Origin of the sequence: Nocardioides humi, from assembly GCF_006494775.1 — a bacterium.
Classification (GTDB): domain Bacteria; phylum Actinomycetota; class Actinomycetes; order Propionibacteriales; family Nocardioidaceae; genus Nocardioides; species Nocardioides humi.
The window spans coordinates 728,490-951,714 of record NZ_CP041146.1 but is presented as its reverse complement, the minus strand read 5'-3'; the positions used below and the strand labels follow the sequence as shown (position 1 = coordinate 951,714).

The window sequence follows — 223,225 nt, the reverse complement described above, 5'->3', positions numbered from 1 at the left end:
CCGTTCGCCGCGATCGTCGCCGACGAGCTGAACGTCAAGGCCGTGCGCCTGCTGGCTGCGGACTCCGAGGAGGCCGCCGGGTACGGCGTCGAGCAGAGGCTCACCGTCAACGCCCGCGCCGCCGGCCCGCGCCTCGGCAAGGACGTCCAGCTCGCCATCAAGGGCTCCAAGTCCGGCGACTGGTCGGTCGGCGCCGACGGCGCCGTGACATCCGGTGGCTTGGTCCTGGTCGAGGGGGAGTACTCCCTGGAGGCCGTGGCGGGCGACGCCGCCGAGGGCACCGCGACCGGCATGCTGCCCGGCGGCGGCTTCGTCGTCCTCGACACCGTCGTCACGCCCGAGCTCGCCGAGGAGGGCCTGGCCCGCGACCTGGTCCGCGCCGTGCAGCAGGCGCGCCGGGACGCGGACTTCCAGGTCACCGACCGGATCGAGCTCGTCGTCGCCGGCCCCGCGCCGGTGCTCGCCGCGGCCCGCGCCCACGAGGCGTTGATCGCGGGCGAGACCCTCGCGACGTCGTACACGGTGACGGAGGCGGCGCCCGTGGGCGCCGCGGAGGTCGCGGTGGGCGAGGGCGAGAAGGCCGCGATCGCGGTCAGCCTGGCCTGAGAACGTATTGGGAAAGGTCGTGGCCTGCTGCGCGCCGCCCCGTCGGCGCCTCGCGGCGTTGCAGATGCTCGATGGTGCAACCAGACCGCCGTCACATCTGCGCCTGGCGAGGCACTCGACGGATGCGACGCTCGCGACGACCACGACTTTCCCCACACGTTCTGAGGCCTGGATCCGCCGGCCGGGCATGACCTCGCGGGTCATGGCCGGCCGGGCGCGCGCTGCCGAGGATGGGCGCATGCACCCCCTCGCGCGCTCCTGGATCGACGACGTCCTGGCCGGCTCGCCGGTCGCCCGCGCCCTCGGGATCGAGGTGCTCGACGCCCGCCCGGAGGAGGTCCGCCTCGGTCTCGCGTTCCGCGACGACCTGACCACCGTGCCGGGCGTCCTGCACGGCGGCGTGGTCGCGACCCTGGTCGACGTCGCCGGTGCCGCCGCGTCCGCCTCCGGGCTCACCACCGACGACGGCGCGACCGGCGGCGCCACCACCCAGCTGGACATCTCCTACGTCGCAGCCGCCACCGGCGACCTGACCGCGACGGCCAGTGTGCTGAGCCGGACCCGCTCCACGACCCACAGCCAGGTCGTCGTCCACGACGCCGGCCGTCAGGTGGTCGCGACCGCCCAGGTGACCAGCCGCATCTTCCACTGAGTCGAGGGACGCCGACTGCGCGGAGCGCGGCGCTAGACTGCCGGTCCGGCGGGAGTCCCCGCCGGTGGGCCGCGGAAGGAGGCCACGATGAGCCACACCGGCGGCGAGGTCCACGAGCCCCCCGGACCGGACGACGAGCTGGTGCAGGTGTTCGGCTCGATCGCGGCGCTGACGTACGCCGGCTCCTCGACCGACGAGGTGCACCAGGCGGTCCTCCACGCGGCGACGAGGCTCGTCCCGGGGGTCGACCACGCCAGCTTGATGATGCTGCGGCGTGACAGGTTCGTCACGGTCGCGGCGACCGACGCCGTGGCCCGGGCCATCGACCAGGCCGAGACCCGGCTGCGTGAGGGGCCGTGCATCGACGCGATCCTCGACGAGGGGATGTACCTCGACCCCGACCTCGCCGTGGGCTCCGCGTGGCCGCGGCTGAGCCGGTTCGTGCTCGACCGGACGCCGGTGCGAGGAGCGGCAGGGGTTCGGATCGTCGTGGACCAGCAGAAGATCGGTGCGCTGAACCTCTGGAGCGACACCCCGGGACGCCTCGACGCGGCCTCCGCGGACCGCGCGATGGTGCTCGCGCCGTTCGCCTCGCTGGCCGTCGCCGCCGACCACCACCGTGAGCAGGCCGCCACCCTGCGCGAGGGCCTGCGCAGCAACCGGGAGATCGGCAAGGCCATCGGCCTGCTGATGGCCTTCCACAAGGTCGACGAGACCAGGGCGTGGGCGATCCTCCGCGAGACGAGCCGTGACCTCAACGAGAAGGTGTCCGCGGTTGCGCAGACGATCGTCGACTACCACAACTCGCCCTGGTGAGCCTGCGCCGCCGTCGTGAACGCCGGGCTGGTTGACTGTCACCCGTGCCTGCTCCACCGCCGCGGATCGACCTCGCCACCGACGTCGTCCGCCTGACCCGCCAGCTGGTCGACATCGAGTCGGTCAGCCGCGACGAGCAGGTGATCGCCGACGCGGTCGAGGAGGCGCTGCGGCCCCTGCCGCACCTCACGGTGACCCGCCGCGGCCACACCGTCGTCGCGCGGACCGACCTCGGCCGCCCGAGCCGGGTGGTGATCGCCGGCCACCTCGACACCGTGCCGGTCAACGACAACCTGCCCAGCCGTCTCGACGAGCAGGCGGGGATCCTCCACGGGCTCGGCACCTGCGACATGAAGGGCGGCGACGCGGTCATCCTCAAGCTCGCCGCGACCCTCACGGCACCCGTGCACGACGTGACCTACGTGCTCTACGAGGCCGAGGAGATCGAGGCGGCGTACAACGGGCTGCGGCTGCTGGGGGAGTCCGATCCCGGGCTCCTCGAGGCGGACTTCGCGATCCTCATGGAGCCGTCGAACGCCGGCGTCGAGGCCGGCTGCCAGGGCACCCTGCGCGTCGACGTGCGGACGACGGGCGAGCGGGCCCACTCCGCGCGCAGCTGGCGCGGGGTCAACGCGATCCACGGCGCCGCCGAGGTCCTCGCCCGGCTCCACGCGTACGACGCCCGCCGGCCCGTGATCGACGGGCTGGAGTACCACGAGGGGCTCAACGCGGTCGCGATCCGCGGTGGCGTCGCCGGCAACGTGATCCCCGACGAGTGCGTGGTGACGGTCAACTTCCGCTTCGCCCCCGACCGCTCCGAGGCCGAGGCGCTGGCCTATGTGCGGGACTTCTTCGACGGCTTCGAGGTGACCCTCACCGACAGCGCCCCCGGCGCGCTGCCCGGCCTGGACCGGCCCGCCGCCCGCGCGTTCGTCGACGCCGTGGGCGGCCAGGTGGCGCCGAAGTTCGGCTGGACCGATGTCGCCCGGTTCACCGTCCTCGGCGTGCCGGCGGTCAACTACGGACCCGGGGACCCGATGCTGGCCCACAAGCAGGACGAGCACGTCGAGGTCGCCCAGATCGTGCGCTGCGAGCAGCAGCTGAGGGCGTGGCTCACCACCACCGACAAGGAGCAGGCATGACCAGGCGCAGCGGACCCGGACCCCGCCCGAGCGCGGGCCGTCCCGAGGGCTCGACCACCGACCAGCGGCTGCTCGACAGCCGCGGCGACAGCGGCTGGGTGCACACCGACCCGTGGCGCGTGCTGAAGATCCAGGCCGAGTTCGTCGAGGGCTTCAACGACCTCGCCGAGATCGGCCCGGCCATCTCCGTGTTCGGGTCCGCCCGCATCCCGGCCGAGCACCCGGCGTACGACATCGGCGTCCGGGTCGGCGCGGCGCTCACGAAGGCCGGGTTCGCGGTCATCACCGGCGGCGGCCCTGGCGCCATGGAGGCCGCCAACCGCGGCGCCATGGAGGCCGGCGGCGAGAGCATCGGCCTGGGCATCGAGCTGCCCTGGGAGGCCAAGCTCAACGACTACATCACCTTCGGGCTGAACTTCCGGTACTTCTTCGTCCGCAAGATGATGTTCGTGAAGTACAGCCAGGGCTACATCGTGCTGCCCGGCGGCCTCGGCACCCTCGACGAGCTGTTCGAGGCGATGACGCTCTCGCAGACCCTCAAGATCACCCAGTTCCCGATCGTGCTGATGGGGACCGAGCACTGGCGCGGGCTGATCGAGTGGATGCAGGGCTCGATGCTGGAGGACGCGCGGATCAAGCAGTCCGACATCGACATGCTCACCCTGACCGACGACGTCGACGAGGCCGTGGCGCTGATGGTCGCGGCCCGCGACCGGCACGGCTGAGGACGCCGCATGTCCCACCCGATGATGTGGGTGTTCGCCGTCCTCATCGTGCTGGCGATGGGCGGTGTCGCCCTGCTCGCCGCCGGCCGCGGCGAGCCGATGGCGCCGGCGTACGACGACCGGCCGGACGCGCTCGTCCCGGCGGACCGGCCCGTGCGGGCCGACGACCTGCGCCGGGTCCGCTTCTCGCTGGCCGTCCGGGGCTACCGGATGACCGAGGTCGACGCGCTGCTCACCCGGCTGGCGGCCGAGATGGAGCGGACGGCCGCGCCGGCGTCCGTGCCCGCCCCGGCCACCCTGGTGCGGCTGGTCGCCGAGAAGTGGGCCGCCGAGCATCCCGCCGGAGCCGACATCCTCGACTTCTCCGCCGAGAGCGTCGACCAGGTCGAGTCCTCCCTCGACCAGTGGTCGCGGCAGCCCGAGCGCGGCCTGGCCGTGGACGAGAGCGACGTGTGGGCGGCGGGCGCCTACCTCGGCGAGGTCCTGGTCCGCGCCGTCCCCGGGGCGTGCTGGTCCCAGCAGGTGGCGTACGACGGCGTGCCGGTCGTCGAGATGCCGTCGGGCCGCCTCGCGAACCCGCTCGGCAGGGCGATGGAGCGCTTCGACGGCGACGAGGCCGACAGTGTGATCGCCTTCGTCCGGGCCGCGCTGGCCGCCGAGCAGCGGGTGGTGTGACCAGGGTGGCCGCGTCCGGTCAGGGCGTGGCGTCCTCGAGGTTCGCGATCGCGACCTCCATCGCGGCCAGGAGCTGGCCGAGCGGCACGCTGACGGACTTGTCGCCGAACTCGGACACGTCCAGCACCAGCACCCGGTCGCCGACCTGGGCGGCGATCCACCGGTCGTGCTTGCCGTCCGGCTCGGAGGTGAGGGTGTAGGCCTTGTCGGCGCCCTTCACGTCGATGTCGGTGAGATAGCCCTGGCTGCGCCACTGGTCGATGGTGACGTCGCCCTCGGCCTGGACGCCGGAGATGGTCCGCACGAAGGCGCCGTCGAGGAGCTCCCCGCCGGTGTGGCCCGGCGGTGTGTACCAGATCTGCAGGTCGCCGTACATCGCGTTCTCGTCGCTGCCGGGCTCGCGCTGGCGGCGCTCGCACCGGTTCGACACCGACCGGCTGCCGGGCAGGTGGTTGCGCCGGAGGCGGACCTTCGGCTTGAGGACGACGCTCTCGTCGGTGACGGTGTCCGGCACGGCCCGGCCGGTCGCCGTCGCCATCGCCTCGTCGTCGAGGACGTCGCAGACCCGCGCGAACGGCGCCCAGCCGTCGGCGGCCGTGTCCGGCCACCAGGAGTCGACCCGGGTCTGGTCGAGGTCGGGATCGGCCAGGCGCTCGTCGATCCGCCGGAACGCCTCCTGGGTCTGCTGGACGGTGCCCTTGATGCTCACCGCGTCGAACGGCGTCCCCTGGTACTGGCTGCGCTTCAGGCGGAGCACGAGGTTGCCGCGCAGGGCCTCGAACCACCCGCGTCCCGACACGAAGGCGATGTCCTCGCCGATGGCCGGCGTGCGCACGCCGCCGCCCTTCGCCTCGTTCTCCTTCTGGATCTCGAGCAGCCCGCGGAGCACGTCGGCGAGGGGGCTGTCCTTGCGGAGGTCGCGCTCGATCTGCTTCGACAGCGTGCCGCGCCCCAGGCGCAGCGTCGACGCGAACGCCTTGCGTGCGGCGCGCTTCGAAGGGTACTGGTCGACGTACAGCTGGACGGAGGTGTTGGCCTTGTCGTCGAAGCGGTACCAGCACTGGCTGTCGACCTCGCGGCCGTTCGGGTACACCGGCTGGGGAGAGTCGATGCCCTCCTGCGTGATGTCGGCGTACGGGCCGGGCTTGCCGTAGATCTCGCGGACGTCGTCCGGGCCGAGCAGCCGGCACGGGCTGACGTAGCGGAACGCGCCGATCAGCAACGGCTTCGGCGCGGGCTCCTCGCTGGCGACGGCCGACGCGGACGGCGCGGCGGTCGTCGGCGTCCCGTCGCCGCGCGCGCCGGGCTCGTCGGCGGAGCAGCCGGCCAGCAGGGGGAGCAGGAGGAGCACTGACGTGAGCGGCGCCAGGACGGTTCGGGACACGTCGGCGACCTGCCCGCGAGCGATCGGTCCCAAACCGCGGAACCACCGGGCCCGACACCCGGCTTGTCGAGGTGCGCTGCGCCCGCCGCACGGCATGAGGGATAATGATCTGGCGCACAGTCGGGTGCACAGGGCTCCGGCGGATCGCAGAGGTAGTGGAAGAGGGGTCCCGCATGGCGGCGATGAAGCCTCGGACCGGCGACGGTCCGCTCGAGGTCACCAAGGAGGGTCGCGGCATCGTGATGCGCGTCCCGCTCGAAGGTGGTGGCCGACTCGTGGTCGAGCTCAACGCCGAGGAGGCTGCCGCGCTCGGCGACGCGCTCAAGAATGTCATCGGCTGACGCACGGCACCCGGTCCTCCCGGGCCAGGTCTCACCCCCGAATTCGCCGCCAGCGAGCTGCGTCCCGGCGCCATCAAGGGCGTCGACGTCGTCGCGCTCCCGGTCCTGCCGCGTGACGACGGAGGGGTGCTGCTCGGGCCCGGGGCCGACGAGCTGGCCGACGAGCTCGGCCTCGACCTGGTCGGCATCGCCGAGGTGCACGGTCTCACCGGCGCCACCGCCGAGGTCGCGGTGGTCCCCGTCCCCGACGGCGCGCCCGCCAACCCCGCCCTGCGGATGCTGCTGCTCGTCGGCGTCGGCGCCGCCCGGCCGATCGACCTGCGCCGCGCGGGCGCCGCGATGGCCAAGGCGGCGCGCGATCGGGCCGCCGTCGCCACCTCGATCCCCGCTGTCGCCGAGGACACCTCGCCCGACGACCCCGTCGCGCTCGAGGCGTTCGTGGCGGGCACCATGCTCGGCACGTTCGTCTTCCACTGGCGCTCGACCGGCCCCGAGCACCAGCCCGTACGACGGGTGGTGCTCGCCGGCGCGACCACGGACCGGGCCGCCCTGGAGCGCGCGGTCGCGCTCGGCGGCGCGGGCTGGCGCTCGCGGCTGCTGGCGACCGTGCCCTCGAACCTGAAGAACCCCGCGTGGCTGGCCGCGCAGGCCGAGGAGATCGCGGCGGCGAGCGGGCTCGACGTACGCGTCTGGGACGAGGGCGACCTCGACCGCGACGGCTTCGGCGGCATCCTCGCCGTCGGCGCCGCGTCCGCGACCCCGCCTCGCCTGATCCGCCTCGACTACACACCCGCCGGCGTCTCGGCCCGCGCGGCGAAGAGGCTCCCCGTCGTCGTCCTCGTCGGCAAGGGCATCACCTTCGACTCCGGCGGCCTGTCCATCAAGCCCGCCGCGTCGATGGGCTCGATGAAGCGCGACATGACCGGCGGCGCCGTGGTCCTCGCGACCATGGCCGCGCTCGCCGACGTCGACTGCCCGGTGCGGGTGGTCGGCCTGGTCGCGGCCGCCGAGAACGCCATCTCCGGCAGCGCCCTGCGCCCCGGCGACGTGATCCGCCACCACGGCGGGCGCACCACCGAGGTCGGCAACACCGACGCCGAGGGCCGCCTGGTCCTCGCCGACGCCCTGGCGTACGCCGTCAGCGAGCTGAGCCCCGCCGTCGTCGTCGACGTCGCCACTCTCACCGGCGCGGTCAAGGTCGCCCTCGGCCAGCAGGTCGGCGGCCTGTTCGCCAACGACGACGCCCTCGCCGCCGTGCTCGACGCCGCCGGCGCGCGCGCCGGCGAGCCGGTCTGGCGCTTCCCGCTCTACCGCGGCTACGAGGACAAGCTCGCCTCCAAGGTCGCCGACGCCGCCAACGACCCGGGCGGCGCCGGGGCCATCACGGCGGCGCTGTTCCTCCAGCCCTTCGTCGGCGACGTGCCGTGGGCCCACCTCGACATCGCCTCGGTCGGCGACGTGGAGAAGGAGTGGCACGAGTGGACCGTCGGTCCCTCGGGCTTCGGCTCCCGGCTGCTGCTGTCGTGGCTCGGCTCGGCCGAGCCGCTGTCCGGCGTCGGGGCGTAGGCGCTCAGTCCCCCTCGGGGACCCACTCCTTCTTCGCGACCAGCAGCCCGTCGCCGACCGGCAGCAGCGCCGGCACCAGGCCCTCGGTCGCCGCGACCTGCTGCACGAGCTCGCGGATCGCGACCGTCTCGTCGTCGCGCTGGGCCGGGTCGGCGACCCGGTCGTGCCACAGCGCGTTGTCGAACGCCACCACGCCGCCGGGGCGGAGCAGGCGCAGCGCCTCGGACAGGTAGGCGGCGTACTCCCGCTTGTCGCCGTCGGCGAAGACGATGTCGTAGTGGCCGTCGGTCAGCCGGGGGAGCACGTCGAGCGCGGAGCCCGCGATGGTGCGGACCCGCTGCGGCGCGACGCCGGCGTCCTTGAAGGACTCCTTCGCCAGCCGCTGGTGCTCGGCCTCCACGTCGACAGTGGTCAGCACGCCGTCGGGGCGCATGCCCCGCAGCAGCCAGACGCCGGAGACGCCGGTGCCGGTGCCGATCTCGACCACGGCACGCGCCTCGAGGGCGGCCGCCAGGAAGCGCAGCGTGGAGCCGGTCCCGGCGCCGATCGGGGTCACGCCGACCTCCTCGGCGCGCGCCCGGGCGGCGGCGAGGACGTCGTCCTCGGCGACATAGGTGTCGGCGAAGGTCCAGCTGGTCGCGTTGATCGGTGTCGGAGCCACGACCTCACCCTAGAGCGTGCGAGGCCCCGGAGAGCGGACCGTCGCCGGGAACACTCGCTCGTCGCCGATCGTTGTGGCCAAATGATAGGGGAGTTCACAGGGAACCCTCAGGACGGTTCCCTACGGTGAGAGGAGCCCGGCCACTTGGCACTGATCCAGCGGAAGAAGGCCACGATGAGGGAGCCCGTCGATCCCCACCCCCAGCCCACCGGGCAGGGGCGGTCCGAGCTGGACTGGGGGCGCATCGTCGAGGAGCACTCCGACCGTGTCTACCGGCTCGCCCTGCGGCTGACCGGCAACCGCCACGACGCCGAGGACCTCACCCAGGAGGTCTTCGTCCGCGTCTTCCGCTCGCTGCACACCTACACGCCCGGCACCTTCGAGGGCTGGCTGCACCGGATCACCACCAACCTCTTCCTCGACCAGGCCCGCCGCAAGCAGCGGATCCGCTTCGACGCGCTGTCCGACGAGCGCGCCGCCCGGCTCGCGAGCGCCTCGCCGGCCCCCGACCTGGCGTACGCCGACCAGACCTTCGACGACGACGTGGCCGCCGCGCTCGCGTCCCTGCCGCCCGACTTCCGTGCGGCCGTCGTCCTCTGCGACATCGAGGGCCTCAGCTACGAGGAGATCGCCGAGATCCTGGGCGCCAAGCTGGGCACCGTCCGCTCGCGGATCCACCGCGGCCGGGCGCTGCTGCGCACCGCGCTGGCCCACCGGGCGCCTGCCGACGGACGGACCCGGTACGCCGGTCCGGCGCCGTTGTCCGTCGCCGGGGGAGCCACGACGTGATCGGCCACCTCGGGAACCGGGTCAGCGCGCTGCTCGACGGCCAGCTCTCCGCTCGGGAGGCCGAGGAGGCGTGGTCCCACGTCTACACCTGTCACGCCTGCCGCGACCTGGTCGAGCGGGAGGGCTGGGTGAAGACCCGCCTGGCCGGGCTGTGCGAGGGCGAGCGCGGCGCGCCGTCCGACCTCAAGGGCTCGCTGCTGAGCATGCCCCCCGGCGGCGCCCTGCTGGCCGGCCACGAGCCGCACCCCGCGCACCGTCGTACCAGCACGGGCGTCGTGATGATCGGCGGCAGCGCGATCGGCGCGGCGATGCTCGGCGTCCTCGCCCTGGGCTTCGCCCCCGGCACCGCCCCGCCGGCCGACCGCCGCCCGCCGGCCAGCCAGATCAACACCACCGTGCCGAGCCCGTCCGGGACACCGCTGCGCGTGCCCGGCAGCACCAGCGCACCGGGAACCCTCGGCACGATCGTGCCGGTGCCGCTGCGCCGGATGCTGCCCTGAGCTTGGATCCACCGATTTGCCGCTGCTGCGCGCCACCATCCGGGCGCGCTGGCGGCGTTAGCGACGCTCGATGGTGCAACCAGACCGCCGTCGCGCCGCTGCCTTGCCATCACACCCGCCTGGTGACGCTCGCGACGCGGCGAATCGGTGAATCCAAGCTGAGCTTGGATCCGTAAGTCTCTCGGCTGGCCCGGGAGGGTCGGGTGTGGCTGAGCCGACGCGGGCCGGGTGTGGGGCCATCGGACATGATGGACCCGTGAACGACGTGCCCGACCCCGATCACGAGCCCACCGAGCCGCTGGAGCCGCTGGAGCCGCTGGACCCGGTCGAGCCCGTCCACACCCAGTGGGCCCCGCCGGCCCCCGGCGCCGTCCCGGCCCCGGGCGCCGCGCCGGCGCCCGACCCCGCGCCGGCTCCCGCGCCGGCGCCCGGCCTGGCGTCGCCGTCGGGCACGGTCCCCGAGCCCACGACCCCTCTCCCGGGCCTGGCGCCGTCCCTGCTCCCGCCTCCGCCCGTGCCGCCCGACCTGACGGTCCGGATGCCCGCGTCGCACGCCGACCGCAGCCGTTCCCGGCTCCCGGGCTGGGTGATCCCCGTGGTCGCCGCCGTCGCCCTGGTCGTCGGCCTCGGCGGCGGCCTGCTCGGCGCGCTCGCCTACGACCGGATCTCCGAGGACTCGCCCGCTGGCCCGGGCTACTCCGGCGACGGCCTCGCCGGCGTCGACCTCGAGGACTCCCCGCCGCTGGCCGCTCCCGGCTCGGTCGCCGACGTCGCCCAGGCGGTGCTGCCGAGCACGGTCCAGATCATCGCCGAGTACGGCGGCGAGGCGGCCGGCGCGAGCGGCTCCGGGTGGGTGATGGACGGCGACGGCCACATCGTGACCAACAACCACGTCGTCGCCGACGCCGCCCAGAACAACGGTCCGATCGTCGTCGTCGACCACGACCGCAACCGGTACGACGCCGAGGTGGTCGGCCGCAGCCCCATCTACGACCTGGCGATCCTCTACGTCGAGGACCACGACGGGCTGAAGCCCGCCAAGCTGGGCCACTCGGCGAAGCTCCAGGTCGGTGAGCCGGTCGTCGCCATCGGCTCCCCGCTGAGCCTGCCCGACACCGTCACCTCGGGCATCGTCAGCTTCCTCCACCGCCCGGTCACCACCGGCTCCTCGCGGGACTCCCAGTCCTGGATCGACGCCATCCAGACCGACGCGGCGATCAACCCCGGCAACTCCGGCGGCCCGCTGGTCAACCAGAAGGGCGAGGTGGTCGGCGTCAACTCCGCCATCGCCACCGCGGGCGGCGGCTCGATCGACTCCGAGGCCGGCAACATCGGCGTCGGCTTCGCCATCCCGGTCGAGCAGGTCCGGGTCACCGCCGACCAGATCCTCAAGACGGGCAAGGCGCAGTACCCGCTGATCGGCGCCGAGGTGAAGACCGGCGGCATCCCCGGCGGCGACGGGGCCGAGCTCAGCAAGATCAACTCCGGCAGCCCCGCCGAGAAGGCCGGCCTGCGCAAGGGCGACGTGATCACCCACGTCAACGGCAGCCGGGTCACCGACGGCAACGCCCTCATCGTCGCGATCCGCACCCACCAGCCCGGGGAGACGATCGAGTTCACCTTCACCCGCGGCTCGGACGAGAAGAAGGTCGAGGTCACCCTCGACGGCCAGGAGGGCTGACCCGCTCGTCGGCCCCGGAGCGCGCCCGGCGGTCAGTCGGCGTCGGACTCCACGAAGGGGTGCTCGGCGACGTACTGCTCGGTCTCGCGGTACTGCTGCTTGATGTACTCCTCCAGCCGGCTGCCCTCGACCCGCCACTGGCCGCGGCCGCCGATCTTGATCGCCGGCAGCTCACCGCGGCGGACGAGCGCGTAGACCTGCGCGCTCGAGGTGTTGAGCACCTCGGCGACGTCGGCGAGCGTCAGGAACCGCGGACTGACCGGACTGTCGGGCATGCGCCCATCGTCGCATCCGAGGCCGGCCGATGCAGCCAGCGGCACCGCGCGCCTGTGGATGACCAGGTGACGCCGGCACGATCGCCCTGCATGATGAAGAAGTGACCTGTCTCGGAGATGCCTCACCCACCCGCGCGCCCAGGACACGCACCTCGCTGCGTTGGCGTCGCTCGGAAGACAGCCCGGTATGCCGTCGCTCCGCCGCCTTGCGATGCGCATGCCCTGAGCACGCCTGCGGGCAAGCCACCTCCGAGACAGGCCACTCGTGACTCGAGATCTCGGGAGCTCGACGGGCACGCCTGTCCCGCCTGCCGCCCAACGGGTGGCACGTCCGGCATGGCGCGACCCCCGGTTGTGGCTCGGCGTCCTGCTCGTGACGGGCTCGGTCGTCGTCGGCGCCCGGCTGCTGGCCGCGGCCGACGACACCGTGACGGTGTGGGCGATGGCGGGCGAGCGGGGCGCCGGTACGCCGGTCGTGGCCGACGACCTCGTCGTGCAACGTGTGCGGTTCGCCGACGATGCCGCCCTCGGCCGCTACTTCGCCGCCGACGAGCCGGTGCCGGGCGACCTGGTCCTGGTCCGCGGGGTCGGCGCGGGGGAGCTGCTGGCCCGCTCGGCGGTGGGCGCGGCGCGCGAGGAGGCGGTGCTGCGGGTGCCGCTCGAGGTCGATCCCAACCGGGTGCCTCCGGACGTCGCCGCCGGGTCGGTGGTCGACGTGTGGCTCACCGACGGGTCCGGTCCGGTCGCGACGCCCGCGGGCACGGCCCGGTCGGCCGAGAGGAAGGCCGACAGCGAGGAGCCCGCCGGGCCGGCGCTGAGCCGCGTCACGGTCGTCGCCGCGCCGGCGTACGACGACACCTTCGCCGTCACCGGCGCCCGCCAGCTGGTCGTGGCGGTCGACGACGAGCGGGCGGCGGAGTTCGAGCAGCTCCTCGGCGCGCTCCAGGACCCGGTGATCCGGATCCTGCAGCGGTCGTGAGGCCGCGATGCCCGGCGTGACCGTCGTCCTGCTGGTCTCCTCCGGCGCCGCGTGGGAGTCGCGGGCGCTGACCGCCCTCAACGAGCATCCCGGCACGGTCCTGCTCAAGAGATGCGTCGACGTCGCCGACCTGCTCGCCGCGGCTCGCACCGGCCAGGCCGACGTCGCCGTGGTCGCCGCCGACCTGCCCGGTCTCGACCAGGGCGTCGTCGACGACCTGCTCCAGCACGGCGTCCACGTGGTCGGCGTCGCCCCGGACCCCGAGCTCACCGAGCCCCGTGCGGCCCGGATCGGCATCGTCACCGTGCTGGCCGCGGACCGCGCGGCCGAGCTGGCCGGCCTGGTCGCCGACCTCCCCGACGGCGCAACCCCGTCCGTCCCGGCGTACGACGACCGGCCGGTGCCCGACCCGACGCGGCCGGCCCCAGGACGGGCCGACGGACCGGCCGACGGTCCCGCGGGCCGCGTGCTGGCGGTCTGGGGCGCCGGCGGGGCCCCGGGCCGGACCACGCTGGCGAGCGGCCTCGCCGGCGAGCTGGCCCGGCGCGGGCTGACGACCCTGCTGATCGACGCCGACCCCCACGGCGGCGCGGTCGCCCAGCAGCTCGGGATCCTCGACGAGGTCTCCGGCCTGCTCTCCGCCGCCCGGCTCGTCGCCGCGGGCACCCTGGACGAGCGGCTCGCGACCGTCCAGCGCCGGCTCTCCGACCGCCTGCGGGTGCTGACCGGGCTGCCCCGGCCGGATCGGTGGGCCGAGCTGCGGCCCGGGACGCTGACCGCGATCGTCGAGCGCGCCCGCGAGGGCGTCCAGGTGGTGCTCGACACCGGGTTCAGCCTCGAGCCCGACCCCGGCGACGTCACCGGACGGCCCGAGCGCAACGGACTCACCCGGGAGGCGGTGGCGGTCGCCGACGAGATCCTGCTCGTCGGCTCCGCCGACCCGGTCGGCCTGGCCCGGCTCGCCCGCGCGCTCACCGACGTCCACGAGCACGTGCCGGATCCGCGGGTCCGGGTCGTCGTCAACCGGATGCGGCCGACGCTGGGGTGGCGCGAGGCCGACGTGGTCGCGATGCTCTCCGGCTTCGGCGCCCACCTCGGCGTCCACTTCCTGCCCGACGACCAGCCGGCCGTCGACCGCGCGCTGGTGGCCGGCCGGCTCCTCGTCGAGTCCGGCGACTCGCCGCTCACCCGCGGGATCGCACGGGTGCTCGACGCGGTGGCGGGGGTGGCGGGGTGACCGGGATCGCCTCAGCGGTCATACCGAGTTATACTCGGCGCATGAAGACCGCCATCTCCGTCCCCGACGAGATCTTCGCGCGCGTCGAGCGAGTCGCGGGCAGGCACGGCATGAACCGCTCGCAGTTCTACTCCGCAGCGGCGGAGCGCTACGCCGACGAGCTCGAGGACGCCGACCTCACCGCCGCCATCGACGCGGTGGCGGACGAGGTGAACGCGGACGAGTCGTCCCGGTTCGCCGCGGCCGCCGGAGTTCGGCTGGCGGCAGGGATGGCGGACGAGTGGTGAACCGTGGCGATGTCCACTGGTGCGACTTCGGTGCTCCGAGCGGGAGCGGCCCGGCCAAGCGGCGTCCTGTCCTGGTGGTCCAGTCCGACAGCTACAACCGGAGCCGGCTGGCGACCACAGTCGTCATGGCGCTGACCTCGAACACCGCGCTGGCCGCGATGCCGGGCAACGTATTCCTCCCGGCGACGGGCACCGGGCTGTCGAAGGACTCGGTGGCGAACGTGACGGCACTGGCGACGGTCGATCGACGCGACCTCGACGTCCATCCGGTGGGCCGGGTGCCGGACCACCTCATGCACGAGGTGGATCGCGGCGTCCGCCAAGTGCTCGCCCTGTCCTGACGCCCGGCGCTCGGTGAATACAGACTCAGGCGCTGAACAACAGGAGCAGCCCGCCGGCGGTGAATCCCACCATCACGGCCAGCAGCGGCAGCTGGCCGGTGATCTGGTCGCGCTTCGGCAGCAGGCTCAGCGCCCGGTCGTGGGCCGCGACCGCCGCCACCACGTGGCCGACCACCACGGCGAGCACCTTGACCGTGGCGAGCACGTCGGGGTGATAGGAGAACCAGTACGACGGCTCGACCCCCGCCGTACCCAGGATGTCCCACCCCCTGCCCAGCGGGTCGCTGGCCCGTGCCAGCGTCTGCGTGCCGACGTCGATGAACAGGGTCAGGTAGTGGGCCACGATGTAGCCGAGGATGATCGGCACGATCGAGTGGGCGTACCGGCGGGGCAGCTCGCGCCGCGACACGTCGCCGCGTGAGGGCGTCAGCGCGCTGCCGACGCTGAACAGGATCCCGGCGACCAGGCAGAAGACGAGCAGCGCCACGTTGTCGAGCAGGAACTTGCTGACCGACGCGTTCTGGTAGGTCTTCACCCAGAAGGACGACTCGGCGAAGGAGTCGAAGGCGGTGCTGCCGAACAGGACGGCGACCACGGCGACCAGGCCGGGCCTCGACGGGATCGTCGACAGGTTCGCCAGCGGGCTGCGCACGACGAGACGTCCGTCGACGCGCGCCCAGGGGGAGAGCTTGGCGATGAGCGAGGAGTAGACCTCGAACGGGTCGGCGTTCTCGTAGAAGCGGTTGCCGAAGACCGCGCCGCCGATCAGCATCACGCCGACGTAGACCGCGCACCACAGCCGTACCGAGCCCAGCTCGGTGGGGTAGCGGTAGGCGAGCTCCAGCCACACGAACGCGTACAGGCCGAGCGCGGCGGGCCAGTGGCCCAGCCGGTCGGGATAGCGGAGCAGGCCCTCGTCGGGGTCGCTGCCGGAGAGCCGGGCGATCCCGGCGTTGATCGTCCGGACCGGGCTGATCGCCCGCCACACCGGGCCGAGCAGCGCCGAGGCGAAGACCAGCCCGACCCACCACCAGACGTAGAAGATGCCGAAGAACGGGTTCGTCAGGCTGTCCTTGCCGAGCACCGCCACGAACACCGTGTACAGGGCGATGACCATGCCGAGCACCCGCAGCGCGACCCGGAACGCGGTCGAGCCGGTGACCGTGTCGAGGAATGCGGGTGCGGGGCGCCCGGCGAACCGCCCGGCGTCGTACCGGGGACGACGCCAGGCGACGACGAGGACGGTGAAGGAGACGACGAGGGCGGCGACCGCGCCGGACACGGCGAGCTCGAGGGAGATCGGCAGGTCGGCCTGGCCGCCGATGCCGTGGGCTTCGACGGTCCCGGAGGCGGCGATCATCGGACTTCGAGCTGCACGATGATCTGCGGCGGGTCGTGCGACTCCACTTCGATCACGCCCGGCCGGTCGATCGAGATCGGGAACGTCTTGGTGCCCGCCTCGTAGGCGAACTCCTGCTCCGGGTCGGAGTGCATGTGCAGCGAGCCGGCGGTGTCGGCGGTGACCACGAGGTCGATGGGCTGCCCGGCCGAGACCTTGACCCGGTCGCCCTTCGGCGTGATCTCACCGCCCTCGACCGTGATGTCGACGACGACCGTCTCCTCGGAGCCCGTCTTGTCCTCGGACCCGCACGCGGTGGCGGTCCCGAGGAGCAGGGTCCCGGCGAGCACCGCACCGAGGGCACGACCGATGCGCAGCCGCTGCATGCTTCCTCCTCCTCACACAACACCCGTGGACGAATCCACGGATGGTCGATGTCGTCTGCCAGAATCTCACGGTGATCCCAAGGCGACCGGATGGGGCCGGTCGCTGAGTCATCCCGGGGATCCGTCCAGAGGGTTGGAGTACGACGTGGTGGATCGGGTGCGCCCACGCGACCTGACGTTCCTGGAGCAGGAGTCGCCGCAGACGCCGCAGCACAACGCGACCATCGAGATCTTCGATCCCGGTGAGGGCCCCGACGCGTTCGACCACTCCCGCCTGGTCGGGCTGATCCGCGACCGGATCGCGTTCGTGCCGCGCTATCGGCAGCGGCTGCAGGCGATCCCCGGCCACCTGGCCAACCCGGTATGGGTCGACGACGAGGGCTTCGACCTCGGCTTCCACGTACGACGCTCCGCGCTCCCGCGCCCCGGCACGTCCGCGCAGCTCCTCGAGCTGGTCGCGCGGATCGTGTCCCGTCCGCTCGACCGCACCCGCCCGCTGTGGGAGATCTACTTCGTCGAGGGACTGGAGGGCGGCCGGGTCGCGCTGCTCTCCAAGACCCACCAGGCGCTGGTCGACGGCGTCCACACCGTCGACCTCGGCCAGCTGCTGCTCGACCTCCAGCCGGAGGCGCGCGCGCTCGAGCCCGACGACTGGCAGCCGCGGCGCTCGCCCAACCCGGCCAACCTGCTGGCCGCCGCGGTCCGCGACAACCTCACCGACGCCGGCGAGCTGCTCGACACCGTTCGCACCGGCTCCCGCGCCCTCGCGCGCACCGCCGACCGGCGCAGCGAGCGGGCCCGCTCCTTCCTCGCCGCGGCCACCGGCCGGCGCCCGAAGTCGAAGGGCGTCATCAACGGGCCGCTCTCCCAGCAGCGCCGGATCGTCACCGTCGAGACCCGGCTCGCCGACTACCGCCGGGTCCGCGAGGCCCACGGCGGCACCGTCAATGACGTCATCCTCGCCACCGTCACCGGCGCCCTGCGCGCCTGGCTGATGACCCGCGCCGAGTCGCTCGGCGGGCTGCGGCAGGTCCGGGCCGTCGTCCCCGTCTCGGTGATCGACGAGGAGCTCGAGGCCACCTCGCTCGGCAGCCAGATCGCCGCCCACTTCGTCGACCTGCCCGTGGGCGAGCCGAGCCCGGTGGTGCGGCTGCACCAGGTCTCCTACTCCTTCCAGGCCCACAAGGACACCGGCCGCAGCGTCGCGGCCAACCGGCTCGCCGGGATCGCGGGCTTCGCGCCCACGACCTTCCACGCCATCGGCTCGCGGGTCGCCTCGATCGAGCTGCGCCGCGGCTACCAGCTGTCCGTCACCAACGTGCCCGGCCCCCAGGCCCCGCTGTACGCCGCCGGCGCCCGGATGCTCGCCAGCTACCCCGTCCCGCCGCTCACCCCGGGCACCCGCTCGCGATCGGCGTGACGTCGTACGACGGCGGTGTCTACTACGGCATCACCGCCGACCGCGACTGGATCCCCGACGCCGACCTGCTCGGCGCCTGCCTGCGCGAGGCGCTCGACGAGCTGATCGACCTGTCCTCGGCCACCCGCCAGCGCGCGCCGCGCGGGCGTCGTACCGCCAAGTCGACGGCGAAGGGATCGAGCACGACCAAGGGGTCCGCGAAGGACGAGCGGTCCTGAGTGGGACCATGGTCCACGTGATCCCGCTGCATCTCGGCGCCCTGCACCCGGTCGAGCAGATCGCCACGATCGTGCTCGCGTTCGGGCCGTTCGTCGTGCTGGGGATCGTGATCGCCGTCCGGCGCCGCGCCGAGGCGGGCGAGGACGACGACGCACTGCTGGACGACCCCCAGCACCACGACGCGGACTAGCGGACTCAGCTGCTGAGCCACTCCTTGCCGGTGCGCTCCTCGGCCCGCAGCGCACTGCCGAGCAGCTTGGCCAGCAGCTCCTCGATCTTGCCCGCGACGAGCGGGATCTTGACCTTGATCTCCAGCTCGACGGTCTCCACGGTGGCGCCGTCGGCCTCGACCAGGGTGGCGGTGCCGGTGATCTCGCCGGGCTTGCCGGGGATGCCGACGGTCACGGTGGCCTTCAGCGGGCTCGACCAGGTCTCGGTCTGCACGATCGTGGTGGTCTCGCCGATGAACTTCTTCGCGAACGCCGGCACCTTGTCGGTCGGCTGCTCCATCTCGATCCGCACGGCCTTCGCGTCGACATTGCCCTCGATCTCGACGGCGTACGACGTCGCGCGCTGGTTGCGGCACACGGTCTCCCGGAACACCGGGTCGGACAGCATGGCCGCGACCTCGATCGCCGGGGCGTCGTACGTCATCTCGTGCACCAGTCGGGTCGCCATCTCAGTGCTCTCCCTTCAGCCAGGCCGTGCCCACCGTGTGCTCCACGGTGAGGCCTGCGTCGATGTTGTCGGCCATCAGCCGCTCCAGCTTGCCGGCCACCAGCGGGACCTTGACGGTGACGTCGAGGTCCTGGACGTACGTCGTGCCGGCCCCGGCGTCGGCCACGAGCCGGACAGTACCCACCGCCCTGGTCGGCTTGCCCGGCGCGGTGATCTCGATCGTCCCCGACGTCGCGTCGGCCCACTCCTCGCGGACCAGCGCCTGCGTGGTCTCGCCGGCGATCCTCTTGGCGATCGCGGGCAGCCCCGCGGTGTTCTGCACCTGGTCGCTCACCAGCGTGAACCCGGCCCCGGAGCGGGTGACGGTCACGTCGATCGAGACGACGCCCTGGGCGGCGCCGACCCGCTCCCGGAAGGCGGGGTCCGCGAGCATCGCGAACACCTCCGCGGGCGGCGCGTCGTAGGCGAGCTCTCGGTTGTATCGCATACGAGACATCATGTCGCATTCGCTGTTGTGAGCGGCGACGGCGAGGTCCTAGTGTCGAGTCGTGTCAATGACGACGCTGCCGCCCTCGGCACAGGGGGCCGACCGTGACCGCATCTTCGAGCAGGCCGCCGCGGCGGCCGGACCGCGCAGAGGGTCGGGGGCGCCGCCCCGCGAGGCACTCCCCGCCCTGCTGCCGGCCTACTACCGGCACGTCGACACCGACGAGCTCGCGTCCCGCAGCGACCTCGACGTGTACGGCGCCTTCGCCTCCCACCACCACCTGGCCCTCGACCGCACACCGGGCCAGGTCAAGATCCGGGTCCACACGCCGACCGTGGCCGAGCACGGCTGGTCGGCCGGCAGCCACTCGGTCGTCGAGGTCGTCGTGGACGACATGCCCTTCCTCGTCGACTCCCTCACCATGGAGCTCTCCCGCGGGCTGCACGACGTCCGCACGGTCGTGCACCCCACCTTCGACGTACGCCGCGACGAGTCGGGGCGCCTGATCTCGGCCGAGCCGGTGGCGTCGGGGTCGACGGCCCCGGTCGAGGGCACGGTGCGCGAGTCGTGGATGCACATCGAGATCGGCCGGCTCAGCGGCGAGGGCGACGACACGCCCGAGCAGGTCGCCGCCGACTGCCGCCGGGTGCTGGGCGACGTCCTGGCCTCGGTCGAGGACTGGCCCGGCATGCAGGAGCGGGTGTCCGAGGTCGTCGCCGGCCTCGCCTCCGACCCGCCGCCGCTCGACGCCGAGGAGGTCCGCCAGGCCGGCGAGCTGCTCCGCTGGCTCGCCGACGAGCACTTCACCTTCCTCGGCTACCGCGAGTACGTGCTGGACCGGGTCCGTATCGATGGTGGCGTCGACGGCGACGAGGGCCTCGAAGATGATGTGCTGCGCCCCGTCCCCGGCACCGGCCTCGGCATCCTGCGCGAGCACCCCGCCGAGGGGGACACCTCGATCGCGTTCAGCCGGCTGCCCGACGCGGTCAAGGCCAAGGCCCGCGAGAAGCGGCTGCTGGTGCTGGCCAAGGCCAACTCGCGCTCGACGGTGCACCGCCCGGCGTACCTCGACTACGTCGGCGTGAAGACCTTCGGCCCCGACGGCGAGGTCGTGGGGGAGCGCCGGTTCCTCGGCCTGCTCTCCAGCGCCGCCTACACCGAGTCGCTGCTGCGGATCCCGCTGCTGCGCGAGAAGGTCGAGGAGGTGCTCGCACGCAGCGGGTACGACGCCCGCAGCCACGACGGCGCCGCCCTGCTCGACACGCTCGAGACCTACCCTCGCGACGAGCTCTTCCACACGCCGGTCGACGAGCTGGCCCCGATCGTCGAGGCCGCGATGCAGGCCCGCGAGCGCCGCGCCGTACGCCTGTTCATCCGCCGCGACACCTATGCGCGCTACCTCTCGGTCCTCGTCTACCTGCCCCGCGACCGCTACAACACCGGCGTACGGCACCGGTTCGTGCAGATCCTCACCGAGCAGATCGGCAAGGGCCGGATCGGCCCGGACTCGGTGGAGTTCAACGTCAGCATCAACGAGTCGACGACCGCGCGCGTCCACTTCGTCGTGCACCTGCCCAAGGGCGAGCTGATCCCCGACGACATCGACACCGTCGACCTCGAGCGCCGGCTGGTGGAGGCGTCCCGGTCCTGGCAGGAGGACTTCCTCCAGGCCGTCATCACGGAGTACGGCGAGGAGGTCGGCGCCCTGCTCGGCCGGCGCTACCTCGACGCCTTCCCCGAGGCCTACAAGGAGGACTTCACGCCGCGCACCGCCGCGGTCGACCTCGGCCGGATCGAGGGGATCCGCGGCGAGGATGGCCGCGACCAGCTGCTCTACGCCGAGGTCGACGCCGACGACGGCGAGGCGCGGTTGAAGATGTTCCGCGTCGGGGAGCCGCTCTCGCTCAGCGCGGTGCTCCCGATGCTCGCCTCGATGGGCGTCGAGGTCGTCGACGAGCGGCCCTACGCCCTCGCCGGCCTGGAGCGGCTGACCCACATCTACGACTTCGGCCTCCGGTACGACGAGCCGCTGCCCGACCACGCCCGCGAGCTGTTCTCCGCCGCCATGCGCGCCATGTGGGACGGCCAGACCGAGACCGACGGCTTCAACCGCCTCGTGCTGCGCGCCCAGCTCACCTGGCGCCAGGCGATGCTGCTGCGCGCCTACGCGAAGTACATGAAGCAGGGCAACAGCCCGTTCGCCGTCGACTCCATCGAGCAGGCGCTGGTCGACAACGTCGACCTGGCCCAGCTGCTCGTCGCGCTCTTCGAGGTCCGCTTCGACCCCGCGGGCGAGGAGGGCCGCACCGCACGCGAGGAGGCACTGGTCGAGAAGGTGCGCGCCGCCCTCGACGACGTCGTCAGCCTCGACCACGACCGGATCCTGCGGTCCTATCTCACCCACATCCGCGCGACCCTGCGCACCAACTACTTCCAGGCCGACGGCGGGACCCCCAAGCCGTACCTCTCGCTCAAGCTGGAGCCCTCCGCCATCCCGGACCTCCCCGAGCCCCGGCCGCGGTTCGAGATCTTCGTCTACTCGCCGCGCGTCGAGGGCGTGCACCTCCGCTTCGGCGCCGTCGCCCGCGGCGGCCTGCGCTGGTCGGACCGCCGCGACGACTTCCGCACCGAGATCCTCGGTCTGGTGAAGGCGCAGATGGTCAAGAACACCGTCATCGTCCCGGTGGGCGCCAAGGGCGGGTTCTACGCCAAGCAGCTCCCCGACAGCGCCGACCGCGAGGCCTGGCTGGCCGAGGGCGTCGCCTGCTACACGACCTTCATCCGCGGCCTGCTCGACGTCACTGACAACCTGGTCGCCGGCGAGACCGTGCCGCCCCCGGACGTCGTCCGTCACGACGCCGACGACTCCTACCTCGTCGTCGCCGCCGACAAGGGCACCGCGACCTTCTCCGACATCGCCAACGGCGTCGCGCAGGACTACGGCTTCTGGCTGGGCGATGCCTTCGCCAGCGGCGGCTCGGTCGGCTACGACCACAAGGCGATGGGCATCACCGCCAAGGGCGCCTGGGTCTCGGTGCGCCGGCACTTCCGCGAGATGGGCATCGACTGCCAGAACGAGGACATCACCGTCGTCGGCATCGGCGACATGTCCGGCGACGTCTTCGGCAACGGCATGCTCTGCTCCGAGCACATCCGGCTCGTGGCGGCCTTCGACCACCGCGACATCTTCATCGACCCCGAGCCCGACGCCGCGGCGTCGTACGCCGAGCGCCGGCGGCTCTTCGACCTCCCGCGCTCCAGCTGGCAGGACTACGACCGGTCCCTCATCTCCGAGGGCGGCGGCGTGTTCCGCCGGAGCGCGAAGTCGATCCCGATCAACAACCACATCCGCGCCGCGCTCGGCATCGCCGGGCACGTCGAGCAGATGACCCCGGCGGAGCTGATGCGGGCGATCCTGCTGGCGCCGGCGGACCTGCTCTGGAACGGCGGCATCGGCACCTACGTCAAGGCCGCCGCCGAGACCGACGCCGATGCCGGGGACAAGTCCAACGACGCGATCCGGGTCGACGGCGGGCAGCTGCGGGCCCGCTGCGTCGGCGAGGGCGGCAACCTGGGCTTCACCCAGCCCGGCCGGATCGAGTACGCCGCCAACGGCGGCCGGATCAACACCGACTTCATCGACAACTCGGCCGGCGTGGACACCTCCGACCACGAGGTCAACCTCAAGATCCTGCTCGACCGCGTCGTCGCCGACGGCGACCTGACCGGCAAGCAGCGCAACGAGCTGCTGGCGTCGATGACCGACGAGGTCGCCGACCTGGTGCTGCGCGACAACTACGACCAGAACCTCGCGCTCGCCAGCGCGGCGAAGAACGCCGTCTCGCTGCTGCACGTCCACGAGCAGTGGATGCGCGACCTCGAGGCGCAGGGCCTGCTCGACCGCGAGCTCGAGGCCCTGCCGTCCAGCCGGGAGGTCGCGCGCCGGATCGAGGCCGGCGGCACGCTCACCCAGCCCGAGCTGGCGGTGCTGATGGCCTACACGAAGATCGTGCTGGCCGAGGAGCTGCTCGCCTCGGACCTGCCCGAGGACCCGTACCTCAGCCTGGACCTGGAGTCGTACTTCCCCGCGCCGGTGCAGGCCGGCTTCCGCGACCAGGTCGGCGCGCACCCGCTGCGCCGCGAGATCATCGTGACCCAGGTCGTCAACGACCTCGTCAACGGCGCCGGCATGACCTACTGGCCGCGCCTGGCGGGCGAGACCGGCGCCAGCGCCGCCGAGCTCACCCGCGCCAACTTCGTCGCCCGGGAGATCTTCGGCTCGCTCGGCCTGCGCCGCGAGCTGGAGCAGTACGACAACGTCCTCGACGCGGCCGTGCAGACCCGGATGCGGGTGGAGATGCGCACCCTCGTCGAGCGCGCCTCCCGCTGGCTGGTCACCAACCGGCGGCCGCCGCTCGACAGCCAGGGCAACGTCGACTTCTTCGCCGCTCCCGTGCAGGAGACGATGCTCGAGCTGCCGCACCTGCTGACCGGCGCCGAGCTGGCGGCGTACGAGGCCCGGCGCGCCCAGCTGGTCAAGCAGGAGGTCCCCGAGGAGCTCGCGGCCCGGGTCGCGTCCTTCGACGTCGCCTACACGCTGCTCAACGTCGTCGAGATCGCCGACAGCCACGACCTGAGCCCCGCCGAGGTGGCGCGCGTCCACTTCGCGCTGGGGGAGCGGCTCGGCCTGTCCGCGCTGCAGCGCCGGATCGTCGACCTGCCCCGGGAGGACCAGTGGCAGACGATGGCCCGCGCCGCCCTGCGCGACGACCTGCACGCCGTCCACGCCCAGCTGACCGCCCAGGTGCTGGACGCCACCGCCGACGTCACCGGCACCGACGACCCCCACGAGGCCGCCGCCCGGCGGGTCTCGTCGTGGGAGGGCGAGGCCGGCGGGGTCGTCGACAAGGCGATCGGCGCCCTCACCGCGGTCTGCGCCGACGAGCCGACCGACATCGCGAAGGTCTCGGTCGGCCTGCGGGTGGTGCGAGGTTTGCTCGCCTGAGCCCCGGTTAGGGTCGTCAGGGATGACTGCCATCCATGTGACCGGACTGACCAAGCGGTACGGCGACCTGGTCGCCGTCGACGACGTGAGCCTCGACGTGGCCGAGGGGGAGTTCGTCGGGGTGCTCGGCCCCAACGGCGCGGGCAAGACCACGCTCCTGGAGATGGTCGAGGGCCTGCGCCGGCCGGACGCCGGCGGGATCGAGGTGCTCGGCGAGGCGGTGTGGCCGCGCAACACCCGGCTGCAGCCGCGCATCGGCGTCCAGCTCCAGGCCTCGTCCTTCTTCGAGCGGCTGACGGCGCGCGAGCAGATCCGCACCTTCGCGAGCCTGTACGGCGTCGGGCAGGCGACCGCCGACGCCTGGCTCGAGCGCGTCGGGCTCACCGACAAGGCCGAGACCCGCGTCGAGGACCTCTCCGGCGGGCAGGCCCAGCGGCTGTCCATCGCCTGCGCCCTGGTCCACGACCCGGAGCTGGTGTTCCTCGACGAGCCGACCGCGGCCCTGGACCCGCAGGCGCGCCGCAACCTGTGGGACCTGCTGTCCTCGATCAACGACAGCGGGCGCACCGTGGTGCTGACGACCCACTACATGGACGAGGCGGAGGTGCTCTGCGACCGGGTCGCGGTGATGGACCACGGCCGGATCCTCCAGTACGACTCCCCGGCCGCGCTGGTCCGCGGCCTCGATGCCCCCGCGGATCACGGTGGCGCCCGGCGTACTCGACACGGAGACGGCCGCCACGATCGACGGCGTCCTCGAGACCGACGAGGGCGTCGACGGCGTCGTGCTGGTGACCCGCGAGCCCACCGCCGTGCTCGGCACGCTGGCCGCCTCCGACCGGCTCGACGGCGTCCGGGTCCAGACCGGCACGCTCGAGGACGTCTTCCTGGCCCTGACCGGACGGGAGTACCGGGCATGACCACCCGACCGCAGTCCCCGTTCTGGGCCCTCTCGCTGGCCATCCTGCGCGGGTTCGTCCGCGACAAGGCATCGGTCTTCTTCGCGGTGATCTTCCCGCTGATGTTCCTGGTCCTCTTCGGAGGGCTGTTCTCCGACCAGGACCAGTCCAAGGTCGACATGATCCAGGTCGGCAGCGTCCCGCTCGTCCAGGAGCTGCCGGAGGGGGCCGAGGAGGCCTTCGAGGCCACCTTCGAGGTGACCCGCAGCGACGACCTCGCGGACGCGCTCGAGCAGGTGCGCAAGGGCGACGCCGACGTCGCGCTGGAGCAGCGCGGCGACGAGCTGATCGCGCACTACACGCAGACCGAGCAGGTCAAGGCGGCCGTCACCCAGGGCACGCTGCGGGCCTTCGTCGACGGCACCAATGTCGCCGTCAGCGGCACCCCGCCGAAGTTCACCCTGGTGACCGAGCGGGTCGAGGACGACTCCCTGACGACGATCCAGTTCGTCACTCCCGGGCTGCTGGGGTGGGCGATCGCGATGAGCGCGGCCTTCGGCGCCGCGGCCACGCTGCAGGGCTGGCGGCAGTCCAAGCTGCTGCGCCGCCTCCAGCTGGCCCCGGTCGGAACCGGCACCGTCGTCGCCGCCCGGATCACGGTCACCCTGTCCATCGCACTGGTCCAGTTCGCGATCTTCATCGGCCTCGGCGCCGCCGCCTTCGGGCTCCAGCTGACCGGCTCGTGGTGGATGGCGCTGCCTCTCATCATCGTCGGAACCCTGTGCTTCATGGCGCTGGGACTGTTCGCCGGCGCGGTCGCGAAGACGGTCGAGGGCGCCGTCAACCTGGCCAACTTCCTGGTCCTGCCGATGGCCTTCCTCAGCGGCTCCTTCTTCCCGCTCGACGCCGCCCCGGTCTGGCTGCGGCGGTTCTCGGACGTGCTGCCGCTCAAGCACCTCAACGAGGGGATGCTCGACGTCATGGTCCGGGGACAGGGGCCGGGCTCGGCGGTGGTGCCGCTGCTGATCCTGGCCGCCTTCGCCGCGGTGATCACGGGGCTCGCCGCGAAGCTGTTCCGCTGGGAGACCACCTGAGGACGGCAAAAACCCATAGGCTGCGACGGTGCTCGACATCGCCGTGGTCCTGGCCCTCCTGGCACTGATCATCGTCGTCGCCCGCCTCGCGGGAGCGGCGGTCGCCAAGATCGGCATCCCGCCGGTCGTCGGCGAGATCGGCGCCGGCGTACTGCTCGGCCCGAGTCTGCTCGGCATGGAGCTGAGCCAGGAGATCTTCCCGGTCGACCAGCGCGGGTTCCTCGACGTCCTTGCCCGGGTCGGCCTGGTGCTGTTCATGTTCGTCGTCGGCCTCGAGCTGGACCTCGGCCTGGTCCGGGGCCGGGAGAAGGTCGCGGTCTCGGTCTCGCTGACCTCGATCGTGCTGCCGTTCACCCTCGGCATCGGCCTGGCCCACCTGTTCGTCAGCAGCGGCGCCACCGAGGCGCTGAAGCCGGCCGACGCGGAGTTCTGGCCGTTCGCGCTGTTCATGGGCGCGGCGATGTCCATCACGGCGTTCCCCGTCCTGGCGCGGATCCTCACCGACCGGCGGATGCACCGCACCGAGACCGGCGGCCTCGCCCTCGCCTGCGCGGCCACCGACGACATCATCGCCTGGACCCTGCTCGCCGTCGTGCTCGCGATCGCCGGCGTCGACGGCGGCCACGGCCACCTGCCGAGCTGGGCGATCTACCTCGCCATCCCGTTCGTCGCCCTCGCCGTCTTCGTCATCCGCCCGGCGCTCACCTGGCTCACCCGCGCCTACCACCGGGCGGGCGAGCTCACCCCGACGGTCCTCTCGGTCGTGCTGGTCGGCATGCTCCTCTTCGCCGCCACCACCGAGGTGCTCGGCATCCACTACATCTTCGGCGCCTTCCTCTTCGGCGCGATCATCCCGCACGAGCAGGCCGCCGCCCTCCGGCACGAGATCCTGGTCCGCCTCGAGCAGATCTCGGTGCTCCTGCTGCTCCCGGTGTTCTTCCTGATCTCCGGCCTCAAGGTCAACATCCAGGGCCTCGGCACCGAGCACATCCTGCCGATGGTCGCCATCCTGGCCGTCGCCATCGTCGGCAAGTACGTCGGCGCGTACGTCGGCGCCCGGCTCCAGAAGGTCCCGCACTGGCAGGCCAGCTCGCTCGGCCTGCTCATGAACACCCGCGGCCTGACCGAGCTGATCATCCTCAACGTCGGCCTGGAGAAGGGCCTGCTCAGCCAGGAGCTGTTCACGATGATGGTGATCATGGCCCTGGTCACCACGGTGATGACCGGGCCGCTGCTCGGGTTCACCTATCCCCAGCGCCGGGTCGCCCGCGACATCGCCGAGGCCGAGCGTGCCGCTCTCGGCGAGGAGGCCGTCGACCGGATCCTGGTGCTCGCCCGCGACGACCAGGACAACCGGCTGCCCGTCGAGCTCGCCGTCGCCGCCCTGGCCGGCGCGCGCCCGGCCGAGATCGTGCTCGCCGACCTCACCCCCAGGGCCGGCCGCTCGAGGTCGGCAGCGGGATGTCGCTCGACCTCGCCGAGATGGCCTCCGCGATGGAGCGGCAGCAGGCGCTCGTCCACCGCGGCGAGGAGCTCGGCGTCCCCGTCCGGGTCATCGCGCACCCCAGCGCCGACGTCCAGGAGGACCTGGTCGAGCTGATCGGCGCGCTCCGCCCGCAGGGCATGGTCGCCTGGTCCGACGACCCCGCCCTCGACGCGGTCGTCGCCGCCAACGAGTCCCCGGTCCTCCTCGTCCAGGCCGGTACGACGCTCCCGGAGCCCGACGCGCCCGTGATCGTCGACTGGGCCGCCGGCGGCGACGGTGAGGCCGCCGTCGTGCTCGGCGCCCGGCTCGCGCTGGCCCGCGGGACCACCCTCGCCCTGCGCGGCGACGGCGGCCGGCGCCAGTCCGCCGCGCAGTCGGCCCTCGAGGCCCGGGGCGTCCGGTTCGCCGTACCCGGCGACGACCCCGGCCCCCTCGCCGCCGCGCCCCTCCAGGTCGGCCCCCTCGACGCCGCCGGTCCCGCCGTCCGGGTGCGGGCCGAGCTCGACGCCGCCCCCGTGGACTTCGCCGCCGTCCCGCTCGCCGCCGAGGCGGCTGTCTAGGACGCTACTAGCCTCGGCGTCCGACCCGCTCGGCGAAGGCATCGAGCGCGGCGATGACCTCGGGGGCGATCCAGACCCGGTTGCGTCGCCCCCCGCTCGTGCGCTCGAGGATGCCCGCCCCCTCGAGCTGCTCGACAGCACGCTGGGCGGCCGACAGGGCGACGCCGGTGGCGCTCTCGACGTACGTCACGTTGATGGCGGGCTGGCTCAGCAGGTGAGGCAGGAGCCGCCTGGCCGCGGACCCGCGCCGGGACGGCAGGCTCTCGCTCCATCGGTCGTGGATGAGCTCCAGCTCCTCGACGAGCCGCCGACCGTTGTCGAGGGCGCGGAACGAGGCGTTGACGAACTGGCGCACGATCGTCTCGACGTACCCCTCGCGGTAGTCGGTCAGGGCGTGGAAGTAGGCCGAGGTGTCGGTCAGCAGCCCGGCCGAGACGGGGATGATGAGGGTGCGGGTGACACCGGAGTGACGGAGCATCGCGTGGACGAGCGTGCGTCCGACGCGACCGTTGCCGTCGTCGAAGGGATGGATCGTCTCGAACTGCGCGTGGGCGATCGCGACCTGCACGAGCACTGGCAGGTCGGCCCGGTGCACGAAGGCGATGAGGTCGTCGAGCGCGGCCGGGACCCGCGTGTGGTGGGGCGGGACGAACGACGCGGTGTGCGGGCTCAGCGCGTTGCTGCCGAGCCACACCTGCTGGTCACGCAACCGCCCGGGCGCGGCGTACACGTGCCGGTCCAGCAGGGCCGCGTGGGCGGCCAGGATCGTGTCGACGTCGATGTCATCGGCCAGCGCGACGGCGCGCTGCATCGCGGTGACGTTGGCGGTGACCAGTTGGGCGTTCGGGCCGGTCTTCGCGTCGATGGCGGCCAGGGCCAGCGCGCGTGCGCCGGCCGTCACGCCCTCGATCTCCGACGACGAGGCCGACTCGGTACGGAGCAGCACGGAGGCCAGCGGGGCGAGCTCGGCGGCTGCGGCACCACCCTCCCGGGCAGCGCGCCGGTCCGCGATGGCGACGCCCTCGGCATCGAAGCGGGTGATCTCGCGGACGGCATCCTCGGCCTCGGCCTGGAGGGAGGAGCTGATCCGGAGGTCGGCTTCGGCGATCGCGGCGGGCACGGAGGCCTCGTAGGGGCCGCGGGCCGACAGTTGCTGGCGACGCGAGGCGGAGTGATCCGGCTCGCGGTCCCAGCGATGTGTCTCCCGGCCGACCACGAGCTCGGGTAGCAGGTCGCCCCGTTCCTCGGTCACTCCCTCACTTTACACCACTTTATAAGTATAAAGTGGTGTAAAGTGAGGGAGTATGCCTGCTCTCAGCCGGCGACGTTGCCCGCGTGCGTGTTGAACGCCAGCGTGCGGTGCCCGATCCGGACCCGCGTGCCCTGCACCAGGACCTGCTCGGTCCCGGGCGGCATCCGCACCCAGTCGGGGGTCTTCGGCAGGTGGACGTAGGTCCCGTTGGTCGAGTTGTTGTCGACGAGCACGACGTCCCAGCCCCGCAGCTCCAGCCGGGCGTGCACCCGGGAGACCTGGTTGGACTGGTCGATGATCGGCAGCGGCCGGAACTCGCCCGACCCGATCCGCTCGTCGCCGCTGGGGTCGCGGCCGAGGAGGTACGGCGTGTCCAGCTGGAACACCGATCCGTCGTCGAGCACGATCACGCCGAGCGGCGGCCGGGGGCCGTTCACCAGCACCGGCGTCTGCTGGACCATGTTGATCCCGCAGATCCCGCAGAACAGCACGCGCGGGTCGTTGAAGTGCTGGTTCTTGCAGTAGACGCCGCGGACCTGCTCCTGGTGCTGGTGCTCCTGCACCTGCGCGGCGTCCTCGACGATCGGCAGCGGCTCGAAGTCGTCGACGTCCTCGTCGACCTCGCTGATCAGCACCGACTGGAAGCTGACGTGCTCGTCTGCGGGCGTCGGCGGCAGCGGCCGCCCGGCGACGGGAGCCGCAGCCGCGACCGGCTCGGGAGTGGCCGGCTCGGGAGTGGCCGGCTCGGGCGCCGCCTCGGCGACCGGCTCCGGCACGGGCGGCCGGACCTGGGTCGCCGGGCGGACGACCTCCGCAGGCCCGGACGCGGACGGCGTACTCCCACCGGACGGCACCAGCAACGACCCTGCGGGCACGACCCCGCCGTCGAGCCGGTACGACGACGCCCCGGCCGGCGCGGAGGCGCTCGGCAGCGTGGCGGTCACCGAGCCGACCGGCCAGGGGATCAGCCGCTCGACCCACGCCAGCGACGCGGCCCCGCTGATCTCCTGGTCGTCGACGCTCACCGTGACGTCGCCGTCGACGAAGACCGCGAGGCCGGTGGTGTGCGGCGCGAACGCCGCGAAGCCGGGGGACTCCTCGACCGTGGTGGACAGCATCAGCGCGAACCCGCGGATCAGCTGCCGGCCCTGCCCGCCGTTGGCGGCGACCATCTCCGCGTGCTCGAGATAGGGCCGGACGACCTCGGGGTCGTCGGAGCCGACGAGGAGCACGACCGGCCCGAACCGGGCCAGCGTGCCGCCGCCGGGCCCGGGCACCACCGTCGCCGCGGTCCAGTCGTCTGCCGAGGTGTGTGTCATGAGGCCGTGTCTCCCGTTTCTCGGTGGATGCCCGGGTCGTCCAGTGCGTGCGATGGCAAAGGCCACTTCGTTCGGACCTCGTCGCGAAGGCATGCTGGGCGCACGTCGAGCGTCGGCAACGCCGCCAGTGTGCGTGCTGGACGGCCTGGGCGCCGCCAGGAGATGGGAGACACGGCCTACACGATCCTTCCGCCGAAGAAGCGCCACCGGATGAACGGGACCCGCATCGGGCCGTTGGTCCAGACCCAGACGACCAGCCAGATCACCGTGAAGTCGATGAAGAACGCCCAGAACGGCACGCTGTCGCCGTCGATGCCGGGCACCGCCCCGAGGTCGACGAGCAGCCAGACCAGCGCGCCCTCGTTGAGCGCGGTGATCAGGCCGAACATGGTCGGCCAGTCCTTCTCCCACCGGAACTGCTGGATGCCGTGGTAGACGAGCTCCCACAGCACCCCCAGGACGAGGACGGCCGCCAGGATGAGGTACGTGGTCTTGTAGTCCGGGTCGCCCGGCAGGATCGGCGTCAGCACGAGCGTGATCAGCCCGCCGAAGACGACGAGCATGAAGATCCGGGTCTGGATCCGGCCGTTGAGGGTGGGCAGCATTACTCGCGCTCTCCTTCGGTCGACTTCTCCGGCGCCTCGGTCCGCCTCACGGCGCGCTCCCCGCGAGCCACTTCCACCACTGGAGCGTCGAGCGCACCGGCCCGATCCGCTTGCAGAACCCGCGCCGCTGCAGGTCGCCGTAGATCTCCTGAGCGGCGACCTGCAGGCCCAGGAAGGTGTCGACGCCGGGGAAGTACCCGCCGAGCGTGGTGGCCCCGGAGGCGTACATCACCCCGCCCCGGACTGGGCGCCGATCAGCTCGAAGGTCCGGTCGACGTTGAGCCGCCCGACCGGGTTGCGGCTCGCGCCGCCGTGCTCGAGCAGGTCCTTGAGCAGCCGGTGCTCGGCGATGTCGGCCTCGAGTCCGGTGCAGTCGATGACGAAGTCGACCTCCAGGGGTACGACGCCCTGCGCGGTGCGGACCTGGTTGAGGATCCGCTCGCCGCTCGGCCGCATCTCGTCGACCGTCCCGACCAGGCAGGTGTACCAGCCCTCGCGGCGGCCCTGGTTCATCTGCCGCTGCCAGCTCTTGCGCCAGGGGGTGTTGGTGCCGCCCATCCGCTTGTAGAGCTCGGCCCGCTGCTCGCCCTCGAGCTGGCGGACCTGTGCCTTGAGCTGCCCGCCCCAGACCGACTTCGGGTAGTTGAAGCCCTGGTAGGCCCACCCGTCGCCGCCGCGCCGCCGCATCGTGATCCGGGTCCGCCCGCCGCCGGGGCGTTGGTCGGACTCGTTGCCGTAGCCGTCGTTGGTGCCGTTGATGTAGGTGCGGAACAGGTGCACGATCCGGGTCTGCGCGCCGAACTTCTCGCGGTCGTCCATCAGCCGCTGGAGGATGCGGGAGGCGACGATGCCGCCGCCGCGCACCAGCACCGTCGACGGCGTCTGCACCAGCCGCTCGTAGACGTGCTCGTGGGCCTCGTAGGCGTTGACGATGTGGCGGTAGTCGTTGTTCTCGGTGCGGTACCGCTGCAGCTCGGGCAGGAACTTCAGGCCGGGGTAGCCGACCGCCACGTGGACGTACTGCGAGCGGAACGCGACCCGCTTGGTGGCCGATGCGCCCTCGGGCGGGGTCAGGATCGTGAAGTACCCGCCGCCGTACCGCCGCCGGACGATGCGCACCAGGCCCTTGACCAGCATCTCGTCGTACGCGATCCGCTTCGACTCGCGCTCGAGCTGCTCGAACACGTTGCCGGCCTTGGGGGTGTAGTAGTCGGCGAAGATCGGCTCGCTGAACAGCCCCCACAGCACCTTGAGGTCGAACTTCCGCACGCCCTCGGCGAAGCCGTACGACGGGAAGCCCCAGATGTTGTCGGGCCGCGACGCCGAGTCGGAGCGGATCCGCTCGGGCCGCGGGACCTGCGAGACCCGGGTGAGGTACTCGTAGGTCTGCCACGGGAAGTCGAGGGTGCTCAGCACGCGCATCTGGGAGGTCGGCACACCGGCGATGCGCAGGTAGTCGACGGTGACGAAGCTGCCGATGCCTCCGCCGACGCTCACGAACGGCACGTCGACGATCGGGATCCCGGCTCCGGCGACCATGTCGTCGGTCCAGAAGTCCGTCTGCAGCAGCTGGTCGGTCAGGTCGCCCGAGATCGGCTGGGCCGGCAGGTACGTCGACGGGTCGGTGGTCGGGACCACGGATGCTGCAGTGGGGTCGATCAACGTGCCTCCTAGGTCGCTGATTGCGTCCGGAACGCTACACCGGTTACCCCGTCTTTCGCCCAGGGAATCGCTGCGTTCGTGACATGCTGGAACTCCGGCCGTCCGTTCGGCTGGACGATGACCCGGGAACGAGGCCCAGGAGGAACCGCGTGCAGGGAATTGCTGACTACGAGTTCGTGCGCCCGCTGGGCGAGTCCAACTACGGCACCAACTATCTCGCCAAGGCCCCGGCGCGGCTGGGGATCCCCGCCGGCGAGGTCGTGGTGAAGGTGATCGCCGGTCCCACCTCGGACGACGCCTTCCGCCGTGCGACGCGCGAGCTCAAGCACTTCAGCGTGGCCGACTCCGACCGGCTGGTCTCCGTCTACGACGCGGGCCGGCAGGGCGGCGCCTTCTACTACGCGATGGAGTTCCTCCCGCTCGGGTCGCTCGAGCAGCCGCAGGTGGAGATCGGGCCCGACCGCCGGGTGGCCGCCGTCCGCGACGCCGCGCTGGCCGCGCACGCCCTCCACGAGCGCGGCATCGCCCACCGCGACATCAAGCCCGCCAACGTGCTGCTCGCCGAGGACGGCGGCCGGCTCGCCGACCTCGGCCTCTCCCAGCTGCTCTCGCCGGGGATGGTGACCACCGGCCTCGGGCAGATCGGTCTGGAGTTCACCGACCCCGCGATCATGCTCGGCGCCCAGGCCTCGCGGGCCAGCGACATCTGGTCGCTCGGGGCCACCCTGCACTTCGCGATCACCGGCTCCGGCGTCTACGGCGAGCTCCGCGGCACCGAGCCGCTGCTCCTGGTGCGCTCGATCCTCGCCTCGCAGCCGACCCTCGCCGAGAGCCTCTCGCCCGCGGCGCGCGAGCTCGTCGCCGCCTGCCTCGACACCGACGTCGCCGCCCGTCCGCGCACGGCCGCCGAGGTCGCCGACCGGATCGCGGGCATCTCCGCCGAGCTCGGCTCGGCGGTCTGATCCGATGGAGCTGCACGACGCGCTGCGAGATCTCGTCGCCGACCACGGCCCCGGCATCCTCGACGACGCCGCCGGCTTTCGCGGCGTCCTCGACGACGTGCTCTCCGAGGACCAGGCCACCACCGGCGACATCAACCTCCTCGTCGACGCCGTGCGCTTCGGGGTGCTGAACCCGCTCGGCGAGATGATCGACGGCGGGGCCGACCCGGCGCGGGCCGTCGAGGAGGCCGGTCTCCGGCTGGCCCGCGACCGCGGCGGCGACGACCAGGCCGCCTCCAGCTGGGCGTCGGCCGTGCTCGGGTACGCCGTCGGCAAGGTGCCCGCGGCCGTCGTCATGCGCTACCGGTCCAGCCGGCCCGCCACGAGCGGCCAGCTGCCCCCGCCGAGCACGGGGCCCGCGGGCCCGCCGTACCAGTCCCCGCCACCCACCGCCTGGCCGCCCGCTCCCACCCAGGCTCCCGTGCAGTCCCCGAGCCAGCCCCCGGGGCCGTCGTCGCTGCCGCAGGCGCCGGCGCCGTACGCCGCGCCCTCGTCGTACCCCCAGCCCTCGTCGTACCCGCAGCCCTCGGGCGGCTACGCGCCACCCGCCGGCTTCGGTGCCGTGCCGCCGCCGAGGAAGCGCGGCTCGGCGGTCTGGATCGCCGCGGCCGCCGCCGGCGTGGTCCTGGTCGGCGGCGGCGTCGCCGGCGTCATCGCGCTCTCCGGGGGCGACAAGGACCCCGGCCGGAAGTCGGCGAAGTCGAGCGGACCCGAGACGCCCGCGGTCGACGTCGACCCCGCGGCGATCGACGAGCGCTACAGCTCGCTGTCGAGCAAGATGACCAACGGGGCCTCCGACTGCGAGGCCGGCAAGCCGGGCGCGGGGGAGACCGAGGTCGTCCAGTGCACGGTCAGCACCGGCACCCTCCGGCTGGTCACCTACGAGGACGAGGGCGCCCTCACCGCCGCCCGCGGCGCCCGCCTCGACTACCGCGCGGGCACGATGACCGCCGACAACGACACGACGGCGCTCTACGAGTACGACCCCGAGCGCGGCGGCACCTCCGACCCGGCGATCGTCTACTGGGACAGCAAGGGCGCCCAGCAGTCCGCGGTGCTCGAGGGCGAGGGCACCGCCACCATCGACGCGGTCGTCGACAGCTTCACCAGCACCTCGCCCCGGGTGGCCGAGCCGACCGCGCCGGCCCATCCGAAGCTGCGCGAGTTCATCGACATCAACATGGACGTCTCGACCTGCACCCGCCAGCGCACGTTCTTCACCGGCGAGACCGAGGAGAGCAGCTGCCAGTCCGGCACCGACGGCGTCGTGGTCAACGTCGGGCGCTACTCCACCCGCAAGCAGATGAAGGCCGACCGCAAGTACTACAAGGGCAAGTACGACCAGGCGACGACCCAGGGCGGCGGCGGCACCTGGCGCTTCGGCGAGGGCGAGGCCGAGGGCGGCTACTTCGCCTATCTCGACAGCGCCGGCGACACCGCGACGCTCTACTGGGACTGGAACGCCGACGACTGCTTCTGCTACGGCGTCGCGTGGAGCTTCGAGGGCGACCTCGAGAAGCTCGAGGGGTGGTGGCCCTCGGACGGCTGAGCGGGACGTGGGAGCCCTTCCGCGCGGCGGGCGGGAAAAAACTTCCGAGTCGATGTCGAGAACGCCGGCACCCCGACGACGTAGGGGCCAGGAAGCATCCCCCACCCGTCACAGGAGTCCGACATGACCACCATCGCCGTCCCCGCCGGCACCCGGACCAGCAGGTCCGTCGTCGCCGGCCGCGTCATCACCGCCCTCACCACGCTGTTCCTCGCCTTCGACGCGGCCACCCACCTCGTCCGCGAGCGGCACGCGGTCGCGTTCAACGACGAGATCGGGGCGCCGGACTGGTTCCCCGTCCTCTGCGGCGCCGTCATGGCCGTCCTGCTCGTCGCCTACCACGTCCGTCGTACGGCGGTCCTCGGCGCGATCCTGCTGACCGCCTACCTCGGCGGCGCCACTGCCGTGAACATCGCCACCGGCCAGCCGTGGGGGAACGTCGCGTTCTCCGTGGCGACCGGCGTCGCGGTCTGGGCGGGCCTGTGGCCCCGCGACGAGCGTGCCCGCACGATCCTCTGAGAACGAGAAGGAGTACTACCGTGAAATTCATGATGCTGGTCCACGAGACCACCCGTCCCGGCGACCCGCCGATGGAGCTGTTCGCCGCGATCGGGGCGCTCGGCGCCCGGGAGAGCGAGGCCGGCACGCTGGTGGAGGTCGGCGGGCTGCTGCCGATCGAGGCCGGCTCCGTCGTCACCCTCGCCGCCGGTGCGATCGCCACCACCGACGGCCCGTTCGTCGAGGCCCGCGAGCTCGTCGGGGGCTACTCCGTCTACGACGTGGCCGACCTCGCCGAGGCGAACGCGAAGGCGCAGGCCTTCCTCCAGGCCCACCTCGACACCTGGCCGGGGTGGGAGGGCTGGGTGGAGGTCCGCCCGGTCATGGAGCAGCCGGCGCAGCCGTGACCGACGCCGCGGCGGCCGTCGAGGAGGTGTGGCGCACCGAGTCGTCACGCCTCCTCGGCGCGCTGCTGCGCATCACCCGCGATGTCGGCCGGGCCGAGGATCTGGCGCAGGAGGCGCTCGCCCAGGCGCTCGCGCAGTGGCCGTCGACCGGCGTACCGGACAACCCCGCGGCGTGGCTGATGACGACCGCGAAGCGCCGCGCCATCGACCAGTTCCGGGCCGGTGAGCGCCGGCTGAGGGCGTACGCCGAGGTCGCCGCCGGCGCGGCCGCGGCCTACGAGGAGGCGTTCGAGGTGGACCATCTCGAGGACGACGTCCTCCGGCTGATGTTCGTCTGCTGCCACCCCTCGCTCACCGACGACACCCGCACCGTCCTCACCCTGCGGATGGTCGCCGGCCTCACCAGCCGCGAGATCGCGCGGGCCTATCTCACGTCCGAGGCGACCGTCGCGACCCGCATCTCGCGCGCCAAGAGGACCCTCGCCACCGCCCGCGCGGCGCTGGAGGAGCCGACCGGCGCCGAGCGGGCCGCACGACTGGGCTCGGTGATGGCCGTCCTCTACCTCCTCTTCAACGAGGGGTACGCCGCCACGGCGGGCGTCGACTGGACGCGCCCGGCCCTGTGCCGAGAGGCGGTGCGGCTCGCCACCCTGCTGAGCACCGTCGCGCCCCGTGAGCCCGAGGCGCACGGCCTGCTGGCGCTGCTCGAGCTGCAGTCGTCGCGCCTGGACGCCCGGCTCGACGCCGCGGGCGACGCCGTCCTGCTGGCCGACCAGGACCGGACCCGGTGGGACCGGGCGGCGATCGAGCGCGGCCTCACCGCTCTCGGGGCCGCGCTGGAGCTCGGCGGCGACGGCCCCCACGTGCTCCAGGCGGCGATCGCCGCCGAGCATGCCCGCGCGGCGTCGGTCGAGGACACCGACTGGCCGCGGGTCGCCGCGCTCTACGAGCGGCTCGCGCACGCGACCGGCTCGGCGGTCGTCGAGCTCAATCGCGCCGTCGCGCTGGGGATGGCTCGGGGACCCGAGATCGGCCTCCAGCTCCTCGACCAGGTCGCGCCCCTGCTTCCCGACCACCACCTGGTGCCGTCGGTCCGCGGCGACCTGCTGGCGCGGCTCGGCCGCGCCGACGAGGCCGTGGCGAGCTTCCGCACTGCTGCCGCGCTGGCGACGAACGACCGCGAGCGCGCGCTCCTGGAGCGGCGCGCCCGCGATCTCGAGGCGTCGCGATCGGGAGGGGGACCTGACGGGCGGTCCCGTCACTCCGGCACGGGCACCGTGTCCGCGAGGTCGGGACGCACGATCCCGGCGACGTCGTTGCGCACCAGCAGCGCCATCGTCGTGTCGTCGCCCCCGATGAGCGCCGGCTCCGCCAGCCACTCGGGCAGCTGCTCGCGCACCCAGCCCAGGCCGTGGGTGCGGGCGAACCCCAGCAGCTGCTCGCCGGTCTGGCGCCACCACCCGTCGGCGTCGACCCGGGAGCGGCCGAAGCCGTCGGTGCACAGGAACACCAGCGCGACCTGGTCGGCGTCGGCGTCCACCACGGCGACCCGCAGGGCGTCGAGGGGGCGCGGCTGGCACAGCGAGCTGGTGTGCAGCCCGTCGAGGTCCGGGTCCTCCGGCAGGGGCCGGGCGGCGGTGCCGTCGGAGGCCACGAGGACGGAGTCGCCGTCGCCGATCTGCAGGAACGCCATCACGTCCCCGGCCGCGGCGGCCGCGAGGATGGTCGAGCCGTAGGCGCGCAGCGGGTCGGCGGACGCGCCGAGCTCGTCCTCGGCGGGGGAGTAGGGGTTGGCCGTCAGGTGGTGCTCGACCTTCGCGGTCCAGGTCTCCACGATCGCCGCCCCCGCACGCGCCACCCGCTCGCGGGCCGCCTCGTCGGCGGCGCGCAGGTCGGGGAGGATCCGGCGCAGCTCCTCCACGGCGCTGATGACCGCCAGCGCCGCGCCGGTGTCGCTGCGGAAGTGGAACTTGTGGCCGTGCCCGTCGGCGACCGCCACCACGGCATGTCCCTGGGCCTGGTCGCTCCAGGTCAGGACGGCGTCCTGGATCGGCAGCTCGTCGCGGATGTGGACCGAGCCGATCGTCGTACCCGACAGGGTCGTCCACACCGGATCGGCGTCCGGCCGGTCCGTCATCCCAGGGTGCTCCAGATCGGGTCGCCGATCGGGCTCGGCGGGACCGCGGTCACGCCGGAGCCGGGGCCGACGACGGGCCGCGAGGCGACCTTGCTGGCCGCCTTGGACGCCCAGACGATGTACTCCACGAGCTGCTCGGGGTTGTCCGCCCGCAGCAGCGGCACGTCCTCGTCGCCGATGAACCGGCGCAGCGAGTGCATGTCGGCGTCGCGGCCGACGCCGAGGGCGAGCCGGACGGCGGTCGCTCCCCAGCGGTTGTTGAGCAGCGCCTGCAGGCCCTCGGCGAAGGTGACGCCGCTGCTCTGCGTCGGCCGGCCGTCGGAGACCAGGATGATCGCCGGCGGGAACGCGCTGTTGCTCTCGTCGAGGTGGTCGAGCGCCCCGGACAGGGTCTGCAGCGCGCTGCCGAGCTCGGTGAAGCCGCGCGGCACCGCCTCGAGCCGCTTCCAGTGGATCTGGTCGACCGGCGTCGGCGCCTCGATGATCCACTGCGGCTCGTTGGCGAACGCCAGCACGCGGACCAGCAGCTCGGCGTGCGGGTTGGCCCGGGCCTCGTCCTTGAGGTGGGGGAGGACCTCGGTGATCGCGTTGTTGAGCGCCTGGATCCGGCCGCCACGCATCATCGAGCCCGAGACGTCGAGCACGAAGATGAAGTGCAGCGGCTTGCGGGCCAGTGCGCCACCGAGTCGGTCGCTCATCACGGCCTCCTTCCACCGGTGTTCCAAAGGGTCGGGTTTCAACTATCCCCGATCTGCCGAGGTTATAGCCTGTCACGCAGGTTCGAAGTCGCGATTACGGAGGTCGGGCACACCCATGGTGCTGGCAGAGGGCGTCGAGGTCGACCTCGGGCCGTTGGGGCGCGCCCGGGTGACGTCGCTGCTCGGGCAGGGCGGCCAGGGGTACGTCTTCGAGGTGCGCCGCGACTCCGGCGAGCCGCTGGCGCTGAAGTGGTACAAGCCGGAGAGCGCCACCGCCCAGCAGTACGACGAGATGCAGCAGCTCGTCGAGATCGGCTCCCCGCACCAGCGGTTCCTGTGGCCGCTGAGCATGGCGCGGGTCGGGACCGAGCCGAGCTTCGGCTACGTCATGCACCTGCGCCACCCCCGCTTCCTGGAGCTCAGCTACCTGCTCCTCAACGCCGACCGCGACGGCAAGCCGCTCGACGTGTCGTTCGCCTCGATCATCGAGCTCTGCCGCCAGCTCAGCTACAGCTTCCTGCGGCTGCACGCCCGGGGCCTGTGCTATCGCGACATCTCGTTCGGCAACGTCTTCTTCGACCCCGGCAACGGCGACGTGCTGATCTGCGACAACGACAACGTCGGGATCGACAACGGCACCGGCCGGGTGCTCGGCACGCCGTACTTCATGGCGCCCGAGGTGGTCCGCGACACGACCTACCGCACGCTGCCCAACACCGACACCGACCGGCACTCGCTCGCCGTGCTGCTCTTCTACTCCCTCTTCCTCGGCCACCCCCTCGAGGGGGCGCGCACCGACGCCGGCATGCGCGACGCCCACTGGCTGATGACCCACTTCGGGACCGAGCCGCTGTTCTGCATGCACCCCGGCCGCACCGAGAACCGCCCGGCCCAGATCGTGCAGCAGTACTGGGGCATCTACCCGCAGTTCCTGCGCGACCTGTTCGTCCAGGCGTTCGTCGACGGCCTCGACAACCCGGGCGCCCGGGTCACCGAGGGACAGTGGATCAAGGCGCTCGACCGGCTGCGCGACGGGATGCTCGCCTGCCCGACCTGCGGCACCACCAACTTCTGGAGCACGGGGGACGACAGCGTGACCTGCTGGCAGGACGGCACGCAGGTGCGCCCGCCGTACCTCCTCCAGATCGGGCGGCGCACGGTCGCCGTCGGACCGCAGACCGCGATCCGCTCCGACCACCTGACCTCCGGCGTCGACCACCCGCAGGTGCTCGCCCAGGTCCGGCGGCACCCGGACGCGCCCGATCGCTGGGGCCTCCACAACGCCTCCGACTTCTCGTGGCCGGTCGCCTACCCCGGCGGCCAGAACTTCCTGCTCGAGCCCGACCGGACCATCGAGCTGGTCGCGGGCGCGCAGATCCAGATCCGGAACGCGACCGTGCAGGTACGCCGCCCGGCGCCGAGCGACCATGCTCCGATCGAAGGGGGGTGAGCGCCGTGTCCGCACTCGTGGTCGAGGTCGAGGGCCGGGTCCTGCGCCTCGAGGGCAAGCAGGTCTACCGGATCGGGCGCGCCATCGAGGCCGACGTCGTGCTCACCGCCGGCTCGGTCTCGCGCCAGCACGCCGAGCTCCACGCGACCGAGTACGGCTGGGTGCTCGTCGACAGCGGCAGCCAGTTCGGCACGTACGTCGAGGACGAGCGGGTCACCGAGTACCCCGTCGAGCGGCGGATCACGGTCCGCTGCGGCCCGCCGGCGCCCGGCGCGACCCTCGCGGTCGTCCCCGCCGAGGAGTACGACGTCGTGGCGGCCACGCCCCGCGCCCCGGCCCCACTGCCGGCCGACCTGGTCGAGGAGCCCACCCGGCCGCCGTACCCCGGGACGCCGCCGCCGTCGGTCTCCCCGCCGGTGCCGCCGCCCTCGATGCCGCCCTCGATGCCGCCGCCGTCGACCCCACCGCTGGGCACGCCGATGCCGCCGGCGCCCTCCCCGTGGGCGCCGCCGTCCGTCCCGTCGGCCTCCCCGCCCTCCGTCCCGCCGCCGGCGCCCGCCCGGCCGGCGCGCCCGGCCTGCCGCCGCCGATCTCCGGCAACGACGCCACCCAGATCCTCGCGATGCCCCGGGTGCCTGCCGGTCCGCCCGGTGCCGGGCCGGTGCCGCCGCGCACGGGTCCGGACCTGCTGCTCGTCGCCGAGGGCCGGGAGCACCGGTTCCGGCACCCGATGCAGATCACCGTCGGTCGGCGCAGCGACTGCACGGTCGTCATCGGCGACCCCGCGTGCTCGCGGGTCCACGGCCGGATCGACCCCCTGCCGGGCGGCTGGACCTACACCAACCTCTCCAACGAGGGCTCCTATCTCGACGGCCGCCGGGTGACCACCCGCAAGTTCGACGAGCGGATCGTCCTCCGGCTCGGGCACCCGGTCGCCGGGCCCGAGCTCACCCTGGTGCCCATCCTGTCGGCGGCCGAGGAGGAGCGGCGGATCGCCCGCCGGCGCCTGGGCCGGCGGCTCGCGATCATCGGCGCGATCGCCGCGGCCCTGCTGCTCGTCGCCGGCCTGGTCGGGCTCGCGCTGGTGGTGGGCCGTGACGGCGACGGCGGAGGGGGTGACGACGGCGGCAAGCGCGCCGGGGGCGGCACCGACGTACTGGAGGCCGCGAAGGCCGCCACCGTCAAGATCACCGCCGACAGCCACCTGCTCGACGACCCGTCCCGCACCGGCACCTACCACGGCTCCGGCTCCATCATCCGCGCCGACGGCCTGATCCTCACCAACGCCCACGTCGCGGCGCCCGAGTCGCCCGGCCTGGAGGAGAAGTACGGCTCCGACCTGCGCATCGCCAACCCCGACTACCTGCTGATCTCGCTCACCGACGGCATGACCGACACCAACGCGCCGGCCGCCTACCGGGCCCGCGTGGTCGAGGCCGACGGCGAGCTCGACATCGCCGTGGTCCAGATCTACGCCGACGCCGACGGCAACGACCTCGACGGCGCCCTGGAGCTGCCGACCGTGCCGATCGGCAGCTCCGGCGACCTGCGGGCCGGCGACAGCGTCACCGTCCTCGGCTTCCCGGCGGTCGCCGGCGAGGGCGAGTCGATCACGGTGACCACGGGCGTCGTCTCCACCGTGCTCAACGACCCCGACCTCGGGCCGCGCTCGGAGCTCGACACCGACGCCCGGATCGCACCCGGCAACTCCGGCGGCATGGCCATCAACGCCGACGGCGAGCTGATCGGCATCCCGACCTCGCTGTTCACCGACGAGGGCACCACCGTCACCAGCGGCCGGATCCGCTCGATCGACGTCGTGAAGGACCTGATCGCGAAGGCCGAGGCCGAGACCGGCTGACCGCGGCTGCCGTCCGTGCCCGCGGACAGCGCGGGTGGTGGAGTCCCGACCGCAGGCTGACGCACCCCGGCCCGAGGACGGGTCAGCTGGCCTTCTTCACCGCCGTCTTCTTCGTGGTCTTCTTGGCGGTGCTCTTCTTGGCCGTCTTCTTCGCGGCGGCGGACTTCGCCGCGGTCTTCTTCGCCGCGGCCTTCTTGGCAGGCGCCTTCTCGGCCGCCTTCCTGGCCGTCCTCTTCGCCGGCTTCGCCTCGGTCTCGCCGCGCGACGTCTTCGCCGCCTCGACGGAGCGCTGCAGGGCGGCGAGCAGGTCGACCACCTCGCCGCCGGTCTTCGCCGAGGTCTCGGTGCGCTGCACCTCGCCGCCCTCGATCTTCGCCTTCACGACCGCCTGCACCGCGTCGGCGTAGTCGTCCTCGAACTCCGCCGGGTCGAAGTCGCCCGACAGCGTCTCGACGAGCATGTGCGCCATCTTCACCTCGGCGTCCTTGACCTCGCCGGTCTCGACGCTGAAGTCGGGGGTGCGGATCTCGTCGGGCCACATCATGGTCTGCAGCACGATCACGTCGTCGCGCACGCGCAGCACCGCCGTGGTCACCCGCTGGCGCAGCGCCACGGTCACGACCGCCATCCGGTCGGCGTCCAGCAGCGCCTGCCGCAGCAGCGCGTAGGGCTTGGCGCCGGTGCCCTCCGGCTCGAGGTAGTAGGACTTCTCGAACAGCAGCGGGTCGATCTGGTCGCTCGGCACGAACTTCTCGACCGCGATCTCCCGCGACGACGTCGTCGGCAGGTTGGCCAGGTCCTCGTCGGAGAGGATGACCATCTCGCCGTCCTCGGTCTCGTACCCCTTCGCGATGTCGGAGTACGGCACCTCCTCGCCGTCGATCGCGCAGATCCGCTGGTACTTGATCCGGCCGCCGTCCTTGGCGTGCACCTGACGGAACGAGACGTCGTGGCTCTCGGTCGCGCTGTAGAGCTTGACCGGCACGCTGACGAGGCCGAAGGAGACGGCACCCTTCCAGATCGCACGCATGGGTCGAGCCTACGCGGTCCTGACAGGATGGGGCGCGTGCCCGAACTCCGCCCGATGCTCGCCACACCGGACACCCACGTGCCGCTGGGCGAGGAGTGGTGCCACGAGGTGAAGTGGGACGGCGTCCGGGCCCTCGGCGCGATCGCCGGCCGCACGGTCACCCTGACCAGCCGCAACGGCAACCGGATCACCCCGGCCTGGCCCGACCTGGCGGCCCCGCCCGCCGGAGTCCGGGAGGCGGTCGTCGACGGCGAGATCATCGCGCTCAACGAGCGCGGCGTGCCCGACTTCCGCGTCGTGGCCGAGCGCATGCACGTCCGCAACGCCACCACGGTCGCCCGGCTCGCCGCGCGGATCCCGGTGACGTACATGGTCTTCGACCTGCTCCGCCTCGACGGCGAGGATCTCTGCGGCCTCCCGCTGCACGAGCGCCGCCGCCGGCTCGCCGACGTGGACCTCGCCCCGTCCGGGTGGCAGGTCCCGGTCGAGTACGACGACGGCGCGATGCTGTTCGAGGCGACGCGCGCCCAGGGGCTGGAGGGCATCGTCAGCAAGCGCCGCGACTCGACGTACCGGCCCGGCGAGCGCACCCACCACTGGTTGAAGCTCCCGCACCGGCACCGCGGGTCCTTCGTCGTCGGCGGCTGGCGGCCCCAGGTCGGCACCAGCGACCGCCTGGCCGCGCTGCTGGTGGGGGAGCCGACCGCCGGCGGGCTGGCCTTCCGTGGGCGGGTCGGCAGCGGCATCGGCCCCAAGCAGTCCCGGAGCCTGGCCGAGCTGCTGTCCCCGCTGACCCGGCCGGCCAGCCCGTTCGCCGACGAGGTGCCCCGCGTCGACGCCGACGGCACGACCTGGGTCGAGCCGGTCGTGGTCGTCGACATCGACACCCACGGGCTCGGCTACGAGCGGCTGCGCCAGCCGTCGTACCAGGGCGTGCGGACCGACCTGACCCCGGAGGACCTCTGATGCCGAAGAAGGCCGACCACCCCCAGACCGAGGTCCACGTCGACGTCGAGGGTCGCACCATGCGGCTCACCAACCTGGAGAAGGTGCTCTACCCGAGCACCGGGACGACCAAGGGCGAGGTGCTCGACTACTACGTCCGCGTCGCGCCCGTGCTGCTCCCTCACCTCGCCGGCCGCCCCGTCACCCGGATCCGCTGGCCGCACGGCGTCGGCGACCTGAGCTTCTTCGAGAAGAACGCGCCCGCCGGTACGCCGAGCTGGGTGCGCACCGCCGAGGTGCCCACGACCGGCAGCCGCGGTCCCAGCCGCCACGGCGACACCCTCGTCTTCCCGATCATCGACGACCTCCCGACCCTGGTCTGGGCGGTCAACCTCGCCGCCCTCGAGCTCCACGTCCACCAGTGGACCGTCGACGAGGACGACGAGCCGGTCGGCGCCGACCGCATCGTCATCGACCTCGACCCCGGCGAGCCCGCCGGCCTGCACGAGTGCTGCCAGGTCGCGCTGCGCGTCCAGGAGGCGCTCGCCGAGCGCGACCTCGACGCCCTCGCGGTCACCAGCGGCAACAAGGGACTCCACCTCTACGCCCCGCTGCCCGAGCCGCTGCCGTCGACCGAGACCAGCGAGCTGGCCAAGGAGATCGCCGAGGAGCTCCAGGCCGCCCACCCCGAGCTGGTCACCGCGACCATGACCAAGGCCCGCCGGCGCGGGAAGGTGTTCCTCGACTGGTCCCAGAACGCCGGCTCGAAGACCACCGTCGCGCCGTACTCCCTGCGCGGCACCCCCCGCCCCAGGTCGCCGCGCCCGTCGGCTGGGACGAGGTCGCGGAGGGCGCCGAGGACCCACTCGGCCTCGACCAGCTCACCCCCGCTCAGGTGCTGGAGCGGGTCGACGAGTACGGCGACCTGTTCTGAGTTGTATTTGCGCGAGCGTGTCGCATGTCGTGCTCGCCGCCCGGGCACTCGCTCCGCTCGGCCCGCGGGCTTCGCACGACGCGCTTCGCGCGTGCGCCACGCTGCCGCGCACGCGGTCGAGGTTCGCTGAGCGCGAGGTTGCCTGGCGGTCAGCGATGCGGCTTCGCCGCCGCGCGCCACGCTGCCGCGCTGCCGTCAGCTCACGCGGCGGCGCATGGCGTAGACGTCGAACTCCGTGACCGCCCCGGCCGGGTCGCCGCCCGAGCCGACCGCGTGCGCGACCTCGTCGGGCGAGACGGCGTGGTCGGCCTCGTCGAGCGTGGCGTCGATGAGCATCTGGAACTCCGGGGACGGGTGGTCCACCCGCTGCCCGGTCAGGTCGATCCGCCAGCCCGCGCGGCCGAGCTCGTTGAACAGCCCCATCAGGGTCGTGTTCTTCTCCGCGGCGACGCCCTCGAACCCGTCGGCGGCCTCGATCAGGTAGACCGGGCGGGTGACCGCGAGCGCGCCGGCGTCGTACAGCGGCACCCACAGGCGCGCGTACTCGTACGACCGCTTCGCGCTCATCTGTCCAGTGTAGGGCTTTCAGGCCGAGCGGAGCGGACGTACCGCGGCCGGGTCGACCACGTTGCGGAGGTCCACGCCCGCGCCGAGGGGGATGCCGTTGGCCGCGATCGCCGGCGCGTCGACCACGTCGGCGACGATCGCGGTGACGTTGTCGCGGCTGCCGCCGTCGAGCGCGGCGAGCACCAGTCGGTCGACGGCCATGGTGCGGGAGTCCAGGCCGAGCGTGAGCCGCAGCGCGGCGGGGGAGAGCACGTCGCTGATCCCGTCGCTGCACAGCAGCAGCCGGTCGCCGGGCCGCAGGTCGAGCAGCAGCAGGTCCGGATCCGGGACGTGCTCGGCGTCGACGGCCCGCAGCACCACGTTCCGGTACGGCGACGCGGCGGCCTCCGCGGGCGTGAGCCGCCCGCCGTCGACCAGCTCCTGGACCAGCGTCTGGTCGTGGGAGAGCTGGCTCAGCTCGCCGTCGCGCAGCAGGTAGGCGCGCGAGTCGCCGACCTGCGCGAGCGCGGTGTGGATCCCGTCGGTGAGGACCGCGGTCAGCGTCGTCGCCATCCCGGCCCGGCGCGGGTCGGCCGCGACCCCGGCGGCGAGCTGGGCGTGCGCCTCCCGCGTCGCCGCACCGAGCAGGCGGGCCGGCTCGTGGCCGGGATGGGCCAGGGCACGGGCGCTGACGACGTACGCCGTCGTGGCCGACGCGATCTCGCCGGCCTCCGCGCCCCCGACCCCGTCGGCGACGCAGAGCAGGTAGGGCCCGGCGAACCCGGCGTCCTCGTTGTCGGTGCGCACGCGCCCGGTCTCGCTGCGCGCGGCGAAGCGGAACTGGAGCACGGCGCTCACCTCCAGGGGTCGTACCTGATCAACGCCCGGGAGGACCGTCGGAGTTCCCGGTCAGGAGCGGAAGCCGACCTGGCCGGCGGTGCTGCGGCCGATCTCGACGTAGGCGAGCTTGGCGGCCGGGACGACGGTGACCTTGCCCTTGGTGTCGGTCAGGGTGAGGACGCCGTCGGCGGCGGCGATGGAGTCCGCGACGAGCTTCGCGACGGCCTCGTTGGACTCGTCGGTCTCGATGACGAGCTCACGGGCGGTGTTCTGCACACCGATCTTGACCTCGACGGTCATGGTCACACTCCTCGTTCGTGGGGACGACGCCCAGCCTAGTCAGGCGCCGGTCGGCTCAGTGCTCGTCGGTCTTGGGGTAGCCGCGGATGCCCCGCCACGCCAGCCCGGCCACCAGTCCGGTGGCCTCGTCGCGACTCAGCTCCGCCATGGCGCCGTCGGTCTCGGTGAGCCAGAACCGCGCGCTGACCTGCGCCATTCCCACCAGCGAGACCGCGAGCAGCTGCGACGCCGCCGCGGGCAGCGCGGTGTCGTCCTCGATCACGGCGGCGATCATCGCGGCGCACTCGGTCGTCACCCGGTCGACGTGGCCGCGGACGGCCGGCTCGTTGGTGAGGTCGGACTCGAAGACCAGCCGGAACGCGCCGGTGTCGTGGCCGACGTACGCGTAGAACGCGTCGATCGCGGCGGCGACGCGCTGCTTGTTGTCCTGGGTCGACTCCAGCGCGCGGCGGCAGTTGGCGATGATCGAGTCGCACGCGGCGTCGAGGATCGCGAGATAGAGCTCGAGCTTGCCGGGGAAGTGCTGGTAGAGCACCGGCTTCGACACCCCGGCCCGCTCGGCGATGTCGTCCATCGCGGCCGCGTGGTAGCCCTGGGCCACGAAGACCTCGAGCGCGGCGGCGAGCAGCTGCGCGCGTCGCTCGCGCCGCGGCAGTCGTACGCCGCGCGGCCGGTTCTCGTCGAGGTCGAACTGCTCGGTCACCACACCGGTGAGCCTACTCGTTGGTAGCAGCGGTCCGGATGGCGGGACGTGGTGTCCGCCCCTCGGCGGCGGCGGGGACCATGGCAGGGTCGAGGGAACACCCGGGCCGGCGGCAGCGTTGGACCCGGGACCACCCCATCCGCCCTGCAGTACCCGAGGAGTACGCCGTGAGCTTTCCCGCGCTGGTCGAGCCGGCCGCCGAGCTGACCATCGACGAGGTCCGCCGCTACAGCCGCCACCTGATCATCCCCGACGTCGCGATGGACGGTCAGAAGCGCCTGAAGAACGCCAAGGTCCTCGTCATCGGGGCGGGCGGCCTCGGCAGCCCGGCGCTGCTCTACCTCGCCGCCGCGGGCGTCGGCACCCTCGGCATCGCCGAGTTCGACGAGGTCGACGAGTCCAACCTGCAGCGCCAGGTCATCCACGGCATGTCCGACCTCGGCAAGCCGAAGGGCCTCTCGGCCAAGGAGTCGATCCACGAGATCAACCCGTTGATCGACGTGATCCTCCACGAGGAGCGCCTCGACAACGACAACGTCATGGACGTCTTCCGAGGCTACGACCTGATCGTCGACGGCACCGACAACTTCGCCACCCGCTACATGGTCAACGACGCGGCGTACTTCCTCGGGATCCCCTACGTGTGGGGCTCGATCTACCGCTTCGACGGCCAGGCCTCCGTCTTCGCGCCCACGATGGCCGACGACGCCCCCTGCTACCGCTGCCTCTACCCCGAGCCGCCGCCGCCGGGCATGGTCCCCTCGTGCGCCGAGGGCGGCGTGCTCGGCGTCCTGTGCGCGTCCATCGGCTCGATCCAGGTCAACGAGGCGATCAAGCTCCTCATCGGCGCCGGCGAGCCGGCCATCGGCAAGCTCGTCATCTACGACGCCCTCGAGCTCGAGTGGCGCAAGCTGAAGGTCCGCAAGGACCCCAACTGCGCCCTGTGCGGCGAGAACCCCACCGTCACCGGGCTGATCGACTACGACGCGTTCTGCGGCGCGATCTCCGAGGAGGCCGCCGACGCCGCGGTCGACGCGACCATCACCGTCACCCAGCTCGAGCACATGCTCAAGGAGCGCGCGGAGGGCAGCCGTGACTTCGTCCTCGTCGACGTCCGCGAGCCCGCCGAGGCCGAGATCAACCACATCCCCGGCGCGGTCCTCATCCCCAAGGGCGAGTTCCTCAACGGCAACGCGCTCGGCCAGCTGCCCTCGGTCGACTCCGGCAAGCAGGTCGTGCTGCACTGCAAGAGCGGTGTCCGCTCGGCCGAGTGCCTCGCGGTCCTCAAGGGCGCCGGGTACGACGACGCGGTCCACGTCGGCGGCGGCGTCGTGGCCTGGGTCAACCAGATCGATCCCAGCCAGCCCAGCTACTGAGCGGGACGACGCCGCGACGTAACCGCGACGCGGCGTCGTCGTTGTTCCAGACACGCGGCTCCGCAGCCGTGTCGCACCAATCGGAGGGCGCCCGGCCACGTCGGTCGGGTCGCACCGAGGGAGCACCTGAGAGCCTCGTCCCGCCGGACGGGGCTCTCGGTCTGTCCGGGCCGCACGGCATGATCGCCTCGTGGACGAGGGGTACGTCGAGCGGGTGCTCGACCTGGTCGAGCAGGTCCCGCCGGGCCGGGTGACGACGTACGGCGCCGTGGCGGCCGTCGTCGGCGGTGGACCCCGTCAGGTGGGGTCGGTCATGGCGCGGTACGGCGGCCCGGTGCCGTGGTGGCGGGTCGTGCGCGCCGACGGCACGCTCCCGCCGAGCCACGACGACCGGGCCCGGGCGGAGTACCTCGCCGAGGGCACGCCGCTGCGCGGCGCCAGCGGCGCCCTCGACATGCGCCGGGCCTTCTGGGACCCGGCGACCGGCGACTAGGTCGGCAGCGCGGCGGGAGGCGACCTCCGGGAACTTGCTTTGCTTTCTCGTCGCCGGAGACGCGCTCGACCCAAGCGGACTAGCTCAGCCGAGCGCCGCGACGGCGGCGTCGTAGTCGGGCTCGGTCGCGATCTCGGGGACGAGCTGCGCGTACAGCACGGTGCCGTCGGCGTCGACGACGACGACCGAGCGGGCGAAGAGGCCTTCGAGCTTGCCGTCGGTCATCCGGACGCCGTAGTCGTCGCCGAAGGACGACCGGAAGGCCGAGCCGACCTGGACGTTGTCGATGCCCTCGGCCCCGCAGAACCGGCCCAGCGCGGGCGGCAGGTCCTGCGACACGCAGACGACGGCGGTGTTGTCGAGGCCGGCGGCGAGCTCGTTGAACTTCCGCACGCTCGCGGCGCACACGCCGGTGTCGATGCTCGGGAAGATGTTCAGGACAGCACGCCGGCCCTCCGGGAGGGTGACGGCGCCGAAGTCCGCGCCGACCAGCTCGACGGACGGGGCGGCGGCGCCGACAGCGGGGAGCTCGCCGACGGTGTGGACGGGGTTCCCCCGAGTGCAGTGGTAGCCATGTGCTCTGTCTAGCAGGTCGTGTAGCAGGTCCCCGTGCCGGCCCGGTCACCGGAGCCGGCCGAGGAGCCCGACCGCCCGTCGTACGTCGAGCAGGCGGCGCTCCCAGGTGATGCCGACGACCGTCAGCAGCGCGCCGGCCAGCCCGATCCAGACCCACTTCGGGAACTCGCCGGCGTACGGCCCGAGCTCCCGCAGCACCACCGCCGCGCCCACGCTCGCACCCACGAGCAGCGGGGCGCTCCAGCGCATCGCGGCGCCCGCGATGGTCAGCGCCAGGCAGGCGCCGCCGAGGACGAGCGCCCGCAGCGAGACGGGGTCGTCGAGGACCCAGAGCAGCGAGGGGACGGTCGCGAGCAGCAGGCCGGGCAGCAGCGCCTCCAGCGTGCCGATCGCGGCCGAGCGCTGGAGCCGCCAGAGGCCGAAGGCGAGCAGCGCGGCGGCCAGCGGCAGCGTGTACGGCTCGGGCTCGGTCACGTCGAGGTCGGCCAGCCGCACCCAGCTCGCCAGCAGCAGGAGCACGCCGCCGGCGATGGCGCACACGCGGCGCGACTCGTGCAGCAGCGCGGTCCCCGCGACCAGGAACCCGGCGACGGTGAGCCACAGCGCCGTGTAGCCGCCGACGTCGGCGGTGGTCACCAGCGAGGCCGGGAGTGCGAGCACCGCGACGGTGATCGCGGAGATCTCGATGTCGGGGCGGGGGAGGGTCAGGGCGAGCACGCCGACCGCGAGCAGCACGGGGATCGACACCCATGCGGCGTCGTCGCCGATCACCATGACCGCCGCGGCGGTCACCAGCCCCAGGGCCGCAGGGGCGCTGACACCGGCGACGACCCGCGTGACCGGCTGCCGGCCGAGGACGGCGAGGGTGACCAGGGCGAGCGCCAGCGGGGCGAGGTTCGCCAGGACGAGTCCGTCGCTGGGCAGCGCGCCGATCGCGACGGCCGTCGTCGTGGCCGCGGCGACCCCCGCCCACGCGATCGCCTCCGCGGCGGCCGTACGCAGCGCCAGGGCGACGGCGCCGAGCGCCACGACGGTGAGCACGGCCAGCGGCACGGCCAGCGGCACGTCGTACGACGCGACGGTGGTGGCGGCGCCGACGCCGGCGACGAGACCGGCGAACCGGGCCCAGACGGGCAGCGTGCGCCGGGCACGGTCCCGGTCGATCAGGGCGATGCAGGCGACCACGGCCAGCAGCGACGGCACCAGGAGCAGCGGCTCGGTGACCGGGTCGGGTGCGGTGAGCCGGACCCCGAACGGCCGGTCGAAGGCGTCGCCGAGCCGGCTCCAGCGGTCGAGGGCGTCCGCGGTGGTCTGCAGCGCGATGCCGGCGAGGACCAGGCTGCCGGTGACCGCGGGCGCGATGGCGACGACGCGCACCGCGCGGGGCAGGACGCCGAGGGCGAGGACCCAGCCGGCCGTCGTACCGAGGGCGACGAGGCCGACGATGCGCGCGTCGGTGTCGATGCACGGGAGGGTGAGGACGACGGTGACGAGCATCGCGGCGCCGCTCGCGCCGGCGAGCAGCAGCCCGCGGTTCCGGGCGACCACGCCGGGGACGAGGAGCACGGCGGCGCTGACGAGCAGCGACCAGCCGGTGCCGTCGACCCACAGCTGGTGCAGATCCGGGTCCACGACCGACTCGACGAACGCGCCGCCCGCGGTGCTCAGCCAGGTCAGGCCGGCGGCGCTCGCCGCGCTCCACAGCAGCGCCGGCGCGTCCAGCCGGTGGCCGATGAGGACGGTGCCGATGCCGAGCGCGGTGAGCACGTGACCGGCGACCAGCCAGTGATCGGTCGCGCTGGCCGCGCCGGCGTACCCGACGAGGAGGCCGAGGCCCGTGATCACCTGCGGAGCGACCAGGCGCGGCCGGTCGGTCATCCGGAGCAGGCCGAGGCCGGTGCCGGCCAGGGCGACCACCAGGCCCGTGATGCAGGCCGTCACCCCGTCCGGGCCGTCGCCGAGCCAGCCGGCGGCGCCGGCGCCGATCACGTCGAGCGCCAGCAGTCCCAGCGCCACGACCACGAGGGACTCGCCGGCGATCCGCAGCCCGGCGCGGTGCAGCAGGAGCGCGGAGGCGCCCGCGGCGAGGGTGAGGCCGGCCAGGACGGCGGTACGCCCGCCCACGCCCAGCGACGACCACGACACCGCCAGGAAGATGACCGCGGCCACCAGCAGGCAGAACGCCCCGAGCCCGAGGAGGATCTTCGGGACAGAGGCGAACGAGACCCCGACCGGGCTCGGCGGGACCGGACCCGGAGGCGGGGGCGGCGGCACCGGACGCGGGTACGACGGCAGGCCGGCCGGTGCCCGCTTGGGCTGGACCGGCGCCGCCGGCGGGACGAGCGGCCCACCCAGCGCGACGGTGGCCGGCTGGCCGTGGAACGCGTCGCTCGCCGTACGGAGCTCGTCGAGCAGGCCGTCGGCGCGGCGCAGCGTGCCGAACAGGTCGACCGCCAGCGGGTGGCGGACGAGCAGGTCGCAGGTCGGGCAGACGGGGACGCCGGCGGGAAGGTCCGAGCGGCAGTCCGGGCAGAGGTGCGGGTCGGCGTAGCGCATGGGTCCATTGCGCCACGTGTCGTACCCGTCCGGCAGCAGGTCGCGACTCAGAGCTCCCTGAGCACCGGTACTCAGCCCACCGGTTCTCCACAGGCGTTCCCACGGTCTGGGGACGGTGGGAGCCGTGTTGTGGAGAAAGTGCGTCGAGCTGTGGACGACACGCCGACAATCAGTGGATGAGCGAAAACCCCCGAAAAACCTGGAGAAAACCCCTTGTCACGGGGTGGTGGACGGGCGTAGAACTTCTCCCACGCACTCCTCCGGGAGAGCGGGATCAGCCGGAAGGCGACGATCCAGCCGGCCGGGCGGAGACCTTCGGGTCGAAGCCGAGGCGGCCCCTCACGGGGACGCTGGCCGCGCGAGTCGGGTGACGAGACTCGCGGGATCGCAGCAGCCGGATGATCGACCGGGAGCGTCACCAGTACCGGTCAAACGAAGGGCCCTTGTGACTCATACTCACGAGGGCCCTTCACCTTTTTGCGCCCTCGCCTCCCGCGATGACGGCCCTGGGGGAGCCGGGTGCTGCTACCGGGAGCCTGCGGCGTCGAGCCGCGCGGCGAGAGGCTCGAGGTCGGCGACGAGCCGGTCGAGCTCGCCGGCGTCCAGGGCGGCGTACGCCGGCGCGGCCAGCTCGTCGGTGAGCGCCTCGATCCGCTGCTTGGTCTCCCGGCCGGCGTCGGTGAGCCAGCCGGAGTCGTCGACGAGGCCGCGGTCGCGCATCCCGTCGATCACGGCGGCCAGCGTGCTCGGGCGAAGGTGGTGGACCCGGCCGAACCGCGCCGCCGGCATCCTCTCGGCGAGGGCGTGGAGGACGTGGGCCTCCGTGCCGCCGATGCCGGCGGTGACCAGGGCGGCGACGTGGCCGTCCCCACGGTGCTCCCGGAGCAGCGTGGCGGCGTGCCAGAGCCGCGCCAGGGGCTCCTGGGGCTCTGGGAGCGTGCGGAGGGCGGCGTACATCGGGCGGCCCTCCAGCGGGGCGCTGACGGCGGCCTTCGCGGCCAGGTCCGCGGCGCGTACGACGCCGGCGGTCTCGGCGAGGTCGCCCAGGATCCGCCGCAGCGCCGCGACGCTGCCCTGCTCGCGGGCCGCGAGCGCGGCCTCGGGAGTGGTGAGCTCCCAGACGTGGGGGACGTGGCGGGCGACCTCGCCGTCGGCGAAGCTGTAGAACAGCGCGTGCACGACCTCGGCCGGTACCCGGCCCAGCGCCGCGGCCCGTCCGGCGAAGTAGGCGTCCCAGGCGTTCCGCAGGCCGAGCGCCATCAGGGCCTCGGTCGGCTCGCTGGCCTGGTAGGGGATCACGCCGATCGGCTCCACGAGCCGGAACATGCGACGGGCGGTCGACCGCATCTGGTCCGTGACGGGCCGGCTCATCGGTGCAGGCTGGGCCGGTAGACGAGCTCGTGCGTGTGGCCGTCGAGGGTGCGGCTCTCGATCAGCTCCAGGTCGAGGTCGGGCGCGTCCTCGAAGACGCGGTCCTCGCCGGTCCGGCCACAGATCACCGGGAAGACCGTGACCTGGACCCGGTCGACCAGGCCGGCCGCGAGCAGCGCGCGGTTCAGCGACAGGCTGCCGTGGGAGCGCAGCGGCACGTCGGACTCCTCCTTGAGCCGCGCGACGACCTCGGCTGCGTCGCCCTTCGCCACGGTCGCGTCGGGCCAGTCGAGCGGCTCGGTCAGGGTGCGCGACACCACCGTCGCGGGCAGGTCCCTCATCCGGGTGACCCACGGATCGAGCGACTCGGGCGCGTCGCCGGCCGCCAGCATCGCCGCGTGGGCACGGTAGGTGGTGGCTCCGAAGACCATCCGCAGGTCCTGGCTGTAGGTCGCGAGACGGTGCGCGAGCAACGCGGGGCCCTGCTTTCCCCAGTAGCCGCCCCAGTCGCCGCTGTGGGCGCCGTACCCGTCGAGCGTGGAGAAGACGTCGAAGGTGTAGGTGGCGGTCATGGTGGTCTCCTGGGGTGTGGTGTTCGCTGACAGTGTGGGGACTCGCGAGGTGGACGGGTCTCATCGGCGTGCCAGAGTGGAGGCCATGGACGACCGGCCCGCGCTCGCCGTACAGCTCGACCTGGAGCCACACCCGGAGGGCGGCTGGTACCGGCAGACCTGGGCGTCGCCCGTGAGCGTCACGCTGCCGGACGGGCGGGTTCGGCCGACAGCGACGCTGATCTACTTCCTGCTGCCGGCGGGGGAGTCGTCGGCGTGGCACCGGGTCTCCTCCGACGAGATCTGGCTGGCGCACGAGGGCAGCGTGACCGTGGAGCTGGGCGGTGACGGGGCGGCGCCGGACGAGGCGGCGGCGACGCGGGTCGTCGTGGGGCCGGGGAGCGGGCAGGGCCTGGTGCCGGCGGGTGTCTGGCAGCGCACCCTCGTGGCCGAGTACGACGCGCTGGTGAGCTGCCTGGTCTCGCCGGGCTTCGACTTCGCCGACTTCGAGCTGGCCCGACCCTGACCCGATCCCTTGTCCACAGGCCTGCCGGGGTTGTGTCGGGCGAGGGTGGTTGAGTGGCGCTCGTGGAGAACCCGACCGCCCCGCCGCGCTACCGCTTCGCCCCGGCAGCGACGGTCGCGGCTGCGCCGGTGCTCGACGAGCACCAGCGGCAGGTGGTCGACCACGAGGGCGGCCCGCTGCTGGTGCTGGCCGGCCCCGGGACGGGCAAGACCACGACCCTGGTCGAGGCGATCGTCGACCGGATCGAGCGGCGTGGTGCGCGGCCCGACCAGGTGCTGGCGCTGACGTTCTCCCGCAAGGCCGCCGACCAGCTCCGCGACCGGGTGACCGCCCGCCTGGGCCGCACGACCGGCACCCAGCTGAGCTCGACCTTCCACTCCTTCGCCTATGCGCTGGTCCGCCGCTACGCCCCCGTGGGTCTCTACGAGGCGCCGCTGCGCCTGCTGTCCGCCCCCGAGCAGGACGTCGTCCTCCGCGAGCTGCTCGCCGACCACCCGGAGTCGGTGCGGTGGCCCGACCGGTTCCGGCAGGCGATGGCGACCCGCGGGTTCGCGCGCGAGGTGCACGCCGTGCTCGGCCGCGCCCGCGAGAAGGGCCTCGACGGCGAGGCGCTGCGCCGGCTGGGGGAGGCCGAGGGCATCGACGAGTACGTCGCCGCCGGGCTCTTCCTCGAGCAGTACCTCGACTCCCTCGACTCCCTCGGCGCCACCGACTACGCCGACCTGATCCGGCGGGCGCGGATCGAGGCCGAGGACCATCGCGACGAGCTGCGCGAGCAGTTCCGCCACGTGTTCGTCGACGAGTACCAGGACACCGACCCCGGCCAGGTCGCCCTGCTGCGGGCGATCGCCGGCGACGGCCGCGACCTGGTCGCGGTGGGCGACCCGCACCAGTCGATCTACGGCTTCCGGGGCGCCGACGTGCGGGGGATCCTCGAGTTCCCGACCGAGTTCCCGCAGGCCGACGGGTCGCCGGCCGACGTGGTCGCGCTGCGCACGGTCCGCCGGTTCGGACCCGGCATCCTGGCCCCCGCCCAGCGGGTGGCCGGGCGGGTCGGGCTCCGGGGCACGCTGCCGGCCGAGGCGCGCGAGCGGTTCCTCTCCCCGCAGGCCGAGGCGTCGTCGTACGGCGTGGGGCGGGTGCAGGTCCGCACCTTCGACACCGAGCGGGCCGAGGCCGAGCACCTCGCCGACCTGCTGCGCCGCGCCCACCTCGAGGACGGCGTGCCGTGGGACCAGATGGCCGTGCTGGTCCGGTCCGGGCGGGCCAGCATCGCGCCGCTGCGCCGGGCGCTCGGCGCCGCGGGAGTTCCCGTCGAGGTCGCGCGCGACGAGGTGCCGCTGGTCCGCGATCCCGCCGTGCTGCCGCTGCTCGACGCCCTGCGCGCGGTGGTCAACCTCGACAACGACGACCCCGAGCACGTCGAGTACGTCGACGCGACCCGTGCCGAGGCCCTGCTGACCGGTCCGCTCGGAGGACTCGACGCCGGCGACGTCCGCCGGCTGGCGCGGGTGCTGCGCAACCGGGAGAAGGACCTGTGCCAGGAGACCGGCGGGACGCCGCGGAGCTCGCGCGACCTGGTCCGGCTCGCCGTCCTCGACCCGGCCTACCTGGCGTCCCTCGATGCGCCGGAGGCCGAGCGGGCCCGGGCCCTGGCCGAGCTCCTGGCGCGCGCCCGGGCCGAGCTCGAGTCCGGCGCGAGCGCCGAGGAGCTGCTCTGGACGCTCTGGTCCGGCACCTCCTGGCCGCAGCGGCTGCGGCGCTCGGTCGAGAGCGGCGGCGGCGCGGCCCGCAGGGCGCACCGCGACCTCGACTCGATCTGCGCGCTCTTCGACGTCGCGGTCCGGGCCGGCGAGCGGCGCGAGCACCTCGCGGTGGCGCCCTTCCTCGAGGGCCTGGTCCAGCAGGAGATCCCCGCCGACACGCTCGCCGACCGCGGGGCGCGCGGGGCCGCCGTACGCCTGCTGACCGCGCACCGCAGCAAGGGTCTCGAATGGCAGCTGGTCGTGGTCGCCCACGTGCAGGCCGAGGGCTGGCCCGACCTGCGCCGCCGCTCGACCCTGCTCCAGGCCGACCGGATCGGCCCGTCGAGCGCGGGCGGTCTGCTCGGGTCCGTGGTCCCGCCGGTGACCGCGCGCGAGCTGTTGATGGAGGAGCGGCGGCTGTTCTACGTCGCGTGCACCCGCGCCCGCGAGCGGCTGGTCGTGACGGCGGTGCGGTCGGCCGAGGACGAGGGCGAGCAGCCGTCCCGGTTCCTCGACGAGCTCGGCTCGACCGTCGAGCACGTCGTCGGCCGGCCACCGCGCCCGCTCTCCCTCGACGGCCTGGTGGCCGAGCTGCGCCGGACCCTCGCCGACCCGGCGGCCGAACCCGCCCTGCGGGACGCCGCCGCCCGTCGCCTGGCCCGGCTCGCCCGCGAGCGCGTGGGCCGTCGTCCGGCGGTGCCGGCGGCCGACCCGGCGACATGGTGGGGCACCCGGGCCGTCAGCCGCTCCGCCGCGCCGATCCGCGACGAGGAGCGCCCGGTGCCGGTGTCGGCGAGCATGCTCGAGGCGCTGGCGGTGTGCCCGACCCAGTGGTTCCTGACCCGGGAGGCGGGCGGCGCCGGGCGCGTCCACCAGTCGGCCAACCTCGGCGAGCTGGTGCACGCTCTCGCCGAGCGGGTCGCGGCCGGCGACGCGCCGCCCGACCCCGATGCGCTGATGGCGTACGTCGACGAGGTGTGGGACCGCCTCGACTTCCGCACGCCGTGGTCCAAGCAGCGCGAGCACGACCGGGTCCGTGCGGCGCTGGAGCGCTTCGTCGACTGGCACGAGGCCAATCCGCGGACCCTGGTCGGCCGCGAGGAGCGGTTCTCCACGGTGGTCGAGGTGGAGGGCGAGCAGGTCCAGGTGACCGGGTACGCCGACCGGGTCGAGCTCGACGCCGACGGCCGGGTCGTGGTCGTCGATCTCAAGACCGGTCGCGCCAAGCCGAGCGACACCTCGGTCAGGACCCACGTCCAGCTCGCGCTCTACCAGTACGCCGTCGACCACGGCGCGCTCGACACCGAGCCGGGGGAGGCGCCGTACCGCTCCGGGGGCGCGGAGCTCGTGCAGCTCGGGCTCCTCGACGGCGGCCCGGAGGCCACCGTCCAGCCCCAGCCGGCCCACGACGACGACGGCCCCGAGCGCGACGAGCTGCGGGCCCGGCTGGCCCACGCGGCCACGCTGGTGCGCGAGGAGCACTTCCCGGCGGTGGCCGGCCAGCAGTGCCGGACCTGTACCTTCGTGTCGCTGTGCCCGGCCAGGAGCGCGGGGCGGTGGTGTCCCAGTGAGTGCGCCGATGCCCGCGCCGATCCCGATGGCGCTCGAGACGCCCGCCGACCTGCAGCGCGCGATGCGGGCGGCCTTCCCACCGAGCGAGGAGCAGTGGGCGGCGATCAGCGCTCCGCTGCGCCCGGCCGTCGTCATCGCCGGCGCCGGCTCCGGCAAGACCACGCTGATGGCGGCGCGCGTGGTCTACCTCGTGCTGACCGGGCAGGTGCGGCCCGAGGAGGTCCTCGGCCTGACCTTCACCACGAAGGCCGCCGCCGAGCTCCGGCAGCGGATCCGTACGGCGCTGCGCGACGCGGGCGCCCTCGACCTGAGCGGCGCGTCCGGTGGGCCCGGCGCCGGGGACGACGAGCTCGACGAGGTGCTCGAGCCGACGGTGGCGACCTACAACGCCTACGCCTCCGGACTGCTCGCCGACCACGGCCTGCGGATCGGCCACGAGCCGGACACCCGGGTGATCACCGACGCCGCCCGCTACCAGCTGGGCGCGCGGGCGGTCGACCGGTTCACCGGCGACATCGAGTACCTCACCGACCACCCCGAGACCGCGATCCAGAACCTGCTCGCGCTCGACGCGGCGATGAGCGAGCACCTCGTCGTCCCCGACCGGGTGCGCGAGCACGACGCCGCCGCCCGGCGCGGGTTCGAGCGGGCGCGCGAGGAGGAGCTGGCCGGCAAGGCCCGCAAGACCTACGTCGACGCGATCGACAAGGCGATCTTCGCCATCGACCGGCGCGCCGAGCTGCTGGAGCTGGTGGCGTCGTACCGGCGGCTGAAGCGGGACCTGGGCCTGATGGACTTCTCCGACCAGATCGAGCTCGGCGCCCGGCTCGCGGCGGAGCGGCCCGAGGTGGGGGAGATCGAGCGCGGGCGGTTCAAGGTGGTGCTGCTCGACGAGTACCAGGACACCTCCGTCGCCCAGGCGATCATGCTGTCGCGGCTGTTCTCCGGCCCGGAGACCGGCGCCGGGCTCGGGCACGCCGTCACCGCGGTCGGCGACCCCAACCAGGCGATCTACGGCTGGCGCGGCGCGTCGGTCGCCAACATCCTCAACTTCGCCGACACCTTCCCGGCCGCCGACGGGACGCCCACGACGTACGCCCTCACCGTCAACCGGCGCTCCGACCGGCGGATCCTCGACGTCGCCAGCCACCTCGCCGAGCCGCTGTACGACGCCCTGGAGACCCGCGGCGCCGGCGTCGCCCGGCTGCGGGCGCCCGAGGGGCGGTGGACGGGGAGGTCGAGGCGCGGACCTTCGAGACCCAGCGCGACGAGCTGGCCTGGCTCGCCGAGGCGGTCCGCGGCGCCCACGGCGGAGAGCCCGGCGACTGGGCCCGGATCGGGGTGCTGACCCGCGACAACGCGCACGCGGAGCTGGTCTTCGACGCGCTGACCACGGCCGGCGTCCCCGTCGAGATCGTCGGCCTCTCCGGGCTGCTGCGGCTGCCCGAGATCGCGGAGATCGTGGCGGCGCTGCGACTGCTGCACGACGTGACCGACAACGCCGCGCTGCTCACGCTGCTCGCGGGACCGCGGTGGGCGATCGGGCCGCGCGACCTGCGGCTGCTCGGTCAGCGTGCCGGCGAGCTGGCCGGCCGCCGCGGCCGGTCCGTCGAAGAGGTCTCGGTGGCCGAGCAGCTGGTCGCCATCGCCGACGGCATCGACCCGGCCGAGCTCCCGTGCCTCGACGACGCGCTGGCCGACCCGGGCGAGGGGCCCTACTCCGAGGAGGCGCGGGCGCGGTTCGCGCTGCTGCGCGACGAGCTGCGGCTGCTGCGGTCCGCGGTGGGCGAGCCGCTGCTCGACCTGGTCCGGCGGATCGTCGACGTCACCGGCACCGACGTCGAGCTCGCCTCGGCCGTGAGCCCGGCGGCGGCCGCCCGGCGCGACAACCTGGATCTGTTCGTGAAGGCGGTCGCCGACTTCCAGGCCGTCGACGGCGACGTGACGCTGCCGGCGCTGCTGGCCTACCTCACCGCCGAGGACGACCAGGGCAACGGACTCGACGTCGCGACCCCGACCGAGGCCGACTCGGTCAAGCTGCTGACGGTCCACCGCTCGAAGGGCCTGGAGTGGGACACCGTGTTCTGCGTGGGCGTCTGCGAGTCCCGGTTCCCGTCGTCCCAGGGGCGCACGCTCTGGGTCTCCTCCCCGGCCGTGCTGCCGGCCCCGCTGCGCGGCGACGCCGCCGACCTCCCGCAGCTCGAGGGCTTCGACAAGGCCGCGCTCGACGACTACCGCAGGCGCTCGAAGGCGCACGAGGCCGACGAGGAGCTGCGGCTCGGGTACGTCGCGTTCACCCGCGCCGCCCACCGGCTCGCGGTCACCTCCTACCAGTGGGGCCCGCGGAAGACGCCCTACGGACCGTCGGCCTACCAGGAGTCGGTCCGCGAGGTGCTCGGCTCCTGGGGTCTCGCGCCCGAGCCCTGGCTGACCCGGCCCGAGAAGGGCGCCGCCAACCCGTACGACGCCGAGGACCCCTCGCGCCCCTGGCCGGCCGACGGCGTGGGCGAGGAGGCCCGGCTGCGGCTCGACGCCGCGGCCCGGGTCGCCGAGGCGGATCCGGAGGCCTCCGACCCCGATCTCGACATCGTCACCGCGGCGCGGGTCGCCGAGTGGGACGCCGAGATCGAGCAGCTCCTCGCCGAGGCGCGGCTGGCCGCCGGCACGGGCCAGGAGGTCGTCGTCCCGCTGCCGTCGTCGCTGTCGGCCACCGCGCTCGGGCGGCTGCGCGACGACGCGGAGGCGTTCGCCCGCGACCTGGCCCGCCCGATGCCCCGTCCACCGGCGCCGGCGGCCCGGTTCGGCACCCGGTTCCACGCCTGGGTCGAGGCCCGCTTCGGGCAGCAGGGGCTCTTCGACCCCGACGAGCTCGCGGGCCGCGCTGACGCCGGGATCGACGACGAGGCCGATCTCAAGGAGCTCGTCGCCCGCTTCGAGGAGGGGCCCTTCGGCACCCGCGAGCCCCACGCCGTGGAGGCGCCGTTCGCGCTGGTCCTCGGCGGCGAGGGGCGGCGCCAGGTCGTCCGGGGTCGGATCGACGCGGTGTACGCCGAGCCCGACGGCTCCTTCCTCGTCGTCGACTGGAAGACCAACGCCCGCCAGGACGCCGACCCGCTCCAGCTCGCGCTCTACCGGCTGGCCTGGGCCGAGCTCGAGGGGATCCCGACCGACCGGGTGCGGGCGGGCTTCTTCTACGTGCGGACCGGGGAGCTCGTGGTGCACGACGAGCTCCCGGGCAGGGAGGAGGTCGAACGGATCCTTCGATGACGCGAGACTAGGCTCGGAGCGTGACGTTCCCGCACCTGTCCCTGGTCGCCGATCCGCACGATCGCCTCGGGCTGCTCCGGACGGACGAGGCGTGGCTGCAGGAGCGGTGGGCCGACCGGTCGGGGCGGGTCCTGGTGATCGCCGGCACCCGGGTGCGGCCCGGGCCGGACGGGCTCGAGTGGATCTCGACTGCGGACGCGCCGGACGGCGTACGGGTGCTGCTCGGCGTGCGTGGCGACGTCACCTGGTGGGCCGTGATCGTGCCGGGCGAGGTCGCGAAGGCGGAGCCGGAGCGGTGGCTGCCGCTGCGCGGGCTGCTGCCGTTCCTGGGTGGCGACCAGGTCGGCCAGGCGCCGCTGGTGTTCCACGCCGTCGGGCTCGCCGAGTGGCACTGGGCGCACCGGTTCTGCCCGCGGTGCGGTGGCGCGCTGACGCCGCGCGCGGCCGGTCACGAGCTGGTCTGCGCCGGCTGCGGCAAGCCGCAGTTCCCGCGGTCGGACCCGGCGGTGATCATGCTGATCGCGTCCGGGGAGCCGGGGTCGCCGGACGAGCGCTGCCTGCTCGGGCGCAACCACGCCTGGCCGGCGGGGAGGTTCTCGACGCTGGCGGGCTTCTGCGAGCCGGGGGAGTCGCTCGAGGACGCGGTCCGGCGGGAGGTGCAGGAGGAGACGGGTGTCGTCGTGGGCGAGGTGTCCTACTTCGGCAACCAGCCGTGGCCGCTGCCCTCGAGCCTGATGCTCGGCTTCCACGGGCGCGCGGTCTCCGAGCAGATCCGGCTCGAGGACGACGAGGTCGAGGAGGCCCGGTGGTTCACCCGTGCCGACATGCGCCGGCAGGCCGAGGCCGGCTCGCTGGTGCTGCCGGGCGGGGTCTCGATCAGCCGCTCGCTGGTCGAGGACTGGTACGGCGGTCCGCTGCCGGGCAGCTGGTGAGACTCAGGCGCCGCCGTCGTCCCCGCTGTCATCCGAGCCGCCCCTGTCGTCACCGCTGTCGTCGCTGTTGAAGGCGAGGCCGAAGGCGATCCCCAGCGCCACGCCGATGGCGATGCCGATCGCGACATTGCCCATCGCGACGCCGATCGCCACGCCGCAGGCGATGCCTGCGGCCATGCCCGCGGCGTTGGTGGAGCGCAACCGTCAGGCGCCGAGCTGCTGGAGCTCGTCGAGCTTCGCCTTGACCTGGGCGATGCTCGGGTTGGTCTGGGCGGTGCCGTCGGTGTAGACGAGCGTCGGCACGGTCTGGTTGCCGTTGTTGGCGGACTCCACGATCGCGGCCGCCTCGGGCTGCTGCTCGATGTCGACGATGTCGTAGGCGATGCCCTCGCGGTCGAGCTGGCTCTTGAGCCGGTGGCAGTAGCCGCACCAGGGCGTGGTGTACATCGTGAAGCTCATCGGGGCTCACCCATTTCCGTCGAGGACTGTCCTCCCACTCAACCACGGTGCCGACGGCGATGTTCCGCGGGGCCGCCCGCCCTGCCGGCCGGCGGCCGCTCCGCCTCCCCGGGTTCGTGTCGTGGGCTGCGTCTAGGTTGGGTTCCTCAGCCGAAGCCGGCAGTCCGGCCGACCCCGAAGGAGTGCCCGTCCCCATGTCCGAGTCCATCGAACGGCTCCTCTCCGCGCTCGACCCCGAGCAGCGGCAGGTGGCGGAGACGCTGCGGGGTCCGGTGCGGGTGCTGGCCGGCGCGGGGACGGGCAAGACGCGGGCGATCACCCACCGGATCGCCCACGGCGTGCTGGCCGGGGTCTACGCGCCCACCGAGGTGCTGGCGGTCACCTTCACCACCCGCGCCGCGGGCGAGCTGCGGCAGCGGCTGCGCCAGCTCGGCGCGCCGGGGGTCCAGGCCCGGACCTTCCACAGCGCGGCGCTGCGCCAGCTGCGCTACTTCTGGCCCCACGTCCACGGCACGGAGCTGCCGGTGCTGACCGAGTCCAAGATCCCGATGCTGGCCGCGGCCTGCCGCAACCTCGGGCTGCGGGCCGAGCAGGCACTGCTGCGCGACCTGGCGTCCGAGATCGAGTGGGCGAAGGTCAGCAACGTCGGCGCCGACGACTACCCGCGGATCGCGCCGGCCAGGGGCCGCTCGGTCGCCGACCAGACGCCGGAGACCATCGGCCGGGTGATCGCCGTCTACGAGCAGGTCAAGCGCGACCAGGGGCGGATGGACATGGAGGACGTGCTGCTGCTGACCGCCGGCGTGCTGGCGTCCGACGAGCGGGTGGCCGCGCAGGTGCGGCGGCAGTACAAGTGGTTCGTCGTCGATGAGTTCCAGGACGTCTCGCCGCTGCAGTCGGCGCTGCTCGACCTCTGGCTGGGCGGGCGCGACGAGCTGTGCGTCGTGGGCGACCCGGCGCAGACGATCTACAGCTTCGCCGGTGCCGACGCGGCGTACCTCCGCGACTTCCCGAAGCGCTACCCCGGCACGACCTCGGTCGAGCTGGTCCGCAACTACCGATCGACGCCGCAGGTCGTGGAGACGGCCAACACCCTGCTCTCGGGCACGCCCAGCGCCGGGGTCGAGCTGCGCTCGCAGCACAAGGCCGGGCCGGCGGTCCGGTTCGTGGGAGAGCCGGACGAGGTGGCCGAGGCGCGCAGCGTGGCCGACCGGATCCTGCGCCTGCAGCGGGCCGGGACGGCGTACGGCGAGATGGCGGTGCTGTTCCGGATCAACGCCCAGTCCGAGACCTTCGAGGACGCGCTGACCGACCGGGGCATCCCGTACGTCGTGCGCGGCGCGGCGCGGTTCTTCGAGCGGCGCGAGGTACGCGAGGCGGTCACCCGGCTGCGCGGCGCCGCCCGCTCGGGGGAGGCCGACGACGGCCCCTGGCTGGAGGTCGTCAGGGGAGTCCTCGGCGGCATGGGCTGGGCGGCCGAGCCGCCGACGTCGCGCGGCCAGGTCCGCGACCGGTGGGAGTCCTTCCAGGCGCTGGCCGACCAGGCCGAGGAGTTCGCGACCGAGCGCGGCATCGAGGCGTCGGTCGCGGCGTTCGTGGAGGAGCTGGACCGGCGCGCGACCGAGCAGCACGCGCCGACCGCCGACGGCGTCACGCTGGCCACCTTCCACGCCGCCAAGGGCCTGGAGTGGGATGCGGTGTTCTGCTGCGGCGTCCAGGACGGCACCGTGCCGATCGTGTACGCCGAGCAGGGCGGCGCCCGGCCCGACGCGGTGGAGGAGGAGCGACGCCTGCTCTACGTCGGCGTGACCCGGGCCCGCCGGGACCTGATGGTCTCCTGGGCCGCCGCCCGCAACCCCGGGCAGGCGCCCCGGCGCCAGCCGTCGCGGTTCATCGTGCCGATGCTGCCCGCGGCGCAGCAGCCGCAGCAGGCCATCCGGCGGACCAAGGTGGCCCGCTGCCGCGACTGCCTCCAGCCGCTGTCGACGGCGGCGGAGAAGAAGCGGGGCCGCTGCGCCCACCACCCGGTGCGCTACGACGAGGCGCTCTTCGAGCGGCTCAAGGCCTGGCGCCTGGAGACCGCGCGCGAGGCCGGTGAGGACGGCAAGCCGCTGCCGGCGTACGTCGTCTTCACCGACGCCACGCTCGAGCTCATCGCCGAGCACAAGCCGGCGTCGATGGCCGCGCTGGCGAAGGTCAACGGGGTCGGGCCCAACAAGATCGAGCGGTACGGCGACGCGGTCCTCGCGCTCGTCGCCGAGGGCGCCTGAGCGGGTCCCGGAAGGAGGTTTTTGAAAAACCTCGAAAAACCCCGATAAATGATTTGCGCGGCCTCACGACGGCCTACTACGGTCGTCAGGCAAGTTCCGCTGCGCATCACGGCCCTGGCAAGGTCGGCGCCCGTCAGGCACCGAAGGAGGTGGCACACCATGGAGAACATGACGATGATCCCGGCGATCCCGGTGATGACGTCTGCCCGGCAGCTCTCGCTGTCCGCGGTCCTCGGCTGCGCCACCGCTGCCCTCCCGACCCTCGAGGTCCAGGGCATTGCCGCGCGTCCGGCCACGGCGAATGCCGTTTTCGCGCCGTTCGCGTCCCCGGCCGCCGATGCCGCCAAGCGGGAGCGCACCGCCGGCACGGCGCACCGCGGCAACGCCGCCACTGTCTGGGGTTCACCCGCCTGGAGTCCACCGATCTGACCACGATCAGCTCGGCAGCCTCCAGGCCGCGGAACCCGAACAGACGGGATCCGCGGCCTTCGTGTTTCTCAGGACCTGAGAAGGGCGAGGTCGCAGGTCCCGCGAGGAAATCGACCAACGCGATCAGGTCAACGAAGAGGAGGTGAAAGCAGATGACGACCAGTGTTCTCGAGCCGACGCTGGACGAGCTGCTGCCGTGCCGGCTGAACGACGCGGAGCTGTGGTTCGCCGAGTCCCCGTCGGACGTCGAGGCCGCGAAGGCGCTGTGCCTGGACTGCCCGGTCCAGAGCATGTGCCTCTCGGGCGCCCTGGAGCGGCGTGAGCCGTGGGGCGTCTGGGGCGGCGAGCTGTTCCTGGCCGGCGTGGTGATCCCGCGCAAGCGGCCCCGGGGCCGTCCGCGCAAGGACGCCGCGGCGTAGTCCACCCCCTTCCACGAAGAACCCACCGAACCCTTGGAGCTCGACATGTCCTATCTGATCAACGAAGACCTGGCGCGCGCGCAGATGTCCACGCGCCTGGGAGAGGCGCAGCAGCTGCGCGTGGCCAGCAGGATGGCCCGCGCCCGCCGCTTGAGCCGCAAGGCCGAGCGTGCAGCGCAGCAGGCTCGTCTCGCCCTCGCTCGCGCACTCTGAGCCCGCATCGCGGGCCAGCGAGACCGGAATTCTCCGAGGCCTCCTCGGAGAGCACCTGATCGCGGGTGAGAAGGAAGGGCCGGACCGACCGATCGTCGGGCCGGCCCTTCCGGCATTTTCCGGGGTGCGCCAACCGTCCGAGCAATCCGAACGCACGACACTAGGCTGGACCCGTGAGCGTCACCTGCGACTTCTGCGGCCGTCGGGCCGAGGGCGACCAGCCGCCGCTGACGTGGACCACGTCGGTCGAGCGCGGGCGGGTCCGGCGCTACTGCGACGAGTGCTCCCGGACGCACCTGCGCGCGATGGAGGCCAAGCTCGACAGCGACTGGTGGTGACCGGCCGGCTCGTGCCGGTCACGGCAGGTCGAGGAGATCGTCCCAGGCACAGCCGCAGTCGGGATGGCGTCCCCACCGGGTGAGCACCGGGGCGGCCGCGGGGTCGAGGTCGACGGTGGTCGACCAGGTGCTCGGCTCGTCGCCCTCGAGGAAGCGCGCCAGGTCACGCACCGCCCAGGCGAGGGCGAGGTGGTCGAGCACCGGGTCGCGCGGCGGCGGCCGCTCGGCGTACTGGGCGACGGCCTGCGCCAGCAGCAGCGGCAGCCGCGCGTCGCGCAGCGACTCGTGTGCGTCCACGCAGCGCAGGCAGGCCGTCCGGCCGGGGTGGACGAAGGGGCCGACCCGGACGGCGGTGGCGTCGCCGGTGACGAGCAGGTGGGGGACGGAGGCGCGGACGAGCGGGTCGAGCCGGTCGCGGTGCGCCGGCCCGTCGGCCACGACCAGGCGCACCCGGACGTCGTCCGCGGCCGTCGCCACGCGGAGTCCCGCGACGCTCAGCAGCGGGTCGAGGACAGTGCGCAGCGCGTCGGGCGCGTCGACGGCCACCGGGGAGGCGGCGCGGGCGGCGCGTCGTCGTACGGCGTCGGGGCCGGCCTGCGCCAGCAGCGGTGCCAGGCCGGGGTCGGGCGCGTCCGGGGGAGCGGGGAGGGCCAGGCCGGCGCCGAGGAGGCGGGTCAGCGCGTCCGCGGCCGCCGCGGGCAGTTCCCCGGCGGCCTCGGCGGCCCGGGCGTCGCCCGGTGCACCCCGGCCGGTGAGGTCGGCGAGCAGGCGGCGTACCTCGGGCAGGTCGGGGAGCCGGAGGGTCGGCCCGGACAGCCCGACCTGCAGCACGCCCGGGGACCGCGCCAGCACGGGTGTGCCCGGACGCAGCAGGTGGGGCCGGGACGCCATGACGGCAGCGTCGCACGGTCGAGGACCCGCCCGCAGCGGTCGTCCACAGCCCCCGAAACGCGCCGCGGGCGGCTCCACCCCAGTGGAGCCGCCCGTGACAGTCGGCTGATCGTTCCTGAAGGATCGGGCCGGCAGCGCGGCGGGAGGCGACCTCCGGCAGCTTGCTGCCTTTCGCGTCGCCGGAGACGCGCTCGGCCCGGTCGGTTACGCCTTGCCGAGGATGCGGTTGAGGTTCGTGCCGCACTCGGGGCAGACGGCCTTGGCCATCCGGGTCCCCTTGTCGTTGACCTTGACCTCGCCCTCGGCCTCGCGCTTGGCCTTGCACTTCACGCAGTAGAACTCGCCGCTCCAGGTCTCCGCCATGACGGCCTCCTTGCTCATCTTTGTTCGTTCGGTCGTCGCGACGGGGACATGGGGGGAAGCCCGTCGGAGTCCGGAGGAGCACTCCGAACCTCCCCGACCCTACGGTACGGCGGCGCGGAGTCGCAGTAGCGTGCCCCGCATGTCTGATTCCGTTGTGAACGCAGTCCCGCCGCCGTCCCTGACGCACCTGCGCCTCGAACGCCCCTCCGAGGGGGTCGCGCTGCTGGTCCTGGACCTGCCGGACCTGCGCAACGCGATGAGCGACGAGATGACCGAGTCCTGGGTCCGCGCGGTCGACCACCTCGCCGGGGACCCCACCGTGCGGGCGGTCGTGGTGACCGGCGAGGGCAGGGCGTTCTGCTCCGGCGGCAACCTCTCCTGGCTGGCCTCCGAGCCCGATGCGAGCGTCGACGACCTGCGCAACCGGATGCTGCCGTTCTACCGCGCCTGGCTGTCGGTGCGGCGCCTGGAGGTGCCCACGATCGCGGCGATCAACGGGCCGGCGATCGGCGCCGGGCTGTGCCTGGCCCTGGCCTGCGACATCCGGTACGCCGCCCGCGGGGCCCGGATGGGCGTGCCGTTCACGAAGCTGGGGATCCACCCGGGCATGGCCGGCACCTACCTGCTGCCCGACGTGGTGGGGCCGGCCGCGGCGCGAGAGCTGTTCCTGACCGGGCGGCTGGTCGACGCCGACGAGGCGCTGGGGCTCGGGCTGGTGTCGCGGGTCTGGGAGGCCGACGACTTCCGGGCCGGGGTGCTGGCGACCGCGGCGGAGATCGCCGCGGCGGCGCCGATCGCGACCCGGCTCACCAAGCGGGCGCTGCAGCGCGGGCACGCGAGCCTCGAGACCGCGCTGGAGTGGGAGGGCCTGGCGCAGCCGGTGACGCTGGCGACGGCCGACCTGCTGGAGGGGATCCGGGCCGCTCGGGAGAAGCGGGCGCCGGTGTTCACCGGGCGCTGACAGGAAGAGACCCCCGGTGCCGCGGCGCCTCGCTTGCCTTCCCCTTGCGAGCGAGGAGCTGCGGCCCCAGGGGCCTCGTCGGGGACGACGCTAGGCACCCGGGCGGGCGCGGTCAATCCGACCGCGCCGCAACCTGTGGAGAGAGCTGTGGAGAAACCTGTGGATGGTGGGCGGGAGCCGTGGAGGGGCGGGGGAGAACCGCGCCCGGCCTGTGGAGGAATCGCGGCCGGAGCCGGACTCGCAGGCGTCGTACCGTCGGATGACCAGCGAGGATGGTGCCCACAGCTTCATCCACGGCCTGTGGACAGACATTTCTCGAGGACGGTGCGGACGTGACCGAGCAGGGGTACGACGGCACGCCGGTGGCGGCGCTGCGCCGGATCGCGTTCCTCCTGGAGCGCGGGCGCGCGGACAGCTACAAGGTCAAGGCGTACCGCGGCGCGGCCGCTGCCATCCTGCCGCTGCCCCCGACGACATCGCCGCCCGCGCCACGGCGGGGACCCTCACCGAGCTGCCCGGCGTGGGCGCCAGCACCGCCCGGGTGATCGCCCAGGCCGTCGCGGGCCGGGCGCCGGACAAGCTGGTCGAGGTCGAGGAGCAGTACGGCGGCCCGCTGACCGCCGACGGCGCCGGCACCGCGCTGCGGGCCCGGCTGCGCGGCGACCTGCACTCCCACTCGGACTGGTCCGACGGCGGCTCGCCCATCGAGGAGATGGCGATGACGGCGATGGAGCTGGGGCACGAGTACCTCGTGCTCACCGACCACTCGCCGCGGCTCAAGGTCGCCCGCGGGCTCTCCGCCGAGCGGCTGGCCCGGCAGCTGGGTGTGGTGGAGGCTGTCAACGAGCACCTCGACGGTGCCGGGTTCCGGCTGCTCAAGGGGATCGAGGTCGACATCCTCGACGACGGCTCACTCGACCAGACCGAGGAGATGCTGGCCCGGCTCCAGGTCCGGGTGGCGAGCGTCCACTCCAAGCTCGCGATGGACCCCGAGCCGCTGACCCGGCGGATGGTGACCGCGGTGCGCAACCCGTTCACCAACGTGCTGGGCCACTGCACCGGCCGGCTGGTGACCGGGAACCGCGGCACCCGCAAGGAGTCCCGGTTCGACCCGCGGGCGGTGTTCGAGGCGTGCGCCGAGGAGGGCGTCGCGGTCGAGATCAACTCCCGCCCCGAGCGCCGCGACCCGCCGACCCGGCTGCTGGAGCTCGCCCGCGACATCGGCTGCCTGTTCTCGATCGACAGCGACGCCCACGCCCCCGGCCAGCTCGACTACCCGCTGCTCGGCTGCGAGCGCGCCGAGGCCGCCGGCATCGACGCGGACCGGATCGTCAACACCTGGCCCGTCGAGCGGCTCCTGGAGTGGGCCGCACCCTGACCCGCGAGGTCCCACCAATGCCGCGGGGTGCGCCGTAGGGTCGAAGCATGCCCACCCCGCGCGTGGAGGTACGACGGTCGCAGCGCCGCCGACGTACCGTCACGGCCTATCGCGAGGGCGAGACCATCGTCGTCCTGATGCCCGACAACCTGTCGGTGACCGAGGAGCGTGCCTGGGTCTCGAAGATGGTCGCGCGGGTCGAGCGCAAGGAGCGCCGGGCTGCGACGCCGCGGCGCTGGGACGACGAGGACCTGATGCGCCGCGCGAGGGAGCTGAGCGACGAGTACCTCGGCGGGCTCGCGGTCCCCGAGTCGGTGCGCTGGGTCGGCAACCAGCGGGCGCGCTGGGGGTCGTGCACGCCCAAGGACCGCACCATCCGGCTCTCCGAGCGGCTGCAGCGGATGCCGGAGTGGGTGATCGACTACGTGATCGTGCACGAGCTCGCCCACCTGATCGAGCCGCACCACGACGAGCGGTTCTGGGGCTGGGTGGCGCACTACCCGGCCGCCGAGAAGGCGAAGGGCTACCTCGCCGGCTGGTCCGACGCCGCCCGGATCGACCGGCCGCCCTCGGAGCAGGTCGTCCCGGGCGAGGACGTCGACTGAGCCGCGCCCCATGCGAACTTGTCGTGATCTGAGGCTTTGGACGACGAATTCGCATGGGGCGCGGTCAGCAGAGGACCGCGCGGGCCCGGGCGATCAGCGCGTGCATGGCCGGCTCGAGCTCCGGCAGGCCGTCGAGGGGCCACCAGCGCACGGCGAGCGACTCGTCGCTGACCACTGCCGTCGCGTCGGCCGGCGTCGCGGCGACGTAGCGCACGTCGAGGTGGTTGACGTCGCCGCGCTCGCCGCAGAAGGGCACCGTGTGCAGGTCGAGCTGGACCGGCTCCGGGTGGAAGGCGAGCTCGCGCAGTCCGCTCTCCTCGTGCGCCTCGCGCAGCGCGACGGCGGCGAGGGTGGCGTCGGCGTCCTCGCAGTGCCCGCCGAAGTGGAACCAGCGCCCGGCCTTGCGGTGCAGGTTGAGCAGCACCCGCTCACCGGTGGCGTCGAGGACGAGGGTGCCGGCCGTGATGTGGTCGGGGTACGACGAGCGCCACATGCCGTCCGGCGTCGACTCCAGGTGGGTGACATAGCGTCGGCGCAGGGCCTCCTCGGCGGCGTCCGGCGCGCGCCAGCCACGGAGCACGGCCAGCGCGTCGGCGTGGAGCGTCACTCGTCGGCGTCGGGAGCGCCGGCGTCGCCGGGGCCCTCGAGCAGCTTGCGCAGCTCGGCGTCGAACTCGTCCTCGCTGAGCGCCTCGGGCGCGGTCGCCTCGGCGCGGAAGGACAGCGGGTCGTCGAGGTCGGCGGCGGTGGGGAGCAGGTCGGGGTGCATCCACACGCCGTCGCGGGCCTCCTGGCCGGAGCGGGCGCGCAGGCCGCCCCACAGCGTGGAGGCGTCGCGCAGCCGGCGCGGGCGCAGCTCGAGGCCGACCAGCGCGGCGAAGGTCTGCTCGGCGGGACCACCGGCCGCCCGGCGCCGGCGGACGGCCTCGCGCAGCCTGGCCGCCGCGGGCATCCGCTCGGCGGTGGCCTGGCCGACGACCTCGTCGACCCAGCCCTCGACGAGCGCCAGCGCGATCTCCAGCCGGGACAGCGCAGCGGTCTGCGCCTCGGTCTGCGGTGGGTCGAACATGCCGCCCTCGAGCAGGCCCTGCATCGCCTCGAGGTTGCTGGGGTCGATGCCGCGCAACTGCTCCTGCACCCGCTCCTGGATCTGCTGGGCGTTGATCTCCAGGCCGCGGGCGTAGTCGGTCACCGCGCCGATGAGGTGCTCGCGCAGCCACGGCACGTGGGCGAACAGCCGCTGGTGGGCGGCCTCGCGCAGCGCGAGGTAGAGGACGACGTCGTCCTCGGTGACGTCGAGGCCCTCGGCGAACGCGCGGACGTTGCTCATCACCAGCGCCGCCTTGCCGGGCGCGCCGAGCGGGAGCCCGATGTCGGAGGCGGTGAGCACCTCGCCGGCCAGGGCGCCGAGGCCCTGGCCGATCTGCATCGCCATCATCCCGCCGACCGCCTGGCCGATGATGCCGACCAGCGGGCCGGCCGCCGCCTTCATCTCCTCGGGCAGGCCGCTGGACAGGCCGGTCACCGACCGGGCCGCCACCGGCTCGACGAGCACCTGCCAGACCGGCTGCGTCTCGACCAGCCACTCCGCGCGGCTCCACGCGGCCGTCGTACCGACGCCCGAGGGGAAGCCGGTCGCCGTGTCGAGCCAGTGGTCGGCCAGCCGGACGGCGTCGGCGACGCGGTCCTGGTCGCGCTGCGTGGGGGAGGGGTCCGGCTCCTGGGCGATCGCCTGCCGGGCCATGTCCTGGGCGGCGGTCCAGTTGAGCGGCCCGTCGTGGGGCTGCATGAGCGACTGCAGCTGCTGGAAGAACGCCATGCCGCTGCCCGGTCCGCCCGGCCCGCCAGGGAACGCGCCACCGAGGGCGCCGAAGATCTGCTCGAACGGCGTGCCCTTGAACGGGTTCGGCTGGTCGTCACCCGGGTTGTCGGTCATGACCCAAAACTACGCCCGATCGCCAACCGATGGTGTCGGGGACAGCCCTGAGGGCACCCCGGTCTCCCTCCCCGTCCGCCTCCGCGCGAGTCCCTAGAGTGTGGCCATGACGAACCCCGCCGTGCGCCTCGTCGCGATCTCGGACCAGCCGCTCTCGGTGAGCGAGGTGCTCGGGAGCCTCGACGACGCCGCGTCCGGCGGTCTCGTGCTCTTCGTCGGGCGGGTCCGCGACCACGACCACGGGCAGGGCGTCACCGGCCTCTCCTACTCCGCGCACCCCTCGGCCCTCGACCGGCTGCGGGACGTGTGCGAGCGCATCGCGGGGGAGTACGACGTCACGGCGGTCGCCGCCGTGCACCGGGTCGGCGACCTCGACATCGGCGACCTCGCGGTCGTCGTCGCCACCACCGCCGGCCACCGCGGCTCGTCGTTCGAGGCGAGCCGGGCGCTCATCGACACGCTCAAGGCCGAGGTGCCGATCTGGAAGCACCAGCGGTTCATCGACGGCTCGGATGAGTGGGTCGGCTCGCCCTGAGCGGGCGGGCGTGTCCTGACCGGCCGCCGCCCGGCACCGACCTACGCTCGTGGAGTGGAGATCCTGCTCTGGCTGGTGCCGGCCGCCGTGCTGACCCTCGCCTCGATGGCGTGGGTCGCGTGGTGGGGCCGCGAGGGCCGGGGCGAGGTCGACCGTGAGACCGCGGCCCGCCGGCTCGGCGAGGCGCTGACCCGGGAGCAGCGCGCGCGGCCCGGGTACGCCGCTCCCGCCCGCGATCCTGAGCGGCGCACCGGCGTCGCGCTGCGGGCCCCGCGGGACCGCCCGACCGTGCTTCCCCCGGTGCCGGCCGAGGAGACCCCGGATCCCCAGGGCGAGGCTACGGCGGACGACCGCCGCGCGTCCTGAGCCTGCAGCCACCGGCGGATGCAGACTGATTGGACACATCTGACAAGGTAGGCGCCATGAGCCAGCGCCTGATCGCCGCGTGCATCGCGGCTCCGTTGGTGCTGATCCTCGGCGGCATCGCCCTCGTGGTGCCGCTGCCGTACGCGTCCTACAGCCCCGGGCCGACGTACGACATCCTCGGCAAGGACGCCGACCAGGCCGAGGTCGTGCAGGTCGATGGGCACGAGGCCTACTACGACGAGGGACAGATCCGGTTCACGACGGTGGTCGCGTCGTCGTACGGCCAGAAGCTCTCCCTCGGCGAGGCGCTGTCGCGCTGGCTCGACCCCGACAAGGCGATCCTGCCGTACGACGTCGTGCACCCGCCCGAGACCTCGCAGGCCGACGAGAAGGCCGAGGGCGCGGTCCAGATGACCACGTCGCAGGACGTCGCCAAGGCGGTCGCGCTCACCGAGCTGGGCTACGACGTGCCGAAGGCCGTCCAGGTCGCGCTCGTCGACGAGGAGGGGCCGGCCAAGGACAAGCTGCTCGTGCGCGACGTGTTCAAGGAGGTCGACGGCGAGCCGGTCACCAGCGCCGACCAGGTCGTCGAGGCGGTCCGCAAGCACGACGACGGCTCGCTGGTCGAGTTCCGGATCCTGCGCGACAACCGGGAGCTGACGGTCCGGATCAAGCCGAAGGACGTCGACGGCACGCCGCGCGTGGGCGTCTCGCTCGGCCTGGGCTACGAGTTCCCCTTCACCATCAACCTGCGGGTCGACCCGACCGTCGGCGGGCCGAGCGCGGGCCTGATGTTCTCGCTGGCCATCTACGACACGCTCACGCCGGGCTCGCTGACCGGCGGCGCGACCATCGCGGGCACCGGCGAGCTCGGCGCCGACGGGAAGGTCGGCCCGATCGGCGGCATCGAGCAGAAGATCGCCGGGGCCCAGGCCGCCGGCGCGAAGCTGTTCTTCGTGCCGAAGGACAACTGCACCGACATCAAGGGCCTCGACCCCGACCTGCGCCTGGTGAAGGCCACGACGATGCACGAGGCGCGTCTCGCGCTGGAGAAGTGGGCCGGCGACCACGACGCCGCGCTGCCGAGCTGCTGAGGAAGCAAGGACCGATGGACTACGAGCTGGACGTCGACCCGGCCCTCGCGGCCGCCGTCCTCGAGATCGAGGGCCACCAGGCCCGCTCGGGGTGGGACCAGCCCGCCCGCCTGTACGCCCTGGTCGACACCTCCCGCCTGGTCGCCCAGGAGCCGGCGCTCGCGTCCCGGCTCGGCCTGGACGCGCCGGCCGAGCGGGGCTCGCTGACACCGATCGAGCAGGACGACCTGCCGCCCGGCCAACAGCTGGAGGAGGTGCTCCCCGGCATCCAGTGGCCCGACGTGGTCACCGGCTGCGCGGCCGTGGTCGAGCGCCTCGTGCTCCCGCCCGCCGCCGACGGCCAGGTGCCGGAGGACCCGGCGGCGGCCGCGGAGTTCGCGCGCGAGCACCCCGACGCCGAGGAGGTCCGCATCGTCGCCGGGGTGACCCGGCACGGCGCGAGCTACTGCGCACTGCGGATGCGCAGCCATGACGAGGACAGTGCCGTGATGGGCGGCAACGACCTGGTACCCGGGCTCATCGAGCTGCTGCGGGCCACCCTGCTGGAGGACGAGAACGATGAGTGAGCTGTTCGACGAGGAGCCCGAGCGTCCCGCGCCCGAGCGACCGGGCCGCCGTACCCGCGCCCTGGTCATCACCGGGGTGGTGCTGATCGTCGCCTTCTTCCTGCTCAGCGCCTTCGCGGGCATCTACACCGACCGCCTCTGGTACGCCGAGGTCGGCTTCGGCGAGGTGTTCAGCACCATGCTGTGGACCCGGATCGGCCTGTTCCTGGCCTTCGGCGCGCTGATGGGCGGGATCGTCGCGCTCAACATGTACCTCGCCTTCCGGTTCCGGCCGATGTTCCTCATGGCCGGCCCCGACGGGGTCGACCGCTACCGCGACGCCGTCACCCCGATCCGCGGCTGGCTGCTGGCCGGCGTCGGCGTCGTCGTCGGCCTCTTCGCCGGCACGTCCGCGATCGGGCAGTGGCGCACCTTCCTGATGTGGCGCAACGGCGAGGACTTCGGCACCAAGGACGCCTACTTCAACAGGGACATCGGCTTCTACGTCTTCCAGCTGCCGTGGTGGAACTTCGTCATCGACTTCGTGATGGCCGTCGCCATCGTGTCGCTGCTCGCCACCGCCGTCGTCCACTACCTGTACGGCGGCATCCGGCTCCAGGTCTCCCACGACCGGCTCTCGCCGGCCGCCCAGGTCCAGCTGTCCGTGCTGCTCGGCGCGTTCGTGCTGATGAAGTCGGTCGACTACTACCTCGACCGCTTCGACCTGGTCACCGACGACCACCGGATCTTCACCGGCATGAATTACACGGCCGAGAACGCCATGCTCCCGGCCCGCAACATCCTGGTCGGCGTCGCGCTGATCTGCGCGGTGCTGTTCTTCCTCAACGTGTGGCGCAAGACCTGGCAGCTGCCGTCGGTCGGCCTCGCGCTGCTGGCCCTGTCGGCGGTGCTGCTCGGCATGATCTGGCCGGCCATCGTCCAGAACTTCCAGGTGAAGCCCTCGGAGGCCGACAAGGAGAACCCCTACATCAAGGTCAACATCGACGCCACGCGCGAGGCCTACGGGCTCAGCGGCGTCGAGAGCGAGCGCTACGAGGGGACCCCGGTCGGCGACACCTCGGCGAGCGAGGGCGCGACCGTGCTCGGCCAGCTCTCGACCACCCCGGTCGTCGACCCCCAGCAGGTGCGCGACACCTTCCAGCAGCGCCAGCAGGTCCGGGCGTACTACTCGGTGGCCTCGGTCCTCGACGTCGACCGCTACACGATCGACGGCCAGGAGGTGCCGCTGGTCCTCGGCGTCCGCGAGCTCGACCAGTCCGGCATCAACTCCTCCGACCAGAACTGGTCCAACCTGCACACCGTCTACACCCACGGCGAGGGCCTGATCGCGGCCTACGCCAACCGGATCTCCGCCAGCGAGGTCAACGGCCGCATCGTCTGGGCCGAGGGCATCAGCGGGGAGGGCACCAGCGGTGCGAGCGACCTCACCAAGAGCGAGGAGTTCGAGCAGCGGATCTACTACGGCGAGCAGAGCCCGTCGTACTCCGTCGTCGGCAAGGCGAACGCGGAGGCGTCGAGCGTCGAGCTCGGGCTCGCCAACACCGACAGCGACGAGGGCGACCAGCGCACGACGTACGACGGCAAGGGCGGCGTGGCGGTCGGCAGCACCTTCAACCAGCTGATGTACGCCATCAAGTTCGGTGAGCCGAACTTCCTGCTCTCGGGCCGGGTCAACAGCAACTCGAAGGTGCTCTACAACCGCACGCCCACCGAGCGGGTCGAGAAGGTCGCGCCGTGGCTGACCGTCGACGGGGACCCGTACCCCGCGGTCGTGGACGGCAAGATCGTCTGGATCATCGACGGCTACACCACCACCGACCGCTACCCGAACTCCCAGCGCGAGTCCTTCGACGCGATGATCGACGACTCGCTGCAGCAGGACACCGGGCTGCAGACCATCCCCACCGACGAGATCAACTACATGCGCTCGGCGGTCAAGGCGACGGTCGACGCCTACGACGGCACGGTCACGCTCTACCAGTGGGACACCGAGGACCCGATCCTCAAGACCTGGATGAAGGCGTTCCCGGGGACGGTCACGGCCAAGGACGACATCCCCGCGGAGCTGATGAGCCACCTGCGCTACCCCGAGGACCTGTTCAAGGTGCAGCGCTTCCAGCTCGCGAAGTACCACGTCACCGACGCCGGCGAGTTCTACAACGCCAACAACCGCTGGGAGGTCCCCGAGGACCCGAACGCGTCGCGGCAGGTGTTCCAGCCGCCGTACCGGCTGTTCTCGACGGGCGTCGACAACACCAACGACTGGTCCCTCACCTCGGTGTTCGTGCCGCGCGGCAAGGGCACCCTGGCGTCGTACCTCCAGGTGAACTCGAACGCGAACTCGTCCTCCTTCGGCAAGCTGCGGCTGCTGGAGATGACCGACGCCAACACGCCCGGACCCGGGCAGGTCGCCAACCAGATGCAGCAGGAGAAGGAGGTCGTCGACGCGCTGACGCCGTACCGCGTCCAGGGCGCGACGCCGCCCCGCTTCGGCAACCTGCTGACCCTGCCGGTCGACGGCGGGCTGATCTACATCCAGCCGGTGTACGCCGTGCGGACGTCCGGTGCGTCGGCCTTCCCGATCCTGCAGTTCGTGATCGTGAAGTACGGCGAGAGCGTGGGCATCGCGCAGAACCTCCCCGAGGCGCTCGGCGACGCGCTCGGCGTCGATCTCGCGACCGGCCAGGAGACCCCGCCCCCGGACGACACGGGGGAGCCGGAGCCCGGCGACGAGACTCCTCCGCAGGAGCCCAGCGGGACGCTCAACGAGCAGATCGCGGCGGCGCTGCGCGAGGCCGACGAGGCGTTCAAGGCGGCGAGTGCCGCTCAGGCCGAGAACGAGACTGCCGAGTGGGCGCGCCAGCTCGAGCTCGCCCAGGCGGCGGTGGAGAAGGCCGTGCGGCTGGCCGACCAGCGCGACAACCGGTAGCGGGTCCCGCCGGGTCGGCGGCATGCGGCATCATCGCCGCATGCTGCTGACCCTCGACCTGGTCGGGATCTTCGTCTTCGCGATCTCGGGCGGCCTGGTCGCCGTACGCAACCAGCTCGACATCGTGGGCGTCGTCGTCCTGGCGATGGCCACGGGCCTCGGCGGCGGGGTGATCCGCGACGTCGTGATCGGCGCGGTCCCGCCGCCGGCCGTCGCCGACTGGCGGTACCTGCTGGTCCCGGTCGTCGGGGGACTGGTCACCTTCTGGCTGCATCCCGCGGTCGGCCGGCTCGAGCGGGTGATCAACGTCTTCGACGCCTTCGGGCTCGGGCTGTTCTGCGTGGCGGGGGCGCTGAAGGCGCAGGAGTTCGGGCTGGGGCCGGCCCCCTCCGCCGCGCTCGGCATGGTGACCGGCGTGGGCGGCGGGATCATCCGCGATCTCCTCGCCGGCCGGATCCCGGTGATCTTCCGGTTCGGGGAGCTCTACGCCATCCCCGCCCTCGCCGGCGCCGCGATCGCCGCCACCGGGGCCGAGCTCGGGGTCGCGCACGGCGTGATCCTCGCCCCGGCGGCCCTGGTCACGATCGGCTGGCGGCTGCTCGCCGTACGCCGGGGCTGGCGGGCGCCCGTGTCCCGGCTGGAGCCGCCGGCCGATCCGTGACCGGCCGGCCTACCGGGACGGTGCGCCGTCGAAGCCGCCGTCGCGGGGGCCGCCGCCACCGGGACCGCCGCCACCGGGACCGCCGCCACCGGCGTACTCGCCCGCGGTGACGGTCGCGGCGGTCGTGCCGTCGACCCGGACCTCGTAGTCCTCGCCCGCGGTGATGTCCTCGTCGGAGACCACGATGCCGCTGGCGGCCTGCTCGACGACGTACGTCGCGACGACCTCGCCGTCGCCGTCGACGACGGTGATCTGCTGGCCGGCCGAGGCGGCGGTCGTGAGCGTGGTGGCGATCCAGCCCTGCGTGGAGTCCGTGCTCGGCACATCGGAGAGGCCGCCGGTGGCGACGAGCGAGCCGCCGCTGATCGCGAAGTCGCCGTTGACGTCGATGGACCCGTCGCCGCCGCCCCGGGCGGCGCTCTCGATGACCACGGTGCCGCCGGTCATGACCGCGATGCCGTTGGAGTCGATGCCGTCGGCGCCGGCGGTGACGTGGGTGGTGCCGCCGCTGATGGTGAGCAGCACGCCCTCCTGGACCCCCTCGCCGCCGTTGCCCGCGGTGGCGTTGATGCCGTCGTCGGAGGCGGTGAGGGTCGTCTCGCCGCCGGCGAGGGTGATCTGGGCGGCCTCGAGGCCCTCCTCGGAGCGGGTGACGGTCAGCGAGCCGTCGGCGATGTTGAGCGCGCCGACGACGTCGACGCCGTCGCTGCCCGCGGCGATGGTGACCGTCCCGCCGTCGAGCTGGAACCAGCCGAGCGCCTTGGCCTTGCCGCTCGACGTCTCGGTGCTCTCGTTGTCGGCCTTGAGTCCGTCACCGCCCGCGGTCACCGTGATCTCGCCGTCCTCGATGACCAGGTAGTCCTTGCCGCGGATGCCGTCGTCGACCGCGGTGACGTCGATCGTCCCGGACAGGATCACCAGGCCGTCCTTGCTGGTGATGCCGTCGTTGCTGTTGCCCGCGACGGTCAGGGAGCCGCTGCCGGCGATGGTCAGGTCGGCCATCGAGAAGAGCGTCGCGTTCGGGGCGTCGTCCTCCTCGTCGTCCGCGGCGGACGCGGCGGCGTCCGCCAGCGTGTTGGCGGAGCCGTCGGCGAGGATCACGACGGCCTCGTCGGCCTCGGTGATCACGACGGGGGAGGACGTGGCCGAGGTGATGTCGACGCCGTCGAGCACCAGCCTGACCTTGCCGTCGCCCGTGCTGTCGACGACGACCTGGCCGTCGGTCAGGGTGCCGGACAGGACGTAGGTGCCGGCCGCGCTGATCGTGACGACATCCCCGTCGACGCTCACCGCGTCGGCCCCGGTGCCGTCGACGGTGGTGGCGCCGTCGGCCAGCGTGATGCCGGTGGCCGCGGCGGCGTCGTACTCGCCGTCGTCGGCGTCCGCGTGGGTGTCGTCGAGGCCGGCGACGCTCGACGCGACGAGGCTGGTGCCCGCCGAGGCCGCGGTGTCGGAGCCGGTGGCGCCGCAGGCGGACAGGGGGGAGATGAGGGCGACGGCCGCGGTCGCCGCTGCGGCGATGCGGGTGCGGAGGCGGTGCTGGGACATGGGCTTCTCCTGGGGGTTCTGGTCGGGGTGGGTCAGGCGGCGCGCGGCACGTCGAGGTGCGCGTCGAGGACGCGGTGCCACTTGAGGCGGGGGAGGTCCGGGTGCAGCGCGGCCATGCCGACGCCGTACTTGGAGATCCGGGTGGGGCGGTGCCCGGCCCGCCACAGCAGGCGATCGACCTCGGACGGCGTGGAGCCGGTCTTCGTCTCGACGATCGCCAGCGACGGGCGGTCCAGCTCGCGCTGGGGGCCGAGCGCGGTCCAGCCGAGGTCGACGTCGATCGTCACCCGGCTCGCGGAGGACGGCAGGAACAGGGTGCTGCGCTGGTAGCCGGTGACCAGCACCGGCCGCAGCCGCCGGGCGACGTCCGCACCGACGATGCCCGCCACGAAGGCGATGCCCTCGCTGTCGAGGCCGCCGACGAGCTGGGCATCGGGGTGCTCGATGCGCTGCTTGAGGCTCTGGCCGCGGGCGGTGCGCGTCTTGACCTCCAGCCAGTCGCCGCCCGTGTCGAGGTAGCTGCGGGTGCGGACCTTCCAGCGCCGGCGGTGCGCGCGCCCCGCGACGAGGAAGCTGCGGTGGTCGGGGGTGTCGAGGTACGTCGAGCGGTACCCGAACGCGCGCCGCCCGTCGATCTCGAGGATCCGCGCGCCGCCCGGCGCGCGCTGCACGAGCAGCTCCGCCTCGGGCACGGGCAGCACGTACTTCCGGTCGACCCGGGTCAGCAGCTCGGCCCGCTCGACGAGCTCCTCGAGCCCGATCGGCGCCAGCCGGCGCAGGTGCTCGGCGGCCATCGTGGTCATCGGACCGCTCCGTGCCAGCCGAGGGCGCTCGCGGCCTGCGCGGTCGTCGTACCGCTGCCGGGGTGGACGCGGACGTCCACCAGCGTGGTGTCGTTGACCAGGTCGGTGCGGACGACCTCGGCCGAGAGGACCCGGGCCCCGAGCAGGCCCTCGACGTGGGCGACGAGCGCCGTGTGGTCGGTGAGGGCGCGGTCGAGCAGCAGCTGCTGGTGGCTGGTGCGCCGGCCGGTGAGCAGCCCGTCGCCGATCGCCACCGCCGCCAGGATCGCCGCCATCAGCGCGACGTCGACGCCGCTCGGCGCCTGGTCGATCCCGGCCAGGAGCCCGAGCGCGAGGGCGGCGAAGTAGTACGCGATCTCGCTCTGGCTCAGCTCCTCCGACCGCAGCCGGATGATCGACAGGATCCCGAACAGCCCCAACCCCAGCCCCGCCCCGATCGTCGACGTCGCGAGCGCCGCCGCCACCGCCATCACCCCCACGTTGACCGTCAGGAACGCGACCACCAGCTCGGGCCGGTGGTGGCGGGGCAGGAACAGGCCGAAGACGAGGACCGCGATCGCGACCAGGTCGACGGCGTACAGGGCGTAGGGCGACATGGGGCTGAACTCCTGGAGTCGTAGAGGTGAACGACCTCCAGTGAGCCCCACCCACATGTCGGTGCGCTCGGACGATCCTGTGGACCTTCTGTGAGGCCGCGAGCTCGGCCCCGCGCCAGCGTGGTCGTCCCCGATTTGGTCTCGTTCGCGGCCATGCCGTAACGTTGGGTTCACCGACGCGGGGTGGAGCAGCTCGGTAGCTCGCTGGGCTCATAACCCAGAGGTCGCAGGTTCAAATCCTGCCCCCGCTACAAGAGAGTGGCCCCTGACCTGCGGAAACGCAGATCGGGGGCCACTTGGTTTCTTGAGTCACATAGCCTTGTGTCGCGTTTATGTCCCGAAAACCTTCGCCTTGGCGGCCCATTGTGACCCGGGGTGAGGGGTCAGGGCTGCGCTCGAGGCGGCCGCCTGAGGACGTCAGGCGTCCGAGTTGGTCGACGTGGCTTTGCCGGCGAAGGACTGAAGGATGTGCGTCACGTCGGGTGTCGTCCTGTCCTTCTCGATGTAGAACTCTTTGGTGATCGCGTCTGAGGAGTGGCCGAGAACGCGGGCTGCGGTGTCCGAGTCAACTAGGCGGTCGATCAAGGTCGCGACGGTCTTGCGGAAGGTGTGTGGTGTCACCCAGTCGAAGCCTGTGTCTGCTCGGATCGTGCGCCACCGGCGCTCGATGTTGCCGACTTGGTGCCATGTGCCGTTGCGGGTGGCGAAGACCGCGTTGTAGTGGTTCGGTCGTTGCTCGATACGTCGCCTCATCAGAACATCGACTGCGAACGGCGGCAGGGCGATGGTGCGCTTTGAAGCGTCGGACTTCGGCTTGGGCTTGCGGTAGGTGCCCTTTCCCGTCTCCGTCTTGATCGTCCCGCTGATTGACACGGTCGGTGGTGTCGCACTCAAGTCGATGTCCGTCCATCGGATGGCGAGTACTTCTCCGATCCGGCAGCCCGTGGCGAGTAGCAGGTCAATGATGTCGGGCATGTCCTGGTTCGGCTTTGGGCCTGGCCGCTTCTTGGTCATCCAGGAGTCCACGGCAGATCGGACGGCGTTGAGGTCCTCCACCGAGAGCGCTTGGACGTCCTTCTTCTGGCCTCGAAGCCGTGATGTGGAGGAGACCGGGTTGGCTGGGAGTGCGTCGTCGATGACCGCGGCGTCGAACATCATCTTGAGCACCGTCTTGGTCTTCTTGCGGCGGCTGTGGGAGTCCTGCGACCTGATTAGCCGTTCCAGGCGCCCAGCTGTTGCCTCCCGCAGGCGGATGTTGCCGATGGCTGGATTGATGACGTTCTCGATGATGCGTTGGTATTCGTTTGCGGTAGTTGCTTCGGAGCGCTGCTCGGCGCGATACAGCGAGAGCCAGATGTCAGCCACCTGGCTGATTCGCATGTCGGGGCCGATGAGGTCGCCGGACGGGGCGCTTCGGTCGGCGATCTTGGTCTTGAGTTCTCGTACTGCGGCGGCGGCGCTTCGACCGGTCCCCTTGATCTCGCGCGTGACGCCGTCGAAGTCTCGGAAGCGGGTTCGCGCGCGGTACACGCCAGGGCGTACCTCTCTCGTTGTGATGCTCCCGAATGTTCCGATGGGGAGCGGGGGGCGAGCCATGTGCGTTCCTTCTTGACCTCTGAGCTGCTAGGGATGCCGCGGACGGGAGCGTCGTGACATGGAACCTAGTGTGCGGGACCTTGCTTGCTGGTCGCCCCCCGAGCGTCGACCGTCATCGTCGATGTCCGTTTCGGCCTGGAGGTCCAGCGTCTCAGCGTGGGCCTCGATCCATGCATCGAGATCGGAACGGCGGTACCGCAGTGCGCCGCCCGCCTTCACCGCGCGTGGTCCGAACCCCGGGCGTCGCGTGCGCCACGTATAGAGCGTCGACTTTGCGATCCCGATGTAGGCAGCCGCCTGGGCAATGTTCATTGTGGCAGGGGTGAGTACGAACCGGCCGCGTTCTGTCAGGCGTCGCTCGTCGGGGTCTGCGCCTGCGTCCTCGGGGATGCGTTCGCTCTCCTGGGCAGCGAGTGTCCGGTGACCGCCAACGGTGAGGGTCTCCTTCACGGTTTCCATCTCGTGTCCTCCGACCTGCTGTGGTGGGTCTCGGGTGGTTCCAAGCCCACGCTGGTGTCTGATGGTCACCTAAGTGGTCCACCGGGTGCCGAGCGATCAATGCTGGGCGGCTTTCTGGGTGGCACGCCGTGCTGCGGCGAAAAGGCCGAGGTGACGTCGGCGTCAGACTGCGCGTGGGCGGTCGTTGATCGCCCGTCGGGCCGATGGCTAGGGCAGTTGGAGTGCGCGAGCATCGCAGCGGCTGCCGCGGTGGATGCGGCGGCCGCGGTTGCGGTACTTGCCGAGCGCAGGGTCTCCCGTACCGGTTGCGGCACTCTGACGGCACGTCGGGCGAGGATGTCGGCCGGGGAGACCCAGACGACGTCGCCCTCGGCGGGCGGGGTGGCCAGCCCGGACTCGACGTCGTTGTGCGCTCGTCGGGACAGGGCACGCGCTGGGCCGGTCAGGTTGGGGATGTTGGCCTTCTCGGCGACGACGTGCGCGAGCTCGGAGCCGGCCTCGATCGCTCGGAGGGTCGCCACAGTGGCCTGGGGGAGCCCGGGCCGGGTGGCGATGACCTCTGGTGTCGCCAGCGTGGTGGTGTCGTGGGTGATCTGGCGGTAGGCGGCTCGGACTTCCGCGGCTGCGCGGGCCAGGGGCTCCGCGAGGCGGGCGCCTGGGGGAGCGAGGTCGCCCCAGCGGCTGGCCAGGTTGCTCCAGGATCGCCCTGCGTCGGCGATCGCGGGGACCAGCCGCTCCGAGGGCTCGAGGACGCCGGCGGTGGCGGCCGCGTCGACAAGGACCATGCTGGCGCCGGCGATGAGTCCTTGGGTGCGGGCGATGAGCAGGATGTTGGCCGGCGCGAGGTCGCGGGCCAGGGCACGGTGGGACTGGATGTCCCAGTTGCCGAGCGCCTGGGCCAGTCGACCCGGGTCGTCGACGGGCCGGATGGCCTCGCCGGTGAGGGCGTGCGGGAACCGGTCGGTCAGGTAGCTGCGGGCGGTGTTCTCGCACGCGGCCAGCCGGTCGACCCAGACCCCGATGGGTGCCACCGCGTAGGGGGAATGGTGCTGGGCCAGTTGGACGCGGCGGCCTGACTCGCGGGCGTCGGTGACGCGGTCGCGGCCGTTGTCGTGCAGGGCGACGTTGACGGCGTGGGCGGTCAAGTAGAGGCCATGCATGATCCTGGTGCGGGTCGCCTCGAGGTCGCGGTGAGCCTCGGTCTGCTCGTGGGGGATCTCGGCGCCGTACCGGCGGACCAGGGCGGCGGCGTTGAGGAGGGTCTGGGCCATCTGGTCGACGCGCGGGTTGGTCGGGCCCTGACCTGGCCAGGCCTTCCGGCCGGACAGGCTGGACTCGATGGTCGCGGCCTGGGCGGAGAGGCTGGTGATGGGGCGGTCGCGCTCGTCGACGCCTGGTCGCCGGCCGGGCAGGGAGGCCCACAGGTCCTCCGCGGCCGCGACCATGGTCGGCCAGCTGCGTAGCAGGGTGCCGGCGTCGTCGCCTCCGACGTCCATGAGCAGCTGGCGGGCCAGGTAGTCGACGTCGAAGAGCATCTCGCCGACGCTGCGCACGTCGCGCGAGGTCATCGGGATCTGGTCGACGTCGAACAGCTCCTCGTCGATGTCCGCGTACGCGGGGCGCAGGTCAGTAGCCAAGGCCGCGGGCTTCCCGGATGAGGTCGCACAGGTCGACGACCAGCTGCGAGCCGTGGACCAGGTCCGGCTGGTGCAGCGGCAGGGGGCGGGTCAACTCCTCTGCCTCGGTGAGCAGCTGCAGCGGGGTGCGCTCCTCGAGGTCGACGAGCAGGTCGACGTCCTCGGGAAGCTCGTAGTCGTCCGGCAGCAGGGCGCTGGCCCGGGAGTGGGCGAGGTAGACACCCAGCCCGAGGTCGTGGAGCGGCGAGTCGGCGGCGGCCGCGTCGGCGTCGGTCCACACCTGGGTAGCGGCCTGGTGCAGCAGCTGGGCGATCGAGCCGAGGCGGTCCCAGGTGCCGTCAGCGTTGAGGGTGTCCACGGGCGTTCCTTTCGGGTGGGGGTCGGTCTGGCCCATGAACCCATGTCCCGGCCGCGGCCCGCTGCGCCGAGCGGCGGGCTGTGGATAACTCGGGGTGCTGTCGGCACCTGGGCACAAACTGGTCTCGTTCGCCTATGTCGTCCGGCGGGTGTCGGACGATCACCGCGAGCAAAGTCAAGAGATCCGCACTAGTGCTGAAAGATGGAGGAGGGTCGAGATGTGGTTCCCGATGACCGCGCTGAGGGTGGTGACGCTGGGGCCGGCACTGCTGGTGAGCTTCGTCCTCACCGTGGTCGTGTGCGCCCTGCTCCCGCCGGCACTTGGCCTGGTGGTGTTCATGGCTGCGGGCGGCCTGCTGGTCGCGCTCGCGCTCGGGCAGCTGCAGGAGCCGGCGATCGCCGCGCTGACCAGGTCGCGGCCGGCGACCGAGGCCGAGTACGGCGTGCTGGCACCGGTGCTGGCCGAGCTGGGCGGCCGCGGCGTCGACGTCGGCGCGCTGTTCGTACGCCGTGTACAGCGGCCGAGCACCCCGGTGGCGGTGGCGATCGGCCGGCACACCGTGGTGGTCAGTCCCGGGCTTGTCGAGGCGACGTACCGCGGCGGCGTGGCTGGCGCGGAGGCGGCCGCCGCGGTGGCTCATGCTGTCGGCCGACATCAGGCGCTCCGGCCGAAGCTGGAACTGGCTATGCTCGCAGCGACGACGCCGTGGCGGGTGATGGTGGCGACGTTCCGCGGCGTGGGCCGGGCGTTCGCCTGGCTTCCGTTCATGCGGCTGGCCTGGACACTGCGGGGCGTCGTGGGGGTCATCTGCGTGGTGCAGTCGCTCGCCGAGGGCCGGGCCGCGCCTGGGCTTCTCGGCGGCGCGGTCATCGCGCTGACCTACCTGGTGCCGGCGGCCAGCCGGCGCATCGAGCTCCGCATCGAGGCCGAGGCAGACCGGTTCGTGCTCGCACTCGGCCTCGGTCCCGTGCTGGCGGGCCTGCTGCGGCGCTTCGGGCACCCGATGACGCTCGAGCGGATGCGGCAGCTGGAGGCGCCCGCCGAGCAGCCTCGGCGGCCGCGGCTGCACCTGGTGCACGGCTGAGGCTGTTCGCGGGCGGGTCTCGCGGCGGCCGAGCAGTGGGCTACTCGTCGTCGGCGAAGCCGGACGTGGAGTGATGCACGCAGCCGCGGCCGTCGCCCTCGTGCGGCTTGTGGTTCATGCACGGCAGCGAACCCAGCTTGTGCTAGCAGTCGACCCAGCGGACGGTCGAAGGCCCGGTGGTCGGTGCGAGTGCGGTAGCCATCGCAGCCTCCTAGCGGCGCGGGCCGCGGCGGCGGCCAAGCTGGGGCCGCTGGTAGGCGGCGGTGTCGGTGTGGTCGTGCTGGCGGCCGGACCGGTGAACCTGCGCGATCTCGGCGTCGGGGGAGGGGCCGGTGTCGGCGGCCGCGGCCTGGGCGGCTGCCTCCTCGCTGGCCCTGATCTCCTCGGCGCGCTGTCGTGCCTCTTCCTCGAGCGCGGCTTCCTCGCGAGCGGCGTCACTCATGTGAACTCCCATGGATCCCGTGGACCGGCACCGGCTGCGCCGGTCCTCCTGGTCACCTATGTGCGGGGCGAGGGCCCGGGCGATCACCGCCGGCCGAACTCCTTGGAAGGCGTGTTGCCCCGGGTTCAGGCGGGCTGGGCCAGCAGCGTGGCGCCCAGCAGCTGCGCCGTGTGCTCGAGGACGGTGGGGGAACCGGTGGAGCTCGGGCGGTCGCAGCACGGATGGGTGTCGTAGCCCTCGTCGACGACGATGCTGTGCAGCTGGCCACCGCAGGCGCGACAGCGTCGACCGGCGTGGGTGGGGCACTGCTCGACCGCCACGGCGCAGGGAAGGCATGCCGCGGCCGGCGGGGGAGTGACCTGGTGGTCGCGGTCCCAGTCGCGCCGCTGGCGCAGCAGCGTGGCGGTCTGTTGCCACAGCGCGTGCTCGAGGTGCGCCGGCGGAGGCCGGCCGATCGCCTGGTCGACGGCCTTCCTGAGCAACTGGTCACCGCAGGTGAGGATCCGCTCGTCGACGCCGCGGCCGTAGCACCAGCGGGCCAGTGTCTTGGCGGCCGTCATCAGCTGCTCGTCCATGGGCGGCCCTCTCCCTCAGCAGGTGCCCCACAGGCCACTGGCGGCCTCCTGGGCATCGTCGGCGGCCGCGACGTAGGAGTCTTCCCGGGCGAGGTCCTGGCCTGCCTCGTAGCGGCGTGCGGCGCCGCGGGCCAGGAGCTCGTGCGCTACGTCGACGTCGTCGTGGTCGACGTAGCGCAGCAACCGGTCGTATCGGTCGCGGCCGGGCTGTCCGCTGTCGGTGACGAGCTGGACGGTGCTGCCGACCGGCGCGAGGTCCTCGAGCAGGTCGGTTGACTGGTCGGCGTAGCACTCGGCGGGCGTCGGCGGGTGGGCGACTTCGGGGGCGTCGATGCCGAGCAGTCGGACTCGGCCGAGCGGGCGGCCGCCCAGGTCCTCGACGCGGAGGGTGTCTCCGTCGACGACGGCCGTCACCCGCACTTGGGTGGCCGTGCCCTCCGATGGGTCGGCGCCCGTGGGGGTGCCGGGGCGGGCTGCGGTGATGCCGCCGGCGGTGAGCGCGGCGATGGCAGCGGCGGCCAGGCCGAGGAGGGCCTTCACCGGGCGACCCTCAGCTGCGGACGCTCGCCGGAGACGGGGACCGCGCGCGCCTGGGCCCGGGCGCCGGGGGAGCGGTGGCCGGCCGCGGTGATCTGCTCGTCGACGTCGGCCGAGCGGGTGCTGGCAGCGGCCGGCTCCTCGGGGAGCTCGGCTGCGATCTTCGCGGCCAGGTCGCGCAGCGGCGGGGTCTTCTCGATCTGCCGGGTGGCGTGGAGCACGGTCGTGTGGTCGCGTTCGAAGTGCCGCGCGATCGTCGGCAGGCTGTGCCCGTGGATGCGGGCCGCGGTCATGGCCACCGCTCGGGCGTCGGCGGCCGTCCGGGTCCGGTCGGCGCCCAAGAGGACCTCGGGTGTGGTGCCGAAGGCCTCGGCGGCCGCGACGACGGCGTGCTCGACCGGGCCATCGGGCTCGAAGGTCGACGCGGGCTGGTCCTGGTGGAGGCTGACGACGGTGGCCTCGGGGCGGGGGAGTTGGGCGGTGTAGCGGTCGTTGACGTGCTCGGTGACCCGGGCCGCGGCGTCGGCCAGACGGGGGCGTTCGGCGGCGCGGCGTACGGCTACCGGCGGAGCGACATATTCGAACCCCGTGAATCCCGCCCGTTGTGCCATCTGATCGAGGCTCCCAAGGTTGGCGACACTCGCCTTGGTGGCCCGGCGTAGGCTTGGGTTGACTGACCGGAGATGAGGCCTCCATCCGGACACCGCTGTGCCGGTCGAGAGGCGGACGTCATGTCGACGTCAAACGGTCCTATTCTCGTTTCTTGGGTCCCTACGCCGAGCCGTCTTCCGCTACGGCTTCGCATGGCCGAGCACCCGGGCAAAGGTCATCTGGACGGGGGGTGGTGGCCCCAGACCCGTGAGTTGGCCGTGGAACTGGCGGATCTGGTCGACCACTTCCCGGCGCAGTCCGGCCGGGTTGTCCGCGCGTTGGTTTCGCCGCCCGACTGGGACTCCACGCCGCGCACCATTCCGGTCACGGGTCGCTACGTGAAGGTCGGCGCATTCCCTCGCGACGATACCCACCTCGTCCTGCTTAAGACGTCGGACAGGCGCACGCTCTACGTCCTGGTTGTTCCGCCCGGGTTCTCTCCTGACCAAGGCGACGAAGCGCTCCGGGCGTCGGCCGAGGCCGGGAATGACCACACGGCCACCGAAGTCCTCCACGAGGTGGCCGGCCACCCGGACCTCGATCCTGGCGGACACTGGAGCGACGACGGCGGTTCATGGTGGGGCCCAGAGGCGGGTAAGCCTTCGACGCGAATGGGTGCGTGACCGTGGGCTACCTGATGCTCTATGGGAGCGGCTGGACCCAACGCTGGGCAATCGCCCCGGGGACGGAGGATCACATCCGAACCCAGATAGCCCAGATCGGTACCCCCGCCACAGGGCAGCTGACCGTGGTCGATCCCGGTTCTGATTCCGAAGTCACACTGTGGGTGGCGTGGGCGCTGGTCGCCGCCGCCGTCGTGCTCGACGGAGCGCCCCGATCGATCGACGACGGGTCCTCAGGGCAATACGCCTGACGACAACGCCCATCGCACGCGAACCCGAAGGTCCAACTATGAAGTTCGTCATCGAAACGAATCTGGCAACCAAGCCCGCGTGGTGGCTGCTCGCCGACGACAACCGGGTCGTCGCCTGGGCTGGGCGGACCTACCCCAGCCTCGCCTACGCGGATCAGGCAGCCCATGACTTCCGCGTGAACGCCGACGACCCCGACTACCGGGTCCACGCCAAGACCAGTGGTCGTTGGCAGTGGACCGCCTGGCGACCGGAGGGGATCCGAGTCGCAGTTTCGGGAGACTGGTTCACCAGCGAAGCTGCTGCCCGCGCCGCGGCCCGACGAGTGCAGCAACAGGCCTGCACCGCCATAGGCCCATGACCATGGGCGGCATCGTGCTACGTGTCCGGCTCGTCGGCGGTGACAGCATGGATGTCACCTACGAACACCCCGATGCGGCAAGCGACGCCGAAGTGATTGACCACGTCGTCGCCACGCTGTCGAACGACTCGGGCGTCCTACGCTGCAGACACGGCGATCGGCTACTGGTGTTGTACGCGCGGGGGATTTCAGCGTTGGAAGTAGCGCCACGGGGCGCGGTCCTGTGAACTGCTCATCCTCCAGCGAGCGGCACGACGCTGCTCTCGCGTAACCCCCATTCGGATTAGGTGGCTCGGCAGCCGGGAGCGCGTTAGGAGAGCAGGGTAGGTTGGAGTTAATCACCTGCCAGGCCGGACTCGCCGAGTCCGCGAGGGCAGATCGGAAGGTGGACGTCATGACGACGTCACCGACAGTTTCCCTCTCATCGCAGACGCCGCGCGAGCGCGTTGCGCTGCGACTCCGCCTCGACACCAGCTTCCAATCCGGCCCGCTTGACGGGGCCTGGTGGCCCCAGTCCCGTGATCTTCAAGTCGAAGCCGCGGACCTCGTGGATCACTTCCCCGATCTGATCGGCCGGATCGAGCGTCTGCTGTTCTCCCGACCCGACTGGGACGCGGTCAGCGGCGCCCCGAGCATGCGCCGGATCCATGCCGCCCGCGGCACGGTCAAGGTGGGCTCCTTCCCGAGCGACGACACCCACGTGATGATCGTGAAGATGATTTCAGGGCAACGGATACGGCTGTTGGTCGTCCCCAGCGATACCGAGCCCGGCCTCGCATCGAGGGTCATGCAGCAGGCAGCTGACGATCGCAATATTGAGGCGCCCAGCACGCTCCTCGGGTTGTCCGGACCGGACCAGAGCCACATCGGGGACGCCGTCTGGGACGACCATGCGGGCAGCCACGCATAAGGGCTGAATTTGTCACCGACTGGCGGGATCCACCTCTGCTGGCCCGTCCCGACCAATGCGGGGAGTCAAAGGCGGCGGAGCTGATCGACGGTCAGGACCCGATTGACGACGCTTTGGGCAACGGTCTTGACGGGTTGATTGATTGCGGCGGCTGTAGTCACGCATCAGCTTGAAGGCCTGGCCCACGTCGATGCCGGCGCTTGCCAACAGGACGCCCTTGGCCTGCTCGACCAGGATGCGACTGTTGAGTGCGGTCTGCAGCTTGTTCGGCGTGAGCCCGGACTGGCGAACGGCACGCTCCTGCAGAGAGTGACGCGCACAGGTCCCGCTCCGCGCGCTCGGGGCCGAGGGGACGGACCCGGGGCCCACCCTTTGACTGCTTTGGACAGCCCCGACAAGTGCCGTTTCCTCAGCGCGGCGATGACCGTGTGGCGACGTAGTTGGTCCAGCGTGCGCCGGCGGCCGCGTTCCAGCGCTCGGCGGTGTTGATGTGGACTCCGAGGAGATCGGCGAGGACGAGACTGGGCAGTTCGGCACCGAGCTGCAGCAGTGCGGTGTTGCGTGCCGCGCGGGGTTCGATCCCGAGCTTCCGCAGGCGCGTGGACATAGTGGTCGGGCTCATCGGGTGACCGGGGCTGCGTCCGGGGAAGAGCCAGCGATCACCCTCGGCGAGGTTGCCGGCGATCCCGGCTGGCGCCTGTTCGGGAAGTCGTTGGATCAGCTCGCTCAGCGGCGGCGGGAGGAGGACATGATCCTCCCCGAGCCGGAGCCGGACGTCGTGGTCGTCGACCTGGATGTTCGCGCGAGTCAGCCGGGTGATGCGGGCGGCGGGTTGGGCGTAGAGGAGCAGCAGGAGGGCCGCCACTCGGTCGCGCGCGTCCACGGTGTCGTCGACGAGGAGGCGGCGGGCGATGGCCCACCGTCGGTCGTCGCCTACGAAGCTGACCGGGTCGCCGGCCGGCGGGTAGGAGGCGTCGAGTTCGGCAAGAAGTCCTCGCGCCTTTGCCCAGCGCACGAAGCCGGGCAGCCGCCTTCGCGCCTGCGGTCGGATGGTTAACCAGGTATCCAGGTCACCTTGGGTGGCCAGGGCAAGCGGTCTGTTCTGTTCGCGGAGCCAGCCCAGGAACCGCGCGGCTTCGGCGGTCTGCTCGCGGACCCGGTGCGCTGCGAACTGCGTGGGCTGCCCTTGTTCGGCCCTGCGCCGCAGCCGATGCAGCAGCCACCAGGTGGCATAGGTGCGCAGCGGCTGCTGGTCCTCCGGGTGGGCCGACTCAACCAGTTCCTGGAGTGCTACTTCGAGTCGGGCGAGGTGGCGGTCGCGCGCCGGCAGCGCGCCGCATGTGACCAGCATTTGGCGCAGGTGCTCGACGGCAAACGCTCGCCCTCGCCTGGTACCGGCGGCCGAGTCCAACGTCGCATGGGCTAGGGCCCGCTCGCCGTTCGCCATCGCGGTGAGTACATCGACGGCGGGACTGCGGCGGAGCCAGTCCAAAGCGGTTCGGGGGTTGTCGACGGCGAGGATCGCGTCGTGCAACGGGATGAGGAGCTCGGGGATCCGCCCTGACGGGCCGGTCAACAGTTCGGCGAGTCTGCGAACAAGCTGACAGCGGAAGCAGATCGGGGAGCGGTCAACGGTGGTGGTCCGGCACCGGTCCTCGACCCCGCAGACGCCGCACACCAGAACCGGTGCCTGGTGGCAGCTGCCACACAGGTCCGGCCGGCCGTTGCGGCCCCGGAGCGCGATACGACGGATACGCCCGCAGCCACCGCACTCACGCTCGGGTTGGCGGTAACAGCCAGGACAGCGTGGTTCCCCGTCGCGACGCGACGCGATGGGTCTGGTTTCCCCGCATCCCGCGCAGACCGCGCCTGGCGGGATGTAGCACGAAACGCACAGCGCCTCGCCGCCCTCGGTGCGGGCGTTGACCGGTCGGCGTCGGCCGCACCCGGCGCAGTCCTCCCAGGCGCTGGTGTCGCGGCGCGCACACCCCGAGCACGCCGCGCTGCCGTCGCTATAGCGTCGATCCACCGGTTTGACGCGGCCGCACGTTCTGCACGGTTCGGCGCGAGCGCGGTTATCGCAACTGGCGCATCGGGCTTGACCGTCGACTGTTCGGCCATAGACCGGCTTGGTGCGACCGCAGTCGACGCACTCGGCGGTGTGGTTGCGCCGCCAGCAGCGGCCGCAGATCCGCGCATCGGGTCCACGCGTGTGCAACAGCTCGACGGCGCGCCCGCACCCGGCGCAGCGAAGGACCACCAGCACCTGCGAACCGGCCTCGACCAAGGCGAGGATCAACGCGCCGACCACCTTCGGTGGACGCGAGTGACCGGCCGTCAACGCTTCGGGATGCTCAACCAGATAGCCGGCCAGCCGCGCACGCGCTCCGGGCGTCGTGGCGACCCGTTTCACGGTCTCATGCACCAGCGGGACCGTGATTGCCGCGTCGGTGGCGGTGACGACGGCCACGATGGCGTCGAGCCGGTCTTGTTGACGCCGGGCCGCCTTTGAGGGTGGCTGGGTCACTTGTCGGGGACGATCTTCGCCCGGGTCGGGCGCGTCGCCTTCCCAGCGGCGGACAGTTGGCCGGAGTCCTTGCTGCCGGCGGCGCGGCGGGTCCGTTTCGCGTCCGCGACGACGACCGGCTCCACGAGGTCATCCGGGGTGCAGCCCAGGGCGTCGCACAGCGCAGCGAGCACGTACAGGTTCAGACGCTCCGGGGTGCCCGTGACCAGCCGGTAGACCTGGGCTGCGGACAGCTCGATGCCGCGTTCGGCCAGGAGCGGCGCCAGGTCTGTGGTGGAGAACAACCCGCGGGTGGCCATCAGCTGGCGCAGGTGCCAGCGGTAGTCGACCTCACGAACTCGACTCATCCCGACTCCGCTTCCGGCTCGGAGCTCTGAGCGAATGCGGGTCCCAGCGCCGCGGCAAGTGCCCGGTTCTTGTAGTCGCTGCTCACCCCGGTGTACATGGCGGTGGTCGCTCCCCACGCGTGGCCGACCTGCTGCTGGACGAAGAAGGGGTCGAAGCCGTCCTCGATCAGGTGTGTCACATACGAGTGGCGCAGGCAGTGTGGATGCAACTCGGTCGGTAGGCCGAGCGCGTCCCGATACTCCCGGAACCGCACATTGACATAGTCGGTCGACACCCGGCCCCCGCGCTCTGTGGGCCACAGCATCGGCCGCTGGCCCACCCCATACAGAGGCCGCACTTCCTCGACGTACTCGGCCAGCACGTCCACCGACCAGCCCATCACCGTCAGCACCGACCGGCGCCGCGGCGGGGAGCCCTTCATCGCCTTGCCGTAGCGCACTGAGCAGATCCCGTACGCGCCGAACTGCGCAGCCGCGGAGTTGGTGTGGAAGTCGGTGACGTCCAGCATCACCGCCTCGCGGCGGCGCAGCCCGAACGCGTAGATCGTCTTGAACAACGCCGCGTCCCGGAACGCCGCGGTCCACCCCTTCCGTCCCAGGCGCTGCGCCCGATCCACCTGGGCGTCGGCGTGGTCGAAGAACACCTGCAGCTCCTCGCGGGTGAACGGCCGCACCGTCGGGCGTCCCTCGTGGTCGGCCAAGTGGGACGCGGTGTTCCACTCGTGACAGATCTGCACCGGGTGAGTGCCGAACCGCTCCAGGCACTCCTTCGCCCACTCATACCGCGGGTCAACCAGGTAGTCGCAGAACATGGCGATCGTGTTCTGGTAGTTCCGCAGCGTCGAGTGCGCCCGCGCGCCACCCCGGCGCAGCGACACCGTCCACTCCTCCACATCGGCCGGCTGCCAGCGCCACGGATACTCCCCGGTGAACGCCGCGAACCGGCGAACCGTGGCCACCCGCGACTCGACCGTCCCCACCGCCAGCAGCCGGGCCGCCTGCTGCGCCGCCCAACCCCGCAGCATCGCCTCGAACGCCGCCTCCTCCGGATGCAGATGCACCACCGAGGACGACAACACCGACCTCGCCGACCCGTCCGGACCACGCCCCGAGTGACCCGCCACATCCGCCTCCTACGCCGTCGAACCCGATGAACGGATCATTCATCAGATGCAAGTGGCGGCGCAACCATGCAGGTCAGCGTATCGCGAACGTCCTCAACCACCGACGCGACAGGATGGCAAGGAACCGCAGATCACAGCCCTGCAAGGCAGAGCGAAGTCCGTGAATGCATCATCCGATGCAATATTTCGGGCTTGTGGATCACCGAGCCGTGGTCCTTGTTGAAGTGCTCGGCGATCGCCGGCAGGGACAGTCCGACCTCGCGGGCGGCGGTCATGGCCACGGCGCGGGCGTCGCTGACCGGGCGGCTGCGCTCGGCGCTCAGGATCGCCTCCGGGGTGGTGCCGAACATCGGCGCCGCGGCGTTGATGGCCAGCTCGCACACCGCTGCCGGGCCGGTTGCCGGTGCCGCCGGCAGGGTCTGGTCGACCTGGACAGCGAGGACGGCCACGAGTGACCGGAGCTGGTCGGCGTCCAGCGGCGCGACCAGGTCGGCGACCTGGTCATGCTGCCCGCGGCCGGCGGCATCGAGGATGAGGCCAGCCAGCTGGCGGCCGCCCTGATCGAGGTCCATGACCGTCCTCCCGCCTACCGTGCCGGGGACCCGACGACTGGCGACGCCTGGCGGGGCATCTGGCCCCGTCCCTGTTCGGCCATCCGCCGGCGGGCGTTGTCGGTGATGTCGCTGGCGATCCCGGCCGACTGCCGGGCGTTGGCCGCGGCGTGGTCGACGACGTTCTCGAGCAGGCGCACGTCCTCGTCGGCGCGGCCGAGCTCCTTGCCGGCGGTGGCGATGCTTCGCTCGAGAGTGACCGGCTCCAGCAGCGACGGCGGAGTCACCTGCTGTGCCGCCAGCTGCGCGCTGTCGACGTGATGGGCGGTCAGGCGCGCCATCGGCTTGGCCAGGTCGATCATCTCGCCCACCACGGCGAGGCGCGGCTTGAGCTGCGCGACCTCACTGGCGCTCTCGGGATCGGAGGTGTCTGCGTCCTGGAGGAGGTCATGGGCGTCCGCGATCGCCTGGGATGCCCGCTCCAAGTGGCCGGTGAGCTCGTCGGCGAGCTCGGCGTTGTCGCTGCAGCGCCGCTGCAGGCGGCTCAGGTGCTCGCCGGCGGCCTCGAGGTAGTAGTCACCGCGGTCGCTGAGCCGGGCCTTGGCCGAGTCGAGCTCGGCGTCATCGAGCACTCGGAGCGCGGAGTTGATCGTGGTGTGCAGCTCGTCGACGACCCGGCGGGCACGTCCCACGGCCTGCTCGGCCATGAAGACGGCGTCGGCGGCCTGCAGCGCGGTGTCGGTCCTCATGCAGACTCACCGCCTCCCGCTTTGGGTGGGGGCGTTCTGCTCGATGCGGGCAGGACGTCGCGGAGACGGTCGAGTGCGGCCAGCGCCTGCTCGAGGTGCTCGCGGGCCTCCTGAACCGGGTCACGGTCGGGTGCGCCGGCAGGGGATTCGGTTGGCGTGCTCACGGGCAGCTCCTTGGTTGACCGGGGTCATCTCTCAGTCACCAAAGGAAGGTCGCCCCGCGCGGGCGATCACCGAGCGCGAGAAATCTCGCCGCGAACAGTCAGGGCTGGTCCCAGGGCATCGACTCCTGCCCGTCGTCGACGCCTTGGCTGACTATGTGCGCGGTGGCGTTGCGGGCGGCGTTGAGGTGCTTGTGGAGGTCGACCGCCAGGCCGCGGGCCTCCTCCAGGTGGAGCCGCGCGACGCCGATCGCCATGGCGGGGTCGGACTCGTCGGTCATCGCATCCATGCTGAGCACCTGGTCGGCCAGTGCCCGCTCGAGAGTGCTCGACAGCTGCGAGAACGCCTGGGGGAGCGCGGCCGCGAGGTCGGCGAACTCCGCGAGCTCATCCGAGGTCTCGGCCGGGATCTGGTGACGCTCCCACATCGTGGCGCGGTTGAAGCCGTAGACGTGTTCACGGGCCGCCGTCGCGTGCCCGCTCGCCTCGAGCTCGTCGTTGTCGTCCACCAGGGCGCCCCTTCCTGCCGTCTCGTTGCGTTGAGTCTCGCGGATCTCGGCGGCGTACGCGCGGACGCTGCCTGCGGGCTGTGGATATCCGCCGGGGTTCCCTCATTCGGTTCCGGGCGGGAGATGATCGGCCATGGACGACCAGACGGCGTTGATCGCGCGACGCGTGGCCATGGCAGCGCCGCCTGGTTCAACGCTCCGGCCGACGTCGAGGCCTACCGTCGGCTCGCAGCCGCGGTGGGGGAGTGGAACGCCTACAGCGCACCGCAGCTGGAGAACGTCGACGTTGACGAGCTGCTCGACGACCTCGCGGACGTCGCGCCCCCGATGCCGCTGGGCGAGGGCGTTGCCGACCTTGAGGCCGTCCTGCGGCGGCAGGCGCGCCGGCAGCTTTAGCGGCGAGTGGTGCCGCGGCCGGGATCGGAGGCCGGCGGCAGTTCACGCCGTCGGCGCCCGGTAGTCAGCTGGTCGGGGTCCGCGGGTGCGCCGGCCAGGGTCTCCCGGATGTAGCGGTCGAAGCCGGGCATCGTGAATCGCACCTCGCCGCGGCCGGCGGGCTCGATGATCCCCTTGTCGATCAGCCGTTCGCGGGGAACGCCCAGGGCCTGCGTGGATCGGCCGAGCTGCTCGGCGATCTCAGCCCTCGTCACCGTGGGCGTGCCGACCTGCGCCATCACGGCCATGATCTGCCGCTCCAGGTCGGTCGCGGCCGCCCACCGGGCGGCGTACATGGAGGTCAGCTGGTCGTCGGCCAGTGGCAGGCCGGCCTGGACTTCGCCGACGTCGAGCAGGTCACCAGTTCCCGAAGGCTTGGCCACCTCCCACGTCGCGTGGGCGAGGACCTGCAGCAGATACGGGAACCCCTGGGCCTCGGCCGCGATCGCCTGCAGCCCGGCGGGTGTCCAGGTCACGCCCAGCTCGCCGGCCGGCCCGGCCACCGCGGCGGCCGCGGCGGACGGCTCGAGTCGGGGCAAGGTGAGGAAGGTGCTGCGCTCCCCGAAGGTGGCTGCGTTGACCAGGACTCCCGGAGTCGAGGGCAGGCCCGCGCCGATGATGGCCAGTGGGTTGTCCTCGCGCCGCCCAGCCAGGTTCTGCATCGCATTGAGCAGGACCGCGAGGTCATCACGGGCGGCCGCGTGCATCTCGTCGACGAAGACCACGAGGCCAGCGCCACCACGTGCGCGGACCTGGGAACTGGTCTCGTGCAGCAGGTCCTCCATCGCCGAGATCTGCGCCCCGCGGGGATGCGCGTCCGCCCCGGAATGGTCGGCGGCCGCGGTCGCACTCAACTTCACTCCGCTCGGCAGCCCGAACTCCAGGCCGATGCTCTCCAGGCGGAGCTTCCAGGAGCTCTTCTCAGCCCGGGGCAGGATGTCCGCGGTATCGATCGCCTTCCCGACCCGGCTGACCAGGTCGGGGAGGAAGGGTGCGTTGCGGCGGCAGGCCACCCACGCGGTGATGAAGCCGTGCTCCTCGGCGTCACGCTGTGCCTCGCGCAGCAGCGACGTCTTCCCCACGCCACGCGGGCCCTGGAACACCAGCAGGGGGCCGCCCATCTCGCCGTAGGTGCCGATCCGGCTCAGGTAGCCTCGGATCCGGTCCTGCTGCTGCTCGCGGCCGGCCAACACACGCGGGAGCTCGCCCGGGGCGTAGGGGTTGGGCAGCATCAGCGGTCTCCCATACATTCTGTTACACATCGGCCTTGTGTAACGAAGTGTATGCGGCGCGGGGGATCACCGGCCGACGTCGATGGTGCGTGTCTGCGGTGCCCCAGCAGCGCCCGGCATGCGCGCCCCCAGCCGGCGACGGGCGGCCTCGTCAGGGCCCTCCACAGCCGGGCCGACCTCGCCGACGGCGCGACCAGATAGGTGGGTGTCCGGCTGGGCCACCTCACCGAGAGTCTCGGCCAGGTCCTCAATGTCGGCTTCCAGGACCCGCCCGAGGAGGTCGGCGATGCTCGCAGGAGAGCCATCGCACGCGGCCACCAGGGCGTCGGCCAACTGGTCGAGGGCGGCGTTGCCGCGGGCGGTGAAGGTGACGACGCCGGGGACCGGGTTCTCGGCCGGGGAAGTGTTCATGGGTCCACCTCGCTTTCTGGTCCCCTACGTGCGCGGGGGATTGGTAAGCGATCAGCCCCAACGGCGATCCGAAGAAATCCGGGAGAGTCACTCCGTGGGGCTGGTCGTGCGTCGCCAGCAGGGCAGGTCGCCGACACGAGGGTCGGACCGAGGCTAGGCGACATCGCGCCCCCACTCCTTCGTCGTGCGCCAAGTTCTGCCCGACGGCGCGAATCGGTGCCCTCGCTGGCGCGGCATGCGGTTCAGCGGTGCCGTGTCGTCGGTCCGGGGCCGGGCGGACTGACCAGTCCTCCGATGATGGATCACCGCTAGTGTTCGTCGGCGATGACGTCCGGAATCGACCCCAATGCGTTGAGAGCAGCTCGCGAGGAAGCGGGGTTGACTCAGCATGAACTGGCGCACCTGGTGGGGGCCGCTGGAGGTGAGCGCATCTCTCGCTGGGAGCTAGGTATCTCAACCCCGCGCCCGGACTTCCTGGTCAGACTCGCGAAGGCCCTCGACATCCCGGCAATACGGCTAGTTCACCTCGATGGTGATGTCCCCGATCTCCGAGCGCTGCGCCTGCAGGCAGGGCTCACCGTTGCCGATCTCGTCACGTCCGTGAACGTGGCTGTGCCGACGTATTACGCCTGGGAGCAAGGGCGCTGGACCCGGCTCCCTGCGCCACAGTCGCTCGAAGCGCTTGCCCGGACGCTCGGGGAGTCGGTCGAAGTTGTTATCGCAGCCTTCCGCGAGGCGCAGCGACACCGCCGGCGCGACGAAACACCCTCAGTCCGGCCGAGTTTGTAAGTGCAAGCGGGTTCGACCGATATCCACAGGCGACAAATTCGTGGCGGGAGACCGGACGATTTTGTGGTCCCATGGACTCCGGATCGTTCGGAGGCGTTGATGCTCGGTCCCATCGGGGGATTGAGCCGCGCGACCCTCTGGTCAGGACTGGCGATGGCATCTCGAAATCGGTCATCTGTGGATAGCGAGAACCCCGATAGAAATGCACTAGTGTCGTCCTGTCAAGTTGAGCTCGTACTGATCGCTCCGGGCCCGTCTTGACACGTAGGTGATCGAGACACGAGAGGACTCGGGATCCATGTCGCAGAACACCGCTCAAGGGCTGTCAGTCGAAGCATCGACCAAGAGTCGGCCCATGCCTGACCTCAACCACACTCCGCGGCCACGACTCAGGCGGCGCCGCAGACCATGGGTGTTCGCACTCTGCGCGGCGCTTGTCGCTGCAGGAGCGCTGGGTACCGCCTTCGCGTTCACATCGGTCAACGACACGCAGGACGTGCTCGTGGTCAGCCGCGACGTCAAGCGCGGCGAGGCCATCGAGGCCGGGGACCTCGCCGTCGTGCGGGTGAGCGTCGATCCGGCGCTGACCCCGGTCGCCGGCAGTCAGAAGGCCGAACTCGAGGGCAGCCGCGCTGCGGTTGACCTGTGGGCCGGCACCCTGCTCACCAAGGAGGCCGTCACCGACAGTCTGGTGCCGGGGGAGGGGGAATCCCTTGTGGGCATCAGCCTCACGCCGGGCCAGATGCCCTCGGAGCAGCTCTACAGCGGCGACGTCGTCCGGATCGTCACCACTCCCGGTGATCAGGGCGAGGTCACCGAGAAGGACCCGGTCACTGTCGAGGCAGTCGTCGTTGGTGTTAGCCGAGTGGAGGAGACCGGGGAGACCGTAGTCGACGTCTCGGTGCCCGAGGCCGATGCCGCCGACCTGGCTGCGCGTGCCGCCACCGGACGTGTCGCGCTCGTCCTGGACGCCCGGGAGCGTTGACGCATGGCGTTGATCGTCCTGGCCTCCGCGAGCGGTTCGCCCGGCGTCTCGACCACGGCGCTCGGGCTCACCCTCAACTGGCATCGACCGGTGCTCCTGGTCGACGCAGACCCGACCGGCTCGTCCTCGGTCTTCGCCGGCTACTTCCACGGCACCCAGGAGCCGACCGGCGGGCTGATCAACCTCGCCCTCTCCCTGCGCGAGGGAACGCTGGCCGACGCCCTGCCGCGCGAGACGCTGCTGCTGGACCCCGAGGCCCCGGCCGAGCGGTCGGCGTGGTTCCTGCCCGGTATCCGGGCTCACGAGCAGGCGCCCAGCCTGCTGCCGCTGTGGGATCCGCTCACCGAACAGCTGCGTGCGCTGGAGCGCAACGGCCAAGACGTCATCGTCGACGCCGGCCGGCTCGGCCTCGCCGGCTGGCCCCAGCCGCTCATTGCCGCCTCCGACCTGACCCTGCTGGTCACCCGCAGCTCGCTGCCGGCCTTGGCCGGCGCCACCAGCTGGGCCAAGACCCTGCGGACGCAGTTTGCTGGAGTCGGTGGCCTGTCTCGACTCGGGGTCCTCCTCGTCGACGAGGAGCGACGCTGGCCCGCGATGCCGACCGGCGCCCGAGTCCGGCCCTACACCGCCCGCCACATCGCGAAGGCCCTGCAGGTCCCCGTCGTCGCGTCGGTGGAGTGGGATCCCGATGTGGCCGAGGTCTACTCCCACGGCGCGCGCAAGCCGCGCAAGTTCGAGTCCTCTGGGCTGCTGCGCGGCTACCGGGCCAGCGCCGCGGCCATCGAGTCCGTCCTCGGCGCCAACAGGGCCGCCCTCGCTCCCACGAACGGAGGCCATACATGAGCACCAACGGACACCACCCGGACGCCAACGGTCGCGACCCGCTGCGCGCCGACGAGTGGCTCGAGGCACGTCACGCCGCGAGCCGGGGACAGACCTCGCCCTTCGCCCGCGGCCGCACCAATGGCACCCCGCCGCCCCCGCCCCCGGTCGTTGAGGACCACGACCCGACCTCGCTGCCGATCTTCGCCGGCGCCTGGACCAGCGAGCAGGAGCTGCCGGGCCGCGCACGCTCGGAGTTCAGCCTGCGCCCGCTCGTGGGGCCTGCGCCGGAGGAGCACCACAGCCACGGCTCGGACGGCCGGGTCGAGCTGGACTGGGAGATGGTGGCGCAGTACCGCGCGGAGATCTCCTCGCGGCTGACCGCACGGCTCGACAAGGAAGGCGGCCGGGTCACCGAAGAGGACCGCGAGCAGATGGGGCTCGACGTCATCGAGGAGCTCATCAAGTCCGAGGCCGAGGCGCTGGTCTCCACCGGCCGGCCCCCGTGGACCAAGGACCAGGAGAAGGCGCTCAAGTCCGCCCTCCACGCCGCCCTGTTCGGTCTGGGCCGCCTCCAGCCCCTGGTCGAGCGCGAGGACGTCGAGAACATCATCGTCATCGCCCGCGGCCCGGTTTGCTCGGTGTGGCTGGAGCTGGTCGACGGCACCCTGGTCGAGGCCGACCCGATCGCCGATTCCGAAGACGAGCTGCGCGAGTTCCTCGCCGACCTCGGTGCTCGACAGAACCGGCCCTTCACCGAGGCCCGTCCGCACCTGGACCTCCGGCTGCCCGGGGGAGCGCGACTCGCGGCCGGCGCCTGGGTGATGGCCTACACCTCGGTCGTGATCCGCCGGCACGGCATGCGCGAGGTGTCGATGGACGAGATGGTCTACGACCGCAAGGCGTGCAGCCCGGTCCTGGCCGATTTCCTCGCGGCCTGCGTGCGCGCAGGCAAGAGCATCGTCGTCTCCGGCGTCCAGGGCTCGGGCAAGACCACCTGGGTCCGCGCCCTGTGCTCGTGCATCCCGCCCTGGGAAATGATCGGCACCTTCGAGACCGAGTTCGAGCTGCACCTGCACGAGCTGGTCGACCGGCACAAGATCGTCCACGCCTGGGAACACCGCCCCGGATCCGGCGAGGTCGGCATCGACGGCCGCCAGGCCGGCGAGTTCAGCCTCGAAGAGGCCATCCACCACTCCTTCCGGTTCAACCTCGCCCGCCAGATCGTCGGCGAGGTCCGCGGCCCGGAGGTCTGGAACATGCTCAAGGCCATGGAGTCCGGCCCCGGGTCGATCAGCACCACCCACGCCCGCAGCGCCGAGCACACCATCGAGAAACTCGTCTCCTGCGCCATGGAGAAGGGCCCCCAGGTCACCCGCGAGCTGGCGATCAGCAAGCTGGCCGCTGCGATCGACATCGTGATGTACCTGCGCTCCGAGGTCGTCCCCAACGACGACGGGACCTTCCGCAAGCAGCGCTGGGTCGAGGAGGTCCTGGTCGTCCAGCCGAGCATCGACGCAGCCCGCGGGTACGCCACCACCCCGATCTTCGCGCCCAACCAGCTCGGCCAGGCCGTCGCGACCGGCAAGCTCGACAACTTCCTCGCCCAGGAACTAGCACGCCACGGCTTCGACCTCGAGGCGTACACGGCCGAGTCCCAGGCCAACCCGGGGGTGGCCACCTCATGAGCACAGCGTTCCTGCCCGCCGTCTTCGGCGCCCTGATCCTCATCGGCCTGATAGGCATGGTCTACGCGATGATCCCGGCGCCACCCAAGCAGCCGAAGCCGGCCCGGACCACCACCCCGTTCGGACGGCTGGGGAACTGGTTCGTCCGGCTCGACCGTCGTACCCGGATGCTCATGCTCGGCGGCGCCGTGGCCGGCCTTCTGGTCGCGCTGGTGACCGGGTGGGTGATCGCGATCGTCCTCGTCCCGGCCGCGATCGTGGGCCTCCCGCTGCTACTGACGCCGCCGCCGGCCGCCGCCAGCATCGAGAAGCTCGAAGCGCTCGAGGAGTGGACCCGGTCCCTGTCCGGCAAGCTGACCGCCGGACAGTCCCTGCGCTCGGCGCTCATCAAGTCGCTGCAGTCGACACCTGAGGCGATCCAGCGCGAGGTCGGGCTGATGGTTTCCCGCCTGTGGAACAACACCTCCTCCACCGAGGACGTCTTGCGCGCCTTCGCCGAGGACCTCAACGACTCCACCGGCGACGTCGTGGCCAGCCAGCTGATCCTCGCCGCCAGCGGCCGCGGACAGGCCGGACTGTCGAAGGCACTGGACGCCCTCGCCGAGACCGTCGCCGCCGACGTCCGCGCCCGACGCCAGATCGCCGCCGACCAGGCCAAGCCCCGCACCACCGCCCGCACCGTCACCGTCATCACCCTCGGCGTGCTCGGCATCCTCGCCTTCACCGGCGACTACATCGAGCCCTACGGCACCCCACTGGGCCAGGTCGTCCTCGCCGTCCTGCTCACCGCCTACGTGGCCACCCTGCTCTGGATGCGCCGGATGGCCGTCGCCAAGCCGCTTCCGCGCTTCCTCGACCTCCAGGCCCGAAACGCCCACCGCGCCGCCCAGCGCAGAGCACCGGCGGAGAAGGAAGGGGTACTGGCATGACCGGCCTGCAGCTCGCGCTCGCCAGCGGCACCCTCCTCGGTCTGGCCCTCGCCGTGCTCGTGTGGCGCCTCGCGCCCTCCGACCCCGACCTGGTCGACGCGCTGGACCGGCTCTCGCCCGACCGCGTCGTGCCCCGCCGCGGCACCCCCGGCCTCGACGACACGGGCGCCGACAGCGGCTCGGCCGTGGACCGGATCGGCCTGTGGGCGATGAAGAACCTCCCCGGCGGTGCGTGGGCACACACGCCCCGCAAGGACCTGGCCATCCTGCAGATCAGTGAGACCCGGTTCTATGGTGAGAAGGTCGTCTGGGCTCTGCTCGGCCTCGTCATGCCGCCGCTGCTGGCCGCGTTCTTCACCCTCATCGGGCTGCCACTGCCATTCGCGATCCCCACCCTCGGCTCAGTGGCCCTGGCTGCCCTGTTCTGGTTCATGCCCAACTACAACGCCGCCGATGACGCCAAGAGGGCCCGCATCGAGTTCAACCGGGCACTCGGCGCCTACATCGACATGGTCGCCACCGGTGTCCGTGACGGATCCAGCGGGCAGCAGGCGCTGCGTTCGGCGGCCGAGGTCGGCGACAAGTGGGTGTTCAAGCGGATCGAGAGCGAGCTGCGCCGCGCCCGTTACATGACCCGCGCACCGTGGGACTCCCTGCACGGGCTGGCCGACGAGCTGGGCGTCCCCGAGCTCGACGACCTCGCCGACATCATGCAGCAGTCCGGCCAGGACGGAGCCCAGATCTACAACAACCTCCGGGCCCGCGCCGCCGCGCTCCGCTCGGCGATGCTCAGCGCCGAGCTCGGCAAGGCCAACGCCGCCTCCGAGCGCATGTACATCCCGGCCAGCCTCCTCGGCATCGTCTTCATGGCGATCCTCGTCGCCCCATCGATGCTCCGCTTCGCCACCTGACCGACCTAACACCCACCCCCCTAAGGATCCCCTAGACCGCACCCAAACAACCAAGGAAGGAAGACTGAACCGCACTGGGTCTGATGGAGGCTCTGGTCATTTGATTTCAACCAGGGCCTGGGTTCCCTGCTGGGTAGCGTAGAACCTTTCTTCGAACTCGGTCGGCGGGAGGTCGCTGAGGTAGCCGTGTAGCCGCTGGTGGTTGTGCCAGTGCACCCAGCCGAGGGTGGCGAGCTCGACGTCGTCGATGGCGCGCCACGGCCCCGGACGCGCCGGACCGCGGATGAGCTCGGCCTTGTAGTAGCCGTTCACGGTCTCGGCCAAGGCGTTGTCGTAGCTGTCCCCGACGGTCCCGATCGATGGGACGGCGCCGATCTCGGCGAGCCGCTCGCCGTAGCGCAGACTCGTGAATTGACTGCCGGCGTCGCTGTGACACCGCAGGCCCTCGAGCTGCGTGCCGCGGGACCAGCGGGCCATCTCGATCGCGTCGAGCACCATCTCGGTGCGCATGTGGCTGGCGACTCGCCACCCCACGATCATCCGACTGAAGGCGTCGACGATGAAGCACACGTAGGCGATCCCGGCGAACGTCGGCACGAACGTCAGGTCGGTGACCCACAGTTCATTCGGCCTTGTCGCGGTGAAGTTCCGCTTCACCAGGTCCGGGTGCCGTGCAGCCTTGTCATCCGGCCTGGTCGTCCGCACCCGTTTCGTGCGGACGACGCCTTCGATGCCTTCGGCGCGCATCAGCCGGGCGACCTGGTCACGGCCGACGTCGTGTCCGGCACGCCTGGCGGCCTTCCACAGTTTCCTCGCGCCGTAGACCCGGTAGTTCGCCTCCCACAGCTCGCGCAGCGCCGGTCTGAGCTCAGCATCACGTTGCGCGCGTGCGGATGGCTCGCGGGACCGGGCGGCGTAGTAGGTGCTCGGAGCCACCTGCAGCCCCGCCTTGGACAGCGTGGTGCAGATGGACTCGACTCCGAGCTTCTTGCCCTCGACGACCTCGTCGCGGTTGGCGTCGATGAAAGCGACTACTACTTGTGTTGGCGGTCGAGCTCCGCCCCGAAGAAAGAGGCCGCTCGCTTGAGAATCTCGTTGGCTCGCTTGAGCTCGCGGTTCTCCTGCTCCAGCTCGCGGATTCGCTTGGCCTCCGCTGTGGTCACGCCCGGCACGTGGCCGTCGTCGATGTCGGCCTGCTTGACCCACTGACGCACCGATTCCACGCCGTAACCCAACTGGGTCGCGACCCGCTGGACCGTCCCGTGCTCGGTTCCCAACTCTGCTCGCAGCGTGCGGACCATCCGGACCGCCGCTGCCTTCTCCTCCGGGGAGTAGCGCCGCGTCTGCGGCTTCCCGGGCACCTGCTCCTTGGGCATGTGCTCATCCTCGTTTCCAAGGTCACGAGCCTCCAAGAAACCCAGTGCGGTTCAAGCCGCCTGCGCCGCCTGCGCCGCCTGCGCCGCCTCGGAACGCGTGGTGTGCGCGATGAGCGCGGCTCCATCAGCGTCTGGTTCGCCACCGCGTCCTTCGTGATGATCATCCTCGTCGGGATGGCCGTCGACCTCGGCGGCAAGGTCCACACCCAGCAGCAGGCGCGCAGTGCCGCCGCCCAGGCCGCCCGCACCGGCGCCCAGGAGGTCCAGGGCTCCACCGCGGTGCGCGGTGAGGACCTCCGGGTCGACATCAACGCCGCCAAGGCCGCCGCCCAGGACTACCTCCACGCCGCCGGCGTGGAAGGAACCGCGCGCGTCGTCAACGGCGACACCCTGATCGTCACCACCACCGACACCTACACCAGCAAGTTCCTCGGGATCATCGGCCTGGACTCCATGCAGGTCACCGGGGAGGCGTCCGCGCGGCTCATCCGCGCCGAAGGAGGCATCGAGAGATGACTACGCCCACCCATCCCACCATCGGCCAGCGACTCACCGGCCTCGCCGCCTCGCTCGCCGTGCTGGGCATCGTCCTCGGCCTGCCCGCTCTCTTCCTCGCGATCGGCGCCAGCCCGATCCCCGACCAGATGCCCACCCTGGGTGGCGTCAAGAACGCGCTCCTGGCGCCCGACGACGGCACGCTCGTTCTCGGCCTGTTCAAGGTGATCGGCTGGGTCGCCTGGGCGTTCATGGCCCTGAGCCTTGTTGTGGAGGCCATCGCAGCGCTCCGCAAGGTCCAGGCACCTCAACTGCCAGGTCTGGGTAGGCCCCAGGCCGCAGCGCGCGGCCTCATCGGTCTGGCCGCACTGCTGTTCATCGCCGCCCCCATCGCCACGCAGGCGGCAACGATCAGTTCGGCCGCCGCGGCCCCGGCGACGGTGGGGCACGTCACCGCCGGCGCCGACCACGCCTCACAGCAGGGACCCGCCCGCCAGGACGTCAAGGCCGAGACGACGCAGGAGCGCCAGGGCCCCAAGACCGTCGACCACGTCGTGAAGCCGGGGGAGAGCCTTTGGTCGATCGCCGAGGACCACTTCGGTGACGGAGCCCGCTACAAGGACATCGCCGAGCTCAACCGCGACCTGCTCGGCACCCAGCCGAGCTTCCTCGAGCCCGGATGGGTGCTCAAGCTGCCGGCGCCCACCGACCCAGTCCCGGCGCACGTCTACACCGTGCAGCCCAGCGACACCCTCAGCGACATCGCGCAGGACAAGCTCGGAGATGCCGACCGTTGGCCGGAGATCTACAAGGCCTCCACCGCGATCACCCAGCCCGGCGGGGTCCAGCTGACCGACCCCGACGTGATCGACGTGGGCTGGAAGCTCAACATCCCCGCCACCGAGACGCCGGTCGACGACCGGCAGGACCAGCCGCAGCCGCGAGGGGACAAGCCGCAGACCCCAGCGGAGCCCAAGGACGAGCAGCCGCCGGTCGACTCGCCGGCCGAGGAGACCCCGCCGGCCACCCAGGAGACCCCGGCGCCGGAGACCGCCACCCCCGAGGTCCCGCAGACCGAAGAGCCGGCGGCGCCGGTCGCCGACGTCGACCAGGTCGACGACACGGACGACTCGATCCTCGAGGCACCCTGGGTCCTCGCCGGCCTCACCGGCGGGGGCGTCCTGCTGTCCGGAGCCCTGCTCATGGCCCTGCGGTCGCGCCGGCGCTCCGCCTTTCGGAACCGGCCGCCCGGGCGCGCGATCGCCGCCCCGCCGCCCGAGCTCGCGCCGGTGGAGATGACCCTGAACGCGACCGGTTCCGCCGCGGCCGCCACCGTGGAGTTCGCCGACGAGGCCCTGCGACGCCTCGCGGCCGCGGTCGGTGCCCAGGGCACCACGATGCCGCCGCTGGCAGCGGTGGAGCTCGGTCACGGCAAGCTGACGCTGCATCTGAGCGCTCCGGCCGCCGTTCCCGCTCCCTGGGTGGGCAGTCCCGACCAGACCCACTGGCAGGTCACCACCGACACCGCGTTCGAGGACCTCGGTCCCGACACCGGCAACGTCGAGCCGCCCTACCCGCTGCTGGCCACCATCGGCATGAGCGACACCGGCGAGACCTGGCTGCTGAACTGCGAGGAGCTCTCCACGCTGACCATCAGCGGTGACCCCACCTACGCGCGTGACTTCGCCCGCCACCTCGCCGCCCAGCTGGCCGTCAACCCGTGGTCGCGTCGCGTCCAGGTCGACTGCATCGGCGTGGCAGAGGAGACCGTCGCTATGGACGAGCGGATCAGCTACTACCCGACCGGCGCGGCCGGGACGCCCGCGACCGCGGAGATCCTCGCCGCGGCGGTGACTACCGTTGATCGGGCGAAGCGACACGACACCGATGTGTCCACGGGCCGCACCGGCAGCGTTGACGACGACACCTGGCCCGCGCGGATGCTGCTGCTGGACGCGGCGGCCGGCGACCCCGACGACCTCGAGCAGCTGCTGCAGCTGGTCAACGACCACGTCGGTCAGTCCGCGACCTCCATCGTGGTCGCCGGCGAGCGCCCCAACACTCCCGGTGCGGCGCTGCACATGACCAACACCGGCCGCGTGATCCTTGAGCACGCCGACCTCAACCTGATCGCGGTCGGGCTCACCAGCGACGAGGCCCGCGGCTGCGCCCTGGTCTATGCCCAGAGTGAGACCCCGGAGTACGTCGACACCCCGGTGGACGAGACCGCCACCGACGGCTGGGAGGCCTACACCGACTCCTCCGGGGCCCTGCGCCGCGAGTACACCCTGCCGCGCAACACCCCCGAGGATGCCGTCGACGAGCCGATGTCCTCCCTGCTCGAGGGCGAGGACGAGGAGTACATCCGCGAGAGCGCGATCGTGCAGGAGGACCTCGAGGCCCTGGCCCCCAAGGTGCCCGCGCACGTCCGCGCCGAGGTCGAGGAGAAGGACCCCACCCTCGACCAGGACATCGCCGACTGGTTCTCAACCGACTGCGACCGTCCGCGGCTCACCCTGCTCGGCCCGGTCGCCGCGCGCACCCACGGCAAGGCGCTGGCCAAGCGCAGGCCGTACTTCACCGAGCTGCTGGCCTTCCTCGCCCTGCACCGCAAGCACGGCGCCACCCGCGAGCAGATCCGCGACGCGTTCTCGATCTCCGACGGCAAGGTCCGCGACTACACAAACATCGTGCGCGACTGGCTCGGCCCGAACCCCCGCACCGGCGAGGACCACCTGCCCTACGCGGACAAGGCACCGGCGGCCAAGGTCACCGGGGTCAACGTCTACCAGGTCGACGACGGACTGCTCGTCGACCTCGACCTCTTCCTCCGCCTCCGCAAGCGCGGACAGGCCCGCGGCGGAGCCGAAGGTGTCGCGGACCTGTGCACCGCGCTCGAGCTGGTCGGAGAGGCGCAGCCGTTCAGCCAACTGCGTGAGGAAGGGTGGGCTTGGCTCGCCAACGAGCCCGACCGCGTCGACCTCATGGCGGGTGGCTGGATCGCCGACGTCGCCCTCATCGTCGTCACGGAGGCCCTCGCCGCCGGCGACCTGGTGAAGGCCCGCTCCGCGGCGTACGTCGCCAACCGGGCCGACCCCGACGGCGAGAGCACCCGCCTGTGCCTGGCCCACGTCATGAAGGCCGAGGGCGACCAGCTCGAGGCCGACCGGATCCTGCGCGAGGAGATCTGCAACCGGTCCGACGACGGCGACGCGCCCATGGAACTGTCGGAGCGCACGAAGACAATCATCCGTACGCACGGCTGGCTCGCGAGCTGACTCGGGGAAGGGAGCACCAGCACGTGGCAACGTTCGACCAGGAGATCACCGGCCGCTACGCCGCGGCCGGCGCCGACCACGCCGACCTTGACGCCCGCCGCGTCGCCCGGGCCGTGTTCGTGCGCGACACCATCCGAACCCTCTACAACGCCGACAAGAAGTTCGGGTTCGACCCGGCGGACAACGGCTCGCTGGCCGAGCTCGTCGACGCCGCCGAGGAACACCTCGAGCACATCGCCAACGACGTCAGCCAGCGATCCGTCATGGCCCCGCCCACCCACAGGAGGAGACACCGCATGAGGAAGCACCACTCCGCACTCGGGGGAGTGGCCCTCGCCCTCGCCCTGGCTCTCACGGGCTGCGGCGGCGACGACAACGAGCCCACGGTCCAGGAGACCCCGAGCCAGTCCCCGTCACCGACGCCGCCCACCGCCTCGCCGACTCCGAAGACAGATGAGGAGAAGGCGGCCGCACAGCTGACGAAGTACCTCGAGGCGCGCGACGACTTCTACCGTGCCGTCACGATCGACTTCAAGCGCCTCAACCCGGTGGCAACGGGGGACGAGTTCCTCAAGATCCAAGAAGCTGTTGTCACCCTCAAGCGGTACGACATCAAGGTCACGGGGGAGTACGTGCACACGCTCGCCGAGCCGCGCCGCCGATCGGACTCGATGATCCTCATCATCGACTGCGAGGATCGAACGGATGTCGTGGAGCGCAACAAGGACGGCAAGAAGATCAAGCACACCGATCCGAACGGTGACCCGCTGCGCAACCCTGTCCCGATTGAGTACACGGTCGTTCGCGACAAGGGCGCGTGGAAGGTCTCCAACTCCGACGTCAAGTGGGATCAGTCATGCTGAGGCGAATACTCGCGCTCGTGCTGGCGGTTCCCGCGGCGTTCGTAGTCGTCGTCTTGACCGCCACGAGCGCGAGCGCGGACTGCCAGGAGATCTACAACCCGGAGACGGGTCAGTTCGAGCTCGACTGCTCGGATGGGGGCGGTGACCCAGGGGGTGGCGGCGAGGAACCTGGTGGGGGCTCTTCGACCTGCAACTACAACGGTCGGGAGATCCCGTGCACCGGCCCGATGGGGTCCGTGTGGAGCAGCGTCCACGAGTGCTGGATCGGGCCGTCGGCTGAGGAGATCGGCGACAAGCTTGAGCCGCCTCCTGGTCAGACGAACGAGGACGGTGCGTGGCGTATGTGCTTCTTCCCGCCGCCGGGATCATCGTGGGAGTACACATGGGTGCAGACCGGCGAAGTAGGAATCGATCCGGTGGTGCTCGCCAACCGGGCGATCGCCTCAATGGATCTGGACCCCATCAAGATCGGCATCGTCCCCGAATCTGCACCGAACCGCGCTGGTCTGGTTGGGCTGCCGGTGTGGATGTGGGTCGACAGCCCGACCGACGACACGTTCGGCCCGATCACTGCATCGGCCAGCGAGGGATCGGTCTCGGTCAGTGCCACCGCCAGCGTCTCCAGCATCGTGTGGGACATGGGGGACGGGACGAAGGTGAACTGCACCGGCAAGGGCACCCCGTACGCCGATCACTACGGCAAGCAGGACTCGCCGACCTGCGGGCACCGCTACGCGAAGATGTCGACGGACCAGCCCGAGGGCGCCTACCAGGTCACTGCCACGAGCCACTGGGTTGTCGAGTGGACCGGTGGTGGCCAGTCCGGAACCATCGAGTTCGACCTGACCACCAACCCGCTGCCGATCCGCATCGGCGAGGCACAGGTGCTGACCCAATGACGTGGCAAGGGCATGAAGAACGTCTGGGGTCGCCTCACCGAGCTCCCGAGGGTGTGAGTTCGTCGCCGAGCCGGCGGTGGTCGTGGAGGGCGAGCTCGACGACCACCCGGCCGAGTGGATCGCACGTATGGCCCGCGACGGTGAGGCGATCGTGGCCGCGGAGAAGCAGGGGCCGGGCGGCTTCCTCGACCTTCGCTGGGTGGAGCGCCACCTGGCACCTGAGCGGCGTTCCGGTCGCGACCTACATGAGCCCACGCGGCGTCGGCGTCACCCCCTAGCTCCGCGTCAGAATCAGGTCCCCCATCCTCGAGTATGGACGGGGGCCTGTTCTCGTTTCTCCGGCGGCATAGCGGCGGGACGGCTCGGGCGATAGCCGGCCCGATGGGGTGCCCGATGCAAGGGGAAAGCCCCAGGCGTCTCGGGTCATGACGGGCTGCGCTCCGACATCGCGGCGAGCGAGCTCGCCGACTACTGCCTCCACGCCCTCAGCGCGGCGGCGAAGGCACCAGATGATTCCGCGGCGACGCGCTTGGTCGAGCTGACCATGCGTTCGCTCCGTGCCGATCCAGAGGTCTCGTAGCGCACCCGACGAGACGGTTAAACCTGGTCGAGGAGCGCTGCGAGTTGCCGGCGCGCTGCCGTCGTGCGCGCGACCTCGAAGCAGACTCGGACGACTGCCGGTTCGGTACGGGCGACCGCGTCTAGGGCAACATCCAGGAGCTCGCATGCTTCGGGATCCAGTGCAGCGGCCTCGAGGTGCTCGAGCTCCTCGGCGGTGACGGCACGCGTCCGTGCCGCTCGGACAGCAGCCGCCGCCTGGGAGACGACGTCGTGAACGGCGTCGCTCGCGAGGCTTGTGATGACGTCGTCGAAGTGTTGCCAGTCGCTGGGCGGGTCGGGCGTGACCGAGCGTCCTTGAGCCCGCTTGGCTTCGGCCAGCATGCGTACGTCGGGGCTGGTCGGCGTCTTCTTCGCGGCATCTCGGATGTGGGCCTGCATGGCTCCGGCGTTGGTCCGGCTGCTCGTGTCTCCGCCGAGGGCTTCGCGAAGATGGTCGCGAACTTGGCAGCGCAGGTCGTCGTCGATTTCGCTGAGTCGCATGACGAGCGGAACGAGGTCAGGTATCGCCTGGGGTGCGGGATACTCCACCACCTTCATTGCCAGGCCCATGAGCTGTTTGAGACGCCGCGGCCGAGAAGCAGCCATGCCGTCATCGAGCATGTCCCAGGCGAGGTAGGGCCCGACGGGGGCGATCGAGGAAAACCTGTCGGCGACGCCGTCGTCGAGGCTCGCCACTAGTTCGAGCAGGGCGTCGTGCTGGTGGGTCTGTGGCTCGGCGAACAGGCGGCCGGCTGCGAACAACCAGGTGTTGCGCCAGTGCGGGCTGGGGGCCAGGGCTCGCAGGCGATCCAGAACGACGTCGAGTTCGCCCGTCGTGATGCGCCGAGCTGCCATGAGTTCTTGAAGCGAGCGCACGTCGAAGCCGTAACCGTCTCCTCGTGGGACTAGCAGGACCAGGCGATGTGTTGCGGCGCGAACGATCCGTTCGAGGAGCTGCGCATCCTTGCCTGACGGCGAGTAGCCCTCATCGGCAAGAACGTGCCAGGCGATCGCGGAGAGGTCTTCCTCCGACATGAATGCTGTTCCTCCGTCTGCGGATTCGCTGCGGCGTTGGAGCTCGAGGCCGACGCGTTCGTGAAGGTCGAGGACCTGCGGAGCGTGCTCGCGCAAGAGCTCGGCGAATCGTGTGTTCTCCTTGGTCTGTTCGCGCCGAGCAACGACGTCGTAGTACCGCCAGAAGAGGTTGAATCGGTCCGGGTCGAAGGGGCCGGCGCCCTCGGCGATGATCGACATGATCTGCACCTGGAGCGGGGTGCGCAGCAGGTGCCGCAATGCGTCGTTGTTGGCGGCGTCCTTCAAGATGCCGTCCACGCGCGCGATCCTGGCGCTGTCGTTGCGTAGGCGGATCTGGGTGACCAGATGCCCGTAGGCGAGCGCTTCGGCGGTCTGTAGATCGGTGAGGTCGATGCGGTCAAACTGCTCAGCCGACATCTCGTCGACGTAGCCACTCGGGCGAGTCGTGACCAGGACGAACACGTCGGAGTCGTCCGCTTCTGCATCCGCGACGAACTCGTGCACTGCGCCGATGACCCACTTGCGCACGGCCGGTTCGGAAACCTCGTCGAGCCCGTCGAGGGCGACGAACCATGGCCAGGTGTTCATCCACTCCTTGAGCAACCACGGCTCGAGCTTGCGGGTGTAACCCTGCGCAGTGAGGTCCTCGGCGATCCAAGCGAGCAGCGACTGTCGGCCGCCGGCGACGAAGCGTTTGGCGAACTCGGCCAGGTCGACCCGCACGGCCCACCGCCGGTGGCTGGGCAACGCGCGCTTGAGAAGCCGGAGCTTTTCGGGCTCTTCTGACTGATCCGTGGGTCATCGGCCGGGCAGGGCGGGTCGGTGGCCGCCGAGGTTGAGCATGGCCAAGGCGATGAGGGCGTCGGGTGAGCGGAACCCGAAGGCCATCCTGGTGATCAGCCGGATCTTGGTGTTGACCGACTCAACCAGGCCGTTGGACAGGCCGTGCTCGATCGCGGCGAGGATCTCGTCGCGGTGCTTGGCGATTCGCTGCTGGATCTTGACGAAGGACTCGATCCGACAGCGTCGAGCCCACGCGATCCAGCGATCGAGGGCATCAGCTGCTTCGTCGGGCGGCAACCGGAACACAGTGCGCAGGCCCTCCTTGAGGAGGTAGGCGCGGTAGAGCCTCGGGTCGGTCTTCGCGATCCAGGCAAGCTTCGCCTGCTGATTCTCGGTGAGGTTCTCAGGGTTCTTCCACAGCGCGTAACGGGCGTTCTTGAGGGCTCGAGCATGACCGGTGGACACGACGAGTCGACGACCAGCCGCCCACCCGTAGACCTTGGTGTTTCCAGCGCGACGGGCCTGGTTCCAGGCGTCGCGGCGCACGGCGTCGAGGGCGTCAGTCGCCCAGCCGACGACGTGGAACGGGTCAGCACACCGCACAGCCTGGGGACATCGCTCGCGCACGACGTTGGCGATCCACTCTGCGCCATCAGCGGTGACGTGGGTGATCTGGGCGCACCTGCCTTCGCCGGAGGCTTCCAGGGCGTCGAAGAACTCCTCCATCGTGGCGCGGTCGCGTCCGGCCTTGGCCCATACGAGTCGGCCGGTGTCGTGATCGACCACGACGGTCAGGTACTTGTGCTTGCGCTTGTAGGAGATCTCGTCGATCCCGATGCGTCGCAGGCCGGCGAACGCGTCGATCCCTTCGGCGGTGTCGGCCCAGACGCGGGTGATGATCGCTCCGACGGTGCGCCACGCGATCCGCATCAGTTGGGTGATCGCGGACTTTGAGGACTGGGTCGCCAGCCAGGCGACCTGCTGGTCGAAAGCGAGCGTGTGGCCGGCGGCGTGTCGTGCCCACGGCACCTGCCTGACGGTCGGCCCGTGGGTCGGGCAGTTCACGCGCGGCGCGTCTGCCTCGAGAAACACCTCCACGGTGCCCAGGTCCAGGCCGCGCCAACGGCGGCGTCCTTCGCCGGGGTCGTACCAGGAAGCTCGTGTGCCGCATCGACCACACCGGCCGCGGGCCAGCTCGTCGTGGTCGCACATGCGCGACGACCACCTCGCCTACTTCGTCGAACTCGATGTCCTCAATGACGGTCTTCTCGACGCCCAAGAGGGCGCGCCATAGGCTGGCGTTTCGCACGCCGTTCTCCGCTCTGCAGTTTCGGTTCTAGACAAGCCAGAAACCTAGAGCGGGAGCGGCGTGTGGCCGTTCAGGCGCGGTCAGCGACCCACGGAAGAGTCACAAGAGCCGCTTTTCGGCGGTTCCGTCGATGACGGCGCGGTGGTCGTCGCCGAGGTTGTTGGCGTCGGCGAGCATGGCGGCTCGGTAGGCCTGGACGAGGAAACGGGTAATAGTCGTCTTGCCGTTGCCCGGCGCGCCGGTCAGGACGATGTGGCGAGGCTTGGGGAGGGTGGCGATCGACGGCTTGAGCGCGTGCTCCCCTCGGTCGAGCACGTACTGAACGGCACGCGCAGCTTCATTGGTCGAGCGCACGCGGACCGGTAGGTCAACCGCGATCCGATCCAGCGGCACCCCGCCCCCGTCACCGCCGGCTTCATCGAAATAGATGTTGCGGTCTCGGACCAGCGAGTTCCGTGCATGGATCTGCAGAGCGGGTTCGAGGTCCTTGGCGGGCAGGTCAGCGCGCAGTGCCACCAAGTCTGCGAGGACGTCACCGGTGGTGAGGAAGCCGTCATAGGCGCGCCGGACACCGTCGTGGATGTCGAACCAAGAGTCGACCTGGTTCCCGTCGATAAGGCGCCACTTCTTGAGTGGCTGCAGACGCTGCCTGCGAGTCTGGCGCTCGTAGCGTCGGGGACCGTCGTCGAGACTGCGGTCATTGAGTTCGGTGAAGAAGCCGGAGATCTTCTCCTCGACGTAGGCGAGGCCCCCGTCCACAGGGTCGGGTGAGAGCCGTACGTTGGAGACGAAGACGAGATATTTCGGCACTTCCAGACGGTTCGAGTCCGGGTTGGCCCACTCGTTGAGCTCGTTGCGGATCTGGTCCCACAGCCATTGCGCGTCGGCCTTGGTGCCCAGCGGCCGCTCCCTGTGCTTGACCTGGAAGACCGTATGGCCATCCCAAGCTTCGCCAGGCTTCTCTGGAGTCCCGGACCAGACGACAACTCCGCGCGCCTCCATGTCGCGGCCCCCGTCCTTGCCGCGCCCGAGTCGGCGCACGACAGGGCCGAATTGGGCGATTACGAGAGCTGCTGCGGCATCCTGAAACCCCAGCGGTCCGAGGCGCTGCAGGTCATAGGTCACTTACGCAAACTCCGTTCTGGTCTCGTGCAACCTAGCCGCTGCGTCCGACATCCAGGCGCCTGATCGGCCAGGTTCCAGCGGGTCCACGATGCTGCCATCCGGCAGCGGTCAAGTCCGGTGAACCGGCCCTACTGGCCAGAATGTCTACCGAACCAGTGTTCTTGAGGCGAAAGTTCGATCGCCTCGCTTTGGCTGCATCTCGACAATCGGTGTCGAGATGCAGGGAAGATTGACGACGCGCCCGCGGGACAGTTTGGCGAGATCGGTCGATAAGTGGCTCGTCGTCAAGGTAGGCGATGGGCCCCGCCTCGTGGCCACGGCGGCCCGTCCGAATGGGGCCCCTTCACCGGAACACATCACCGGACGGGATAGACGGACGCCGGCCAGAGGCGCAGGCACGCTGGCCTGCGACATTCCCGTGGGAGGTTCCGCCTCCGAGACGATTGAGAGACTGCCCGGCGGTGGCTCAAGCGTGGCAGTCCGGCTCGTTGCCTACAGGTATCGGCACACCTGGTCGGCGGGGCAGCTGTCTGGTTCCGCGTTGCGGGCCTCCTTGCGCAGTTGGGCGAGGGTGTCGCGCAGCTCGACCAGCTGTGCGATCTGGGTGTCGAGGTCGGTGAGGCGCTCGGCGAGCAGGTCGCTGACGTGTCCGCAGGGTGGTGTGCCGCTGTCGCGGATGGTCAGGATCTGCTTGATCTGGGCGAGGGTCAGGCCCGCTGCCTGGCCGCGGCGGATGAAGTCGAGTCGAGCGAGGGCATCGGGCGTGTAGTCGCGGTAGCCCGAGGGGGTGCGATCGGCGGGCGGCAGCAGCCCTCCCTCCTCGTAGAACCGCAGCGTCTTGGTGGTGGTGCCGGACGCCTCAGCCAGTTCACCGATTCTCATGGAAGCCGACTCCTTCTGGGCTTGACCTTCCCCTGTACTGGAAGGTCCAGTATGGCCCTGTACCCAGATCCGAACCAAGCCCCGGGAGGCTCGCACATGCCCAACACACAGGTCGACCTCGCGATCGTGGGGTCCGGCGGCGCCGCGTTCGCGGCCGCGATCCACGCCACGAAGCTCGGCAAGTCCGTGGTGATGATCGAGCGCGCCAGCCTGGGTGGCACGTGCGTGAACACCGGTTGCGTGCCGTCCAAGGCGCTGATCGCTGCGGCCGAGGCACAGCACGTCGCGCTGGACGCCGGCCGGTTCCCGGGGATCACCGCCTCGCCGGTACCCGTGGACATGCCCGCCCTGGTGGGAGGCAAGCAGGCGCTGGTCGAATCGATGCGCGCGGAGAAGTATGCCGACGTGGCCGCGTCCTACGGCTGGCCGATCGTGCAGGGTGACGCGACCTTTGCCGGCACGGGCGACGCCCCGACCCTGGAGGTAGCGCGGGCCGACGGCACCACCGAGACCGTGGAGGCCGAGCACTTTCTGCTTGCGACCGGCTCGCGGCCCTGGATCCCGTCGATCCCCGGTCTGGCCGGACCAGACGACCCCAGCGGTGTCGAGTACCTGACGTCCACCACAGCGATGGCGCTCGACGAGGTGCCCGAGTCGCTGCTGGTGCTCGGCGGCGGGTACGTGGCGCTGGAGCAGGCGCAACTGTTCGCCCGGCTCGGGTCGAAGGTGACCATGCTGGTGCGGTCCCGGCTGGCCTCCCGCGAGGAGCCGGAGGCGTCGAAGGCGCTGATCGGGGTGTTCGCCGATGAGGGCATCCGGGTGGTCCGGCGCGCCACCGTCGACGCGGTACGCCGTGACGAGGCCACGGGTGAGGTGGTCGCCACCGCCACGGTCTCCGGCGGGATCCAGGAGTTCCGGGCGTCCCGGCTGATGGTCGCGCTGGGACGGCGCCCGGTCACCGACGGCCTGAACCTGGAGGCGGTCGACGTGAAGACCGGGGACCTGGGCGAGATCGTGGTCGACGACCGGCTGGCCAGCTCGAACCCGCGGATCTGGGCCGCCGGTGACGTCACCGGTCACCGCGAGTTCGTCTACGTCGCCGCATCCCACGGCACGATGGTGGTCGACAACGCCTTCGCCGACGCCGACCGGGAGGTCGACTACCGCCACCTGCCCCGGGTCACGTTCACCAGCCCCGCACTCGGCTCGGTCGGGATGACCGAGGCCGAGGTCCTGGCCGCTGGTATCGAGTGTGACTGTCGGGTGCTGCCCCTGGACTACGTGCCCCGGGCCCTGGTCAACCGAGACACCCGAGGCTTCATCAAGGTCGTCGCCGACGCCGCCACCGGGCAGATCCTCGGCCTGACCGCGGTCGCCAAGGACGCCGGCGAGCTCGCCGCAGCCGGGGTCTACATCCTCGAGGCCCAGATGACCGTCGATCAGGTCGCCCACCAGTGGGCGCCTTATCTGACCATGGCCGAGGGCATCAAGATCGCCTGCCAGTCCTTCACCACCGACATCTCCCAGCTCTCCTGCTGCGCCTCCTGACCACCCGAACGTCCCGGAAGGAACCACCCTGATGACCGCTCTCAGCCAAGACCTCAACGACCGCCTGGTCTCCCCGAACGAGTCCGGGCTTGATCCGGCCCTGCTGGTGCCGCTGCTGCGGTTGCTGGCGGATGGTGAACCGGTCGCGATCAGCGACCTGGCCCGGGCGGCCGGGCGCAGCGTGGAGGCCACGCTGGCCGCGCTGGCGGCGACGCCGGAGACCGAGTACGACGACGAGGGCCACATCGTGGGCCAGGGCCTGACGCTGCGGCCGACCCGGCACCGGTTCACCGTGGACGGAGAGGAGCTCTACACCTGGTGTGCCCTGGACACGCTGATCTTCCCTGTCGTCATCGACCGGGCGGCGAGGATCGAGTCGACCTCCCCGACCAGCGGCGGAACAGTCCGGGTGACCGCGACGCCCACCGGCGTGACCGCGGTCGAACCGGCCACCGCGGTGGTCTCCCTGGTCAACCCCGAGGACCTGACGTCGATCCGGTCGTCCTTCTGCAACCAGGTCCACTACTTCACCTCCGCCGAGGACGCCCAGCCGTGGCTGAACGCCCACCCGGGAGGCGAAGTCCTCCCGGTGGCCGATGCCTACCGGCTGGCCACCGATCTGACCGCCACGATGCTCGACCGCGCCACGGCCGGAACCGCACCGGCGCCGGACGCCACCGGGAAGCACCACTGCTGCTGACCACTGCCACCCCAGACCCACCGACCAGAGACGACCAGCCAGCAAGGGACCAACCATGTCGAACAACAACAGGCACGAGCCGCCGGACCGGACCGACGGGTCGGGGCCGTCCGGGGTGCTCCTCGGATCCGGGGCGGCCCTGTTCATGGTGGTTTGCTGCGCGGGGCCGGCGCTGATCGCAGCGGGCGCGCTGGGTGTCATCGGAGGCTGGCTGGGTAGCCCCTGGCTGATCGGTGCCGCCCTCACCGTGCTCGCCGCCGCCGTCCTCTGGACCATGACGCGGCGCCGTAACGGCTCAGATGCCGCCGACTGCTGCAACCCTCCTCAGCTCAGCCACACCGATCTCCCCGAGTCCACCCGAGAGGACCACTGACGTGCTGCTCCGCCCTGCCGATCCCCGCACCCGCCGCAAGCGACCCGCCCTATTCATCGCCACGGTCGGGACCCTGCTCGCAGTCTCCTTGACCGGCTGCTCACTGTCGAAAGACCAGCAGCCCACCTCGGCGACCCAAGGCAATTCAGTGTCCGGTGCGGGGTTCACCGCGCAATCCGTGGTCGGGGAACCGATCAAGGTCCCCGGCGGGCGGCCGACGGTGTTGCTGTTCTTCTCCGTCGAATGTGGCGGGTGCGGTCCCACTGCGAACGCGCTGGCCAAGGTGCAGGCCGATGACCCAACGGCGGCCAACTTCGTCGTCGTCGACGTGGCCGCGTACGAGACTGCGGGTGACATCGAGAGGTTCCTCAACGGCTACGACGCTAGCGATGTCGGCTACACGATCGACAAGGACGGCGGCCTGACCGCGGACTACGAAGTCACCCAGCTGAGCACGGTCCTGATTCTCGACGCCGACAACAACGTGACGTTCCGGGCGGTCGAACCCTCAGCCGACACCATCCGCACGGAGCTGGCCAAGGTGACCGCCTCGTGAACGGACTGCTCGCGCTCGCCTTTGCGGCCGGCATGCTCGCCCCGGTCAACCCCTGCGGGTTCGCGCTGCTGCCCGCCTGGTTCACCTACACCATCGGCGACACCCACGATGCACCGACACCGGTGCGGCTGGCCCGTTCGCTGCGGGCCGGTGCCGCCCTGACCCTCGGGTTCGCCGGGACACTGACGGCCATGGGCATCGCGGTCAGCGCCGGCGCCCACGCGGTGATCGGGGCCGCACCCTGGCTGGGCCTGGCCATCGGCGTCGCCCTGGTCCTTGTCGGCGTCGTCATGCTCGCCGGCCACGGCTTGGGGGTCCGGCTTCCCGCCATGCACCGCGCGCCGCGCCCCGGTGCGCCGGGAACCGGTCGGATGGTGGGCTTCGGCGTCGGCTACGCCGCGGCCTCGCTGTCGTGCACCTTCGGTGTCCTACTCGCAGTGATCGCCCAAGCCCAGGCCACCGCGACCTTCACGGGCCTGCTCGCGGTCTTCGCCGCCTACGCGCTGGGGTCGGCCACGATCCTGCTCCTGGTCGCGGTCGGTACCGCGGCAGCGGGCGCGGTCCTGATCCGCCGGATCGCCGCGATCGCCCGGTACGCCACCCGGATCACCGCCGTGGTGCTGCTCGTGACCGGCGCCTACCTAGCCTGGTACTGGTACCCCGCCGCCACCGGCGACGGAAGCCGCAGCACCGCTATGACGCGGGTCTCCACCGCCGCCGCCGACTGGCTCGAGGAGCACACCGCGGGCGTGGCCTGGCTCAGCATCGCGGCGGTGCTGACCGTGATCGCCGTCGGAGTCCTCCACCGATACCGCACCTGCGCCACGCACTCTGCGAACAACACCGCCATCACCCACACGCCCGATATCGACTCCTCGGCCGGGGACTGCTGCGCCCCAGGCGCAGGCCCCGACGAGCACAAGGATCAAACCGATGCGCCGGCTACCAGTCACCGCTGAGCGCGCGGGTGCCCGTGCCCCAGGCTGGGCACCGCGCTGGGCACCTGGCTGGGCTCGCAGGGCGGCGGGCTACTCAGTCGCTGCTGGCCTGGGCGGCCTCGGCGCGCTCTCGACCCTGCTCGGCGCGGGCCTGTCCCTGGTCGGCCTGTGCTGCGGCGGAGCGGTGCTCGCCGGCGGCGCTGCAACCGCCGGCACCGCAGGAGTCGGGACAGCCGCCGCCGGCGGCCCGGCGAGCTGGCCATTCTTCGCGGCGGGCGCCGCGCTGGCGGTCGCGGCGTGGCTGGTACACCGTCGAACCCAGCGCCGAGGCTGCCGCCCACCGACACGGTGACGCCGCCCCGCGACGATCCTGAACGGAGAGTTCGATGACCGAACGCTACGACACCCTGGTGATCGGCGGCGGCATGGCCGGGCTCCCCCTGGCCCTGCGTGCGGCCCGGCACGGGAGTGTCGCCTTCGTCGAGAAGGAGAGGCTCGGCGGGACCTGCCTGAACCGAGGCTGCATCCCCACAAAGACGATGATCGCCTCGGCTGCCCTGGCCCACCAGATCCGCCGGGCTCAGGAGTACGGCATCAAGGTCGCGGCGCCCGCCGTCGACCTCCCCGCCGTCGTGGCCCGCAAGGACGCGATCATCGACACCATCCGCAACGGCTCCTACAAGGCGGTCGCCAAGGCCGACCGGCTCGACCTCTACCCCGCCGAGGGACGCTTCGTGGCACCTCGCCGGCTGCGGATGGGCGGCACCGAGATCGAGGCCGACAAGGTCTTCCTAGTCACCGGGATGCGAACCACCCGCCCACCCATCGACGGCCTCGATACGACGCCGCACTACACCTCGCGCACCCTGCTGGACCTGACCGAGCTGCCCGAGCACCTGATCGTGGTGGGCGGCGGCTACATCGGTACCGAGTTCGCCCAGATGTTCGCCCGCTTCGGCTCCCGGGTCACCGTCATTCAGCGTGCCGACCGGCTACTACCTGGCGAGGACCCCGACATCTCCGCAGCCATGGCGGCCGGATTCGACGCCGACGGGCTCACCGTGCTCACCGCCACGACATGCACCGCGGTCGAAGGCGAGCCCGGTCGGATCCGGGTCGGCTGCCAGGGCGACGAGTCCGGCGAGATCACCGGAACCCACCTGCTCATCGCCGCCGGCCGCACCCCCAACACCGACCACCTCGGCGTGGAGCACCTCGGCCTCGAGCCCGACGAGCAGGGGTTCCTGCCCGTCGACGACCAGCTGAAGACTCCTGTCGAGGGGGTGTGGGCGCTCGGCGACATCCGCGGCGGCCCGATGTTCACCCACACCGCCCGCCACGACGCCGACATCGCCTACCGCACCACCTTCCGCAACCAGGACCGCTCCATTGCTGGCCGGATCGTGCCGCACGCGGTCTTCACCGACCCCGAGGTCGGTTCCGTCGGGATGACCGAGCCGGCCGCCCGGGCCGCCGGCTTCGACGTGCTGATCGGCCGACAGGACTTCACCGGGGTCGTCAAAGCGCGTGCCATCGGCAACACCCGCGGCCTGGTCAAGTTCGTCGTCGACGCCGCCACCGACCAGATCTTGGGCTGCCACATCGCCGGCCCCGAGGGCGGGAACCTGGTCCACGAGGCGGTTATCGCGATGACCTGCGGCGCCAGCTACAGCGACCTCGCGAACGCCATCCACATCCACCCCACCCTGGCCGAGGGGGTCAACACCGCTGCTGGCGGCGTCCACCGCGAGATCGGCACCTGACGACTCGGCGCTCTGCGCGTGATGCGTTTGGCCACCAAGTTGAATCCCACGCGGTTTCGCGGGCGAAGTCTCATCTGCCCCGGTGACCGATCCTCTGTGACACATCAAGGAGCGCGTCCTCAAGGGTGCGCCATATGAGACGCCCGACGATCGGGCACGCGGTCGAGCCCTTCAACGCCAGGCCCGACTTGCTCGCCGTATGGCTTGCCGCACGCGGCTCGATGGTGAGGGCCATTGTCTCGGCGACCTTGCCCTCATCGGGTGCCACGGCACGCGACCCACGGAGCGGGAGGCTCCTGGCGCAGCGCACCGCCGCGTCGCAAGGCCCGCGGTCTCGGCTTCAGTCAGTCGCCCCGAGTCTCGACTCGCCCCGGCCTCTGCTCGGGTTGAGGGGACTCACGGATATCTGGAACCACGGGATCCGGAAGCGGCTCAAGCCGCGGCCGCTCCGGCGGCTCCGGACGCTCCGGCGGTGCCGTGTCGTCACTCATGCGGATCATGAAAGCATGAGCCGGACCACCAGCGCGACTGTTTCGATTGACAGTCCGAGCACGCCGATCGCGATCGCCGTCTGCATGTGCTCAAGCTTCCGATAGTTGTACGCGTGGTGTTCATCGTGGCGGATAGCCAAGCTGTAGTGGAGGTGGGCGATCCCCTCGTAGCTCGGCAGGTCGAGAGTCGACTCGATCAGCCGTGCGCTCAACTCGAACTTGAACACGCGCGGCTTCAAGATGTATAGCGCACTCCCGGCGACCACGACGAAAGCCAGGAGGGCGAGGATACCGACGATATCGACGGCACGGGTGTCACCGAGGCCGAAGGCGGCCGCCACAATGGCACCGAAGCCGACCAAGCCAATGGCGCGCTCGCGCACCGTCTGTACGCGCTCGCTTTGTCGGTCGATCGACCGCCTGGCCTCCTCAAGCATCAACCGGTACTCCGGATCCCAGTCGCGTGCGGCCATGACGACAGAGCCTAGTTGCCTGAATCGGAGCATTCGCTGAGCCGAAAGCTCTTTCCGTGGGTGCCGCGCTCACTGCAGGAAGTGGACCCGTCCACGGGTCCAGATGGACTGAGATGATGGCAGCCTTGGCCCCCTCGCCGGAGGGCGCCGGAAGGGAAACGGTTATGGCCGACAAGAAGAACATTCACACGGTGCCGACCGAGGACGGGTGGGCCAACCGCCGCGAGGGTGGAAAGCGCGCTTCGAGTACGCACGACACCAAGGCCGAGGCGCAGGCGGCCGGTCGCGCAGCGGCGAAGAAGGATGGCGTCGAGCACCTGATTCACAAGAAGGACGGCAAGATCGGAGAGCGCAACTCATACGGCAACGACCCTCACCCGCCGAAGGGCTGAGCGACAGATCGATTGGGCCGGTCAATACTTCCTACGGCCAGCATGAGCAAGTTGCCCACCTCGTCGGGCATGTTCGCCAGCGCGATCGAAGAGGTGCACGCTGCAGCTCGTGTCGAGGACCGCGCGCAGGGTCAGCTTCGAGCGCGACTTGGCGTTCGAACGAGCGATGAGGGATGCGCTTCGCGAACTCCTCGGCTTCTGGTCCTCGCGGATCAGTCTCCCTTGGTCCTTGGTGGGGTAGGTGCATGCCGCGGCATCAGCCCGGAGGCGCCGGCACGGAACGCGGCACCCCCGTCTTGGGTGAGAAAGAACATCTGACTCGCCGGGTGGCCGATGAAGTCGCGCAGCACGAGCAGACGCTCGACCAACTCGTCATCGTTGTTTGGCAGCCGTCGGTGGCTCAACGGGTCGAACAGGAGTTGCGCAGTTACGGCGCCCCGCGCGGGCGTCTCATCACGGATCTGGCGCGGCTTGCCTGGATTGTCAGCCAGCAGGTTGTAGAGGAACTTGGTGGCACCGAGGACCTTCGGACGTGTGTCGCGGCGGTGTGACTTCTCATCGAGTTCGTCGATCACCAACAGCGGGACCACGATCCGCAGCTCGTCCTGCATTGCCGGGTGACTGAGCCCGGTGGCGTCGGCGAGCGCTTGGTGCCAGTCCAGGGCATCGAGATCCCTGGAGGTCTTCTCCATCCAAAAGTTGGTGTCGATCAACACGTAGTTGGTGAACTGACCGTCGTTTGGCGACCACGCCTCGGCTTGCTGCGCGACGGCATCCGCAGTCGCCTCGAGTACCCGCCGGCGATGCTGGAGCTCGTCGGTGATCACGTTGACGGTGGTGAGGACAGAGGTCCTGTCCGCCTGCGTCGCCCAGTAGCGCGGGGTGGTGATCAACCGGTCCAGATCGCTGGGGGAGAGCATTCCCTGAAGCATGCGGATCTGGTCGGCCGCCCAGCGCAGATAGCCGTCGACGACGTCGGTTGCGCCCCCGGACACCGAGTGGGTGGCGTTCGCGGCCGACCGTAGCGTCTCGGCCAGGTGGTCGCCTGTGCCGCTCATGGGCCAGACCATGTTTCGACGGTCCACTACACACCTTCCTCACTTCGGAAAGCGTACGGACACTGCCACGGCTGGTCTGTTCTAGCCAAGCTGGTTCACCTCAGCGAAGTCCTTGAGCAACAGCCACCTGCCTGCGTCCGGAGGCCCAGCCTCGAGCTGGGGTTCGCGGCGCTCTGAGAACTCGGCACCCAACAACCTGGCCCAGCGCCGGACGTCGTTGGCGATGGCCCCGCCCGGATCTATCCCCGGCTCGCCTCGTGCGGTCCTTGACCAGACGCCGAATGTCTAGCTGATCAGTGTTGAAAGAACCATCTGGTCCGTTTGGAAATGTTCGCTGCATCTCGACACTGACTGTCGAGACGCAGCGAAGATTGCCGACCTTCTCGCGGGCAGCCTTGACGGAGCCGACCTGATCGGTAGGTCTCGTCAAAGTAGACGTTGGGCCCGTCTGTCGGCCCTGTCCGTGTACGGCCAGTCGCATCGCCGTCGGGGCGCTCGGCGATCAGCACGTCCTTAGTAAGGTACGCCGGCATTCTGCTTGGGCCACCACGAGTAGTCAGGGTCGGAAATCGACCGCAGCGTGGTCGAGCGGACGTTACTCGAGGCCAACGGCCCGTCGCGACGGTGTCGTGAGCGCCGAGACCGGCCCCCGGGGAAGACCGCCTCGTGACGCGGGCGGGCGGAGCGCTCCCACCAGCTACCCTCCGAGCCATGGGCAACGCAGCGGGCGCGAAGACAAGTCGTGAAGAAGAGATCGCGTTCCTCGCCATGGAGCAGGTCCTCGCGGTCGACATCAAGCTCGCGGACGCTGGCGCCGGCAACAAGATGCCCGACGGCACCTGGACCTACCCCGACGACCACGAGCGTCGCGGCATCGTCGAGATCACGTCACCCCCGGCCACGAGCCTCATGGCCACATGGGCGGCCGCGAAGAGGGAGGGGAAGCCCCAGGAGGAGGGCGGGTCAATCCCGGTGCGCCTGGGCGAGCTCGCGGAGGTGTGTACCGAGATGCTCGCCGAGACCTGGGCGAAGGAGAATCTCGACAAACTGCTGGGCCAGCCAGCCGACGAACGGCACCTCTTTCTGTTTGCGCGCGGCCACAAGGAAGGCGGCCACTACTTCTACCGGCTCTCCGACTCCTACGAGGACGGCTCACTCGAGCACGTCGGTGACCTCGTCCTCCCGGACGGCATCTCCGACATCTGGTTCCGGGGCCGCGCGCGGCGGGACTTCGACCAGCCGCTAGGTACAACAGAGATCTGGCTGGCGAGGTTCCAAGCAGGATCGGGCTGGCGCCGTTACGTCGTGAGCATCGAGGAGCAGCATCTCCCGTCCCCCAACAAGGGACTCGCCGTCGACAAGGTGCCCGCCGGCTGGCGGCAACCGAAGGACCGATCCACCACGCCCGCAGGCGAGTGAGGACGGCGGTGGGGGTCGGCCCCCACGCCTCAGGCGCCGAGCCCGGCAGCGCCGCATCCGTGACAGCGTTCCTGGCACGGGACGGCTCGCCCTTCATCTCAGTCAGACGGGCCGTTCCTGGCAAGGTAGCGATTCACCGGGCCGAGATCCGTGCGACGATCCGGCTGATCGGCTCCTGCCGACCACGCCACTACCTAAGGGACATGGAGCGCACGGGTAATCGTGCCGGACCACTGAAAGACGAGACGCCGCAGGAAGCCGACCCGGGTATCCGCGCCGTCAAGCGGATGTTGGCGACAAGTCGAGTCGGCGATGCTAGGTTCCGGTCGAGTACTGCGGGAGGCATGGTTGAGCTCGGACCCTTTCAGCGCGGCGGCATCGGCACTGGGCTACTTGTACCAGTGCAAGTACTCGCTGTTGGCTGCGCTGGAGCGTATGGACGGTTCACCGCTCCTGGTGGAGATCGAGACCCTCGACGACGTCACTTTCCCTCAAGGCGCGGAGCCGATGGAGCTCCTGCAACTCAAGCACCACCAAGGCGAGCGACGTCCGGATCTGACGACCGCCAACACGGACCTGTGGTCGACACTCCGGGTGTGGTGCACACGGCTGGTCGCAGGTGAGTTGTCCGACGACGCATGCCTGTTCCTCATCACGACAGCGGGATGTGCCGATGACTCCGCGCCCGCGCTGCTGGGCATCTCAGACCGAGACGTCGAGAAGGCTGAAGAGCTGCTCCTCGATTACGCCAAGACCAGCGACGCCGTGTCGACCCAAGCAGCCCGCAAGGCGTTCCGTGACCTCAAACGCGCCCAGCGCCTGAGCCTGCTCGATCGCGTCCGCATCATCTCCGAAGCCCCCGAGATCGACGGGCTCGACGATCGACTGAACCAGCGCTTGCGTTTCGTCCGGCCGAGCAAGGTCGATTATGTCCGTGAACGGATGGTTGAGTGGTGGTACGCACGCTGCGCCGAACACTTGAGCAAGAAGCGGCCGGGAGCCATTAACTCGATCGAGATCGACCTGAAGATCGAGTCACTCAGTGACGCGTTGACGGCGGACAATCTCCCCATCGACGTGCCCGAGCCATCTGACGCCGACCTGGGCGATGTCGGCGACAGCATTTTCGCCCGGCAACTCTCGCTGCTACCAGTCTCTGGCACCCGGGTACTGCAAGCAGCAAAGGACTACATGCAGGCCTTCAGCCAGCGCTCACGCTGGCTCGGGGCCGAGCTGCTCACCGTGGGCGACCTTGCTGACTACGAGTCCGACCTCGTGAGCGAGTGGCGGCGCCGGTTCACCGTGATGTGCGATGAGATCGGCCCGGCCGCTGCTGAAGAAGAGATGCAACGCGAGGCGAAGCAGTTCTACAAGTGGTTTGAGCTCGAGGCCGACTTTCCCATCCGCCCACGGTGCACCGCGGCCTTCGTCACCCGCGGCTCGTTCCACATCCTCAGCGACCAGATGCGCGTCGGTTGGCACCCCAACTTCGAGAGCATCTTGTCCACTGCAATCGGAGAGAGCACAGCATGACGATGCTGCCGCCGTGGGAAACACGGGTGCGCGAGGAGGCGAACCTCTTTAACCCGTACTTTCTCGCGGTCACCATCCGGCAGGCGGCGCGCGCCTACGAAACCGCCCGTGGTGAGGGACTTCCCTGGCCACTCCCGTTCCTTTGCGTGCCGCTGCTCCTCCACGAGCACTCACGTCAGCAGCTCCCCTACAACTCGCGCACTGATCTCGTAGTTTGGCTGGCCGACCACCCCGACATCCGGTTCCTCACACCCGGCCGCGTGAGGCTGCTCCGCCCGCATGTCCGTGAAGCGCTCCTCGTCGGGGTGCGCGAGGGAATCTTGACCATCAACCGGCCGGAGCTGACGATCGGCCAAGGGCCGACGCGACTGACACAGACACGTCTCGACCGCACCGGCGCCGTCGCTGGCGAGATTCTGAAGGAAGCCACCAAGCTTGGGCGCTGGCTGGCGCGCAACGGCACTTGGCAATACCAGCTGACCCTCTGGGGGTGAGCGCGTGAGCTTCCAACTGAGCAGGATCATCCTCTTCCCGCACGGTGACCGCGAACCACGTGTCGTGCCCTTCAAGACGAACGCGCTCAACATCATCACCGGCGACTCCGGCACCGGAAAGTCCGCGATCATCGACATCGTCGACTACTGCCTTGCCAGCGGCGAGTGCCGCGTCGCCGACGGTGTGATCCGCGACAACGTCTCCTGGTACGCCGTCGAGCTCGTCGTGGGTGAGTCGCGCGTCCTCGTCGCCCGCCGCGGACCCGAAGCCGGCCGCCCTGCTTCCAACGATGTATGCGTCCTGTACGACCAGACCGATCTTCCGGCCGCCGGTTCGCTCGAGCCGGTCACCAATGTCCCAGGACTGGAAGCGCTGCTGACCGAGCTCGCCGGCATTCCTCGCACAGCCGACCCGGACGGACGCCTGGCACCGACCTACAGCGCCACCATCAGGCACGCCTCGCGGCTGCTGTTCCAGAGTCAGAACGAGATCAGCAGTAACACCTTGCTCTTCCATCGCCAGAGCGACGACTTCGTCAAGGCGTCGATCCGCGACACCCTTCCGTTCTTCCTTGGGGCGGTAGACGCCGATGACCTAGCCCTGGCCCGCCGCTTGGTCGACCGCCGCCGCGAACTCCGCCGCGTCCAACAGCAAGTCAGGGAGCTCGAAGACCTCGCTGACGTCGAAGGATCTCGGGCCTCGATGCTTCTCCTCGAAGGCATCGACCTGGGGGCCATCGAGCCGGTCGACGCTCAGACGCCAGCAGGCGAGTCGGTTCCTCGACATGAGGCCATTGCCCGCCTCCAAGGCGTCACCATCGACGACGCTGACGACCGTGAGATCGACGCCGGCGCAACCACCGACCGGCTCAACACGCGACGTCGAACGCTTCGAGACCAAGCGCGAACCCTTAGAGAGGACTACCAAGCCACTCAGGAGCAGCTCGCCGAAACCCGCGACTTCTACGACGCCCGCTCAAGTTTCGACAGCGCTGCGGCGGACCAGATCGAGCGGTTACGACTCGGGGCTGAGGTCACAGAGGGAGCACCGGCACTCCACGAGTGCCCTATGTGCTCCTCCGAGCTCGACCAAACTCTGCCGGCACATGCCGACGTGCTGGCCTCGCTTCGCAGTCTCGAACAGACTGTTACGGCGTTCTCTCAGGACCCGCCGCAGTTGCGCGCCTTGGCAGAGGATCTCGCCGGCCGCGCGAGTGACCTGCGGCGTCAGATGGTTGAGGTCACGGCGCAACTCGAGGCGCTTGACCTCGAGCAGCGCCGCCTGCAGGGCAACGTCGACCAGCGCGATCAGCGACTCCTCTGGTTCGGACGGGTCTCTCTGTTCCTCGAGTCCGTGGCCGAGGAGACCCGGCTGGCGGATCTGCGCCTTCGAGTCTCTCGACTACAGACCGAGATTCAGGAGCTCGAAGAGAGGGTGGGGCCTGGCGCAGTACGTGACCGAATGGCCTCCATCGTCTCTCGGCTTTCCCAGACCATGACTGCATCTGCCGCGCCTTTGGATCTCGAATGGTCGAACTATCCAATTCGGTTTGACGCGCGAGAGCTCACGGTAGTCGTCGACGGCCCCAACGGTCCCATCCCGCTGCGCCGCGTCGGCAGCGGTGAGGCGTGGGTGGCGTACCACATGGTCACCCATCTTGCGCTGCACCAGCAGTACGCGAGGGCGGCCCGACCAGTGCCGCACATGCTCTTCCTCGACCAGCCAAGCCAGGTCTACTTCCCGCGTGAATCCGACACCGTGACCGTCGCGGAAGAGCGCATCGGAGATATGGCCGCGGCAGAGCGACTGCTACGAGTCGCGTACGAGGCCACTCAAGGCGATGCCGGATTCCAGGTGATCATGACCGAGCACGCTGAAATCGACGAGGACTGGTTCCGCGAGAGTCTCGTCGAGGATTGGCACGAGGGTCGTGCACTCATCCCAGCCGAGTGGCTCTAGCGACCACAGGGACAGAGGTTGCGTTCCCCAGCATCAGAGAACGAAGCCCGCCCTTGGCCGCTCTTCGGTCCGCCGCTGGCGGTCATAGACCCGGCGCCGGCTCGTGCACGGTCAGCCGCGAGCCGCGCGTTCCGGGAGGCCTTGCAACTCCGCAGCCCGTCCACCTGAGCACGACATAACGTCACTAGATTGACTTGTCGTAGGCAAAGTCAATGTTCACTGCATCTCGACAATCGGGGCTGCGCAAGGGGTTGGCCAGAAACTTCTTCAACTTTCGGGGGGACGCCTCTGACCTGCGCAAACGCGCGTCCCCCTCAGTGTCCCCCCTCGAAATCAGGGGTCTGGGGGGACGGATGCGGGGACGCCCGCTCGCGACCTTTCTGCCGTGCACAGCCACGGACCAAAGGAGCGAGTGCGATGAGTGTGGGCGACCAGCTCGGCCTCGACGACAACAGCGAGCTACTCGACCAGGCCCGCCAGAAGTGGCCGGCCTGGGTGGCCATCGATCCGCGCCTCGGTGTGGTCGACAACTTCGACGACATCCGCTCCTGGCTGCCGACGGTGGACCACGAAGAATCCGACCAGGTCCTCCTGGCGCTGGCCATGCTGGCGGCCCCCGACGGTGGTGACGACATCGCGGCTGCGGCCGCGCTCGCCAAGTGCCTGCTGCCCGGCGCCTGCCGGCTCGCTGGCTGGCTGAGCACCCTCCCGCCGCGCGAGGTCTTCCGCGACAGCCAGCCAGTCATGGCGGGCACCTGGTCGGCGGTCGAGCGTGTCGACGAGCTCGTGGCTTCGCAGCTGTGGATCGAGGTCCGCACGTTCAAGTGGCGCCGGCTCCGGAAGGTCGCGTCCAACATCTTGATCAACACCCGAGTCGGCGTGCTCCGCGAGGTCGGCGACTTCTTCTACGTCTCCCGGGCCGACCGCACTTGGGCGAACACGACCCTCGTCGAGTCCTTCTCGGCCGGCGACATTACGAGCGCCGACGACGGCGCCGGCTACTCGGCCGAGATGCGGACCGAGCGGGTCACAGGCGCGCTCTTCCACCGCCCCGAGATCCTCGCCGACGCCGGCCCCGAGCAGGAGGAGCCCACGGCCACCGAGGAGCTCCTGGAGCTGCTCGCGTGGGCGTGCGACCACGAGGTCATCAGCCCCGCCGACCGGTACCTGCTGCTGTGCCTGGTCGAGGAGGCCGACCGGGTCGAGACCCGGCGTCTGGCGCGCGGCTACGGCGGCCTGCTCAGCAACGAGGTCTCCAGCCGGGTCGCGCCCCGCATCGGGGTCTCGGAGGCAACCGTCCGACGCCACGGCTCGCGCACCGTGCGCGCCCTCGCCGCGGCCGCCCCCAGGAAGTTCGCCCATGACGAATGAGCCCGGAAGTGATCGCTCGAACCGCCCCGCAACACATAGGCGAGTGGAGGTGGTGAAGCCCATGACAAACACCCACGACGGCGAGACCCGAACGCCGGAGCAGGTCGCCGAGCTGTTCACGATCGCCGGCCGCGAGATCGAGGCCATCGAGCAGCTGACCGGCTGCGTCGCCCAGCTGCACGAAGTCCAGGCCGCCAAGGCACAGCTGGCGAGCCTGACCCCGGCCGAGGTCCGCGCCGCACTCGAGTTCCGCCGCGGCACCATCGGGGAGGCCCAGTGAGCACCCAGACCTCGAGCCGCCCGGTCGGCGTCGACGAGCTCAAGCGCGCCTGGCAGGCACTGAACGCCGGCGAGTTCCGCACCGGCCCCGGTGCCGGCAAGGGCCCCCGCGGCCGCGGCACCGCCGCCGAGGACGACTGGACCCCGGCCGACGGCGAGCACACCATCGCCGTGATCGGGTCCGCAGGATCGGTCGGCGCGAGCACCGTCGCCCTGGCGACCGGCCTCGCTGCAGCCGCACCGGTCCGCGTCATCGAGTGCTGCTCGGTCACCGCCTCCGGCCTCGCCGCGGCCAGCACCGCCGAACTCGGCCTGCACCCGACCGACTGGCGCCAGGGCAAGCGCGACCACGTCCTGCTCGAGCGCGCCAGCGAGGTCCTCGCCGACGTCGACGAGGTCCCGCTGCCCACCGACGCCGAGCACGACGCCCAGCTGACGATCCTCGACATCGGCTGGGAGGCCGGCCAGCTGCTGGCCACCGACTGCTGGCTCGCCGAGGCCGTCCGCACCGCCGACCAGGTCGTCCTGGTCACCACCGCCACCGTCCCCGGGATGCGCCGCGCCGGTGTCGTCATGGACCTCCTCGCCGGCCACTGGCAGCCCGAGCAGATCACCCTCGCCGTCCGCGGCCCGCGCCGCAAGAAGTGGCCCCGCGGCCTCGAGCACGCCGGCGGCCCCTCCGTACGTCGCGTCCTGGACGCGGACCGATGCGTGGAGATCCCCGAGGACCGCGACCTCGCGGTCAATGGCCTGGACTCCCGGCCCGTCCCGGCCCCCTGATCTCGGCAGCAAGTCAGCTGCTCGAGCCCCAACACCTGTCCACCGACACCAGCGAAAGCGCCTGACCCGCCCGGGTCAGCAACCCCAGAAAGGAAGTCCACCCATGGACGTCATGACCGCACTCCTCCCGATGGCCGCCCAGGTCTGCCCGAAGGCGCCCCCGGGTGCTGTCGGCCCCACCAACGAGATCACCAGCTACGTGCTGTGGGGCGTGATCGTCCTGTTCGGTCTCGGCATCATCATCGCCATCGGCGCGATCATCGCCGGCCGGGTGTTCTCCCTGCCGCACGCCTCCAAGGTCGGCGTGATCTCGGTGGTGGTCGTGTTCGCCTGCGCGATCGCCTACCTGGTGCTGCCCGGGATGCTCAACGGGATCCTCGGCAAGGGCTGCATCTGATGCGGCGCGCAGCCACGAAGAAGGCAGAAGGCACCAGCGAGTGGAGCCGGCGCCGGTTGCTCGGCATCCTTGCCGCCGCCGTCGCCGTGGCTGCGCTCCTGCTCGGCGGCCTCGTGTATGCGGTCTACCTGGCGGTCTCCGGTATCGGTGGCGAGGCCAGCGCGAACACCGGCGTGGCCACCGGCGAGACCGAGCGCTCGACGGTGGCCCGCGGTGCCGCGCATCGCGACGAGATCGCGGCCGAGCCGATGCTGACCGTGCCCGAGAGTGCGGCCTTCCCGGCCGAGACCACCAGCGCCAAGGCCCCGGAGATCAAGATCCCGACCGGGACCGGAGTCAACGGACCCGCGTTCGTGATGACCGGGTTCCCGCAGACCCCGGAGGGCGCGATCGGCCAGCTGGCCCAGATCGACCTCGCGGTGCTGCAGTCGATGAGCCTGAGCACCGCCGAGGAGGTCTACAACGCCTGGGCGCTGCCCGGCGGGGTCCGGGCGGAGGACTGGTGGATCACCGCCAGCGTCCGCGCGTTCCTCTCCAGCACCGGGATGGGCGAGGTCAAGGACCCCAGCGCCTCGGTGTCGCTGGAGCCGGCCGCCGCGCTCGTCAAGGGCACCGACGGCCCCGACTGGGCCACGGTCTGCGTGCTGATGAAGGTCAGCGCCACCTACAAGTCCGAAGGCCAGATCGCCTTCGCGCACTGCGAGCGCATGCAGTGGGTCGGCGGCCGCTGGATGGTCGCCCCCGGCGCCCCGCCGGCACCCGCGCCAGCGACCTGGCCCGGAACCCAGCTGGCACACGAGGCCGGCTGGCGCACCTGGTCCACCGACCACACCGAACCCATCAACCCCGGCGACCACGGCGACCACGGACACCACGAAGGGGAGCACTGAGATGAGCAACCGCATGAACGACTCGATGGGGGAGTCCCGCACCACTCTGCTGCGCGTGGGCGTCCTGGTGGTGATCGCCGCACTGGTGGCGACCGCCGTCTGGCTCGGAGCGCGCGGCCGGGCCGATGACGACGACGACACCGGCAAGACCAGCGGCGACTCCTCGAGCCATACCGGGCAGCAGGGGCAGAACGTCTCGGTCGACCAGGTCGCCCCGGAGACCGCCCCCGCGGACGGCGTGGTGATCCCGACCGGAGCCGACCAGGTCGACGGCTACCCGACCCGGTTCCCGCAGACCGACCTGGGCGCGGTCGCGCTGCAGGTCGAGGTCGCCAAGGCGCAGGTCGGGTTCGACTACGACCAGGCCGCCGCCGTCGCCGGCCTGTACGCCAACCCCGAGGACAAGGCCGTCTTCGAGCAGCGCGCCCGCGACGCCGTCGCACTGCGCCGACAGCAGGCCGGCGTCCCGAAGGAGGGTGACGTCCCCCGCCCGCGTCGTACGCCGTGACGCCGATCGCCTACACCCTCGAGGAGCTCGACACCGGCTACTACGCGGTGAACCTGCTCAGCTACGTCACCCTCACCACCGCCAACGGCAAGGTCAGCGACGGCCTCTACGCCGGCACCCAGCTGATGCGGTGGATCGAGGTCGACGGCGTGGGCGACTGGCGCCTGGTCCAGGGCAGCGATGAGGACATCGAGCACCTGGTCTCCACCGGCCAGCCCAAGGCGGTCGCGCCCGGCACCCCGGAGTACAAGCAGGCCGGCTGGATCCCGATCAACGGAGCCCCCAGTGACCGCCGGCGACCTCTTCCACCGGGTGACCCGGCTGGGCATCGGCGCCCTGGCGGTCCTAGTCCTCACCACGCTCCTCGGGGCGGCCATGGCCACCCAGCCGCCCGCCGCGGCCGCGGCCGAGCCGGCGGCCGCCACGGCGCACATCGCCACGGTCGAGACCGCCGGCCAGTTGCCGGCCCGCAACGTCAAGATGGGCTGCCCCGGCCCCGACGCGCTGTGCGACCTCGGCGGTGACGCCGTCGACTGCGCCAAGGACCCGATCGACTGCGGCAAAGACGCAGCCGGCGGCGTCAAGGACGGAGCTGGCAACCTGATCAACGGCGCCGGGGACGTCCTCGACGGGGCCGCCGGGCTGCTCCCGGACGGCTGCGGCATCCTCGACGCGATCTGCGACGGGGGACTCCCCGGGCTCCCGGGCCTGCCTGGCGTCCCGGGCCTGCCCGGGATCCCCGGCCTCCCGAACGTCGGCGACCTGTTCGGTGGCGGCATCCCGGGCCTCGGCGACATCCCCAACCCGTTCGAGGCGATCGGGGACGTCATCGCCAAGGCCGCGGCCGACGCCTGGACTGCTGCGATGCTCGCGGTCTGGAACTCGGGCCTGTTCGTGCTGCGCATCGTGCTCACGTTCAGCGAGCTGTTCTTGACCCCCGACCTGCGCGCCGACGGACCAGGGAAGGACGTCTACGCCTTCACCCTCTGGCTCGCGCTCGCCCTGGTGGTCATCTTGGCGATGATCCAGCTCGGTGCCGCGGCCTTCAAGCGCGAGGGCAAGGGGCTCGCGCGGGCATTCATCGGCGCCGGCCAGTTCGTCTTGGTCTGCGCCTGCTGGTTCGGCTACTGCGTGATGATCGTCGCCGCGTGCGGCGCCATCACCAAGGCGCTGATGAAGTCGCTGCTCAAGGTGCAGACCTGGCCTGACTGGGACCCCCTGGGCGGCCTCGGCATCGACGACATCACCGACGCCGGCGTGGCCACCGCGCTCGCCTTCCTCGGCATCTTCCTGTGGCTGGCCGCGATCGGGCACGTCCTGGTCTACCTGGCCCGCGCGGCGTCGCTGCTCGTGCTGACCGCCACCGGCCCGCTCTCGGCGGCCGGGCTGGTCTCCGACTTCACCCGCTCCTGGTTCTGGAAGAGCCTGCGGTGGTTCCACGCCGCGGCGTTCACCCCGGTGCTGATGGTGATGGTGCTGGGCATCGGCGTGCAGTTCGCCAACGGCGTCGCCGCCCACCTCGCCGACGACACCGCCAAGGCGTTCGGCACCGCCCTGCCGGCGGTGATGACGATCCTGATCAGCGTCGTCGCGCCGCTGGCCCTGTTCAAGCTCCTGGCCTTCGTCGACCCCGGCACCCCCAGCGGAGCGTCGTTCCGGCAGGGCATGGCCATCCAGGGCGGCCTACAGGGCCTGCTCAGCGGCGGCGGTGCCGGCGGCGGCTCCTCGGCCGCGTCGACCACCGACGGCAACGGCCGCTCCTCGGGGGAGCAGAGCGCCGAGGCCTCGACCGGCGACCGGTTCAACAAGTCCACCCAGGGCGTGCTCGGCAGCTTCGGCCCGGTCGGGCAGGCGCTGTCGACCGGCATGGGCTGGATCAACTCCGCCGGCGCCAAGGCCACCTCCCTGATGTCGGACGAGACCAACCAGGCCGGCGTCGGGCAGAGCACCTACGGCCCCGACTTCAGCAACATGGGCGGCCGCCAGTCCGGTGGCCAGTCGGGTGGCCAGTCCGGCGACCAGAGCAGTGGCACGCACCCCGGCTCCCAGAACAACGGCGACGACGACCCGCCCCCGAACCCGCCCATGCCGCCGGCACCGCCGACTCCGCCGACGCTGCCCACCGGTGGCGCACCGGGCGGCGGCTCGGGTGGCGGCCAGAGCGGTTCCGGAGGAGCCGCAGCGACGCCCAAGACTCCCGCCGCCGGTGGCGGGGGAGCGGCCGGAGGTGCCGGCGGGGCTGGTGCGGCCGCCGGCGGGATCCCGCCGGTGGCGGTGTAGCCGATCGCCACCTGCCCCCAACCCCGAATCGACCTCTACTGACCCGGAAGGAAGCCGACGATGACCATCTACGCCGACTACCAGCGCGACCGCATCGGCTGGTTCTTCGGCCTTTCCGGAGGCCAGCTGATGTTCCTGGCGCTGGCCAGCCTGCCGGCGTTCTGGGCGATCAGTCGCGGAGCGTGGTTCTCCGCGTTCCTGTTCGCGCTCGTCTGGCTGTTCCTGCTGGGCATCACCGTCATCCCGGTCCGGGGCCGCTCGGCCACCGGCTGGGTGTTCGCCTCGAGCATGTACGCCGTTGGCGGGCTGCTCGGCTGGACCTCCTTCCGCGCCAAGGCGGCCCAGGGTCGCGCTGAGGACCTCGACACCCCCGACCTACCCGGGGTGCTGCAGGGCATCAAGATCCACGACGGCCCGCCGCACGGCTCGCAGCTGCAGCGCGTGGGAGTGATCCACGACGACGCCACGAAGACCTGGGCGGTCACCGCCGCGGTCGTCCACCCCGGCATCGGCATGAAGGACACCGAGGAGCGCAGCCGCTACGGCGAGGCGCTGGCCGGGCTGCTCGACGTCGCCGGCCGCACCGAGAAGATCGACGAGATCCTGTTCATGACCCGCACCGTCCCCGAGGACGGTGCCGAGCGCGAGCTGTGGGTCACCAAGCACCGCCGCGGCAACGCGCCGGAGCTGTCCGAGGTCGTCAACAGCGACCTCGCGGTGGGCCTCACCCAGGCGTCGGTGCGCACCGAGCAGTTCGTCACGATCGTCGTCCCGGAGACCCGGATCGCCCGGTCGGCCAAGGAGTCCGGTGGCGGGTTCGAGGGCCGATGCCGCGAGCTCTACCTGCTCATGGCCGAGATCGAGGCCCAGCTCCGCGGCCCGATGGGCATGACGTCGGTCCGCTGGCTCACCTCACCGGAACTCGCCCTGGCGTCCCGGACCGGGTTCGCCCCCGGCGACCGCGCCAGCATCGTCGAGGCCCTCGCCATGCGGGAGAAGGACCCGAACGTGAACGCCGACGTGCCCTGGGCGCTGGCTGGCCCTCGGGCGCCGACGCGACAGTGCGGCACTACAGCCACGACGCGTGGAACTCGATCAGCGCCACCATCAAGCTCCCGACCCGCGGCGTCGCGATGGGCGCACTCGCGCCGATCCTCACCCCCAGCGAGTCGGGGGAGCGGCGCTCGTTCGTCGTCGCCTTCCCGATCGTGTCCCAGTCCAAGGCCGACCGGCAGTCCGGCAACGCCGAGTGGGCCGCGGACCTGGCCGAGGGCATGAACGAGAAGCTCGGCCGCAAGACCCGTGCCAAGCAGCGGGACGAGGCCCACAAGGCCCGCGGCCTGGACGCCAAGCTTGCCCGCGGCAACGCGCTGGTCCGGCCTTACGCGGTCTGCACCGTCACGGTTCCCAAGACGCTGCGAATCACCGAGTTCGGCCGCCGCCTGGACGCCTCGATCCGTCGCGCCGGGTTCGCGCCGCTGCGACTCGACCTCGCCCAGGACGTCGGCTTCGCCGCCTCGACCATCCCCGTCGGGATGAGCCTGACCCGGAGCGGAGACGCCTGATGCCCACCACCACCCGCCGGAACCGTGGCAGCGGCCGCGACATGGCCGCCCTGCTGTCGGACTTCGGCCACGACCTGCCCACGATCCCCACGCTCGCGCCGGAGGCCAAGGAGCCCCGGATCTTCAAGTACGCCCCGCGCCGCGGGGCCGCGCGCCGCGGGCGCGGCTGGGCGCCCGCCTCCGCCCCGGCGCAGGCCTGGCGGATGACCAGCGACCAGGCGCCGGTGTTCTGGCCGTTCGTGTCCGCGCCGGCCCTGCCCCCGACCGGGGCGCAGATGGGCGTCGACCAGCTCTCCGGCGGCTCGTTCTACTGCGACCCATTCGGGTGGGTGCTGCGCGACGACGTGCCGGCGACCAACCCCAACATCTTCCAGTTCGCCAAGCCGGGAAGCGGCAAGTCCGGCACCACCAAGGCGTTCTGCACCCGGATGATGCCGTTCGGCTACCGCACCCTCGTCACCGGCGACGTCAAGGACGAGTACGAGTCGCTGTGCCGCGCGCTCGGTGTCGAGCCCTTCGTCATCGCCCCCGGCTTCTGGGCCCGGGTCAACCCGCTGTCCATGGGGCCGCTCGGCGACGCGTGGGAGAAGCTCTCGGCTGAGGAGGCGCAGCGCCGCGCCACCATCATCTTCAAGCGGTGGCTGGTCCTGGTCCGCGGCCTGGTCGGCTCCATGAAGATCGACGACGAGCGGCGGGTGCCCTTCGGCCCCGACGAGTCCGACGTCGTCCGCAACGCACTGGCGATCCTCACCGGGTACGCCGCCGGCAACACGGTGCTGCAGGAGACGACCATCCCGCGGCTGTGGGACCTGCTCCGCAACCCCACCGAGGAGCTCGTCCGGGCCTGCGAGTACGCGAACCCCCGCGTGTTCCTCGACGAGACCCGGCTGCTGCGCAACGCGCTCGGCGAGCTGGTCACCGGCACCCTGGCCGGCCTCTTCGACGACTTCACCAACATCGAGGTCGACTGGCGCGCCCCGATCCAGTCGTTCAGCCTCTCCCGGCTCGACGGCCTGGGCGACGAGGCCGTGGGCATCGCGCTGCTGTGCATGAACTCCTGGGGCCGCGGCCTGCGGGAGATCGCCGAGCCGGGCGACCTGCGCATCGTCGTGCGCGACGAGGTCTGGAAGCAGATGCGTCTCGGCACCGCCGCGGTGGCGAGCTTCGACGCCGACCTGCGGCTCTCCCGCGGTATGGCCGGCAAGGGCGGCGACATCCAGTTCTGCAACCTCCACAAGCCCTCCGACCTGCTCTCCGTCGGCGACGCCGACTCCCAGGCCGCGATGATCGCCAAGGACCTCCTCGAGCTGGCCGACATCAAGATCCTCGGCGCCCAGAAGCCCCGTGTCGCCCGCGAGCTCGACTCGATGCTCGGGCTCGGCCCGATCGCCCAGGACCTCGTCTCCGGGTGGGCGATGCAGGACAAGGGCCGCGCGCTGTGGTGCATCGGTGATGCCACCTACAAGGTCCAGACGGTGCTCCACCCGCTGGAGAAGAAGCTCTACTACACCAACGAGGCCATCGAGGCCGCAGGTTAGAAGTTCGCATGAAATTTGACGGTTTTGACGCGAACCTGAGCATTCACGGGGCTCAGAGCGTACGTGGGAGCTCAGGTTCGGGGAACCTGCGCGGCCTTCTGCTCGGCGGTGGCGCTCTGTTCCGATCGGTGTTCGGCGGGGTCGCTGCAGCAGTCGTCGACGCCGTTCTGGACGGGGGTCGCCTCGAGGGGGTTCTCGCTGGCCGGGGTGGGGCCGCAGGCGCATCCTTCGCCGCGCCAGGCCTCCAGCCCCTCTCGGACGGCGACAGCGGCGATCACCAGGACGGCGATGGGGTCGGCCCAGGACCAACCGAGTGTGGCGTTGAGAAGCAGGCCGGCCAGAAGCACGGCGGACAGGTGGGACCGACCGGGGTAAATCCGGACCTAGGTACAAGTTACAAGCGTTCGGACTCGTCGGGGTCGGTGGTTCGGGTCAGGGCCGCCCGAAACTGGTCGGCTGAGGGTGCGGGCACGATCTGGTTGTTCTCGTCGCGGTACAGCCGGCAGGCGATGCTGCATTCGCCAGACGTGCCCAGGGCGAACGGGTCGACGCCGTTGATCAGCAAGGTTGGCGAGCCCGTCATGCCCCGGGCGGCTGCCTCGGCGTCAGTGGTGACCTCGCGCGTTGTGGCTGGGATGTCGGTGACCTCGCGGAGTCGATCCAGCATCGGTATCAGGTTCGGGCAGTCGGGAACATGCAGGACCTCGATGGTCACCGCGGGCTGTCTATTCGAGCTAGTCATGATCCGCTCCGGGTCGTTGGTGTGGTGTCGGTTTCGCGATCGCGTCCAGCAAGGCACAAGCCCGGTCGGCCGCCGGGAGTTCGCAGGTGGCGATCAGGTCGGTCAGGGAGTCGTGCATCCGTTGCAGGTCCACGATCCGTGTCTCGAGGTCGGCCCGCCGGGATTGAGCGAGTTCTCGGGCTGCGTCACAGCTGTCGGGCCCGCCGGCGTTGAGGTGCAGCAGTTCTTCGACCTCGTCCAGGGTGAAGCCGAGTTCTTGGGCGCGCTTGATGAACCGCAGCAGTTCGACAGCCGCGGGCGGGTAGTCGCGGTAGCCACCGGGAGTCCGTGGTGGCGGCTGCAGCAGGCCGCGGCGCTCGTAGTAGCGCAGCGTCTCGGTGTTCACGCTGGCGCGCTGGGCCAGCTCACTGGATCGCATGACCCCATCCTGAACCCTGGACCTAGGTACGGAGTCAAGGTCCCTGGCCCAGTTGTCACGGCCCGAGCGGGAAAGGCACGGAGGCAATGATCTTGTTTGACGACATCACTCCGTCGCTGCTGCGCTCAACCTCGGCTCGGTTCACCGTCGACGGTGAGGTCGGGATGCTCGATGGTCTTGAGGTATCGGGTGGCGCCTTCGACGCTGAGGCCGAAGAGGTCGCAGATGCGGCGGATGTCGCCGCCGGTGGCGTGGATCTCGTGCAGGATGCGGTCTTCGCGCAGTGCTTGGGGGCGCAGCGTGATGCCACGCCAGGGGAAGCTGTGGCCGACCGGGACCAGCCGTGGGGCGGTGCGTCTGCTGACCAGCAGGTGGGGGTTGATGCAGCCGGGCCAGCGCTGGTTGCGGTGGTCGAGCCAGGCCGTCAGCCGGGTCCGGACTGGGGCCGCGAGCGGGATGACGCGATCGCCGATGGTGAGCCGTCCGTCGATGATGTCGGTCAGCCTCACGGCCCGCAGTTGCTTGCCGCTCAGGGCATGGAAGGCGACCAGGGCCACCGCGAGCGCGACGACGGGGTCGGGGTGGTTGAGCTCGGCGCGGATCACGGCGGGGTCGAGCGCGAGTGGAGTCGTCCGGGCGAGCGGGGTGTGCTTCATGCCGCGCATCGGGTTGGCGAAGATCAGGCGCTGGCCCTTGAGGGTCTTGAACAGCGACCTGCACGCGAGTTCGGCTGCGTGGCGTCGACCGGGTGGCAGCGACGCCAGCGCGTTCACGATGTCGGCGCGCGTGACCTGGGCGAAGGAGTGGTAGCCAGCAGCGACCCAGGTGTTGACCACGGTGACCAGGCCGAGGATCTGGACGCGGACTGTCTGGGAGTCGCGGGGCACCTGCCGCGGGGTCAGTTCGGAGCCTTCGAGCATGACGTGGAGCCACAGCTCGAGGTGCTCGCGCATCACTGGTGGCAGCCCGGCGGCGCGTTTGGCGAAGTAGAGCTCGACGCGGCTGGGCCGGTCCTCGATGAGCAGTCCTGCTTCGTCGAGGACGTCGATGGTGGAGATGATGTTGCCGTCGTAGCGCGGCAGCTGCATCACGTCGCTGGCACGGATCTTGGCCGTGGGGTTCTCGCGCAGGGTCTGCAGCAGCCGCAGGGACCTCGTCACGTCGTTGCGCTGGCGCACCGACCAGCCGTAGCGCTCGGCGTGCTGGTCGACGATCGCGGCGCACAAGCGGGTGAGCTCGCTGTCTTCGATCAGGACCCGTCGGCGCACGGCTTCGGGGTCGGGTGTCATGTCGAACAGGGCGAGCTGGATCGAGGTCTCGTCGTCGAAGCCGGTCCCGCGGGGTAGGGCAGCTGGTTCTTGTAGCGGCTTCTCCAGGGCTCCTCGCCGGTGCGCACGCTCGCCGTGGCCGCCTTGCGTGCCCGTGGCCCGGGTCGCAGGCTGGGCTCGGGCGCGAGGCGCGGCGTGACGCGCTTCTTGAACAGCATGTTGGCCAAGAACAGTTGTTGGCTGTGCCGGTTGGCGCCGGCGTAGTCGAGGGCCCGTCCGGGCTCCTGGGTCATCTGGGCCTGCTCGACGCACAGCCGGCAGGCGCCCGACAGTCCGACGGGAATGTGTCGGCTGCAGTAGTCGCAGACGCCTTCGGGGTAGTGGGTGCGCCACCAGCGGCAGGGTCCGCAGGTCCAGTTGAGGCGCGGGTAGACGCCCCACGCCAGGCAGCCCTTGCAGGCCCCGGGCCGTTGCGGGCTGCGGGGGTGGCACAGGCTGCACAGGCCTTGGCTGAAGTAGTCCTTGGTCGTCCCGCACCAGCGGCACGGCGGCGTGGGGAACGGGCCGCCGGGCAAGCACTCGTAGCAGACGTCGACCCGCGGAGCCGTCCACGCGACGGGGTTGGCCTGACACCGGTTGCACCGCGGCGGCAGCCGCAACGGTGCCTCAGGTCCTGGTCCCGGCATGCAGTTCTTGTCCCGTGCGTACTCGTCGAGCTCGCCGTGGTCTACAGCGGCGGGATCGAACGCGGCTGGCCGAACCGCGGACTGACCACCGGGCCGTTCCCGCCGCCGTTCGGGTTGTCATCGCCGTTCCCGTTGCCCCCGTTGGCGGCCTCGGCGTCGCGGGCACGGCGGGCGGCGACCTTGTCCGGCTCGGGGGTCATCAGGTCGTTGGGGGTGCACTCGAGCACCGCGCACAGCACGTCGAGCTCCTCCAGGCGCATGGTCGGCGGGGTGCCCGCCCACCACGACGACATCTTCCCGGCGCTAATCTCCAGGCCGGCATCGGCCAGCATGCGCCGTAGTTCCGCTGACTTCCAGATCCCTCGCTCGGCGGCCCGAAGCCGCAGGCTCCACTGCATCTTGATCCTCTCCTTTCATCGCGGGAAGTCAGTCGGTCCGGAGTCCCAGACGGGCTTCAACACGGTCGTTGGCGGTGTTCCACGCGTGCACGATGTGCTCGCTGCGCACGTGGATGTAGCCCGAGGTGGTGGCCAGCCACTGGTGGCCCAGCAGCTCCTGGATCGCCTTGATGTCCATGCCGACGGCGTACAGCGACGAGGCGCAGTAGTGCCGCAGCACGTGGGGCGTCATCCGGTCCGACCAGGCCGGCAGCCACTGATCGACGTGGATCGCCAGGCCGCGGCGCAGTGCGTTGCTGCCCACGCGGCCACAACGCCCCAGGTCACGATCGAACCGCTCCGAGGGAAGCATCGGCGCGTCCGGGTTGTCCCAGTCCTGACCGTACTGGTGGCGGACCTCGGCCAGCCACCAGTCGATCAGCTGGTCCGCGCCGTTGATCGCCGGCACCAGCCGCGGCTTGTGCCCGCGCCCCCGGCTGCCCTTGCCGAACCGGACGTGGAGCTTGCCGAACTCGCCCAGATCGGGACGCCAGTCGCGGATGTCGAGCATGACGGTCTCGTTGATCCGCAGCCCCAGCCGACGCCACAGCGAGGCGGCGAAGTAGTCGCGGGCCGCGGGCAAGTACTTGCGGGCCTGCGGGATCGAGCCGCGCCACGCGGTGAACAGCGAGTCGATCTCCTCATCCGAGGGCGGGACGCGGACCTTGGCCAGCGACGCCCCCGACTGGCGGTTGAACTCGTCGATCGGCTGCTCGACCAGCACGCCGGTCGCACGGCGGATCGTGCCCTCGTAGCGGGCCAGCACGAACTCGTAGAACAGCGACAAGGTCCCGGCCTTGCCGGCCCTGGTGGCCACGCTGTGGCCCAGCCGGCGCTGATCAGCCAGGAATGCGTCAGCGTCCGCGCAGGTCGCCTCCCACAGCGGCTTGGTCAGCGATCGGGCGAACTCGATCACCACCGAGCGGGTCGCTCGAATGTGCCCGTCACTCAGGCCGGCCGCCGACATCGCCAGCGCGTACTGGTCCACGAGCTCCTGCTCGAAGTCCTCGGCCGCCTGCGCACTCGACAGCACCAGATCCCCGGCACTGCCACCAGGCAGCGCCACCAGACCCATCAGATACCGACTTCACAGGAGCCGAGCATGCGTCGATGCTACACCGAAACCGTCAGTCACAGTGACGACCAATCACTTCAAGTCCAAGGAGGCAGGGAACCCACGTCACCTGCACAAACGCGGATCCAGACCTCCAATGCCGCCGATCGAACCTAAGCGCCTAGAGACAGCCGGCTGAGGCGCTCGGGACTGACCTGTCGTGAAGAAGCTTCTGCTCGCCGGACTGCCGGTCCTGATCATCTTCATGGGCCTGCCGCTGCTGGTCTCCCTGATGGTGGTCATGAGCACGACCGCGGCCGCGGAGTGCCGCACCCAGACCAACCAGACCGCCCCCACCGAGCTCGGGGACCTCGGCGTCATCGACGGGCCCGTGGGCGGCCCGGTCAAGGGCAAGGTCACCCTGGCGCAGGCCAACATCCCGCGCCGGTCCGGCCTGGACGGCTTCCGCGCGTCCATGCCCAAGGTCCTCTCGACCAACCCCGACTTCGTCACCCTCAACGAGGCCAGCGGGTGGAGCCTGGCACAGGTCGAGGCCGCCGCCCCCGGCTTCGGCGCGTTTCGGGTCTCCGACCACACCGGCGACAACAACTCCATGGGCAACGTCGTGCTCTGGAAGCGCGACACCTGGTCCAAGGCCAACGGCGGCCGGGTCACCCTCGTCGTCGACGACAACACCTACTACCAGGGCCGGGCGGTCACCTGGGACCGGTTCGCCACGTGGGTGATCCTCGAGCGCGCCGACGGCGCCGTGGTCTCGGTCATCTCCACCCACCACATGACCAACCCGCACAAGTACCCCCGGCAGCACGGGAACCCGCCGCTGACCCGGCCCCAGCAGTACGGCGCCGGCATGGACATCCTGCTGCAGCTGCGCAACTCGCTGGCCACCCACGGCCCGGTGCTCATCGGCGGCGACATGAACACCCACGCCTCCTACACCAACCTGCCGTGGGCGGCGGCCGCGAAGATGAAGGCCGCCGGCTACGGCTGGCACAACCACGCGGTCGACTTCGTCTTCTTCCCCCAGCACCAGGGCGTGCGCCTCGAGCGGGGATGGTCCGGAACGATGGTCTCCGACCACCACTGGATCTCCGCCCGCCTCTCCATGAACGGCGCCGGCCCCGAGAGCGCGCCCACGACCGCGGCCACCAGCGACGGCGTGGTGAACGCCGCCCACACCACGAAGACGGCGGCCGAGCCGCCATCCGGGGACGTGCTCGCCCAGCTGATGCGTCTGCGGTTCGCCTCCAGCTACCCGACCATGACCGCCGAGCAAGCCCGCAACGCGATCACCATCGCCCAGGTCGCCCGCGACCTCCTGGTGCCCCGCCGCGGGCTGCAGATCGCCATCGCCACCGCGATCCAGGAGTCCAAGCTGGTCAACCTCACCGGCGGCGACCGCGACTCCGGCGGCCTGTTCCAGCAGCGCCCCTCTCAGGGCTGGGGCAGCCGTGCCGAGGTCACCAACCCGGTCCTCGCGGCGCGGGCCTTCTTCGGCGAAGCCCAGCACACCGGCAACCCCGGCCTGCTCGACATCCCAGGCTGGCAGAAGATGCCGCTGACCCAGGCCGCCCAGGCCGTTCAGCGCTCCGGCTACCCCGACGCCTACGCCCAGTGGGAGGACGTCGCCGGCGACATCACCGATCTGCTCGGCGGCGACCTGCCCGACCTTCCCGACGACGGCTCCACCACGAACGTGGCCAATTGCCAGGGCGAGACCGTCAACCCGGTCACCGTCGGCACCCTCAACCTGCTCGGCGCCGGCCACACCGACAAGGCAGGGGAGCGGCCCGGCTACGACACCTGGGACAAGCGACTCCCCGGGGCCATGCGCACGATCGAGAACGCAGGCGTCACGATCGCCGGCCTCCAGGAGGTGCACGGCCCGCAGGCCAAGGCGCTGGAGAACCAATACGCGGCCAAGTGGGGGATCTATCCGGCCAGCGGGAAGGCGCAGAACCGGGTCATCTGGGACCGCAACGAGTGGAAGCAGACCGACGGCCGCCTCGTCGACATCCCCTACTTCGGCGGCAAGGACGTCGGCATGCCCTTGGTGCAGCTGACGTCGACGACCACCGGCCAGGTCATCTGGGTGTGGAGCATCCACAACCCGGCCGACACCCACGGGAACGCCGCCGGGCACCGCAAGGAGGCGCTGCGCCGCCAGCTGGCCACCATGACCGACCTCGTCGGGACCGGCACCCCGGCGGTGATCCTGGGCGACTTCAACGACGGCAAGGACGGCAACAACTCCTCACACTGTGTGCTCACCCCCGAGCTCACCAACGCCTTCGGTGGATCGGCAGAGCCCTGCAAGAAGCCCAAGAAGGACGCGCCGATCGACCACATCTACGGGGCCAACCTCACCTGGGCCAGCGCCGAGGTCGACAACAGCACGCAGGCCAGCAAGATCGCCGACCACCCGCTGGTGGTCGCCACCACTGCCGGCAGCAGCGCGGGCTGCGCGGTCGCGCAGGCGACCAACTACAACCTCGGCCCGGTCAAGCCGCAGCTGACGCAGCTGGTCAACATCCTCGGCCCGATGTTCGACATCAAGACCGTCGGCGGCTACCGCGAGAGCGCCACCGACCCCAACGGCCACCCGGCCGGGCTCGCGGCCGACTTCATGGTCCCGCTCACGCCCGCCGGCAAGGCCCAAGGCGACGCGCTCGTGGCCTATGCCCAGGCCCACGCGCGCGAGCTCGGGATCGACTACATCATCTGGTACCAGCGCATCTGGTCGGTCGCGCGCGCCGACGAGGGCTGGCGGCGGATGGAGGACCGGGGCTCGGCCACCGCCAACCACATGGACCACCCGCACATCAACGTGCTGCCCGACGCCAAGGTCACCCCGATCGGTCTCGACGGCGCGTCCTGCGACGAGGTGGTCTACCCGGTTCCCGCGCAGTACATCGGCACCGACAACCACAACTGGCACGAGACCGGGCCCTACTGGTCCAACTGGCACACCGGGACCGACTTCTCCGCGCCCTGCGGCACGACCGTCTACGCCGCGCACGCCGGCACCATCGAGATCGACAGCAGCCAGGGCTGGGCCGGTCCTCAGCTGGTCAAGGTCACCACCGGCGCCGGGTCGCTGACGACCTGGTACGCGCACATGCAGAGCGTCAGCGTCAGCCGCGGCCAGACGGTCGCCGCCGGCGAGCCGATCGGCCAGGTCGGCAAGGAGGGCAACGTCTCCGGGTGTCACCTTCACTTCGAGGTCCACCTCAAGAACGGCTCGATCTACGGCCCCGACAACGTCGACCCCTCGACCTGGCTGGCGGAGAACGCCTCAAAGCCGACCCGCTCCGTCTGATCGCTGCCGGGCGCTCCCGGCACATAGGTGACCAGCCAGAACTTTCGACCACGAGGTGAATCCATGCAGAGAGAGCGCCGACGCGACCCGTACCCCTGGACCTGGGAGATCCCCGTCGCCGTCGCCCTGGCGACGCTGTTCGTCGTCGTCATCGGCATCCAGCTCGGCCGATCGGTCGCGAACCTGCTCGCCGGTGCCGGGTGGACCTGGCCGGACGCCAACGCCGGCGCGTTCCCCTCACCGATCGGGACCGCCTTCTGGACCAGCCTCCCCGGCGTGCTCGGCGGCCACGCCGACGCCGGACTACCCGCACCCACCCCCGACGGACTGGCTGGTCGCGGTCTGGTGTGGGCCAGCCTCGCGCTCACCGAAGCCGCCCTGCTGACCGCCACGATCTGGGTCGGCGTGTGGGCCTACCAGCGCTGGGGCCCGGGACGCATGCGCGGCATGGCCACCGCCGCCGAGGCCGAGAAGCTGCTGGGCGTCACCCGGCTGCGCAAGGTCGCCGGCATCGTCCGGCCTGACCTCTACGGCAAGCACACCACCGCCACGACGGCACCCGTCCAGCGCGCCGCCGGCGACCTCACCGAACAAGCCGGGCCGCAGCTGGGCCACGGGCTCAGCCCGTGGCTCCTGGACGGCCGCCGCACGAAGGAGGAGCGATGAAGCTGAGGTTCAACCCGCTGGACGTGGGCTGGCGCATCGGCGACGCACACGAGCCGCGCGGCGGCGAGCTGTGGGTGCCGTGGGACCGCACCGCCGGCGTGATCGGCCCACAGGGCTCCGGCAAGACCCTCGACCTGCTCACCCCGGCGCTGCTCGGCGCCCCGGGCGCTGCCCTGGTGACCCTGACGAAGGTCGAGGACCTGCTACTCAGCCTCACCGAACGCTCCCGCGACGACCGGCCGTGCGTGGTGCTCGACCCGTTCGGTCTGGCCGAGGGCGTCGTCGACGAGCTGATCTGGGATCCGATCGCCGGCTGCGTGGACCCGAAGGTCGCCGAGCGGCGAGCCAAGGCCTTCACCGCCGGCACGGTCAAGGGCGCGATCACCGGCGGCACCGGCGACGACGCCGCCCGGTTCTACGCCGCGGAGTCCGCGAAGGTGCTGCAGGGCTACTTCCACGCCGCGGCGCTGACCGGGAAGACCCTCGAGGATGTGCTGCAGTGGGTCGCGAACCCGACCGCGGCCACCCAGCCGATGGAGATCCTGCGCCGGCACCCGCACGCCGAGCCGTTCTGGCACGGCCTGCTGCACGGGGCGCTCAACGGTGACGACCGCACCGCCGGCAACACCGTCACCACGGTGCAGCAGGCGGTGTCGCTGTTCTTCCAGGCCGACATCCGCCGCCGCTGCGTACCCAGCCACGGGCACCCGGCCACCGACCTGGCCGACGTGATCCGCCGCCGCGGCACCATCTACCTGCTGGGCCGCGAAGACCCCTACGCCTCGGCCAGCCCGCTCATGACCGCGGTGGCCGAGCACGTCCTGGACACCGGGCTGCTGCTGGCCAACAACTCCCCGTGGGGTGGCCGGCTGTGTCCGCCGCTGGTCTCGGTGCTCGACGAGCTGCCGTCGACCGCGCCGCTGCCGACCCTGCGGACCCGCATGGCCAACGAGCGTGCCCTGGGGCTGTCGTTCATCTGGGCCGCCCAGACCCGGCCCCAGCTGACGAGTATCTTCGGCGAGCACGAGGCCCGGGCGCTGCTCGGCCTCACCAACACCCTGGTGATGTTCGGCGGATCCAAGGACGTCGCGTTCAACCAGGAGATCTCCGACCTGCTCGGAACGGTGCGCATCGGTCGGGTCACCCACTCGATAGGCGGGTTCAACGGCGGTAGTCGCAACTTCTCCGGCGACGACATCCCGATCATGCGGCCAGAGGAGGTCCGCCAGCTCCCCGAGCGGCGAGCCCTGGTGATCGCCGAGAACGGCAAGCCGATCATCGCCAAGCTGCACCGCTGCGTGGAGGGCAATGCCGGCGAGAAGCTGCTGGCCGACCAGCGGGCGCTGCGGGCGCGGTTGACCAACGACCGCCGCATGGTCATCACCCCCGAAGCCCGGGCGACCGCTGCCCTCGTCGAGGCGCGCCGCCTCGGCTTCGTCGACGACGAGACCGACTCGACAAGGAGTGAGCTGTGACGACCGAGCAGGCCCGACGGGCCGCACCCACCCCGATGGTCTACGCGTTCCCTGTGCCGGGGGAGCACGTCCGGCTGGCCTACCGCGAGCTCCACATCGCCATCAACGGCACCGAGGAGCAGAAGAAGGCCCTGGGCAACCACGCCCTGCTGCCACGGCCATGGGAGCCGGCCACGTGCCTGGACCCCGAGCTGCGCCACCAGCTGTGGGAGTGGCTCGAGGACGTCGTGATCTGGCTCAATCGCGAGTACACCTGGGACGTCTCCGGGCTCATCCCCAGCTGCTGGCCCGTGCACCCGCACCTGGTCCACGAGATCGCGGTCCTGGCCGACCAGCGCCGCCGCGCCGGACTTGCGATGACCAGCGACGCCCTCGAGGAGTGGCACCGCTACTGCCTGCCGGCGTTCGCCGACCGCATGCGCAACCGGCTGCGGACCCACTGCGACGACGAGCACAAGAGCTGGCCGGCCAGGCCGCGGCACAACGAGCACCTGGGCGAGGCCAGTACCCAGCGGCGTGAGAACGCCTTCGCCCACGACGTCGACGCGCTGCCCGTCAACCGACGCGCCTACGAGCAGTCCGAGCCGCCTGGTCGACCGCGCCTGGTCGAGGTCGACCTGGACACCGGCGAGATCAAGGAAGACCCGCTCGGTGCGCAGCCGCGCACCCGAACTGAGAAGGGACCGAGGGAATGACAGAGGCGACGATGCTGATGAAGGAGCGGTCGGAGGCCATCGGTCGCGCACAGCGTGCACTCAAGGCCCTCGGCGAGCACCCGCGCTCGAGCAAGAAGGAGCTCGGGCACGCGCGCGAGCACCTCAACGCCTGCTACTCCCACGGCTCCGGCGAGTACGTGTGGAACGCCGTGGCGCAGGTCGAGGCGATGGCCGAGCGTCGCTACGGCGTCCCCAGCAGCGAGGAGCACCGGCAGCTGGTCGACGCGGCCGGCGACCTCGAGGAGCCTGCGACAGCCGCCCGGGGCCGCGCGGCCGAGGACCGTGCCGTCTCGCCGGCGACGTCGGCGCCCGATGTGGGACTCGCTCCCACCGCGTCGAGATGACGCCGAAGGCCCCGCTCGATGCGCGAATCGGGCTCAGAACGCCGCTGAGCGACCGGAAACCGGGTCTGATGGGCACCGCGGCACGGCCGCGTTGTGTCAGAGCGATTCTGAGCGATCCCGACGCCGCGGCCAGCAAGGCGTAGACCATGTCCGACCCGGCGGCCAACGCGCTCCTCATCATTGTGGCGATCGCCTACCTGGGCGGCGCAGTCGTGGTGGTCGCGGCGCTGGCCAAGGTCCTGGCCACCTGGTGGCAGGGCTGGCGCACCCGCCGTGCCGCCGAGCCGGTCGACCAGGCACTGCAACAGCGGGCCGCCGCAGCGATGGCGGCCGTCGCTGAGCGCGCGAAGGTGGCAGCGCCCGCCACCGACGTCGTCGCGATCCTCGGTGCGCCCACCGGTGATGCCGATCGCGGCGTGGGTGACGGCGGACTGGCCGTGACCCGCTTCCGCGCAGGACACCCGGCCACCGTGGTGTTCGCGCAGGTCGCACTCGCCGGGCTCAGCTGCGCCGCGGTAGAGAGCCTGGCTGCGCACGAGCTCGCCCACGTCATCCGACGTGACCGGACCTCGACCGCGTCGCGCTACGCGTGGGTGCTCGGCTACCTGGTGCTCGTGCTCACCGGCGCCGGCCTCACCGTCACCGCGGCCGTGGCCGCGCCGCAGCTGGCCGGTCCGGCGATGCTGGCCACGATGACTGCCGCCGTGGCGTTCCTCGGCCTGCGGGTCGCCTTCGATCGCCGGGAGGAGATCGCGGCCGATCTGTTCGCCATCAGCCTGACGCGCGACCTGGACGCAGCAGCCGAGCTGATGCGGTTCTACGAGGACAACGTCGTCCGGCCGCTGCCTGCTGGCGTGCTCGGCCGCGCGCGGGCGCACCTCGAGCGGCGCTGGTTCGCCACCCACCCTGAGCCGCAGGCACGGCTGGCCGCCATGCGACGGCACCTGGTCGACCAGGCGGCCGACTAGTCCCCGACGTCGCCGGCGTGATCGGCCACGGCCAGCGACCTCGGCTCGGTGCTGTAGGTCAGCACTCCCTCACGCGCGAGCGTCCGGATGATCCGCTCCCGCAACGCCGGCGGCCAGCCCAGCGCATCACCGAGCTCGGTCCAGGTCGGTCCGGCCCCGGTGCGTTCCCACACGCCGGCGACGTAGGCCGTGGCCCGGGCGGCGTCGCGCTGGACGGCGGTCGTTGCAGTGGCTGCGGCCTCCGCGCGGGCCTGCTGCTGCTTTCGCCAGGCCGCCTCGAAGACGTCCAGTGCGGGGGCGGACCAACCAGGTGACTGAGCGGTCAGATGCACTGCCAACCGGTGCCGAGGCAGACCCGGGCGCCCCGCGGCGCTCACCAGGTCGACGTAGGTGTCCACCAGCTCGTCCGGCGGGGTGCCTGCGTAGCCGGCGGCCGCAAGGAACTGCCGTACCTGAGAGCGCGTCGCACGTCGGGGTCGCTTCGTCGCAGACATGGCACCTTGATCGGCCGGGGGAGTGGGCGCCCAAGGCTACTGACCACCGCTCGGGCGGTCGGGCAAATCAGCGCCGAGGAGTGCCGCGCCGCGGCGGCCGCGGACGGTTGATGTCCTGCCGGTCGCGCGCTGCTCCCTGCGACGTGGTCGGCGCCGGCGTGCCCTCGCTGCCGTCGATCGGGAGCTCGAGACGCGAGACGATCCGGTAGCGAAGGTCGCGGGCGGGGCTGTCACCCAGCGGCTTCTCGGTGACGATTGCACGGGTGGCGGCACCGACGTCGTGACCCTGCTCGTGGGCCTGCTGCAGCATCGCTGCGGTGGCCGGCCAGTCGCCCTGCTCGAGCAGGCGCGGGTCGAGCTCGCGGGCCAGCGGCGCCCACCGCTCGGCGGGCGTCTTGTCGGCCGCGGCCGCCAGGCGAGCGCGGACGTCGCTGCTCTTGTGCAGCTCGGCCAGAGCAGCCTTCCGCGGGTCGGCATCCCAGCTCTTGACCGCGTCGCGCAGGTCGCGGCGGGCCTGCAGCTGGGACAGCTGCAGGCGGGGCCGCACCTGGTTGACACCCGGTTCCCAGGCCCGGCTGGGACGGGCCGAGAGGATCCGCATGGCCGCCACCCGCGCCTGTTCGGGGCGAGGTTGTCGAGCCGCTCGGTGAGGAGCTGGTCGCCGAGGGCCCGGAAGGCGGGCTGCCCGCTGGCCACCGCGGCGGTGAGCGCGGCCGGACCGCGCTGGGCCAGCAGGTCGGCCGGGTCGAGGCCGTCGGGGAACCGGGCGAAGCCGGGGTCCATGCCGTGCGGGGTGAGCATCCAGAAGTCGCGCTCGGCAGCGACCTGGCCGGCCAGGTCGGCGTCGGTGGCCACGATCGGGTCGCGGCCCACGGCGGCCAGCTGGGCGGCCTGCTCGTCGGTCAGGGACGTGCCGAGAGGGGCTACGCCGAGGTAGAGGCCGTGGCTGGCGATCGTGACGGCGACGGCGTCCATCGGGCCCTCGACGATCACCGGGACGGCACCCTCGGCGAGCAGCTCGTCGACGACGCCGAACAGCTGCGCGCCCTTGTGGAACAGCGGGGTGTCGGCGGTGTTGAGGTACTTCGGTCCGGCCTTGTCGGCGTCGGTGAGGTCGGGGCGGCGGCGGCCGACGAAGCCGAGCACTTCGCCCTGGTGGATCACCGGGAACATCACGCGGTCACGGAACCGGTCGATGAGGCGTCCGGTGCTGGCCTCGGTGGCGACGCCGGCGGCCAGCATCTCTGCGTCGCTGACGCCGCGGCCGCGGAGGTGGTCGACCAGGTTGGTCCACCCGGCCGGCGCCTGACCGGGGCGGAACCGTGCGTCGCCGGCGAGGTCGACGCCGAACCGGCCGGTGAGGTAGTCGCGGCCCCAGGAGTCGGTGAACCGGGCCTCGAAGAAGGCCTGGGTGAGCTCGTTGATCGCGACCATGCGCTCACGCGTGACGGGGGAGGAGTGCCACTCCTCGGCCCGCTGGTACATGAGCCGGATGTCGGCTTCGGTGGGCTCCAGGCGGGTGCCGCCGAGGTCGCGGAGGTAGGCGGCCAGCGTGAGGTCGGGTTCGACGTACTGGTCCTCGTCGACGTCGACGACCAGGTCCTCCTCGAGCGCGTCGACCAGGTGCTCGTCGACCACGTCGACGGGCGGCTCGAGGTCCTCGGCCAGTGGCCACGGGGCGTCGTCGGGGTGGTCGACGAACGCCACGGGGTCGGGCTCGACGCCCTCCCACAGGTCGGCGGGCGGCTCGTCGAAGTGGACCTCGTGCGCGTGCTCGTCGGGGGCGGTCTCCAGCGCGATCGAGGTCCGCCAGACCAGCGCCTGGCACTCGTCGACGCCCTCCCAGCCGTCGCTCGGCATCGCTCGGCCGGCGCCCAGCAGGGCCTCGAGCTGCCAGCCGCGCTGCAGGCCGTGGTCGACGTTGGAGACCAGCGCCGGCCACCAGGTGCTGGCCTGGATGCTCGCGGCCCGCTCGGGACCGAACAGGTCAGCGAGCCGCGGCGCCCAGTCGGTGGTGACGCTCTCGCCGTGGGAGCCGTCGCCGATCTGCGCGGCGACTGCCGGCGTGAGCTGGCGGGCCATGCGCCACCAGATCGCGGCCGCGGCGTGCTCGTCGGGGAGCGGGCCGGCCGGGTGGTCGGCGGCGGTGGCGGTGCGCAGCAGCTGGTGGGCGGTGACGCCGGCGCGCGACATCGCGGCCAGCCGCTCGGCCAGGAGCGGGGTGAACTCGTCGTCGCGGACCTGCGGGGCCAGCGTGTAGAGCAGCTGGCGCCATTCCTTGAGTGCCGGCGTGTGGTCTCCGGTGACGGCCCGGTTGAGGCGCCGCTGGTAGGTGGAGGAGGCCTTCTGCAGCTGCGGAGCGCCGGTCGGTCGCCGGTCGTCGACGGGGACCTGCATGGCTGCGCGCCAGACCTCGACGTCGGCCACCGTGGATGCTTCGGGGCGGATGCCGTTCTGCGCCCACACCGGCAGCGAGGACTGCTCGGCGGCGCGGGTGTGGACCTGCTCGGCGAGCTGCTCGACCAGGTGCGCGCGCTGGGAGAGGTAGGCACCCCAGTGCGGGTCCTCGGCCAGACGGGCCGGGATCCCGGGCATCCACGGCAGCGGCCCGGCGCCGGCGTTGCGCAGGCCGGAGGCGTCCAGGCGCCAGTCGAGGACCGCTGCCCGGTCGCGCGCGCTCTCCAGCTCCCGGTCGCCGGCCGCGGCGCGGAGCGCTTCGACGGGGTTCTCCCCAGTGGCGCCGAGCAGGAGCAGGTGGGCGCGCAGGGTGGGCCAGGCGGCCTCGTCGGAGAGGCCCGGGGCGAGGGTTTCGACGGCGGTGTCCAGCGCGTCGACCAGGTTGACCGTGGTGCCGTCGGCGGCGGTGATGGTCTCGTGGCGCAGCAGGTCCTCGGCGGCGACGTAGAGGCTGTCGAGGTAGCGCTGGGCGGCCTCGCCCAGCCGGGTGGCCGGGTCGGCCTGCTCGCGGAGCAGGCTGGTGGCGGACCGCTGGGCGTCGTCGCGGGCCAGCATCGACTCGAGGATGTCGGTGGGGGTGAGCGGCCGAACCAGCGTCGGGTGGATCACCGAGTGCGGGTCGCCGTCGCCGACGACCTCGAGGTAGACGTGGTTGGCGTGAGCGCCGCGGGTCATCATCGTGTAGAGCTGCTGGCGCGACTCGGCGCCGGTGGCCAGGCCGTGCATGGTGTCGGCGGTGACGCCCTGGGCGGTGTGCACGGTGCACGCGTAGCCGAGCTCGGTGGAGCGGGCGACGTAGTCGGCGGGCAGGCGCACGGTGCGGCCGTGCTGGGTGTGCTGGACGGTCAGGTCGCCGCCGTCGTGGATCTCCAGGACGGTCCAGCGGTCGCCGTTCTTGACCCAGTCGGTGGCTGAGGTGCGCAGCCGGCGGTCGTTCTCGCGGGTGATGATCAGCTCGCCGATCGAGGCCTCGTTGCCGTCGGCGAGCCGGCGGACCGGGCCACTGGCGGCGACGTCGGTGGGGTCGATCCCTTCGAGGCGGTGGGCGCGGGCCTGCTGGTTCAGCTCGCTGACCAGGTCGCGAGTGGGGGCGAGCATGATCGAGTCGAGCCCGGCTGCGCGGTCGGCCTGCCAGGCGGAGAAGACGTCCTCGGTCATGGTGGCCAGGTCGCCGACGTGGACCCGGTCGCGGTCGAGGTAGAAGCCGAGCGCCTCGGCCTTGCCCTCGCGCAGCGCGAGCGAGGCGGCGCCCTCGGCGGGGTCCTTGAACCGGACGAGCTCGGTGAGCTGCAGCGCGCCGTGGGTGGCGCGGATGTCGCGGAGCACGCCGCCGGCGCCGATCGCGGAGAGTTGCTGGTCGTCGCCGATCAGCCGGACGCTGCCGCTGCGCTCGAGGATGTAGGAGACCGCCGCGTCCAGCGAGAGGGTGTCGGCCATGCCGGCCTCGTCGATGACCACGAGGGTGGAGGAGTCGATGCCGGCGACCCAGTCCGGCATCGCGGCGCCGGTCTCGCCGGCCTGCTCGAGGGAGTGGGTGAGCTTGGCCAGGGTGTCGGTCTGGGTGTCGATCTGGGAGCGCAGGGCGTCGGCGGCCGCGGCTGAGGGGGCCAGGCCGATGATGGTTCCGCCGCCGTCAGCCCAGGCGCTGGCCAGGGCTCGCATCGCGGTGGTCTTGCCCGATCCGGCCGGCGCGATCGCCAGCTGGAGCCGGGCGCCGGAGGTGGCCATCTCCCGGACCAGGGTGGCCTGTCCGGCGTTGAGGGTGATGCCGTTGGCGGTCGACTCCAGCAGGGCCAGGTCGACCGACGCGGCCTCGACGGCGTACCCGTCGTGGCGGCCGGCGGCGTCGACCAGGCGCTGCTCGGCGGCCAGCACCTTGCTCGAGGTGAACAGGTCGGCCCCGGCCTGGGTGTAGACCGAGGAGCCGTCGGCGCGGCGCAGCTCGGCCGGCTCGCTGATGGTGTCCCAGGGGCGAGCCATGCTCACCGAGTGGTCGTCGAGGACCTCGCTGACGAGCAGGTCGACGACCTGGGAGACCTGGTTGGTGGGCACGTTGGCGGCCCGGACCTGCCGCTGGGCCTCGGCGTAGACGTGCCAGTACTGCCAGGTGGACCGGCTGCCCTCCATCGTCGCCACGATGCGGTCGGTGGTCTTGGCGAACCAGGCTGAGTCGGCCAGCGAGCGGGCCGCGCCCTTCGGGTTGAGGGCGCCGTGGACCATCTGCTTGACCCGCTGCGGGGTGCCCAGCACCTCGACCGCCTCGCGGTGCCACGCCTCGCGCTGCTCGGCCAGCGAGCGCGGCTCGTGCTTGTCCTCGCGGGTCTCCAGCGTCGCCTGCTGGGACAGCTGGATCGTCTCCACCGGGGTCGGGGGACGGCCGTGGGTGGCCTGGAACGCGGCCGCGAGGACCTTGCGGCGGTCCTCGACGTTGAGCCGGCGCTTGGAGAAGCGGCGGTTGAGCTCGGGGGCGACGCCGACGATCTCGCGGATCGGCCGCTTGCGGGCGTCCTCGTTCGGGCGCTCGGCGAACTGGACGCCGAGGGCATCGACCAGGTGCCGCTCGAGCGCGGTGTTGTAGGTCTCCGAGGCCGAGACGACCGCCTTGTGCAGCGGTCGCCCGTCGATGGCCAGCCACTTGCCGTCGAGGGTCTGGACCTTGTTCGCCACGGCGACGTGGGTGTGCAGGTCGGGGTCGCCGGCGCGGGAGTCGCGGTGGGTGAACGCGGTGGCGATCAGGCCGCGGACGTCGACCTGGCGCACGCCGTTGGTGCCCTGGCGGGTGAACAGTGCCTTGGACTCGATGAAGTTCAGGGCGTCCTTGATCGCCGCCTGGTGGGCCCGCTCGATCACCGCGGCGGTCTTGGGGTCGGCGATCGCCCACAGCACCGAGACGCTCTTGACTGGGGAGAAGGTCAGGTCGTAGCCGGCCACCGCGTTGGTCTTCGGGCGGGAGTGCTTGGCGATCGTGGCGGCGAGCTCGCGGGCGTCGGCCGGCTCGCGGCCGTGCTCGGCACGGAAGAACTCCGCGGCCACCTCGGTGCGGATCTTGGCCCGGTCGGCCGCGGGGACCGGCCAGTCACCGGGCAGGCCGGCGGCCTCGTTGAGGGCCGCGATGCGCTTGGCGACCTCGATCCGGAACGGGCTGATGTCGTTGTCGTAGACCTTGTACGGGGTGCCGAGGCGGACCGCGGTCCTGTAGTCGGCCTCGGTCGGGCGGCCGGCCTCGTCGCGGCCGATGCGCAGGTCCAGCTCCTTGGTTCGCTGGGTGGCCAGCGGGTGGTGTCCGGAGCCGAACAGGCTCTGCATGTGGTCGGCGGTGACGATGTCGCCGGCGTCGAGTCCTTCGATGCCCTCCATGCCCGATCCGAGCCACACGCCGGGCGTCTCGCCCTTCTCGGTGTAGTAGCTCGCCAGGCCGGTGTGGCCCTTGTCGGTGGCGTCCATCGCTGCGACCTGGCGGGTCAGGTAGTCGTACCCCGACCCGGCCGTCAGCTTGTGGAGGCTCATCGTCACGGTCACCTACGTGCGTGCGCGCGTGGCAGGCGATCACTTTCGGCCGGATTTCTGGTGTGTTCCTTCTATTCGGCGAACCGAGAATGCAAGAGGTGTGTGGCACTTGGTCGGTCGCGGCAATCTGGGGGACGCTGGGGGCGTGGGTGACGGCTTGGGCGTCGGGTTCGGATCGGGCTGGCTGGATGGGTCGAGGGAGCGGGTTTGAAGGTTTCTGGGGTTCGGTGATCGCTCGGGGTCGGGGAAATGTCGTAGGTGACTGTCAGAGTCCATGTCGACACGAGTGAGGACCGGATGAGTCAGCAGACGATCAAGCAGCAGGCGCGGCGTACGGCGCGGGAGATGGCCGAGAAGCGGCGGCGCGAGCGCGAGGAGCGGGAGCGTCGGGTGATCGACCTGGCCGAGCGGGTCATGGTCGCGATCGGTGAGCGCGACGCTGCTGTGGCCGAGACCGAGAAGCGCGCCGGTGAGGCGCTGCGGGAGTTGACCGAGCGCGAGGGCCTGTCCCTGAGTGAGGCCGTCGAGTGGTGCGGCGAGACCGTGAGCGTCCGGGAGGCCACGCGGCTGCGGCGGCTCGCCAGTGAGGCCCAGGCCGACGGCGGCGGCGAGCAGGACGGCGGCGTCACGGCCGCGCTGGCGGCTGCCGGGAGCGGGGGAGCGGGTGCCGGTTCGGCGGCTGGATGATGCCGGCCTCGCGGCGGTCGCGGCAGCGATCGCCGATCCGGCGGTGCTGACGCGGTACCGGGCGAAGGTCGCCACGGTGCCGGGCAGTGAGTGCCTGTGGTGGACCGGCGCGGTGGCCGGTCGGTCCGAGCGGGAGCGCACGGACGGCGGCGGGCATGGCCGGTTCTGGTACGCGCCGGGGCGGGTGATCATCGCGCACCGGTTCGCGTACGCGGTCATGCACGGCGTGGACGCGCTCGCGGAGGCGCGGTTGCTCGGGCATCGGTGCCACAACCCGCTGTGCCAGCGGATCGCACCCGATCACGTCGTGGTGTCGAGCGCGGCGCAGAACCGGCGTGAGTGGTCGGTGCAGCGGCGGCTGCCCTACAGCCCGCTGGCCGATCCGCGCGGGCCGCGTCGGCGGGCTCGGGAACTGCGCGACCTGGCGCGCGAGGACCCGCAGCTCGTAGCCGACGACCTCGTGCGGCTCCAGGAACTGCTGGGGGAGCAACTGACCCTGTGGTGACCAGCCGGACGCAGAAGGCTGCCCGCACCGTCGATGGTGCGGGCAGCCTTCCGGTTGTTGGTTCAGGCTGGCTCGCCGTCGAGGGGCCGACCGAGCGTCTCCCACAGGTCGAGGTAGCCGTCCGCGTCCTCGGGCGATTGCTCGCCCCACTTGGTGTGAAGAGCGCGGATGCGGTCGAGCCGGTCGAGCCGGTCGGGCAGCGCGGTGCGGGCAGCGGCCATGAACTCCACGTCGGGCGCGTGCTCGGGAACGTCGCCCCCGCGCGGGTACTTCTTGATCCCGAGCCGCTGCCAGTGAGCACCGGCGTAGGCGACGAGGATGTTGTCCGGGATCAGGGCGTCGGCGGCGGTGGCGCGGATCTTGTCGCCGTGCGGAGTCCAGGGGCCTGGGGTGGCGCGGGACTCAAGGGCGCGGAGCGTGGCGTCGTCGCTCATGCTGGCTGGTCCTCCCGGTCGGTCGCGTCGGCGCGGTCGAGCCTTGTGGACGCGGCCGCGACGACGACGCTGATGCGGGCAGCCAGCGCCCGCAGCTCGGCGGGCGTGCCCTGGATCGCCACCACGTCGTCCCCGGCGAGCGTGAGGACCGGCTGGCGGTGCTCACCTGCTCCCACCCAGTCCTCGCCGGGAGTGAAGACCTGGAGGCTGGTCTCGCGGGCGGCCAGCCACTCGATGTGGGCGCTCACGGGGTCACCTCGGCGGGTGCGGTGCCGATGAGGCGGCGGAACGCCTCCACGTCGGCCTCGAGGGAGAACAGGCGTCGGCGGTCCTGGTCGTTCTCGGTGCCGACCTCGGTCAGGACTTCGGCGAGGCCGTCGAGGAACGCCACGACGGCCTCGGCGGTGACCGTCTCGGCCTTCGCGGTCCACGGCTTCGGGACGCGGCTGCTGGCGGCGTACGGCATCTTCATCATGGCGACGAGGATGCGGCGCTGGTCGTGCTCGCTGATCACGGTGCCGGTCGGGTCCGGCTGGGTCTGCTCGGTCATCACTGCTCCTGTTCGGTGGTGCGGGTGGCGTACTCGGCGTGCAGGGCGTCCAGCGCCGTGGCGACGCTGGACAGGGCCGCGTCCAAGTGGGCGCGGGCGCTCTCGGGGGTCCAGCGGCGCACGTCGCGCAGCCGGTGCTCGATGACGACCAGGTCCGCCGTGGTCTCGGCGAGGGTGTGCCGGTCCTTGGCCGCGCCGGCGGCGATGTCGGCGGCGGTGCCAGTCGGGGTGGTGTCTCGCTTCGCGATGGTGACGAACTGGTTGAGCGGCAGGGTGCGGGGCCGAGGACCAGCGCTGCGATGTGGACTTCGCGTCCGGCGCGGCCGGGCTCATCCACCCTCACGGTGGTGATGGGGAATGCGACGCCGGTGTCGGGGTCGACCAGGGTGTCGGTCGCCCGGAGGTCCCATGCGCGGACCTGCTCGGTGGCGAGGTCGGTGTGAGTGGTGGTGTCGGTCATGGCTCCTCCTTCGGTTGGGCCGGTGGCGGGCCGGACTCGGGGTCTCAGCCCGCCACCGGAGGAACTGGCGTGGCCTGTCAGGCCGGGCTGAGCGCGGTCCAGGCGCGGCGCTTGATCCGGTCGGGGTCGTCGCTGGTGAGCACCCGTGCGGCTCGGGCGGTCTGCTCGTCGCCCTTGGTGCGGACCGGGGCGTAGTGGTCGACGTACTCGGCCACGGCCTGGTAGCCGGCCCACGCGGTGTCGCGGATGCCGGCCTGCGTCTCGGCGTCGGCGAACAGCCAGTGCAGCCGGGAGCGGCGACGGCGCTCGGTCTCGCGGACGCGCTTGGTGGCGTTGGCCTCGGCCTTGCCGAACGTGGCGTCGATCAGGGCGTCGAACGTGGCGTCGGTCATGGTCTGCTGGATCAGCCGCTCGGCCTCGACCTGGAACGCGTCGACGTAGGTGAAGGTCAGCCCGAGCGCGTCGCGGGCGGCCTGGACGGCGGCCTTGGCGTTGCGGGTGTGCCGGATCGAGAACGACGACTCGTGGTTGCGCAGGGCCGCGCTCTGGGTGTTCGCGCACACGACGCGGACCGGGGTGACGAGGATGCGGAACGCGCTGGACCCGTCGTGGCTGTTGAGTGCGGCGATGTTGAGGTCGACGCGGTCGGTGCCGCCGACGGTGAGCGAGTTCGGCAGCTGCATGGTGATGAACACCTGCCGACCGCCGCGCAGCGACCCGGCGGTGTCGAAGATCGCGCCGGACTCGTCGGCCAGCAGGTTCAGGAACTCGGCGTGGTCCTCGTTCTGCAGCGGGGTGTAGCCGCCGCCGACGACGCCGAGCGCCTCGGGCTCGCCGGTGAACGGGTTGGTGCGCACCGTGGCGAAGCCGGGGACCTCGATCGCGGTGACGCCGCCCTCGCTGACCTCGGCGGTGGTGAGCGGCAACTTGCGGACGTCCCAGCCGCCCAGGTGGCCGAGCGTCATGGCCTCCTCGGCGGTGAACGCGCGGTCGCGGACGGTGGTGCCCAGGCGGTGCCAGGCGTCCTTGCGGGCGAAGACGGCTGCGGCCTGCGAGCCGTGGGTCTCGATCTCGTGTGACATGTCGGGGGTCCTCCCGGTAGCGGATCAAACGAACTGAGTTCATTCTATGGTTTCTATTCCACTGAGGGCGGTTCTCCACAGGAAGAACCGCCCTCAGGTGGGGGAGTGGGGAGCCGGTCAGGCGGCGCTGTCGCTGGCCTCGGCGTCGCTGGCCTCGTCCTCCGGCTCGTCGCTGCCGGTGCTCGTCGGCGGCTCCTCGCCGAGCAGGATCCGCTCGACCTCGCTGGGCTGGTAGCCCCACGCCACGAGCGCGCCGAGCACGCGGGCATCCCACGCGGTCGGGTTGCGCCACGAGTGCTTGCCGGTCGTGGCCTCCCACGCGGCGATGACGGCGGCGAGCGTGGTCATGGTCGCGGCCTTCGGCGTGCTCGCCTTGGTGGCGATCTTGTGGCACTCGTCGTGCCCCGCGCCGTAGTAGCCGGTCGGGCGGTCGACGCCCAGCAGCGTGAACAGCATCGGGTGCCGGTGGTCCATGGCCTTGCTCAGCGAGTGGTGGCCGGTGACGACGGCCTCGCAGATCAGGGCCTCAGCACCCTTCGGGGCGGTCTTGCGGGCGACGAACGTGGCCAGCCACTCGCGGCGCACCGTCTCCGCGCTCGCCCAGGCCTTGTTGTTGGCGATCACGCGGCGGCGCTCCTCGCGGCGGGCCTCGGCCTCCTCCTCGCTCTCGCCCTCGTCGCTGCTGTCGGCGGTGGTGCTGCCGGAAACGCCGCGACGGCGCAGGCCGGAGGCGGCGAGGTCCGTCACGACCCACACCGGCACGTACTGCTGGTAGGGCTCGGCGGGCTCGTAGTCCTCGTCCTCCGACTCGTCGCCGTCCTCGCTCTCCTCGTCGTACTCGTCCTCGGGGTAGACCCACTCCTTGACGACGTGGACGCGAGCGCCGGGGACGTTGGGCCACTCCTCCTCGGGCAGCGGCTCGCCGTCCTCGGTGACCAGCCGCTCGATGCGCAGCACCTCGTCGGCCTCCGCGACCTCCTCGGCGCTCAGCACCGGCAGGCCCTCGGCGCGCAGCCGCTCGACCTCGGCGGCGTCGGCCTCGCGCTCTGCGGCCTCGTCGCGCAGCCGCTGGGCCTCGTGGGCGAGCGAGCGCCGCCACCGCTTGGCGTTCTCCAGGCGCTCGACGGCCTCGGGGTCGTGCTCGAACTCGGCGAAGATCGCGGCCTCCTCCAAGGTCAGGTCGCCGGAGTCGAGCCGGTTGCGGCTCTGGTCGGCCTTGGTGACCGCCAGGGCGGCGTTCACGGTCGGGCGGTCGATGCTGGTGCGCTTGGCGATCTGCGCGGCGCTCACGCCGAGCAGGGCCAGCTGCTCCACGCCCGCGACGATCTCGGCCTCGCGCATCCCGGCGCGGTGGATGTTCTCGACCATCTGGTCGCCGATCCGGTCGGCGTCGGCGGGCTGGGGCACGACGCGGGCCGGGATCAGCCCGGTCGGGGTGCCGACCTCGGCGGCGGTCACGGTGCGGCGCTGGCCGCGCAGCAGGACGTACTGGCCGTCCTCGTTGCGGTAGACCGTGACGGCCTCCAGCACGCCGCGCTCCTTGATCGACTTGCGGAACTCCTTGTGGTCGGCGCGCAGGTCGGTCCGGACGTTGGTGCCGATGATGATGTCGGCGGGGTCGAGGTACAGGAACTCCTCAGCCTGGACGGCCTCGGTGGCCTCGTCGGCGGCGGTGTCGGCGGGGGTCTGGATGGTGTCGGTCATGCTGCTGTCCTCCGTGAGTAGAATAGAAAGAACTGACAGGACCAAGTCTCCCAGCGGGGGCCGACGCCTGCCGGGCCACAGGGCAGACCTGTGGAAAGGTGGGCACCCGGTGAGGGTGGGGATAACCCCGGCCTCCCCAGGCGCGGACTCCGCTGCGGCGACGCGGCGCAGCTGCACCTCGTAGCTGGCTGGAACGGAAGGAATCGAGCGAGGGTGGGAACGGCTGCGCAGGGCCCCGACCGGGAATGCAGCGGCGTTGGTGTTAGCCGCTGCAGCTCGACGCCGGCGGCCGAGGCCAGGGGAGTGATCCGGTGACGAGCCAGACCACGACCCCGGTCGGGATCTACTGGAAGCCCGGCGTGTGGGACCTCGCCCGCTCGGCCTACATCGCCGACCTGGACACCGACCCCGACTCACCAGGCTCGTTCGTCGGCTGGCTCGCCCAGGCGCTCGAGGTGCACGCCAAGCGCTCACCGCACAAGCGGGCCGAGCTCGCGGCCGCCGGCGAGAACCATCCCGCCCTGGTCAGCGTGACCCGCAAGAGCTTCAACAAGAAGCACGACCTGCCCGCCTCGACCATCGAGGCTGTCGAAGACGCACTCGTGGCCGACCGCCAGGAGCTCGGCCGGATGCTCGCCCGCTCCGCGTTCGCCCAGGAGGCCGTCATCGCCGCGGCCGAGGCCGCCCGCCGCCGGCTGGGCCGAGACCTGCCCCCGCCACCGCAGAAGCTCAGCAACCGCCCGCCGCGGCGCCGGCCGGCACGGTAGGCCAGCTGCCCGCCGGCCGGGTTGTGTCGGTGGCTGCGTCTAGCGTCCTTCCCAGCGCCCCGACCCGGTACCCGAGAGCCGGTCGGGGCGCTTCCGTGCGCCGTGGGGATGACCGGGCGCACGCGAGCTCGAGCAACAAGTTTCGACGGATGTGATCGCTGCCGGACCCCGACAGGACCTAGGTGACTGCGGGACTCAACGTCCTCGCCGTCACCTAGGAGGAAGTCATGTCGACCACCGTCACCTTCGCCGGCAACCTGGCCGAGGCGCCAGAGCTGCTCTACACCCGCGAGAACAAGCCGTTCGTCAGCTGCCGGGTCCTGGTCAACCGCCGGACCCAGAACGACCAGGGGGAGTGGGTCAACGACGAGCCCACCGCCCACAACGTCAAGATCTTCGGCTCGGCCGCCACCCACGTGCACGACAGCTGCGGATCCGGCGACCCGATCTTCGTCCACGGCCTCGAGCGCACCGAGGCCTGGGCTGACAAGGAGACCGGCGAGAAGCGCACCAAGGACGTCGCGGTCGTCGACAACCGCTTCGGCGAGGTCGGCCTGTCGCTCAAGTACGTCTCCGCGCGCATCGAGCGCGCCCCCCACGCGGCCCAGGCCTGCTGAGGAGGTTCGCTCCGATGGATCTCGTCGTACAGTCCCCGGACGAGCTGCTGGCCGCGGTGCCGCACGTCTTCGGGTTCAAGCCGGAGGAGTCGATCGTCCTCGTGCCCTTCCGGCCAGGGCTCCCCATCACCCGCGTCGACCTGCCGAAGACGGCCGCGGACCGCGAGGAAGTGTGGGACGCCCTGAGCGGCCCGTACGGCCGCCACGCCCGCCCCGGAGCCCGCCTGGCGATCCTCTGCTTCACCGAGGACCGCCGCAGCGCCGAGCTGGCCAGCCAGCATCTGTCCAACCGCCTCGAGACAGTGGGCATCACCACCCACATCCGGCTGTGGGCCGACGGCGAGCGGTGGCGTGAGTTCAACACGGGCCAGACCGGGCTGCAGACCGAGGCGACCGCGGAGCGGATCGCGGCCGCGACCGTCCTCACCGGCCGAGCCCAGCCGGCGGCCAGTCGGTCCTCGCTGGCGGCATCCATGATCGGTGACCGGGAGCCGATCGCCCAGCTGCTCCCCGCGGCCCGGGCCGCGGCCGCGGCCAGCACTCCCGCCCTCGAGCGGGACTGGGCACTGGACCGGCTCGAGCAGTTCCACGCCGACGGCAACCGGCTCTCCGACGTCGACGGCGCACGAATGCTGGTGGCCCTGGAGACGATCAGCACCCGCGACGCGCTCTGGGAGGACATGAGTCGCGAGAACTCCACCTCCCACACGGCCATCTGGACCGACCTCACCCGCCGCGCGCCGGACGAGGTCCGCGCGGCGCCGGCGTCCCTGCTCGGCTTCGCCAGCTGGCTGCACGGTGACGGGGCCAAGGCCTGGTGCGCCCTCGACCAGGTGCCCGCCGACCGGCCCTACTCCATGGCCGCCATCGTCGCCTCGGCGCTGCAGAACGGCATCCATCCCCGCGAGTGGGAGCGCTACCAGACCCAGATGCGTGGCCTCGCCGCCGAGCTGGACGAGTCCTTCGTCCCCAAGCCACCCGGGCAGCAGCGCGATATCCCGGGCGCGCAGCCCGTCACCGACCGTCCGGCCCCGGGCCGCTGAGGAGGACCACCGCGATGAACAACGACGACGACACCACGGTGCAGCACAGCACCACGGAGCGGCAGCTGCGGCGCCTGGTCGTACCCGAGCCCGTGGCCTACGCGGCCGACAAGCGCCTCGACGTCATCCACGAACCCGACCTCGACCTGCTGTGGGGAGGCCCGGAATGAGCACTCCGCACGCCGACGTCGACGACCGGTTGGCCCGCGTCAAGCTGAGCAGCGTCATCGAGCCCCGCGACCTGCGTGTCACCGGCCTGGTCAGCGAGCTCGGCGCCGGCAAGGTCCTCGACTACCTCGAGGCCGCCGGCGAGGTGGAGAACCACTGGGGCTTCACCATCGGCCACGAGCTCGCCCACATCGATCCCGGCAAGGTCCTCAAGTAGGCCGCCGGCCACGGCATCCGGTTCATCATCCCCGGCGATACCGAGTGGCCCGACCAGCTCGCGGGCCTGCGTGCCGCCGGCGCTCTGCACGACCGCGGAGGCGAACCCGTCGGACTGTGGGGCAGGGGAGCGGCTGACCTCCACCAGCTCGCAGCCAACGCCGTGGCCGTAGTGGGGTCGCGCGCCGCGACGGACTACGGAACGCATCAGGCCACCGAGCTGAGCCGGGACCTCGCAGCCATGGGCCACTCGGTCGTCAGCGGACTTGCCTACGGCGTCGACCAGGCCGCCCACCGCGGCGCCCTCCTCGCCGGCGGCCAGACCATCGCCGTGATGCCGTGCGGCGCCGACCGGCCCTACCCGGCCGCGCACGTCCAACTGCTCGAGGCGATCGCCGATCGCGGCCTCGTCGTCGCCGAAGCGCCACCCGGCACCGCGCCCACCCGCGCCCGGTTCCTCGCGAGGAACCGGCTCATCGCCGGCCTCGCCGAGGGCACGGTGGTCGTCGAGGGAGCCTTCCGCAGCGGCGCCCTCACCACCGCGCAGTGGACCGGTGCCCTGCACCGGCCCGCCATGGGTGTCCCAGGTCCCGTCACCAGCGCCGCCTCCACCGGCGTCAACCAGCTGATCCGACTGGGCCAGGCCAGCATGGTCACCAACGCCCAAGAGATCATCACCGACCTCGCCACCCACGCCTATTCGACCGCGGTCAGGGCCGCGGCCGCACAGCCCGACGAATCCTTCGTGCCCAGGCCGGTGCGCTCTGCGCATAACCACACCCCGGGGCCAATGGCGCCGGCCGCCGCACCTCGACGTTGAGGTCCACCAGGGGCGCTGTGGATAACCGGCCGTGCGTCGGTGCTCCACCTACGCTGTTGAGAGTTCCTCGGCACAACACACGACACCGAGCATGGAGTCAACCGATGTTCGACCTCACCGCCCCGCCGGCGGCACCCACCGTCCGCGTTGACTGGATCTGGAGCGTGAGCGTCGAGCGGGTCCTGGAAGCGCCGCCGGATCTACTCAACGGGGCGAACTGACGGGCCGACGCCGACGTGCTCCGAGAGGCGTTTGGAGCCGCGGGCGGCCCAGTCGGATCTGCCGGGATCATGTCCTCGATTCGCTGCCAGTCCACCTTCAATGACCGGCTTAAGCGCTGCATGCTCGTGCCAGCTACCAGCGCTTCCAAACGCCAACCTTCGCGCTTCCAGATCCGGGCGGTGTTCCCGGGATCAGCATGAAAGAGGGTGAGGCGCCATTGGGTCCGGCGGAACCAGCTTGGTGCAGACGCGCTCTGGCTACCCCCATGTCCCCTGCCCCCCATCCGGCGAAGGCTGCGGCGATGGTCTAGCCCCAGGGGGCTCGACGGCTGCGCCGCCACCCTGGCTGGAGCAAGCGGATGGGATCGGAATGTGATCCCACGCCAGGCATTCATCTGCGGAACAGCATCAAGATCCGCCACCTGGGCCGAGTGCAGTTGCTTGGCGCACGTCTTCTACTATATCGGCTAGTAGAGGAAGCCTCCCCGACGATTTGGCTGGAAAGCGTGACTACGGACTCCATCATGGCCTCGCGTGCCCCGGCCCCCGGGTGGGGTTGGGGCCGATGGGTATGGCGCACGCTGACGTCGATGCGGACAGCTGTGATCCTGCTGGCATTGCTCGCCCTCGCAGCGGTGCCTGGCTCCGTGCTGCCTCAGCGGAATGTGGCGTCCGATCCGGCGGCGGTCCTTCGGTATGAAGCCGAACATCCCCGGCTCGCGCCTTGGCTGGATCGGCTCGGGTTGTTCGAGGTGTACTCCTCGCCCTGGTTCGCGGCGACGTACATGCTGTTGCTCCTGTCGATGACCGGCTGCGTGCTCCCGCGATGCGCCCGGCTATGGCGGGAGATGCGCGCGACGCCGTCCCCGGGGCCGCGGCGGCTGGACCGAATGGACAGCTACCACCGCGTCACCTCTGATGCGCCCCGCGGAGTAATCCTAGCTCGGACGGCGGCAGTCCTCCGTGGGGAGGGCTACCGGATCGCGGCGTCCGACAACGAGATCGCGGCCGAGAAGGGTTACTCCCGCGAGCTGGGCAACTTGGCGTTCCACCTGTCGCTGCTCGTGCTCCTTTTCGGGATGGCGGGCAGCAAGCTGCTCGGCTACGAAGGGCGGGTGGCGCTCGTGGAGGGCGAGACGTTCACCAACGTCAGCTCTTCCTACGACGCCCTCACACCTGCCGCCCTGATGGATGTGGAGGATCTGACGCCGTTCTCGGTGACGCTCCGAAGCCTGGAGACCGCGTTCGCTCCCACGGGCCCCAAGGTCGGCGAGCCCCGCAAGTTCGATGCCGCGGTGAGTTACTCCGTTGCCGGGGAGGAGGCAACGGCGAACATCCGGCCCAACGAGCCGCTCGATGTTGACGGAACGAAGTTGTTCCTGAGCGGTCACGGCTACGCGCCGAAGGTGACGGTGAGGGACGGTCGCGGCGAGGTGGTCTTCTCCGACGCCGTCATCTTCCTGCCCTCTGACGCGGCGTTGACCAGCGACGGCGTCATCAAGGTTCCCTCCGCCACGCCCGGCCAGCTCGGGTTCGAAGGGGTACTGCTGCCTACGGCGCCACCAGCTGGCGGATCCCGATCGCAGTTCCCCGCCCTGTGGTCCCCGCGCCTGGACCTGACTGCGTACGCCGGCAATCTCGGGATGGACGACGGCACGCCGCAGTCCGTGTTCACACTCGACAAGTCCGGCCTCCGGCCGATCGACCGGAAGAGCCTGCGGGTGGGTGAAACGATGCGGCTGCCCGACGGAGCGGGTTCCATCACGTTCGACGGCGTCGCCCGGTTTGCCAACTTCCAGGTTGCCCGTGATCCCGGCAAGGAGGTTGCCCTCGTCGCCGGGGTGCTGCTGCTGGTCGGGCTCACGATGTCGCTCGTCATCCGACGTCGGCGGCAGTGGATTCGAGTCACCGACACCCCTGACGGCGGCGTCGCGATCGAGCTGGCCGGCCGATCCCTGACTCGCCGAACGCTTCCCGAAGGCGAGGCCGAGGAGTTGCTCGCCCTCGTGACCGCCCTCTCGCCCGAACGATCGAACCGATCGAGGAGTCACACATGAACGCCGCATCACTCTCGGACGCACTCGCCGCCGCCGCCATCGCTGCGTACGCCGCAGCGTTCATCGTCAGTGCCGCCGATCTCGCCCGAAGCCGCGTCGCGGCCTGGGCCGGCGCTCCGGCCGCTGTCCGCGTGCCCGCGCTGAGACCGCGAACCGTCGCCGTCGAGCCGGGTGGCGGCGTCGATGTGGACCTGGGCATGGCTGCTCTGAATCAAGACTCCAGGACTGCTCCCGGTCGGCTGGCTGGCGGCGCGGTCGCTTTGCTGGCCGTCGCCTGCGCCCTAAATATCGGCTCGGTGATCACTCGCGGCATCGCGGCCGAGCGAGCGCCCTGGGGAAATATGTACGAGTTCGCGCTGGTCGGCGCTGCGTCGATCGTCGTCGCGTTTCTGATTGCTCGACGGCGGTTCCCCATCGACCGCCTCAGCGTCGGCGTGGCTGGCCTTGCGCTTGTGGTGCTCGGCCTAGCCGTGACCGTGCTCTACGCCCCGGTCGATGCGCTCATTCCTGTCCTGAACTCCTACTGGTTGGCCATTCACGTTGCCGCGGCGATCGTCGCGGGTGGCGCATTCACGATCGCTGCGATCGCCTCGCTGGCGTTCCTGTACCGCCGGTGGCGAGAGCGCCGTCGAGGGGAGACCCCGGATCCGAGCGGGACAACCGCGGTTCTGGAGCGTGCGTCGTACGGGCTGGTGGTGTTCGCGTTTCCGATCTGGACGTTTGCCGTGATGGCTGGCGCGGTGTGGGCCGAAGCCGCGTGGGGCCGTTACTGGGGATGGGACCCCAAGGAGACGTGGGCGTTCATCACTTGGGTGCTGTACGCGGCCTACCTGCATGCCCAGGCGACGGCCGGGTGGCGCGGCGCGCGAGCCGCCTGGTTCAGCGTGTTCGGCTATGCCGCGTTCCTGTTCAACTTCGTCGGCGTCAACATCTGGATTCCCGGGCTCCATTCCTACGCTGGGGTCTGAGAAGCACGAAGGGCTCTTTGTCATGCAGTCTCCGACGCGGTCGTGCGGGCGCTTGGTCGGCGTCATGCTCGGTGTTCTCTTCGGCGTACTCGTGCTGGCATTGTCGCCGGCGGCCGCCCACACCGACCTGATCGCGTCGGACCCGGGCTCGGGTGCGCTGCTGCGGGAGCCGCCTGCGCGTCTCACGTTGACCTTCAACGAGCCGATGGATCCCCGCCTCGCCGTCGTGGCGCTCACGGTCGGAAAGCGAGAGCCGGCACGCCTTGACGTCGCTGCTGGCGCGGACGCGGTGGATCTGGTGGCCACAGTCCCCGCCGAGATGGCAGACGGCGGAAGGTGGCGCGCTACGTTCCGCGTGACGTCGGCGGACGGTCATCCGGTGCAGGGCGATCTGGAGTTCAGCGTGGAGCCGCCTCCCGATGTCGCGGCTGATGAGCCCCAGGCCGAAACCCAAGCCGGCCCCCGCCCAGCCCCCGAGCCGGCGGCGTCCGAGGAGGGCGGCCCCGGCCTGGCGGTGATCGCCGGAGTGGTGGGCGGTGGCGGCTTGTTCCTCGCCCTGCTGCTCCTGGCCGCCCGCTACCTGCGGGTGGAGGAGTCGTGAGCGCCACGCCTGCAGCGACGACGGGATCGCGGTCGACGTGGCGCGTGTTGGGGTCGGCAGTGGTCGCTGTCGTAGCACCTGCCAGTGCCGTGGCGCTCCTCGCCGTGACAGGCGGGATGAGCCCCACCGTGCTGCCCGGTCTCCCCGACGCGGGCTCGGTGACCCGCTGGGGCCTGCCCGCCGTGACGGCCCTGCGTGATGCGAGCGCGGCGGTCACTGTGGGCGTTCTCGTGCTTGCCGCGGCGTGCGTTCCGGGCCGGCTCGGCAGCGACGGACTCTCGCCAACGCAGGAGCTGCTGCGGCGTGCCGCGGTGGTGGGCTCGGTGTCGTGGGCGGCCAGCGGGTCCGCGGTCCTGCTGTTCGCATACTCCGATGCGGCGGGCACCGTCGTGGGGTCCGCCCGCTTCTGGTCCGAGGCCTGGTTCTTTGCGACACAGCTAGAGGCCGGACGCCCCCTGCTGAGCGGGACGATGATGGCCTGGACTCTGGCGCTCTGCTGCGGTGCGCTGCGGCGCACGTCGGGGTTGGGGTTCGCGACTCTGCTCGCCCTGGCGTCTCTGTGGCCGCTGGCGCTCGGCGGGCACTCGGCGGGCACGCTGGACCACAACGTGCTGGTCGACCTCCAGCTCTATCACCTGCTCGGCGTCACGGTTTGGACGGGCGGCCTGGTCGGTCTCCTGTTCGTACGACCGCGGCTCGGCGCCGCCCTCCACACCGTGGCCGGGCGGTACTCAAGGATCGCTGGCTGGTGCCTTGTCCTTGTCGCTGGTTCCGGGGTGGCGGGGGCGCTGGTTCGGCTCCCAGGTCTGTGGGCCGTCGAGTCGGCATACGGGGCGCTGCTTGCCGCGAAGGTCGTCGTGCTCACCGTGGTTGGTGCGCTGGGCTTCTGGCAGCGCACGCGCATCCTGCGCCGAATCGGAGAGGGTGGCTCCGGGGCGTTCGCCATGCTTGTGGCGGTCGAGGTCGTGCTCCTGCTAGTGGGAGCAGGGGCGGGTGTGGCTCTCGCGCGAACCGGCATCCCGGGGCCGACCGAGGACCCGTCGCTGGACGCCGCTCAGGTGCTGCTGGGCCGGAGCCTGCCACCGGCCCTTGGCCCGGGAGAGTGGCTCACTCAGTGGCGACCGGACCTGCTGTGGTTGCCGTTGGCGACGATGGTGTGCGTCGTCTACGTCGGCGGGGTGCTGAAGCTGCGAGCGCGTGGCGAACGCTGGCCCGCGCCGCGCGCGGTGCTCTGGGCTTCAGGCTGGTTCTTGGTCGCGTGGGCGACCGCAGGTGCGCCCGGCGTCTACGGACCGGTGATCTTCAGCATGCACGTGGTGCAACACGTCACTCTGGCCGTGATCGCACCCATCATGTTGGTCATGGCGGCCCCGGTGACTCTCGCGCTGCGAGCCATCGAGCCACGAACCGACGGGTCGAACGGGCCGCGGGAGTGGATCGCAGAGATGCTTCGCTCCTTCGTCGTCGTCGTGGCGTCGACGCCAGTCGTGGCGGCGGGGGTGTTCATCGCCAGCTTCCCCCTGCTCTATTTCACGGGCGTCTTGCGCCTTTCCATGGAGTCGCACACGGTGCATCAATTGGTGGCCGTGCAGTTCCTGTTCGTCGGCCTTTTCTTTGTCGGTGGCCTGATCGGTCAGGACCCACACCTTCACCGGACAGCGCTTCACGCACGACTTGTCCTGCTTGTCGCCGCGCTCGGCCTTCATGGGTGGTTCTCGGCCACCTTGCTTGCCACCGACGAAGTGCTGGCCGCCGACTGGTTCGGAGCGCTGCAGAGGCCATGGGGAGCGACCTTGGCCGAGGACCAGGAGATCGGCGCGCTACTCGGCTGGGTACTCGGCGAGCTGCCGCTGGTCATCCTCGCTGGCTTCCTGGTCGTGCAATGGATCTCGGTGCGCCGTCATGGGCGGTGCCGCGCCGAAGGTCGACTGGCTCATCCGGCTCCGCTGTCGGAGGTTCCTTCCGGCGCACCACAGAAGCCCGGCGACCGCGAGGCCAGCCAACAGGCGCTTCTGCAGCGTCTGGAACCGGACCGCCGGCGTGATGGCATCGGACAGCGGCACATCCGCGACGAGGACCGTCGCTGACCCATCCGAGGAGCGGGCGGTCACGCGCCCGTTAGGGTCCACGACGGCCGAGATTCCGTTCGTCGACGCGACGGCCACGCTGCGGCTGAGCTCCACGGCGCGAGCCCGCGTGATCTCGAACTGCTGCTCCGGCTGGGACGTTCCGAAGAAGGTCGCGTTGCTGGTCTGCACGGTGACCAGTTGCGCGCCGCGCCTCACCTGATCCGGAAGCACGTCGTCGTAGGCGACGTCGAAACAGATGGCATCAGCGACCTGGATGCCTCCGAGGTCGAGGGGTCCCTCACCCGATCCTGCGAGGAAGTCGCGCGGGATCAGCTGGAATCGGGACGACCAACCGCCGATCACGGAGCGCCAGGGGATGTATTCGCCGAACGGGACAGGATGCGTCTTGGTGTACGTGGCACCGGTCCTGCCATCGGGAAGCCACAGGATGCCGCGGTTGTACGCCGTGGCGTCGTCTGGTCCGTCGAAGATGCCGCCGACCAACGTGGGGACACCCAACGCGGACACGGCCTCGTCGATGACGATGCGGGTAGCCCCGTCGCGGAGAGGGTCGACTGCGGTGGAGTTTTCCGGCCATACGACGAGATCTGGCGGGCGCTCTATCCCCTTCGAGATGCGCTCGGCAAGCTCGCGAGTCTCTCGGACGTGGTTGGCAGTCACCTGTCGGTGGTGGCCCGCCAGATCACGACCATCGCCGGGCACGCCACCCTGCACAACCGCGAGTCGGAGAGTGCCCTGGGCTGAGGGCGCGTAGGGCACCGCCACCGCCATGCACAGGGCCGCGAAGGCGCTGGCCAATACGGCGAGACTCCAAGCTCTCTGCTGGAGGGCGATTCCCCCGAGAGCGAACCCGACCGTGGCCACGAAAAAGCCTGTCCCCGCGATTCCGGCGTAAGGCAGCAGGGTCTCCCACGGTGTATCGAGAGCCGTGACGCCAAGGCGGCCCCAGGGCATTCCTCCGAGTGGCCAGGCACTTCGTGTCGTCTCCACGAGCGCCCAGACGGCGCCCGCCCACACCGGCCCCGCAGGCAGGCGACTGACCGCCCTCACCCCAGCAGCTGCGACGGCGATTGCCATAGCCTGCGTCCCCCGAGAAGCGCCCACGCAAGCCAGCCGATCGAGTCCACGAGCCACCACAGCAACACCGCCATGAAGGCGAAGCCGAAGCCGGCGCCATGGAGCAGAGCTGCCTGCCATGAGGATCTCGTGACAGCTAGCCAGAGAGCGCTCATCGCCAGGGGGGCGAGCCAGCCGTTGCCGACCGGTTCGAACGCGAGAGCGGCGAGCAACCCGCCGGCGAGGGCGAGCGGGAGCGTGCGAAGTTCGCGAGGCATGGGCGGCGTGAGATTCTGTGGGAAGGGAACGCGACTACGAACTAACATAGTAGAAATGGTGGGTGGAGGACTTCGATGAGGCAGCTCGGTCAGCTGGAAGCGGTCGTGATGCACCGCTTGTGGGAGTGGGCCCGCCCGGTCTCGGTGCGCGAGGTCGTTGATGACCTTCAGCAGCAGCGCGAGATCGCCTACACGACCGTCATGACCGTCATGGACAACCTGCATCGCAAGGGGCTGGTGGCACGGGAGAAGGACGGACGGGCGTACCGGTACACCGCCGCGATGTCGCGCGAAGACCACGCTGCTGGCCTTCTGGAGGATGTCCTGGCCCAGACCCCGGACCGCGGCGCCGCTCTGCTCAGCTTCGTTGGACACCTCTCGCCCGATGAGCAGGTTCAGCTCCGCGCAGCCCTGTCCCAGTTCGACGAGGAAGCCTGACGCATGCTGGCTCCCATCGCGCTGCTCGTCTTTGCTGTCGCCATGGCGGCGGTCGGGCCCCGGATGCTGGTGCGAGCCGCTTGGGTGAAGCGCGCTCCCGGCTGGGGGGTGCTGGCTTGGCAGGGCCTGACTGCGTCGCTGGTCGTTGCGATCCTCATGCTAGGGCTAGTCCTCGCGGCGCCGCTGTCGCCGCTCGCCGATGCCATGGCGTACATGTGGGCGACGAACGTTCCTGAGGTGGTCGAGCATTACCTGACTCCTGCGGGCTACGGACTGGCCAGCACGGCAGTGGTCGGCCTGGCCGCTCTCATGCTGAGGCTGTGCTCGCTCACCGCTGTAACGGCGCGAAACACATCGCGTGCGCGTCGTGCGCAAGCCAGCGTGCTAGACCTTGTGGGGAGAAGCATCCTGGCGGTTTCGTCGTCATCGAGCACACCACGCCCCTGGTGTACTGCCTTCCTGGGGCATGCGGCGGACGAATCGTGGTCACCAGTGCCGCACTTCGCGTACTTACGAGCGAGGAGCTCGACCTCGTCCTTGCTCACGAACGCTCGCACCTTCGTGCACGCCACGACATCGCGCTCGCGATGGCACAGGTCCTGCGCCGAGCCTTCGGTCCGCTCCGGGTGTTCCGTACGGCCCAGGAGCAGATCGCAACGCTCGTCGAGATGCAGGCCGACGACGCCGCTCGAGACCCGAGAGGGCTCGCGCGCGCCCTGGTCACCTTGGGTTGCGGCGCTCCCCAGGCGGGGCTCGCCGCCGGCGATGTCGCCGCCGTCGCGCGCGTGCGACGGCTCACGGAACAGGACGGTAGCTGGTCCCGCGCGAGGGGCACTGCGGTCTTGGTCGGCACCTTCGTGTTGCTCGCGGCGCCGATGGTCCTGGCGATCTCGCCCATGATCAGGATGATCGTTACCGGCTGCGAGACGATGCTCGCCTGAGAGGTGGGCGCTATTCCGTTCCTTGGCTCTCGGCGACGACGGGCTCCAACAGGTTTCGCAAGGTGGTAGCCGTAACAGGACCGATCGCCCTTGCGGCTACCCGTCCTTCTCGGTCCACGACCAACGTCGTCGGAACCGCGGCCGCGGCCAGAGAGCTGTGGAAGGCGCCCATCGCTTCAGCAGAGTCGCCTGAGGTGATGCTGTCGTAGGGGACGCCATGCTCTCGTTCGAACGCCCTGGCAGCGGCGTCGTTGTCGCGCACGTTGATCCCGACGAACGTCACGTCGCCCGCGAACTCCTTCGCGACCTCCACCAGGTCGGGGCTTCGGCGACACAGGGTGCGCACCAAGAGCCCCAGACGTTGTAGACGACGACCTTGCCCTCAAGCGTCGCTGTGTTGAGCCATTCTCCGCTGAGGAGTTGAGCCTGGAACGGCTCTCCGGCCGGGCGGTCGTCGGCGTCGTACTCCTCGACGACCGACCCGCCCTGGGCGCGGGCGCGGGGGTCACCCTCGGAGCGTCCGGCCACGACCCACGCGAGCAGCGCAACGGCGGCCGCGATCAGGATCAGGGTCAGAAGGCGGGTTCCGCGCGAGCGCGACGCGGGTCCTTCGGGGCGGTCCACGTTCACTTCCTGCTCAGTTGGGATGCTCATATCGGTGTCTTCCAGCCGGTGATCAGGGACTGCAGGGATGCCATCAGCTCCGACCACGCGCCGGTGAGCTGTAGGAGGCCAAGGACGATGAGGAACGCGCCCCCGATGCGGGCGACCTTGATGCCATGTCGGCGGGCCCAGGCGAACCGGCGCATCGCCTTGCTGACTGACAATGCCGAGAGGAGGAACGGCAGGCCGAGGCCCACGCTGTAGGCGAAAGCGAGGACCGCGCCTCTGCCCGCGGTGGCGGAACTCGTAGCCAAAGTCAGCACCGCAGCGAGAGCCGGGCCGATGCACGGTGTCCACCCGACGCCGAACACAACTCCGAGCAGCGGGGCGCCGGCGAGCCCGACTTGGGGTCGATAGCTCAGGCGCATGGTTCGGCCGAGGAGCGGCACGCGTGCGCCGGACAGGGCGAACACCAGACCGAACACGATCGTCAGGGCTCCCGAGACCCGGATGATCGTCTCCTGATGGCGCACCAACTGTGAGCCCAGAGCCCGAACAGGGCGCCGTAGCTGGTGAAGACGACCGCGAAGCCGAGCACGAAGAGCAGTGCTCCCAGCATGGTGCGCCCGCGGCGCGACGGAGCCTCACCTCTCAGCTCACGGACGACGGCGGACTCCTGCCCCGACACCCCCGCAACGTAGGAGAGGTAGCCCGGCACAAGGGGGAGTGAGCAGGGGGAGAAGAAGGACACGACCCCGGCCGTGGCTGCGACGAGCGCCGCCAGGAGTAGCGACCCGGAGAGCACCGTTTCCTGCAGGCCAGTCATGCGATCACCGTCATGCCAGGGTCCGCCAGTAGTACCAGAACTGCTCGGTGATCAGCACGAGGACCAGGACGACCACAGACGTCAGGACGAGCAGGTGCCACTCGGTCACCGCGCGAACAACCCCAGATGTCGCGACGCGTCGGCCGAAGAGGCCGGACTGCGCATTGCGCAGTGACACGTACCAGAACAGCGGCACCACAACGGCCCAGACCGCCATGCAATAGGGGCAGAGTGCGCCGATCCGGTACAGGCTCTGGAAGATCAGCCAGCCGACAAACGCGGCGGCCAAGGTGACTCCGACCTGGAGTCCGAGCCAGTACCAGCGGGCGAGGCGGGCCCCGGCGAGCATCGCAGCACCGGTCGCGGCCACTACTGGGAACGCTGCGACGCCGATGAGCGGGTTCGGAAAGCCGAACACCTCAGCCTGTGTCGTCTTCATGATCGACCCACAGTTGAGAACGGGATTGAGGCTGCACGACGGCGTGTACCCCGCATCCGTGAGAAGCGCCAGCTTCTCAACGGTCAACACGAAGGCTGCCGCGAAGCCGATCAGGCCACCGATCAGGAGCAGGAGCGCGAGCGCTCGGTCCGGTGCCCGCCGGGTGGGATCAGTTGCGAGCGTCACTCGGCCAGGGCCTCCATGAGGCCTTCCTCGAAGTCTTCGACCGACGCGGGCTCGAACCGCTTGCCATCGAGGAAGAACGTGGGCGTGCCCTGGACGCCGAGGGCAATGCCGTCCTCGACGTCGCGCTGCACTCGAGCCGCAACCTCCTCGGAGGCGTAATCGGCGTCGTACTGCTCCATGTCGAGACCGATCTCCGCGGCGAACTGCCGGAACAGGTCGTCAAGCGGGACCTGCTGCTCGCCCCAGGACGCCTGGGTCTCATACATCTTGTGGTACATCTCCTCAAACTTGCCCTGCCGGGCCGAAGACTCCACCGCGCGAGCAGCGCGCTCGGCGTTGAAGTGCCCGGGGAGCGGGAAGTAGCGGGCCACGAACGTCACCTGATCGCCGTACTTCTCACGCATGTCCTCCACGACCGGGAACGCCGCCCGGCACGCCTCGCACTCGAAATCCAGGAACTCGACGAACACGACGTCGCTGCTGCCGCGCTGGCCGATGATCCGGCTGTCCTCCCTCACGAGTCGACTGTCGGACGCACCACCGGGGGCATCGGCACCCGCCCCGCCGCTGTCGCGGCCGGCGAGAACCAGCAGTGTCGCCACCACCGCGACGAAAACGCCGGCAACCAGTAGGGACACCCTGACCTGTGGCTTCATGCAGACGTACCCTTCGCTCGCTATCTACTAAGGTGCATCGTAGTCGACTCTCGACGCCCGTCGCGCAGCGGTGTGTGAAGGCGTGATTCGCAGCCGCCCGGGAGAGCTCGGAGACCTTCGGCTTCTTCGGCACCACGGCGCTCAGGTGCAGGTAGGTTTCGAGGTCAGAGGCTCGCGGAGGGTCATAGGCCGAACGCGCCTCCTTCGATCAGAATGACGAGGCCCAGTCCGATGAGGACCAGAGGGAACAGGATGTGCTCCCAACGTTCGAGCACCTCGGCGATCGGCTTGCGCGTGGCGACGAACTTCGCGGCTAGAACGAGGACCACGACCAGGGCCAGGAAGACGACGCAGTAGGCCACGAGGGCGCCAGTACCGACCGCCAGGAACACCGGGACGTAGACCCCGATGTTGTCTCCGCCGTTGGCGAATGTGACTGCGGCAACGGTCAGAGCGCCGATAGGGCGGTCCGCGACGTTGTCGTTGTCATCGTCCCCGTTGCGCCAGACCCGCCAGGCGTGGTACGCGCCCAGCAGCAGCGGAATGAGGCCGAAGTATGGAATTACGCCGTCGGGGAGGAAGTACCCGGCGCCGAAGGTCACTGCTAGGGCGGCGAGGAGGATGCCGCCGAATCCGAGGTACTGCCCAGCGATGATCTTTGCGGTGGTGCCTCGTTGTCCGGCTCCGCGGGCGAAGAACAGTGACAGGACGATGATGTCGTCGATGTTGGTCACCAGGAACAAGCCGATCGCCTGCAGCGCGGCGGTGATCGTGTTCATGCCTACTTCGTCTCCTTCGGTCGCTTGTCGCTCGCGCGTTTGGCGGTCAGAGGCCCGCGCCTGCTGTGTCACCGCCGCGGCGGTGAGAGCAACTGCCGGCGTGTGGCGATCCCCGTCATTGAGAGGTGGTGACGTCAGCCGCGCATGTTGCCGTCATCGGGGATGGGTCACGGGTCCTTCGTGTCTGGGGTGACCGGATCGACCTGTGCCGGCTCCTCCCGTACTTCGTCAGCCACCTGCCCGGGGCGGGCGTGCACCAGCGCGATCGCGATGCATCCCATGACGAGGAACGTGTCGGCGAGATTGAAGGTCGGCCACCAGCCAGTGTGCAGGTAGTCGGTGACCACACCGTCACGAGCACGGTCGACCACATTGGCGACCGCTCCGCCGATCACGGCGCCGCCGGCGACTCGTTCGACCCAACCGGCTCGTGGTGCCCGGAGCCAGGCGTACACGGCGAACCCGACCGAGATTGCCGCCGTGGCGGCGACGATAACCCAGACCGGCAGCCGGTCACCCATGCTGAACGCCACCCCTGGGTTGTACGCCAGCTGCAGCTGGATGAGACCCAGGTCGACGGTCGAGTCGGCGAGCCGCACCTCAGAGACAGCCTTGGCGGCCAGATCAACGGCGGCGACCGCGGCCGCGACCAGCGCGACTGCGGCGCGGCCGGTCCGGGCACTGATGGCGACGCTGGCAGGGGCGCGGCTCACCTGGCCCCGGCCTCTGCAGGCATGGCGGCAGCCGTGGACGTCTGCACGGGCGGCGGGGGGAGCGGGCGGGCCCGGCCAGCACGGACACCGTTGCCGATGACGAAGATCTCGGCGATCTCGTGGACAAGGACCACTGCGGCGAGTCCGAGCACGCCGAGAGCGGCCAGCGGGATCAGAACCGCGATCAGAGCGAGGGAGAGGCCCACGTTCTGCAGCATGATCGACCTCGCCCGGCGGGCGTGGGTCAGGCTGTGCGGTAGGTGACGCAGATCTTCACCCATCAGGGCGACATCGGCGGTCTCGATCGCCACGTCGCTGCCCATCGCGCCCATCGCGATCCCGACGTCGGCCGTGGCCAGAGCCGGCGCGTCGTTGACGCCGTCACCGACCATCGCTGTCGGACGGCTGTCACGGAGTCGGCGAATGATGGCCGACTTGTCCTCAGGGCGAAGGTCGGCGTGCACGTCGGTGATCCCCGCCTCGGCGGCGAGAGCGCTCGCGGTGCGCTCGTTGTCGCCGGTGAGCATGGCGACCTGGTAGCCGCCGGCGCGCAGCCGAGCGACCACTTCGATCGCCTCGGGGCGCAGGTCGTCGCGGACGGCGACGGCGCCGATCACGGTGCCGTCGTACTCGACCAACACCGCGGTGGCGCCCGCCTGCTGCATGCGCGTGACCGGCTCGGCGAGGTCGCCTGCGGGAATCCAGCCGGGGCGCCCCAGACGGGCGGGCCGGCCGTCGACGGTTCCAGTGAGGCCGGCGCCGGTGACGGCCTCGACGCCGTCGGCAGAACGGTGCTCGGGGATCGCGGCGAGGATGGCCCGCGCGAGGGGGTGCTCGCTGCGAGACTCGAGGGCTGCGGCGATGTCGAGAACCTGCTCCCGGGTGTGGCCGGTAGCAGTGGCGACCTCAACGACGGCGGGCTCGTTGCGGGTCAGGGTGCCGGTCTTGTCCAGGGCGACGGCGCGGATCCGGCCGAGGGCTTCCAGGGCCGCCCCACCCTTGACCAGCGCGCCGATGCGGCTGGCTGCACCGATGGCGGCGACCACGGTAACCGGCACGGAGATCGCCAGCGCGCAAGGAGAGGCGGCAACCAGGACGACCAGGGCGCGCTCGATCCAGGTCGCGGGGTCGCCCAGCACGCTGCCGGCGATGGCGATGACGGCGGCGAGGACCATGATCCCGGGCACCAGGGGCTTGGCGATGCGGTCGGCGAGCCGCTGGGCGTTGCCCTTGCGGGACTGCTCGGCCTCGACGATGGTGACGATCCGTGCCAGGGCGTTGTCCTCGGCAGTCGTGGTGACCTCGACCTCGAGGACGCCGGTGCCGTTGATCGAGCCGGCGTAGACGGTGTCACCGACGCCGACCTCGACCGGAACGGACTCACCAGTCAATGCGGAGACGTCGATTGCGGTGCGGCCGTCGCGAATGACGCCGTCGGTGGCGACGCGCTCACCTGGCCGGACAAGCAGCAGATCGCCGATCGCGAGGTCGACCGGAGCGACCGTGACCTGGGCGCCACCGCGAAGGACGGTCGCCTCCGCCGGAACCAGGGACAAGAGCGCGCGCAGGCCCCGGCGGGTGCGGGCGACGGCGTACTCCTCCAAGCCCTCGCTGATGGAGTAGAGGAACGCCAGCATCGCAGCCTCGGCGACCTCGCCCAGGATGACCGCACCCACGGCGGCGATCGTCATCAGAGTCCCGACGCCGATCTTGCCCTTCGCCAGCCGCTTCAGGGTGTTCGGGACGAAGGTCCAGGCGCCCAGGGCTAGCGCAACGGCGTTCAGGCCGATCGCCGACTCGTCAGATGCACCAGAACGATCGGCGATGAAGCCCGCGAGGAGGAAGAGTCCGGCGAGGGCGGCGAACCGCAGTTCGCTGACCTCCCATAGCCGCTCTGGCTCCTGCTCCTCGACCTCTCCGTCGTCGTTGCGTGGTTCGTCGTTGCCGCAGCCGCAGGCGTCCGTCACGGTGCTACTTCCTCGGTGGTGGGGGTGGTCGCGGCAGGGGTGCCAGCCGCAGGGCCGTAGTTCGGGCAGAGCTCGACGGCATCGCCGGTGAGGGCGAGCAACCGCTCGGCTGCGCCGAGCAGATCCATCAGCTCGGGATGGGCGATGGAGTAGAACATCTGCCGGCCCTCGGGCCGGCCGACGATGAGGCCGCACTCGCGCAGGCATGCAAGATGACCCGACACGGTGCCCTGCGCCAGTCCGAGGGACTCCGTCAGGTCCACGACGCGCCGCTCGCCATCAGCGAGCTGTCGGACGATCGCCAGCCGATTGCGGTCCGCGAGGCCATGGAACATTGCGGCGCCCCGCAGCAGCGCCGGGTCTGGATTGGGCGTTGTCATTGGCATACGCCGATGATAGCGTCGCTCCCGTTGATCGTCCAGTCCCGCTGACAGCGGCCAAGCCTGAAGGATTCCATCATGGTGACGACGACGACGGTGCACGACGAGCGGAGCGGGAGGCGGGAGCCGGAGATCGCGCCGGGCGCGTTCCTGCGGTTCCTTCTCCGGCGCCGTGGGCTCGTGCTCCTGGTGGCACTGCTGCTCATGATTCTGGCCGGTGTCGCCGGGCAAGACGCTGGCGACAAGCTGGTCTCTGGTGCCTACCTCGATCCTTCAGCAGAGTCTCAACGCGCGTCGCGGTTGTTGACAGAGCAGTTTCCCGGTGGGCCGCCGAATCTGGTTCTGCTCGCCGAGGCACAGGGCGGAGACCTCGACTCCCAGGAAGCGGAGCAGTCAGGACGCGACCTCACCGAGCAGCTCGCGGAGACACCTGGCGTGGCCAGCGTGCAGTCCTACTGGACGACGCAGGACCCTGCCCTGCGCGCGGACGACGGCCGATCCGCCCTGATCACGCTGCAACTGACCGGCGGCGAGCACGCCGCGCAGGAGACGGCGGCAAGCGTCGTCGAGGATCTCGAGGAGATGTCGAGCACGCTGCGAGTGAGGGCCACCGGACCAGCTGCGGTCGGGCTGGCGGTCGACGAGCAGGCCGAGAGCGACCTGGTGTCTGCGGAGATGGTGACGTTGCCCATCACCCTGCTCGTGTTGCTGCTGGTGTTCGGCTCCGCGATCGCGGCGGGCCTGCCGCTGCTGGTGGGAGCGGGTGCGGTCGTGGGGACGCTGGCGGTCCTGGGGCTGCTCGCCGAGGCAACGACGATGTCGAGCTACGCACTGAACCTGACGACCGCTCTGGGGTTCGGGCTGGCGGTGGACTACAGCTTGTTCCTGGTCACCCGGTTCCGCGAGGAACGACGCGCCGGTCGCACTGTTGACGCCTCCGTTGTCGTTGCCGTGCGTACCGCTGGGCGCACCGTGGTGTTCTCCGCGGTCACGGTCGCGCTCTCGCTAGCGGCACTGCTGTTGTTCCCGATGCCGTTCCTGCGATCGCTGGGATACGCCGGGATCGCGGTCACCGCGCTGGCGGCCGTGATCGCGGTCATCGTGGGTCCCGCGCTCCTCGCCCTGGTCGGGCACCGACTGGACCGAGCCGACGTGTTCTCCCCGATTCGCCGGCGGGTCGCCCGGCGCCGCGCGGCGATGGGGGAGGATCGGCAGGCCTGGCACCGGATCGCCGCGCTGGTGATGCGGCGCCCCGTGCTGGTCCTGATCTCGGTCAGCGCGGTCCTCGTGCTGCTGGTGTTGCCCTTTGCCGGGGTGCGGTTCGGGCTGCTGGACCACCGGACCCTGCCCGCCGACCACCCCGTCACGGAAACCGCCGAACGGCTGGTCCACGACTTCCCCAGCGCGGCCGAGGACCCGATCGCCGTGGTGCTGCCCGAACAATCCGGGACATCGGTCGACGAGGACGAGCTGGACGCGTACGCCGCCCAGCTCTCAACCCTGCCGGGGGTCAGCGCCGTGGAGACCGCCACCGGCCGCTACGCCGACGGACAACCGAACGCTCCCGCCGGTGAGCAGGCCGCCGCCCTGGATGCTCGCTACACCTCGGCGGCGGGGACCTGGGTGGCCGTCACGCCGCTGGCCTCGGAGCCCGCCGACGCCCGCGACGTGGTGGATGAGATCCGTGACCAGCCCGCGCCGGGGGAGATGATGGTCGCCGGATCAGCCGCAACCCTGGTGGATGCCACCGACACGATCGCCGACCGCCTGCCGTATGCGCTGGGCGTCATCGCCCTGTCCACGTTCGTGCTGCTGTTCCTGTTCACCGGGTCGCTGCTGATTCCGGTGAAGGCGATTGTGACCAACTTGCTCAGCCTCAGCGCCACTTTCGGCGCGCTGGTGTACGTGTTCCAGGAGGGTCACCTGCGCTGGTTGGTCGGTGACTTCACCCCGACCGGCACGCTGGAGACCACGCTGCCGGTGCTGGTCTTCTGCATCGCCTTCGGCCTTTCTATGGACTATGAGGTCTTCCTGCTCTCGAGGATCACCGAGGCCCACCGCAATGGCGCCACGACCTCCGAGGCCGTCGCCCAAGGCCTGCAGCGCACCGGCGGGCTGATCACGGCCGCGGCCGCGATCCTGATCACCGTGTTCCTCGCACTGGCCGCCTCGAACCTGACGGCGCTGAAGGTGATCGGTGTCGGCCTGACCTTGGCGGTCGTACTGGACGCCACCATCGTGCGTGCCCTGTTGGTGCCCGCGATCATGCGGCTGGCGGGCGAGGCGAACTGGTGGGCGCCATCGCCGCTGCGGCGCCTGCACGACCGGCTCGGACTCACCGACTGACCCCACCCAACCGGCCACTTGGGAAGGAAGCTCCATGACGACGGGATACGACGACCCGCGGCGCTGGTGGGCGCTCGCGGCTCTGGGTCTGGCGGTCCTGACCCTCGGTTTCGACATCACCATCATGAATGTCGCCCTGCCGACCATCGCCACCGAGCTGGAGGTCGGCACCGACGCACTGCAGTGGATGGTCAACGCCTACATCCTGGTGATCGCCGGCTTGATGCTCACCTGTGGGGCGCTGGGGGACCGGTACGGCCGCAAACGACTGCTCCTGATCGGGCTCGGCCTGTTCGGGATCTCCTCGTCTATCGCCGCAGGGGTCGACTCGGCAGGCCCCGTGATCGCCGCACGCGGCGTGATGGGTATGGGAGCGGCCATCATGATGCCGGTCGCGTTCGCGGTGCTGGCCGCGCTCTTCGGCCCGGCCGAGCGCGGCAGGGCGGTCTCGTTGCTGGTGATGGGTCTCGGGGTCGGGATCCCGCTCGGGCCGATCATCGGCGGCTACCTGCTCGAGCACTTCTGGTGGGGGTCGATCTTCCTGATCAATGTCCCGATCGCGATCATCGGCGCGATCGCCATCGCGTTCCTGCTCCCTGAGTCGCGCGACCCGACGCCACGCCGCCCCGACGTACTAGGAGCGGTGCTGTCCACGGCCGGACTCACCTCGCTGGTCTACGGGGTGATCGAGGCCCCCTCTCGCGGGTGGTCGGACTTGGCGACCATCGGGCCGATCACCGCCGGATTGGTGGTGCTGGCAGGTTTCGTGGCCTGGGAGCTGCGGGTCCGCGACCCGATGATTGACCTGCACCTGTTCAGACGGCCCCAGTTCCTGTGGGCGAGCATCGCCGGCGTCCTGGTCACCTTCGGCATGCTCGGACTGTTGTTCGTCGTCCCGCAGTATCTGCAGTTCGTCACCGGCCACGACGCACTCGGCACCGGGATCCGTCTACTGCCGCTGATCGGCGGGTTGGTCGTCGGCGCCCCGGCAGGGGAGCGGCTCGCCGCGCGCACCGGCTACCGGGTGCCGGTCTCCGCCGGACTGGCGGTGCTCGCCGCAAGCGCGGCACTCGGCGCGCTCACCGGCCTACAGTCCAGCTACGGATTCGTCGCCACATGGCTCGCCACAGCCGGACTCGGCATCGGGATGGCGCTCGCACCCGCCATGGACGCCGTCCTCGACGCTCTCCCCACCGAGCACGCCGGAGCCGGGACCGCGATCACCATGACCCTGCGCCAGACCGGCGGTGCCCTCGGAGTCGCCCTCCTCGGCAGCCTCCTCGCCGAGGGCTACGCCAACCGAGTGCACACCGCTGGCCTGCCCGCGGAGGCAGCAGCGACTGCCCGTGAATCGATCGCCGGAGCACTCGCCGCCGCCACACGCCTCGCCGAGCCCTCGCTCGCCGCCAGCGCGCATGCCGCCTACCTACACGGCATGACCCTCGTGCTGGCCGCCACGGCCATCACCGCCGGGCTCAGCGCGTTGCTCACCGCGCTCCGTTTGCCTGGCAAGCCAAGCGCTGCTTCCGTTGATGATCACCGCACCCTCGGCGCGACGACCTCCGACGACAGGGACGTCTGAACCGATGATCAGAAAGCTGGGCAGCCGGCCACAGAAGGGACCACACCATGACCTTCCCCGCCCTCAAGACCGTCGACAGCACTATGGCCCTCCTCCGGGACCCCTATCGTTACATCTCCCGTCGTGCCGCCGAACGAGGAAGTCAGACCTTCGAGACTCGGCTCCTCATGCGGCCCACCACTTGCATGACGGGAGCCGAAGCGGCTGCCGTCTTCTACGACCCGAAGCGGTTCCAGAGGGCCGGCGCCGCCCCACCGCCACTACAGAAGACGCTGTTCGGTCAGGGAGGCGTTCAGGGTCTCGACGGCACCGGGCATCGGCAGCGCAAGGCGATGTTCCTCGAGATCGCTGGACCCGAGCGGGTCGCGGCGCTTGCCGATCTCGTGACCTGTGAGTGGAGGCGCGCCATTCCTGAATGGGCCGCCGCCGGTCAGATCCAGCTCTACCCCCGACTCCAGGTTCTCCTGACCCGGGCCGTTTGTGAATGGGCTGGGATGCCGCTACCAGACGCCGACGTTGAGAGCCGCACCCGGCAGCTCAGCGCCCTCTTCGACGAAGCCGGTCACCTCGGCATCGGTCACCTCAAGTCACGGGTAGCCCGCAAGGCCGCGGATCAGTGGGCGGTGGGCATCATCGAGCAGATCCGCGCTGACGAGCTGGATCCTCCGCACGCCTCCGCGGCGTACGTCGTCGCCCACCACCGTGAGCCAGGTGGCGATCAGATGAGTTCCCGTGTCGCGGCGGTGGAACTGCTCAACGTGCTGCGGCCCACTGTCGCCACGGCGGTGTACATCACCTTCGTCGCACATGCACTGGACGCTGAGCCGGCTTGGCGAGAACGCCTCGCCCACGGCGACGGGGGAGAGGACCTGGCGTTCGTCGAGGAGGTGCGTCGCCACTACCCGTTCTTCCCGGCGGTGGCCGCGATCGTCCGCGACGACTTCGAGTGGCGGGGCCACCGGTTCACCCGGGGCCGCCGCGTCCTGCTCGATCTCTACGGTACCAATCACGACAGCACAGCATGGCGCGACCCGGAGCGCTTCAACCCCGAACGGTTCCTCGGCGCAGCACCGGACCGGTTCGCATTCGTCCCTCAAGGGGCGGGGACGCAGCCCTGCACCATCGGTGTCCCGGTGAACCGATCGCGACCCGGCTCATGATGGTCGCACTCGATCAGATGGTCAGGCACATGACCTACACGGCACTCGCCCCGTCCGCTCCGGTCGATTTCCGTCGACTCCCGGCACTGCCGAGCGGGGGTTATCCGATTCAGGTGGCCGCGACCAATGGTGGTCACACCGGTGCATGACCTCGGGTGGGGCTCCTGCGAACTGAGGGCCCAGCGGCGGCCGAGGCAGTGCAACGTCCCAGGACGCGTGTGATCAACTGTCGAATGCCTCAAGGCAATGCTCGGAGCAGAACCAATAGCGCTCGCCCTCGCGTGTCGTCTGGGCGGCAGCCCGTGCGGGGTCGATCACCATGCGACAGACGGGATCGACCGGCAGGGGCGGCCCGTGTCTGCCACTACGCGCGGACCAGATCCGAACTGCTTGCGCGACGTTCTTGAACCGGTGGTCGCCGTTGTCGCGGACCTCGATCTCCGTGAGCCTGCCTGCTCGCCTTCGGGTCGCGTCGGTGAGCAGCACCTGCCCGGCCGTGGCGAGATCTGCAACTCTCGCGGCAAGGTTGACTGTCGCCCCGAACCAGTCATCTCCTCGCCGCACGGCTGACCCGTAATGCATGCCGACCCGGACTGCCGGAAAGCCGTGGCTGCGGCCGATCACGTCGACGATGCGTACTCCAAGTGCGATCGCCTCCCGCGGATCGGGAACCCAGGACATGACAGCGTCGCCGAGAGTCTTCACGTCACGGCCGCCGTGATCCAGCTCGAGGGAACACACGCGCTCACAGAACATCTGCGCCAGGTCAGCAGCTCGCTCGTCCCCGTGCGCCTCAGTGAGCGCCGTGTAACCGGCCAAGTCTGCGAACATGAAGGTCCCAATCTCGGTCATGCTGGTCTCCTGCAAGCGCGAGAAATGTTGCTGGCTCGGTGCCCGAACCTAGCGCCCGCGGCGTTCTCCTAGGTGGCATAGTAGAATCATGAATCCATCGAACGATGGTCCTGCAAACGGGGTCGTCGCAGAGAGCATGGCGAGGGCGCGGCCCATTCGCCTGACGCTCGACCGACGAGACGGCCACCGTCAGTACACGCTCATCGCCACGATCCTCGCTCTCGTCGGTGTAGTGATGGCTGCGGCAATGGCTGTGTTCGGACTGCCTCCGTTCAGCCTGAGCGGGCCATTGCACGACCTGGGTCTCATCTGTCCGCTCTGCGGCGGCACCCGGTCGGCGCGCTTGACCGCTCAGGGCAACCTGGCTGAAGCTTGGAACTACAACCCATTGGGAATCGTCGCGGTACTGGGAGCCGCGGCTACCGTGATGCGCACATCGTTCGGATGGACCACCCGCCGCTGGCTCAATGTGCAGTGGAGCCTCAGCCCTAAGCAGCGTCGTGCGCTTCTCATACTGGCGATCGCCATGCTTGTCCTGCTCGAGATCCGCCAGATCCAGCGTGCAGACCTCCTCACCTCCAGCTGACCGCGACGCGCTGACGTCACCGGCGGGAACTCGCGAAGCGGAAGATGTCAAGCAGTCTGAGACACGTCTCGTTACGCGGTTTGTATGAGGGCCTCCGGTGATGGCTGGTTGATCCAGGCCGCCTCGGGCAGTTTGGGCGCGATGGGTCGGCGGTTGCCGAACCGTTCGGGGTGAGCGGCATGAGCGGCGTCGAGGGTCTGCTGTCGTTGGGCGCGGATCTCGGTCGCGGTGCCGTGGTGGACCGAAGCCGGGGTGTGCAGGCCGATCCCGGAGTGGCGGTGCTCGTGGTTGTAGTAAGTGAAGAACGCCTCGCAGAACGCCCTGGCATCTGCCAGCGACCCGAAGCTCTCGGGGAACACCGGCGCGTACTTCAGCGTCTTGAACGCCGACTCGCTGAACGGGTTGTCATTCGACACCCGCGGCCGGGAGTGGGACCGGTCGACGCCGAGGTCGAGAAGCAACTGGGCCACGGGCTTCGAGGTCATCGAGGTGCCCCGATCGGCATGGACTGCCTCGGGGATGCCGTGGACGCCCATCGCTTCCTCGAGCATGGTCTTGGCGATCTCGGAGTCCTCGACCGCCTGGACGGTCCACGCCACGACATAGCGGGAGAAGATGTCGAACACGACGTAGAGCTGGAACCAAACCCCGCGGCCGGGACCACGCAACTTGGTGATGTCCCAGGACCAGATCTGCCCGGGCTTGGTGGCCAGCAGCTCGGGCTTCTTCCGTGCAGGGTGGGTGGCCTGGCGGCGCCGGTCGCCGGCCGCACGGCAGGAACGCAACAGCCGGTGCATCGTGGACATCGAGCACCAATAGGTGCCCTCGTCGAGCAGCGTGGCCCACGTCTGCGCCACCGACTTGTCGCAGAACCGTTCGCTGGTCAACGCGGCCAGCACCTCAGCCCGCTCCTCGATGGACAGGGCGTTGGGTGGCGTGGGCCGCTTCGGTGCCGGGCCGTGCACCCGGGGCTGCTTGGCGCGGTAGTGACTGCCACGTGCACGGCCCAGCAGGTCGCACGCCTGCTTCACGCTCGTGTGGACAGCGAGCTCGTCGACCGCCGGGACGATCACCGCTGCGGCGGCTTCGGCGTGCCCGTGCTCTCGGAGAGCGTCTCCAAGAGCGCGTGTGCCTTTCCCACGATGTCCAACGCCGCCCTGGTCCGGGCGAGCTCGGCCTCGGCCTTCTCCGCACGAGCCTTGAGCTGCTCGATCTCCCGGTCCCGTCGGTCCTTCGTCTTCGGTCCCAGAGCGGTGACGGCGCCGGCCTGGGCGGCCTTGCGCCACTCGGTGATGTGGGAGGAGTACAGGCCCTCCCTGCGCAGGATCGCGCCCCGCTCGCCGGACTCGGCGGCGTCGTACTCGGCCACGATCTGGGCCTTGTACTCCGCAGTGAACGCGCGTCGCTTCGGACGATCAGCTCTCGGGGTCACCGCCCCATCATCGAACGCAGAGGTATCGGCCAACGTCATGGTCATCAGGTGTCTCGCTTCTCCGTCCCGTGCAGAGGGAAGGAACTCAGAAGTGGTGTCTCACCTCAGCCTGACGCACAGGGGCGCGTCGGTCAGTGGACCACGAGGTCCACCCGGGCGGGCCACGGGTTCGGCTCGCAGCCCTCCAGGCCCTTGGTCTGTTGCAGCATGACCGGCGCCAACTCTCCGGACCCGGGGCAGCCGACGTGGGCATAGCCGAGCGCGTGGCCGGTCTCGTGGTTGACGACGTAGCGCCGATACCCTGCCAGGTCGCCTGGGTAGCTCTCCGCGCCGAACTGCCACCTCCAGGCGTTGATCACCACGTTGTCGCCGTTGCGGCAAGACAGCCGGCCGCCGGTGTCGAGTGGAGCGCACAGCTCGTCCACCGTCTCGGGGGTTGCCAGGACGATGCGTAGGTCGGCGTGGTCGTCGACGCGGACGAGTCGATGGCGGGCGGCCCAGCCGCGCCGGTCGGTCAACGTCTCTTCGATGAACTGGGCGACCTGCGAAGCCGGGAAGGGTAGCCCGTCCTCGACCTCGACCCGGTAGGTGGTGGCCTCCTCGGTGGAGGTGGCTGTCGCAGCCGCGACCCGGAAGATGCCGGGTCCCTGTTCTGGAACTCGTGGGGTGGGGGGAGTGCGCCTGGCGGGTGCTGGGCTTCGGTGTCGGCCGACCGCTACCTCGCCGTTCGGCTGCCCGCTCGCCCGTGGCGGGGAAGGAGCCGCGGCGGTGGATGGCGGTGAGACGGCGGCATTTCGATCAGCGTCGTCGAGGTTCGGGAGGTCCTGCGCGAGGAGCAGGGCGGGCACCGCGACCGCGGAGGCGGTCAGGAGGACCGCCAGCCCGGCGAGCCAGGCCGGGGCCCGTCGCCTGGGTGCGCGATGGGCGCCGCTGTAGCGCGGCGGTTCTCTGTGTTTGCTCATCGTTGTAGCCCCGGGTCAGAGCACTCGCGCCCAGGTCGCGCCGGCATCGGTGGACCGGAACACGGTGGTCTCGGTGGCGGCGTACCAACCCTGCTCGCTGATCGTGAAGGCGGCCGGCTGCCCATCGATCGAGCCGGCCTCCGTCCAACTTTGTCCGTCATCGGTGCTGATGCGGACGGTGCCGTCCGGGGCGATTCCGGCCAAGGTGCCGTCGGGTGCGGTGTCGAGGTAGGTGGTGGTCGGCCCGCCGAGCTTGCGCGTCTCGCCGGTCTCAGGGTTGATGGTGATGAGCTGTGCTTGGTCGGTGGTCGCGATCAGCTGGTCCTGGGTCTCGGTGGCTGCGACGCTGAGCAGTGGGGCGGTCAGCACCGCCTCGAAGGTTCCTCGGTCCTCGGTGCGCAGCAGGCGACCGGAGGTGGCGTCGTAGGCGTAGAGCACGTCGCCGGCCGGCTCGAGGATGTGGAAGTCCGCCTCGCCCTGGAGGGCGACCGGCTTCCAGGTCTGGCCGGCATCGGTGGACTCGATGAGGCCGAGGTGGCTGGGCAGGTCCTCGCGGAGGTCCGGGTGGCCGCTGCCCAGGAAGTTGCCCGGTCCGACCACGGTGAAGGCCATGGTGTCCTGAAATCGGTCCGCGACCCGGCTGGGCTCTTGGTCGTCCTTGACGTGGAACAGCCCGAAGTGGGTGGCGACGTAGAGGGTGTCGTCGGCAGGATCGATGCCGAGCCCGTGGATGTGGCCGACCTCGGTGTCGTCGGCGGAGGGGCTTGCGGACGGGGTTCCCTTGCTGCACCCGACTCCGAGAAGGGTCGTAGTGAGCGCAAGGGTCGCGGTGACGAGGCTGGTTCGGTTCATGGCGAGAACTCCGATGTGAGGGGTGTCGGGCAGGCGGGCGTGCCTGCCCGACACCGAGACGACGTCAGGGCTTCAGCAGCTCCTGCATCGTCTGGATCTCCTCGGTCTGGGCGCTCTCGATCTCCCCGGCCAGCGCGAGGGCGTCGGGGAACTCACCCTCGGTCTGCTCGGTCTGCGCCATCTCGATCGCGCCCTCGTGGTGCTCGATCATCATGGTGAGGAACATCTGGTCGAATCCGGATCCCGAGGAGCCCTCGAGGTCAGCCATCTCCTCCTCGGACATCATCCCGGCCATGTCATCCGACGACATGTCGTGTCCGCCGTGTCCGCCATCTCCGGGCACCTCTTCGCCCCAGGAGTCCAGCCACCCGGTCATGGTCTCGATCTCGGGGTCCTGCGCCGCCTCGATGTCGGCGGCCAGGTCCTTGACCTCGGGGCTCTCGGCACGGGTCTCGGCGAGCTGGGCCATCTCGACGGCCTGCTGGTGGTGGGGGATCATCTGCTGCGCGAACGCGACGTCGGCGTCGTTGTGCCCGGCTGCGGAGTCGCTGCCGTCTTCGTTGCCGCACGCCGCGAGGGTGAGCAAACTGGCCGCGACGATGGCGGCGGTGAGGGTCTTGCGCATGGGTGTTCTCCATCTGTGTGATCGGTGTCTGGGCATGCGAACGTCCGAGTCACCCGGTGGGGTGTCCCGTGGCGAGTGCCTGTCAGCAGCGGATCACGCAGAGTCTGCGCAGGTCGGGCGGGTCACGGTCCCGCCCGATGAACACCGGAAGTGACCATCCCTGCAGCGTGCCCCGAGCAAGGCGGATGCGGCGTCGGCCCAGCAGCAGTGCGACGCCGAGAAGGATCCCGGCGAGAATCGCCAGGCAGAGCTCGAGCAGCCCGCCGCCTCCGTCGCCGTCCGGGGCTGGGGTCGGGTGGCCGGAGGTCAGCTGGCTCGACGCCCCCGTGGCGAGAGTGTCGTCGCCGGTGACGGGGGTGTGGCCGTGGGATCGATCGTGAGTGGCGGCCGTCATGTCGCTCGGACCCGGGGTCGCCACGAAGTGTGCGCCGGTGTGGGAGCCCCAGCCGTGCATCGACATCAGGCCGAACAGGGCCACGGCCACGGCGACGAGCGCAAGGCGCGCGCCCGATGCCGGGATCGCAGTTCGGACATCCCGCATTGTTCAATCCTACGCAGCGCCGGTTCGCAGTAGGCCAGCCGCGCACGAGCCGTCGACGCGACGATCTGGATGAGGACCTCCTGGCCCGGCAGGCGGCTTAGCCCAAGTCACCAGTTTGTGCAGCAGACCCTGCCACTGGGGCAGAACCCACCGACGATGGCCGCTCGTGCGAGAGTCGAAGATCCCACCGAAGGTGAAGTGCCTCGATCTCGCTCAGGCGACGAACAACTGGGCATTGTCATGAACTCGGGCACGGCTCGTTCGGGGTCCCATTCCTCCATGACCGGTCACGGGGGTCCGTGGGAACAATCGGCGCGCCGCGCTGTGACCCAGGTGAACTGCTGCCCGGCGCCGCCTGGAGTGAGGTGAGTCCGCGTTTCCGCATGAGTGAGGTCGAAAGCGGGCGCGAACAGAGCGGCGATGTCGTCGGAGGAGAAGCGGGCCGTCGGCAGGCCCGAGCAGGACGTGGGCCCGTCGGGGCCGAAGGTGGCCAGGACAAGGAGGCCACCAGCGGACAGGGCTAGGGCGGCCCGATCGACGTACGCCGCCTGGTCGGCCGGAGCTGTGAGGAAGTGGAACACGGCGCGGTCGTGCCACACGTCGTAGGTGCGGGAGGGTTCCCAGCAGAGGACGTCGCTGACGATGTAGGCGACCCGGTCTTCCCCGGGCCCGAGACGCTCGCGAGTCACTGCGAGCGCCTCCTGAGAGATGTCGAGCAGGGTGATGTCGTCGCGGCCGTCGGCGAGGAGCGCGCCGGGAAGCCGGGACGCGCCAGCCCCGATATCGATCACCGAGCCGGGCTGCGCGCGCAGCAGCTCCGCAGAGTGGGTGGGCATCTCCTCGAACCATGACACCGAGTCGAGGTCGCGCGAGGCGAAAACGGCATCCCAGTGATCAGCGCGCTCGTCGCTCATCGGAAGGCGCACCCGTTGCTGACGCCGAGGCGGCGGAAGATGACGGCCGCGGGACAGAAGCCAGTGATGCTCGACTGGAGCAGATTGAGCCCGACGAAGGCGGTCAGCAGCCACCACCACGGTGATACGAGGGCCACCAGCAAGGCGCTGAGAACGGTCAGGGTGCCGGCGAGGAGGAGAACGGCGCGGTCGAGGTTCATGCCTTCCCTCCGAAGAAGCGGCTGAAGAACCCGGTTCCGGCCTCGCGGGGTGGCCGGCGCACCGGTCGGCGCGCGGGACGCGGGCGAGGACCTGGTCGACGTGCTGGCCGCAGCCGGCCCAGGTGGTCTTGCCACACTTCTTACAAGTGACTGCTCGGCACATGGTGGAGCTCCTTTGGTTCGAGGTGATGGTGCGGGAGAGGTGAGGCTGGGAGGGGAGGTGTGGTCCGGACACCCGTGGGGGTCGCGCGCCCGGACCACGTGCCGCGGCGCAGGGGGCACGCCGTGGCGGTCGAGGGGCGCTCAGCCGTGCGAGAACGTGATGGTCGGCAACACGCGGCGCAGCCAGGCCGGCGACCACCAGGCCGCCTTGCCGGTGAGACGCAGCATGACCGGCAACAGCACGAGCCGCACGAGGAACGCGTCGAGCAGCACAGCGACGCCCAGCACGATGCCCATCTCCTTGGGGGCAGCGGACCGGACAGCGCGAAGGTGAAGAACACCGCGACCATGACCGCGCCGGCGGCGAAAATGACCCGTCCGGAGTGGGCCAGCGAGCCGACCATCGCGTCCTTCGGGTCGCCCGAGTGCTCGTAGTGCTCCTTGGCCGACGCGAGTAGGAAGACCGTGTAGTCCATGGCGATCGCGAAGATCATGGCGAAGAAGAACACCGGAGCCCACGCGTCGAGGAAGCCCTGACTCTCGAAGCCGAAGAAGTCAGCGCCGATGCCTTCCTGGAAGATCAGGCGGGCCACGCCAAACGCCGCAGCCGTCGACAGCAGGCTGGCCAGCGTGCCGAGCAACGAGATCAGCGGCGCCTGGAGCGCCACCAGCAACAGCAGGAACCCGAGCACGAGCACGACCCCGATCACGAGCGGCGTGGATTCGTCGAGCTGGGCCTTGAGGTCGAGGTTCTCCACCGCCGCGCCTCCGACTAGGGCGCTCGGCGGCAGGTCGGCGCGCAGCCGGTCGACGGTGTCGCCGAGGGCGGGGTCGGATGGGTCGACGGTCGGCACGGCCTGGATGAGGACCAGCCCGCTGTCGTCGGCTGCCGGCATGGCCGGCATCGCTCCGGCGATGCCGGAGTCGGAGGAAAGCACGGTGCTCGCGGCCTCGGCGTCGGAGGCCTTCATCACGATCTGCAGCGTGCCGGGTGCACCCTCGCCGAAGGACTCCTGCACTAGGTCGTAGCCGATCCGGGCGCTGGCGTCCTCGGGCAGGACCTTGATGGAGGGCATGGCGGTCTTGAGGCCGATGACCGGTGCGGCGAGCGCGAGCAGCACGATGAGCGCGCCCAGGCCCCAGACGACGGGGCGCTTCCAGAGTCGCTCGCCCCACGCGGCGAACTTCGGGGAGCGGTGCTCCCCGGTCTTGACCCAGGGCAGGGACAGCTTGTTGATTTTGTGGTCGAGCTTGAACAGCACCAGCGGCAGCAGGGTGAGTGTGGCGGCCAGGACGAAGACGACCGAGAGCATGATCCCGCCGGCCATCGAGCGGAACGAGGGCGAGGGCACGAGCATCACGGCCGACAGCGAGATCAGGACGGTGGCGCCGGAGAGCAGGACGGCCTTGCCGGCGGTGTCCATGGTCTCGGCGATGGCCTGCTTGGCGGAGTTGCCCGAGCCCATGCGGGATGCGCGGTAGCGGACGACGAGGAAGAGCGCGTAGTCGATGCCGAGCGCGAGGGCGAACATCATCGCGAAGTTCATGGCCCAGATGGAGACCGGGACGAGCTCATTGATGAGGACCAGGGAGCCGGCGGAGGCGACGAGGCCGGCGAGGGTCAGGATCAGGGGGAGGCCTGCGGCGACCAGGGCGCCGAAGGCGAGCACCAGGATCGCCATGGTGACGGGCCAGGAGAGCATCTCGGACTTCAGCATGGCTTCGAGGTTGGCCTCGTTGAAGTCTGACCAGAGCAGCGAGGAGCCGGTCGGGTTGACCTGGATGCCCTCGACGGAAAGGTCCTGGAGGTCGCCCTTGAGGTCGGTGGCGACCCGGACCATCTCGTTGGTGTCGGCACCCGCGCCCGCGAGGATGATCGCGGTGCTGCCGTCCTGGCTGATGGTCGCGCCGGGCATCGGCGCGATCACCTCAGCGATGCGTGGTTCGGCTTCGAGCATCCGGGTGACCTGGGCGAGGACCTCGGCGCCGGGGCCCTCGGTGACGGGTCCGTCGGTGGAGTGCACGACGACCTGGATGGCCGAGGAGGCGTTGCCGCCGAAGCTCTTCTGGGCGAGCTCGCGTGCGGCGACGGACTCGGATCCGTCGGCCTGCCAGCCGGCGCCGGACAGGTTGTGCTCGACCTGGGGGGCGAAGGCGCCCAGGCCGACGATGAGCAGCAGCCAGACGCCGGTGACGAGCTTGGCGTGGTTGGTCACCCAGAGGCCGAGGCGGCCGAGGGGGCCGGGGCGGAAGCCGGGGGTGAAGTCGGGGGAGGCGCCCTTCGACGGGGCGGTGGTGGTGCTCATGGATGTTCCGTTCGATGAGGGTTGAGCGGTGGGTGTGATCAGAGAAGGGCGGGGACCGCGCGGGCTGCCGTGTAGACGGCGACGCCGAGGACCAGGACGGCGAAGGCGGCCTGGAGGCGGTTGGTGCCGACACGGTCGGCGAGGCGTGCCCCTGCGACGGCTGCTGCCGCTGACGTTGCGGTGAGCGCGGCGACGGACGTCCAGTCCGGTGCGGCGCCGGAGCCAGCTCGGACAGCGAGCGCTGCGGCGCTGGTGATGGTGATGACAACCAGTGAGGTACCTGCGGCGTACTCCATCGGCAGCGCGAGGGCGAGCAGGAGGGCGGGAACGACGAGGAAGCCGCCGCCCACGCCCAGGAAGCCGGTCAGTGCCCCGACGACGGTCGCGGTCAGCAGCACCTTGAGGGCCCGGGGGCACTGGCAGGCGAAGGTCGGGCTGAACGTGATGATCGGGTCGTCCAGGGTGGGCCGCGCGACGTGCCGAGGGTCGTCTACGCGACGGTGGCGTAGCTGGCGCCAGGCCAGCATCCCGCCGACCAGCAGCATCAAGGCGGCGAAGGCGGCCAACAGGATGTCCTCGGGGACCCGGATGGACGCCTCCGCTCCCGCCACCGCCCCGCCGATCGCGACCAGGCCGAAGACCAGGCCGTGGCCGAGCAGCACGTTGCCGGCGCGGTGTGCGGCGATCGCCCCGATCAGGGAGGTGACGCCGACGACCACCAGCGACCCGGTCGTCGCCTGGGAGGCGGACTGATCGAGCAGGTACACCAGCACCGGCACGGCCAGGATCGAGCCGCCGCCGCCGAGTGCTCCAAGGGACAGGCCGATGAGCGCGCCGGCGGCGACGGCGAGGAGCAGTGTCATATCAGGCGTCGGGCCCGTCGGCGCCGTGGGTGGTGTCAGAGGAGTCGCCTTCGGGGCTCACCAGGTGTAGGCCGACCTTCTCGGCGTTCTCGAAGGAGTCGTCGACCGCGACCGGGGTGCGGCCGGCGGCGGCGACGAACGAGGCGGCGACCGAGGCGCGGTAGCCGCTGGCGCAGTGCACCCACACCTCACCGGTCGGCACCTCGCCGACGCGGCGGGGCAGCTCGTGGATCGGGATGTTGACCGCCCCGGCGATCGCTGCGCCCTCGTACTCGTCAGCGCGGCGCACGTCGAGCACGACGACGTCGCGGTGATGGCGCACCTGCGCCAGGTCGGCGAAGGTGGCGGTGGGAAAGCTTCCGAGCTCACCGTCGGTCCAGTCCTGCGGACCGCCGGTGGCCTGGGATGCGGGCCGGTCGATGCCGATCCGGACCAGCTCACGCTGGGCGGTGGCCACGTCCTCGGCGGTCTCGCCGAGCAGAGTCACGGGGGTGCCCCACTCGATCAGCCAGCCCAGGTAGGTCGAGAAGGCACCGTCGAGTCCGAAGTTGAAGGTTCCGGGGGCGTGCCCGGCGGCGAAGGCCTTGCGGTTGCGCAGGTCCACCACCCACTCACCCGCGTCGATCCGGCGCCGCAGCTCGGTCGCGTCGGCCTCCTGCACCGGGGAGAGGTCGGGCGCGGAGGGACCGGCGGCGTTGGCGGGTCCCATGTGCACGTAGTACGCCGGCCAGGCACCGAGGCCGTCCAGCAACTCGCGGACGTAGGTCTCCTCGTCCTGGGTCAGGACCGGGTTCGAGCGTTTCTCGTCGCCGATCGTGGAGGCGGTGACGTCGGACTGGGTGGCCGAGCAGAACGACCCGAACCCGTGGGTCGGGTAGACCTCGGCCTCGTCGGGCAGTTGCTCGGCGAGCTTGTGCGCCGATGCGTGCTGGTGACGCACCAGGGCATCGGTGTGCTCCTCGCCGAGCAGGTCGGGTCGACCGGTGGCGCCGTAGAGCAGCGAGCCGCCGGTGAACACGGCGTACGGCTCCTCGCCGTCAGGCCCGTCGACAGAGAGCGCGTAGGACAGGTGGGTGAAGGTGTGACCGGGGGTGGCGATCGCACGGACGCGCATACGGTCGCCCACCTCGACGACCTCGCCGTCGGCGATCGGGGTGCGGTCGAAGGACACCTCGTCCTCGCCGTTGACCAGGTATGCCGCTCCGGTTGCCTGCGCGAGCGCCAGGCCACCGGTGACGTAGTCGTTGTGGATGTGGGTCTCGAAGACGTGGGTCAGTCGGACGCCGTCGGCCTCGAGCACCTCCAGCACCCGGTCGATGTCGCGCTGAGGGTCAATCACCAGGGCGGCCTCGCCGTCGTGGACCACGTAGGTGCGGTCCCCGAGCGATGAGGTCTCGAGGGTGCGGACGGTCAGTCCTTCGGCCGGCCGCTGCTGGGCCTCCTCGGTCACCGAGGCCGGTGCGGGTGTCTCGGTGGTGGTCTCGTCAGTCATATTCGCCTCACTTCTCGATCGGTCGCCCGGAGCGGATCCAAGCGCTGGTGCCACCGGCGACGTTGATCGCGTCGAAGTCGTTCGCGGTCAGGACGTCGACCATCGCGCTGCTGCGATTGCCCGAGGCGCACACCACGTGCACCGGACGGTCCCGGTCAATCTCTCCCAGTCGGGCGGTCAGCTGACCCATCGGGATGTTGGTCGCACCCGGCACGTGGCCCTCGCGGAACTCCGCGGGCTCACGGACGTCAACCACGGCTGCGCCCTGATCGAGCGCCGCAGCGAGCTGATCGACAGTGGTCTCGCGCATGGAAGGACTCCTTTGCTGGCTCGTCGAACCTCACAACACAACCCCCGGGGGTTATGTCCCCGAACAGTAACACATCCCCCAGGGGGTTGTATGGTTGTGAGTGCAGGCCAGCCACGGGCCTCGTGATCGGTACCCGGGAGGAAATGACCCATGACGAAGTACACGCTCGAAGCCACGGTGCGCCGCCCCTATGACGAAACCGTCGAGGCGGTGCGTGCCGAGCTCTCGGCCGCCGGATTCGGCATCCTCACTGAGATCGACCTCAAGGCGACGCTGAAGGCGAAGCTCGACGTCGACGTCACTCCGCAGGTCATCTTGGGCGCTTGCCGGCCGCAGCTGGCCCACCAGGCGCTCGAGGCCGACCCGTCGATCGCCGCGCTGCTGCCTTGCAACGTCGTCGTCCGAGCCGTGGACGACACCACCACCGTCGTCGAGGCCTTCGATCCCGACGCCATGATGTCCCTCGCCGGCCAGGGCCAGGCCGGCGACACACTGCGCACAGTCGCGACCGACGCACGACAGCGGCTGACCGCGGCCCTGGCCGCATTGGAGAGCAACTGATGGACCTCGAACCCACCGAGATCAAAGCGATCATCACCCGCATGAAGCGCGCCAACGGCCACCTCGCCAGCGTCATCCGGATGATGGAGGAGGGCTCGGACTGCGAGTCCGTACTCACCCAGCTCGCCGCCGTCAACAAGGCCCTCGCCCGCGCCGGTTACGCCATCGTGGCCACCGGACTGCAGCAGTGCTTGGTCGAAAGCGACGAAGGGCTCGACGGTGTTGACGTCAAGAAGATGGAGAAGCTGTTCCTCGCTCTTGCCTGACCGCCGCGCCGGTCACTGAAGGACCAGACGTCTCGCCGACGCTCCGCTCCAGGAGGCAGTGACTCGCTCATGATGAACCTGGGCGAGGTCGCGAACCGGGCGCCGCCCGGCATCTGGCGCCGGACGGCGCCGCGTGGGCCGCTCGCCTTCGCTAACCGCAACTTCGTCTTCCATCAGTAGGGCGATCACCAGCGAACCCATCTCTCGCAAGCGTACCGGCGTAGAAGGCCTCGCCGCAGCTGGGTTTCGACGAGGCCGCCGTCGAGTTCGAAGAAGAGGCCGAGGGCGGCACGCAAAGGAACTGAGATTCGAACCGTGCCGCGTTTAGGCCCCGGAAACCACAGCAAGAATGGCCCTTCGAGGTCACATCCGAACAAGAAGTACCAGCCCGACACGACTGTCCTCATCAGCGTTCGCGCAGGTCAGCGCACGAATGCTCATAGGCCAGCAAACGCTGGCCAACTGGCGTCCGCTCGCGCTGGATGTCCAGAGGTCGCAGGTTCAAATCCTGCCCCCGCTACAAGAAAGTGGCCCCTGACCTGCGGAAACGCGAGTCAGGGGCCACTCAGCATTTTGAACCCATTGCGCTTATGCCGCGGATTGGGTCCCAGAAACCCCGCTGCATCCGCACGCAATCGGGGCCTTGGGGCCGCGTGGTTCTTGCGCCGTAGGCGCTACGAGGCTCCAATGGGCCGTGTCCTGCACGCTGGTGGCCGCGTGGGGCTTGTCACTGCACTCTTGACCTGGCCTGTACAGTTTTCTGTACTGAGGAGGTGGGATGGTGAAGACGCTGAGCTACACCGAGTCCCGGGCCCGTTATGCCCAGGTGCTCGATGACGTGGTGAACGACCGAGAGGAAGTCGTGATCACCCGAGCCGGTCACCCCTCGGTGGTGATCGTGTCGTTGGAGGACTTCGAGTCCCTGCGCGAAACCGCCTACCTGATGCGCTCACCCGCCAACGCTCGTCGCCTGCTCGATGCCATGGAGCGTCTGGAGGCCAACGCAGGGGAGAGCCACGACCTCCTCGACGCCGACTGAGGATGCGGCTGGTCTGGGACGCCAATGCCTGGGAGGACTACCTGTGGTGGCAGACCCAGGACCGCAAGGTCCTGAAGCGCATCAACCTGCTCATCCAAGACGTCGTGCGCAACGGCAACGAAGGCATCGGCAAGCCCGAGCCGCTCAAGCACGACTTCGCCGGCTACTGGTCACGGCGGATCACCGACGAACACCGGCTGGTCTACAAGGTCACCAGCACTGAAGTCCGCATCGCCGCCTGCCGCTACCACTACGGCCGCTGACCCACCACAACCGCCGTCACACTTCCCGTCGCTGACACGTCGGCATCCGACCGCCGCCCCAGCCCAGTCTGCGGAGGTTTCAAGAGTGCGGTTGGGGCACCAGACGATGCTCGGCTCCACGTAGGTGCGGCATGCGCCCTCGCGAGCGGGCGGGGGAGCGGCGACGCGCCAGCAGGAGCCTGATCCGATGTGCACGCTCATGCCGAGTTGAGTGCGTCAGGGCTCCTGGTCGTACTCGGACTCAACGTAGGACTAGAACTCTTCGACCCATGCGATGAACGTTACCCGTGGCTCAGCGGCGTCTCCCGCTTCCGGGGCCAAGTGAGATGCACGATCGCGACTTCGTCGCCGCACTCAGCAATGACGTCTCGTTCGGCAGGGCCCCCTACGCAGCAGGTGAGTGCGATCAGGTCCGAATCGCGACTGCGGAGGGGGACTACTTCGTGGGTATCACGATGGAAGTGGCCGGTGACCCATGGATCTTGACCGGTCCCAGTTCCTGCGCGAGCTGGTGGACTCGTGCCGCGATGTCGTCGCGAACCAGCCGCATGCGGTCCGCACCGTCGATGCCTCGTTCCGAGGGCTCGTCGGTCTCCCAGACCTCGAAGCGGGTGCCGTCGACGGGTTCGAGCCGCGCCTCGGGGCCCAGAATGACGACGAGGTCTGCTGCGCCGACCAAGTCGGACGTGACGGGCTTCGGCTTCTGCCCGGTGATATCGACGTCGATCTCGCGCAGGGTCGTCACCGATAGCTCGTTGAGGTTCGCGCCCGGGTGGGTGCCGGCAGAATTGACGTGGACGCGGTCGCCGGCCAGCTGCCGCATGAGACCGGCGGCCATCTGCGACTTCCCTCCGTTCTTCACGCAGACGAACAGGACGCTCGGGTTGTCGGCCACGGTTGCGCTCCTCGTCCTTGTCAGCCCTGTTGGAGGACCGACGCCGGGAGGGTGATGTCGGGGACAAGCTCGATCAGGAGGTCGCGGACCCGTCCGTCGATGTCGGCGATGATGGCCCGCACGGTGGCTTCGTCCTGGCCGCCGGGGTCGGCGACGGGCCAGTCGATGTACTTCACCCCGGGGACGTAGGGGCACTCTTCGCCGCAGCCGAGGGTGATGGCCATGGTGCTGGTGGCGATGGTGTCGTGGGTGAGGAGCTTGGGTTGCTCGCCGGAGGTGTCGAGGCCGAGCTTCTCGAGGACCTCGGCGACTTCGGCGTGGATGTGCTCGCCGGGCTGGGTGCCGGCGGAGAGTGCGCGGACGTGGCCACCCGCGTAGTGCTCGGTGAGGACTCGGCTGATGACGGAGCGGCCGCCGTTGCGGATGCAGGCGAACACGACCTGTGGAACGTCGGGCTCGCCGGTCCCGGCTTTGGGGCTGGTGGCGAGGTCGGTATCGGTCATCGGGGCGCTCCTGAGGGATCGGTCGAGGAGGGGCGGGTGTCGGGCTGGGTGGTGGCGCGGTCGGGGAAGAACTTGCGGGCCCAGAGGCTGACGTAGACGAGGCCGACGAGGACGGGGACCTCGATGAGCGGGCCGACGACGCCGGCGAGTGCTTGGCCCGAGGCGACGCCGAAGACGCCGATGGCCACGGCGATGGCGAGCTCGAAGTTGTTGCCGGCGGCGGTGAAGGAGACGGCGGTCGCGCGTGGGTAGTCGAACCCCAGCGCCCTGGTCAGCAGCATGGAGCCGCCCCACATGAGGGCGAAGTAGACCAGCAGCGGTACGGCGATGCGAACGACGTCGAGAGGCTGGTTGGTGATCGTGTCGCCCTGGAGCGCGAACAGCAGGACGATGGTGAACAGCAGCCCGTAGAGCGCCCAGGGTCCGATGCGGGGCAGCAAGGTCGTCTCGTACCACTCGCGGCCCTTGGCGCGTTCGCCCAGGGTGCGAGTCAGGAACCCCGCGGCGAGCGGGATCCCGAGGAAGACGAGCACGGACTTGGCGATGCTCCACATGGAGACGTCGAGGTCGGTCTGGTCGAGTCCGAGCCAGCCGGGCAGGACCTGGAGGTAGAAGTATCCGAGGACGGCGAAGGCCAGGATCTGGAAGACCGCGTTGATGGCGACCAGGATGGCGGCGGCCTCTCGGTCGCCGCAGGCGAGGTCGTTCCAGATCAGCACCATCGCGATGCACCGGGCGAGGCCGACGATGATGAGGCCAGTGCGGTACTCCGGCAGGTCCGGCAGCAGCAGCCAGGCCAGGGCGAACATCAGTGCTGGGCCCAGGACCCAGTTCAGGGCGATCGAGGTCGCCAGGAGGCGGCGGTCGCTGGTGACGTGGCCGAGCTCGTTGTAGCGGACCTTGGCGAGGACCGGGTACATCATCACGAGCAGACCGATGGCGATGGGCAGGGAGACCGAGCCGATTTCCACGGCGGCGAGGGCGTCGTCGAGGCCGTCGACGAGCCGGCCGAGCAGCAGCCCGGCAACCATCGCCACCCCGATCCACACTGGGAGGAACCGGTCCAGGGTCGAGAGCCGCTGGAGTACTGGGCTGTCGGCGCCGGCGGCCGGTGTCTCGCGGACGGCGTCGCTCATGCCGAAGCCCCCACCAGCTCGTTCGAGTTCGCGGTGTTGCCGGTGGCGAACAGGGCTCCGAGCGCGGCCATGGCCTCGGGTCGGGCGATGTAGTAGACCCAGGTGCCCCGCTTCTCGCGGTTCAGCAGCCCGGCCTCGTGCAAAACCTTGAGGTGGTGGCTGATGGTCGGCTGGGACAGGTCGAAGTGCGGCAGCAGGTCGCACACGCATGCCTCACCGCCCTCGTGGGACAGCACCAGCGAGAGCAGCCTCAACCGGGCGGGATCGGCCATGGCCTTGAGCATCGCGACCACGCCGGCGGCCTGCTCGGCGCTGATGGGCTCGCGAGCCAACGGGACGCAGCACGCCAGCCCGTCGGCAGTGAAGGGTGCGCAGTCACTCTGCAACGACTTCGACATGCGTGAATGTTGACATACGTCGATACATAGCGCCACATTGACACTCATCAACATCGACACTCATCCATACCCTGCACCCAGAGTGGGGTGCTTCTACTCGACTGGAGCTGTCATGCACACGAATACGGGTCCCACGTTGGCCGCGGCGCAGGCTGAGCTCGTCGGAGAGTTCGCCGGCGTCTTCTCCTCGCAGACGGTCGAGCAGATCTTGGAGGACAGCTACGCACGGTTGCTCCCGGCGAGCATCGAAGGGTTCCTGCCATTGCTAGCTGAGCGTTTCGCACGTGAACGGCTCCGGGCAGCCTCCCGCGCCTTGCCCGGGCGCGAGGCGCTGCGCCCATTGGTGCTGTTCGTGTGCACCGCCAACTCCGGGCGCTCGCAGATGGCCGCAGCGTTGCTCGCGCTGCGCTCAGCTGGTGCGGTCGAGGTCGCTTCGGCCGGGACCCGACCTAGTGACCACGTCCAGGACGAGGTCGCCACTGTCCTCGCTGAGGTGGGCGTGTCCACGTCCGAGCTGTTCCCCAAGCCGCTGACCGATGAGGTCGTCTCTGGTGCGGACGTGGTTGTGACCATGGGCTGCGGTGACTCGTGCCCGGTGCTGCCTGGGCGGCGCTACGTCGACTGGGACGTCGCCGACCCCGCCTGCGCCGACCTCGACGTCGTTCGGCGGGTGCGAGACGACATCGACGCGCACATCTCGTTGCTTCTCGACGAGCTTCTGCCTGACCGTGGTGCCACGGCTGCCTCAGCGCAGCTCTGAGATGGCGCCCGGCTCCGCGTCTACGTCCTGCAGGGCCGGGCGGTCCTTAGGGGTGGCGCCGACCATCAGGACGGCCGCGACGCCGGCGACGGCTGCGAGGACCAGGAACGCGTCGGCGTAGGAGCCCAGGACCTGAGCCAGTGCGGCCCCGACGAAGGGAGCGATGGCGGCGGCCGCGAGCGCTGGTGCGGTGAGGATGCCGTTCACGGTCCCGTAGGCGGTCGGGCCCCATCGGTCTGTGACGGCGGTGGCCTGGATGAGTGTGTAGATGCCGCGGGCGAGTCCGAGGACCATCCCGAGCACGATGAGGACCCCAGCGGACGACGACGCCAGGGCCAGCGCGGCGGTCGCTACCGCGACGGCAGCGAGCACGACGACGCTGCGGACAGTGACCGAGGTGACGGCCGCGAAGCGGGCGTAGCCGAGGCGTCCGACGACTTGGCCCACGCCGCCGAGGCCGAGGGCGACGGCGGCGAGGTTCCGGCTCAGGCCTTGCTCGACCAGCATGGGTACGAGGTTGATGATCACCGCGAAGACGGCCAGTGCGGTGAGGGCGTTCGCTGCCGCGAGCAGCACGAACGGCCGACTGCGAACAGCTGCGGCAGCCTGCGCCGTCGGCGGTGCTGCCGCCTGGACAGCGGCTCGTGACGTCGTGGGTTGCTCGAGGCTGGCGGGGTCGGTCGTGCGCCACGGGTGGTCGAGTCCCCACCAGTGCAAGGGCACGGTGATGAGGACCAGGCCGGCCAGGAGGATGAGGTAGGCGCCGCGCCAGCCGACGAGGTCCTCGAGGAGTGCGGCGAGTGGGGCGAAGACGGTGCTGGCCAGGCCGGCGACGAGCGTCAGGGTGGTGAGGGCACGTACCCGCTGCGTTCCGCCCCAGTGGGTCAGGGCGGCGAACGCGGGCGGGTAGAGCGTGCCGGCCATGGCTACCCCGACGAGCGCCCATCCGATGTAGAACAGGGCGAGGTGCGGGGCGAGCGCCACGCTGGCGACCCCCGGGATGGCGACCGCCGACGCCGCAGTCACGACACGGCGTGGGCCGAACGCGTCGATGTGTCGACCGACCCAGATCCCGACACCGCCAGACAGGATCTGGGACAGGGAGAATGCGCCGGTGACGGCGACGCTTGACCAGCCGGTGTCGGCGGCGATGGAGGACTGGAGAGCAGCGAACGCGTAGTACAGGACACCCCAGGACACGATCTGCACGGTGCTCAGCACCGCCCCACGTGCCGCAGCCCGACGGCGTCGAGCGTGTCGCCGCCGGGCTGCGTGTGCGTGTGGGTCACCCGCAGGAGCCGCCCGCTGCGCTGGCAGGGCCGGCACTGGCACCGAGGGTGACCAGTTGCGGCTCTACAGCGGCTGGCCCGCAGCAGCCGCCGCTCGCTACGCCGAGGTCGGCGAGCGCGTCGGGATCGTCGAACGCGCCGGCGCCGTTGCAGACCCCGGTGTCAGGCAGGACGAGGTCGACCCGGTCGGCGGCCACGAGGTCTCCGTCGAGAGCCGCGACGACCGAGCGGACCTGCTCGTAGCCGGTCATGGCCAGGAACGACGGCGCGCGGCCGTAGGACTTCATCCCGACCAGGAAGAGACCCTGCTCGGGCTGGGTGAGTTCGCGGTGCCCGTGCGGAGCCACATCCCCGCAGCTGTGGTGGTCGGGGTGGATCTGGTCGGCGAGCACCCGTGCGGCCCCGAGGGCGGGGTCGAGGTCGAGGCGGACCTCGGAGAGGAAGCCGAAGTCGGGCCGGAACCCGGTGACGACGATGACCTCGTCGACGCCAGAGACGCTCTGCCCGTCGAGCGAGGTGATGCTCAGGCGACCGTCCGCCTGGGCGGTCACCGACGCGGTGCGGAACTGGGTGAGGTTGGTGACGATGCCGCTGGTCGCGGCGGCCTTGGCGTCTTGGCCGAGCTTGCCGCGCTGCTCGAGCTGGTCGTTGTCGCCGCCTCCGAACGCGTCGCCTACGGACGGGCGGCGCAGTAGCCACGACACCTGAGTGCCGGTGCCGGCATCGGTCTTCGCGAGCTTGGCCAGGCCGACGAGGACGCCCTGGGCGGAGGCGCCCTTGCCGGCGACGGCGACGTGCTTGCCGGCGTACCGTGCGGCGATGGTCTGGTCGGCGAAGTCGGGGATGCCGTAGGTGATGCGGTTGGCGTTCTCGGTCTCGCCGAGGGCGGGATAGCCGTCGGCGCCGAGCGGGTTCGGGCGCGTCCAGGTGCCGGAGGCGTCCACGACAGCGCTGCCCAGGAGCCGCTCACGACCCTGGGACGTCTCGACGTGGATGGCGAACGGGTCGCTCTCGCGTCCGGAGTCGACCAGCAGGTCCCGGCCAGCGCGAGCGACACCAACGACCCGCGAGTCATAGCGGACCTGCCCGCCGGTGGTGCCGGCCAGGAGATCGGCGAGCGGCTGCAGGTAGCCGTCCCGCCATTCGCCCCCGGTGGGGTAGGCGGCGTCGTCCGGGGCAGTCCAGGTCCCGGACGCGTCCAGCAGGCGGCGTGCGGCGGGGTCGACAAGCTCGGACCACGAGGAGAACAGGCGAACGTGCGACCACTCGCCGACCGCGGCGGCCGCGCGGGGCCCGGCCTCGAGGACAACGAAGCCCATCCCGCGCTCGGCGGCGTTGGCGGCGGCGGCCAGCCCGATGGGGCCGGCGCCGATGATGACCACGGGGTGCTGCATGACTCACTCCTCAGCTCTTGGGCGCTTCATCGACAACAGTCGATGGAACTCGATGTGAGTGACTGTATCGACGTGGGTCGATGGAAGCAAGGTAGTCTGGGTGCATGACGTCGTCATCGGTCACCGACACGCAGGCAGCCCCCGAGGACGCCGCGGCGCAGCCGACCGGGTCTTTGCCGGGCGGGCCCTCGCTGCCGCTGCTGGACGCGGGTGAGCGACGCGAGACGCCCGGATTGGGCAAGGCCGAGGCTGAGGGCTACGCCGAGTGGTTCGCTGTTCTGGCGGACCCGACGCGGGTGCGGCTCCTCCACACGGTCTCGACGTCACCGGCTGGCGCGATGCGCATCGGCGACCTCGCCGCGGCACTCGGAGTCAGCCAGTCCACCTGCTCACACCACGTGGAGCTGCTGAAGAAGGTCGGCTTCGTGGTCGTTGACAAGGTCGGCACCGCCAGCATGGTCTCGGTCAACGCCGCCTGCTGCACTGGCCTCCCGCACGCCGCTGACGTCATCATGGGCACGCTCTCCTCGCCGCCGTGCTGCCCGGAGGACCTGCCGGCCGACGTCACCATCCGCCTGGTGACCGACGCCGACATGTCGGCCGTCCTTGCCATCTACGACGAGGGTCTCGCGACCCGCAACGCCACCTTCGAGACGGCCCTGCCCACCGCGCAGCAACTACGCGACCGCTGGCTGCCCGACCTGGCCTGGGTCGCCGAGTTGAACGGCGAGGTCGTCGGATGGACCGCCGTCACCCCGGTCTCGGCGCGTGACTGCTACGCCGGCGTCGGGGAGAGCTCGGTCTACGTCGCGGCCGCCGCCCGCGGCCGGGGCGTCGGCAAGGCGCTCCTGTACACCCAGGTCACGGGGGCCGACGGTGCCGGGCTCTGGACGCTGCAGACCTCGATCTTCCCCGAGAACCGCGCCAGCATCGCCCTGCACCACTCCGCCGGGTACCGCACCCTCGCCGTGCGTACCCGCATCGCCCAGCTCGACGGTGTCTGGCGCGACACCGTGCTGCTCGAGCGCCGCAGCGAGATCAACTGAGCACGGGGGTGCCCGCCGACCGAGCTGGCTCCGGCGACGGGGACGTCCGAGAGGTCGCGGTCGCGATCATCGGCGGCGGGCAGGCCGGGCTGGCGGTCGGCTTCTACCTGCGCCGGGCCGGACTGGTACCTGGCGAGGACTTCGTCATCCTCGATGCCGCCGACCAACCGGGTGGGGCCTGGCCGCAGATGTGGGACGGGCTGCGGCTGTTCTCACCCTCGACGTACTCCTCGTTGCCCGGCTGGATGATGCCGCCGTGGGACGACGCATCCCACGGGTTCCCGCCCCGCGACCACGTCGTCGACTACCTCACCCGCTACGAGCAGCGATACGAGCTCGCCGTCGAGCGCCCGCGGCGAGTGCTGTCCGTCGAGAGATCGACCTTCGACCCCCATGAGTGCGAGCCGTTGCTGGTGCGCACCAGCCATGGCGACCTCACCGCCAGGGTCGTCGTGTCGGCGACCGGCACCTGGACTCAGCCTTTCTGGCCGGCCTACCCCGGCGCGCAGAGCTTCGCGGGCCGCCAGCTGCACGCCTCGCAGTACCGGCGGCCCGAGGACTTCGCAGGGCAGCGTGTCGTCGTGGTCGGGGCGGCAACTCCGCCGCCCAGATCCTCGCGGAGGTCTCGACGGTCACCGACGCGATCTGGGTGACGGCCCGGCCGCCGCGGTTCCTGCCCGACGATGTCGACGGCCGGGTCCTGTTCACCACGGCCACTCGGCGCGTCCAAGCGCAGCACGAGGGTGGCGACCACCCCGGCGTCGGCGGGCTCGGTGACATCGTGATGGTGCCGAGCGTCCGCGACGCACGCAAGCGCGGGGCCCTCGAGGCGCTGCCCATGTTCAACAGGCTCGACGCCACCGGCATGGTGTGGGCCGACGACACTGGGCGCGACTCAGACGTCATCATCTGGTGCACTGGCTTCCGACCGGCTCTGCGACACCTGAGCCCGCTCCATCTCAGCACCGCAGACGGGCACCCGCGCACGGGCGGACCAGCCGGAACGCAGGCGACCGACGAGCCCCGACTGCACCTGGTCGGGTACGGCGACTGGACCGGCGCAGCATCCGCCACCCTCATCGGCGCCGGCCGAACCGCACGCGACACCGCTCGTGTCGTCCTTCAACAACTGGACGACGGGCAGCGGTCCGAGGCCATCAGCGACTGACGGCGACGACGGGGAGCGCGCTGGACGACGACATCAAGGGTGAGCTTGCTCGTCGGCTCGCCGCGTCCTGGCTGGCCTGGCACTGCTCTCCGCCCGAGGGCGGGCTACCGGCGGGTCGTGGTCTCCCGGGTGAGGAGGCCGATGAACTCGTCTGCCATCTCAAGCTGTCGGACCAGCTTGTGGCGTCGGTCAGCCGCTTCTGCCTGGACCGAGGCCAGACGGTCTCGTGCCTCGACCTGGGCGGTGTCCGAGGTGGCGGGGTCTCGCAGGGCCTCGATGTCGTCGAGGACGGCCTTCATCTCGTCCAGGGTGAAGCCGAGCGGCTTCATGCGGCGGATGACCAAGATCTTCTCGACGTCGTCCTCGGTATAGAGCCGGAACCCGCCCTCGGTGCGACCCGAGGGTGCGAGCAGGCCCACCTCCTCCCAGTGCCGGAGGCTGCGCAGCGACAGCTCGGTCCGGGCAGCGACCTCACCGATGTGCATGACGGCCGACGACCGAAGCCCGGCCTCGTCGCGCCCCGCGTCTGACAAATCCACCTTGCTGGTCACCGTGGCCACCCTCACGTCGCGTCAACTTCAACTCTACCCTTCCGTAAAGGTAGAGTTGAGTCCAGACTTCCGCTGGCGATGACGCCAGCACCCGGCCCATGGTCTCGCACTCACAGCAGGTGCGACGCACCACGGCCGACGACCGCCGCCCTTCCAGCTCGATCGGAGCACCTTGCCTTGACCACATCCGCGCCCGCCGTTGCGCAGTCCGTACCCGACAACAGCGTCAGGACCGCGCTGCGCTCGCCAAAGCTGCTGCGCACCGAGGTCCTCGCCGGCCTCGTCGTCGCGCTCGCGCTCATCCCCGAGGCGATCTCGTTCTCCATCATCGCCGGCGTCGACCCGCAGGTCGGGCTGTTCGCGTCCTTCACCATGGCCGTCGCCATCTCGTTCCTCGGTGGGCGCCCGGCGATGATCTCGGCCGCCACCGGCGCCATCGCATTGGTCATCGCTCCCGTCATGCGCGAGCACGGTCTGGACTACCTGATCGCCACCGTCCTGCTCGGAGGCCTCATCCAGGTCGCGCTCGGCCTCGGCGGCTTCGGCAAGCTCATGCGGTTCATCCCGCGCTCGGTCATGGTCGGGTTCGTCAACGCCCTGGCCATCCTCATCTTCATGGCCCAGGTGCCCTACCTGGTCGACGTGCCCTGGCTGGTCTACCCGATGATTGCCATCGGCATCGCGGTGATGGTCGGCCTCCCGCGGGTCACTAAGGTGATCCCGGCTCCGCTGGTCGCCATCGTCGCGCTCACCGGGTTCACCGTCCTGGCAGCCATCACCGTCCCCGACGTCGGCGACGAGGGCGAGCTCCCCAGCTCGCTGCCGAGCCTGTTCTTTCCCGATGTGCCGTTCAACCTCGACACACTCCAGATCATCGCCCCCTACGCCGTGGCGATGGCGCTGGTCGGGCTGCTGGAGTCGCTGATGACCGCCAAGCTCGTCGACGACATCACCGACACTCACTCCGACAAGACCCGCGAGTCGTGGGGCCAGGGCGCCGCGAACATCATCACCGGGTTCTTCGGCGGCATGGGCGGCTGCGCCATGATCGGCCAGACCATGATCAACGTGAAGGCCTCCGGGGCCCGCACCCGCATCTCGACCTTCCTGGCCGGCGTCTTCCTGCTCATCCTGGTCGTTGGCTTCGGCGACGTCGTCGCCATCATCCCGATGGCCGCGCTGGTCGCGGTGATGATCATGGTCTCGGTCGGCACCTTCGACTGGCACTCGATCCAGCCCGCCACCCTGCGCCGGATGCCGAAGTCGGAGACCACCGTCATGGTCGCCACCGTCGCGGTCACCGTCGCCACGCACAACCTCGCCATCGGCGTCGTCGTGGGCGTCCTGGTTGCCATGACCCTGTTCGCCCGCCGCGTTGCCCACCTCACCGAGACCCGCCGCGAGCTCGTCGAGGACCGCGAGGGGAACGCCACGGCCGTTTACCGCGTCACCGGCGAGCTGTTCTTCGCCTCCTCCAATGACCTATACACCCAGTTCGAGTACGCCGAGGACCCCGACCACGTCGTCATCGACCTCACCGACTCTCACATCTGGGACGCCTCCACCGTCGCCTCACTCGACGCCATCACCACCAAGTACGCCCGCAAGGCCAAGACCGTCACCATCATCGGCCTCAATTCCTCCAGCGCCGACCGCCACGAACGACTCACCGGACAGCTGGCCACTCACTGAGACCGTCCTCTGCTGCGCTGTCCGACCGTCCGCGTTTCGGCAGGGACCGCCCGGATCGCCGGATGACCGAGCGGGTAACCCTCGTTCCCGTCGGCGCGGAGGGGGCAGGGATCCTGCGGCGGCAAACTCAATAGCTTGATCCCGGGACGGTCTCCTGCGCTGCGAGGTCGGCTCTTCTGGGGGACTCGATATCGATTTGAGTCGTGCCGCATTTATGTCCCTTAACGTCCCCCAGGGCGACCCGAACCCCGCGTCCAGCGGCGCGGGTCGGTAGGACGAGGCCCATGAATCTAGCCCTCGTCACCACACCTCGGACCTCCGCTGACGCCGCCGTCGTTGCCCTTGGAGCCAACAGGGGCCTGCGCGCCTTCGGCTGGACCGCGACCGACCTGCCCGACGGCCTGACCCCCGAGGACTTCGCCCGGATCTCCGAGACGATCGCCGCCGGGCGGGCGGCCTCGACCCGCAAGACCTACGCCTCGATGTTCCGCCGCTTCGACCGCTGGTGCGCCGAGCGCGGCATCCCGACCCTGCCAGCCAGTCCAGCGACCGTCAGCGCCTACCTCAGCGACATGGCCACCCTCGGCTTCGCCGCCGGCACCATCGAGGGCGCCAGCGCGGCCATCGGTGCCGCCCACGAGACCGAGGGCCACGACAACCCGACAGCAGACCCAACCGTCCGCGCCGTGCGCCGCGGCATCCGCCGCACTCTCGGCACCGCGCCCCGCCGCCAGTCCCGACCCCTCGACACCGCCGAGATCCGCAAGATGCTCGACGGCATCGACCGCGACGACCCACGGGGCAAGCGGGACGCCGCCATCATCCTGCTCGGCTTCGCCTCAGCCCTGCGTCGGAGCGAGATCGCCGCCCTCGACCTGGCCGACATCGAACCGAAGCCCGACGGACTACTGGTCCGGGTCCGCCGATCCAAGACCGACCCCGAAGCGCACGGCCAGCTCGTCGGCGTGGCCCATGGGCAACACGTCGAGACCGACCCCGTCGCCGCGCTCGACGCCTGGCTCGACTACCGCGGCCGCCAACCCGGCCAACTGTTCAAGGGCTTCCACCACGACCGCATCGGACCCCGCCCCTTCACCGGCAGCGGCCTGGCCCGCATGCTCAAGGAACGCGCAGCCGCCGCCGGCATCCCGTCGGAACGGATCAGCGGCCACTCCCTGCGCGCCGGCCACGCCACCACCGCCGCCATGGCCGGCGTCGGCCTCGACCGCATCGCAGCCCAGACCCGCCACTCCCGCATCTCCACACTCGTCGAGCACTACATCCGTCCACTGGAAGCCATGCAGGTCACCTCCAGCCGCGACCTCGGACTGTGAGGGTGGCCGGCTGGGGGCCGCGCGGTCGCTGGGGAACGGGACCGAACGACCCCGCCGTGTCGGATCCGCTCGGTAGCGTGCCCCTGTGGCGAACATGGACAACCCGGCAGGTCTGCTCCGGCACTGGCTCGAGCGGATTGCCGAGTTCCCGGACAAGAGCCAGGCACTCTCGGTAGCCGGCGCCGCCCTGATCGAGGAGAGCCACGAGACGGTCAGCGGACGCATGGCGGTCACGCGATTCGGTGGCCAGCTCGCCGAACTCTGTGAGGCTGTCCGATCTGAGGCCGCACTGTTGCCGGACTACCTCCATCCGGACATGTTGCTCTCAGACTTCCCGCAGGTCGAGGCGGCGATTGACCACTTCAGCATGGCCCGTCAGGTCCGGGTCGAGCAGTTCCTCGCCACGATCGAACCGGCAGGCCATCGCTGCCTAGAGTTTCTCGACACCTACCTCCACCACCACCGGCCGCACGCCTGGATCGACGACGCCCATCGGGAGAGCCTCATCGAGAAGGTTCGCGACCTCATCGACAAGGTCGGCGCGGACGAGGGGCTTGATCTCAACCTCAAGCAGTTCGCGATCAGCCGGCTCAGCGAGGTCGAGACAGCGATCCGAAACGCCACGCTCACCGGCACCTACGGGATCGAGCGGGCCACGGACTCCTTGATCGGCTCCTTCCGCCGAGAGCCGGGCATGTGGCAGCGCATCTTCGAGGGTGCATCCGGTGAGCTGCTCGCGGGGCTCGTCATGGCGCTGGTGGTGGCCCTCGGCGGCCCGACCGACGTGCCTGTCCTGCCGCCAGCGGCGCCTACGCCCTCGATCGATTACGTGGACAACAGCACCACGACCATCCATGTCGACCTCGACGACGATGTCGTCGTCGGCGAAGTGGTCGATGACCCCGCCCCAGGCGATTCGCCCGATGACTGATCTAACGCCTTTCGGTGCTCTCGTCGGGACGCCGCGCGACGTGCTCTACGGATCGCTGGCAACTCAGGCCGAGCCCGCGATCGCCGCACAGTATGAGTTCGCGTGGCAGAAGGATGCTGCCCTGATCGAGGCGATCGACCGAGCTCTGGAATCGGCGGCCTCAGGCGAAACGTCATCCAGTGGCACGAAGCCCCGCTGGCTCGACGGCGTCGTCGTCCGCGAGCTGCGTCAAGCAGCCACTTCCTACTGGTCGCGCGAACGGTTCTTTCGCGTCCGACTCCTCGAACGCCTGGGATTGGTCGACCTCGAGCCAGATGACACCTATGTGCTCGCGATGGTCAGCTCGCTCGGTCCGGACAAGCCCGAGAAGCTGCGAGCCGACCTGGAGTTGATCGAGCGCGCCCTGTGGCGTGTCTTCGAGATCGAAGGCGGGGAGAGGTCAGCCTCACCAACGTTGACCGCTTCGGTGGCGACGAGTGGCGCAAGACCTTCCTGGAGCTCGCAGCGGACGGCACCCTCGACCGTGCTCGTGTGCTGACCGCCTGCCTCCATGCCCTCGGACGCGACTTCGCCGCCTACCGAGCCGGCTGGTACTCCGCCACCTACCTGGCGTTCGAGCCCACCATCGATGAGACAGCCGGCGCCCAGGCCGACCTGCGACGGCTACTCGGCGCGGCCGTCCCTGCCACCGTCGCATTTGCTCTCAAGCAGCTCTCACGCGTCGAGAAGGCCGGCCCCCTCGACGTCAAGGCGACACTCGACGCATTGCCGCCCGCCACCCTCGTCAAGGCCAAGGGGACAGCCTTGGCTGCCCTCAAGCTCGCGGGCGCCGGACGAGTCGACTTCCCCGACTCGGTCCGTGCCGTCGCACAAGCTGCCCTCGGCCACCCGAACCCGGACGTCCAGCGCGCCGCAGCAACACTCCTCGCCGACCTTGGGGACGCCGACGCGGTGCGCGTCGCCGCTGATGACCTGACCCCGAGCGTGCGTCACGAACTCGGATTCGGCGCTGACATCCAGCGCGAGACCGAAGTGCCCGCGAGCCAGACCCTCGCCGCCGCCTCACCGGCGATCACCGGCGAAGACCTCGCGGAACGAACAGCAGCACTCCTGGAGGACGCATCCGACGTGGGCGAGTTCGAGGCCCTGCTCGCTGCACTCGCCACACGGAGCGCCGACGGCGCACTCGCCCCCTGCGAAAGCGAGCCAAGGCGGTCGTCGCCCGCGGCCCCCGCACCGACATCGGAGATGCCTGGCTCCCCGGCCAGGTCGCGCGACTCATCCTGGACGTGCTCGGCGACCCGGCCCCACCGGCCGACCCGGACCATCCCGCACAGCGCTTCATCGCACGGCGGATCGCGGAGGTCCGCACCTCGACCGCACCGCTGCTGGCCACCCCCGACCTTCCCGGTGGCTGGGTCAGCCCCGCCGCGTTCGTCGAACGCCTGGCGCACAACCCCAACCCGCGCCACCACGACCTGATCGCCGCCCTCCTCCGCCTCCACCCCGACGACCGCGACACAGCCAGCCGAGGGGCTGGAAGCCTGCCCGCCGCGGCCCGATTCGCGCTCGACGGCGTAGAACCGAACAGGCGGCTCATGCGAAGCCGCCGGGAGGGCCCTGCCGCATGGTGGCGCGCTGCCGAACGATCCCGCGCGCCGTACGCGGCCACCGAGGCTCCTCGGCTGAGCGGCGACATCAAGACCCACACCTGGCAGGAGAACGGCCGCGACCGTCGATCGTGGTACGCCAGATTCGCCGTCACGACCACGCACACCGATCGGCCGGCCGACGACCAGCCGACCGAGCTGAAGGCCCAGACCTCCGACCAATGGGGTGGCGGCTACACCAGCCGATTCCTCGGCGACTGGATCCCAGCACTGGCGGCGATCTGGCCCCACGACGCCGAGCACTTCCTCTCCCTCACCTGCCTACCCGTGCTGGAATCGCCAAGCTGGACCGAGACTGCCCACGACGTACCGCGCACCGTCGACGTGCTGGCTCGTCACCCCGGCCGCATGGGGACCCTGTCCGCGGCGACGCTCGCGTCCGGCATCTCGGCAACACAGCGTGACCATCGGCTCCACGCAGTCGACGCCTTCCTGGACCTCGCCGTGACCGGCCGCATCCCGATCAGCGACATCGCAGCGGTCATGGCGCGCTACGCCCAAGCGTGGCCCGCGACCCGATGGGCCGAATCGTTGGCGGCGGTCTCCCAAGCGCCGGGCGGCGGCGTCGCGACCGTCGAGCTGTTGACCTGCCTGCTCCCGCAACTCCCCACCGACCATCGCGGGCTCAACAAGCTCCTCGACCTCCTCCGCGATGAGCACATCCGCCTCGGCCGGACCACCGCCGACCCGGCACTGCTGCGATGGCTCGGCACCTTCTCCGGCAGTTCTGCTGCAGCCAAGACCGCGCGCCTCCTGCTCGGCTAGGTTCTCGACCATGGCAGCCACCACCGAGGAGCAGACGTACACCTACGTCCGCCCCTCGGAACTGACCTTCGCCGACGGCCGAGCCGACCTCATGCTCGCCACGAGTGGCGGGCGGACTGCCACCGGGCCCGCCCCCCACCCCGTCTTCTTCGATGGCTTCCTCGGACACCCCGAGCAAGCCGCCGCCGCCCTGCTCGCCGTCGCCAAGGTCGCCCGCACCCGCTTCTACATGCCGCCCGGCATGGTCGCTGCGATCCTGCGTGCCGCAGACCCGGTCGTCACGAGCAACGTCGACCGGCTCCGATTCGAGAGCTTCTCTGCCTGTTGCGGCGTCTACGCCCGCTACGACGCCCTGCCGGGCAGCCTCGACGGCACCGTGCTCGACACCGGCACCACCAACGTCGACTTCAACCCACCGATGCGCGACGCCCTGGCACGGATCGGCGGCCTCGAACCCCTTCACCTCCAGGTCGGCGAAGACGTCGTCGTACGCACCCTCGACACCGAGGTGACCGAGAAGAAGGTCTCCCTGCCCGAGCGATGGCTCAAAGGCTTTGCAGAGGTTCAACTCGCCTCCGCCACCGTGACCCCGGCGTTCGAGGTAGCCGCCGCGGAGGCCCGCCGATTCATCCGCAGTCTGCCCAGCAGCGGGAGCCGAAAGCCAGTCTGGGTCGTCCCCGCCGGTCGCGGGCTGCGGATCACTACACGCCCGACGCCCGATGGGGTGTCCCTGTCCGGCCTCGACCGACTCAAGCCGCTCGAACCACTCCTGCGGTTCGCGCGATCCCTACGCGCCTACGCCGCCCCGCACGACTCCCAAGGCGCCACCGGCGTCTGGGAACTCGAGCTCGACGACGCACGACTCGTGCTCGCCCTTAGCCCCGAATCCAGCCGCGGATTCTCCGGCGAAGGCGGGGTGCTCTGGGACCTCGCCGACGAGCAATCGGCCGACGATGCCGACCTCATCTCGGTTCTTCTGGCATTCGAGCCACGCATCGACATCCAGCGACTCGCCGCAGAGTCAGGCCTGAGCGAGGACCGCGTGACGGGAGCCCTCGGGCGGCTCGGTGCGGCCGGCCGAGTCGGCTACGACGCAGCCGAAGCTGCCTACTTCCACCGGGAACTGCCCTACAACCCCGAGCGCCTTGCCGCCATGCACCCGCGACTCCGCGACGCCACCGCACTCGTCAACGCCGGCGCCGTCCGGCTCGACGGCTCCGCCGCCTACGTCCGTAGCGGAGACACCGAACACGTGGTCCGCCGCACCGAGGCCGGGGACCGGTGCACCTGCCCCTGGTACGCCAAACACAAGGGAAGCAGAGGCCCCTGCAAGCACGTCCTTGCCGCTGACCTCGTCCGAAAGCAGCAGGCGTGAGTCTCGAAGGCGTCCTCACATGGCTCGAGCACGGTGACACCTCATACGTGACGTCCGCACTCATCAAGCTTGGTGAGTCGGACCGCAAGGCGCTCGGCCCGAAGGCCCGGGCGTGGCTCACCAAAGGCAACCCCACACGGATCTCGTCGACCCACGCAGCCCTCGCCGTCATTGCGACCGCCGGCGGGAAGCGGCAAGCGATGATCGCTGTGGACCAGTTCTTCGGGCTCGATGACTCGTTCGTCAACCACGCCGCCGCGATCCTGGTGGCCCGCAACCCACCGTGGCTCCCGGAGTTCGTCGATGCGCTGCTGGACGGCGAGGGCACCTTGAACTGGCGCATGACACGCGCGCTCGTGCGGGCGAACGCGGTACCCGCGCCCGAGCATCCGCAGTACTTCCGGGGCACCGTCCGCGGCGTGCCCGACTACTACGCCAAGGATCGCCGGCCGCTGATCGACCAACTCGACGCCGACCCTGGCCTCGTGGGGGAGCACCTCCTCCAGATGCTCGCGACGGAGGGAACAGGCCGGCTGCTGGCCTACCACGACAACTTCTGCGAAAGCACTTACGAGTACCTGCCCAACCACGAGCCGTTCCGTAAGAGTCCCCGGGAGTGGTGGGGTTTGAGGGACCAGCGGCGAGGCGTCAGCACGTAGGCGGCCATCGGCGGGATCTTCGGTGTGAACGACCAAGAACACACTGAAGAAGGAGTCCCTCCGATGGCCTTGCCCCAGTCTGCCCTGTCCGAGATCCTCGACGCGTTTCGTGCCGGTGATGGTGTCGACCTGATCCGTGAATCGGTCCGTGTCGCGCTCCAGGAGCTGATCGAACTCGAAGCGACCGAACGGATCGGCGCCGCGCCCTACGAGCGCACCGAGGACCGCACCAACGAGCGCAACGGCCACCGGACGCGGCCGTTGACCACCAAGGCCGGCGACGTCGAGCTGCGGATCCCCAAGCTCCGCAAGGGATCGTTCTTCCCGATCATCCTCGAACCCCGCCGCCGCATCGACCAGGCGCTCTACGCGGTGGTGATGGAGTGCTACGTCCACGGCATCTCCACGCGCAGCGTCGACGACCTGGTCGAAGCGATGGGCGGCTCCGGGATCTCCAAGTCCGAGGTCTCCAGGATCTGCGCCAACCTCGACGAGACCGTCGGCGCGTTCCGCACCCGCACCCTGGACCACGTCGAGTTCCCCTACATCTACCTCGACGCGACCTACCTCCACGTCCGCAACAAGCCCGGCAAGGGTGGCCAAGTCGTGTCCATGGCCGTGGTCGTCGCGACCGGCGTTACCGCCCGTGGGGACAGGGAGATCCTCGGACTGGACGTCGGCGACAGCGAGGACGAGACGTTCTGGCGAGCGTTCCTGCTCAGCCTCAAGCAGCGAGGTCTGGGCGGGGTACAACTGGTGATCAGCGACCAGCACTCCGGGCTAGTCGCAGCCCTGTCCCGAGCGTTCCAGGGCGTCGCGCACCAACGGTGTCGTGTCCACTTCGCCCGCAACCTCCTCGCCCACGTCCCCAAGGGTCAGGCCGACTACGTCGCCGCAGCGTTCCGGATGATCTTCGCCCAAGCCAAGCCAGCCGACATCGACGCGGCCTGGGACCGCACCCGTGAGGAGTTCGCCCTCAGGTGGCCCAAGATCGGTCCCTACATGGACGACGCGAAGACCGAGGTCCTCGCCTTCACCGCGTTCCCGCGCGAGCACTGGCGCAAGATCTGGTCGACCAACCCGCTCGAGCGGGTCAACAAGGAGATCAAGCGCCGCTCCCGCGTCGTGGGGATCTTCCCCAACCCCGCTGCGGTCATCAGGCTGGTCGGAGCCGTGCTGATCGACATGCACGACGAGTGGATCGCCGCCGATCGCCGCTACCTGTCTGAAGGCTCGATGGCGAAGCTCTACGAGACCAGCGATACTGACCCCGTCGCCGCCATCGAGGGCAGCGACTCGTAGGCACCGAGGATCACCTCAAAGCCCACCACCCCGCGGGGCTCTGTCGCCGTTCCCTGCCGCGACTTGGCGGGTGACCCTTCTCGTTCTGTCCCAAGAGGGACGACTCGATCGTGGCCGGTTGCTGGATGCCGTCCTCGCCGCACCTCTGCGCGACTGGGCTGCGGCCGACCTCGGCTGGTACGTCGGCCTACACGACGCCCTAGAGCCAACTCTCGACGAGATCGCCGAACGCCAAGGCACCTACGCACGGCTCTTGACGGTCGAACACGGGCCGTCAGTCAAGATGGCCCAACGCGAACTACTTCGCCTGATGGCTGACCAGCGG

The 223,225-nt window shown here is 70.9% G+C and carries 226 protein-coding genes, 1 tRNA gene and 9 pseudogenes (2 of these 236 only partly in view); 133 read left to right on the top strand and 103 right to left on the bottom strand.

Going from position 1 to position 223,225, the window contains the following annotated elements:
• The 6 genes from FIV44_RS33030 to FIV44_RS04630 all read left to right on the top strand — a co-directional run.
• Positions 1-606, top strand: partial view of a class I tRNA ligase family protein gene (locus FIV44_RS33030; RefSeq protein WP_281285805.1) — the final stretch only. It extends 1,311 nt beyond the left edge of the window; the window shows 606 of its 1,917 coding nt (coding positions 1,312-1,917); its start codon lies off the left edge, out of view; it ends in the stop codon at positions 604-606.
• 238 nt (positions 607-844) lie between these two features.
• Complete coding sequence (locus FIV44_RS04650; RefSeq protein WP_181410992.1) at positions 845-1,258, top strand: PaaI family thioesterase; 414 nt, start codon at positions 845-847, stop codon at positions 1,256-1,258.
• Between the two features lie 87 nt (positions 1,259-1,345).
• Positions 1,346-2,074, top strand: coding sequence for a GAF and ANTAR domain-containing protein (locus FIV44_RS04645; RefSeq protein ID WP_141003443.1), 729 nt, complete (start codon positions 1,346-1,348; stop codon positions 2,072-2,074).
• Positions 2,075-2,118: 44 nt separating this feature from the next.
• The gene (dapE, locus tag FIV44_RS04640; RefSeq protein WP_141003442.1) at positions 2,119-3,216 is read left to right on the top strand and encodes a succinyl-diaminopimelate desuccinylase; all 1,098 of its coding nucleotides are present in this window, start codon (positions 2,119-2,121) and stop codon (positions 3,214-3,216) included.
• Positions 3,213-3,941: an LOG family protein gene (locus FIV44_RS04635; RefSeq protein ID WP_141003441.1), complete on the top strand. Its 729-nt coding sequence runs from the start codon at positions 3,213-3,215 to the stop codon at positions 3,939-3,941. The genes dapE and FIV44_RS04635 overlap by 4 nt, the downstream gene beginning before the upstream one ends.
• A gap of 9 nt (positions 3,942-3,950) precedes the next feature.
• A complete protein-coding gene (locus FIV44_RS04630) occupies positions 3,951-4,616 on the top strand; it encodes a DUF6278 family protein (RefSeq protein WP_219996292.1) in 666 nt (221 codons plus the stop codon).
• 19 nt (positions 4,617-4,635) lie between these two features.
• Here FIV44_RS04630 and FIV44_RS04625 read toward each other — a convergent pair whose 3' ends face one another.
• Positions 4,636-6,000 (bottom strand): hypothetical protein, encoded by a 1,365-nt coding sequence (locus FIV44_RS04625; RefSeq protein ID WP_141003440.1) that lies wholly within the window; start codon positions 5,998-6,000, stop codon positions 4,636-4,638.
• A gap of 173 nt (positions 6,001-6,173) precedes the next feature.
• Here FIV44_RS04625 and FIV44_RS04620 point away from each other — a divergent pair, with 173 nt between their 5' ends.
• Together FIV44_RS04620 and FIV44_RS04615 are read left to right on the top strand one after the other, a co-directional pair.
• Positions 6,174-6,341 (top strand): DUF3117 domain-containing protein, encoded by a 168-nt coding sequence (locus tag FIV44_RS04620; RefSeq protein WP_181410991.1) that lies wholly within the window; start codon positions 6,174-6,176, stop codon positions 6,339-6,341.
• 126 nt (positions 6,342-6,467) lie between these two features.
• Positions 6,468-7,907 carry a leucyl aminopeptidase family protein gene (locus FIV44_RS04615; RefSeq protein WP_246086808.1) on the top strand — a complete coding sequence of 480 codons (1,440 nt, stop codon included), beginning with the start codon at positions 6,468-6,470 and terminating at the stop codon, positions 7,905-7,907.
• 4 nt (positions 7,908-7,911) lie between these two features.
• Here FIV44_RS04615 and FIV44_RS04610 read toward each other — a convergent pair whose 3' ends face one another.
• The gene (locus FIV44_RS04610; protein ID WP_246086807.1) at positions 7,912-8,568 is read right to left on the bottom strand and encodes an O-methyltransferase; all 657 of its coding nucleotides are present in this window, start codon (positions 8,566-8,568) and stop codon (positions 7,912-7,914) included.
• Positions 8,569-8,742: 174 nt separating this feature from the next.
• Between FIV44_RS04610 and sigE the strand changes: the two genes are divergently transcribed.
• The 3 genes from sigE (at position 8,743) to FIV44_RS04595 (ending at position 11,538) form a co-directional block, all read left to right on the top strand.
• Positions 8,743-9,357, top strand: coding sequence for an RNA polymerase sigma factor SigE (sigE, locus tag FIV44_RS04605; protein ID WP_141003437.1), 615 nt, complete (start codon positions 8,743-8,745; stop codon positions 9,355-9,357).
• On the top strand, positions 9,354-9,857 hold the full coding sequence (locus tag FIV44_RS04600) for an anti-sigma factor family protein (RefSeq protein WP_141003436.1): 504 nt from the start codon (positions 9,354-9,356) through the stop codon (positions 9,855-9,857). The genes sigE and FIV44_RS04600 overlap by 4 nt, the downstream gene beginning before the upstream one ends.
• Before the next feature lie 256 nt (positions 9,858-10,113).
• On the top strand, positions 10,114-11,538 hold the full coding sequence (locus FIV44_RS04595) for a S1C family serine protease (protein ID WP_141003435.1): 1,425 nt from the start codon (positions 10,114-10,116) through the stop codon (positions 11,536-11,538).
• A 32-nt stretch (positions 11,539-11,570) separates the two neighbouring features.
• On the opposite strand, the gene FIV44_RS04590 is transcribed toward FIV44_RS04595, so the two are convergent.
• Positions 11,571-11,813, bottom strand: a complete 243-nt coding sequence (locus FIV44_RS04590) for a helix-turn-helix domain-containing protein (protein WP_141003434.1) — start codon at positions 11,811-11,813, stop codon at positions 11,571-11,573.
• A gap of 322 nt (positions 11,814-12,135) precedes the next feature.
• On the opposite strand from FIV44_RS04590, the gene FIV44_RS04585 reads away from it, so the two are divergent.
• The 4 genes from FIV44_RS04585 to FIV44_RS04570 are packed head-to-tail and all read left to right on the top strand — an operon-like array spanning position 12,136 to position 14,657.
• Positions 12,136-12,792 (top strand): hypothetical protein, encoded by a 657-nt coding sequence (locus tag FIV44_RS04585; RefSeq protein WP_141003433.1) that lies wholly within the window; start codon positions 12,136-12,138, stop codon positions 12,790-12,792.
• Between the two features lie 16 nt (positions 12,793-12,808).
• A complete protein-coding gene (locus tag FIV44_RS04580) occupies positions 12,809-14,029 on the top strand; it encodes a CpaE/TadZ family protein (RefSeq protein ID WP_141003432.1) in 1,221 nt (406 codons plus the stop codon).
• A gap of 41 nt (positions 14,030-14,070) precedes the next feature.
• Positions 14,071-14,316, top strand: coding sequence for a CopG family transcriptional regulator (locus tag FIV44_RS04575; RefSeq protein ID WP_141003431.1), 246 nt, complete (start codon positions 14,071-14,073; stop codon positions 14,314-14,316).
• Positions 14,310-14,657, top strand: coding sequence for a type II toxin-antitoxin system PemK/MazF family toxin (locus tag FIV44_RS04570; protein ID WP_141003430.1), 348 nt, complete (start codon positions 14,310-14,312; stop codon positions 14,655-14,657). The genes FIV44_RS04575 and FIV44_RS04570 overlap by 7 nt, the downstream gene beginning before the upstream one ends.
• A 25-nt stretch (positions 14,658-14,682) precedes the next feature.
• Here the strand turns inward: FIV44_RS04570 and FIV44_RS04565 are convergent, their stop codons facing one another.
• On the bottom strand, positions 14,683-16,017 hold the full coding sequence (locus tag FIV44_RS04565; protein WP_141003429.1) for a hypothetical protein: 1,335 nt from the start codon (positions 16,015-16,017) through the stop codon (positions 14,683-14,685).
• Entirely contained in the window at positions 16,014-16,382 is a 369-nt protein-coding gene (locus tag FIV44_RS04560; RefSeq protein WP_141003428.1) for a hypothetical protein, read from the bottom strand. Before FIV44_RS04560 ends, FIV44_RS04565 begins: the two co-directional genes overlap by 4 nt.
• On the opposite strand from FIV44_RS04560, the pseudogene FIV44_RS04555 reads away from it, so the two are divergent.
• Positions 16,366-18,020 (top strand): annotated as a pseudogene (locus FIV44_RS04555) (WS/DGAT/MGAT family O-acyltransferase). The gene FIV44_RS04560 and the pseudogene FIV44_RS04555 overlap by 17 nt on opposite strands.
• A gap of 17 nt (positions 18,021-18,037) precedes the next feature.
• Complete coding sequence (locus tag FIV44_RS30250; protein WP_181410990.1) at positions 18,038-18,211, top strand: hypothetical protein; 174 nt, start codon at positions 18,038-18,040, stop codon at positions 18,209-18,211.
• 5 nt (positions 18,212-18,216) lie between these two features.
• On the opposite strand, the gene FIV44_RS04550 is transcribed toward FIV44_RS30250, so the two are convergent.
• Both FIV44_RS04550 and FIV44_RS04545 read right to left on the bottom strand, forming a co-directional pair.
• Positions 18,217-18,699 carry a DUF2505 domain-containing protein gene (locus tag FIV44_RS04550; protein WP_141003427.1) on the bottom strand — a complete coding sequence of 161 codons (483 nt, stop codon included), beginning with the start codon at positions 18,697-18,699 and terminating at the stop codon, positions 18,217-18,219.
• A gap of 1 nt (position 18,700) precedes the next feature.
• Entirely contained in the window at positions 18,701-19,186 is a 486-nt protein-coding gene (locus FIV44_RS04545; RefSeq protein WP_181410989.1) for a DUF2505 domain-containing protein, read from the bottom strand.
• 67 nt (positions 19,187-19,253) lie between these two features.
• Between FIV44_RS04545 and FIV44_RS04540 the strand changes: the two genes are divergently transcribed.
• The 4 genes from FIV44_RS04540 to FIV44_RS30245 are packed head-to-tail and all read left to right on the top strand — an operon-like array spanning position 19,254 to position 28,230.
• Positions 19,254-24,191, top strand: coding sequence for an NAD-glutamate dehydrogenase (locus tag FIV44_RS04540; protein ID WP_141003425.1), 4,938 nt, complete (start codon positions 19,254-19,256; stop codon positions 24,189-24,191).
• A 22-nt stretch (positions 24,192-24,213) separates the two neighbouring features.
• Positions 24,214-26,184, top strand: a complete 1,971-nt coding sequence (locus FIV44_RS31085) for an ABC transporter ATP-binding protein/permease (protein ID WP_219996291.1) — start codon at positions 24,214-24,216, stop codon at positions 26,182-26,184.
• A 28-nt stretch (positions 26,185-26,212) separates the two neighbouring features.
• Positions 26,213-27,784, top strand: a complete 1,572-nt coding sequence (locus FIV44_RS04525; protein ID WP_141003423.1) for a cation:proton antiporter — start codon at positions 26,213-26,215, stop codon at positions 27,782-27,784.
• Complete coding sequence (locus FIV44_RS30245; protein ID WP_181410988.1) at positions 27,679-28,230, top strand: type 1 periplasmic-binding domain-containing protein; 552 nt, start codon at positions 27,679-27,681, stop codon at positions 28,228-28,230. Before FIV44_RS04525 ends, FIV44_RS30245 begins: the two co-directional genes overlap by 106 nt.
• Before the next feature lie 7 nt (positions 28,231-28,237).
• Here FIV44_RS30245 and FIV44_RS04520 read toward each other — a convergent pair whose 3' ends face one another.
• From FIV44_RS04520 to FIV44_RS04505, 5 genes are all read right to left on the bottom strand, one after another.
• A complete protein-coding gene (locus FIV44_RS04520; RefSeq protein WP_219996290.1) occupies positions 28,238-29,482 on the bottom strand; it encodes a Fic family protein in 1,245 nt (414 codons plus the stop codon).
• A 62-nt stretch (positions 29,483-29,544) separates the two neighbouring features.
• Positions 29,545-30,801 (bottom strand): FHA domain-containing protein, encoded by a 1,257-nt coding sequence (locus FIV44_RS04515; protein ID WP_181410987.1) that lies wholly within the window; start codon positions 30,799-30,801, stop codon positions 29,545-29,547.
• 176 nt (positions 30,802-30,977) lie between these two features.
• Complete coding sequence (locus tag FIV44_RS04510) at positions 30,978-31,406, bottom strand: hypothetical protein (RefSeq protein WP_141003421.1); 429 nt, start codon at positions 31,404-31,406, stop codon at positions 30,978-30,980.
• Between the two features lie 46 nt (positions 31,407-31,452).
• Complete coding sequence (locus FIV44_RS31080; protein ID WP_219996289.1) at positions 31,453-31,635, bottom strand: hypothetical protein; 183 nt, start codon at positions 31,633-31,635, stop codon at positions 31,453-31,455.
• Positions 31,635-33,068, bottom strand: coding sequence for a hypothetical protein (locus tag FIV44_RS04505; RefSeq protein WP_219996288.1), 1,434 nt, complete (start codon positions 33,066-33,068; stop codon positions 31,635-31,637). Before FIV44_RS04505 ends, FIV44_RS31080 begins: the two co-directional genes overlap by 1 nt.
• 149 nt (positions 33,069-33,217) lie before the next feature.
• On the opposite strand from FIV44_RS04505, the gene FIV44_RS04500 reads away from it, so the two are divergent.
• From FIV44_RS04500 to FIV44_RS33495, 5 genes and pseudogenes are all read left to right on the top strand, one after another.
• Entirely contained in the window at positions 33,218-34,030 is an 813-nt protein-coding gene (locus FIV44_RS04500; protein WP_141003420.1) for a protein kinase domain-containing protein, read from the top strand.
• A gap of 4 nt (positions 34,031-34,034) precedes the next feature.
• Positions 34,035-35,618 (top strand): hypothetical protein, encoded by a 1,584-nt coding sequence (locus FIV44_RS04495; RefSeq protein ID WP_141003419.1) that lies wholly within the window; start codon positions 34,035-34,037, stop codon positions 35,616-35,618.
• A gap of 123 nt (positions 35,619-35,741) precedes the next feature.
• Complete coding sequence (locus tag FIV44_RS04490; RefSeq protein WP_141003418.1) at positions 35,742-36,137, top strand: DoxX family protein; 396 nt, start codon at positions 35,742-35,744, stop codon at positions 36,135-36,137.
• Between the two features lie 29 nt (positions 36,138-36,166).
• Complete coding sequence (locus FIV44_RS04485) at positions 36,167-36,523, top strand: YciI family protein (RefSeq protein WP_141003417.1); 357 nt, start codon at positions 36,167-36,169, stop codon at positions 36,521-36,523.
• A pseudogene (locus FIV44_RS33495) lies at positions 36,469-37,299 on the top strand (RNA polymerase sigma factor); the annotation flags it as partial. The gene FIV44_RS04485 and the pseudogene FIV44_RS33495, both read left to right, overlap by 55 nt.
• 482 nt (positions 37,300-37,781) lie before the next feature.
• On the opposite strand, the gene FIV44_RS04475 reads toward FIV44_RS33495, so the two are convergent.
• Positions 37,782-38,660, bottom strand: coding sequence for a protein phosphatase 2C domain-containing protein (locus tag FIV44_RS04475; protein WP_141003416.1), 879 nt, complete (start codon positions 38,658-38,660; stop codon positions 37,782-37,784).
• Positions 38,657-39,358 carry a vWA domain-containing protein gene (locus FIV44_RS04470; RefSeq protein WP_141003415.1) on the bottom strand — a complete coding sequence of 234 codons (702 nt, stop codon included), beginning with the start codon at positions 39,356-39,358 and terminating at the stop codon, positions 38,657-38,659. The genes FIV44_RS04475 and FIV44_RS04470 overlap by 4 nt, the downstream gene beginning before the upstream one ends.
• A gap of 115 nt (positions 39,359-39,473) precedes the next feature.
• Between FIV44_RS04470 and FIV44_RS04465 the strand changes: the two genes are divergently transcribed.
• The 3 genes and pseudogenes from FIV44_RS04465 (at position 39,474) to FIV44_RS04455 (ending at position 42,669) form a co-directional block, all read left to right on the top strand.
• Positions 39,474-40,808, top strand: a complete 1,335-nt coding sequence (locus FIV44_RS04465) for a protein kinase domain-containing protein (RefSeq protein WP_181410985.1) — start codon at positions 39,474-39,476, stop codon at positions 40,806-40,808.
• Positions 40,805-40,981 (top strand): annotated as a pseudogene (locus tag FIV44_RS33875) (FHA domain-containing protein); the annotation flags it as partial. The gene FIV44_RS04465 and the pseudogene FIV44_RS33875, both read left to right, overlap by 4 nt.
• 326 nt (positions 40,982-41,307) lie before the next feature.
• The gene (locus FIV44_RS04455; RefSeq protein WP_141003413.1) at positions 41,308-42,669 is read left to right on the top strand and encodes a trypsin-like peptidase domain-containing protein; all 1,362 of its coding nucleotides are present in this window, start codon (positions 41,308-41,310) and stop codon (positions 42,667-42,669) included.
• 82 nt (positions 42,670-42,751) lie between these two features.
• On the opposite strand, the gene ku is transcribed toward FIV44_RS04455, so the two are convergent.
• Positions 42,752-43,699, bottom strand: a complete 948-nt coding sequence (gene ku / locus FIV44_RS04450; protein ID WP_141003412.1) for a non-homologous end joining protein Ku — start codon at positions 43,697-43,699, stop codon at positions 42,752-42,754.
• Between the two features lie 27 nt (positions 43,700-43,726).
• Between ku and ligD (FIV44_RS04445) the strand changes: the two genes are divergently transcribed.
• Positions 43,727-44,665: a non-homologous end-joining DNA ligase gene (ligD, locus tag FIV44_RS04445; protein ID WP_219996287.1), complete on the top strand. Its 939-nt coding sequence runs from the start codon at positions 43,727-43,729 to the stop codon at positions 44,663-44,665.
• Complete coding sequence (ligD, locus tag FIV44_RS04440; protein ID WP_246086804.1) at positions 44,665-45,708, top strand: non-homologous end-joining DNA ligase; 1,044 nt, start codon at positions 44,665-44,667, stop codon at positions 45,706-45,708. The genes ligD (FIV44_RS04445) and ligD (FIV44_RS04440) overlap by 1 nt, the downstream gene beginning before the upstream one ends.
• Before the next feature lie 65 nt (positions 45,709-45,773).
• Here ligD (FIV44_RS04440) and FIV44_RS04435 read toward each other — a convergent pair whose 3' ends face one another.
• From FIV44_RS04435 to FIV44_RS04420, 4 genes are read right to left on the bottom strand one after another with little or no spacing between them, the layout of a single operon-like run.
• The gene (locus FIV44_RS04435) at positions 45,774-46,145 is read right to left on the bottom strand and encodes a hypothetical protein (protein WP_141003411.1); all 372 of its coding nucleotides are present in this window, start codon (positions 46,143-46,145) and stop codon (positions 45,774-45,776) included.
• Between the two features lie 18 nt (positions 46,146-46,163).
• Positions 46,164-46,982, bottom strand: coding sequence for a PP2C family protein-serine/threonine phosphatase (locus tag FIV44_RS04430; RefSeq protein WP_181410983.1), 819 nt, complete (start codon positions 46,980-46,982; stop codon positions 46,164-46,166).
• A 51-nt stretch (positions 46,983-47,033) separates the two neighbouring features.
• Positions 47,034-47,264 carry a DUF3107 domain-containing protein gene (locus FIV44_RS04425; protein ID WP_141003409.1) on the bottom strand — a complete coding sequence of 77 codons (231 nt, stop codon included), beginning with the start codon at positions 47,262-47,264 and terminating at the stop codon, positions 47,034-47,036.
• 55 nt (positions 47,265-47,319) lie between these two features.
• On the bottom strand, positions 47,320-47,970 hold the full coding sequence (locus FIV44_RS04420; protein WP_141003408.1) for a TetR/AcrR family transcriptional regulator: 651 nt from the start codon (positions 47,968-47,970) through the stop codon (positions 47,320-47,322).
• A gap of 164 nt (positions 47,971-48,134) precedes the next feature.
• Here FIV44_RS04420 and moeZ point away from each other — a divergent pair, with 164 nt between their 5' ends.
• Positions 48,135-49,343, top strand: coding sequence for an adenylyltransferase/sulfurtransferase MoeZ (moeZ, locus tag FIV44_RS04415; RefSeq protein ID WP_141003407.1), 1,209 nt, complete (start codon positions 48,135-48,137; stop codon positions 49,341-49,343).
• 190 nt (positions 49,344-49,533) lie between these two features.
• Positions 49,534-49,836 (top strand): MGMT family protein, encoded by a 303-nt coding sequence (locus FIV44_RS04410; RefSeq protein ID WP_141003406.1) that lies wholly within the window; start codon positions 49,534-49,536, stop codon positions 49,834-49,836.
• Positions 49,837-49,920: 84 nt separating this feature from the next.
• On the opposite strand, the pseudogene tpx reads toward FIV44_RS04410, so the two are convergent.
• The 4 genes and pseudogenes from tpx to FIV44_RS04390 form a co-directional block, all read right to left on the bottom strand.
• Positions 49,921-50,411 (bottom strand): annotated as a pseudogene (gene tpx, locus FIV44_RS04405) (thiol peroxidase).
• 46 nt (positions 50,412-50,457) lie between these two features.
• A complete protein-coding gene (locus FIV44_RS04400) occupies positions 50,458-52,968 on the bottom strand; it encodes an SCO7613 C-terminal domain-containing membrane protein (RefSeq protein ID WP_141003404.1) in 2,511 nt (836 codons plus the stop codon).
• A 525-nt stretch (positions 52,969-53,493) separates the two neighbouring features.
• Positions 53,494-54,339, bottom strand: a complete 846-nt coding sequence (locus FIV44_RS04395; protein ID WP_246086803.1) for an SCO6745 family protein — start codon at positions 54,337-54,339, stop codon at positions 53,494-53,496.
• Positions 54,336-54,911 (bottom strand): dihydrofolate reductase family protein, encoded by a 576-nt coding sequence (locus FIV44_RS04390; protein WP_141003403.1) that lies wholly within the window; start codon positions 54,909-54,911, stop codon positions 54,336-54,338. Before FIV44_RS04390 ends, FIV44_RS04395 begins: the two co-directional genes overlap by 4 nt.
• Before the next feature lie 85 nt (positions 54,912-54,996).
• Here FIV44_RS04390 and FIV44_RS04385 point away from each other — a divergent pair, with 85 nt between their 5' ends.
• From FIV44_RS04385 to nudC, 5 genes and pseudogenes are all read left to right on the top strand, one after another.
• Positions 54,997-55,416 carry a cupin domain-containing protein gene (locus tag FIV44_RS04385; RefSeq protein ID WP_141007724.1) on the top strand — a complete coding sequence of 140 codons (420 nt, stop codon included), beginning with the start codon at positions 54,997-54,999 and terminating at the stop codon, positions 55,414-55,416.
• A 53-nt stretch (positions 55,417-55,469) separates the two neighbouring features.
• Positions 55,470-58,640: pseudogene (locus FIV44_RS04380) on the top strand (ATP-dependent helicase); the annotation flags it as partial.
• Positions 58,641-58,740: 100 nt separating this feature from the next.
• Positions 58,741-60,081, top strand: a complete 1,341-nt coding sequence (locus tag FIV44_RS31765) for an ATP-dependent helicase (RefSeq protein ID WP_342778901.1) — start codon at positions 58,741-58,743, stop codon at positions 60,079-60,081.
• Positions 60,006-62,000, top strand: a complete 1,995-nt coding sequence (locus FIV44_RS31760) for a 3'-5' exonuclease (protein WP_246086988.1) — start codon at positions 60,006-60,008, stop codon at positions 61,998-62,000. Before FIV44_RS31765 ends, FIV44_RS31760 begins: the two co-directional genes overlap by 76 nt.
• 20 nt (positions 62,001-62,020) lie before the next feature.
• Entirely contained in the window at positions 62,021-62,932 is a 912-nt protein-coding gene (gene nudC / locus FIV44_RS04370; RefSeq protein ID WP_141003402.1) for an NAD(+) diphosphatase, read from the top strand.
• Positions 62,933-62,935: 3 nt separating this feature from the next.
• On the opposite strand, the gene FIV44_RS30235 is transcribed toward nudC, so the two are convergent.
• Positions 62,936-63,109 (bottom strand): glycine zipper domain-containing protein, encoded by a 174-nt coding sequence (locus tag FIV44_RS30235; RefSeq protein ID WP_181410981.1) that lies wholly within the window; start codon positions 63,107-63,109, stop codon positions 62,936-62,938.
• A 27-nt stretch (positions 63,110-63,136) separates the two neighbouring features.
• The gene (locus FIV44_RS04365) at positions 63,137-63,391 is read right to left on the bottom strand and encodes a mycoredoxin (protein ID WP_141003401.1); all 255 of its coding nucleotides are present in this window, start codon (positions 63,389-63,391) and stop codon (positions 63,137-63,139) included.
• A gap of 194 nt (positions 63,392-63,585) precedes the next feature.
• Between FIV44_RS04365 and FIV44_RS04360 the strand changes: the two genes are divergently transcribed.
• The 5 genes from FIV44_RS04360 to FIV44_RS30225 all read left to right on the top strand — a co-directional run bounded on the left by FIV44_RS04360 (position 63,586) and on the right by FIV44_RS30225 (position 67,060).
• Positions 63,586-65,661 carry an ATP-dependent helicase gene (locus FIV44_RS04360; protein ID WP_141003400.1) on the top strand — a complete coding sequence of 692 codons (2,076 nt, stop codon included), beginning with the start codon at positions 63,586-63,588 and terminating at the stop codon, positions 65,659-65,661.
• Between the two features lie 168 nt (positions 65,662-65,829).
• Positions 65,830-66,090, top strand: a complete 261-nt coding sequence (locus FIV44_RS04355; RefSeq protein ID WP_181410980.1) for a hypothetical protein — start codon at positions 65,830-65,832, stop codon at positions 66,088-66,090.
• Between the two features lie 152 nt (positions 66,091-66,242).
• A complete protein-coding gene (locus tag FIV44_RS04350; protein ID WP_141003398.1) occupies positions 66,243-66,509 on the top strand; it encodes a WhiB family transcriptional regulator in 267 nt (88 codons plus the stop codon).
• Between the two features lie 45 nt (positions 66,510-66,554).
• Positions 66,555-66,722 (top strand): hypothetical protein, encoded by a 168-nt coding sequence (locus FIV44_RS30230; protein ID WP_181410979.1) that lies wholly within the window; start codon positions 66,555-66,557, stop codon positions 66,720-66,722.
• Between the two features lie 173 nt (positions 66,723-66,895).
• Complete coding sequence (locus FIV44_RS30225; RefSeq protein WP_181410978.1) at positions 66,896-67,060, top strand: hypothetical protein; 165 nt, start codon at positions 66,896-66,898, stop codon at positions 67,058-67,060.
• An 18-nt stretch (positions 67,061-67,078) separates the two neighbouring features.
• Here FIV44_RS30225 and FIV44_RS04345 read toward each other — a convergent pair whose 3' ends face one another.
• Together FIV44_RS04345 and FIV44_RS30220 are read right to left on the bottom strand one after the other, a co-directional pair.
• Entirely contained in the window at positions 67,079-67,951 is an 873-nt protein-coding gene (locus FIV44_RS04345; protein WP_141003397.1) for a hypothetical protein, read from the bottom strand.
• A 204-nt stretch (positions 67,952-68,155) separates the two neighbouring features.
• On the bottom strand, positions 68,156-68,314 hold the full coding sequence (locus FIV44_RS30220) for a DUF5679 domain-containing protein (protein ID WP_162851524.1): 159 nt from the start codon (positions 68,312-68,314) through the stop codon (positions 68,156-68,158).
• A 139-nt stretch (positions 68,315-68,453) separates the two neighbouring features.
• Here FIV44_RS30220 and FIV44_RS04340 point away from each other — a divergent pair, with 139 nt between their 5' ends.
• From FIV44_RS04340 to FIV44_RS04330, 4 genes are all read left to right on the top strand, one after another.
• Entirely contained in the window at positions 68,454-69,275 is an 822-nt protein-coding gene (locus FIV44_RS04340; protein WP_141003396.1) for an enoyl-CoA hydratase/isomerase family protein, read from the top strand.
• Between the two features lie 332 nt (positions 69,276-69,607).
• Positions 69,608-69,820, top strand: a complete 213-nt coding sequence (locus FIV44_RS31755; RefSeq protein WP_246086802.1) for a hypothetical protein — start codon at positions 69,608-69,610, stop codon at positions 69,818-69,820.
• Positions 69,796-70,653, top strand: coding sequence for a PHP domain-containing protein (locus tag FIV44_RS04335; RefSeq protein ID WP_246086801.1), 858 nt, complete (start codon positions 69,796-69,798; stop codon positions 70,651-70,653). The genes FIV44_RS31755 and FIV44_RS04335 overlap by 25 nt, the downstream gene beginning before the upstream one ends.
• A 47-nt stretch (positions 70,654-70,700) precedes the next feature.
• Entirely contained in the window at positions 70,701-71,258 is a 558-nt protein-coding gene (locus tag FIV44_RS04330) for a M48 metallopeptidase family protein (RefSeq protein WP_141003395.1), read from the top strand.
• A gap of 64 nt (positions 71,259-71,322) precedes the next feature.
• Here the strand turns inward: FIV44_RS04330 and FIV44_RS04325 are convergent, their stop codons facing one another.
• Together FIV44_RS04325 and FIV44_RS04320 are read right to left on the bottom strand one after the other, a co-directional pair.
• Entirely contained in the window at positions 71,323-71,865 is a 543-nt protein-coding gene (locus FIV44_RS04325) for an NUDIX hydrolase (protein WP_141003394.1), read from the bottom strand.
• Positions 71,862-73,193, bottom strand: a complete 1,332-nt coding sequence (locus FIV44_RS04320) for a zinc-dependent metalloprotease (RefSeq protein ID WP_141003393.1) — start codon at positions 73,191-73,193, stop codon at positions 71,862-71,864. Before FIV44_RS04320 ends, FIV44_RS04325 begins: the two co-directional genes overlap by 4 nt.
• A gap of 106 nt (positions 73,194-73,299) precedes the next feature.
• Between FIV44_RS04320 and FIV44_RS04315 the strand changes: the two genes are divergently transcribed.
• The 6 genes from FIV44_RS04315 to FIV44_RS04290 are packed head-to-tail and all read left to right on the top strand — an operon-like array spanning position 73,300 to position 79,344.
• On the top strand, positions 73,300-73,728 hold the full coding sequence (locus FIV44_RS04315; RefSeq protein ID WP_141003392.1) for a molybdenum cofactor biosynthesis protein MoaE: 429 nt from the start codon (positions 73,300-73,302) through the stop codon (positions 73,726-73,728).
• A gap of 54 nt (positions 73,729-73,782) precedes the next feature.
• Positions 73,783-74,094 carry a hypothetical protein gene (locus tag FIV44_RS04310; RefSeq protein WP_181410977.1) on the top strand — a complete coding sequence of 104 codons (312 nt, stop codon included), beginning with the start codon at positions 73,783-73,785 and terminating at the stop codon, positions 74,092-74,094.
• A 56-nt stretch (positions 74,095-74,150) separates the two neighbouring features.
• The gene (locus FIV44_RS04305; protein ID WP_141003391.1) at positions 74,151-75,188 is read left to right on the top strand and encodes a YlbL family protein; all 1,038 of its coding nucleotides are present in this window, start codon (positions 74,151-74,153) and stop codon (positions 75,186-75,188) included.
• Positions 75,189-75,202: 14 nt separating this feature from the next.
• Complete coding sequence (locus tag FIV44_RS04300) at positions 75,203-75,754, top strand: PPA1309 family protein (protein WP_141003390.1); 552 nt, start codon at positions 75,203-75,205, stop codon at positions 75,752-75,754.
• Complete coding sequence (locus FIV44_RS04295; RefSeq protein WP_141003389.1) at positions 75,747-78,683, top strand: UPF0182 family membrane protein; 2,937 nt, start codon at positions 75,747-75,749, stop codon at positions 78,681-78,683. Before FIV44_RS04300 ends, FIV44_RS04295 begins: the two co-directional genes overlap by 8 nt.
• A 40-nt stretch (positions 78,684-78,723) precedes the next feature.
• Entirely contained in the window at positions 78,724-79,344 is a 621-nt protein-coding gene (locus FIV44_RS04290; protein ID WP_141003388.1) for a trimeric intracellular cation channel family protein, read from the top strand.
• A gap of 9 nt (positions 79,345-79,353) precedes the next feature.
• Here FIV44_RS04290 and FIV44_RS04285 read toward each other — a convergent pair whose 3' ends face one another.
• From FIV44_RS04285 to FIV44_RS04275, 3 genes are read right to left on the bottom strand one after another with little or no spacing between them, the layout of a single operon-like run.
• Positions 79,354-80,892, bottom strand: a complete 1,539-nt coding sequence (locus FIV44_RS04285; protein WP_141003387.1) for a carbohydrate-binding domain-containing protein — start codon at positions 80,890-80,892, stop codon at positions 79,354-79,356.
• Between the two features lie 32 nt (positions 80,893-80,924).
• Positions 80,925-81,695 carry a polyphosphate polymerase domain-containing protein gene (locus tag FIV44_RS04280; protein ID WP_141003386.1) on the bottom strand — a complete coding sequence of 257 codons (771 nt, stop codon included), beginning with the start codon at positions 81,693-81,695 and terminating at the stop codon, positions 80,925-80,927.
• Complete coding sequence (locus FIV44_RS04275; RefSeq protein WP_141003385.1) at positions 81,692-82,291, bottom strand: DUF4956 domain-containing protein; 600 nt, start codon at positions 82,289-82,291, stop codon at positions 81,692-81,694. Before FIV44_RS04275 ends, FIV44_RS04280 begins: the two co-directional genes overlap by 4 nt.
• A gap of 177 nt (positions 82,292-82,468) precedes the next feature.
• Here FIV44_RS04275 and FIV44_RS04270 point away from each other — a divergent pair.
• A tRNA-Met gene (locus tag FIV44_RS04270) sits at positions 82,469-82,542 on the top strand.
• A 166-nt stretch (positions 82,543-82,708) separates the two neighbouring features.
• Here the strand turns inward: FIV44_RS04270 and FIV44_RS04265 are convergent.
• The 4 genes from FIV44_RS04265 to FIV44_RS04250 form a co-directional block, all read right to left on the bottom strand.
• Positions 82,709-83,821: a tyrosine-type recombinase/integrase gene (locus FIV44_RS04265; protein WP_158282898.1), complete on the bottom strand. Its 1,113-nt coding sequence runs from the start codon at positions 83,819-83,821 to the stop codon at positions 82,709-82,711.
• Positions 83,822-83,914: 93 nt separating this feature from the next.
• Positions 83,915-84,346, bottom strand: a complete 432-nt coding sequence (locus tag FIV44_RS04260; RefSeq protein ID WP_211318611.1) for a helix-turn-helix transcriptional regulator — start codon at positions 84,344-84,346, stop codon at positions 83,915-83,917.
• A 65-nt stretch (positions 84,347-84,411) separates the two neighbouring features.
• Complete coding sequence (locus FIV44_RS04255) at positions 84,412-85,983, bottom strand: hypothetical protein (RefSeq protein WP_109691899.1); 1,572 nt, start codon at positions 85,981-85,983, stop codon at positions 84,412-84,414.
• A complete protein-coding gene (locus tag FIV44_RS04250; protein ID WP_141003384.1) occupies positions 85,973-86,341 on the bottom strand; it encodes a hypothetical protein in 369 nt (122 codons plus the stop codon). The genes FIV44_RS04255 and FIV44_RS04250 overlap by 11 nt, the downstream gene beginning before the upstream one ends.
• A gap of 217 nt (positions 86,342-86,558) precedes the next feature.
• Here FIV44_RS04250 and FIV44_RS04245 point away from each other — a divergent pair, with 217 nt between their 5' ends.
• Positions 86,559-87,425, top strand: coding sequence for a hypothetical protein (locus FIV44_RS04245; protein ID WP_109691897.1), 867 nt, complete (start codon positions 86,559-86,561; stop codon positions 87,423-87,425).
• 211 nt (positions 87,426-87,636) lie between these two features.
• Here FIV44_RS04245 and FIV44_RS04240 read toward each other — a convergent pair whose 3' ends face one another.
• The 4 genes from FIV44_RS04240 to FIV44_RS04225 form a co-directional block, all read right to left on the bottom strand.
• Positions 87,637-87,867 (bottom strand): hypothetical protein, encoded by a 231-nt coding sequence (locus tag FIV44_RS04240; protein WP_141003383.1) that lies wholly within the window; start codon positions 87,865-87,867, stop codon positions 87,637-87,639.
• 125 nt (positions 87,868-87,992) lie between these two features.
• Complete coding sequence (locus tag FIV44_RS04235) at positions 87,993-88,442, bottom strand: hypothetical protein (protein ID WP_109691895.1); 450 nt, start codon at positions 88,440-88,442, stop codon at positions 87,993-87,995.
• A 15-nt stretch (positions 88,443-88,457) separates the two neighbouring features.
• Complete coding sequence (locus FIV44_RS04230) at positions 88,458-88,982, bottom strand: thermonuclease family protein (RefSeq protein WP_109691894.1); 525 nt, start codon at positions 88,980-88,982, stop codon at positions 88,458-88,460.
• Positions 88,979-89,590 carry a helix-turn-helix domain-containing protein gene (locus tag FIV44_RS04225; protein WP_141003382.1) on the bottom strand — a complete coding sequence of 204 codons (612 nt, stop codon included), beginning with the start codon at positions 89,588-89,590 and terminating at the stop codon, positions 88,979-88,981. The genes FIV44_RS04230 and FIV44_RS04225 overlap by 4 nt, the downstream gene beginning before the upstream one ends.
• A gap of 192 nt (positions 89,591-89,782) precedes the next feature.
• Between FIV44_RS04225 and FIV44_RS04220 the strand changes: the two genes are divergently transcribed.
• The 5 genes from FIV44_RS04220 (at position 89,783) to FIV44_RS04200 (ending at position 91,773) form a co-directional block, all read left to right on the top strand.
• Positions 89,783-90,253, top strand: coding sequence for a DUF5994 family protein (locus tag FIV44_RS04220; protein WP_141003381.1), 471 nt, complete (start codon positions 89,783-89,785; stop codon positions 90,251-90,253).
• Entirely contained in the window at positions 90,250-90,504 is a 255-nt protein-coding gene (locus tag FIV44_RS04215) for a hypothetical protein (RefSeq protein WP_141003380.1), read from the top strand. The genes FIV44_RS04220 and FIV44_RS04215 overlap by 4 nt, the downstream gene beginning before the upstream one ends.
• A 38-nt stretch (positions 90,505-90,542) precedes the next feature.
• On the top strand, positions 90,543-90,863 hold the full coding sequence (locus FIV44_RS04210; protein ID WP_141003379.1) for a hypothetical protein: 321 nt from the start codon (positions 90,543-90,545) through the stop codon (positions 90,861-90,863).
• Between the two features lie 2 nt (positions 90,864-90,865).
• Positions 90,866-91,090: a hypothetical protein gene (locus FIV44_RS04205; RefSeq protein ID WP_141003378.1), complete on the top strand. Its 225-nt coding sequence runs from the start codon at positions 90,866-90,868 to the stop codon at positions 91,088-91,090.
• A 167-nt stretch (positions 91,091-91,257) separates the two neighbouring features.
• Positions 91,258-91,773, top strand: a complete 516-nt coding sequence (locus FIV44_RS04200; protein WP_141003377.1) for a DUF5994 family protein — start codon at positions 91,258-91,260, stop codon at positions 91,771-91,773.
• Between the two features lie 12 nt (positions 91,774-91,785).
• On the opposite strand, the gene FIV44_RS33870 is transcribed toward FIV44_RS04200, so the two are convergent.
• From FIV44_RS33870 to FIV44_RS04170, 7 genes are all read right to left on the bottom strand, one after another.
• Positions 91,786-92,142, bottom strand: coding sequence for an ANTAR domain-containing protein (locus tag FIV44_RS33870; protein ID WP_219996286.1), 357 nt, complete (start codon positions 92,140-92,142; stop codon positions 91,786-91,788).
• Between the two features lie 40 nt (positions 92,143-92,182).
• Entirely contained in the window at positions 92,183-94,300 is a 2,118-nt protein-coding gene (locus tag FIV44_RS31075) for a hypothetical protein (protein WP_219996285.1), read from the bottom strand.
• Positions 94,297-94,647: a helix-turn-helix domain-containing protein gene (locus tag FIV44_RS04190; RefSeq protein WP_141003375.1), complete on the bottom strand. Its 351-nt coding sequence runs from the start codon at positions 94,645-94,647 to the stop codon at positions 94,297-94,299. The genes FIV44_RS31075 and FIV44_RS04190 overlap by 4 nt, the downstream gene beginning before the upstream one ends.
• Positions 94,644-95,726 carry a tyrosine-type recombinase/integrase gene (locus FIV44_RS04185; protein ID WP_246086800.1) on the bottom strand — a complete coding sequence of 361 codons (1,083 nt, stop codon included), beginning with the start codon at positions 95,724-95,726 and terminating at the stop codon, positions 94,644-94,646. The genes FIV44_RS04190 and FIV44_RS04185 overlap by 4 nt, the downstream gene beginning before the upstream one ends.
• Before the next feature lie 176 nt (positions 95,727-95,902).
• Positions 95,903-96,343 (bottom strand): helix-turn-helix domain-containing protein, encoded by a 441-nt coding sequence (locus FIV44_RS04180; RefSeq protein ID WP_141003374.1) that lies wholly within the window; start codon positions 96,341-96,343, stop codon positions 95,903-95,905.
• Between the two features lie 14 nt (positions 96,344-96,357).
• Positions 96,358-97,071, bottom strand: a complete 714-nt coding sequence (locus FIV44_RS04175) for a hypothetical protein (RefSeq protein ID WP_109691892.1) — start codon at positions 97,069-97,071, stop codon at positions 96,358-96,360.
• 262 nt (positions 97,072-97,333) lie between these two features.
• Complete coding sequence (locus tag FIV44_RS04170) at positions 97,334-97,741, bottom strand: hypothetical protein (RefSeq protein WP_109691891.1); 408 nt, start codon at positions 97,739-97,741, stop codon at positions 97,334-97,336.
• 30 nt (positions 97,742-97,771) lie between these two features.
• Between FIV44_RS04170 and FIV44_RS04165 the strand changes: the two genes are divergently transcribed.
• Positions 97,772-98,137 (top strand): hypothetical protein, encoded by a 366-nt coding sequence (locus FIV44_RS04165; protein ID WP_141003373.1) that lies wholly within the window; start codon positions 97,772-97,774, stop codon positions 98,135-98,137.
• On the opposite strand, the gene FIV44_RS04160 is transcribed toward FIV44_RS04165, so the two are convergent.
• A complete protein-coding gene (locus tag FIV44_RS04160; protein WP_158282897.1) occupies positions 98,134-99,408 on the bottom strand; it encodes an AAA family ATPase in 1,275 nt (424 codons plus the stop codon). The genes FIV44_RS04165 and FIV44_RS04160 overlap by 4 nt on opposite strands.
• A 66-nt stretch (positions 99,409-99,474) precedes the next feature.
• Positions 99,475-99,819 (bottom strand): hypothetical protein, encoded by a 345-nt coding sequence (locus FIV44_RS04155; RefSeq protein ID WP_109691888.1) that lies wholly within the window; start codon positions 99,817-99,819, stop codon positions 99,475-99,477.
• Between the two features lie 324 nt (positions 99,820-100,143).
• Here FIV44_RS04155 and FIV44_RS33865 point away from each other — a divergent pair, with 324 nt between their 5' ends.
• The 6 genes from FIV44_RS33865 (at position 100,144) to FIV44_RS04125 (ending at position 105,943) form a co-directional block, all read left to right on the top strand.
• On the top strand, positions 100,144-100,608 hold the full coding sequence (locus FIV44_RS33865) for a helix-turn-helix transcriptional regulator (protein WP_109691887.1): 465 nt from the start codon (positions 100,144-100,146) through the stop codon (positions 100,606-100,608).
• A 355-nt stretch (positions 100,609-100,963) separates the two neighbouring features.
• Entirely contained in the window at positions 100,964-101,593 is a 630-nt protein-coding gene (locus FIV44_RS04145; RefSeq protein WP_109691886.1) for an SAF domain-containing protein, read from the top strand.
• A 3-nt stretch (positions 101,594-101,596) separates the two neighbouring features.
• Positions 101,597-102,436 carry a MinD/ParA family ATP-binding protein gene (locus FIV44_RS04140; protein WP_109691885.1) on the top strand — a complete coding sequence of 280 codons (840 nt, stop codon included), beginning with the start codon at positions 101,597-101,599 and terminating at the stop codon, positions 102,434-102,436.
• Positions 102,433-104,103 (top strand): TadA family conjugal transfer-associated ATPase, encoded by a 1,671-nt coding sequence (locus tag FIV44_RS04135; protein ID WP_109691884.1) that lies wholly within the window; start codon positions 102,433-102,435, stop codon positions 104,101-104,103. Before FIV44_RS04140 ends, FIV44_RS04135 begins: the two co-directional genes overlap by 4 nt.
• Positions 104,100-105,032 (top strand): type II secretion system F family protein, encoded by a 933-nt coding sequence (locus tag FIV44_RS04130; protein WP_109691883.1) that lies wholly within the window; start codon positions 104,100-104,102, stop codon positions 105,030-105,032. Before FIV44_RS04135 ends, FIV44_RS04130 begins: the two co-directional genes overlap by 4 nt.
• Positions 105,029-105,943 (top strand): type II secretion system F family protein, encoded by a 915-nt coding sequence (locus FIV44_RS04125; RefSeq protein WP_109691882.1) that lies wholly within the window; start codon positions 105,029-105,031, stop codon positions 105,941-105,943. Before FIV44_RS04130 ends, FIV44_RS04125 begins: the two co-directional genes overlap by 4 nt.
• A 96-nt stretch (positions 105,944-106,039) precedes the next feature.
• Here FIV44_RS04125 and FIV44_RS04120 read toward each other — a convergent pair.
• A protein-coding gene (locus FIV44_RS04120) for an IS3 family transposase (RefSeq protein ID WP_141003217.1) occupies positions 106,040-107,319 on the bottom strand; the annotation gives its coding sequence in 2 pieces (ribosomal slippage) (positions 106,040-107,016 and positions 107,016-107,319; 1,281 coding nt in all).
• Between the two features lie 102 nt (positions 107,320-107,421).
• On the opposite strand from FIV44_RS04120, the gene FIV44_RS04115 reads away from it, so the two are divergent.
• The 4 genes from FIV44_RS04115 to FIV44_RS04100 are packed head-to-tail and all read left to right on the top strand — an operon-like array spanning position 107,422 to position 112,854.
• Positions 107,422-107,835, top strand: a complete 414-nt coding sequence (locus FIV44_RS04115; RefSeq protein ID WP_246086799.1) for a TadE/TadG family type IV pilus assembly protein — start codon at positions 107,422-107,424, stop codon at positions 107,833-107,835.
• Positions 107,832-111,092 carry a LysM peptidoglycan-binding domain-containing protein gene (locus FIV44_RS04110; RefSeq protein WP_141003372.1) on the top strand — a complete coding sequence of 1,087 codons (3,261 nt, stop codon included), beginning with the start codon at positions 107,832-107,834 and terminating at the stop codon, positions 111,090-111,092. Before FIV44_RS04115 ends, FIV44_RS04110 begins: the two co-directional genes overlap by 4 nt.
• 23 nt (positions 111,093-111,115) lie before the next feature.
• The gene (locus FIV44_RS04105; protein ID WP_109691876.1) at positions 111,116-111,955 is read left to right on the top strand and encodes a hypothetical protein; all 840 of its coding nucleotides are present in this window, start codon (positions 111,116-111,118) and stop codon (positions 111,953-111,955) included.
• A 17-nt stretch (positions 111,956-111,972) separates the two neighbouring features.
• Positions 111,973-112,854 carry a hypothetical protein gene (locus FIV44_RS04100; RefSeq protein ID WP_141003371.1) on the top strand — a complete coding sequence of 294 codons (882 nt, stop codon included), beginning with the start codon at positions 111,973-111,975 and terminating at the stop codon, positions 112,852-112,854.
• Positions 112,855-113,451: 597 nt separating this feature from the next.
• On the opposite strand, the gene FIV44_RS04095 is transcribed toward FIV44_RS04100, so the two are convergent.
• From FIV44_RS04095 to FIV44_RS04080, 4 genes and pseudogenes are all read right to left on the bottom strand, one after another.
• Positions 113,452-115,212 (bottom strand): NACHT domain-containing protein, encoded by a 1,761-nt coding sequence (locus tag FIV44_RS04095; protein WP_141003370.1) that lies wholly within the window; start codon positions 115,210-115,212, stop codon positions 113,452-113,454.
• Between the two features lie 75 nt (positions 115,213-115,287).
• Positions 115,288-116,581: pseudogene (locus FIV44_RS04090) on the bottom strand (ISL3 family transposase).
• A 99-nt stretch (positions 116,582-116,680) separates the two neighbouring features.
• A complete protein-coding gene (locus FIV44_RS04085) occupies positions 116,681-117,706 on the bottom strand; it encodes a DEAD/DEAH box helicase family protein (RefSeq protein WP_141003369.1) in 1,026 nt (341 codons plus the stop codon).
• Between the two features lie 492 nt (positions 117,707-118,198).
• Positions 118,199-118,588 (bottom strand): heavy metal-responsive transcriptional regulator, encoded by a 390-nt coding sequence (locus tag FIV44_RS04080; protein ID WP_141003368.1) that lies wholly within the window; start codon positions 118,586-118,588, stop codon positions 118,199-118,201.
• A gap of 96 nt (positions 118,589-118,684) precedes the next feature.
• On the opposite strand from FIV44_RS04080, the gene merA reads away from it, so the two are divergent.
• From merA to FIV44_RS04055, 5 genes are read left to right on the top strand one after another with little or no spacing between them, the layout of a single operon-like run.
• On the top strand, positions 118,685-120,136 hold the full coding sequence (gene merA, locus FIV44_RS04075; RefSeq protein ID WP_141003367.1) for a mercury(II) reductase: 1,452 nt from the start codon (positions 118,685-118,687) through the stop codon (positions 120,134-120,136).
• Between the two features lie 31 nt (positions 120,137-120,167).
• Entirely contained in the window at positions 120,168-120,836 is a 669-nt protein-coding gene (gene merB / locus FIV44_RS04070) for an organomercurial lyase MerB (protein WP_141003366.1), read from the top strand.
• A 55-nt stretch (positions 120,837-120,891) separates the two neighbouring features.
• The gene (locus tag FIV44_RS04065; RefSeq protein ID WP_141003365.1) at positions 120,892-121,209 is read left to right on the top strand and encodes a hypothetical protein; all 318 of its coding nucleotides are present in this window, start codon (positions 120,892-120,894) and stop codon (positions 121,207-121,209) included.
• 1 nt (position 121,210) lies between these two features.
• Positions 121,211-121,765 (top strand): TlpA family protein disulfide reductase, encoded by a 555-nt coding sequence (locus FIV44_RS04060; protein WP_141003364.1) that lies wholly within the window; start codon positions 121,211-121,213, stop codon positions 121,763-121,765.
• Positions 121,762-122,724 carry a cytochrome c biogenesis CcdA family protein gene (locus FIV44_RS04055; protein ID WP_141003363.1) on the top strand — a complete coding sequence of 321 codons (963 nt, stop codon included), beginning with the start codon at positions 121,762-121,764 and terminating at the stop codon, positions 122,722-122,724. The genes FIV44_RS04060 and FIV44_RS04055 overlap by 4 nt, the downstream gene beginning before the upstream one ends.
• Before the next feature lie 73 nt (positions 122,725-122,797).
• Here FIV44_RS04055 and FIV44_RS30215 read toward each other — a convergent pair whose 3' ends face one another.
• Positions 122,798-123,013, bottom strand: a complete 216-nt coding sequence (locus tag FIV44_RS30215; protein WP_181410976.1) for a hypothetical protein — start codon at positions 123,011-123,013, stop codon at positions 122,798-122,800.
• A 76-nt stretch (positions 123,014-123,089) separates the two neighbouring features.
• Between FIV44_RS30215 and lpdA the strand changes: the two genes are divergently transcribed.
• Positions 123,090-124,466 carry a dihydrolipoyl dehydrogenase gene (gene lpdA, locus FIV44_RS04045; RefSeq protein WP_141003362.1) on the top strand — a complete coding sequence of 459 codons (1,377 nt, stop codon included), beginning with the start codon at positions 123,090-123,092 and terminating at the stop codon, positions 124,464-124,466.
• A 496-nt stretch (positions 124,467-124,962) separates the two neighbouring features.
• Here the strand turns inward: lpdA and FIV44_RS04040 are convergent, their stop codons facing one another.
• The gene (locus FIV44_RS04040) at positions 124,963-125,430 is read right to left on the bottom strand and encodes a hypothetical protein (protein ID WP_141003361.1); all 468 of its coding nucleotides are present in this window, start codon (positions 125,428-125,430) and stop codon (positions 124,963-124,965) included.
• A gap of 164 nt (positions 125,431-125,594) precedes the next feature.
• Between FIV44_RS04040 and FIV44_RS04035 the strand changes: the two genes are divergently transcribed.
• Positions 125,595-125,822, top strand: coding sequence for a DUF2188 domain-containing protein (locus tag FIV44_RS04035; RefSeq protein ID WP_141003360.1), 228 nt, complete (start codon positions 125,595-125,597; stop codon positions 125,820-125,822).
• Positions 125,823-126,034: 212 nt separating this feature from the next.
• On the opposite strand, the gene FIV44_RS04030 is transcribed toward FIV44_RS04035, so the two are convergent.
• Positions 126,035-126,880, bottom strand: coding sequence for a PIN domain-containing protein (locus tag FIV44_RS04030; protein ID WP_181410975.1), 846 nt, complete (start codon positions 126,878-126,880; stop codon positions 126,035-126,037).
• Positions 126,881-127,591: 711 nt separating this feature from the next.
• On the opposite strand from FIV44_RS04030, the gene FIV44_RS04025 reads away from it, so the two are divergent.
• The 13 genes and pseudogenes from FIV44_RS04025 to FIV44_RS03965 all read left to right on the top strand — a co-directional run bounded on the left by FIV44_RS04025 (position 127,592) and on the right by FIV44_RS03965 (position 141,894).
• Complete coding sequence (locus FIV44_RS04025) at positions 127,592-128,299, top strand: hypothetical protein (RefSeq protein WP_141003358.1); 708 nt, start codon at positions 127,592-127,594, stop codon at positions 128,297-128,299.
• Positions 128,300-128,647: 348 nt separating this feature from the next.
• Complete coding sequence (locus FIV44_RS04020) at positions 128,648-129,832, top strand: ABC-three component system protein (RefSeq protein WP_181410974.1); 1,185 nt, start codon at positions 128,648-128,650, stop codon at positions 129,830-129,832.
• On the top strand, positions 129,829-130,326 hold the full coding sequence (locus FIV44_RS04015) for a three component ABC system middle component (RefSeq protein WP_141003356.1): 498 nt from the start codon (positions 129,829-129,831) through the stop codon (positions 130,324-130,326). The genes FIV44_RS04020 and FIV44_RS04015 overlap by 4 nt, the downstream gene beginning before the upstream one ends.
• A 4-nt stretch (positions 130,327-130,330) precedes the next feature.
• On the top strand, positions 130,331-132,286 hold the full coding sequence (locus FIV44_RS04010) for a DUF3732 domain-containing protein (RefSeq protein ID WP_141003355.1): 1,956 nt from the start codon (positions 130,331-130,333) through the stop codon (positions 132,284-132,286).
• Positions 132,287-132,703: 417 nt separating this feature from the next.
• The gene (locus tag FIV44_RS04005; RefSeq protein WP_141003354.1) at positions 132,704-133,657 is read left to right on the top strand and encodes a hypothetical protein; all 954 of its coding nucleotides are present in this window, start codon (positions 132,704-132,706) and stop codon (positions 133,655-133,657) included.
• 61 nt (positions 133,658-133,718) lie between these two features.
• Entirely contained in the window at positions 133,719-133,937 is a 219-nt protein-coding gene (locus FIV44_RS04000) for a hypothetical protein (protein WP_141003353.1), read from the top strand.
• Positions 133,934-134,716, top strand: coding sequence for a hypothetical protein (locus FIV44_RS03995; protein ID WP_141003352.1), 783 nt, complete (start codon positions 133,934-133,936; stop codon positions 134,714-134,716). The genes FIV44_RS04000 and FIV44_RS03995 overlap by 4 nt, the downstream gene beginning before the upstream one ends.
• 103 nt (positions 134,717-134,819) lie before the next feature.
• Positions 134,820-135,113: a hypothetical protein gene (locus FIV44_RS03990; RefSeq protein ID WP_056890610.1), complete on the top strand. Its 294-nt coding sequence runs from the start codon at positions 134,820-134,822 to the stop codon at positions 135,111-135,113.
• Positions 135,113-136,003: a hypothetical protein gene (locus tag FIV44_RS03985; protein WP_141003351.1), complete on the top strand. Its 891-nt coding sequence runs from the start codon at positions 135,113-135,115 to the stop codon at positions 136,001-136,003. The genes FIV44_RS03990 and FIV44_RS03985 overlap by 1 nt, the downstream gene beginning before the upstream one ends.
• A gap of 1 nt (position 136,004) precedes the next feature.
• Positions 136,005-136,511, top strand: coding sequence for a hypothetical protein (locus FIV44_RS03980; protein WP_141003350.1), 507 nt, complete (start codon positions 136,005-136,007; stop codon positions 136,509-136,511).
• A 285-nt stretch (positions 136,512-136,796) separates the two neighbouring features.
• Positions 136,797-138,791, top strand: coding sequence for a type IV secretion system protein (locus FIV44_RS03975; protein ID WP_141003349.1), 1,995 nt, complete (start codon positions 136,797-136,799; stop codon positions 138,789-138,791).
• A gap of 60 nt (positions 138,792-138,851) precedes the next feature.
• Positions 138,852-140,356: pseudogene (locus FIV44_RS33860) on the top strand (SCO6880 family protein).
• A complete protein-coding gene (locus tag FIV44_RS03965; protein ID WP_141003348.1) occupies positions 140,356-141,894 on the top strand; it encodes an ATP-binding protein in 1,539 nt (512 codons plus the stop codon). Before FIV44_RS33860 ends, FIV44_RS03965 begins: the two are co-directional and overlap by 1 nt.
• Positions 141,895-141,965: 71 nt before the next feature.
• On the opposite strand, the gene FIV44_RS31065 is transcribed toward FIV44_RS03965, so the two are convergent.
• From FIV44_RS31065 to FIV44_RS03935, 7 genes are all read right to left on the bottom strand, one after another.
• Positions 141,966-142,241: a hypothetical protein gene (locus tag FIV44_RS31065; protein WP_219996268.1), complete on the bottom strand. Its 276-nt coding sequence runs from the start codon at positions 142,239-142,241 to the stop codon at positions 141,966-141,968.
• Between the two features lie 47 nt (positions 142,242-142,288).
• On the bottom strand, positions 142,289-142,609 hold the full coding sequence (locus tag FIV44_RS03955) for a hypothetical protein (RefSeq protein ID WP_141003262.1): 321 nt from the start codon (positions 142,607-142,609) through the stop codon (positions 142,289-142,291).
• Positions 142,610-142,628: 19 nt separating this feature from the next.
• Complete coding sequence (locus FIV44_RS03950; RefSeq protein WP_136562087.1) at positions 142,629-143,054, bottom strand: MerR family transcriptional regulator; 426 nt, start codon at positions 143,052-143,054, stop codon at positions 142,629-142,631.
• A 125-nt stretch (positions 143,055-143,179) separates the two neighbouring features.
• Positions 143,180-144,322 (bottom strand): hypothetical protein, encoded by a 1,143-nt coding sequence (locus FIV44_RS03945; RefSeq protein ID WP_219996282.1) that lies wholly within the window; start codon positions 144,320-144,322, stop codon positions 143,180-143,182.
• A 17-nt stretch (positions 144,323-144,339) separates the two neighbouring features.
• On the bottom strand, positions 144,340-144,897 hold the full coding sequence (locus tag FIV44_RS31060; protein WP_219996281.1) for a hypothetical protein: 558 nt from the start codon (positions 144,895-144,897) through the stop codon (positions 144,340-144,342).
• A 152-nt stretch (positions 144,898-145,049) separates the two neighbouring features.
• The gene (locus FIV44_RS03940; RefSeq protein ID WP_246086783.1) at positions 145,050-145,340 is read right to left on the bottom strand and encodes a helix-turn-helix domain-containing protein; all 291 of its coding nucleotides are present in this window, start codon (positions 145,338-145,340) and stop codon (positions 145,050-145,052) included.
• A 94-nt stretch (positions 145,341-145,434) separates the two neighbouring features.
• On the bottom strand, positions 145,435-146,511 hold the full coding sequence (locus FIV44_RS03935) for a tyrosine-type recombinase/integrase (protein ID WP_238694809.1): 1,077 nt from the start codon (positions 146,509-146,511) through the stop codon (positions 145,435-145,437).
• Positions 146,512-146,719: 208 nt separating this feature from the next.
• On the opposite strand from FIV44_RS03935, the gene FIV44_RS03930 reads away from it, so the two are divergent.
• From FIV44_RS03930 to FIV44_RS03905, 6 genes are all read left to right on the top strand, one after another.
• On the top strand, positions 146,720-149,839 hold the full coding sequence (locus tag FIV44_RS03930) for a VldE C-terminal domain-containing protein (RefSeq protein WP_141003347.1): 3,120 nt from the start codon (positions 146,720-146,722) through the stop codon (positions 149,837-149,839).
• A 63-nt stretch (positions 149,840-149,902) separates the two neighbouring features.
• The gene (locus tag FIV44_RS03925; RefSeq protein WP_141003346.1) at positions 149,903-150,505 is read left to right on the top strand and encodes a hypothetical protein; all 603 of its coding nucleotides are present in this window, start codon (positions 149,903-149,905) and stop codon (positions 150,503-150,505) included.
• Positions 150,502-151,980: a type IV secretory system conjugative DNA transfer family protein gene (locus FIV44_RS03920; protein ID WP_141003345.1), complete on the top strand. Its 1,479-nt coding sequence runs from the start codon at positions 150,502-150,504 to the stop codon at positions 151,978-151,980. Before FIV44_RS03925 ends, FIV44_RS03920 begins: the two co-directional genes overlap by 4 nt.
• Positions 151,977-152,675 carry a hypothetical protein gene (locus tag FIV44_RS03915; protein ID WP_246086798.1) on the top strand — a complete coding sequence of 233 codons (699 nt, stop codon included), beginning with the start codon at positions 151,977-151,979 and terminating at the stop codon, positions 152,673-152,675. The genes FIV44_RS03920 and FIV44_RS03915 overlap by 4 nt, the downstream gene beginning before the upstream one ends.
• Positions 152,672-153,040, top strand: coding sequence for a hypothetical protein (locus FIV44_RS03910; protein ID WP_141003344.1), 369 nt, complete (start codon positions 152,672-152,674; stop codon positions 153,038-153,040). The genes FIV44_RS03915 and FIV44_RS03910 overlap by 4 nt, the downstream gene beginning before the upstream one ends.
• A gap of 146 nt (positions 153,041-153,186) precedes the next feature.
• Positions 153,187-154,008, top strand: coding sequence for a M48 family metalloprotease (locus FIV44_RS03905; RefSeq protein ID WP_141003343.1), 822 nt, complete (start codon positions 153,187-153,189; stop codon positions 154,006-154,008).
• Here FIV44_RS03905 and FIV44_RS03900 read toward each other — a convergent pair.
• Positions 154,005-154,340, bottom strand: a complete 336-nt coding sequence (locus tag FIV44_RS03900) for a hypothetical protein (protein ID WP_141003342.1) — start codon at positions 154,338-154,340, stop codon at positions 154,005-154,007. The genes FIV44_RS03905 and FIV44_RS03900 overlap by 4 nt on opposite strands.
• A gap of 198 nt (positions 154,341-154,538) precedes the next feature.
• Positions 154,539-160,466 (bottom strand): MobF family relaxase, encoded by a 5,928-nt coding sequence (mobF, locus tag FIV44_RS03895; protein WP_246086797.1) that lies wholly within the window; start codon positions 160,464-160,466, stop codon positions 154,539-154,541.
• A 297-nt stretch (positions 160,467-160,763) separates the two neighbouring features.
• Between mobF and FIV44_RS03890 the strand changes: the two genes are divergently transcribed.
• Together FIV44_RS03890 and FIV44_RS03885 are read left to right on the top strand one after the other, a co-directional pair.
• Complete coding sequence (locus FIV44_RS03890; protein ID WP_246086796.1) at positions 160,764-161,153, top strand: hypothetical protein; 390 nt, start codon at positions 160,764-160,766, stop codon at positions 161,151-161,153.
• Positions 161,131-161,658: a hypothetical protein gene (locus FIV44_RS03885; RefSeq protein WP_141003340.1), complete on the top strand. Its 528-nt coding sequence runs from the start codon at positions 161,131-161,133 to the stop codon at positions 161,656-161,658. Before FIV44_RS03890 ends, FIV44_RS03885 begins: the two co-directional genes overlap by 23 nt.
• A gap of 62 nt (positions 161,659-161,720) precedes the next feature.
• Here the strand turns inward: FIV44_RS03885 and FIV44_RS03880 are convergent, their stop codons facing one another.
• From FIV44_RS03880 to FIV44_RS03860, 6 genes are all read right to left on the bottom strand, one after another.
• Entirely contained in the window at positions 161,721-162,092 is a 372-nt protein-coding gene (locus tag FIV44_RS03880; protein ID WP_141003339.1) for a hypothetical protein, read from the bottom strand.
• Positions 162,089-162,340 (bottom strand): hypothetical protein, encoded by a 252-nt coding sequence (locus FIV44_RS03875; protein WP_141003338.1) that lies wholly within the window; start codon positions 162,338-162,340, stop codon positions 162,089-162,091. Before FIV44_RS03875 ends, FIV44_RS03880 begins: the two co-directional genes overlap by 4 nt.
• Positions 162,337-162,642 carry a hypothetical protein gene (locus tag FIV44_RS03870; protein WP_141003337.1) on the bottom strand — a complete coding sequence of 102 codons (306 nt, stop codon included), beginning with the start codon at positions 162,640-162,642 and terminating at the stop codon, positions 162,337-162,339. The genes FIV44_RS03875 and FIV44_RS03870 overlap by 4 nt, the downstream gene beginning before the upstream one ends.
• Complete coding sequence (locus FIV44_RS33025) at positions 162,642-162,764, bottom strand: hypothetical protein (RefSeq protein WP_281285803.1); 123 nt, start codon at positions 162,762-162,764, stop codon at positions 162,642-162,644. Before FIV44_RS33025 ends, FIV44_RS03870 begins: the two co-directional genes overlap by 1 nt.
• Before the next feature lie 415 nt (positions 162,765-163,179).
• Entirely contained in the window at positions 163,180-164,184 is a 1,005-nt protein-coding gene (locus FIV44_RS03865; RefSeq protein ID WP_141003336.1) for a DUF932 domain-containing protein, read from the bottom strand.
• 117 nt (positions 164,185-164,301) lie between these two features.
• Positions 164,302-165,888, bottom strand: coding sequence for a ParB/RepB/Spo0J family partition protein (locus FIV44_RS03860; protein WP_141003335.1), 1,587 nt, complete (start codon positions 165,886-165,888; stop codon positions 164,302-164,304).
• 311 nt (positions 165,889-166,199) lie between these two features.
• On the opposite strand from FIV44_RS03860, the gene FIV44_RS03855 reads away from it, so the two are divergent.
• The 10 genes from FIV44_RS03855 (at position 166,200) to FIV44_RS03820 (ending at position 175,453) form a co-directional block, all read left to right on the top strand.
• Positions 166,200-166,655: a hypothetical protein gene (locus tag FIV44_RS03855; protein ID WP_141003334.1), complete on the top strand. Its 456-nt coding sequence runs from the start codon at positions 166,200-166,202 to the stop codon at positions 166,653-166,655.
• A gap of 227 nt (positions 166,656-166,882) precedes the next feature.
• Complete coding sequence (locus FIV44_RS03850; protein ID WP_141003333.1) at positions 166,883-167,272, top strand: single-stranded DNA-binding protein; 390 nt, start codon at positions 166,883-166,885, stop codon at positions 167,270-167,272.
• 14 nt (positions 167,273-167,286) lie between these two features.
• Complete coding sequence (locus tag FIV44_RS03845) at positions 167,287-168,315, top strand: DUF4192 domain-containing protein (RefSeq protein WP_141003332.1); 1,029 nt, start codon at positions 167,287-167,289, stop codon at positions 168,313-168,315.
• Positions 168,316-168,329: 14 nt separating this feature from the next.
• Positions 168,330-168,485, top strand: coding sequence for a hypothetical protein (locus FIV44_RS30210; protein WP_181410973.1), 156 nt, complete (start codon positions 168,330-168,332; stop codon positions 168,483-168,485).
• Positions 168,482-168,700, top strand: coding sequence for a hypothetical protein (locus FIV44_RS31750; protein WP_246086795.1), 219 nt, complete (start codon positions 168,482-168,484; stop codon positions 168,698-168,700). Before FIV44_RS30210 ends, FIV44_RS31750 begins: the two co-directional genes overlap by 4 nt.
• A gap of 15 nt (positions 168,701-168,715) precedes the next feature.
• The gene (gene dprA / locus FIV44_RS03840) at positions 168,716-169,519 is read left to right on the top strand and encodes a DNA-processing protein DprA (RefSeq protein WP_342778900.1); all 804 of its coding nucleotides are present in this window, start codon (positions 168,716-168,718) and stop codon (positions 169,517-169,519) included.
• An 811-nt stretch (positions 169,520-170,330) separates the two neighbouring features.
• On the top strand, positions 170,331-171,797 hold the full coding sequence (gene resB, locus FIV44_RS03835) for a cytochrome c biogenesis protein ResB (RefSeq protein WP_246086794.1): 1,467 nt from the start codon (positions 170,331-170,333) through the stop codon (positions 171,795-171,797).
• Complete coding sequence (gene ccsB / locus FIV44_RS03830) at positions 171,794-172,765, top strand: c-type cytochrome biogenesis protein CcsB (protein WP_141003331.1); 972 nt, start codon at positions 171,794-171,796, stop codon at positions 172,763-172,765. Before resB ends, ccsB begins: the two co-directional genes overlap by 4 nt.
• A gap of 64 nt (positions 172,766-172,829) precedes the next feature.
• Entirely contained in the window at positions 172,830-173,366 is a 537-nt protein-coding gene (locus tag FIV44_RS03825; protein WP_181410972.1) for a copper resistance CopC family protein, read from the top strand.
• 116 nt (positions 173,367-173,482) lie between these two features.
• Complete coding sequence (locus FIV44_RS03820) at positions 173,483-175,453, top strand: bifunctional copper resistance protein CopD/cytochrome c oxidase assembly protein (protein WP_141003329.1); 1,971 nt, start codon at positions 173,483-173,485, stop codon at positions 175,451-175,453.
• Between the two features lie 18 nt (positions 175,454-175,471).
• Here the strand turns inward: FIV44_RS03820 and lnt are convergent.
• Positions 175,472-176,533, bottom strand: a pseudogene (gene lnt / locus FIV44_RS33855) (apolipoprotein N-acyltransferase); the annotation flags it as partial.
• A complete protein-coding gene (locus FIV44_RS30200; protein WP_181410971.1) occupies positions 176,503-176,790 on the bottom strand; it encodes a hypothetical protein in 288 nt (95 codons plus the stop codon). The gene FIV44_RS30200 and the pseudogene lnt, both read right to left, overlap by 31 nt.
• A 75-nt stretch (positions 176,791-176,865) precedes the next feature.
• Between FIV44_RS30200 and FIV44_RS03810 the strand changes: the two genes are divergently transcribed.
• Both FIV44_RS03810 and FIV44_RS03805 read left to right on the top strand, forming a co-directional pair.
• Entirely contained in the window at positions 176,866-177,228 is a 363-nt protein-coding gene (locus FIV44_RS03810; protein ID WP_141003327.1) for a BlaI/MecI/CopY family transcriptional regulator, read from the top strand.
• Between the two features lie 320 nt (positions 177,229-177,548).
• Positions 177,549-178,169, top strand: a complete 621-nt coding sequence (locus tag FIV44_RS03805; protein ID WP_141003326.1) for a M48 family metalloprotease — start codon at positions 177,549-177,551, stop codon at positions 178,167-178,169.
• A gap of 10 nt (positions 178,170-178,179) precedes the next feature.
• Here FIV44_RS03805 and FIV44_RS03800 read toward each other — a convergent pair whose 3' ends face one another.
• The 9 genes from FIV44_RS03800 to FIV44_RS03765 all read right to left on the bottom strand — a co-directional run bounded on the left by FIV44_RS03800 (position 178,180) and on the right by FIV44_RS03765 (position 184,724).
• A complete protein-coding gene (locus FIV44_RS03800) occupies positions 178,180-178,482 on the bottom strand; it encodes a TlpA family protein disulfide reductase (RefSeq protein WP_181410970.1) in 303 nt (100 codons plus the stop codon).
• 337 nt (positions 178,483-178,819) lie between these two features.
• Positions 178,820-179,305, bottom strand: coding sequence for a cytochrome c biogenesis CcdA family protein (locus tag FIV44_RS34295; RefSeq protein WP_484213887.1), 486 nt, complete (start codon positions 179,303-179,305; stop codon positions 178,820-178,822).
• Positions 179,263-179,598, bottom strand: coding sequence for a cytochrome c biogenesis CcdA family protein (locus tag FIV44_RS34290; protein WP_484213886.1), 336 nt, complete (start codon positions 179,596-179,598; stop codon positions 179,263-179,265). Before FIV44_RS34290 ends, FIV44_RS34295 begins: the two co-directional genes overlap by 43 nt.
• A gap of 10 nt (positions 179,599-179,608) precedes the next feature.
• Positions 179,609-180,223 carry a vitamin K epoxide reductase family protein gene (locus FIV44_RS03790; protein WP_141003324.1) on the bottom strand — a complete coding sequence of 205 codons (615 nt, stop codon included), beginning with the start codon at positions 180,221-180,223 and terminating at the stop codon, positions 179,609-179,611.
• Positions 180,220-180,879 (bottom strand): DsbA family protein, encoded by a 660-nt coding sequence (locus FIV44_RS03785; protein WP_141003323.1) that lies wholly within the window; start codon positions 180,877-180,879, stop codon positions 180,220-180,222. The genes FIV44_RS03790 and FIV44_RS03785 overlap by 4 nt, the downstream gene beginning before the upstream one ends.
• Positions 180,880-181,061: 182 nt before the next feature.
• Positions 181,062-181,658, bottom strand: coding sequence for a cadmium resistance transporter (locus FIV44_RS03780; RefSeq protein ID WP_141003322.1), 597 nt, complete (start codon positions 181,656-181,658; stop codon positions 181,062-181,064).
• 167 nt (positions 181,659-181,825) lie between these two features.
• Positions 181,826-182,371: a signal peptidase II gene (gene lspA, locus FIV44_RS03775; protein WP_141003321.1), complete on the bottom strand. Its 546-nt coding sequence runs from the start codon at positions 182,369-182,371 to the stop codon at positions 181,826-181,828.
• A complete protein-coding gene (locus tag FIV44_RS03770; protein WP_141003320.1) occupies positions 182,368-184,338 on the bottom strand; it encodes a heavy metal translocating P-type ATPase in 1,971 nt (656 codons plus the stop codon). The genes lspA and FIV44_RS03770 overlap by 4 nt, the downstream gene beginning before the upstream one ends.
• Complete coding sequence (locus FIV44_RS03765; RefSeq protein ID WP_141003319.1) at positions 184,335-184,724, bottom strand: ArsR/SmtB family transcription factor; 390 nt, start codon at positions 184,722-184,724, stop codon at positions 184,335-184,337. Before FIV44_RS03765 ends, FIV44_RS03770 begins: the two co-directional genes overlap by 4 nt.
• A 72-nt stretch (positions 184,725-184,796) precedes the next feature.
• Between FIV44_RS03765 and FIV44_RS03760 the strand changes: the two genes are divergently transcribed.
• The 3 genes from FIV44_RS03760 to FIV44_RS03750 are packed head-to-tail and all read left to right on the top strand — an operon-like array spanning position 184,797 to position 189,806.
• Positions 184,797-187,064 (top strand): MMPL family transporter, encoded by a 2,268-nt coding sequence (locus FIV44_RS03760; RefSeq protein ID WP_141003318.1) that lies wholly within the window; start codon positions 184,797-184,799, stop codon positions 187,062-187,064.
• A gap of 34 nt (positions 187,065-187,098) precedes the next feature.
• Complete coding sequence (locus tag FIV44_RS03755) at positions 187,099-188,646, top strand: DHA2 family efflux MFS transporter permease subunit (RefSeq protein WP_141003317.1); 1,548 nt, start codon at positions 187,099-187,101, stop codon at positions 188,644-188,646.
• Positions 188,647-188,693: 47 nt separating this feature from the next.
• On the top strand, positions 188,694-189,806 hold the full coding sequence (locus FIV44_RS03750) for a cytochrome P450 (RefSeq protein WP_219996279.1): 1,113 nt from the start codon (positions 188,694-188,696) through the stop codon (positions 189,804-189,806).
• A 222-nt stretch (positions 189,807-190,028) separates the two neighbouring features.
• On the opposite strand, the gene FIV44_RS03745 is transcribed toward FIV44_RS03750, so the two are convergent.
• Positions 190,029-190,658: a YHS domain-containing protein gene (locus FIV44_RS03745; protein ID WP_141003316.1), complete on the bottom strand. Its 630-nt coding sequence runs from the start codon at positions 190,656-190,658 to the stop codon at positions 190,029-190,031.
• Positions 190,659-190,746: 88 nt separating this feature from the next.
• Here FIV44_RS03745 and FIV44_RS03740 point away from each other — a divergent pair, with 88 nt between their 5' ends.
• On the top strand, positions 190,747-191,244 hold the full coding sequence (locus FIV44_RS03740; RefSeq protein WP_219996278.1) for a DUF2752 domain-containing protein: 498 nt from the start codon (positions 190,747-190,749) through the stop codon (positions 191,242-191,244).
• A 71-nt stretch (positions 191,245-191,315) separates the two neighbouring features.
• On the opposite strand, the gene FIV44_RS03735 is transcribed toward FIV44_RS03740, so the two are convergent.
• The 12 genes from FIV44_RS03735 to FIV44_RS03680 form a co-directional block, all read right to left on the bottom strand.
• Positions 191,316-192,317 (bottom strand): IS3 family transposase, encoded by a 1,002-nt coding sequence (locus FIV44_RS03735; RefSeq protein ID WP_141003315.1) that lies wholly within the window; start codon positions 192,315-192,317, stop codon positions 191,316-191,318.
• Positions 192,314-192,676, bottom strand: coding sequence for a transposase (locus tag FIV44_RS03730; protein WP_141003314.1), 363 nt, complete (start codon positions 192,674-192,676; stop codon positions 192,314-192,316). Before FIV44_RS03730 ends, FIV44_RS03735 begins: the two co-directional genes overlap by 4 nt.
• 131 nt (positions 192,677-192,807) lie before the next feature.
• The gene (locus FIV44_RS03725) at positions 192,808-193,638 is read right to left on the bottom strand and encodes a DUF3152 domain-containing protein (protein WP_141003313.1); all 831 of its coding nucleotides are present in this window, start codon (positions 193,636-193,638) and stop codon (positions 192,808-192,810) included.
• 15 nt (positions 193,639-193,653) lie between these two features.
• Positions 193,654-194,490 carry a F510_1955 family glycosylhydrolase gene (locus FIV44_RS03720; protein WP_141003312.1) on the bottom strand — a complete coding sequence of 279 codons (837 nt, stop codon included), beginning with the start codon at positions 194,488-194,490 and terminating at the stop codon, positions 193,654-193,656.
• A 64-nt stretch (positions 194,491-194,554) separates the two neighbouring features.
• Positions 194,555-195,115: a DUF305 domain-containing protein gene (locus FIV44_RS03715; protein ID WP_141003311.1), complete on the bottom strand. Its 561-nt coding sequence runs from the start codon at positions 195,113-195,115 to the stop codon at positions 194,555-194,557.
• Positions 195,116-195,197: 82 nt separating this feature from the next.
• Positions 195,198-195,599, bottom strand: a complete 402-nt coding sequence (locus FIV44_RS03710; RefSeq protein ID WP_246086793.1) for a DUF6153 family protein — start codon at positions 195,597-195,599, stop codon at positions 195,198-195,200.
• Between the two features lie 344 nt (positions 195,600-195,943).
• Positions 195,944-196,570, bottom strand: a complete 627-nt coding sequence (locus FIV44_RS03705) for a class I SAM-dependent methyltransferase (RefSeq protein WP_141003309.1) — start codon at positions 196,568-196,570, stop codon at positions 195,944-195,946.
• Positions 196,567-196,770 carry a YgaP family membrane protein gene (locus FIV44_RS03700; protein ID WP_141003308.1) on the bottom strand — a complete coding sequence of 68 codons (204 nt, stop codon included), beginning with the start codon at positions 196,768-196,770 and terminating at the stop codon, positions 196,567-196,569. The genes FIV44_RS03705 and FIV44_RS03700 overlap by 4 nt, the downstream gene beginning before the upstream one ends.
• Positions 196,771-196,910: 140 nt before the next feature.
• Positions 196,911-199,238 carry an MMPL family transporter gene (locus tag FIV44_RS03695; RefSeq protein WP_246086792.1) on the bottom strand — a complete coding sequence of 776 codons (2,328 nt, stop codon included), beginning with the start codon at positions 199,236-199,238 and terminating at the stop codon, positions 196,911-196,913.
• A gap of 38 nt (positions 199,239-199,276) precedes the next feature.
• The gene (locus FIV44_RS03690; protein ID WP_141003307.1) at positions 199,277-200,101 is read right to left on the bottom strand and encodes a sulfite exporter TauE/SafE family protein; all 825 of its coding nucleotides are present in this window, start codon (positions 200,099-200,101) and stop codon (positions 199,277-199,279) included.
• A 1-nt stretch (position 200,102) separates the two neighbouring features.
• On the bottom strand, positions 200,103-201,593 hold the full coding sequence (locus FIV44_RS03685) for an MBL fold metallo-hydrolase (protein ID WP_141003306.1): 1,491 nt from the start codon (positions 201,591-201,593) through the stop codon (positions 200,103-200,105).
• Between the two features lie 7 nt (positions 201,594-201,600).
• Positions 201,601-201,903, bottom strand: a complete 303-nt coding sequence (locus FIV44_RS03680; protein ID WP_141003305.1) for a rhodanese-like domain-containing protein — start codon at positions 201,901-201,903, stop codon at positions 201,601-201,603.
• A gap of 150 nt (positions 201,904-202,053) precedes the next feature.
• On the opposite strand from FIV44_RS03680, the gene FIV44_RS03675 reads away from it, so the two are divergent.
• The 4 genes from FIV44_RS03675 (at position 202,054) to FIV44_RS03660 (ending at position 204,032) form a co-directional block, all read left to right on the top strand.
• On the top strand, positions 202,054-202,464 hold the full coding sequence (locus FIV44_RS03675; RefSeq protein WP_141003304.1) for a DUF302 domain-containing protein: 411 nt from the start codon (positions 202,054-202,056) through the stop codon (positions 202,462-202,464).
• Positions 202,464-202,730, top strand: a complete 267-nt coding sequence (locus FIV44_RS03670) for a metal-sensitive transcriptional regulator (RefSeq protein WP_141003303.1) — start codon at positions 202,464-202,466, stop codon at positions 202,728-202,730. The genes FIV44_RS03675 and FIV44_RS03670 overlap by 1 nt, the downstream gene beginning before the upstream one ends.
• 778 nt (positions 202,731-203,508) lie before the next feature.
• On the top strand, positions 203,509-203,769 hold the full coding sequence (locus tag FIV44_RS03665) for a type II toxin-antitoxin system Phd/YefM family antitoxin (RefSeq protein WP_223394072.1): 261 nt from the start codon (positions 203,509-203,511) through the stop codon (positions 203,767-203,769).
• Between the two features lie 2 nt (positions 203,770-203,771).
• Complete coding sequence (locus FIV44_RS03660) at positions 203,772-204,032, top strand: Txe/YoeB family addiction module toxin (RefSeq protein ID WP_141003302.1); 261 nt, start codon at positions 203,772-203,774, stop codon at positions 204,030-204,032.
• 436 nt (positions 204,033-204,468) lie between these two features.
• Here the strand turns inward: FIV44_RS03660 and FIV44_RS03655 are convergent, their stop codons facing one another.
• Genes FIV44_RS03655 through FIV44_RS03640 form a run of 4 tightly spaced genes read right to left on the bottom strand, consistent with a single transcriptional unit; the run spans position 204,469 to position 206,964 of the window.
• Positions 204,469-204,927 carry an arsenate-mycothiol transferase ArsC gene (locus FIV44_RS03655; RefSeq protein WP_141003301.1) on the bottom strand — a complete coding sequence of 153 codons (459 nt, stop codon included), beginning with the start codon at positions 204,925-204,927 and terminating at the stop codon, positions 204,469-204,471.
• 20 nt (positions 204,928-204,947) lie between these two features.
• Positions 204,948-205,430, bottom strand: coding sequence for an arsenate-mycothiol transferase ArsC (locus tag FIV44_RS03650; protein ID WP_141003300.1), 483 nt, complete (start codon positions 205,428-205,430; stop codon positions 204,948-204,950).
• A complete protein-coding gene (gene arsB / locus FIV44_RS03645) occupies positions 205,427-206,566 on the bottom strand; it encodes an ACR3 family arsenite efflux transporter (protein WP_141003299.1) in 1,140 nt (379 codons plus the stop codon). Before arsB ends, FIV44_RS03650 begins: the two co-directional genes overlap by 4 nt.
• Positions 206,563-206,964 carry an ArsR/SmtB family transcription factor gene (locus tag FIV44_RS03640; protein WP_141003298.1) on the bottom strand — a complete coding sequence of 134 codons (402 nt, stop codon included), beginning with the start codon at positions 206,962-206,964 and terminating at the stop codon, positions 206,563-206,565. The genes arsB and FIV44_RS03640 overlap by 4 nt, the downstream gene beginning before the upstream one ends.
• 136 nt (positions 206,965-207,100) lie before the next feature.
• Here FIV44_RS03640 and FIV44_RS03635 point away from each other — a divergent pair, with 136 nt between their 5' ends.
• Complete coding sequence (locus FIV44_RS03635; RefSeq protein ID WP_181410969.1) at positions 207,101-207,724, top strand: arsenate-mycothiol transferase ArsC; 624 nt, start codon at positions 207,101-207,103, stop codon at positions 207,722-207,724.
• Here the strand turns inward: FIV44_RS03635 and FIV44_RS03630 are convergent.
• Together FIV44_RS03630 and FIV44_RS03625 are read right to left on the bottom strand one after the other, a co-directional pair.
• Positions 207,710-208,945: an MFS transporter gene (locus tag FIV44_RS03630; protein WP_141003296.1), complete on the bottom strand. Its 1,236-nt coding sequence runs from the start codon at positions 208,943-208,945 to the stop codon at positions 207,710-207,712. The genes FIV44_RS03635 and FIV44_RS03630 overlap by 15 nt on opposite strands.
• Positions 208,946-209,009: 64 nt before the next feature.
• The gene (locus FIV44_RS03625) at positions 209,010-210,407 is read right to left on the bottom strand and encodes an NAD(P)/FAD-dependent oxidoreductase (protein ID WP_141003295.1); all 1,398 of its coding nucleotides are present in this window, start codon (positions 210,405-210,407) and stop codon (positions 209,010-209,012) included.
• Positions 210,408-210,511: 104 nt separating this feature from the next.
• On the opposite strand from FIV44_RS03625, the gene FIV44_RS03620 reads away from it, so the two are divergent.
• From FIV44_RS03620 to FIV44_RS31050, 3 genes are read left to right on the top strand one after another with little or no spacing between them, the layout of a single operon-like run.
• Positions 210,512-211,453 (top strand): helix-turn-helix domain-containing GNAT family N-acetyltransferase, encoded by a 942-nt coding sequence (locus tag FIV44_RS03620; protein WP_141003294.1) that lies wholly within the window; start codon positions 210,512-210,514, stop codon positions 211,451-211,453.
• 8 nt (positions 211,454-211,461) lie between these two features.
• A complete protein-coding gene (locus tag FIV44_RS31055) occupies positions 211,462-212,106 on the top strand; it encodes an NAD(P)-binding domain-containing protein (protein ID WP_219996277.1) in 645 nt (214 codons plus the stop codon).
• On the top strand, positions 212,103-212,621 hold the full coding sequence (locus tag FIV44_RS31050) for a hypothetical protein (protein ID WP_219996276.1): 519 nt from the start codon (positions 212,103-212,105) through the stop codon (positions 212,619-212,621). Before FIV44_RS31055 ends, FIV44_RS31050 begins: the two co-directional genes overlap by 4 nt.
• Before the next feature lie 104 nt (positions 212,622-212,725).
• Here the strand turns inward: FIV44_RS31050 and FIV44_RS03610 are convergent, their stop codons facing one another.
• A complete protein-coding gene (locus FIV44_RS03610) occupies positions 212,726-213,181 on the bottom strand; it encodes a MerR family transcriptional regulator (RefSeq protein WP_219996275.1) in 456 nt (151 codons plus the stop codon).
• Between the two features lie 168 nt (positions 213,182-213,349).
• Here FIV44_RS03610 and FIV44_RS03605 point away from each other — a divergent pair, with 168 nt between their 5' ends.
• The 10 genes and pseudogenes from FIV44_RS03605 to FIV44_RS03565 all read left to right on the top strand — a co-directional run.
• Positions 213,350-214,864 carry a SulP family inorganic anion transporter gene (locus tag FIV44_RS03605; RefSeq protein WP_246086791.1) on the top strand — a complete coding sequence of 505 codons (1,515 nt, stop codon included), beginning with the start codon at positions 213,350-213,352 and terminating at the stop codon, positions 214,862-214,864.
• Between the two features lie 284 nt (positions 214,865-215,148).
• Entirely contained in the window at positions 215,149-216,198 is a 1,050-nt protein-coding gene (locus FIV44_RS03600; RefSeq protein ID WP_141003292.1) for a site-specific integrase, read from the top strand.
• 85 nt (positions 216,199-216,283) lie between these two features.
• On the top strand, positions 216,284-217,129 hold the full coding sequence (locus tag FIV44_RS03595; RefSeq protein ID WP_141003291.1) for a hypothetical protein: 846 nt from the start codon (positions 216,284-216,286) through the stop codon (positions 217,127-217,129).
• A complete protein-coding gene (locus tag FIV44_RS03590; protein WP_141003290.1) occupies positions 217,095-217,667 on the top strand; it encodes a hypothetical protein in 573 nt (190 codons plus the stop codon). Before FIV44_RS03595 ends, FIV44_RS03590 begins: the two co-directional genes overlap by 35 nt.
• Positions 217,661-217,837: pseudogene (locus tag FIV44_RS34285) on the top strand (hypothetical protein); the annotation flags it as partial. The gene FIV44_RS03590 and the pseudogene FIV44_RS34285, both read left to right, overlap by 7 nt.
• Positions 217,838-218,418: 581 nt before the next feature.
• On the top strand, positions 218,419-219,564 hold the full coding sequence (locus FIV44_RS03585) for a DUF6493 family protein (protein ID WP_141003289.1): 1,146 nt from the start codon (positions 218,419-218,421) through the stop codon (positions 219,562-219,564).
• A gap of 10 nt (positions 219,565-219,574) precedes the next feature.
• The gene (locus FIV44_RS03580; protein WP_141003288.1) at positions 219,575-220,939 is read left to right on the top strand and encodes an SWIM zinc finger family protein; all 1,365 of its coding nucleotides are present in this window, start codon (positions 219,575-219,577) and stop codon (positions 220,937-220,939) included.
• Complete coding sequence (locus FIV44_RS03575; protein ID WP_141003287.1) at positions 220,936-221,598, top strand: hypothetical protein; 663 nt, start codon at positions 220,936-220,938, stop codon at positions 221,596-221,598. Before FIV44_RS03580 ends, FIV44_RS03575 begins: the two co-directional genes overlap by 4 nt.
• Before the next feature lie 63 nt (positions 221,599-221,661).
• Positions 221,662-222,900 carry an IS256 family transposase gene (locus FIV44_RS03570; RefSeq protein ID WP_141003212.1) on the top strand — a complete coding sequence of 413 codons (1,239 nt, stop codon included), beginning with the start codon at positions 221,662-221,664 and terminating at the stop codon, positions 222,898-222,900.
• Positions 222,901-222,970: 70 nt separating this feature from the next.
• A protein-coding gene (locus FIV44_RS03565) for a DUF6493 family protein (protein ID WP_219996274.1) crosses the window boundary here: on the top strand, positions 222,971-223,225 show its start. The gene runs 1,617 nt beyond the window's last position; 255 of the gene's 1,872 nt are visible here — the first part of the coding sequence; it begins with the start codon at positions 222,971-222,973; its stop codon lies beyond the right edge, outside the window.

What these genes read in the sequence shown, in the direction of transcription:
- FIV44_RS04205 (WP_141003378.1), top strand. Translation starts at nt 90,866, where the DNA reads ATGGGCGGCATCGTGCTACGTGTCCGGCTCGTCGGCGGTGACAGCATG.
- FIV44_RS04575 (WP_141003431.1), top strand. Translation starts at nt 14,071, where the DNA reads ATGAAGACCGCCATCTCCGTCCCCGACGAGATCTTCGCGCGCGTCGAG.
- FIV44_RS04025 (WP_141003358.1), top strand. Translation starts at nt 127,592, where the DNA reads ATGGGCAACGCAGCGGGCGCGAAGACAAGTCGTGAAGAAGAGATCGCG.
- FIV44_RS03665 (WP_223394072.1), top strand. Translation starts at nt 203,509, where the DNA reads ATGGTGAAGACGCTGAGCTACACCGAGTCCCGGGCCCGTTATGCCCAG.
- FIV44_RS03845 (WP_141003332.1), top strand. Translation starts at nt 167,287, where the DNA reads ATGGATCTCGTCGTACAGTCCCCGGACGAGCTGCTGGCCGCGGTGCCG.
- FIV44_RS31080 (WP_219996289.1), bottom strand. Translation starts at nt 31,635, where the DNA reads ATGTACGCCTCCGGGGCCACCACGCTCGGCGGGTACTTCCCCGGCGTC.
- FIV44_RS04465 (WP_181410985.1), top strand. Translation starts at nt 39,474, where the DNA reads ATGGTGCTGGCAGAGGGCGTCGAGGTCGACCTCGGGCCGTTGGGGCGC.
- FIV44_RS03690 (WP_141003307.1), bottom strand. Translation starts at nt 200,101, where the DNA reads ATGACACTGCTCCTCGCCGTCGCCGCCGGCGCGCTCATCGGCCTGTCC.
- FIV44_RS04145 (WP_109691886.1), top strand. Translation starts at nt 100,964, where the DNA reads ATGCCTGACCTCAACCACACTCCGCGGCCACGACTCAGGCGGCGCCGC.
- FIV44_RS04140 (WP_109691885.1), top strand. Translation starts at nt 101,597, where the DNA reads ATGGCGTTGATCGTCCTGGCCTCCGCGAGCGGTTCGCCCGGCGTCTCG.
- FIV44_RS03825 (WP_181410972.1), top strand. Translation starts at nt 172,830, where the DNA reads ATGCTCGGTGTTCTCTTCGGCGTACTCGTGCTGGCATTGTCGCCGGCG.
- FIV44_RS04620 (WP_181410991.1), top strand. Translation starts at nt 6,174, where the DNA reads ATGGCGGCGATGAAGCCTCGGACCGGCGACGGTCCGCTCGAGGTCACC.
- FIV44_RS30230 (WP_181410979.1), top strand. Translation starts at nt 66,555, where the DNA reads ATGTCCTATCTGATCAACGAAGACCTGGCGCGCGCGCAGATGTCCACG.
- FIV44_RS03715 (WP_141003311.1), bottom strand. Translation starts at nt 195,115, where the DNA reads ATGCGCAAGACCCTCACCGCCGCCATCGTCGCGGCCAGTTTGCTCACC.
- FIV44_RS03820 (WP_141003329.1), top strand. Translation starts at nt 173,483, where the DNA reads ATGAGCCCCACCGTGCTGCCCGGTCTCCCCGACGCGGGCTCGGTGACC.
- FIV44_RS04040 (WP_141003361.1), bottom strand. Translation starts at nt 125,430, where the DNA reads ATGGCCGCACGCGACTGGGATCCGGAGTACCGGTTGATGCTTGAGGAG.
- FIV44_RS04305 (WP_141003391.1), top strand. Translation starts at nt 74,151, where the DNA reads ATGAGCCAGCGCCTGATCGCCGCGTGCATCGCGGCTCCGTTGGTGCTG.
- FIV44_RS04260 (WP_211318611.1), bottom strand. Translation starts at nt 84,346, where the DNA reads ATGGAAACCGTGAAGGAGACCCTCACCGTTGGCGGTCACCGGACACTC.
- FIV44_RS04160 (WP_158282897.1), bottom strand. Translation starts at nt 99,408, where the DNA reads ATGCTGCCCAACCCCTACGCCCCGGGCGAGCTCCCGCGTGTGTTGGCC.
- FIV44_RS30245 (WP_181410988.1), top strand. Translation starts at nt 27,679, where the DNA reads ATGGAGCGGCAGCAGGCGCTCGTCCACCGCGGCGAGGAGCTCGGCGTC.
- FIV44_RS03860 (WP_141003335.1), bottom strand. Translation starts at nt 165,888, where the DNA reads ATGACCGACACCATCCAGACCCCCGCCGACACCGCCGCCGACGAGGCC.
- FIV44_RS04590 (WP_141003434.1), bottom strand. Translation starts at nt 11,813, where the DNA reads ATGCCCGACAGTCCGGTCAGTCCGCGGTTCCTGACGCTCGCCGACGTC.
- FIV44_RS03620 (WP_141003294.1), top strand. Translation starts at nt 210,512, where the DNA reads ATGACGTCGTCATCGGTCACCGACACGCAGGCAGCCCCCGAGGACGCC.
- FIV44_RS03720 (WP_141003312.1), bottom strand. Translation starts at nt 194,490, where the DNA reads ATGAACCGAACCAGCCTCGTCACCGCGACCCTTGCGCTCACTACGACC.
- FIV44_RS04190 (WP_141003375.1), bottom strand. Translation starts at nt 94,647, where the DNA reads ATGAGTCGAGTTCGTGAGGTCGACTACCGCTGGCACCTGCGCCAGCTG.
- FIV44_RS04275 (WP_141003385.1), bottom strand. Translation starts at nt 82,291, where the DNA reads ATGTCGCCCTACGCCCTGTACGCCGTCGACCTGGTCGCGATCGCGGTC.
- FIV44_RS04245 (WP_109691897.1), top strand. Translation starts at nt 86,559, where the DNA reads ATGTGGTTCCCGATGACCGCGCTGAGGGTGGTGACGCTGGGGCCGGCA.
- FIV44_RS04560 (WP_141003428.1), bottom strand. Translation starts at nt 16,382, where the DNA reads ATGCAGCGGCTGCGCATCGGTCGTGCCCTCGGTGCGGTGCTCGCCGGG.
- FIV44_RS04125 (WP_109691882.1), top strand. Translation starts at nt 105,029, where the DNA reads ATGACCGGCCTGCAGCTCGCGCTCGCCAGCGGCACCCTCCTCGGTCTG.
- FIV44_RS04340 (WP_141003396.1), top strand. Translation starts at nt 68,454, where the DNA reads ATGTCTGATTCCGTTGTGAACGCAGTCCCGCCGCCGTCCCTGACGCAC.
- FIV44_RS03755 (WP_141003317.1), top strand. Translation starts at nt 187,099, where the DNA reads ATGACGACGGGATACGACGACCCGCGGCGCTGGTGGGCGCTCGCGGCT.
- FIV44_RS03600 (WP_141003292.1), top strand. Translation starts at nt 215,149, where the DNA reads ATGAATCTAGCCCTCGTCACCACACCTCGGACCTCCGCTGACGCCGCC.
- FIV44_RS04390 (WP_141003403.1), bottom strand. Translation starts at nt 54,911, where the DNA reads ATGACCGCCACCTACACCTTCGACGTCTTCTCCACGCTCGACGGGTAC.
- FIV44_RS04030 (WP_181410975.1), bottom strand. Translation starts at nt 126,880, where the DNA reads ATGAGCGGCACAGGCGACCACCTGGCCGAGACGCTACGGTCGGCCGCG.
- FIV44_RS03910 (WP_141003344.1), top strand. Translation starts at nt 152,672, where the DNA reads ATGACAGAGGCGACGATGCTGATGAAGGAGCGGTCGGAGGCCATCGGT.
- arsB (WP_141003299.1), bottom strand. Translation starts at nt 206,566, where the DNA reads ATGAGCGACGCCGTCCGCGAGACACCGGCCGCCGGCGCCGACAGCCCA.
- FIV44_RS03925 (WP_141003346.1), top strand. Translation starts at nt 149,903, where the DNA reads ATGCAGAGAGAGCGCCGACGCGACCCGTACCCCTGGACCTGGGAGATC.
- FIV44_RS04365 (WP_141003401.1), bottom strand. Translation starts at nt 63,391, where the DNA reads ATGAGCTTCACGATGTACACCACGCCCTGGTGCGGCTACTGCCACCGG.
- FIV44_RS04475 (WP_141003416.1), bottom strand. Translation starts at nt 38,660, where the DNA reads ATGACGGACCGGCCGGACGCCGATCCGGTGTGGACGACCCTGTCGGGT.
- FIV44_RS03580 (WP_141003288.1), top strand. Translation starts at nt 219,575, where the DNA reads ATGGCAGCCACCACCGAGGAGCAGACGTACACCTACGTCCGCCCCTCG.
- ccsB (WP_141003331.1), top strand. Translation starts at nt 171,794, where the DNA reads ATGAACGCCGCATCACTCTCGGACGCACTCGCCGCCGCCGCCATCGCT.
- FIV44_RS04425 (WP_141003409.1), bottom strand. Translation starts at nt 47,264, where the DNA reads ATGACCGTCGAGGTCAAGATCGGTGTGCAGAACACCGCCCGTGAGCTC.
- FIV44_RS03985 (WP_141003351.1), top strand. Translation starts at nt 135,113, where the DNA reads ATGCGGCGCGCAGCCACGAAGAAGGCAGAAGGCACCAGCGAGTGGAGC.
- FIV44_RS04295 (WP_141003389.1), top strand. Translation starts at nt 75,747, where the DNA reads ATGAGTGAGCTGTTCGACGAGGAGCCCGAGCGTCCCGCGCCCGAGCGA.
- FIV44_RS04200 (WP_141003377.1), top strand. Translation starts at nt 91,258, where the DNA reads ATGACGACGTCACCGACAGTTTCCCTCTCATCGCAGACGCCGCGCGAG.
- FIV44_RS04650 (WP_181410992.1), top strand. Translation starts at nt 845, where the DNA reads ATGCACCCCCTCGCGCGCTCCTGGATCGACGACGTCCTGGCCGGCTCG.
- FIV44_RS04515 (WP_181410987.1), bottom strand. Translation starts at nt 30,801, where the DNA reads ATGACACACACCTCGGCAGACGACTGGACCGCGGCGACGGTGGTGCCC.
- FIV44_RS03740 (WP_219996278.1), top strand. Translation starts at nt 190,747, where the DNA reads ATGAATCCATCGAACGATGGTCCTGCAAACGGGGTCGTCGCAGAGAGC.
- FIV44_RS03590 (WP_141003290.1), top strand. Translation starts at nt 217,095, where the DNA reads ATGACCCCGCCCCAGGCGATTCGCCCGATGACTGATCTAACGCCTTTC.
- FIV44_RS03650 (WP_141003300.1), bottom strand. Translation starts at nt 205,430, where the DNA reads ATGACCGATACCGACCTCGCCACCAGCCCCAAAGCCGGGACCGGCGAG.
- sigE (WP_141003437.1), top strand. Translation starts at nt 8,743, where the DNA reads ATGAGGGAGCCCGTCGATCCCCACCCCCAGCCCACCGGGCAGGGGCGG.
- FIV44_RS03570 (WP_141003212.1), top strand. Translation starts at nt 221,662, where the DNA reads ATGGCCTTGCCCCAGTCTGCCCTGTCCGAGATCCTCGACGCGTTTCGT.
- FIV44_RS04225 (WP_141003382.1), bottom strand. Translation starts at nt 89,590, where the DNA reads ATGGCACAACGGGCGGGATTCACGGGGTTCGAATATGTCGCTCCGCCG.
- FIV44_RS04110 (WP_141003372.1), top strand. Translation starts at nt 107,832, where the DNA reads ATGACTACGCCCACCCATCCCACCATCGGCCAGCGACTCACCGGCCTC.
- FIV44_RS03640 (WP_141003298.1), bottom strand. Translation starts at nt 206,964, where the DNA reads ATGTCGAAGTCGTTGCAGAGTGACTGCGCACCCTTCACTGCCGACGGG.
- resB (WP_246086794.1), top strand. Translation starts at nt 170,331, where the DNA reads ATGCGGACAGCTGTGATCCTGCTGGCATTGCTCGCCCTCGCAGCGGTG.
- FIV44_RS04035 (WP_141003360.1), top strand. Translation starts at nt 125,595, where the DNA reads ATGGCCGACAAGAAGAACATTCACACGGTGCCGACCGAGGACGGGTGG.
- FIV44_RS03675 (WP_141003304.1), top strand. Translation starts at nt 202,054, where the DNA reads ATGACGAAGTACACGCTCGAAGCCACGGTGCGCCGCCCCTATGACGAA.
- FIV44_RS31750 (WP_246086795.1), top strand. Translation starts at nt 168,482, where the DNA reads ATGAGCACTCCGCACGCCGACGTCGACGACCGGTTGGCCCGCGTCAAG.
- FIV44_RS04290 (WP_141003388.1), top strand. Translation starts at nt 78,724, where the DNA reads ATGCTGCTGACCCTCGACCTGGTCGGGATCTTCGTCTTCGCGATCTCG.
- mobF (WP_246086797.1), bottom strand. Translation starts at nt 160,466, where the DNA reads ATGAGCCTCCACAAGCTGACGGCCGGGTCGGGGTACGACTACCTGACC.
- FIV44_RS04015 (WP_141003356.1), top strand. Translation starts at nt 129,829, where the DNA reads ATGACGATGCTGCCGCCGTGGGAAACACGGGTGCGCGAGGAGGCGAAC.
- FIV44_RS04320 (WP_141003393.1), bottom strand. Translation starts at nt 73,193, where the DNA reads ATGACCGACAACCCGGGTGACGACCAGCCGAACCCGTTCAAGGGCACG.
- FIV44_RS03725 (WP_141003313.1), bottom strand. Translation starts at nt 193,638, where the DNA reads ATGAGCAAACACAGAGAACCGCCGCGCTACAGCGGCGCCCATCGCGCA.
- FIV44_RS04645 (WP_141003443.1), top strand. Translation starts at nt 1,346, where the DNA reads ATGAGCCACACCGGCGGCGAGGTCCACGAGCCCCCCGGACCGGACGAC.
- FIV44_RS33865 (WP_109691887.1), top strand. Translation starts at nt 100,144, where the DNA reads ATGACGTCCGGAATCGACCCCAATGCGTTGAGAGCAGCTCGCGAGGAA.
- FIV44_RS03965 (WP_141003348.1), top strand. Translation starts at nt 140,356, where the DNA reads ATGCCCACCACCACCCGCCGGAACCGTGGCAGCGGCCGCGACATGGCC.
- FIV44_RS03745 (WP_141003316.1), bottom strand. Translation starts at nt 190,658, where the DNA reads ATGACCGAGATTGGGACCTTCATGTTCGCAGACTTGGCCGGTTACACG.
- FIV44_RS03920 (WP_141003345.1), top strand. Translation starts at nt 150,502, where the DNA reads ATGAAGCTGAGGTTCAACCCGCTGGACGTGGGCTGGCGCATCGGCGAC.
- FIV44_RS04180 (WP_141003374.1), bottom strand. Translation starts at nt 96,343, where the DNA reads ATGGACCTCGATCAGGGCGGCCGCCAGCTGGCTGGCCTCATCCTCGAT.
- FIV44_RS03905 (WP_141003343.1), top strand. Translation starts at nt 153,187, where the DNA reads ATGTCCGACCCGGCGGCCAACGCGCTCCTCATCATTGTGGCGATCGCC.
- FIV44_RS30220 (WP_162851524.1), bottom strand. Translation starts at nt 68,314, where the DNA reads ATGGCGGAGACCTGGAGCGGCGAGTTCTACTGCGTGAAGTGCAAGGCC.
- FIV44_RS31765 (WP_342778901.1), top strand. Translation starts at nt 58,741, where the DNA reads ATGCCCGCGCCGATCCCGATGGCGCTCGAGACGCCCGCCGACCTGCAG.
- FIV44_RS04355 (WP_181410980.1), top strand. Translation starts at nt 65,830, where the DNA reads ATGACGATGATCCCGGCGATCCCGGTGATGACGTCTGCCCGGCAGCTC.
- FIV44_RS04385 (WP_141007724.1), top strand. Translation starts at nt 54,997, where the DNA reads ATGGACGACCGGCCCGCGCTCGCCGTACAGCTCGACCTGGAGCCACAC.
- FIV44_RS04630 (WP_219996292.1), top strand. Translation starts at nt 3,951, where the DNA reads ATGTCCCACCCGATGATGTGGGTGTTCGCCGTCCTCATCGTGCTGGCG.
- FIV44_RS03980 (WP_141003350.1), top strand. Translation starts at nt 136,005, where the DNA reads ATGAGCAACCGCATGAACGACTCGATGGGGGAGTCCCGCACCACTCTG.
- FIV44_RS04005 (WP_141003354.1), top strand. Translation starts at nt 132,704, where the DNA reads ATGAGTGTGGGCGACCAGCTCGGCCTCGACGACAACAGCGAGCTACTC.
- FIV44_RS03865 (WP_141003336.1), bottom strand. Translation starts at nt 164,184, where the DNA reads ATGTCACACGAGATCGAGACCCACGGCTCGCAGGCCGCAGCCGTCTTC.
- FIV44_RS04155 (WP_109691888.1), bottom strand. Translation starts at nt 99,819, where the DNA reads ATGAACACTTCCCCGGCCGAGAACCCGGTCCCCGGCGTCGTCACCTTC.
- FIV44_RS04235 (WP_109691895.1), bottom strand. Translation starts at nt 88,442, where the DNA reads ATGGACGAGCAGCTGATGACGGCCGCCAAGACACTGGCCCGCTGGTGC.
- merA (WP_141003367.1), top strand. Translation starts at nt 118,685, where the DNA reads ATGCCCAACACACAGGTCGACCTCGCGATCGTGGGGTCCGGCGGCGCC.
- FIV44_RS04485 (WP_141003417.1), top strand. Translation starts at nt 36,167, where the DNA reads ATGATGCTGGTCCACGAGACCACCCGTCCCGGCGACCCGCCGATGGAG.
- FIV44_RS04080 (WP_141003368.1), bottom strand. Translation starts at nt 118,588, where the DNA reads ATGAGAATCGGTGAACTGGCTGAGGCGTCCGGCACCACCACCAAGACG.
- FIV44_RS03700 (WP_141003308.1), bottom strand. Translation starts at nt 196,770, where the DNA reads ATGAACCTCGACCGCGCCGTTCTCCTCCTCGCCGGCACCCTGACCGTT.
- FIV44_RS03705 (WP_141003309.1), bottom strand. Translation starts at nt 196,570, where the DNA reads ATGAGCGACGAGCGCGCTGATCACTGGGATGCCGTTTTCGCCTCGCGC.
- lpdA (WP_141003362.1), top strand. Translation starts at nt 123,090, where the DNA reads ATGACCGAACGCTACGACACCCTGGTGATCGGCGGCGGCATGGCCGGG.
- FIV44_RS03625 (WP_141003295.1), bottom strand. Translation starts at nt 210,407, where the DNA reads ATGCAGCACCCCGTGGTCATCATCGGCGCCGGCCCCATCGGGCTGGCC.
- FIV44_RS04545 (WP_181410989.1), bottom strand. Translation starts at nt 19,186, where the DNA reads ATGCGATACAACCGAGAGCTCGCCTACGACGCGCCGCCCGCGGAGGTG.
- ligD (WP_219996287.1), top strand. Translation starts at nt 43,727, where the DNA reads ATGGGGCGCGTGCCCGAACTCCGCCCGATGCTCGCCACACCGGACACC.
- FIV44_RS03760 (WP_141003318.1), top strand. Translation starts at nt 184,797, where the DNA reads ATGGTGACGACGACGACGGTGCACGACGAGCGGAGCGGGAGGCGGGAG.
- FIV44_RS04315 (WP_141003392.1), top strand. Translation starts at nt 73,300, where the DNA reads ATGACGAACCCCGCCGTGCGCCTCGTCGCGATCTCGGACCAGCCGCTC.
- FIV44_RS04345 (WP_141003397.1), bottom strand. Translation starts at nt 67,951, where the DNA reads ATGGCGTCCCGGCCCCACCTGCTGCGTCCGGGCACACCCGTGCTGGCG.
- FIV44_RS04210 (WP_141003379.1), top strand. Translation starts at nt 90,543, where the DNA reads ATGAAGTTCGTCATCGAAACGAATCTGGCAACCAAGCCCGCGTGGTGG.
- FIV44_RS03785 (WP_141003323.1), bottom strand. Translation starts at nt 180,879, where the DNA reads ATGAAGCCACAGGTCAGGGTGTCCCTACTGGTTGCCGGCGTTTTCGTC.
- FIV44_RS04135 (WP_109691884.1), top strand. Translation starts at nt 102,433, where the DNA reads ATGAGCACCAACGGACACCACCCGGACGCCAACGGTCGCGACCCGCTG.
- FIV44_RS03670 (WP_141003303.1), top strand. Translation starts at nt 202,464, where the DNA reads ATGGACCTCGAACCCACCGAGATCAAAGCGATCATCACCCGCATGAAG.
- FIV44_RS04635 (WP_141003441.1), top strand. Translation starts at nt 3,213, where the DNA reads ATGACCAGGCGCAGCGGACCCGGACCCCGCCCGAGCGCGGGCCGTCCC.
- FIV44_RS03780 (WP_141003322.1), bottom strand. Translation starts at nt 181,658, where the DNA reads ATGAACACGATCACCGCCGCGCTGCAGGCGATCGGCTTGTTCCTGGTG.
- FIV44_RS04510 (WP_141003421.1), bottom strand. Translation starts at nt 31,406, where the DNA reads ATGCTGCCCACCCTCAACGGCCGGATCCAGACCCGGATCTTCATGCTC.
- FIV44_RS04550 (WP_141003427.1), bottom strand. Translation starts at nt 18,699, where the DNA reads ATGGCGACCCGACTGGTGCACGAGATGACGTACGACGCCCCGGCGATC.
- FIV44_RS03990 (WP_056890610.1), top strand. Translation starts at nt 134,820, where the DNA reads ATGGACGTCATGACCGCACTCCTCCCGATGGCCGCCCAGGTCTGCCCG.
- FIV44_RS03850 (WP_141003333.1), top strand. Translation starts at nt 166,883, where the DNA reads ATGTCGACCACCGTCACCTTCGCCGGCAACCTGGCCGAGGCGCCAGAG.
- FIV44_RS04065 (WP_141003365.1), top strand. Translation starts at nt 120,892, where the DNA reads ATGTCGAACAACAACAGGCACGAGCCGCCGGACCGGACCGACGGGTCG.
- FIV44_RS04495 (WP_141003419.1), top strand. Translation starts at nt 34,035, where the DNA reads ATGGAGCTGCACGACGCGCTGCGAGATCTCGTCGCCGACCACGGCCCC.
- FIV44_RS03890 (WP_246086796.1), top strand. Translation starts at nt 160,764, where the DNA reads ATGAGTCAGCAGACGATCAAGCAGCAGGCGCGGCGTACGGCGCGGGAG.
- FIV44_RS04350 (WP_141003398.1), top strand. Translation starts at nt 66,243, where the DNA reads ATGACGACCAGTGTTCTCGAGCCGACGCTGGACGAGCTGCTGCCGTGC.
- FIV44_RS04280 (WP_141003386.1), bottom strand. Translation starts at nt 81,695, where the DNA reads ATGACCACGATGGCCGCCGAGCACCTGCGCCGGCTGGCGCCGATCGGG.
- FIV44_RS04400 (WP_141003404.1), bottom strand. Translation starts at nt 52,968, where the DNA reads ATGCGCTACGCCGACCCGCACCTCTGCCCGGACTGCCGCTCGGACCTT.
- FIV44_RS31085 (WP_219996291.1), top strand. Translation starts at nt 24,214, where the DNA reads ATGACTGCCATCCATGTGACCGGACTGACCAAGCGGTACGGCGACCTG.
- FIV44_RS04360 (WP_141003400.1), top strand. Translation starts at nt 63,586, where the DNA reads ATGTCCGAGTCCATCGAACGGCTCCTCTCCGCGCTCGACCCCGAGCAG.
- FIV44_RS03880 (WP_141003339.1), bottom strand. Translation starts at nt 162,092, where the DNA reads ATGAGCGACGACGCCACGCTCCGCGCCCTTGAGTCCCGCGCCACCCCA.
- FIV44_RS04435 (WP_141003411.1), bottom strand. Translation starts at nt 46,145, where the DNA reads ATGAGCGCGAAGCGGTCGTACGAGTACGCGCGCCTGTGGGTGCCGCTG.
- FIV44_RS03680 (WP_141003305.1), bottom strand. Translation starts at nt 201,903, where the DNA reads ATGCGCGAGACCACTGTCGATCAGCTCGCTGCGGCGCTCGATCAGGGC.
- ku (WP_141003412.1), bottom strand. Translation starts at nt 43,699, where the DNA reads ATGCGTGCGATCTGGAAGGGTGCCGTCTCCTTCGGCCTCGTCAGCGTG.
- FIV44_RS03750 (WP_219996279.1), top strand. Translation starts at nt 188,694, where the DNA reads ATGACCTTCCCCGCCCTCAAGACCGTCGACAGCACTATGGCCCTCCTC.
- FIV44_RS30210 (WP_181410973.1), top strand. Translation starts at nt 168,330, where the DNA reads ATGAACAACGACGACGACACCACGGTGCAGCACAGCACCACGGAGCGG.
- FIV44_RS03940 (WP_246086783.1), bottom strand. Translation starts at nt 145,340, where the DNA reads ATGCTGGCCGATGCCGGCCTGGAGATTAGCGCCGGGAAGATGTCGTCG.
- FIV44_RS04395 (WP_246086803.1), bottom strand. Translation starts at nt 54,339, where the DNA reads ATGAGCCGGCCCGTCACGGACCAGATGCGGTCGACCGCCCGTCGCATG.
- FIV44_RS04300 (WP_141003390.1), top strand. Translation starts at nt 75,203, where the DNA reads ATGGACTACGAGCTGGACGTCGACCCGGCCCTCGCGGCCGCCGTCCTC.
- FIV44_RS04130 (WP_109691883.1), top strand. Translation starts at nt 104,100, where the DNA reads ATGAGCACAGCGTTCCTGCCCGCCGTCTTCGGCGCCCTGATCCTCATC.
- FIV44_RS04000 (WP_141003353.1), top strand. Translation starts at nt 133,719, where the DNA reads ATGACAAACACCCACGACGGCGAGACCCGAACGCCGGAGCAGGTCGCC.
- FIV44_RS03810 (WP_141003327.1), top strand. Translation starts at nt 176,866, where the DNA reads ATGAGGCAGCTCGGTCAGCTGGAAGCGGTCGTGATGCACCGCTTGTGG.
- FIV44_RS30235 (WP_181410981.1), bottom strand. Translation starts at nt 63,109, where the DNA reads ATGGCCGCAGGCATCGCCTGCGGCGTGGCGATCGGCGTCGCGATGGGC.
- FIV44_RS03660 (WP_141003302.1), top strand. Translation starts at nt 203,772, where the DNA reads ATGCGGCTGGTCTGGGACGCCAATGCCTGGGAGGACTACCTGTGGTGG.
- FIV44_RS04330 (WP_141003395.1), top strand. Translation starts at nt 70,701, where the DNA reads ATGCCCACCCCGCGCGTGGAGGTACGACGGTCGCAGCGCCGCCGACGT.
- FIV44_RS04540 (WP_141003425.1), top strand. Translation starts at nt 19,254, where the DNA reads ATGACGACGCTGCCGCCCTCGGCACAGGGGGCCGACCGTGACCGCATC.
- FIV44_RS03695 (WP_246086792.1), bottom strand. Translation starts at nt 199,238, where the DNA reads ATGAGCACCACCACCGCCCCGTCGAAGGGCGCCTCCCCCGACTTCACC.
- ligD (WP_246086804.1), top strand. Translation starts at nt 44,665, where the DNA reads ATGCCGAAGAAGGCCGACCACCCCCAGACCGAGGTCCACGTCGACGTC.
- merB (WP_141003366.1), top strand. Translation starts at nt 120,168, where the DNA reads ATGACCGCTCTCAGCCAAGACCTCAACGACCGCCTGGTCTCCCCGAAC.
- FIV44_RS04470 (WP_141003415.1), bottom strand. Translation starts at nt 39,358, where the DNA reads ATGAGCGACCGACTCGGTGGCGCACTGGCCCGCAAGCCGCTGCACTTC.
- FIV44_RS34290 (WP_484213886.1), bottom strand. Translation starts at nt 179,598, where the DNA reads ATGACTGGCCTGCAGGAAACGGTGCTCTCCGGGTCGCTACTCCTGGCG.
- FIV44_RS30200 (WP_181410971.1), bottom strand. Translation starts at nt 176,790, where the DNA reads ATGCCTCGCGAACTTCGCACGCTCCCGCTCGCCCTCGCCGGCGGGTTG.
- FIV44_RS04565 (WP_141003429.1), bottom strand. Translation starts at nt 16,017, where the DNA reads ATGATCGCCGCCTCCGGGACCGTCGAAGCCCACGGCATCGGCGGCCAG.
- FIV44_RS03685 (WP_141003306.1), bottom strand. Translation starts at nt 201,593, where the DNA reads ATGACTGACGAGACCACCACCGAGACACCCGCACCGGCCTCGGTGACC.
- FIV44_RS03950 (WP_136562087.1), bottom strand. Translation starts at nt 143,054, where the DNA reads ATGCGATCCAGTGAGCTGGCCCAGCGCGCCAGCGTGAACACCGAGACG.
- FIV44_RS04285 (WP_141003387.1), bottom strand. Translation starts at nt 80,892, where the DNA reads ATGTCCCAGCACCGCCTCCGCACCCGCATCGCCGCAGCGGCGACCGCG.
- FIV44_RS03765 (WP_141003319.1), bottom strand. Translation starts at nt 184,724, where the DNA reads ATGCCAATGACAACGCCCAATCCAGACCCGGCGCTGCTGCGGGGCGCC.
- FIV44_RS04240 (WP_141003383.1), bottom strand. Translation starts at nt 87,867, where the DNA reads ATGAGTGACGCCGCTCGCGAGGAAGCCGCGCTCGAGGAAGAGGCACGA.
- FIV44_RS04220 (WP_141003381.1), top strand. Translation starts at nt 89,783, where the DNA reads ATGGCCGAGCACCCGGGCAAAGGTCATCTGGACGGGGGGTGGTGGCCC.
- FIV44_RS04490 (WP_141003418.1), top strand. Translation starts at nt 35,742, where the DNA reads ATGACCACCATCGCCGTCCCCGCCGGCACCCGGACCAGCAGGTCCGTC.
- FIV44_RS03870 (WP_141003337.1), bottom strand. Translation starts at nt 162,642, where the DNA reads ATGACCGAGCAGACCCAGCCGGACCCGACCGGCACCGTGATCAGCGAG.
- FIV44_RS04175 (WP_109691892.1), bottom strand. Translation starts at nt 97,071, where the DNA reads ATGAGGACCGACACCGCGCTGCAGGCCGCCGACGCCGTCTTCATGGCC.